A 230,686-nucleotide genomic window follows, 5' to 3' on the forward strand; every position below is an offset into this window, starting at 1 on the left:
GTTGTGGCGCATTTTAATTCTGCTATTTTTGGAGCTCATGAAATGGATGCGATACATATTAATGCCTTTATACAGGGTTTGGTTCTACATCCTACTGGGATTACCCATAATTATCATGTTTCCGTTTTTAGTGCTCGCTACACTTTCTGAAAAAACATACGGTGCTTTTTTTAAGATGGCCCAAATATGGGCGGCAGTTATCATTTATGGAATGGGTTGGTGGCCTAAGGTTTACCGTGATGCGCATATGAAAAAAGGGAATAGCTATATGCTTGTTGCGAACCATAGCAGTATGGCAGATATCATGCTCATGCTGCTCGTGGCTAAAAACCCGTTTGTATTTGTGGGAAAGGCAGAACTAGTGAAGATTCCAATCTTTGGCTTTTTCTATAAACGTACTTGTATTCTTGTTGACCGTGGTGATCCCAAAAGTCGCAAAGCAGTTTTTGACAGCGCTAGCCGAAGGCTGGAAAGCGGTGTAGGCATTTGTATTTTCCCAGAAGGCGGCGTACCTGAAGACAGATCGTTGTTGTTGGACAGCTTTAAGGATGGCGCTTTTCGCCTTGCGATTGAACATCAGATTCCTGTAGTTCCCATGAGTTTTTACGATAATAAAAAGCGATTTCCTTTTTCCTTTTTCCATGGGTCACCAGGAATCATGCGTGCAAGGACTCTTCAGATCCAACAAACTCAAGGCTTGCAATTGCCTGGAGATAAAGTTCGCTTTCGCGAAAGCGTAAGAAATATCATCCTCAACGATCTTACCAAACATCAGGAAATAAAAAACCGCCCTGCATAGCGACAGGACGGTTCCACTTTTTCATTGCATTAATTGAGTTCAATGATTAACCAACCTCAATCTCTTTTTCATATTCCCACAGGTGCCTGCAATGACAACAATCTGCGGTTAAAATCTATACATCAAACCAGTATATACACCAATTGTGTATGGTCTGAAATCTGCTGTGTTTTCTTTTAAACTGCTTAATTGATACTTGAAAGTAGGCTCCAGAGTAAGTCCTAAGTTCTTTGCAAATTGATAATCTATGCCCAAACCAAAATTGGCGCTCTGATTAAAATCACTAAAATTATCATCACTACCCAGATCCAACCTTCGCGTATCGTTTACAATGCTCACATTATTATTAGTCAATAAAAGCGCACTGAAACCTCCCAAAACACTCACGCCAAATTTTTTATCTACTAACCTGTAGCTAACCTCAAATGGCATTTCCAGATATCCCAATTGCTGGCTCATTTCACCATTGAAACTAGAAACTACCTGTGCGCTTCTCAACTCTTGATCAAAGCTATTCATGCTGGCAAACATCGCTGGCCGTGGCGCATTAACGGCGCTCACATCATAGATTGTCCTGGCCTGATCATTATTAAGAATCAAAGTGTTGGCGTTCAACCCATAATTAATATTTTCATTATTATAGTTCACATTCACTTGATGTAGACCTGTACGCACTGACCATCGTGAATCAATCGCATAGGAAACAGCGACACCATAACTTATATCAGTCTGTGCATTCTGGCTATCTCGAGATACTCGATCATTAATGGAGGAACCATTCAGGCTGCTTGCATATACAGGAGCCACCACAGTAGCGGCACTCCATTTCTTGCTTTTCACTGGATCTTCTTCTTTGTCACTAACATTATTTGCAGCAGCTATATCTTCTAGACTTTCCAAGGATGCCCTTTCCTTATCCAAATCTTCAGACTCTGTTGGCGATTGATCCATAGCGACTGCATCTTCAATGGCCTGGTCAATAACAGGCTTAGATGCTTGATCTTTCAAGTTTCCATTATCAGCAGTGTTTGCGTTGCTATTTGAAGCTGTATTATCATTGGATGCAGATGAATTGCTGTTTTGGGCAATACTATTCTCTTGCTGGTTCAGATTAGCTTTATTTTCTTGAGGTGCCTGATTAACTTCCTTTCCAATCTTACTGGGCTCTTCATTATCAGACCTATTGGCTATACTGTTATCATTATTATTGGTAACAGTTCCATTTACATCTTGATTTGGTTCGTTATTAAAACGCTCACCTGAAGAATCAATACTGTCTGACGTTGAAGAATCTGAATCATCAATTACGATTCCTTCATTTTTTATTGGATCACCATTTTCCAAGGATTCTTCAATCACTATATTTTCGTTGGATATAGTGTCATCAGTATTCCAAATAAATACAGATAATAATACCGCAAGAACAGCAGCGACTCCGGCAACTTTCCACCATAACGGTAGTATTGCTGGTCGCTTCTTATCTTTATTCAGTCGAGCCTCAATGGCATCCCAAGACTCAGCTGGTGCAGCTGGTTTGAAATCCCTGAACTTCTCCTGGAATAATCGGTCTATGTTCTTTTTGTCTTCCATTATTATATGGCGTCATTCGTATTTTCCCTGCGCCACGCTTCTATCATTTGTTGTAAACTGGCTCGTGCTCTTGACAGATTGGATTTTGATGTTCCTTCATTGATCTTCATCAACGCTGCAATTTCTTTATGACTATACCCGTCTAATGTATACATGGAAAAAACCATTCTATATCTGTCTGGTAATCGTCGTATCATATCTAATAAGTCATCCAGTCCTATTTCTTCTAAATCTTCTGTGACAGGAATGTCTATTACTATATTTTTCTCATCTTCCAGCAAATAGACTTTAGAATCCCTATATCGCTGTAATGCGGTGTTTATAGCTATCCTTTTACACCATCCTTCAAAAGAACCTTTGTGGTCAAATTGTCCAATTTTATCATAGATGGTTATGAAACTATCTTGTAAAATGTCCTGCGCTTCTTGCGCACTAGGCGCATACTTTAAACAACAACCATATATGGCAGCAGAATATTGATCGTAAAGCGCTCGCTGCGCTTTACGATCACCATTCTTACATCCTTCAATGATTTGTAGTTGTACCACATTTAAAAATATTCTATTCCTGTACTTCTACTTCTATTTCTAAAAACTCATTCTCTCCATTGTTGTCGATTCCCGTAAGAAATTTAAAAACGATGGTGCCGTTGCTAGTAGCTCTGAATCTAAGAACCTGTTCCGTTGGAATAGGTCCTGGAGTACATCCTTCACTCTCAAAAAATTCTGAATAAACTATCACCTCACGCTCATTCAAATTAGAACGCACGTCAAAAGCGTAGAAATTGTGGCAATCTGATGGTTGATTGTAGCGCACAATTATTTCATTGACTTGTCCAAATACAAATGGATCAGGTATTTCTACATCAGTTATGGCCAGTGCAGTTAGTTTCAATCTGGGCTGATCATCATCAGTTACATCACACGAGCTAAATGCAATGGATATCAACGCAAGTAGCGCAATAAATTTGATTTTCATCTTTTTCTTTTCTTTCTAGATGCAGAAACTTCAAAAAGGTTGCGTCCTGAAACAAAAAAATCTGCTTTTAATTTTAAAAGCAGATTTTTTATCAGGAATAGCGCAGGTTTCTAACTGTTCGCCAACTTGATTGATTCCATAATTTTCAGCTCCAGTTCGTCCTGTAGATCTGGATTGTCTTTAAGAATACTCTTCACACTGTCACGACCTTGACCTAATTTAGTGTCTCCATAAGAGAACCAAGATCCAGCCTTATTGATAATTTCATAATCTACACCTAGATCGATCACCTCACCTATTTTGGAAATTCCTTCACCGTAAAGAATATCAAATTCTGCGGTGCGGAATGGTGCCGCCACCTTGTTCTTAACCACTTTTACACGAGTCTTGTTACCTTGAACGCTACCGTCAGTACTTTTTATTTGAGTAGACCTTCTAATATCCAATCGTACCGATGCATAAAATTTCAATGCATTACCACCAGTTGTCGTCTCTGGATTACCAAACATCACACCTATCTTCTCACGCAACTGGTTGATGAAGATCACCGTACAGTTCGTTTTAGAAATTGTTCCCGTTAATTTTCTAAGAGCTTGTGACATCAAACGAGCGTGCAACCCCATTTTTGAATCACCCATTTCTCCTTCAATCTCACTCTTAGGAGTCAAAGCCGCAACCGAGTCAATTACGATAATATCAATCGCACCAGAACGAATTAGATTTTCCGTAATCTCAAGAGCCTGCTCACCATGATCAGGTTGTGAGATGATAAGATTTTCAAGATCCACACCTAGTTTCTCTGCATAAAATCTATCAAAAGCATGTTCTGCATCAATAAACGCTGCAATACCGCCAGCTTTTTGAGCCTCAGCAATTGCGTGTAATGTTAATGTAGTCTTACCAGATGATTCAGGACCATAGATCTCGATCACACGACCACGTGGGTATCCACCTACACCTAGCGCTGCGTTCAATGCAAGCGATCCCGTAGAAATCGACTCCACATCAACCACCTGACGGTCGCCCATCTTCATTACCGTTCCCTTGCCGTATGCCTTATCCAGCTTGTCCAGCGTCAATTTGAGCGCCTTCGCTTTTGCTGCTTTTTCCTTATCGTCTGCCATTGTAAATATTTTCCACAAAAATAGGCGATGACACCACTTTCTGCAATAGAATGAAGTGTTGGTTATTAACTATATATAAGTCACGCTTTCGCGAAAGCGGGAAAGTCATAATAAGAAATATTAGTGCGTTCCCTCGGCTGCACCTCGGTCGGGCTTTCCGTTGCAATCTTTTGATAACGCATAAGGCGAGATCAAAAGGATTTCCACTTCAATCCCTAACGCTGGAATTGAATCGTCCATAATCCATTTTCCATGAGCGCAGCGATCTATACTCAAATATCTACCTTTGCATCTTCAACACTCAATGTTTATAGCATGCAACTGTACAACAAATTAAGTGCTGAAGAAAGACGCGAATTGATACGTGAAGCCGGCAAGGAACGACTCACGATTTCTTTCTATCAGTATGCCCGCATAGGGAACCCACAATTATTTAGAAACCATCTGTTTGTAGCGTTCGATACGCAGGAAGTTCTGGGGCGCATTTATGTAGCTCATGAAGGCATCAATGCACAGCTTTCCATTCCAGCTGATCGTTTTGAAGAGTTCAAAGATTTCCTTGATGGAATCTATTTCTTAGAAAATGTTCGATTGAACATTGCTCGTGAGCACGATAATGAGAGTTTCCTAAAGCTTAAGGTCAAGGTGCGCAACAAAATTGTGGCAGACGGTTTGGAAGACGAGACTTTTGACGTGACCAATAAAGGCGTTCATGTCGACGCCGTCAAATTCAATGAGCTCATCGCAGATCCTGATACGATTCTGGTCGACATGCGCAATCATTATGAGAGCGAGATAGGCCATTTCCAAAATGCCTGGACTCCAGACGTCGATACCTTTAGAGACAGTCTTGATATTATTGAGGAAGAAATAAAAGAGCATAAAAAAGATAAAAAACTGGTGATGTATTGTACTGGCGGAATCCGTTGTGAGAAAGCAAGTGCCTACTACAAGCATCGTGGTTTTGAAGATGTATATCAGCTGGAAGGTGGAATTATTGAGTACCATCGTCAGGTAACCGAGCAAGGATTGGAAAATAAATTCCGTGGGAAGAATTTTGTGTTTGATCACAGACTTTCTGAGAAAATCAGCGATGAGGTGATTTCGAATTGCCATCAGTGCGGTAACCCATGCGACACGCACACCAATTGTGCTAATGAAGCTTGTCACTTGCTATTCATCCAGTGCGAGGATTGTAAAACTAAATATGAAAATACCTGTAGCACAGAATGTCATGAGGTCATTCAGCTGCCTTATGAAGAGCAGAAAAAGTTGCGCGCTGGCAAGTATAACAGCAACAACATCTTTAAAAAAGGAAGGTCAGAAAAGCTGAAATTTAAAGAACATAAGATTGACTAGGTCGATCCCATATTTTATGGTGGACTCATTCACCAGCGAGCCTTTTAAAGGAAATCCAGCTGGAGTTTGTTTGTTGGATGAAAGCTTGCCCAACGATTTGATGCAATCCATCGCCATTGAAGTAAATCTATCAGAAACTGCCTTTGTGCAAAATCAAGGCGATCATTTTTCCATCCGATACTTTTCTCCCATCATGGAAATACCGTTGTGTGGTCATGCGACGCTGGCGAGCGCAAAAGTTTTATTTGAACAAGACTCTGATTCAAATGAGATTCATTTCAAAACTGGATCAGGCTTGAATTTGCAAGCTTCCAGAAATGGTGAAAAAGTCTCTTTGAAATTCCCCAATTATGGAATTGTAGATCGCGATGCGCCACAAGCATTACTAGATGCTATGGGAATAGAAGAAGTTTTGAATACGGCCTATAACCATGAAAATCTGGAATTGATGATTGAGTTGGAAGATGCAGATGTATTAAGGAATCTCAAACCAGATTTTGCCACCATGAAAGCTTCCATAAACGATATTAGTGGTGTGGTCGTCACAGCAAAATCAAATCAACTCGATTTTGATTTTGAGTCCAGATATTTCTGGCCCTGGAGTGGCGGCAATGAAGATCCAGTTACAGGCGCCACACATACTTTTTTGACAAGCTATTGGGGAAATAAATTAGGAAAAACTAAACTACGTGCTTTTCAGTGCTCTGCGCGTACGGGAATTTTAGAGGTTGAAATTTTGAGTAAAGAACAGATTTCGATTACTGGTGATGCGGTGGTGGTTATGGAAGGAAGGTTACAAATTTGATGAATGTACTATTCATATAGTTTTTCATTTTCTATCTTGAAACTTTTGGTAAATTAAGAGAGCACTCATAATAGCTATTGATCCTATTCCGTATACTAATAATCCATATCTAATCAATCCTGAAACTAGAAATGCCCGAAAACCGTTGTAGCCACCACCTCTTGATTGTTTAACTTCCTCTGCAATAAAGTCGGAATTATCTAACCAATAGAAAGAGACAAGACAGACGATGCCTAAAATGTAAAAGCCTGTAATTTTTAGAATTCTTTTTAACGGATTCGATATCATTTGATAATTCGTCTCATCTACTTATTTCCCACCCAAAACAACAACAAACTCACCTCTAGGCTTAATGTCTGTAAAATGCTGGATAGCTTCTGCAACAGTACCACGGTAGTGTTCTTCAAACATTTTGGTGATTTCTCTAGAAACAGAAATCTGTCTGTCAGCACCGTAATGGGTTTGGAAATCGGTTAGGGTTTTTAGTAGTTTGTGTGGTGACTCGTAGAAGATGATGGTTCTGGTTTCTTCGGCGAGTTCTTTGAGTCTGGTCTGGCGGCCTTTTTTGACGGGTAGGAAACCTTCAAAAACAAATTTATCACTGGGCAGACCTGAGCAGACGAGTGCCGGAACAAAGGCTGTAGCACCAGGTAATGATTCTATCGCTACATCTGCGGCAATCAGCTTTCGCGAAAGCAAAAACCCAGGATCACTTATTCCAGGCGTTCCAGCATCTGTGATGAGTGCCATGGTTTCTCCACCTTTAATTCTAGTCACAATGCTATCTGAAATCTTGTGCTCATTATGCATGTGGTACGACAGCATATTAGTCTTGATGCCGTAGTGGTTGAGTAATTTTCCGCTGGTTCTGGTATCCTCTGCAAGGATTAAATCCACGCTATTTAATACTTCAACCGCACGATAGGTCATGTCTGCAAGATTACCGATGGGCGTTGGGACAAGATAGAGTTTCATACTTCTGGATTGAGGCAAAGATAGGAAAATGGACTACCTTAGATGAAGGCTTTTTTAGCTTAAGAAATCCTGAAGAATCAACCTTAAAAGCATTTTATTGAATCCATTTCTTGCAAATATTATTATCAATACGACGGATAAGTTCAGGAAGAACAAACGTCCGGAAAAACTACCTTCTGAATACCGCCTTGCCAAACAATACAAATTACTAGTAACGGCTGTGAAGCGTAACATCAAAAACTTTGTGTTGATCACGACGGGTATTTTCTCTGCTTCCTTTGGCTTTAAGGGATTTTTGTTGACCAATGATTTTATTGATGGTGGCGCAACGGGAATTTCCCTTTTGTTGGCCGCACTGACTGAAGTTCCGCTTTATGTATTCTTGATTTTGGTAAATCTCCCATTCATCATTTTGGGTTATAAAATGATGGGAAAACGATTTGCAGTAATGACACTGCTTGCGATTATAGGCCTTGCACTTTGTGTGGCTTTGGTTCCTTTTCCCAATGTGACAGATGATGATTTATTGGTAGCGGTTTTTGGCGGATTTTTCCTCGGTGCTGGAATAGGGCTTTCCATTAGAGGTGGCGCAGTGATAGACGGTACAGAAATTCTAGCCATATTCTTGAGCAGGAAATTCAGCGTGAGTATTGGTGATATCATCATCGTGATTAATATCGTGATATTCTCGGTTGCGGCTTATTTGCTTTCCATTGAAATTGCACTTTATTCAATGATTACCTATATCGTTGCTTCAAAAACACTTGATTTTGTCATAGAAGGTATTGAGGAATATATAGGAGTTACCATTATCTCTTCCCAAAGCAGTCGTATTAAGGAAATGATTGTGGAAAAGTTGGGTCGTGGAGTAACCCTTTACAAAGGTCAAGGTGGTTATGTAAAAGACGGTGAGTCAGATGAGAAGATCATCATTTTTACTGTCATCACCCGACTGGAATTGAATAAGCTCAATACCGAAATTGAAAAGATTGAACCCGACGCTTTTATCGTCATGAACACCATCAAGGACATCAAAGGCGGAATGATCAAAAAGCGACCACTCGCTCATTAATTTTTTAAAAAGGCACAAAATATGCAGTTAATAACTTCAAACAATATGATCGGTCTTATGAAAACCTTCCAATTACTTGCACTTATAGCGATCACGGCTTCTTGTGGTTCGCAAAAAATTGATAACACGCTTAGTGATTTTGAAGTGGGCAATGAGCCCTATGCTCAATCATGGACTGGTGGTATTCCAGGTTCGGGAAGTGGCGTGAATTTGTTCTTGCCGCTAGACTCCAGCGAGATGCAACATATGGATGCGGTGTATTACAATGGGATGATGACGAGTTCCTTTGATACAAAAGATGGGACTGCTTATGTAATCGCGAGATTCAGCACGGCTTTCAATAACAAGCCTGATATGAGTATGAATAAAAATCCCGAAAAGGAATATGGCAATCAAGCGCCTAAAATGGAAAAGATGCCATTTGATTTAAAGGATAACGAAGCGGTTGTGAAATTCACTCGTGATGGCGTCACCACGTACACCATGATCAAGGGAATCGAGAAGCGATCTTCCATGGATCTACCGTCCAGACCGCAATAGTGATGTACCACAAGCAAAGCTACAAGGCTGCATTTCTTAGGCTAGAAATGCAGCCTTAATTGTACCTTTGAACTTCAAAACCAACTGTCTTTGAGTTCCATCAATCGTCTTTTTAAGCACACATTTGTGTATGGTCTGGCAACCGTTTTGCCCAGATTATTGACGGTTCTACTTACTCTTTTACTCACTGAATATCTGCCCAGCAAAACCGCTTTTGGCGAGGTGTCCATTATTTTTTCATGGATCATTCTTGCTAACGTGATCTTGACTTATGGTATGGAGACTGCATTTTTTCGCTTTCGCGAAAGCGAGGACGATAACAAGGTCATTAGCACAGGACTGATTTCGCTACTAGTTACAACCACTGCATTTGTAGTGATTGCTTTTTTGGGCTTAGACCAAATCGCAGCATGGTCCGGTAAGTCTGCAGATTATTGGAAATGGGTAATCGGTATTTTGGCTTTTGATACTTTGATGGTCATTCCTTTTGCGTGGATGCGTGCGCAGGGAAAAGCGATGAAGTATGCGGTGGTTAAGATGATCAACGTGATCATATCCGTTGGGATGACGGCGATCTTTTTGATCTGGTTGCCAGACCTGCCAGCATTAGCAGAATTCTTACCAACAGATAAGGTAGAACTTTATTTTATCGCGCTTATGGCAGCAAGCGCATTCACGCTTCTGGTGGTTTGTAGAATCTACTTCCGTAAATGGGAATTTGATGCTGGTTTGTGGAAGCAAATGTTGAGGTACGGTTTTCCTATTTTAATTGCAGGAATCGCTTTTGCCATCAATGAAACCTTTGATAAGATTTTACTGGAATGGTTGCTTCCTGAAGACTCCACAGCTCAAGTTGGTGTATATACAGCTTGTTACAGAGTTGCCGTAGGAATGACCTTGTTTGCCACAGCTTTCAAATTAGGAATTGAACCTTTCTTTTTTAGTGAATCTAAAAGTGAAAACGCTACCGCCACCTATGCCATGATTACCAAAATGTTTGTGGTGCTAGGTTCCATTGCTTTGATTTCATACACTGTTTTTATTGACGTGATTAAACGCGCCATCATTGCAGAGGAATATTGGGAAGCGCTGGACATTGTACCAGTAGTTCTTGTGGCGTATCTATTTTTCGGTATTTATCAAACGCTTTCTGTGTGGTACAAAGTAACAGATCGTACAAGTTATGGCGCTTACATTTCTGTTTTAGGAGCTGTAATAACAATAGGATTCAATATCTGGCTGATTCCAATCATCGGGTATATGGCGAGTGCCTTAACCACCTGTGCCGCTTATGGATTGATGATGGTGGTCTCGTATTTATTGGGAAGAAAGCATTATCACATTCCGTATGAGGTTGGAAACATGCTGTTGTATTTAGTTATTTCTATTGGCTCCACGGCACTGTTTTTCTATGGAATACGAGATTACTTTGGGCCCAATACTTGGCAAATGTATTTATCGGGAATTGCGTTGGCTGGACTTGTTTCGCTGTTCATTCTAAGCCGAGAAAGAACTTTTATCAAATCATTACTCAAAAAATCATGACTATAAAAATTATTAATAAATCCGCTCACGACTTACCAGCTTATGAAACTGTAGGTAGTGCAGGAATGGATATACGAGCATCCATAACCGAATCTATTGTTCTAAAACCATTAGAGCGAGCGATTGTAAAAACAGGTTTGTTCATAGAATTACCTTTAGGAACCGAAGCTCAAGTGAGACCACGCAGCGGTCTTGCTGCCAAAAAAGGAATCACCGTGCTCAACGCACCGGGAACCATCGATGCCGATTATCGAGGCGAGATAGGTGTGATTTTAGTGAATTTATCCAATGAGGATTTCACCATAGAAAACGGCGAGCGCATTGCTCAATTAGTCATTGCAAAACATGAGCAACCTACTTGGGAAGAAGTGGAAGTATTGAGTGATACAGATCGCGGTGCAGGTGGTTTTGGGAGTACTGGAGTGAAGTAACAAATTCCTGAAGAAGCAGGAATCTGACTTGGGAAATAACCTGATTGAACTATTCGTCTTTATTTCGCTTTCGCGAAAGCGAAATTCATATCTTTTCTCGCTCATAACAAATAACTTATGAAAAAAGTAAGCTCGATTACCCTGATTTTTGGATTGACCGTGATGTTGGCTAGTGCCCAGGAAGAAGTATCGCAAACACCTGCTGAAGACGCTTGCGCGTGCATCGCCAATATTGATATCAACGAGGATAAAAAAACGCAGAACGAGCAAATCAAGAAATGCATTAAAGATGCGATAATGTCAGATCAATTGTTCAATAAACTCTCTGGCGCATTGGAAAAAGCCAAGGATTCTACGGCAAACGGAGAAGATGTCAACATCACCATCAATGCAATGGAAGGTTATGAAAAGATTGAGCGTGAATTGATTGATGATTGCAAGGCACTCAACATACTACTTAATAATGCAAAACCTTCTAGTGTTAATTCTTATAGCGATAACGAGAAGGCGATGGAATACTACAATCAAGGCTATCAAGTGTATAATGCTGGTAATTTTGAGAAGGCTGTTGAATTGTATGGAAAGGCTGTAAAAGAAGATAAAGACTTTGCTTTTGCCTGGGATATGCTAGGCGTTTCACACCGTCGATTAGATAATTATAAAGAAGCGATTAAGGCTTACAAGACCTCGCTTAAAGTTGATCCTTACGGTAGGATGCCATTACAAAATCTTCCTATCGTATACAGACTTGAAAAAGATTATGAAAAGGCAGCAAAAGCTTATCAAGAATTCATAAAACAATACCCCAACGATCCAGAAGGTTATTTTGGGCTATCACAATGTGGGTTGCTTTTGAAGGATTATGAGCTTGCCGCTGACAATATCTTTCCTGCCTATAAAATGTATGCCGAGGTCAACTCTCCTTATAAGCAAGACGCTGAAAAGGTCCTAAGTGCAGTTTATCAAGGCATGAAAGAAAACGGAACGCTAGATAAGTTTAGGGAATACGCAGAAAAGCACAAGGTAGAGATCACAGAATAACTTGCCATAAAAATGGTACGTGCATAAATCCAAAAGATGTTTTTGAGACAAGTCGGTTTCTTTTTGTGTGTGCTGTTAGTATTTAACAGCTGCACGCCATCCTTGAAAGAGGACGACAACCTTTTAGGTTGCTATAAATCGAGCCATGTCAAGAAATGGGAGCTGAGAGCACTGAAACGCTCTATTAATCCGCAAGCTATAGCAATGGGTCCTGCGTTGAACCTAATGGCAGAAAATAAGTTTATCTATGATTCTTGTGGTACTACTTACGAAGGCGATTGGATAAGAGAAGGAGATTCGATATTCCTAAAATACACTTCTTATCATGTCAGAGCGCATCCTTGTGATGACACCGACCAAGAACATGCTGAAAAAACACCAGACGCTTTCTTCAAATTTAAAATTACCGAGAGTTACCTAGTAGCCGCATTTGATGGTATTTCAGTTGATAAAAGAATGTGGATGCCTATGAAGAAATTTGAAAATTAATTCATTGACCATAGGTCATTGAGATAGTAGCACCAATCTATGTAAATTTGTGGTCAGCTCATTAAACTAAAACAAGATTTCCACCTGCTCAGGAATAGTATTTGCCTATGAAAATCATCGTACCCATGGCCGGTCGCGGCTCCAGATTAAGACCTCATTCTCTTACGGTTCCTAAGCCATTAATCCCTATTGCGAACAAACCCATCGTTCATAGATTGGTGCGTGACATCGCAAATATCTTGAGCGAGCCTATAGAAGAGATTGCTTTTATATTGGGTGACCCAGCATTTTTTGGTGATGAGGTCGTAAAAAGTCTAGAGGAGTTAGCCGAGAGCTTAGGTGCCAAAGCCAGTATCTACCGACAACTCGAACCACTTGGAACAGGCCACGCCATCATGTGTGCAGAGCCTTCGCTTTCTGGACCTGCCGTAGTAGCATATGCAGATACATTAATCAGAGCAAACTTTGAACTGGATCCAGCAGCAGATGCTGTGATCTGGACCAAAGAAGTGGATCAGCCAGAAGCTTATGGTGTGGTGAAACTTAATGATAAAGAAGAGATCACAGAATTGGTGGAGAAGCCCAAAGAATTTGTGAGCAATCAAGCCGTAATAGGTATCTACTACTTCAAAGAAATTGCAGACTTAAAAACGGAACTGCAATACGTCATCGACAACGAGATTATCAATGGCGGTGAATACCAAATCAACGACGGTATTAAAAGATTAATGTCCAAAGGAAATATATTCAAGACCGGAACCGTTGATGAATGGATGGATTGTGGGAATAAGGAAGTTGCTATCGATACCAACACACGTATCATGAAATTCATGGTCAAGGATGGCAGTGATGAGTTGGCTACAAAAGCGACAGTGGACAATTCAAATATCATTGAACCCTGCGTGATTGCAGACGATGTGGTAATCAAGAACTCCACAGTAGGACCACACGTGAGCATAGGCGCAGGAACCACAATAACAAATTGTAAGATCAGCAACAGTTTGATACAAAACAATTCGGTAATAAGAAATGCAACCTTGGACGAGGCGATGATAGGTAATCACGTGAAGTACAACGGTAATTTTAAATACATCAGCATTGGCGATTATTCTGTGATGGAATAATTGTTGAAGACTTAAACCCTTATGAAGCACTTTTTGATCTTTGCCGTGTTATTTAGCTTTTCTGGTGCTTTTGCGCAAGAAGAGGTGGCAGCTATTGAGGTCAATGAAGATGATCTAGGTGAGGTTTCTGACGGTTTTAAAGAAAACTTTTTTGATGCGCTGTCAGAAAAGGCGCGTGAAAACCACGATCGTGCGATTGAGAAACTGCTTATTTGTGAGCGACTTGAGCCTGATAATGGTGCCGTACAATTTGAGCTTGCAAAGAATTATATGGCGAGTAACGCTTTCGCGAAAGCGGAAACCTCATTACTCAATGCCATCAAAATCTCTGGTGATCGAGAATGGTTGCTGGACACCTTGAATGAGGTCTACAACCGCCAGCAAGAATTCGAAAAGGCTGTTGCCATACTTGAGAAGCTCGCAAAAATCAATGAGGATTACGAGGAATTGTTGCCAGTAGCTTATTTGCGTGTAAATAACTCGGCCAAGGCTCTGGAATCCATTAAATCTTTGGATCGTAAACTAGGCAGCAATACAGAACGTACCGCACTCAAAAACCGTCTGGAGCAAAATCAGCAACAAAAAGAAATAGTCTCTGACAATCTTGATGTTCTCGAGGAGCAACTTGCCACAAATCCCAAAAATGAGCAGATCTATATCAAATTGATCTACGGTTACAGCCGTCTGAACAACATGGAGAAAATGCTGGAGTTTGCAGAGAAGCTGGAAGAAGAATTGCCTGAAAGCGATAAGGCCCAGTTGGCGCTTTATAAGATATATCTGGAGAACGGTGATGTTGATAAAGGTCTTGAAAGCATGAATCGTGTGTTTGAATCCAGCCAGCTGGAGACGGTTTCCAAAACTGAGGTACTCAAGGATTTTATCCAGACATCGACTACTAATCCTGCGCTGCAATCCTTATTGGAGAATGTCATTGAAGATTTTTCCAGCAATGTGGAAGATCTGGAAGCCTACAAGGTTTTGGCGAGTTATTTCAAACAGGAAAAACAGCTGCAGGCGGCATTAAAATTTTATGAGTTGGGTATGGAACTAAACGATCAGGATTTTGAATTGATAAAGAATACGGCACTGCTGTATCTGGATACGGGCGCTTTCGCGAAAGCGGAACAACTTTCCAGCAATGCTCTAGAAAGTTATCCATCGCAACCTTTATTATACCTCATTAACGGTGCGGCACTCAACCAAACTGGAGATGCCAAAAAAGCGCTGGTACAGTTAGACACAGGTTTGTCCTATTTGCTGGATGAACCACAACTGGAACGTGATCTGTACGGTCAGTTAGCGATTGCCTACGAAAAACTGGGCGACAACAAAAAAGCAGCCGATGCGAGAGCAAAAATGAAGGCAATCTCAAACTAAAATAAGATGATGAAAAGAATATATGGACTGGCGCTGGCGATGATACTTATCTCATGTGGTGGCTCCCAAAAGGCAACTGAAAATGCTGTAACTACTGCTGCAGCCACAAAGATTATTAAATCACACAACGCTGCTGCGATTAACTTCAATACGTTACAATCGAGGTTGGGCGTGAAATATCAAGATGAAAATCAGTCGCAATCGGTTACTGTGGACTTGCGCATTGAAAAAGGAAAACAGATCTGGATGAGCGCCAGAGTGTTGGGATTCACCGTTGCAAAAGTGTATATCACACCAGACCGTGTACAGTTCTATGAAAAGATACAGAAACGATCCTTTGACGGTGATTTTAAGTTGATTTCAAGATTCCTTGGAGAAGAGTTGAACTACGCACAGCTAGAGAATTTATTGTTGGGTCAAGCGATTGAGCCATTAAATAATCTAGATTATGCCGTTGTGGATAATCAATATCAGTTTAGAAAAGAAGGCGTGATTGCTAGGTTATTTTCATTGCGACCGGCCGACTTCAAAATGGCGCAGCAGTCGATTAGAAAACCATCAGAGAACACGACCCTAGATGTAAAATATTTGACATACCAAACCGTTGATAGTAAGGTGCTTCCAGAGGAAATTACTATCAATGCAAATGCACAGGGAAAATTGGTCCAGGTAGAATTGGATCTCAAAAATGTAGAATTTGATCAGAACTTGAGTTTCCCTTTTGAGATGCCGTCAGGTTACAACCAAATGAAGTTTTAATGAAGTCATTATTATACACGGTATTTTTTCTGGCATGTGTTGCAGTAAACGCACAATCAGAAAAAGCACGATTGGAACAGCAACGCGCTGCCGTTCAAGCAGAGATTAATCAGTTTGATAAATTACTGACTGGTGCTAAAAAAGAGGGTAGATCAGTACTTTCTCAAGTTCAGGCCATCGATGCCAAAATCTCCAAAACTCAGGAGATCATTAATATCACCAACAAGCAGGCAAACTTGATTACTCGCAGCATCGATACCAATGCAGAAGAGATCAAAGTTCTCAACGCAGAAATCAAGGAGCTTAAACAGGACTATGCAGAAATGATCGTCAAGTCCTACAAGGCTAAAAACGATCAAAGCAGATTGATGTTCCTGTTGTCATCAGAAAACTTTCTGCAAGCCTATAAACGTGTACAATATCTAAATGCTTACGCAGATTATCGCAAGAAACAAGCGGACGAGATCACCGTTAAAAGCAACACACTCGCAGACAAAAATGCGGAACTTGAAAAGGAAAAAGCCCAGAAAAAGGAAATACTGGTTGCCAATGAAAAGCTGCGTAATGAACTTAAGGATGATAAATCAGAGCAGGTAGTTCTTCTTGATGAAGTAAAGAAAAACGAAAAGAAATATGCCGCCGAGATTCGCACCAAAGCAAGAGAACGAGACAAGATAGATCGCGAAATACGTAAGATCATTGAGGCTGATATTGCAGCGTCTAATAAAGGAAAAGTAGGAGCTACAAAAGGTAAATTCTTCCTAACTCCAGAAGCCAAGGAACTCGCCAGAAACTTCCAGAACAACCGTGGTAAATTACCATGGCCCGTAGCAGAAGGTGTGATCACGAGACGTTACGGAGTACAGCCGCATCCTGTTTTGAGGAATCTCCCTATACAAAGTAGCGGCTATCGATTCCAGACACCTAATGGCGCCAGAGCCAGAGCCGTGTTTGACGGTGAGGTAGTTCAGATTGTAAAGGCAAACAACGGGATATTGATGGTGCACGTTCGCCATGGTAATTTCACGACCAGCTATGGGAATCTGAAAAATGTAAGTGTTAGAAAAGGTCAAAAGATCAATACTTTGACCCAACTGGGCGAGATTTTCACAGACCGCGACGGCATCACAGAATTACACTTTGCCATTCTGGAAGAAACCAGTACACAAGATCCAGCTCGCTGGTTGTTAAGTAAGTAAAATTCTAACAGTTGTATTTTGGGCGTTCCCAGAATCTTTTGCCATCGCTCAAGATTCTGGTCGGGCTTTATGCTACAATTCCTCGCTTGCTGCGCCGCTGCGGGATTTTCACTTCAATCCCTAACGCTTTATGGCAATCATTGTAGATAAAGTAGGACTTGAGCATAGTAAGATTCTTTAATCAAGTTCAAGTCATCTAACAGGAAAAGATCAGCATTTACCTATATAGAATACGATAAATAATCGTGTGCGTTATTTGCAAAAGTTGATGACAGTGTCTTATTCAAATAGCGCTTTTAATTCCGTAGCGTCTTTTGCTTTCATTTTGCCGGCAAGAACAAGGCTTAATTGTTTGCGGCGCAATGCTGCGTCATAACGTTCTTTTTCCTCTTCGGTTTCTGGGTGAATTGGTGGAATGGTTACGGGTCTACCGGTATCATCCACAGCTACGAAAGAATAAATGGCTTCGTTGGCTTTGGCACGATCACCGCTTTCACGATCCTCGATCCAGACATCCATATAAACTTCCATGGAAGATTTAAAGGCCCTAGACACTTGTGCTTCAATTGTCACTACACTTCCCAGGGGAACGCTGCGGTTAAAGGCAACATGGTTTACAGATGCTGTTACCACAATACGACGACAGTGACGTCTTGCGGCAATACTTGCTGCACGGTCCATACGCGCCAGCAACTCACCACCAAATAGATTTTGTAACGGGTTGGTCTCACTAGGCAATACAAGATCTGTAACCGTGGTAAAAGACTTTCTAGGCGTCAACTGTTCCATGTCAAATTTTTTGCAAAGGTAATCCCAGCAAAGGGATTGCAGGCAAACATTCCCAACCGTAAGCTTTATTTAACTATTTGGAAACCCGTCATGTCTCATTCGTATTTATTCATGACCCCAAAATCAAATGGTGTCCATAGGGCTGCTTTGAGTCCGCTTTCGCGAAAGCAGGAATTCACCCAACTGTTGCACGTATGATGGAATGAATAACTACCACGAGCTTTGTAGAAATCATCTTTTACGGTATAACCCACATCCGGAACGAGTTGCTTGTTACCACTGGCATCTAATCGGAAAGTTTGCTGGATATAATTATTTACTGCCTGTAATTCTTGATCGTTCAGTTGCACTGGAACCCAAGCGCTGTTTTTGCGAGAATATCGGTTAATATGTAATAAAGTAGAGTTTTTCAGAAATGCAGCATTTACTGCTGTTCCCAGTGTCAAATCGCTCCATTGTGGCGTATTGATATAGAAATTCTCCTCGCCCCAACCTATGCCAAAATAGGAATCTGCTGGTGTTTTTTTAAGACCGTTCAATAAGTGATCATCCATCAATTCAAGCGGCATAACAATGTCTAGATGTACACCATTTGTAGAAAGGTAAATAGTATGGGAATCTGTCGCCTGAACAGAATCAGAATTGACGGGAATGGCGGTAAGAACCAGAGAAACAAGCAAGTAAACCACTGGTATCGCGATGAGGAACAGCAATAGCTTGAGCAGCAATTTTAAGAGCTTTTTCATTTATGGTTATTTTCCCAGTTTTCTCTTTGCTGTGAGTAAACGTGAAAGGACTCACTCTTTTCTGCAATAAAAGTTTTTTCTAAAAGCATCTCATTCTTAATCGCCACCTTGATGGAAGGATGATTATCTATATGAATCATTGAGACTACGGAACAGCCAAAATCAAGATCATAGGAATTCTGGAATCCATAGTTTTTCGCCGCCGCTGCCGCTTCTATGGCAAATCCTTTTCCCCAATAATTGGGAAGTAAAGAATACCCAACTTCTAAACGTGTATCGCCATCAATTTCTTGGACTAGCAATCCACACATACCAATAAATCCTCCTGAATCCTTATTTTCCAATACGCACAAACCACCGCGATTTTCTTGGTAACGCGTTAATGTCTTGTCGATCCAGAATTCGCACAAATCTTCCTTAGATTTTGAAGCATCTAAAAACAAATGCGAATAACTAGCCGTTAAATCAAAAAACGGAAGCCAAGCCTTAAAATCAGAATGTTGCAACAACCTAAATCGCAGCCTTTCAGTTTCTAGGTTTTGAATTAAATATTTCATGTTAGCATAAAGAAGTCGTCCAAATCAATGGAGTTCACTAGCCATGAAGATAAGAGGAATTTATTTTTTGAGTGAACCACTCAACAACCATGCACCATCATTTCCTTGCTTGCGTATGCGGTACAACTCATTGATGGCATCATTACGTTCTGCAAAGCTGGCATAAGCAACATTGTGCAAACCATATTTGTTGACGCCTATACGCTCAGCATCATAGCCTAATGCTTTGAGTTGAGTAACTTTTTTATCGGCATTTGCGGGATCTCTAAAAGCACCAGCAACTACATGATAGTTTTTTACAATAGGAGCTACTTCCATAGTAACGCTAGGTAGCGGCGTGGAGATGAAGAAACTCGCTTCTTGAATTTTGGACTTCAATTGCTCGTTTGCCATTTCTTCAACAGCAACGGCATCATTAAATTGTTGCGTTTGATAACTGTACAGTCCCGCATAACTTCCTGCCACTAGAATTGCAACTGCGGCAGCAGCACGTACCCAAGCTGCAGATCTGCTTGCTGGAGTTTCTAATTGTCTAACAGGCTTTTCAACAGGCTCATTAGTTTTGCTAGGTGCAGGTTCCATCTTGGAGATGGAAGCTACCGGTTGAGGCGTTGGTTTTTCTACAGGAACTGCAGTGCGATCAATGGCATAAGTTTCCTGCATGGAAAGGCCAAAGGCTTCTGGCAAATAATTCACCAGATACATAGGCGTGAACGACAAGGCGTTTTCTGCCGTGCGGGTAAATCGACCTACTTTATGAATCGTGATTTCACCTTTTTCATCCATCTCGTGATCCAGAAAACGCACATAATTGCGTATTTCCTGCATCGCATCTTCATACGGTAGTTTTTCTACGGTAGAAATATAGTTGACCAGCAGTCCATCGTTCTGCTTGATCTGCTCGTTGAAGGAAAGCCCCTTTTTAGGAGGATACAACGTGTGCGTACTCTCAAAATATTGAGCAGGAACACGTCGCGAGATAAACGCCCCAAAATTAGGTATCACCACACATTCATGGCGGTACAACAAATCAGATATGTAAGCAGCTACTTGCATATAACAAACATAGAAATTTTGGCAAAACGATCAAGCCAGCTTGTACAATAGTTATTAAGAAATGATGCGGCAGGCACTAGATCATTTGATTTAATGATGGTTAGCTCATTCTACTGACTGAAATTAATCTGTGGATTATAGATAGCACGCTTTCGCGAAAGCGAACTCACAATAATCATTAGAATTGTAAGAAAGTGCCTTAATTTTACCGCCAAACCTGATAGTATGAACCTTAGCATTTTACTTCAAGAGGTGAACGATACGGGTCCCATTTATAGGGAAACGATCATGGAACGGTTTCCCGTTGAGCCGTTCAATACTTGGAGCAATCTTATATTTCTAGCGGTGATTATCTATTTCACGGTCAAGGTCTGGAAATCTGAAAGGAATCATTATTTAATCAAGATCATACTTCCTATTTTTTTAATAGGATATATAGGCGGCACAATTTATCACGCAACGCGCAGTGCAGAAATATGGCTGCTCATGGACTGGGTTCCCATAGTGATTTTGTGTGTTTTATGTGCCTTCTATTTTACATTTAAGGGTACTCGTGGATGGCCAGCAAGGCTGGTTCTATTATCGCTAATCATTGCTCTCAACCTGGTTCCTGAACATTTGCCCATACCTGTGGGTTACAGGTCATCAACCGGTTATATATGTAGCGCTATAGGTATTTTGTTGCCACTGGCCGTTTATGCCTACCGTACCAATTGGAAGCGAGCAAGATATTTGGGATATGCCGTGTTGTCATTTGTAGTAGCCGTTTCTTTTAGAACGCTGGACAAAAAATTTGAAATTGACTTTTTCTGGATGGGAACACACTGGTTGTGGCACTTATTGGGTGGCGTGGCTGTATTCTGGATCATGCAATACATCTATAAAGACATTGAACATCAACAGGAACTTGAAAAGTAGAGAATATCGTAAATTTGCAGGTTCAAATTAAGGAAACGCCATGCTGGAGAGAGTTAAGGAACATATTGCCAAAGTCGATTCATTCACTGCTGATAATGCTGATGCTGTGGAGCAGTTCCGTATTGAGTACTTGGGAACTAAAGGTTTGCTTAAAGAATTTTTTGCGGCGTTTAAAGAAGTTCCTAATGACCAGAAAAAGGAATTTGGTCAAACCATCAATGAGCTAAAGCAAAAAGCAACGGACAAAGTCCAGCAGCTTAAGGAACAACTAGAAAACAAGGAAGAAGAAGGCGGCGTTTTAGGTGATTTGACAAGAACGGGTTATCCTATGGAGATAGGAGCACGTCATCCCATATCACTGGTGAAAAACCAAATCATTGAAGTATTTTCTCGAATAGGTTTCAACGTGAGTGAAGGTCCAGAAATTGAAGATGACTGGCACAATTTCACCGCATTGAATTTACCAGAGCATCATCCTGCTCGTGATATGCAGGATACCTTTTTTATCCAGACTGATCCAGATGTATTGTTGCGCACGCACACATCGAGCGTACAGGTACGTTATATGGAAAATAACCAGCCGCCCATCAGGACCATTTCTCCAGGTCGTGTGTTTAGAAATGAAGCGATTAGCGCAAGAGCCCACTGTATCTTTCATCAGGTAGAAGGATTGTACATCGATAAGGACGTGAGCTTTGCCGATTTGAAACAGACACTTCTTTATTTCACTCAGGAAATGTTCGGGAAGTCCAAGATTCGTTTGCGACCTTCCTATTTTCCATTTACAGAACCCAGTGCAGAGGTCGATATCTATTGGGGCCTTGAAACCGAAACCGATTACCGCATCACAAAAGGTACCGGCTGGCTGGAAATCATGGGTTGTGGTATGGTAGATCCAGCCGTATTGACTAATTGCGGTATTGATCCAGAGGAATACAGCGGTTTTGCCTTTGGGATGGGAATTGAACGCATCGCGATGTTGCTGTATCAGATAGGCGACATTCGCATGTTTTTTGAAAACGATGTTCGCTTCCTTAAGCAATTCTCCAGCGCACTATAATGCCTATTGACAAACTGATTTTTGTTTATAATGCCAACTCTGGCAAGCTCAACGCATGGCTGGATACCGCTCACAAAATAGTGAGTCCTTCCACCTATAAGTGCCGTTTATGTGATTTGACTTTTGATGCTTTTAAGGAGAATGTTGAATGGTCACGCTTTCGCGAAAGCGAACTCATCAAAAGCCACGTAAACGAATTAGAGTTTTTGCATATCGACGAGTTTAACAAGAATTATAATTCCAAATGGCTCCCTAAATATGATTATCCGCTAATTTTGATGGCAAGCGAACATGGTTTAGAGATATTCATGAGCGCGGTTGAGATGAATCAAATTAAAACGACGAGCGCTTTAATAAGCGCCTTAGAATCTAAAATAACAACATCATGAAATACGTCTGGGCATTTGTAATATTTATAGGTTTGATCCTAGCAGGAATCGTCTCTATCATTGGTGAGTTGTTGGAATTTGCCTTTGGTGTGGCACTGACTGGAATTGGTATTATTGCAGCAATTGCGTTGTGGATCTATATAAAAGTGAAGAATTAGATTGAAAAAAGACATCATTATTCCTGTCGTAAAAGACGTCCATCTTGCAGTTGTCAAGGAGTGGAACGCAGACTTCTCATCACACGACTGGATTATTTACCTCATCAACAATTTAAAGGAGCCACTGGAGTCTGTCATGATCATGAGTCGTGGGAAGCATCGTGACGGCCGCAAGACTTCAACATTCCGTCATGCTTTTAAAGTCGTACCAGCTAAAAGCTCCATCAAAGTAGAACTCATCATGGAAAATGTATTTCCCTTTATGAATGAGTTTGTTCTGACTTACTTTCTAGGCTCGACCCTTTACGACAAGACTTTTATGGCACCGCCACATTCCATCGCTGAATCTAACTTGAGAGACTTGCCTGTGATGGACGTTCAAGGTGTGTTGCTGGATTAGCTTTGTTTTCTCAAAGATTCCCAATAAATTCTCTTTCTCGTTAAAATCTGGTTAAAGCAGGTTAGTTCGATGCAGTTCAAGATACTAACAACACAATCAGGACGTATACATGCGTCATAACCCTAAAACAATAACAATGAAAAACAGAAGAATCTTAAGCATTGCGCTTATCGCAGGAGCACTTTTTATTGGTCAAACAACGTTTGCCCAAGAAGATGAAATGATGGAAGAAAAAACAGTAATGGTTGGTGGTGCAGAAATGTATCCTTCAAAGAATATTGTAGAAAATGCAGTTAATTCTAAGGACCACACTACATTAGTAGCTGCAGTAAAGGCAGCAGGCCTTGTACAAACTCTTGCAGGTCCTGGACCGTTCACAGTTTTTGCTCCAACAAATCAAGCTTTTGCTGATTTACCAGAAGGAACGGTAGAAACATTATTGAAGCCAGAAAACAAAAAAACGCTTTCTACCATATTGACTTATCATGTAATTGCTGGAAAAGTGAATGCAGCAGACCTCATTGCCCTAGTAGAAAAAAACAATGGTAGTGCAACAGTGCCTACAGTTGCTGGTGGATCATTGACATTTACCGTAGAAGATGGAGATGTATATATTGAAGATGAAAAAGGTGGAACTGCCATGGTAACAATTGCAGACGTGAACCAATCTAATGGAGTGATCCATGTAGTTGATGCAGTATTGCTACCAGCTAAAAAATAAAAACAAAAGGTAACCCCTAAAAGCCTTATGTTAATCCCGAGATTCTATCATAGAATCTCGGGATTTTTTTATTCCACAAATCGGTTGTCGGTTTCCATCACGGTACCGCAAACATCACAGGTGCGTAACTCTTCACTTTCAAAGAATTCTTTGAACCTTGGCAGGAAATCCTTCTCAATATCATCCAGTTTGAAGTAAGTTTCGTGAAGCTTGTTATTACAATTATCGCAGTACCATAACAGTCCATCCACAGCATCTTTACTCACTCGTTTAAGTTCGATAACCAGTCCTATAGAACCTTCATGACGTACTGGTGAATGTGGGACTTTACCAGGATGCAAGTACATATCACCAGGTCCTAATTGCATCGTACGCTTCTCTCCGTTTTCTTGAACGTGAACCTCAATCGTACCTTCTAGCTGGTAGAATAGTTCCTCAGTTTCGTTATAATGATAATCCTTACGAGCGTTGGGTCCAGCTACAATCATGACGATATAATCACCAGCATCTTTATACAGATTTTTGTTTCCTACGGGTGGTTTTAGGCTTTCGCCGTTTTCTTCTACCCATTTATTAAGGTTGAAAGGAGCTTTTATAGACATAACAATTTTTATTTTAAAGGTAGGAAAAACGATAGAGTTCGTTCTGTTTGAACTCAACGATTGCTGCTATTTATTGTAAATTGTAAACCAAATCAATTCCCATGAAAAACTTATTATTTCTAGTCGCCCTTGTATTCATGATTTCTTGTCAGGATCAAAATTCAGAAGCTCCTGAAGCTGTCGAACCTACCAACACACCAGAGCAAACCAGCGAGTTTGCCATCGTGATTCATGGTGGTGCGGGAACCATACTCAAAGAAAACATGACTCCAGAATTGGAGAAGGAATACAACGCAAAATTGACCGAGGCGATCCAGACGGGCCACGAGATTCTCAAAAATGGTGGTAGCAGCATGGATGCGGTAGAGGCAGCGATACGCGTTATGGAAGATTCACCGCTTTTCAATAGTGGTAAAGGCGCTGTGTTCACTCACGATGGGATCAACTCATTGGACGCAAGTTTTATGGATGGTGCGACGCTCAACGCAGGAGCCGTTGCCGGTGTGACTACCGTAAAAAATCCTATCTCGCTTGCGCGAAAGGTGATGACCGACTCAGAGCACGTTTTATTGAGTGGTGATGGGGCAGACGCTTTCGCGAAAGCGTTACAAGATCCAAACATCGAGATCGTATCCAACAGCTATTTCTATACAGAAAACCGATTCAAAGGTTTGCAACGCGTACTAGAAAAAGAAGCCGAAATGGAAGCCGAAAAGCAAATGACAGAACCAAAAACAACCGCACTGCGCCAGCTAGAGTTGAAAGATCCCTATTTCAATGATTCAAAATACGGTACGGTAGGCTGCGTCGCACTAGACAAAAACGGAAACATCGCCGCAGGAACCAGCACTGGTGGTATGACAAACAAAAAATACGGACGCATAGGTGATGCACCTATTATAGGCAGTGGGACGTATGCAAACAATGCGACTTGTGGTGTAAGCTCGACGGGACACGGTGAGTACTTCATAAGAGCACAAGTAGCTTATGACATAAGCGCACTTATAGAATACAGCGGCCTTACTTTAAAAGAAGCTACCGATAAAGTCATTCAAGATAAACTAGTCAAGCTAGGCGGCACTGGTGGCGTCGTGGCACTAGATCACTACGGTAATGTTTCCATGGATTTCAACACACCAGGAATGTATCGCGCCATGATGAATGACAAAGGAGATTTGATTGTTGGTATGTATAAGGATTGATTTTTAACGACCTGAGATAGAAAAAACATGAGGCTTTATACTCTGTTATTAATCATTATACTGGCAGGTTGCTCAAAGCCTTTGTATGTCAAAGACAAGCACTTTAAACCAGTTAAAAAGGAAAACAAAGTAGATACTGATTTAAAGCAATTGGTTTATAAATCTCTGGAACGAGCTTTTGTAAAAGAAAAGGATATTGCTGGTTATAGATTGATCTGGAAAAAGGATCGAATTTATGTATCGAAGGAATATCAAAATTCAAAAACTGATTTCCAAAATCGTGAAGATTGGAACAATTCCCTTTCTTTTTTAGAAGAGAACCAAGTTCCTAGCTCCATTGGGAAAGTGAAGTTTTCGCTTAAAAGTAGAGAAGAGCTTCAAAAAATATCAGATAAAACGAGAGAAGATTTTTTACATGCATCTTTCAGTCTTATAAGTATTGATGGAGACTTCGCTACCATATCAATTGATAATAGCTGGGTTGTAAGTAAGCATCATAAAAAAATAATGTATTTAAGTGGCGGCGGATATACATGTACTTTCAAAAAAATTGAAGGAGTTTGGGTTTTTCAGCGAATCGAAAAGTCATGGATTTCGTGAATCAATTTTTAATTGAAATTCACAATAACCACATTATTTTAGAATCAAATCAACAAATCAAACTAAATGAAAATTATATCCTACAACGTTAACGGCATACGTGCCGCAATGAAAAAGGACTTTATAGAATGGCTTACCGCTGCAGATCCAGATGTCTTGTGCTTGCAGGAAATTAAAGCCATGGAAGATCAAGTGGACACGCAGGCGTTTACTGATGCTGGATACCAATACCAGTATTATTACAGCGCACAGAAAAAAGGATATTCTGGAACTGCAATCATCTCCAAAACAAAACCTAACCATGTGGAATATGGAACTGGTATAGAAACCATGGATAATGAAGGCCGAAATCTGAGAGCAGATTTTGATGGACTATCCGTTATGAGTATGTATTTGCCTAGCGGCACCAGTGATGCACGACTTGATTTCAAGTTTCAGTACATGGAAGAGTTTTTAGAATACATCACCGAGTTACGAAAAGAAATTCCGGAGCTGCTCGTTTGTGGCGATTACAACATCTGTCATAAAGCTATAGATATTCACGATCCAGTACGCTTAAAAAACACCTCTGGATTTTTACCAGAAGAACGTGAATGGTTTGACCGTCTAGTCGAAAGTGGATTTGTGGATACGTTTAGGTTATTTAGCGATGAGCCTGACCAATACACCTGGTGGAGTTACCGCGGCGGTTCACGTGCCAGGAATAAAGGCTGGAGATTAGATTACCATATGGTGACACCGCAACTGGTCCCTAATGTTAAGCGATCAGTGATTTTAAGCAGTGCCGTTCATAGTGACCACTGTCCAGTTTTGATTGAGGTAGAGTAATTTGAGCCAAAGGCTATTCAACAATATATAAGGGTTTTCAAGCAAGTCCACCTCAAGAATAGGTTTTTTAAAACTAAACGGTTTTCAATCGTAGTGGAATCTACATTTAGCAATTAGGATCTCACTTTCCCTATATTGATAAATGAGCCGATGTTCACTATCGATTCTGCGAGACCAAAATCCAGAATATTTATGTTTTAGAGGTTCTGGTTTACCTATTCCTTCAAATGGATTTCTCGATATATCTTTAAGAAGTTCATTAATCTTTTTGACTTTCTTTTTATCAGTTCTTTGCCAGTATAAATAATCTTCCCAGGATTCATCAACGAAAATATACTTCATTCTAATCTAGAATAAGTTCCTTTTCATTGCCCTTACCTTCTTTTAACTTTTGGATGGCGGCATCAAGTCTCTGCTCATTAGAACGAGAAGTCAATTCATGATTCGTGGCCATAAGTGAATTGTATTCATCCAACGACATAACTACAATTCCAGCTTTTTTCCCTCGATTAATAATTAGAGTTTCAAAGTTCTTAACTACGTTATCCAAATAGGTCTTTATATCCTTTCTAAAGTCTGAAACAGTGGCTGTTTGCATAATACATGTATTTAATATTGTACAAATATACGTACAAAATTGAATTTTACTCTATCAATTTAATTACTGATTTATGAGCAAATCCAGCCAGACTATCAGCGGTTCGCAAATGATACCAATCCTTTGCATTTCCTAAAATCGTCAACCTATCATTTTGAATACTGCGTAAAAGTCCGCCATTAGCATCGGGTTGATTGCGCAAGTTGGCTCCTGATCCAGAACCTATGACTCTTGAATCGATAGGAAGAATTTCAGAATCGGCTGGAATTGGGATTTTCCAGATATATGGTTTTGGATCTACTGCTCCACCAGTTCTATACAATCCGAAATGTAAATGTGGCGGTGTGGTTCTTGCATTGCCAGTATTGCCTACTAAACCTATGGTGTCGCCACGAGAAACGCGCTGGCCTGAGGTTACAAGTTGCGAATCTAGATGTGCATAATAGTGGCTAGAAGCGGTAAGTTCATCGCGCAACCAGATCTGTTTACCGCCTAAACCTCTATCGCGTACAGAGCTGATTCTGCCATCTGCGGCTGCGACCACAGGATGACCACGGTCTGCAAAAATATCGTTTCCTTCATGGGACCTGCGACCACCATCTCTAGCAACTCCCCAAAAAGATTGTATAGCATCATTCCCTTTTCCAGCCAGCGGGAATTCAAGAATGGGTTGCTTGTATATTTTCAGCAAGGTAGTGTCGGTTAGTTCTAGGAACGATTGCACCACTAATCTAATCGTTGACGATTCTCTTTCTCTAATCAAGATGGTCATAAGGGAATCAGTAGCTACAGCAGTCTGTAACAAATCACCATTTAACGAGTAGGCTTCCAAAATCCACGAAGAATTTATGGTGTCTGTTTTGACGGTGGCTAGCAAGCTTTCGCCTTGAGCGATATCAACCATATAACCAGCACTAAAAGGTGATCTAGTTGAGGTTATGATATTCTCGCTAAAGGACTCATTGATATTGACGCTATCCTGTTTTGCAAGCGTGGTCAATTTTTTCCACTGATCTAATTGACCTGGGGTTTTTTCAAGAGAGCGCTCATAGATGCTACGAGCAGATGGCTGAATTATAAAATCAAAATATTCTGGCCTGTAGAAATAGGTGAGTACCGCGGCAACTACAGCAGTAATCACGATTAAGGGAACAATATTTTTTCTAAATACGGACACTAGGGTGTTTCAATGAGCGCCTGTAGGGTAGGTTCTAGGTTTTCGTTCAAGGGGCTCATCGCGTTTTGGTCGATAAGTTTACCTTTCCTGTCATAAATCATAAAACGAGGCAAACCTATAAAATCGTAGGTATCAAAAAAGGTGGCTTCTGGGAAATTACGTGCTATGTAATTATTCTCTAAAACGGTAATGTCAAGGTGTGTCAAAAACGGCCTCATTACTGGTTCAAGGCAAATGTTTAAAATAACAAGATCCTTTCCTTTGAAATCTTTCTCCAGCTTTTCCATAGCTCTCATGGTTTCTTTAAAATTTGTTTCATAGCTGTTCCAGAAATGCACGTAAACGAATTTATCTGGATGCGCTTCGACTAAATCTTCCAAAGAATAGTAAAAGTCATCAGGATCAGTAAGGTGTAGAACTTCATTAGAGGATGTGTCTACATCTGCATATCGCTGTTTTTCCTGTTTCTGATGACATGAAACGGCTAGTAGTGCCAAAAAGCAAAGGGTTATTAAGGAGTATCTCATTTTATGCAAATAAAAATTTTACAAGTTCTTCAATTTTAGAAACGGTCTGGATTTGTGTGCCGCTGTTTTTTAGGGCAGTTTTTGAAGGTGCTACAAATATTTTTTCAAAACCAAGTTTTGACGCCTCGTTAACTCGTTGCTCCAACCTGCTAACGGGTCTTATCTCACCACCTAGACCAACCTCTGCACTAAAGCAATGTTGGGATGAAATTTCAATATCAAAATTGGAGGATAAAACCGCAACGACAACGGCAAGATCAATTGCTGGATCGTCCACATTGATTCCACCTGTAATGTTTAGGAAAACATCCTTTTGGCCCAATTTGAACCCTGCACGCTTTTCCAGCACAGCAAGAATCATATTAAGTCGTTTGAGGTTGTAACCAGTTGCGCTGCGCTGTGGTGTCCCATAAACCGCAGTGCTTACCAGCGCCTGTACTTCAATAATCAACGGCCGCATTCCTTCCATAGTAGCTGCGATTGCGGTACCGCTCAAACTGCTGCCACGTTGTGAAATAAGCAACTCACTGGGATTGCTTACCTCGCGCAAGCCGTGGCCTAACATTTCATAAATACCAATTTCATGTGTAGAACCAAATCGGTTTTTGAGTGCGCGTAGAATTCTGTAGGTGTGGTTACGGTCACCTTCAAATTGTAACACAGTATCGACCATATGTTCCAGAACCTTGGGTCCAGCGATATTTCCATCTTTGGTAATATGTCCTATCAGGATCACTGGCGTGTTAGTTTCCTTGGCAAATTTGATAAGTTCACCAGTACATTCTCGAATCTGTGAGACACTACCAGCAGTACTTTCAATATGATCCGTTTGCAGGGTCTGGATAGAATCAATGATCAGCGCATTCGGTTGATTTTCTGCGACCTGACGGAATATGTTTTGTGTTTTGGTTTCAGTGAGTATGTAGCAATTATCGACGTTTTTCTTGATGCGTTCTGCGCGCATTTTGATCTGCTGGGCGCTTTCTTCACCAGAAACGTAGAGCGTTTTGAAAGGCAGATTGAGACACAACTGTAACAGCAGTGTCGATTTCCCAATTCCAGGTTCACCGCCCAGCAAAGTCACTGATCCAGGCACAAGACCACCACCCAGCACCCGATTGAATTCGGCATTTGTGGTGTCCATTCTGGGACTTTCAGTCGCATCAATTTGTGAGATGCGTAGTGGTTTTTGAGTTCGCTTTCGCGAAAGCGAGTTCTCCTCAACATTTTGCGACCAGTCCTTCTTGGCAGTTTTTTCAACGACTTCTTCCACCAACGTGTTCCATTCTTTGCAGGTGGTACACTGTCCTTGCCAGCGTGAGTGCTGCGCTCCACAGTTTTGACAGAAGAATGTGGTCTTGGTTTTAGCCATGAGAATTTTTTGGAAAGATAAAAATTAAGATGTGGAACCTAGGGTAAAATTACTTGCGCATTGAAAAAAGCAGGAAGCATATAAGCCCAAAAATAATCACCAAAAACGTTTGAGATAACCAGACAATCCACCCAAAAGCAGTACCTACAACTGCGCTGTATCCAAATAGGAGTAACACCTGACTAATTAAATAAGGATATGCACCTAAACCGCCGTTTGTGAATGCCACGGCAAAACTACCAGCCACAAAAGCACAAAGAACCGCACTTATAGGCATGCTGTCTGTATCTGGAATTGCAAAAATGCATACATAAAACATCGCTAAATACATGAACCAGATAAAAAGGGTGTGTGCGAGGTACCACCACTTTTTCTCCATGGTCCAGATCGTCTTGAACCCGTCTTTGATACCTGCTAAAAAGCCTTTTACTTTTTGGAAGAGCTTCAGCTTTTTGAGCAACACAACCCCAATTGATATAATGATAATTAGGATAATGGAGTAGGTGATGATTTTGATAGGATTCGCTTTCGCGAAAGCGGACTCTAAACCATTTTCAAAGAATTTGAGAATCTCGTTGCTCGCCGTGAGCATTGCGGTAGCTGTTATCGCAAGTAGCAAAATGAAATCCAGTACACGCTCTGCAATAATGGTTCCCAGACCTTGATCCACTGGAATATCATCTGTACGATTAACGATGACGGCCCGTGTGACTTCGCCACTGCGCGGTATGATAAGATTCATGGCATAACCTGAACCTATGGCAATAATATTGTTGAGAAAAGTAGGCTTTTTGTCCAGTGCCGCCAGCATATAATTCCACCGCCAGGCTCTGGATAAGTGACTGAGCATCGCAAATAACATTCCTAAAGCTATAAAGCTATAGTCTGCATCGCGCAGGTATACCTTAATTTCTTCTAGCTGCGCTGATGTGAATTGAGAGTAAGATAAGTAGATCAAAAAACCTCCTAAAAGTATAGGAAGAAGGATCTTTAAAATCTTGACGAGCGTTTTTTTCAAGCCCTAGGAAAGTGTGTTGTCCTTCTCGTTAGGAAAAAGAAGGCTAGGCTTAAAATTGCGCGCTTCTTCCATAGTCATCTGGGCGTATGTGATAAGTATAAGAACATCGCCTACTGCAACCAGTCGTGCCGCCGCTCCATTGAGAGTGATTTCTCCACTACCTCGTGGTCCTGGAATAGCATAGGTCTCCAGACGATTACCATTGTTGTTGTTGACGATCTGTACTTTCTCGCCTTCCACAATGTTGGCACCATCCATAAGATCTTCATCAATGGTGATACTACCTATATAATTAAGGTCTGCGCCGGTAACTTTGACACGGTGAATCTTTGATTTTACTACTGTAATTAACATGCGGCAAAGATACGATTTGTAGATATTAAGGAAATACTAATACAACGGAATATTGTCGATGAGACGCACGTCCTGAAGGTGGACGACGATAAATGCTCGATATTTTTTATTGGCTTCTTTATTAGATGCCGGTAGCAATGTTTGTTCTTCTGCAATAGTGAAGTACTCTAATTCGAATTCTGCTATGGCGTTGATCTTTTGTTCTACAAAATCTATAGTCTCTTTGATATCGTGATCTTGAAAATACGCTTTCGATTCTGAAAGAGTCCTATAAATATGAGCAGCTTTCTCAAAACTTTCTGGTGATAAGCGGCCATTTCTAGAGCTCATTGCCAGACCGCTCTTCTCACGATGAATAGGGCACCCCACGATTTCTAGGTCTAATCCAAGAATTTTCACTAGCTCTTTGATAATCTGTAATTGCTGGAAATCTTTTTCTCCAAAGTAAGCACGATCTGGCTTGACAACCTTGAACAAAAACTCTAGAATGGTACCAACTCCATCAAAATGCCCGGGACGCTGTGCTCCTTCCATTACGTTTTCTAGACTACCAAAATCGTATTTGTTTGATGTCGCGTTTTTTCCATAAACATCTTCAACTGCTGGTGCGTAAAGAACAAATTGATCTTTTGAAATGTGAGCAAGGATTTTTTTGTGATCCTGTTCTAAAAGTCGAGGATATTTTTCCAGATCTGCTTTATTGTTGAACTGGGTAGGATTGACAAATATGGAAATTACCAAAAAATCGTTTTCATCTAGAGCCTTACTCATTAAAGCGAGATGGCCATCATGAAGTGCACCCATTGTAGGTACAAAGCCTATGGAGTTATGGGTATATCTTATATCGTCTAAAAAAAGGGATAGCTTTTTATGAGCTGTAAAAACCATTTGAGAATTGGGTAAATAGCCTACAAACATAAGGTTTACAAGTCAATGTGCAAGAAAAGACGTATTTTTGCAATCTGCTAGAAGAAAGGCGACAAAAATCGATTATGAAGGAAAAAAGAGTATTATACGTATCCTCAGAAGTTATTCCCTATTTACCAGAAACCGAAGCATCATCCATGTCTTATTTCGCACCAAAAATGGTGAACGATCGTGGTGGTCAGATCAGAATCTTCATGCCAAGGTTTGGTAATATTAATGAAAGGCGTCATCAACTACACGAGGTGATTCGTTTAAGTGGTATGAATATGGTGATCAACGATCTTGATATGCCACTAATTATAAAGGTAGCTTCCATTCCTAAGGAACGCATGCAAGTTTACTTTATCGATAATGATGAATATTTTAAACGTAAAGCAACCTTAACCGATGAAAACGGAGATCTCTTTGAGGACAATGATGAGAGAGCCATGTTTTTTGCAAAAGGTGTTATTGAAACCGTAAAGAAATTAAACTGGGCTCCAGACATCATCCACGTACATGGATGGCTGGCCAGCTTACTTCCATTATACTTAAGAAATTACTACGGGACAGACCCGCTTTTTGAAGAAAGTAAAATAGTTACTTCTGTTTACAATCAATCCTTTGAAGGAACGTTAAATGAAGAAATGTATGAAAAACTACAGTTCGACGCTCTGGATGACAAGGTGATTAGTTCTTTTAAGGAACCTTCCTATTTAAACCTTATGCGTAGTGCTGTAGTCTACAGTGATGCAATCATCAAGGGAAGTGAAACTCTGGATAAGGATCTTGAAAGTTTTATTGATTCTCAGGAAAAACCTGTTTTGGATTACCAATCACCAGAAGATTTTGCTGATGCCTATGAGGAGTTTTACCTTGATAAAGTCCTTAACGAAAAAGAAGAAGCATAGTAATGAAGAATTTATTGAAGTATGGAACGATGGTTATTGCCATCGTTTTTGTTCTAATTAGTTGTGACACAGATCCAACCGAATTAGGAAGTGGGTTTTTAGGAATTGATATTGATAATACTATAATCGAAGAGGATTTTGAGGTCACCGCATATAGTGCAAGACTAAATCCAGTGCAGACTAATAACTTCGGATCTGTTCAATTTGGAAGGTATCAGGACCCAATATATGGAACCTCTACTCATGATTTCGTTACTCAGTTAAGCCTTAACGGAACCGGAATTGATTTCAGTCAAGATGCCGAATTTGAAAGTGTAATTCTTGAAATACCTTATTTTTCAACTCCAACTGGAGTTGATGGTGAAGTAACAACTTATGAATTGGATTCAATTTACGGCTCTGGGACTGTAGATTTTCAAATATTTGAAAACAATTTTTTCCTCAATAGTTTTGATCCTAACGACGTGGAGCAATCTGCTGCATATTATTCTGATTTAGGCGATCAGGTAGATGATATTAAAGGTGATCCAATAGAGTTTTTGAACGATATTGTAACTGTGCAGAACTTTAGACCAAGCAATCAAGAGATCATCATTCAAGAAACAGAGGATGAAGAAACTACAGTTGTTGAACGATTATCCCCAAGGTTAAGATTGAGTTTAGAGCCAAGTTTTTGGAGAGATTTATTAGTAGATGATTCAGGAGTTCTTAGATTTTCAAGTGACAGTCAGTTTCAAAATGCTTTTAGAGGTCTTTACTTTAAGGTGACTGATGATGATATTGAAGGCAATTTATCATACTTGAATCTTTCTCAGGCTAGAATTGTTATAAGTTATATTTCAAAATTTCAAGACATTAATGATACTAATGGGAATGGTGATACTGAAGAAATACTTAATGTAGATTCAACCTATGAAATTAGTATACGAGGCAATCGAGCGGTATTTGTTAGTCAAGACATTCCAGATGACGTTGAACAAGAAATTGAAAACTCTTATGATCCTGTAAATGGTTCAGATCGGCTGTATTTAAAGGGTGGTCCAGGAGCAGTTTCTTTTATTGATTTGTTCGGCCCTGATTTAGTTGGTGGTGTTAACGGAGGTCCTGATGGAGTGGCAGATCAATTGTCTAGCTTTATGGATTTAGACGTATTAATTAATGAAGCAAGTCTTGATATTTTTGTCGATGATGATGCATTCACTTCTGACATTACATCTGCAGAGCCAGAGAATATAGTATTGTATGATCCCGTTGACCGGACCATAGTTGGTGTTGGAATTTTGCAAAGAGATGACACTACTAATAAAGGTTTGAAGTACAACATCAGTTTGACTCAATATATCACAAGTATTCTCAATGGAACGACTGAAAATAGGAGGTTAAGCCTAAGCATTTCTCAAAACTTAAACTCTTCTGGAGTGTCTAGAGTTAAGGATCAAACACAGCCTCTTCAAATTGAAAATATCCCTACAGGTAGTGCTGTTTCACCTGAAGGAACTGTTCTTTACGGGAATGTCGCTAGAACAAGTGAAGACCCTGAAAAACGCTTGAAATTGAAAATCTTTTATACAGTAGTAAATTAAACGTATATGTGTGGAATTGTAGGATACATAGGTAAGAGAGATGCTTATCCCATTGTTCTCAATGGTTTAAAAAGATTAGAATATCGCGGTTATGATAGTGCCGGTATTGCACTTTATGATGGTGAAGATCTAAAAGTTTGTAAGACTAAAGGAAAAGTAGCAGACCTTCAGGCCAAGATGGAGAAGGATTTTTCGATTACTGGTAATATTGGTATAGGTCACACCAGATGGGCGACGCATGGTGTTCCTAATGATGTGAATTCTCATCCTCACTATTCGAACAACTGCAATCTTGTTATTATACATAACGGAATTATTGAGAACTATGATTCACTTAAACAAGAGCTAACAAAAAGAGGTTACACATTTAAGTCTGATACTGACACAGAGGTTTTAGTAAACCTGATTGAGGATGTTCAAAAACAAGAAAATGTAAAGTTGGGTAAAGCAGTGCAAATTGCGCTCAATCAAACTATCGGTGCTTATGCCATTGCTGTATTTGATAAGAATAAACCAGACGAGATCATAGTTGCCCGTTTGGGTTCACCACTTGCGATAGGAGTTGGGGAAGATGAGTTCTTCATCGCCTCAGATGCTAGTCCGTTTTTAGAGTTCACAAAAAACGCCATTTATTTAGAAGATGGTGAAATGGCTATAGTTCGCACTCATAAAGAGATCAAGGTCAGAAAGATTTTTGATGATTCATTAGTTGATCCTTATGTACAGGAATTGCAAATGAATCTAGAAGAGATTGAAAAAGGTGGCTATGAGCACTTTATGCTGAAGGAAATCTATGAACAACCGCAAGCAATAAAAGACACTTTTAGAGGCCGCATGCTTCCAGATCAAGGCATTATAAAAATGGCTGGTATCGATGAGCACATGAATAAGTTTTTAAGTGCAAAACGTATTATTATTGTCGCATGTGGAACAAGCTGGCATGCCGGTCTAGTCGCAGAATACGTTATTGAAGAACTAGCTAGAATACCAGTGGAGGTTGAATATGCATCAGAGTTTAGATATCGTAATCCTATCATAGATAAGGATGACATTTTAATAGCTATTTCTCAAAGTGGAGAAACGGCAGATACTATGGCCGCCATTAAATTGGCCAAAGAAAGCGGTGCTTTTGTTTTTGGCGTTTGTAATGTTGTGGGAAGTTCTATATCACGAGAGGCTCACGCTGGTGCCTATACACACGCAGGACCAGAAATAGGAGTGGCTTCAACTAAAGCTTTTACGACTCAGATTACGGTTTTAACTCTTATGGCTCTTCAAATGGCCAAAAAGAAAGGTGCTATCTCGCGTAGTAAGTTTCATGAATATTTAGTTGAGCTTGAAAGTATACCTAATAAGGTCAAGAAAGCGCTAGAATCAAATGATCTTATAGAGCAAATTGCTCATGTATATAAGGATGCAAAGAATTGTCTATATCTAGGTCGTGGTTTCAACTTTCCAGTAGCCCTTGAAGGTGCTTTGAAACTTAAAGAAATAAGCTATATCCATGCAGAAGGTTATCCAGCGGCAGAAATGAAGCACGGACCCATTGCACTCATCGATGAGCAAATGCCAGTAGTGGTGATTGCCACTAGAAAAGGACATTACGAGAAAGTGGTGAGTAACATTCAAGAGATCAAATCCCGTGAGGGAAAGATTATAGGAATCGTTACTGAAGGTGATAAAGATGTGCGAGCTCTTGCAGATCATGTAATTGAAGTACCAGATACGCTGGAATGTTTGACCCCTTTATTGACGACCATTCCGTTGCAGTTACTTTCATATCATATTGCTATTGCTTTGGATAGAAATGTAGATCAACCACGTAATCTTGCAAAATCGGTTACTGTAGAGTAATCTAAGATTTTATAAATTATCAAGCCTCATTCCTGTAATGAGGCTTTTGTTTTTTACGCTTTCGCAAAAGCGGAACAGACATCAACATCACATCAATTTTCCAAAGTAGAAAAAAGTAAAAAATCACTTATTTAAATAAATGTGAATGCAGTATCTTTGCGCCACTGAAAAAAGGCTTTGGAAGCCAAGTTTTTAAGTTTTAAAAAAAGGATAGAATGTCTCAAATTACAGGTAAAGTTTCACAAATCATCGGCCCGGTGGTTGACGTCACATTTGATAGCACGCAAGGTGCTCTTCCTAACATTTACGATTCGTTAGAAATTGACTTGAAGGGAAACAAATTGGTTCTTGAAGTGCAATCACACATAGGTGAGAGCACGGTTAGAACAATCTCCATGGATTCTACAGATGGATTGAGTAGAGGTACTGCGGTACTTGCTACAGGAAATCCTATCAAGATGCCTATAGGTGATGATGTATATGGACGTCTTTTTAATGTAATTGGTGACGCGATCGACGGTTTAGGTAATTTGCCTAAAACTGGTGAAGATGGACTTTCCATTCACAGATCTGCGCCGGCATTTGAAGACCTTTCTACTTCAACAGAGGTTCTTTTTACAGGTATCAAGGTAATTGACTTGATCGAGCCTTATGCAAAAGGTGGTAAGATTGGACTTTTTGGTGGTGCTGGAGTTGGTAAAACGGTATTGATTCAAGAATTGATTAATAACATTGCTAAAGGTCACGGTGGACTTTCTGTTTTTGCGGGAGTTGGTGAGCGCACACGTGAAGGGAATGACCTTCTACGTGAGATGTTGGAATCAGGTATTATAAAATACGGAGATGCATTTATGCACTCTATGGAAGAAGGCGGATGGGATTTGAAATCTGTCGATAAAGAAGTAATGAAAGAGTCAAAAGCGACATTCGTTTTTGGACAAATGAATGAGCCACCAGGAGCACGTGCTCGTGTGGCACTTTCTGGATTGACGATTGCAGAATACTTCCGTGATGGTGGTGCTGATGGTCAAGGAAAAGATGTTCTTTTCTTCGTTGACAATATCTTCCGCTTTACACAGGCAGGTTCTGAGGTGTCTGCACTTCTAGGACGTATGCCATCTGCGGTAGGTTATCAACCAACACTCGCAACTGAAATGGGTGCGATGCAAGAGCGCATCACATCTACTAAGAAAGGATCTATTACATCTGTACAAGCGGTTTACGTACCTGCAGATGACTTGACGGATCCTGCACCAGCGACAACATTTGCTCACCTTGATGCAACAACGGTGTTGTCTCGTAAGATAGCAGAACTAGGTATCTACCCAGCGGTAGATCCACTAGATTCCACATCTCGTATTTTGACAGCTGATATTTTAGGTGATGATCACTACAACTGTGCACAACGCGTTAAGGAGTTGTTGCAACGTTATAAGGAATTACAAGATATTATTGCGATTCTAGGTATGGAAGAGCTTTCTGAAGAAGATAAGCAAGCCGTTTACCGTGCTCGTAAGGTTCAACGTTTCCTATCACAACCTTTCCACGTGGCAGAGCAGTTTACAGGTCTTAAAGGAGTTCTTGTAGACATCAAAGACACTATCAAAGGATTCAACATGATCATGGATGGTGAGCTAGATAAACTTCCAGAAAGTGCCTTTAACCTTAAAGGAACTATTGAGGAAGTAATTGAGGCTGGTGAGAAAATGATGGTGGAAGCATAAATACAGTCGACAGTCTCATTTTCAAATATCATTTTGAAAATTAAGACCGTTACTGAAAACTAAACAAAGATGTATTTAGAAATAGTTACTCCAGAGGAAACACTTTACAGCGGCGATGTTGAATCTGTTTCTGTGCCAGGTGTTGAAGGAGAATTTCAGATGCTTGACAATCACGCACCTATCGTTTCATTGCTGGTTAACGGTACTGTAAAGATTTTTGGAAATGTAGAGTTGAAACCTGCGGTAGCTGACAAGTTTACCAAAAATGGTAATACAACCGACTTTAAGATTAAAGGTGGTGTTCTTGAAATGAACAACAACAAAGCGATCGTCTTAGCAGATTAAATTTATTAGAACTAAAATATTGAAGCCTCGATTCATGGAATCGAGGCTTTTTTTATTGCAATTATTCAGTTTTAATCACCGTCACACGCTAAACGTTATCAACACCCATAAAAGATTGCCTAAAAAGTTCAAAAGTGCCATTAGCTGCTAGAACAATTTGATCAGCTTGTGAATCTGATAATTGTAGGGAGCTCATATGACTTGTAAAACCACGCCAGCGTTTTGCCCTATCTGGACTCGCAGGAGCATAAAATTGCTGTTGAGGTAAGTGTTTGAGTTTAGGACACTCTGTGATGTGTTTTGCAATCATGGCGCCACCTAGCAACGATCCTTCAATTACGTACATTACACCATGGCGCTGCATCTCGTTTTCTACTTTAAAATTGTCGTGAATCTCGGGAAGATTTTCATTGAGTAAATGCAAATCTGCTGCTATCCAACTTGCAATTGATTCATTTTGTAAGGGTGATAATTGTGATTCTACTTTCGCGTAAGCGATATAATTAGCCTTTAAAACTTTAATATATTCATCCAAGCTTATAGTATGATCCATTATTTTACCAGCGCCGCTGATCTGCTCCAGATTTATGTGGGCTTCACGAGTTTCAGCACGCAGGCGTTCCAAAATGTTCATATTACTTGATGATGGTTTTAATGCGGTCTTCTATTCCCATCAGGATTTTTTTGTAGTAATCTTGAGTGTATTCAGAACTATTATGTGATTGAGCGGCTTCTTTTAATAGGCTTTGGATTTCATTTAATTTCTCACGCTCCTTGCGCTCTTTTTCCAATTTCAAAAGAACGACGGCTTTATCTTCTAAAATTCTTTTGAGCATAGGTTCTAATCGCTCATGAAGTTTTGACATATTTTTTTTAAGCAGAAATCCAGAGGCACCTTGCATGACGACTTTGGCGGCCAATTCTTCATCATTAAGCGTTCCCGTGATAACAATAATTGGGATGTTGGGATAGATTTCTTGAACATTTTCAATGACTTCTAATCCCGTAAATCCAACCAATTGAAAATCGGTGAAAACAACGTCTGGAATAAACGTTTTCATGGCATGTCTGGTCTGTATAATCTTGTCGCTAACGACGATTTCAGGATCCTGAATACATTTTCTTATCTGGCGCTGTATCAAGGCAACATCAGTAAAATTATCTTCTACTACAAGTATTTTAAGTGGCTCTTTAATCATCGTTATATAGTATTTGTGTTCAACCAGTAGTCGACCACGTTTTTTAATTTTATTTTAAGGTCACTATAACTTCCAGGTTTGATAATATAGCTGTTGGCACTGTTAGCATAGGCATCTTCTAGATCCTTATGATGGTCACTGGAGCTCAATATCACTCGTGGGATTCGATCTAGTTCGCTCTGAAGATCCAAAGCTTTTAATATTTCAATCCCAGAAACTTTAGGCATATTGATATCAATAAGTAAAAGGCTAGGTCTGGATTTTTTAAGATCACCACTTAATATTTGATTCAATAAATCTTCAGAATCAGAAACTGCTATTAAATGGACATTCTCAAACTGTCGAGAAATGGCACGCGATATCAACTCAATATCTTCTAGTCGATCTTCTATGATAAATATGTTCCTAGCGCTCTTGATCTGGTCCATTTTCTAAATAGAAATTAAATGTTGCTCCTTTGTTGATGTCTGTTTCCACCCAGATTTCTCCTCGATGTCTATGTATAATACGTTGAACAATAGCAAGTCCTACACCGCTACCTTCATACTCTGTCGTGAATAATCTTGTAAACACTCCAAAAATCTTTTCTTGGTATTTGGGATCAATACCTATGCCGTTGTCTTTGACATAATAAATCGCTCTACCATCTTTTTCATAGGACCCTATTTCCACTTGAGGCCCATCTACTTTAGAGGAATATTTGAAAGCATTGGTAATCAAATTAGAAAATAGCTGCAATACCATCATCTTATCTCCAAAGACTGCAGGCATGTCTTCCTGAATTAAGATAGTGGTATTGGGATATTTAATTTCTAATCGATGCTCTAAAACAATGGTTTTACAAAGTTCTACCACATCCTGATAGCCGCTGATGATTTCCGTTTTACTCAAGCCTGAATAGCTCAAGATATCATCCATGAGACCATTCATTTTCTCAGCACTATTGATAATAATCTGAATTGATTTTTTACCGAACTCATCTAGAGATTCACCATAATCCTCCATTAGGATCTGTGCAAAGCCATCGATACCACGCAGCGGTCCCCTCAAATCATGACTAACGCTGTAGCTAAAACTTTCCAATTCCTGATTGAGATTTTCCAATTGCTTATTCAAACGGTTGACTTCTCCATACCTAGAAACGATGACGTTTTTCAAATCATCCACAAATGCGCTTACCGCAGCTTTCTCAAAATCTTTCCATTCCTGGCTGGTGCATCTAACTTCCTCAGTCCATTTTTCAAAGGATTTGCGTGGCGACAGCCTCTCTTCCTTATAACTGTTTGAAGAAGTTTTGACATTCTTGCCGCCCCAAGTCACCTGAGAAACCTGTTCTTTCCTAAACCACATCACAGCATCTTTGCCATCACGACTCAATTTGTGATATAACATTCCAGAAAAGTCTTGAGAATGATCATCCATCCATTCAAAATCGTTTATGAGGCAGTTCGATTCGTAATATTGAGAAGTGTCAAGTTTGACATTTAAGTTATCAATCAACTGCTCTGCAAGTGATCTAGAAGGACAGTGTCCTACAGTTCTATATTCATCATTGTAAAAAACCGCAAAACCATCACTGTTAACTAAATTCTTACCAGTAATATCATAATTACAAACTCCAGCGACAAGATCCCAATCACAGCTTATATTACTAACCAACTGGGCTCTTGTTGACGTGGAACCATTCACCTTTTCAAGTATTTGGTTTGTATTCTTTACATTCAATTGATTCCCGATCATTTCAGAAAGTAATTGACAGGATTTTCTTCTATGAAAGCCTATGAACTTAGGTGAATAATGATGACAGGCTATTAATCCCCATAATTGGCCATCTTTGACAATCGCGCAATTAAGAGTAGCATCTACCTGCATATTTTTTAAGTACTCAATATGGATAGGAGACGACCCTCTCAAATGTGAGTTACCGGTAGGTACTAAAGAGCCCAATACAGGATTAATCGTTGGAATAACATCGCTATAAGCTGACGAGACATTACTCAAGATGCGAACACCTTGTTTTAAAAATAATTTTCTAGCGTTAGCAGGTATATCACCTGCTGGATAATGCAAACCTTTCCACGATTCTAGGTGATCTTCCTTAGATTCCGCTACGACGGTGCCGTTCCAATTCTCATCGAATTCATAGATCATGACACGATCATAACCCAGTAACTGTTTTAATAATTCTGCAGCTTTATCCTTAAGTTGAGATGAACTTGTGGTAGCATTTAGAGCACTAAGAATATGGAGCATTTCCTGTTGAAATCCATAAGAATCCCAATCATCCATCAACGGTTCCACGTCTATGATAAATAGATCATCAACCGTGTGAGGTAGTCCCAGATATTTTTGTTCATTTCTGGAGAATGCAAGCGGCATGTGATCCAACTTGCGTTGTTTCCATTTCTCAAATCCCTGTACTGTGAAATCATCGCAAATAAAATCTAGATTTTTACCTATAGCTTGATGTGGATCGACATCTATGAAGCTGGAAACATTGTCACTTATTTGAAGTATTTCATTTTCAGAATTCAGAACAGCCATGAATCCATGTTGCTGAATTTTGGGGATAAGATGAATGGGTTCCTGCTCACAGGTTTCTAAATCCGTCTTTTCAGGATAGCTGGTTAGTTGCATGCAAGAAAGATCCGTAATATTAAAAGATTAGCCCAAGGACTTTTCCTACTTTTAATAATACATTAACAATTTTGAACGCACTATTGAGCCTTTTAAAAACTCTATGAGCCGGTAGACTACCGCGCCATCTGTTTTCTCCTATTTTTGCATCTATGATTCCAGAAAAACTTCTTGTCAAACTGGCCCGCCGACATGCTAATAAAAGCATGCGCGAACTCAGGACAACGTCTGGTCTAATCGATTTTTCTTCTAATGATTATTTGGGTTTTTCAAACAAACTGAAACCAGCTTCCAGTAACAAACATGGAGCAACTGGATCAAGACTATTAACTGGACAAACGGAGATCTGTCAACAACTTGAACAAAAAATAGCCGCTTTCCATAAAACGGAATCTGCTCTAATTTTCAACTCTGGTTACGATGCAAATTTGGGTCTGATTAGCAGCGTTGCACAACGAGGTGATTTGATATTGTATGATGAATACGTGCATGCCAGCATTAGGGATGCCATGAAGTTGAGTGACGCTAAATCGCTCAAATTTCGTCATAACGATTTGGGTCATTTATCGATTCTATTGGACAAGTTTTCCAAAGAAGAAAATCAAGAGGTTTACATCATCACAGAAAGTGTCTTTTCCATGGACGGTGATATGCCTAACTTGGTGGAGCTTGTCAATTTGGCTAAGAATAAAGATAATGTCCATATCATTCTGGATGAGGCTCACGCATTGGGAACGGTGGGAAATAATGGTGAAGGTCTCGCACAGTCTCAAAACCTGCAAGATGATATTTTTGCCCGCATAGTTACGTATGGCAAATCCATGGGTTGCCATGGCGCCGCTGTTTTGGGAGGCTTTGACCTCAATCAGTTTCTGGTCAATTTTGCGCGTAGTTTTGTGTACACTACAGCGCTTCCTCAGCATTCATTAAATTGTATTTCAAATGCTTACGATCTTTTGGCGCAGGATTCTAAAGAAGTGGAGAACCTGCAGCTTCTCGTTATTAAATTCAATAGACTGGTAGTTCAAAGTGGTTTGAGATTACGCTTTCGCGAAAGCGTAACTCCCATACAAACCTGTATCATTCCAGATAATGATGTCGTGAAAAAGGCAGCATTGCAATTACAGGAAAAGGGCTATGACATTAGGCCTATTCTTTCTCCAACCGTACCAGCTGGTGAGGAACGACTGCGCATTTGCCTACATAGTTTCAACACGATAGAACAATGCGAGAAAATGCTTCATACCTTAGCTGCAATACTTAAAAAACGATGAACAAATTCCGTACGGTAGCGACATTTTCATACCCAGCGGAAGCAGCGGTCATCAAGAGCAAACTGGAAAGTGAGAACATTGAGGTGTTTCTACGGGACGAGTTTACCATCGCATCAGATCCATTTGCGACTAATGCTATAGGTGGCGTAAAAATGGACGTGTATGTTGAAGATTTCATCAAAGCATTAGGCATCATAGAAAAGTCATCGCCAGAATTATCACAACGCATCACAAACTACATCATTTGTCCCAATTGCAAAAAGCGAAAAGTGCGAGAGCAACAAGACATCAATAGCGCTACAGGTTTTATGGAAATTGTCAAAGCGATCACTTACAGCCTACTACCACTGCGAAAACATAAACTATACAAATGCACCAACTGTGCATATGAATTTGACTTACATGAGTAGTTATTTTATTACAGGAATAGGAACCGATGTTGGAAAAACAGTTGCTGCGGCTATCGTCACAAAAGCACTAGATGCAGATTACTGGAAACCCATTCAAAGCGGCCTGACCGAAACTGACCGCGGCACGCTGCAAGAACTCTTACATGATTTTAAAGGCACCTTTCATCCAGAATCCTACCGACTCAAAACGCCCATGAGTCCACACAAGGCCGCAGAAATTGACGGAATTACCATCGAATTAAATAAAATTGTAAGACCTAAAACTTCTAAAAATCTAGTTGTTGAAGGCGCCGGCGGAATCTTAGTACCCATCAACAATGAGCAAACAATAGCAGACCTGATAGAGCCAACAGACAAAATCATCTTGGTCAGTTCTGGTTATCTGGGAAGCATCAACCACACGTTGTTAAGCATTGCCTATTTAAAGTCTCGAGGGCTTAAATGTGCTGGGATCATTTATAATCATGTGGATCTAGACGGTACTATTGAGATTATTGAAAAAATGAGCAGCGTCCCAACGATAGGTCATATCAAGAAACACGATAGCATCACTCCTAAAATTGTTGATGAATATGCGAGTCTCTTCAAGTCAAAACTTGAGCAATTATGAATGCCAGCGAGATATTGAAGAAAGATGCGGCAAACATCTGGCATCCATTGACCCAGCACAAGACTGCGATGCCGCCATTGGCGATTTCACATGCTCAGGGAAATTATCTATTTGATCATGAGGGCATCAAGTATTTTGATGCGATATCAAGTTGGTACACTTGCAGTTATGGACATTGTAACTCTACACTGATCAGTGCTTTACAAAATCAATCGCAACATTTACATCATGTAGTATTTGCTGGAATGACCCATGAACCAGCGGTAAATCTTTCAGAAAAAATACTTAGCATTCTTCCTGCAAATCAGTCCAAATTATTTTTCTCAGAAAACGGATCTACCAGTGTAGAGATCGCCTTGAAAATGGCCTTTCAATACCACTTCAATCGTGGCGAGAAGCGACTTGCGGTCATTGCCTTGGATGGTGGATTTCACGGTGATACTTTTGGTGCGATGAGTGCCTCTGGATTGTCGGTTTACAATGGGCCTTTTGAAGATCTACTCATCAAGGTAGAGCGCATTCCTGTGCCTACCCAGCACAACATAGACGAGGTTTTGCTGCAGATTGACCGACTTGTTGAAAAGTACCAATTTGCCAGTTTTATTTACGAGCCATTGGTTCAGGGTGCCGCTGCCATGCAGATGAATGATGCGAGTGTCATGGATAAATTGTTATCTCGCTTTCGCGAAAGCGGAATCCTTACCATCGCAGATGAGGTCATGACAGGCTTTGGAAAAACAGGTACTTATTTTGCAAGTGATCAGATCCTGACAAAACCCGACATTATTTGTCTTTCCAAAGCATTAACTGGAGGCATCATGCCTATGGCTATCACCAGCTGTACGCAGGAAGTTTATGAAGCATTTTTGAGTGATGATACAAGCCGCGGTTTCTTTCATGGGCACACTTATTCTGGGAACCCGCTGGGATGTGCTGTGGCTGGAGCAGCCATTGACTTGTTGATTTCTGATGAGATTCAAGATGGTATAAAACTCATAAATAACGCTCACGCTTTGTTTGCCAAACGACTGCAGGAGCATTCCTTAGTCGCTGCGGTGAGACATTGCGGCGTCATTCTCGCATTTGATCTTGATCTAGAAATGCAACGTTATGGTAATGAGCGTAACGAGATATTCCAATGGTTTTGGAAAAAAGGTATCTTTCTGCGACCGCTAGGTAAAACTATCTATTTAGTGCCACCGTTTACTACCACGGCTCAGGAACTTGAGTTTTTGTATGAAACGATTTTAGAATTTTTGGAGTCGCGATAGATTACCGCCATCACACACGTTATTTAAGAAAGCTTTTGCCATTTTTGCAAGCAGAAACTAGCGATTGAAAAACCCTATCTACATACACGACGCCTCATTAATATCTCCATTAGGCGAGATGGGATTTGATAGCGATCAGACTTTTTTTTGCTCTCAAAACGGAACAATAGTCGGTAAGCTCGATAAAATAAACGAGGAGTCTATTTCCTCTTTACGCGATGAAAATTCTCAATACCAAAAACTAGACAGGTCAACCTTAATGGTCATACTTGCAGCACGCAAGCTAAAACTGGATTCAAAGGATGTTGCTATAAACATAGGATCTAGTCGTGGAGCTACTACCATCTGGGAAGATTTTCATGCAGAATTCATCAAAACAGGACAAGTGCCTGTACAGACATCACCGTTGACGACTTTGGGTAATGTAAGCAGTTGGGTAGCTCAAGACTTGGGTACAGAATCTACTGCATTTTCACATTCCATTACCTGTGCTACCGCAGCGCATTCGATTTTGAATGCGATCGCATGGTTGGAAAGCGGCATGGCAACCAGTTTCATAGCTGGTGGAACTGAAGCACCTCTAACCGATTTCACTATCGCTCAAATGAAGGCGTTGAGAATCTATTCTAAAGAAAAAGGTGAATATCCTTGCCGTGCCTTAGACCTGAATAAATCGAGTAATCAAATGATTCTGGGAGAAGCTGTAGCTTGCATGCTGCTTTCAAAAGAACCCTCACAAAATGGCATCAAAATCACCGATTATGGAACAGCGATAGAGCAATTGAAATCTGCTACATCGATGAGTTCACAGGGTTTAGGTTTTCAAAAATCAATGAAACAAGCCATCGGTAAAATTTCTTTAGAGGAAATTGACGCCATTATAACCCATGCGCCAGGAACTATTCAAGGCGATGCGTCAGAGATGGCTGCCATTACTAGCGTTTTTGGAAAAGTATATCCTCGTTTATTTAATAACAAGTGGCAGTTGGGACATTCTTTAGGTGCCAGTGCTGCCGTTAATATTTATATGGCGATGCAATTATTAAACGGTGAGTCCATGTCTCAAATTCCCTATATGTCTGATCAGGTGATGAATCCTCGAGGGAACGTCGCACAGCCCAGCAAGATTTTGATCAATGCAAGCGGTTTTGGTGGCAATTGCGTTAGCATTCTCATTGAAAAGGAAAATTAGCAACATAAGGATTGGCCATATTTTGTTTTATTTTTGATTCAGCCCGTTGGTCACTAATCAGGTCTATAAGTTTATGAAGTTTACAGGTGTTTTATTGTTTTTGATATGTTCCGCTTTCGCTAAAGCGCAAATAGACCCAAACATCTTTGATCAATTCAGCAGTGAGTTCGTGATTATCGACGGCTACAAAATAAATCTTGAAGTGAAGGGCGATGGTGACGCCATATTTTTCTTGCCTGGTGGTCCGGGAAACTCGCACGACTACATGCAGGGCAATTTTGGACAATATTATAAATCGAACAAAGTCGTATTTTTTGACTGGTTGGGAAGAGGAAAGTCAGACAACGCAAAAAACAAGGATGAATACAGCGTCGATGCAGATGTGGAGATGATTGAGAAGATCAGAAAACATCTGGACCTGGATAAAATCTCACTCGTGGGACATTCCTACGGTACCGTTCCCGCGCAGGCTTATGCCATTAAATACGGAGATAAACTTGATAAGATGGTGCTGATCAATGGTTTTCATAGTGGTGCAATGTGGCAGGCGAACTGTGATAGTTACAATCATTATGCAAAAACCCATTTTCCAGAAAAATGGGTAAAGGTAGATTCCTTAAGAGCATTGGGATATGTGTCAACAGATAAGCCATTACAAGATTTATACGGTACTTTTCCAACCAAGTACATTTATTACCACAATACTAATTTGCAGCAAAATGTTCCCACAACCGATTATCGCGGTTGGGCAAATGAGGTCTACGAACAAATTATAGGACCTGATGGTGATTTTGACGTGAGCGGTAGTATGATCCAGCAGGATTATCGTAGAAAACTGAAGGACGTTGAAGCAAAGACCTTAATAATTGCCGGTAGATATGATGGTGTTTCTACGCCAGAATTTGCTGTCCAGTACAAAACCTATATGCCACAGGCTCAATTTGAAATGTTTGAGCAAAGTGGCCATAATCCATACCTTGAAGAACCAGAGAAATTCTATCAGCTTTTTGAAGAATTTTTTGAGATAAAAAATTGAATATGTTGACCAATCCAAGACATGACTGGACTAAGGAAGAAGTCCTTGAAATATATAACAAGCCTATTATGGAATTGCTGTACGACGCAGCGACCGTGCATAGGGAATATCACAACCCAAACCAAGTTCAGGTTTCAACCTTGCTTTCCATCAAAACTGGTGGTTGTCCAGAAGATTGTGGCTACTGTCCGCAAGCCGCACGTTATCATACTGATATTGAAGGTAACGATCTGATGTCTGTACAGCAGGTAAAAGCCCAGGCGTTGCGCGCAAAATCAGGCGGAAGTTCCAGAGTTTGCATGGGAGCTGCCTGGAGAAACGTAAAGGACGGACCAGAATTTGACCAAGTACTGGAAATGGTGCGAACCATTAACAAACTGGACATGGAAGTTTGCTGTACGCTGGGAATGATCACAGAAAATCAAGCTCACCGTCTTGCAGAAGCTGGATTATATGCCTACAACCACAATCTAGACAGTAGTGAGGAATACTACAAGGAAGTGATCTCCACAAGAGGTTATCAAGACCGATTGGACACCATAGGTAACGTACGTAAGACCAATGTGACCGTTTGTAGTGGTGGTATCATAGGAATGGGTGAGGATGTCGCAGATCGCGCAGGAATGCTTGTGGCTCTTGCGAGTTTGAGTCCGCAACCAGAAAGTACGCCTATCAATGCTTTGGTGGCTGTTGAAGGAACACCGCTGGAAGAGCAACAACCAGTTTCCATCTGGGAAATGATACGTATGGTAGCTACCACTAGAATTGTAATGCCACAAACCCAAGTTCGTTTAAGTGCCGGTCGCAGAGATATGAGTCGTGAAGGGCAGGCGATGTGTTTCTTTGCTGGAGCTAACTCCATTTTTGCTGGTGATAAGTTGTTGACCACACCTAATCCAGATGTAAACGAGGATATGGAAATGTTCGAATTATTGGGATTACAGCCTATGAAGCCTTTCGTGAAAAAGGCACAACCAGAAAGCGTGGAAGCTCAGTATTCAAAATACAAGGATCAAGGCGAGAAACCTCGCTGGACACGTCCAGATCACAAGATTGAGCGTAATGAGCAGGCCAAGGAAATGGCTAAGGCTGCGAAACCATAAATTGTATCGCCTATCAGTCATCCATTGACTGTGCGCTTTGCTAGTTTATTAAACGTGTTGAGGATGGATTCTCTCGAAACGCTTATAAGCAACGAGTGAGTCAGATGGTGTGCAATTTTGATTGAGCTAGTATTTATATAAAACCTCATTTGAGTTTCTGCTTAATAAACGATTAGACCTTACATAAATTTTGAGAAACCTGCTGGCAATCCTTTTGTATATTGCATTGACTGAGTTTGACTCGGCAAAAATGATCAGTAATAGATGAGCGAGTTGAACCTCAAAGAAATACCCAGATACAAAACCCTTTCTAAAAAGGAGTTTATAAAAAATTACCTGAAACCACAAAAACCTGTGGTTATCGAGCAATTGACAGAAGACTGGCCAGCCTACGAAAAGTGGAATCTAGAATACATCAACAAGATCGCTGGAGACAAAACAGTCCCTTTGTATGATGATAGACCAGTAAAGCATGATGAAGGATTCAATCAAGCACATGCCGAAATGAAGATGACTGATTACATTGATCTGCTCAAAAAGGGCCCAACCAATTTCAGAATATTTCTCTACAATATCATGAAGGAAGTTCCATCCCTTCAAACTGATTTCAAATACCCAGATCTAGGAATGAAACTGATCAAAGGGTTGCCTATGATGTTTTTTGGCGGTACAGATTCAAAGGTGTTCATGCACTACGATATTGACTTCACCAACATCCTACACTTTCACTTTCACGGTAAAAAGCGTTGTATTATCATGGATCCATCGCAATCCAAATTCATGTACAAAGTTCCAAACGCGTTAATTACTCGCGAGGATATTGACTTTAGTAATCCAGATCTTCAAAAGTGGCCTGCCCTAAGAAAGGTTCAAGGACACGTTTGTGAATTAAATCACGGTGAGATGTTGTACATGCCAGAAGGTTATTGGCATTATATGCACTATCTCAATCCAGGTTTTTCCATAAGCTTGAGATCATACCCACGTAAGATCAAGAACTTGAGTAAGGCACTTTACAATATATTTATCATGCGACATTATGATAATTTGATGCGCCGCTGGAAAGGTCAGGACTGGATCGATTATAAAAATGAGAAGGCTGTTACACGCACTAACAAGCGATTGAAAATTAATCAGGAATAAGTTCCTTGGCCTTGGCATAGACTAGGTGTGATTCCCAGCCACGATAGAGTAGATAGTCCGCGAGTTTTTTGCGTCGCTTGAATTTATTGGTTTCTGTGAGTTGGCTGACTCGCTTTCGCGAAAGCGAATCAAAAGTCTTCAAGTAATCTCCGTCAGGAATCTCGGCAAGACCTATATCAATGGTTCTTTTATTCAAACCACGCATCTTCAGTTCGCGCACAATCCTAACACGACCCCATTTCTTGATACGGAATTTCCCACCAGCAAAAACCTTAGCAAACCTAGTTTCATTCAGAAAATTATGCTGCAATAAATGCGGTATGATCTGATCAATGGCATCGTCAATCATTCCAATCTTTTTAAGCTTGCGCTCTACGTCCTGATGGCAACGCTCTTGATAGGCGCAAAAGTGTTCTGCGGCTCTTGTGGCTTCTTCGACGCTGTAAGATTTTTGAGGTTCTTTCAAGTTATAAAAATAGACATTGTAAAAGGGAATAGGGAAGCTACTCAATAGTGATTTGCTATGAATGGTTAAACAAAAAAACGCCTACAAGTCAAGCCTGTAGGCGTTTTATAGTTTTAATAGTCGTTAGGGCAATTCTTTGCCATCCTTATCTGTGAAATGAAATTCCAGAAAAGTGTATGCGTCTCTAGGCATGACCTTGATCCACTTTCTATGTTTTGCAAACCATTTTGACCTTACTGACGGGTAGCCTTTTGTGATAAAAGCAGCGACAAAGGGATGCGCATGAAGCGTTACCTTTTTCTTTCCTGCCTTCAAATGGCGTTCTAGCTCATCTGTAATCTTTTGGATAGTCAAAATTGGTGCTTGTATTTCACCATCACCATTACCGTCTGGATTTTCTTCCCTGGTTTTGATGTTGACTTCTTGACGCACACGCTGGCGCGTGATTTGTATCAAGCCAAACTTTGATACCGGTAGTATCTTATGTTTTGCACGCTCGTCAGACATTTCATCGCGCATGTGCTCATAGAGCTTTTTGCGATTTCCTGCCTGTCGCATATCGATAAAATCGACTACGATAATACCGCCCATGTCACGCAGTCTTAATTGTCTAGCAATCTCTGTAGCTGCGATCATGTTGGTCTCTAGTGCCGTATCCTCCTGGCTATCTGCCTTGTTGGAACGGTTACCAGAGTTGACGTCTATCACGTGCATAGCTTCTGTATGTTCTATGACTAGGTAAGCACCTTTACTCATAGAAACGGTACGGCCAAATGACGTTTTGATCTGACGCTCGATCCCATGTTTTTCAAATATGGGAACTCGTGGGTTGTGGTATTTTACGATATTTTCTTTATGTGGAGCAATGGTCTTAAGGTAATCCTTGATTTCATTGCAAACTTCCTCATCATCCACAATTATGGACGTATAGCTGTCATTAAAGACATCACGCATGAGGGAATTGGTACGACTAACTTCTGACATCACCTTAGTAGGATAACTGGCGCGGTGTAGTTTACTGCACATGTTTTCCCAGCGAGTCATTAGATTAGTTAAATCCTGATCCAGTTCTGCTACTAATTTACCTTTGGCAACGGTGCGCACAATGACACCAAATCCTTCAGGTTTAATACTTTTTACCAGTCTTTTAAGTCTACTCTTTTCTTCTCGATCCTCAATCTTTTGGGATATGGAGATTCGGTCAGAGAATGGAACTAGAACCACATAACGTCCAGGAAGGGAAAGCTCTGCGCTGAGGCGAGGTCCTTTTGTGGATATGGGTTCTTTTACTACCTGTACGAGTACAGGCTGGTTGGGAGCAACGACATCTGTAATAGAGCCGCTTTTCTCAAGTTCTTTCTCAACCTTTATGTCTTTAAGAGCGTAGTTTTTAAGTCTACCGCTTATGACTTGTTTAGTGAATTTAAGTTGGGTTAAATATCCTGGTCCTAGGTCGTGATAGTGTAGAAAACCATCTTTTTCATAACCTACATCCACAAAGGACGCATTGAGACCAGAAAGCACCTTGCGGGTTTTGGCAATAAAAATATCGCTTACCGCAAACTTATTTTCATCTTCATCTGCATGAAGCTCGATTAGCCTACCATTCTTGGTAAGAGCATAATCGATTTTTGTAGCACCGGAACGGATAATAATTTCTTTATCCATGATTCCAATTGTTTAATCACCTCTAAGGATATATAGAAGTGACAAATTATACATTTAGTTGGACACACTTAATTTGTATAGTGTGTCTCCCGAACGGGTTGTACGATGCAACCCTATGTCAAAGAACAAAAAAAGAAAAAGTAGTACTAGACTACTTTTTCTTTTTGTGACGATTAGCGCGACGACGCTTTTTACGTTTGTGGGTCGCTACCTTATGTCTTTTTCTTTTTTTACCGCTTGGCATATCTCTTATATTTTACTTTACTTTTACGTTTGATTTTACACCTTCAACAAATACTTTGGCAGGTTTAAATGCCGGTATATTGTGTGCAGGTATTTTGATAGTTGTGTTCTTGGAAATGTTACGTCCAGTTTTTTCAGCTCTAGTTTTTACAATGAAGCTACCAAAACCACGTAAGTAGACGTTCTCGCCAGTCTCAAGGGATCCTTTCACTTCGTCCATAAAGGATTCAACTGCTGCTTGCACCTCAGTCTTCTCCATTCCCAGTTTATCTGAAATTTTTGATACGATATCTGCTTTAGTCATGTTTACTGTTAAATTTTATTATTAGGGTTTCTGAAACAGGGCGCAAATATAGTCTTTATTGCAATTTAAAAATCCCTAATTGATTAAATTTTAAGAAGATATATCTTTCTACAAGGCATTTTTGCATCTATGAATTTTTCTAACAAGCTCATTTCTTGGTATCAACTAAATAAAAGGGACCTACCGTGGCGACATACTCTTGATCCTTATTATATATGGTTAAGCGAGATAATCTTGCAGCAAACGCGTGTGAATCAAGGGTTACCGTACTATGAGCGATTTGTAGAGACTTTTCCAAATGTGGAAAAACTAGCCGCAGCACCTCAGGAAGAAGTCCTCAAGTTGTGGCAAGGTCTAGGTTACTACTCCAGAGCCAGAAATTTGCATGCTGCTGCCATGCAAGTCGTCGAGAATGGCGGCAAATTCCCAGATAGCTATGCTGATTTGCTCAAATTAAAGGGCATAGGCGATTACACGGCCGCTGCCATTGCAAGTTTTGCATTTAATGAATCGGTGGCCGTTGTCGATGGAAATGTTTACCGAGTGCTTTCCAGAATCTATGGAATTGCCACACCCATCAATTCTACAAGTGGTATTAAGGAGTTCAAAAAGCTCGCTCAAAAGTTAATAGATCCAGACCATCCAGCGGCGCACAATCAGGCCATCATGGAATTTGGTGCGCTGCAGTGTGTTCCCAAAAATCCTGATTGTGACATTTGTCCCTTCCATCAAGATTGCCTGGCATTTAAAGACAACAGGATTGAGGAATTACCGGTAAAGATCAAGAAAACCAAAGTACTCAACCTTTTCCATCACTACCTGGTCACGATTACACCTTCGGGAAAAACGGTACTGCAGGAACGCCCACAAAGTGGTATCTGGGCAGGGCTCTATGAGTTTCCGTTTGTGGAGGCAAGTGGTGCATTGCTGCCCGTGGAACTTACAACTGCTCGAGAATTTAAGGATGTTTATAATGGTGTTCGCTTTCGCGAAAGCGTATACAATCAACAGCCCATCATTCACAAGTTGAGCCATCGCAAGATTCACGCTTATTTCTGGATCATTCACATAGAAACAGAAGTCGATGATGCCATCAATGTTGAAGATGCGAGAAGCAAGCCGCTACATATTCTCATGGAGCGTTTTATGACTCAATTCTGGCCGCAGCGAGCTTAATTTAAACTACTGTTTAACACGATATTATCTAGGCGTATGACCCGTGCTTTTTCTATATTTGTAGACTTTTTTAAAATCAATACAGACTAATTATGGCAGGAACGTTGAACAAGGTGATGCTCATAGGCCACACAGGCGATGAGGTCAAAATGAAATATTTTGAAGGTGGCAATTGTATAGGTCGCTTCCCACTGGCAACTAATGAAGAATACATGAACCGCAACACCGGCGAGCGCGTTTCCAATACAGAGTGGCACAACTGCGTGGTGCGCAATAAGGCTGCAGAGGTTTGTGAGAAATATCTACACAAAGGCGACAAAGTCTATATTGAAGGTCGTATAAAATCCCGTCAATGGACTGGTGAGGATGGCCAGCAACGTTATACCACTGAAATTCAAGTGCAGGAGTTCACCTTCCTTACTCCAAAAAACGAGAACACAGCTTCTGGAAGCAGTGCACCTCAATCATCGCAACCTGCTAATAACAGCACACCTGCACAGTCTAAAGCACCTGCCGCACAATCCATGGCGGACGATGAGGACGATGACTTGCCATTTTAATTTTTACCCAACCAATTTATAGAACTTGGATCCTGACCCATTGCCATTGAATCAATTGCTACTTGTATATCAACCAGAACAGTTGATCTATCTGGGCGTTTTTATCTTGCTACTCATTTTTAGCGCACTTATTAGCGGTGCAGAGGTGGCTCTTTTCTCCTTGAGCAATACAGAGCTTGAAGAAGATAATCCAGCTTTCTCAAAGAAAGCCATAGTCGCAAAACTACTGGACAGACCCAAAAAGTTGCTCGCAACCATTTTGATTGCAAACAATGCGATCAATATAACGTCTGTATTGATATTCAGTATTCTTGCAGAAGTCTGGTTCGGTGGGTTGGAGACCGAATGGATCAGGTTTGTATTGGAAGTAGGAGCCGTAACCTTTTTGATATTGCTTTTTGGCGAGATTTTCCCAAAGGTATATGCCAATAGAAACCCCATAGGTTTTGCCAACTTTATGGCGATACCGCTCAATGTGCTGGATAAGCTATTCAGCTTTATGAGCTTGCCTATGCGTTATGTGACACTGCAGATTCAAGATCGATTAGGAAGTAAGAAATCAAATATTACCGTATCGCAATTGTCTCAAGCGCTTGAACTTACAGATGAGAACGATACAACAGACGAAGAACAGCAGCTTTTGCAGGGAATTGTAAGCTTTGGCTTAACAGATACCAAGAACGTTATGCGCAACCGTACAGATGTTTTTGCGCTGGATGAAAATCTTACCTTCAAGGAAATTATTCCTCAAGTCGTAGATAACGGTTACTCGCGTATTCCTGTTTTCAAAGAAAGCGTTGATAATATTACCGGGATTCTTTACGTCAAGGATCTTTTGCCTTACATAGATCGCAAGAATTTCGAATGGACTAAACTGTTGCGCGAAGCTTACTTTGTACCGGAAAACAAGAAGCTAGATGACTTGCTACAGGATTTTCAGGAACAGAAAAAGCATCTTGCCATTGTGGTAGATGAATATGGCGGCACCAGCGGACTTATATCGTTAGAAGATATCATTGAAGAAATCGTAGGTGATATAAGCGATGAGTTTGATGACGAGAATCTTATCTATAGCAAGTTAGATGAGCGCAATTATATCTTTGAAGGCAAGACGTCCATTAAGGATTTCTACCGTATTCTTAAACTGGAAGAAGAATCCATGCTGCTTTTTGAAGTTGGCAAAGGTGAATCTGAAACACTAGCAGGCTTTCTGCTAGAGCAAACAGGTCATTTCCCACGTAAACTCGATAAAATAATCTTTGAAGGATACACGTTTATCATAGAGTCCATGGACAAGAAACGCATCAAACAAATCAAGTGTACAACACCTTAAGATCTGTAATATTTATTTTCATCCTCACGCTGCTCGCAAGTTGTGGTGGTGATGCGCCAGTACCTAAACCAGATGCTCAACTTGCCCTGAATTATTCCAGACCCGTTTATAGATCACTAGATAAGGATTTACCTTATACGTTTGATTTTAATGAGTCCGCTTTCGCGAAAGCGAATAACGACTATTCATCTTCTATATCTTATCCTGAGCTGGATGCCAAAATCTACTTGACCTACCGCGCCGTGGATAGCAATTTGCGACAGTTGCTCATTGATGGGCAGAAATTATCCTACAATCATAACCAGATGGCAGACGCAATAAGCGAGAACCCATATTTAAACCCAGAGAAGCGTGTCTACGGAATGTTGTATGGTGTTGAGGGCAATGCGGCGTCAAATGTACAGTTCTATGCGACAGACAGTACCAAACACTTTCTTACGGCAGCGTTGTACTTTAATAGAGAGCCTAATTATGATTCCATTTTGCCCGCAGTTGATTATGTCAAGAAAGACATGTTCAAGATGATGGAGAGCCTGAGGTGGAAATAAAATAAACTCTGTAATGCTAGGCTTTAAAGTCAGACCTTTGTGTCATGCCTTTTAATATTCCCAATTCCAGACTCAAGTACATTTACCTAGTTATTCTAAGTATCATCTGGGGAACCTCTTTTATTCTTATCAAAAAGGCATTGGGTCAGGATGGAGATGGCAATTTGACCCTGCAACCGCTGCAATTGGGAGCATTGCGCACCATGGTATCTGGAGTGATTCTTATATCCATAGGCTGGAATTCATTTGCCAAAACACGTCGTAAAGACTGGCCATGGCTTGCTCTTTCTGGTTTACTGGGAACCTTCTTCCCTGCATTTTTATTTGCCTATGCACAAACCGAAATAGATAGCGCGATCAGCGCCATATTGAACTCTACAATACCGCTCATTACCTTGATCTTGGGAGCAGTTTTATTTGGGATTAGCTTTTCAAAGCGGCAGCTGTTGGGCGTCATTATTGGTTTAACAGGCGCAGTTTGTTTAGTGCTTGCTGGAATGGAAAACAATCCAGGTCAGAATTATTTGTTTGCGGGTATTATTCTCATTGCGTGCTGCTGCTATGCCAGTAACGTGAACATTATTAAGAGGTATTTACAAAACATCAAACCTCTCGCTATCGCGACTGCTAATTTTGTATTTATCCTACCGCTGGCGTTGATCGTATTTTTCTGGGCAGATGGTGATCGTCTTGACTTTACATCTGACGCGGTACTACGCAGCTTAGGGTTTATAGTAATCCTTTGCATTTTTGGAACCGTTGCTGCAAAAATTATGTTTAATAAGCTGGTGCAAATGACTTCGCCAGTTTTTGCTAGTAGTGTCACCTACTTAATGCCAGTTATAGGATTGACTTGGGGAATATTGGATGGAGAAGACTTCTCAATCTGGCAGGTGCTAGCTACTGGAGTTATTATTCTCGCCGTCATTCTAGTAACTCGTGAAAAGAAAAAACCAGCCTCTGATTAGAGACTGGCTTTTGATTGTGCTGTTTTTCGCTTTCGCGAAAGCGAAGTTATTATCTATTCAAAATCTGCATCAACGACACCTTCGTTTACACGTACGGTATTAATGTCAAATCTCATATCACGTCCAGCCATTTGCTGAATGATTGTCATAGGATACTTGACACCTTTAACTTCTTTGTAGTTGTCGTATTTGATCAATGTTTTGAATTCCTGACCTTGAGCTTTCACAGTGTTTTCTTGACCTACCAAAAGACCAGAATTCATATCATAGAATGTCTTTTTAGTATCTGACCATTTAATTACATAAACAGTCTGGTCACCCATTTTTTCTGCACCAACAAGTTCACCTTGATCTGGAAATGTGTATTCTGGGAAAAGAACAGCCTCATCTGCAACTGCTGCAAGTTGTTCTCCTTCTAGTTCTGCATTACCCTGCATACCGCCTACTTTTCCTTTACCGTTTGCATAAACTTGCTTTGAGACTACGTTACCACCAACAGTTACGGTCTGGCTAAATTTATTATCATTGGTCTTTTTGACATTAAGAACAATCTCACCCATTGGTGAACTTGCCGATCCTATCAATGCTGTAGATTTTACAGCAGCAACATTGTCACGGCCACCAATAGCTTTGATGTAATCTGCAAATACGGTATTTACAGTAGTTCCTTCTGGAACAGAAATCGTCGATGGACGCTCAGTTGGGTTAGCTTCCTTGTCATAGAATTTGATAGGTAATGTTTTACCATTCACCTTCATGGCCTCTAGGTTTTCAAGTACGTCGCTAGCTTTTCCAACAAGGACAACTCTCATGTTGTCTGTTTTGAAATATTTGTTAGCTACACGCTTAACATCTTCTTTTGTTACAGCATTGATGTTTGCGATGAAATCTTTGTAGAAATCCTCGTCAAGATCATTCGTACGAATCGTGATAGCACGATCTGCAACTACTGATTTATCTTCTGACTGCATGATGAAGCTACCTAAGAATTTTGCCTTTGCGTTTGAAAGATCTTCATCAGAAACGAAAGTAGTCTTGATGCGATCCAATTCTTTGAACGTTTCAACAACAGCGCTATCAGTTACCTCGTTACGCACTTTTGTTGTTGCTCTAAAAGTAGATTTGTAATCTCTACCAGCACCTAATCCGGATCCTGCACCGTATGTATACCCATTCTTTTCACGCAAGTTCATATTCAAATAAGAACCAAAACCACCTCCAAAGATGTAGTTTGCTACTAATGCAGCGTGGTAATCTTCATCCTTCATCTTTAATTCTGAAGTGTTGATTACGGCAAGTTCTGTTTGAACGGCGTTAGGAACGTCTATAAAGTCAATTTCAGTTGTGGATACGTCGGTAACTTCTGGCAGATTTGCTTTTGGAGCTTCTTTTGCCTTCCAGTCCTTGAAATATTTCTCAACTAGCTTTTTAGCTTCTTTTTTATCAATGTCACCACTGATTAGTAAATAAGCATTGTTAGGTACGAAATAATCGCTGTAGAATTTTTTGACATCTGCTAGTGTTACATTGTTGATGCTTTCTTCAGTAGCAAACTCTCCAGCTGCGTGGTTTTTTCCATAAGCTAGAGCATTACGAACTGTACCAGCAATTGCTGCAGCACTATTCTCTCCAGATTTGATCCCTTCGATCAATTGAGATTTTTCAGTTTCTAATTCTTCTTGTGTGAAGTTAGGATTCAATGCAGCCTCTGCAAAAAGTCCCATTACCTTATCGGTATATTTAGATAATGTAGAAACATAACCTCCACCGGTACCTACACTGATTCTTGCTCCCAAATAATCTACCTCTTCATTGAATTTTTCTTTTGGAGTTTTTGTGGTTCCTTTTCCCATGATAGAACCTGTTAGTGATTGAACACCAGTTTTGTCTCCTTCTACTATAGGTGGATTGTTAAGGTCCAGACTCATAGTAATCGTTGGAAGTTTGCGGTCTGTAACCACAAGAACTTCTAATCCATTATCCAAATCAAACGTATCTGGTTCTCCTAGATTAATTTCAGGAGTTGGTCCAGATGTAGGAATCTTGGATCGATCTATTTGTGCGATGGCGCTGGTTCCTATAAAAAGAACGGCCATTAATATATTGATATGCTTTTTCATTGTCTTCAATTATTTTTTTGTGATTGTAAACTCAGTTCTTCTTGATTGCTCATATTGTTCTGATGTACAATTCATCGTACTACAGTCAACAACAGGATTAGCCTCACCGCGTCCAACTCCTTTTAATCTATTAGCAGCAATTCCTTTTCCTACTAAATATCCAATAACAGCTGCAGATCTTTTTTCTGACAAAGCCATATTATAAGAATCACTACCGCGACTATCTGTAAAGGTTTCTGCTGTGAGCATAATGCTTTCATCTTGTTTCATCACTTGAGCCATCTTGTCCAACTCCTTTTTAGATTCTGCGGTCAAAGTAGCTTGGTTATAATCAAAGAATATTTTGTCAGACATTTTATCTGTGCCTGTCGCCATCATCTCGTTTTTCATTTGTTCTACTTCGTCTTCAGCATCATCCATGTCTGTAGGTGCTTGACCGGCTAGATAATCCAATTCCAATCTCTGGTTAGGATTTAAGTACTGGTTAGCAGCTCTTTTGATGTCTTCTCTAGTAACGCTTTTGTAGATTTCCAATTCTTTGTTGATACGATCTGTATCGCCCTGTAACATATTATAAGACGCCAGTGAACTCGCAATACCTTGTACTCTAGAATTTGAATTGATGTACTGCGCTTCAAATTGATTTTGTAATTTTTGGTATTCACGTTCTGAAATAAGCGTGGTTTGAAGCTTTTTGATTTCTTCATCCATAACTGTTGCAAGCTTGCTTAATTCTGTGTCACCTTTCGCAAGAGCGCCCATAGTATAAGTACCATAATCCTGGTTAGCAGAATTAAATGCTAATACCTGAAAAGCAATTTTTTCATCTTCAACCATACGTTTTTGCATTCTAGAGCTATTACCACCAGTCAAAACTTGTGATATGTAATCTAAAACGTAAGCGTCGCGATCAATTGACTTAGGAGTTACATAAGAAAAGATCTTTGCAGGAATCTGGATGTTTGCATCATATTCAGTTGCATATCTAGTTTTTGTGATTGGATCTTCTTTGATTACCGTTCTATTATTACGAGGTGCTTTGTTCTCAATAGTACCAAAGTAATCCTCGATCATTTTTTTGGTATCCTTGACATCAATATCTCCAGCAACTACTAGTGTAGCGTTGTTAGGATTGTAGTATTTATCGTTGAAGGACTGAAACTCTTCCAATTTAGCAGCATCAAGATCTGCCATGGAACCTATCACAGATTGTCCGTATGGATGTTTTTTGAATAAGTGCTTGTCAATTCCAGTTCTATAGATTATTGCTCCATATGGTGCATTGTCTATGCGCTGGCGCTTCTCTTCCTTAACTACTTCGTTTTGTGTGTCAACACCTATTTGTTCAATTTTAGGATGTAACATACGCTCACTTTCCATCCATAATCCTAACTCAAGCTTGTTGGAAGGAAATGTTTCGTAGTAATAAGTACGATCTTGAGTAGTATTGGCATTATTGCTACCACCATTTGCAGCTACAATATTGAACCACTCTCCTCGCTCTACATTTTCTGTTCCTTCAAAAAGAAGGTGTTCAAAAAAGTGGGCAAAACCAGTTCTTCCTGGCTCTTCATCTTTAGCACCTACTTGATACATAACACCAACGGTTACAACAGGCGCTGCATTTTCTTGATGTAGAATAACATGAAGACCGTTTTCAAGGTCATATTCTGTAAATTCTACCTTTTGGGCAAATCCTGTAGCGCTCAAAAAGGCAACCACAAGACCTAAGATAATTTTGTTCATTTGATTTTTTTTACATTTATATATACATGAGTGTAGCATTTAATCGGAACGTTACACTTTTCATTTAAATCTAATAATAGTAAGGAATGCTGATTTATACCGTTAAAGTAATTTCAAAAGATTAGGTGCTACGCCAGATATATCCGAATTTTATCCCTTTACCAATCAAATCAACCATGAAAAAATCAAACACCATTAAATACGCCATTCTAATCGCGGTCGCCCTTATCGTTTATTTTGTCTTGATAGATATAATAGGATATGGCGCAGAAAGTTGGTTATCATTTTTTAATGCAGTCATCGTCGGTGTAGGTCTGTTCTTTGTTATAAGAGATGTATATGAACACGACAAGGAGCATTTTGAATATATGGAAGGTTTTGTGGCTGGAATCAAGGCAGGATTTATATCCACAACCATCTACACTATCTTCATGGCGATTTACCTATTTGAGATCAATCCTGATCTTGCAGAGCAGTTGGAAGAACAGGTGACTATTGCCGGTCAAGGTATTGAGGTGGCGTTGTTGCTGTTCATTTTCTTATCTGGTCTTGCTACCAGTATTGTCGTTTCATTATTAGTCATTCCTATCTACAAGCAATCATGGAATACTAGAAAGGTTCGTGCAGAGCAGGAACCTATGAATGATAAGCACTAGAATTCAAGCTGTTTAATAAATGTGTATAACTTTGGTTATTTGACCAATAGCAGTATATTTGCAGCCCGAAATTATTCACATTAATTAATCATTATGTACGCAATCGTAGAGATAGCAGGGCAACAATTCAAGATCGAGAAAGATCAGAAGTTGTTCGTACATCGCTTACAAGAGGACGAAGGAGCTACGGTTTCCATCGATAAGATCCTTATGATAGGTGACGGCGACAACATCACACTCGGCGCCCCAGCTATAGAAGGAGCATTTGCTGAAGCAAAAGTTCTGGGACACCTTAAGGGTGACAAAGTAATCGTTTTTAAGAAAAAACGTAGAAAAGGATACCGCAAGAAAAACGGTCACAGACAGTATATGTCTCAGATCCAGATTTCAAGCATTTCCGTAAAAGGTGGAAAGAAGAAAGACTCTTCTGATACCGCTTCCGCGAAAGCGAAAACAGAAAAAACTGAACCTGCAAAGAAAGCAGCTCCTGTAAAAGCAGAAGAAGCTCCTAAAGGTAAAGTTGAGAAAAAAGAAGCTCCAGCAAAAAAGGCACCAGCTAAGAAAGCAGCCGCCAAAGGTGGAGATGATCTTAAAAAAATTGAAGGAGTAGGTCCAAAAATTGCTTCCACACTAGCTGAAGCTGGTCTAGCAACTTATGCAGACATTGCAAAATCAACTCCAGAAAAAATTGCTGAAATCATTGCAGACGTTCGTGGTAACCACGTTCCTGACACATGGCCACAGCAAGCCCAACTTGCCGCAGACGGTAAATGGGATGAATTACAAGAACTTCAAGATCGTCTAGACGGCGGCGTTGAAAAATAAAGTCTAACCGTTCTCGGTAAGTATCGAGACATTAAAATAAATTATCATGGCTCACAAAAAAGGAGTAGGTAGTTCGAAAAACGGAAGAGAATCAGAATCAAAACGCCTAGGTGTTAAGATTTTTGGTGGACAACCAGCCATTGCTGGTAATATCATCATCCGTCAGCGCGGTATGGAGCACCACCCAGGTGAAAACGTATATGCTGGTAAAGACTACACGTTACACGCACAAGTTGATGGTGAGGTAAAATTCACTAAAAAGAGAAACAATAGATCTTATGTATCTATTGTACCAGTTGGACAAGCTTAATAGCTGATCAACTTTATTTTACTGAAAATCCCGTCTTGGTTCAATCGAGACGGGATTTTTGTATTATAGATTTCATAAATTATGATAATGAAAGAAAGAATATTAGTGCTACTTGTATTGATGACAAGTTCTCTTGTCATTGCCCAGAATGTATCAGATAATGAAAAATTATGGACAAGTAACGAGAAGTTGACAATGGATGACTTTGAACTACAATCAATAGCAAATCAAAGTTCTGATAAGATTTATAGCCAGTTCGCGATCACTCATTCTATTAGTGGTTTTGACTTTTTAAAGCGAAATTTTAATCAGAAAATAGAGAATAAATTTATTACCAATGCTTCATGGATTGATACTACTCAAACCGTGAATGAGATAGAATCTCAAATTGAATATCAACAACTGCAATTTGACATGGCAGAAGTTCAAGCTCGAAAATTTAGAAAAGAAGCATTTATTAATCGAAAATCAATTCTAAAAGGTACTGATGGAATAGAGAATTTGAGTAATCAGATGATGAATGAATTTTCAAGGCAACGATTAGCTCTTATGCAGGAGACTGACAGTGGTCGTGATAATGCAAAAGTTCAAGAATGGAAAGCTAGAACTGCTGAACAACTACAATCTTTAGATCAATTTAGATTTGAGAACACTAAAAGGATTAGGCTAGAAGATTGAAATTAATTATTTGATTTATCGATAAATCTCCCAACATGCCACAATACACCAGATGGATCATGCAGGAAGAACTCGCTGCCCCAATCATTGTGGACGATTTCTGATAGTTTGGTCTTTTTATATTTATCTGTGAGTTTAAGAGACTTTAGATGCTCCAAGGTTTCCTCAAGATCATCTATTTCAAGAAATAGCATGGAGTTGTCAATCCAATCCTTGACATGAGCGTCTTGTAGATAGAAACCAAAATCATTCATATCAAAATAGCTCATATTAGTTGAGCTCCAGGTTTCAGTAAAACCTATTAGTTTATAAAATTCTTTTGATACTGTAAAATTATCAGAACCTATGAACGGTCGTATAGATTTGGCTTTCATGGATTATTAATTAATCAAACCATTTTTAGAAAACACATGGATCAATGAGTCTACAAATTCACGTTGCTCCAATTGTCCTTTGTTAGCTATTTGGATCGTGTAGACATCTGTTACTTTACCTGGTGTGGCGATAGCGGTGTCCATTACGTTTTTTAGAGACTCTGTAAGTTTGGAAATGGGCCAGTTGGTCATTTGTATGGAGTCTTGGGTAATCTTGAGCCCAGCATCGCTATAAACGCCTAACGTGTTTCCAGATTCTATGAATCCGCTGAGGTTTTCAGTTTCAATGGTTCTTCGTTGAAAATCATTGCTGCAAGAAGCGACTAGAATTGCAATACAGATAAAGGAGAAAATGTAAGTTTTCATAAACGTGAATAGGTTGGAATAACGAGTCAGCTGGTTTAAAATTACATGAAATACCAGAACATAAAAAAAGCCTCAATCTAAATTGAGGCTTTTTGATACTTATGGACGTCCTTTGAGACGTTTTTCAATCTTCTGTTTTTTTACAGTCATTTCTTTCATGAGATCCATGATGTCTTCATCCTTGGTTTCCTTATATATCTCATTTAAGGCTAATACAATTTCCTTCCCTTTACGAGAAGCGTGAACACGGTCACTAGTGGACATGTTACTCATTGACATTCCTATGTATTCCTGTGCTTGTTCTTTTATCTCCATTATTTATATTTATTAAGCTTTCGCGAAAGCGATAAAGCAAAATTTCTTATCTAATTGCGGAATATATAATAAATATCCTAATATCTGTAATATTCCGGCTTGAATGGCCCTGCAACTTCTACACCTATGTAGTCTGCCTGATCTTTCTTCAATTCTGTAAGCTCTGCGCCCATTCGTGAAAGGTGCAATGCAGCTACTTTTTCATCAAGATGCTTAGGTAACATGTACACTTCATTTTCATAGGCATCTCTATTGGTCCACAATTCAATTTGCGCTAGAGTCTGGTTGGTAAATGAGTTACTCATTACAAAACTAGGGTGACCAGTGGCGCATCCTAGGTTTACCAAACGACCTTCGGCAAGAAGGATGATATCTTTGCCGTTGATGGTGTATTTATCAACCTGTGGCTTGATCTCAACCTTAGTATCGCCATAGTTCTTGTTAAGGAATGCTACATCAATCTCGTTATCAAAGTGGCCTATGTTACAAACAATCACTTTATCACGCATGGATTCAAAGTGCTCACCACGTATGATGTCTTTGTTCCCAGTGGTTGTGATTACAACATCTGCATTACCTACAACATTTTCTAGTTTCTTAACTTCAAAACCGTCCATTACGGCTTGTAGCGCACAAATAGGGTCAATTTCAGTTACTGTAACTATGGATCCAGCTCCTTTGAAGGATGCTGCGGTACCTTTACCTACATCACCATAACCACAAACTACCACACGCTTACCAGCAAGCATAGTATCTGTTGCGCGACGCACGGCATCTACAGCACTCTCACGACAACCATATTTATTATCAAATTTAGATTTAGTAACCGAATCATTTACATTGATCGCTGGCATTACTAAAGTTCCGTTTTTCATGCGTTCATACAACCTGTGAACACCGGTAGTAGTTTCCTCAGAAAGACCGTTGATACCTTCAGCAAGTTCTGGGTATTCATCAAAAACCATGTTAGTCAAATCACCACCATCATCAAGAATCATGTTCAAAGGCTTGCGATCTTCACCAAAAAATAGGGTCTGCTCGATACACCAGTTAAATTCTTCTTCATTCATTCCCTTCCAAGCATATACTGGTATTCCAGCAGCAGCAATAGCAGCGGCAGCGTGATCTTGTGTAGAAAAAATGTTACAAGATGACCAGGTTACATCTGCACCTAGAGCAACAAGTGTTTCAATAAGAACGGCAGTCTGGATAGTCATGTGAAGACATCCAGCGATGCGTGCACCTTTTAATGGTTGGGACTCGCCGTACTCTTCACGCAAGGCCATTAGACCTGGCATCTCTGCTTCGGCTAGTTCTATTTCAAGACGACCATAATCTGCTAAGGAAATGTCCTTTACTTTATATGGTACGTATGGAATGGTTTCTGTGCTCATAAATTGATTTATCTTGGTAACTTAGTCGTTGAGATGGTTAAAAATCAACAATTTGGAACCTTCTAATTATTGTTAAATTGCGGTTGCAAAACTACAAAAAATCGTACAGCTAGAATGCCCGTTATAAAAACCCTAACAAATCGCTCCAATACAAGGGTTTATGTCTGGCAGGTAACTGAGTCAGAAGCATGGTTAAGATCTGGCATCGATTTGTCTGAAAACTCCATAAACAGGCTAGTCACCATGAGTTCAGAGATGCACCGTCGTGGCTTTTTGAGCATACGACATTTGTTGATTCATGCAGGTTATACGGACAACGATTTATACTATGATGAATTGGGTAAGCCTCATCTTGATGGTGAATCCTACATATCCATCACGCACAGTTATGAACTTACCGCCATCATTATAAGCGATGCAACCACAGGCATTGATGTAGAAAAGCGACGTGATAAAATCCTGCGCATTGCAAAAAAGTTCGTGAACTATGAGACAGATTTCATCAATTCCCAAACCAATAAAGTAAGCGCACTCACCGTTATCTGGGGCTCCAAAGAATCTATGTATAAATGTCTTGGTCAAAAAGGATTGGGCTTCTTTGATCACTGTAAAGTGGAGCCGTTTGATCTTGCAGAAAACAAAACAACCTCTAGGATCGACTTTAATGAGATCCAACTTTCCTACGACACCTATTTTGAGGAAGTGCTGGAATACACACTAGTTTACATTTTGCCACAGTCTTGATGAGAATCCTTGAAAGTATCAAAGTAAACCGACGTACGTTGGGAATTCTATTAGACCCTGAAAAACTGGATGTAGATGGTTTTCCCGCTTTCGCGAAAGCGATACAATCATCCACATTAAAACTCAAAAAAGACCTTGATCTTGACCAAATCATATTTCTAATAGGTGGCAGCACCATGGAAAATGTAGTTTTAGATTCATGGCTCATCGCGTTCAAAAATCAGATTGATTTAAAACTGGTCTTATTCCCAGGATCTGCCTACCAGATTTCAGAACATGCTGATGGGTTGTTGTTTCTCAACCTTATTTCAGGTCGCAATCCAGAATATTTGATAGGCGAGCAGGTAAAAGCCGCCAGCCGATTAAAGGAATCCAAGTTGGACATAATTCCTACAGGATATGTGTTGCTCAATGGCGGCAAACAAACCGCCGTTGAGCGTGTTTCTAAAACAAAACCCATAGATCAAAAAGAAACCGATTTGATTATGGATACAGTATTTGCTGGACAATTGATGGGCAACCAATTGATCTATCTTGAAGCTGGAAGCGGCGCAAATGTTCCAGTAAATCCTGATATAGTTGGTCAAGTTGTGTCCACCGTTGACATTCCAGTCATCGTTGGTGGTGGTTTGCGCACTTTGAAAGATATCAATGAAAGGTTTAAAGCAGGAGCTAAATTGGTCGTTGTGGGAACCGCCATCGAGGATGATCTAAATTGGAAAGGTTAGATTTGTAGGAAAACCAAATAGCTATGGAAGTTTCCATTGAATTGACCATGTCGCCATTACAGGATGACTTTGAATCGCACATCATCGACTTCATAAAAGCTTTGAGAGCATCAGAGTTTGAAGTTTTGGAAAACCCATTATCCACTCAGATTTATGGTGATTACAATAAGTTGATGCCTTTCCTGACTGAAGCTATTGAAAACAGCATTTCAAAACAAGATGCCGTGTTGATCTACATGAAACTGGTCAAATCAAATCGCGCCGACTATAAGCCGCATTTCTAGATGGAGTTATTCGATTACGTATTTGGGCAGTATAAAGATTATCCGGCGCTGTTTTTCTGGCTAGAGATTTTTGCCTGCGTTTGTACGCTGGTAAGTGCCGTTTGTTCAATACGCAATAATATATGGGTATTTCCATTCGGGATTGTGAGTACTGGTATCTTTATCTATTTGTGTCTGGAATGGAACCTGCTGGGTGATATGATCATCAACATCTACTATTTTGTCATGAGTATTTATGGCTGGTACATTTGGACGCGTATGGTGGATCCCAACCACGTCACGCCGGTTACTAAGGCCACTGTGCTGGAATGGTATAAATCTGCAGGCATCTTTATCGCTGCGTCGTTGCTGGTTTATTTTGTTTATTGGTATTCTGATCGGTTTGAATCTGTCGTGAGCTATGTGGATATCTTGACAACCGGATTCTTCTTTGTTGGGATGTATTTGTTGGCTTTACGCAAAATAGAAAACCTTCTCGTTTTGCTTGTTGGGAACATCATTTCAGTACCGTTGTACTTTTATAAGGGATACAGTTTTAGCGCAATATTGTATTTTATACTGATCATTATGGCCATCATAGGATATTACCAATGGAAAAAATACCTGAACAAACCCATTTTAGCGGACTAAGAATCGTGCTCTACGGTCCAGAAAGTACGGGAAAGTCCACCCTGGCACAGCAGCTTTCAGCGCACTATAGAGAGCCGCAGGTAGAAGAGTTTGCAAGGGATTATCTTCAAGAACTCTTTGATCAGAACGGTCACATCTGTACTTATGATGACATCCTACCTATTGCTATTGGGCAACGTACTGCTGAAAATATCGCTTCCGCGAAAGCGAACAAATTTTTATTTTGTGATACTGACATTGTTGAGACCTATGTGTATTCCATGGCTTATTTTGACAAAGTACCAGCAGAATTGATCGCTGCGATTAAGAAATCCAAATACGATCACTATGTACTGCTCGATGTCGATACGCCGTGGACGGACGATGATTTGCGGGACAAACCTAATGAGCGTAAGGAAATGTTCAATAGATTTGAGGCAGCCCTGCAGGAATATGGTTACAAATACACGAAGGTTTCAGGATTGGGAGAGAATCGTTTGAAAAATGCTATCAACGCCATAGAAAAATTGATATAATGGAATTAACAGCCACACAAGAAGAACAATTAAAGGAGAAAGGGATCTCTAAGAAAACCCTAGAACAACAGATCCACAGATTTGTCAATGGTTTTCCTACAGTAAAACTTAAAAAAGCTGCTGTGGTAGGTGATGGAATTTTGCGCATTTCAGATTCTGAAATAAAGGATTATGTTGAGTTTTATGATTCTAAACGTGAAGATCTGGACATTCTAAAATTTGTTCCAGCCAGTGGTGCTGCTACAAGAATGTTTAAGTTTTTACACGAGTTTCTACAAGAATATGATGCCAGCGAAGAATCCATTAATTCATTTATCAATCGCAAAAATGCTCGGGATCTGTTCACGTTTTTTGTGGGAATCGAGAAGTTTCCGTTTTATGATGCTGTTATTGAATCATTGAAAAAAGGTATTGATAACTGGCAAAGTCTTTCTGACCGCGACAAGAAAGAGCGATTCGTTCGCAAGATGCTTTTCAAGAACGGTTTTAATTTTAGTGCGATGCCTAAAGGGTTGGTTCCGTTTCATAGCTATGGTGAGCATAAAGTGACGGCTTTTGAAGAACATCTACATGAGGCGTCTGGCTATGCAGCAACAAAGAATGAAGCGCGATTGCATTTCACCATTGCCCAGGCCTATAAAAACCATTTTGTAAATGAGTTTGACCGCATCGAAAAGGCGGTTGAAGAATCGACAGGTAAAAACTATGAGATTTCATTTTCCTATCAAAAACCCAGTACAGATACCGTAGCTGTTGACATGCAGGACAAGCCTATCGTCAATAAGGATGGAACATTGTTCTTTAGACCTGCTGGTCACGGTGCGTTGCTGGATAACCTCAACGAACAGGACGCTGATCTCATTTTTATTAAAAATATTGATAATGTAACGGTATCTAACCTTGACGAAGATGTGAGTGTTTACAAGAAAATGCTGGCAGGCGTTCTGCTTAAGGTTCAGGAAAAAGCATTTACATATCTAGAAAACCTACAAACGGACTCCATTGAGGATAATGCCTTTCAGGAAATGGAAGAATTTATTCTGGAGCAACTCATGCGTCGCTTACCTAGAGACTATCACAAATACACAACAATATATAAACGTGAGGCTTTAATAGAAGCATTGAACCGACCATTGCGAGTATGCGGCATGGTTAAGAATGAAGGCGAGCCTGGCGGTGGACCTTTCTGGGTCACAAATGAATATGGACAGAGCAGTTTACAAATAGTAGAAAGCGCTCAAGTGGACGATGATGATTATAGACAGCGCAATATTGCTGCAAATTGTACGCACTTTAATCCAGTAGATATTGTTTGTGGCGTTCGTGATTACCAAGGCAACAAATTCGATTTGGCAGATTTCAGAGATCTAGAAACAGGATTTATCACCCACAAATCCAGAAAAGGTCATGAGCTCAAAGCACAGGAACTGCCGGGATTATGGAATGGCGCGATGGCACATTGGAACACCATTTTTGTTGAAGTGCCTCTTATCACATTCAACCCAGTGAAAACGGTGAACGATTTACTCAAACCTGCACACCAAGGATAGATGGATATCGAGCAGTTGCAACGCGAGGTAAGTTATACCGCAACGACTTCCAGCGGTGCTGGTGGCCAGCACGTCAATAAAGTGGCTACCAGAGTGCAAGTGGAGCTAGATGTTGAAAATAGTACTGCTTTCACAAACCCAGAACGTGAGAGAATTCTCGAGTCGATTGGAAATCGACTGACCAAAGATGGCAGACTGCAATTGAGTTCGCAGGATACACGCAGTCAGGCGACCAATAAAGAGCGTGTTTTCCAAAAGCTTTTGGATGTTCTGAATACTGCGCGCAAACCCAAGAAGGTGCGTAAGAAGAGACGTACTCCTGCACATGTAAAACGCAAGCGATTGAACGACAAGAAAAAGCACGGTGAGAAAAAGTCAAATAGAAACTTTAGGTATTAGAAGATCTTTTTTACAGTTACCATTGACTAGCCTAGATACCTAAACACTATAGAGCTTACTTTTGAAAGATGGAATTACAAGAGATTATCAAAAAATCCTTAGAGAATAGTATTTCGTACCAGCAATATCGAGCTTTTGTTGAGGCGCACGTGGTAAACGGCACTAACTCTGGAACAGAAGTCACAGAAGCTCTTGCAGAATATACCAAGCTCAACCACCAGCGCATGAAGCGACTGGATAAAACGATGAAACTCTTACCAGAAACGGAAACATTTCTAAATCAATTCGATAAAAATGTGAGCTTTTTAATTTTAACAGAAAGCTGGTGTGGCGATGCGGCACAGACGATGCCTATGATCAACAAAATTGCAGTCGCAGCTGGTATTCCATTTGAGGTTGTTTTAAGAGATGATAATCTTGAATTGATGGATCACTTCCTCACTAATGGTAGTAGATCGATCGCCAAACTTCTTATCCTAGACGAATCTAAATCAAAAGTTCTAGCGACTTGGGGACCACGACCTACCAATGCTACACAACTGGTAGCCAAAGAAAAAGCTGAAAAAGGCCAATTATCACCAGAATTCAAGCAGGAATTACAGAATTGGTACAATAAGGATAAAGGAAAAGATTCGGAGAAGGATATAATGGAGTTGTTGAAGCAAATCAATTAAACCATTCCACGTTCTTTTTGGATGGTCTCATAAGCCTGTTGAACCGCACGGAATTTCTCTTCGGCTCCTTTGCGGTAGGCTTCATCCATATCGATTAGTTTGTCGGGATGGTATTTTTTGGCCATGGTGCGATATGCTTTTTTGACCTCGTGATCTGGAACAGACTTATCGATTTCCAAAATTTTATAGGCGTTATCCTGATCCTTGACAAACATGGCTTTAATAGAAACAAAATCTCGCTGGGTAAGTCTCAAATAACCAGCAATCTGCTGGAGAATGTTAACCTCTGAAGTACTCACATGACCATCTGCCTGCGCAATGCCGAATAAAAAATGAAGGATCTGCAATCGCGATTCATATCGCGTTCTGGCATTCAAATACTGACAGATACGCTGCGGATTGATCTCGCGCTTCTTAACGACCTCGTTGAATACTTTGAAAATAGCATTGGCGCGATCCTTGCCATAACTGCTCACAAAATACTGCTGGACATAAGTCATCTCGTTCTGCGTTACTTTCCCATCTGCTTTCATGACAATTGATGAAAGGGTCAAGAGATGCAACTCAAAATCTTCAGGACTAACGGTGGTGGAACGTTGTTGAAATGGTGATCCTGATCGCTGTGTAGTTGCAGAACTATTGACAAACAGTGAATACAACCATCGCAATACCAAGAAAAGAAAAATGTAACCGAAAAAACTCATGTGCTCAATTAGCCTGCAAAAATAAGGAATACGTGAACAGCTATCAACGCATTATATAGTGATGTCAATCCTCAGTTTTATAACTGTCCTTCAACACATAAATATCTTCAATCAAAGCTTTGATTTCTTCCTCGTCGGTACCATCATAGGAACGCTCGCGCAAGCGACCTTCCTTATCCACCAAAAGGAAGTTTTCAGTATGGATCATGGCGTTCTCGCCACCATACTTATTCTTTTTAGCAGCTAGATATGACTTGCGAGCAAGATCATAAATCTGTTTGCGATCACCAGTAACTAGATTCCATTTTGAATCCATAACGCCTTTACGGTCGGCATATTCACGCAACACCTGGACGCTGTCAATCTCTGGAGTTACACTGTGTGAGAGCAGCATCACTTCAGGATCATCTTTAAATTCTTCTTGCAATGTCGTCATGTTTTTAGTCATCACGGGACAGATGCTAGGACAGGTTGTGAAGAAGAAGTCAGCCACATAGATTTTGTCTTGGTAATCGGCTTCCGTGATGGTATCACCGTTTTGATTCACCAGTTCAAAGGGAGCGATTTTGTGGTATTTTTTTACAAACAACATGCTGTCGTCCACCAGCGATGGATCAAATTGATCAGGTTGTAAGATGGCCAGTTCACGTTCTGGAGTAAGCGCATATTGAAATGCCGCCATGATTCCAGCACAAAGCACTACCATAAAAAGGATGCGCCACTTGTTATGTTTTAGGAATTTCTTCATGTCTTTTACTGAGGTTCAAAATTACGACCTTACGGTAACATTAGTAAGCCTAATGCCACTTTCCTGACATTTATACACGAGTAATGATGCATATTTAAGGTGAGATGATGGAAGTGTTTCCGCTTTCGCGAAAGCGAACTCCATACAAGAATTACTGCTATTCCCAACTTTTTGAAAATGGACACGTTCAATCTACACATAGCGTTACCGTCTGTTAGTTAATGCTTTTTTGCTTTTACTAGGGCGAATCCCTTATTTTTGCCGCTTGAAAACCGATTAGACACATGCATCCTACGATTGTATTGATTATAAATTTCTTGATGAGTCTTTCCCTGCTCATCGTTCTTCACGAATTAGGACATTTTATCCCAGCACGACTATTTAAAATTAAGGTTGAAAAGTTCTATTTGTTCTTTGATATCAAATTCTCCCTATTCAAGAAAAAGATAGGTGAGACCGTTTATGGTATAGGCTGGTTGCCACTAGGTGGTTATGTCAAGATCGCAGGAATGATTGATGAGAGCATGGACAAGGAGCAAATGGCGCTACCACCACAACCATGGGAATTTAGATCTAAACCAGCATGGCAACGATTGATCGTGATGTTAGGCGGTGTGATAGTAAATGTACTAGTTGGGTTTATCATTTATGCTGGAATCATTTATTCTCAGGGCACACCGGTTGCCAAAGGCGATGATTTCAAATATGGGTTCGGTTATTCAAAAACCTTGGAAAATGTAGGTTTTGAGCAAGGTGATCAACCATTGCTTATAAATAACGATACGCTTGAGAATGCTCTTGACCTAAACAAGATGTTGGTTTTTAGAGATGTGGAGACGGTGACCGTTTTGAGAAATGGACAACCGGTACAAATCAATATTCCAGAAGACATAGGCAATCGCATGTTTGAGGATGGTATAATGGGAAGGCCTGAGTTTAGATACCCATTTGTCATAGACTCCATCGCACCAGGAAAGCTTGCAGATTCTTTAGGCTTGAAAAAGGGCGATGATGTAATTGCTGCAGCTGGTAAGCCTATCGAGTATCAAACAGATTTTACGTATGCCATGAATAATGATGTGGTTCCTGGTGAACCATTTATATTATCTATCGTATCTGACGGGAATCAAAGAGATGTAGAATTAACGCTTTCAGAATCAGAACTTGCTGAAGGGCTGGGAATCTACACTAATAACCTTAGAGAATTTGCTGATTTTAGCACACGTAACTACTCCATTGGAGAAAGTTTAGTAGCAGGTGTTTCTAGAGGTTATTGGACGATGCATGATTATGTGGCACAATTTAAATACGTATTTACCAAAAAGGGCGCAGGACAGTTAGGCGGTTTTGGGACAATAGCAAAATTGTATCCAGACACGTTCAATTGGCTGGAATTCTGGAGTACGACAGCTCTAATCTCATTTATACTTGCGGTTATGAATATCCTGCCTATTCCAGCATTAGATGGTGGTCACGTGATGTTTTTGCTTTATGAAATAGTAACGGGTCGCAAGCCAGGAGACAAGTTTATGGAACGCGCTCAAATCATAGGTATATTAATATTGTTAGCTTTAATGTTGTACGCAAATGGAAACGATGTTTACAAATGGCTTTTCGGATAGAAAATTAGGATTGTAATTTTCATTGAAATTATTGGCGTAAAATTGAAAACATATTATATTTGCATCCGCTTAAGTAAATAGCTTAGGCATGTGTTTATCACATTCCTCTTTAGCTCAGTTGGTTAGAGCATCTGACTGTTAATCAGAGGGTCCTTGGTTCGAGCCCAAGAAGAGGAGCAAAATCCCAATCAGCAATGGTTGGGATTTTTGTTTTTACTGATTTACAGTAAGTTATAAAATCACCAGTTCATTAGAATGAAGCTTTTAGCTCAAAATGAGGTAACAATAAGGATACCCTCTAATTAATTTTAGTCTACCCTTCTGTATTGTGTCAAATTATTAATAATCAAATAATTAGACATGAAACACACCAAACTTTACATTCGATTCTTTGCAGTCCTCAGCAAACAAAATAAAAGAGGTTATTGTCCTATACGTTGCATTATCTCTTTCAACAAAAAATCAAAGAAGTTCTCTACAGGAATATTTATTGACCCCAATCACTGGTCAAAAGATGAGCAGACCGTTACAGGAGCTGATGTAGATCATATAGCCAAAAATGGATTGCTCCAAACCATTGCATCTAAGCTGCAAAAAATTGAACTAGAGCTGCACCTTGAATCAAAACATATAGATATAGAGACTATTCATAATAGTTATAAGGGTGTTCATAAGCCATCAGCAATTAGTGTAGCAGAATTCTATAACAACTATGTGGTTAAGCTTGAGAAGCTAATAGGTAAGGATTTAAAATTATCTACTTGGAAGAAGTTTAAATATATCAATGATCATGTAAGAGAGTTTGTGCAATCAGAGACTATAAAAAATAAAACTATTGAAAAGCTAGATATTTCTTTTCTAGAGGATTTTGAATACTGGCTAAAGGTCAAAAAAAATCAAAAGCAGATTACCATCAATAAAACGATTCAACGTCTTAGAAAGCCTTTTAGAATAGCAGTTATTAACGGATTATTACCAAAAGATCCTTTTGTAGATCACAAACCTAAAACAATAAACAATCAAATTGTATTCTTAACCTCTGAGGAATTGGAAGTATTTGAAAATACCACGTTGATTCAAAGTAGACTTGATTTGGTCAGACAGTTATTTATATTCTGTTGTTATTCTGGACTTGCGTATGCGGAAATGAGAGCATTGAATAGAACACACATTCAAAAAGGATTTGATGGTAAGGATTGGATCATCATAACTAGATTGAAAACCTCCAAAACCATTTCTATCCCTTTGCTTCCAAAAGCAAATCGTGTACTACTTGATTTAGATTTTTACAGTAACGATAGCTTACCTAAACTTTCAAATCAACGGTTCAACAGCTATTTAAAAGAGATTGCAGTAATCTTAGATATCAATAAAAGATTGACCCATCACACCGCTAGAAAAACGTTTGCCTCCACCGTACTGCTTTACAATGATGTACCTATGGAGATTGTTCAGAAATTACTGGGACATTCTAGTATTACGATAACTGAACAGAGTTATGGTGCTATATTGAATAAGCAAGTAAGTAAGCAAATGTCAAGATTTTTTTAGTTTACTATATTCAGGGGAATTATTTCTTTGTAGATCGTAAGCATTTTAAAGTTATATCCAATAATGAAAGAACTATGAAACAGATTGAAGCATTGATACGCAGTGAATTGACAATTCAAAGTTCTAAAGAGAAATTAATCAAGTTTAGTGGTCCTGGACTTCTTATCGGTACCATTGGTAGTAAGACTATGACTTATATAGATGAACAAGAAACCGAGAAGAGCTATAGACTAGCCACAGCTAAAGTCTTAATTGACGGCCTAGGCGAAAAGAATTTGCTATTGCAAGTACACGACAGTAATTTCAGATTAGCTCTAGGGTTAGATGCTAGTGTTGATCTTACTGATGACCAACGCGATGACGCTTGTGAAACATTTGAATCAGGTGAGCTTTACCTTTGTACGGTATGTCCTATCGCAAAATCTGATAATTCAGGTCACGTGTTGTCAGGTAATATCTCCAACTTATTATATAATGATTTTAACAAGTTTCAAGGAGTCTACAGGTTTACAGACTATTATGATGATTACCAAAAATATTTTCTTATTATACTTAGATCCGCGAAAGCATTACTTCTATACGAAAAAAGAAAAGACAGAATTCACCTCAATAGTATTTTAGATTTGTACGAGGAATCATATGACTCATATGAGGAATTGGCAATAAATTTTCAAACTCGTAAAAACGAATCAACTCTAAATTTATTTTCAGTAAAAAGTGTAGAGGGAAACTTTATTGAACTTGAATCTAATTATAATCAAATGTTAAGTTCTTCGACATTCCAATGCTTAAAAATTAAAGCTAATTTTCATAAAGCTCAAAACCCTTCTGGAATGGACAAATTAATTTTAGACCAATACACTAGTCAAAAGGAATCAATTCAAAGTAAAAAAACTATTGATCTCAAAACCGTTTCAGAAGCTTGGTATTCTAAATTTACTTAAAAATCTTTTCAGAATTTTTTCAGAAATTCTAAGCTTTGACCAACTCACAAATCACCCCCATGCTTTTTAAGATTAGGGAATAATCCCCACCAATAATCTTAAATAATTAAAACCATGGTAACGATTACAGATTACAAAACAATTGAAAAAGAAAACGGAGAGTCATTCAACATCCTGATTGTCCAAGGAGGACTTCAAGCCGAGAAAAGCAAATCAACAGGAAAAACTTACTTCACCGCAAAAACTGCTAGTGTGTCTAGCACATTTGATGAAGCTATGTGTAAGTCACTTGTTGGTCAGCAAATTGAAGGTAGTGTTAAGAAAGTAACGGTGGAGCCTTACGAATATACCGTTGCAGGAACTGATGAGGTCATTATCTTGTCACACCGTTATGAATATGTTGATGAAAACGAGACTATCATCAACGAACAAGTGGCTTCACGTGAAGTAGTGTATTAGTAACCAATTATTAATTATAAATGAAGAGCCTTTCCACTGAGAGGCTCTTTTTTTATACTAAAAACTCAACAAAATGAAATTAATTAAAGCCGAAAGGCATCAAGTAAAACTACGCTTAGGATTAAGTGGAGCTTCTGGATTTGGCAAAACAATGTCAGCACTACTGTTAGCTTACGGAATAACAGAAAATTGGTCAAAAATCTGTGTTATTGATACGGAAAATAATAGTGCCAGTTTATACTCTCACCTAGGAGACTACAACGTATTGACTCTAAATGAACCTTATTCTCCAGAGAGATACATTGAAGCTATAAGCATCTGTGAAGAGCAAGGGATGGAAGTGGTTATCATTGATAGCATAACTCACGAGTGGCAGGGTAATGGAGGGTGTTTGAGTATTCACGAAAAATTGGGAGGACGGTTTCAAGATTGGGCTAAGGTTTCTCCTAGACATCAATCATTCATTGATAAAATATTGAATTCTACTGCTCACATTATAACGACCGTAAGGAGAAAGATAGACTATTCATTGGATACTAATGGCAATGGTAGAACCACGGTCATCAAGCACGGAACAAAGGAAATTACTCGGGAAGGCTTTGAATATGAATTGACTGTAAACTTTGAGTTGATCAATGATAAGCACTTAGTGAGCGTATCAAAGGACAGGACTGGTCTTTTTATGAATAAACCTGAATTCATTATCAATTCTGCAACTGGTAGAAAGTTGAAAAGTTGGTGCAATACAGGAAAATCATTGGATGAAATTAAGGAGGAAATCCTTACAGCTAGGACAGAAGCTGATCTAAAGATTATGTATGATAGTTACAAAAACCATCATAGCGTAATCCTTCCTTTGCTTAGTGCTAGAAAGATTGAAATCATTCAATCTGTTGAAATAGCCAGTAAAAACTCAAATGTTATTAATCCTAATCAAATTGTGAAATGAATAATTTAATAGAATATAATCCGCAGCCATTGGAAATGGTAGTGGACGAATCCAATAATATTGGCAATGATTTTATTGTTGCAAATACAGAGGTGGTCACTTTGGAACATTTAAGAAATGATTGCATTGTTCCAGTATTTACTAAAGACAATGAAACTACCATAAGCCATTTTCAATTTATTGATGAGGTTAAGCAGAGCGTTAGGAAATCCTTACCTGATTACCATGTAAATGATGCTTCTGTAAGAGTTAGTCATGTCATTAAAGGAAGAGTGCCTGGGGCTATTGGTAAATCAGTCAAGGATTTATTTGAGCACGAAAAGACTAGATACTATGAGAGGTGCGCATTTACAATTGATATACCTGAGATTTATCAGATGATTGGTACTAGTAAACTGTCACTAAGTATTGGTGGTGTTAGAGCCTATAATCAAGAGAACCTCTATAGCAGTAAGTCCATGGAGAAGTTCAAGTTGTTCATAGGATTCAAAAACTGGGTATGCACCAACTTATGCATTAGTACAGATGGTTTGATGGATTCTGTACGGGTATCAAGTTTAGAGGAATTGGGAGAAAAGGCGACAAATTTAATTGGCAGCTTTGATGCTCAAAAGCAATTGCTTGATATGGAACAGCTCATAGAACACAAGCTATCTGAAAAGCAGTTTTCATTACTGGTTGGAAAATTGAGAATGCTGCCCTACTTAGATCGTTCAAAAAATCCTGATGTGATGAACTGTACTCTGTCAGAAAGTCAAGCTTCTACTATTGTTAAAGATTATCATACGGATAAGAACTTTGCAAAAGAATCTGATGGGTCTATAACCTTGTGGTCATTGTACAATTTAATGACAGCTGCCAACAAGTCATCTTACATTGATCGCAATTTTCAACGTAATGCTAACTGTTTTGAATTGGTCAAACACCTGGGAAAGAGCATGGAAACAGGTACTCCTAGTTGGTACCTAGATTAAATATACATAGCCTTTATCACCAAAATGACGGATGAACAGATTGCTAAAATATTGAAATACAGCTCCCCTAATACCATTCTGATTGTGGCTAAAACGAATAGATTAGTGGAGCTAATTTGCCCTTTTCGTGTACAAGTTATTAAGCCAATAGGCTTGTATTCGTCAAACCAAATCTTGGTGGTTTCATCCGTGAAGGTCACCAAAGATTTAATTACCGTTTATATAATTTCAGGACTAGCATACCACTATTTCCACTTTGATATTATATAGATCGTTTAGTAGCAGTTATGCTGTATTTTGATGCAAACTTTTGAGCCGGTTTCTGCTTTATCAATAAAACCACTGAAAACGACTAGCTAGATATGTGCAATTCAGCACTACCACACCATTAAAGGTGTTTGTAGTGCTTTATTGTAAAATATTAAAAACGATAAATTTAATTGAAACAAAAAAAATAATCAAATTTACTTGTAAAATCCAAATATTAGTTTATATTATAATATGCACAATGCATATTACAGACAAATTATTGTCGAACCAAATCCATAAAAAATATGCTATGGATTTATTTATTTTTACTGCCCATATAATGAAAATTTTCTTTTTCTTAAAGAATGTTCAATTATTGACTTACCAGTGTTTACGATCGTATTCCACCTTCATTAATTCTTATAATATTTCTAATTGGTTAAAATACTACTGACCAAAATTTTCCATTTGAAACTTATTCAGAACCAGTAATATACTGAATAATCAGAATATCCATGATTAGGATATCTACCGAAAAAATAAAATTAGAAAAAAATGATTAAACTTAATTTATTAATTAATAATACTAATAATAATCAATCTACTATCAATAATGTTACTGATAGAAATAGAAAATTAAAAAACATTGAAACCCTTATGTATAATAAGGATTGAAGAGATTTAGCCCCTTCACAAGATGTTGATAATGATGTCACTTTACCGATGTTTTTTCATCAAGGAGATATTTTGCAATTACCTCAAGGAATAAAAAGGCATATTAGTAGACTACCAAAAAAGGTCTTAAAAAAGATTGATAAAAATATCAATCTAGCTATAGAAAAATGTTTGATTTTGTCATCAGCCTTAACTTATACTGTGTTTTATGAAGAGCATGAACAATGGAAAAGTTTATCTTCTAAAGTTATGAATCAACAATTTAGAAAAGGCAATGATAATACATATGTTTACAAGCATGTTATAAATGCGTTATTATACAGTACCAAAAAAACTGAACCAGTAATAGAGTGCTTAAAAAATAAAGAAGGAAGAGATAGTTATTTACAGAATAACTATTCTAAACTTTATAGGTTGCATATTTCTAGAAAAACGAATAGACTATCTACTTACAAGTTGAAATTTTATAAAAACATTGAACAAAGAAGAAATCATTTCTTAAAAGATTTGAGTGCAGCTACTGATAACGTTATTTGTAAAAATTTAATTCACACATATGCTAAAATCTCATTACCCAATGAAATTGAAATTGAAGCACAAGGAAAGGTATTAGAAAAGCAAAAACACCGCAACAAAAAAGGTAAATTGCTAACTCGCCTAAAAGGTAAATCGAAAGAATATTATTCAAATCAAGAAGAAAGATCTTTTGTTGAAGACAATATCAAACAATTTAATTATCTAACTAAGTTAGGATATATCATTCCAAAAATTGGAAGTTCAAAGTCTGGTGGTAGAGTAGTAGATAGTTTTAATTTAATGCCATCATGAATCAGGCAAATGATTACTATAGATGAAGAACCTGTAGTAGAGTTAGATTATAAAGCACTGCATCCTAACATAGCAAAACATATTTATGGTGGTAGCAATACCTACATAAGTCATGAGGAAGTTTCAAATGATTTAAAAATGCCAAGAGATAAAGTAAAAATTGAACACTTATCTTTTTTCAACAAGAAACATTTTCTGATGAAGCAAAGTCCACTATATGAGTATTATAAAATGAGAGAGCCTATAATGCTTGCGAATATTATTAGACAAAAGCATCAAATAGATTATAAAATAACATCTAGAATGTTGTTCAAAAAAGAAGTTGAGATTATGACTGAAGTAATCCGTAAGCTTAATGTTTTAAATATATATGTCCTCTACGTTTATGATGCGTTGTATTGTAAAAAATCAAATGAATCTAAAGTAATTGAAGTCATGAATGAAACTATTAAAAACTTAGGCATCAATACCCATGTCGGATAGTATGATATGCCAAATATTTTAAAGATGAAGAATAAAAATCACATAATCTACAAAGTAACCAAAGTGACGAATCGAAAAGTTTACATTGGAGCAACAACAAAATCCATAAGAGAAAGGCAACTAGACCACCTAGAAAGAGCAGCTCGAGGTCAAGTAGGTAAACTGTATGAGGCTATCAGGACTTTAGGACCTGAGGCTTTCAAATGGCAAACCATAGATACAGCAGAGTCTATAAATGAATTAGCTAAAAAAGAAAAGTACTGGATTCAGAAATACAATTCAAAAGTTGACGGATATAATTCAGATGAAGGCGGCGGGTTTAAAAAGACCGTGTATCAATATGACATCGGATCACGTCAATTGATAAACGAGTTTCCTGATCTAACTAATGCTGCAATGAACTGTCGTGCAAGTAAACAAGCTATATCAAGAGCTGCCTTGTCAGTGAACAATGAGTATGCAGGTTATTTATGAAGCTATGATGAGGTTGAGGTTTTACTACCTCCAAATGATAGGAGAAGGAAAAAAGTAATACAACTCGATCTTGATGGGAACTGAATTAATGAGTTTAAATCCATTGCAGAAGCTAGTAGATCAAGCGGCATAAGTAAATCCTGCATAGCAAGGGTTTGCAGAGGAGAGAGAAGTTCTACCAAAAGAACTGTTTGAAAATTCGAGCAGTAATGCTAATAGCCCTATTATTAAGTTAATGGGGCTATTTATTTTATATTTAAAAAATCAATAAAACAAATAGTATGTCAACAGCTGCAGTAGAATATATTAGTTATTATCGTAATGAAATTGGAGAACGTAAATTCAGGAAAATTCTGAAAGAGATAAAAACAGCCAAAAGATTCAATTATTTGATGAAAGCGTCAGCCGAACAAAGAACTATGCCTGGTGCGAGTGATTTTTTTGAATTCATATTACAATCTGTTAGATATAGTTTTGCTGGCAAGCAAAAGCTAACCTTCATGGCTTTGCTATTACTAGACAGGTGGAATGAAGAAGTTAATTCAAGATATAATATTAGTGATGATCTAGAAATTGATATGAAAGTCCAGCTTATATTTAGAGAAGGTGATCAATTGGGTATTTGACCAAATGAAACCTTAGAATATACTTACCCTACCTACCTCTTGAAGGGCTATCAAAAAAACATATAGACTCTATCAAAAAATAATATAATGCCACTTTTCTAACCACAGCTATATTAAAAAATAATAGTTTCCAGTCATATTGGGAGTTCTGAGGCTATGAAAAAAAGATAGACTATATCAAAAAATAATAGAAAACCTTAAAATAGCACTCATAAGACCCGTTTATTGGCAATCACACAAATAGTCTCTTATGTATTTATGAAAAGATTCTCCCCATGAGCCATAAATAGCTTCATTCTTAAAAGCCCTCCAACGCTCATCACTAATGTCACAGAAAATATAGGGTGTTCCATTAAAATCAAAATCATTCTTTTTGATGTAAGCTATAACAACAGAGGCGCCATCGATCTTATAGCGTTCCACTTTTGCCAACATTGAAGACATTAAAACCGTAGGGCTATCCCTAGAGTCATAATTTTTCTTTGCGTAATTGATAAGCTCACTACAATAAGGTTTCTGGCTAGAGCCATATTGAGCTAAAGCAACATTACTAATAGTCAAAAGAGCAAGCAACAAGTAAATTTTCTTCATGGATGAAATTTCAGCTGAAAGTAAACCTATTTCATAAAATCTAAAAATGCAATAGGATTACCACCACACAAAAGGTATTTTTAAAGCCCTATTAAAATCAACAAATAATCAAATAGTAAATGCCAACACTCAACTGGATAGGAAAAGAAAAGGTCGTCAACCATCATCAAGATGTACCATTCAGGACTTTAGAGAAACAATACACGTATATAGATGGCAAAGAGTCTAAAGATGGATCTAGTGAGAATAAAATAATTCACGGAGATAATTTAGAAGCATTAAAAAGTCTGTTGCCCGAATATGAAGGTAAGGTAGACTGTATCTATATTGATCCACCTTACAATACGGGTAATGAGAACTGGGTTTATAATGACAATGTTAGTCATCCTAGGTTGAAGAAATGGCTAGGAGAGGTGGTTGGAAAAGAAGGTGAGGATTTGTCTAGACATGATAAGTGGTTATGCATGATGTATCCAAGGTTGAAGTTATTGCACAAACTGCTCTCTTCAAATGGTGCCATATTTATATCTATTGATGATACTGCTCATTCATTCTTAAAATTAATTTGTGACGAAATATTTGGAGCAAATAATTTTTTGAATGATATAATTTGGCAACATTCCATTCAGCCAAAAGGCTATACCGGTAAATTTTCTGTTCACCATAATCATACGTTGGTATACCAGCGATCAAATTCGTTTGAATTAGGCTTATTTGAGAGAACCGATGAAGACAACAAGTCCTACAGTAATTCTGACAACGATTCAAAAGGAATGTGGAGAACTGGAGATGTTCGTAATGCTCTTTATAGACCTAATTTAATTTATGACCTTCAAACTCCCAGCGGTAAGGTTATTAAACCGCCCGAAAAAGGTTGGCGATGGAGTAAGTCCACGATGGCAAGCAAGATTAAAACGGGAGAAATCTTTTTTAATGAGGAAGAAACTTCCATCACAAGAAAAATATATTTAAAAGATCAATCTGGCAGACCGCCAGAAACTATTTGGTTTGCAAATAAATTTGGCTCTACGAGAAAAGCTAATAAAACGCTTAAAGAAATTTTTGGAAAGAGTCCTTTCGATACTCCAAAGCCATTTCAGTTTATAGAAGGAATATTAAATATTGCTACTAGAAATGATTCAATCATTTTAGACTCCTTCGCAGGATCAGGAACAACAGCTCATGCAGTGTTGAATCTTAATAAAGAAGATGACGGTAATCGTAAATTTATTCTTGTGGAAATGGAAGACTATGCTCAAGATATCACAGCAGAACGCGTAAAAAGGGTTATTGATGGTTATGGGTCTGGGACTAAAAAAACGGAAGGCACAGGTGGTGATTTTAGCTATTATGAATTAGGTGATCCCTTATTCAACGAAGACAATTTACTCAATGAGAACGTAGCTGAAGAAAAGATTTTAGAATACGTTTGGTACTCTGAAACCAAAACACCTTATCAACCCACCACAGAGAAATTCTCATTAGGTAAAAAAGAAGAGGTGGCTTATTACTTCTTTTACATTAAAAAGGCAATAACTACATTAGACATGGATTTTTTAAGAAAAATACAGACCAAAGCGGATCAGTACATTATCTATGCTGATAACTGTTTGTTAGACAAAAAGATGATGGATAAGTACCATATCATATTCAAGAAAATACCACGAGATATAAGCAGATTCTAAAATTTAATAAAAAACATGACAAATTCGCAGAAACACTTGGTAGGTGAAATTCTTCTACAAATGATTAATGTCCATAGCGCAAAAAATAGTGAGGAGCTGAGAACTATAGGACAGCTCGTTTATAATGTGGCATATCAGGTTGAGCCTTTAATGATAGAGGGAATAGACGGACTCAGAGTTGCAGACCATAGAGGAAAAGATTTGTTGATGTCAATTCTTGCTAATGATATAAATGATTTAGGGAAAGAAGTCTACCCGACTTTAAAAGATGAGAAATTCATGATGTTAACATCTTTGAGAATTTTGATTGGAGCATTCGTTTTAATGAGTGAACAGGATCTGAAAGTGATAAAGAAAACTTTAGGTTAGATGGAATTAAAACCCTACCAGCAAAAAGTCATTAAGGATCTAGAATTGTTTTTGCAGTATCTGCAAGAAAAGGATAAGCCTAGTGCTGCCTACAATTCTTTTTGGGAAGATAAAGTAGGTCCATATTCGCCACAGATAGATGGTTCGTTCAAGGGAATGAGACCCTATAAAGATAATGTCACAGGAGCTACACATATTGCCATAAAGGTTCCTACTGCGGGTGGTAAGACGTTCATTGCCTGTAATGCGTTGCATACGATCAATAAGCACATGAGCCGTGGGAATCCCAAAGCTGTGATTTGGTTGGTTCCATGGTCTAATCTTTTGCAGCAGACCTATAATAACCTTTCTAACCCTTCACATCCTTACCGTGAAAAGCTCAATACCTTATTCAATGGTCGGGTTGAGGTTTATGATAAGGAGAGCTTATTACAAGGTGCCAACTTTAACCCATCATCAGTTGCGGAGCAGCTCAATATTTTTGTTTTCAACTTCAGCAGTCTTAGGATCAATAGCCGTAAGAAAGATGACAGGAAAGTGTATCAAGAAAATGGAGCCTATGAAAGCTTTCGCGAAAGCGTAATAGATAAAAACCTTGTGCTACCAGACACAGATGAGACAGCATTAATCAATGTAATCCGTAGTCTAAATCCAGTAGTCATAGTAGACGAAAGCCATAATGCAGAGAGTGATTTGAGTGTTGAAATGCTTAATAACCTCAATCCTTCACTGGTTTTAGATTTAACCGCTACACCTAAGTCTAATAGTAATATTATAAGTTTTGTAAATGCTATTGAGCTCAAAAAGGAGCACATGGTAAAACTACCAGTAGTAGTCTACAATCACAATCGTAAAGAAGAGGTAATTACTAGTGCCTTACACCTGCAACGAAAATTGGAGCTTCATGCACAGGAAGAAGAAAAGGTCACAGGTCGATATATAAGACCAATCATATTATTCCAAGCCCAAAGTAATATTAAGGGTAAGAACAATACCACGTTTCAGAAGATCAAGGACAACCTAGTTAAGCTACGCATACCCGAAGAACAGATCAAGATCAAGGTCAGTGGTATAGATGAATTAAAGGATATAGACCTAACATCTAGAAACTGTCCTGTTAGGTACATTATAACCGTAAATGCTTTAAAAGAGGGTTGGGATTGTCCTAATGCGTATATACTGGCATCATTAGCAGATAAATCCAGTCCAGTTGAGGTAGAGCAAATTTTAGGTAGGGTTTTACGACAGCCCTATGTTACCAAACATCAAAATGCATTATTAAATCTATCTTTTGTCTTAACAGCATCTGCAAAATTCAATGAAACCCTTGATAACATAGTGGAGGGATTACAGGAGTCTGGTTTCTCACGGGATGATTATTATGCAGAAGAAGCACCAGAAGAGGAGAAAACAGAGAATGAAGTATTGCAGGAAGATCTTTTTGGGGATTCCACACATAATAAACCTGTGAGTGATGATGATTTTGCTGTATCAGATATAACTTTTGATCCTGATGAAAAGGTAACTCTAGAAAGTCTAGAGCAGAATCAGCCTGAAATAGTAAGTTACATAACTGGCAAAGCAAAAACCGAAGGAAAAGCATTTGAAACAATTGTAAAAAATACTGAGGTAGATGATGATACCGCATTAATGACACAGGTTATGGGAAAGAAACCAAAGACTTATAAGGTCATTGACCAATACAAGGAAGTATTGTCAAATTTAAAACTACCGCAATTTTATTTGAAACAAGAACACGATTCAGATGTACAAAGCGTACTATTTGAAGAAGCTGCCAGCTATGATACTCTATTGCAAAAGGAAAAACTGCTAACAGGATTTAACTTGACTGCGCAAGATTCTAATGTAAACTTTGACGAGATCACAGCAGACATAAGAACTATTGATTTCAACGAAGAGAAAAAATCGGTTGAGGTAGGTAAGATGCAGACCAGAACGAAAAGTATTTTACTGGAAAATATCCTAGCTAAGCCTAAAGCTTCTCAGATTAAAGATGTGACTTATCATATAGTTTCTAGATTAGGAGATATGTATCCTATCCCAGAGCAGGATCTACAAGCCTACGTATCAAGAATTTTTAATAGTCTTGAAAAGCAGCAAATTCAAGATGTGATTACCAATGACATTAATTATGTTAGGAGTATAAGAGATCACATCAATAATTTGACCAGTGAATATTCAAAAATCCAGTTCAAACATGGAATAGCGATCAGGCAGATATTTACAGATACAAGATTTGAATTACCAGAGAGCATCACCCCATTAAGAACCAGCACCTCAATTGCAAAGTCCTTGTATCAATTAGAAGGGCATATGAACAACTTTGAGCGTGATATGATCACAGACATCCAATCCATGAATAACGTGTTGTTTTGGCACCGAAATTTGGACAGAGGCAAGGGTTTTTTCCTGAATGGTTTCAGTTCCAATCACTACCCTGATTTTATAGTCTACACAAAAAGTGATCATGTCATCTTAATTGAAACAAAAGGAGATGATCGTGACAATGATGACAGCCGTGATAAAAATAGGCTAGGACAAGCATGGGATAAAGCAGCTGGAAATCAATTCAGCTATTTCATGGTTTTTCAAACCAAAGAGGTTGAGGATTGTTATACGGCTAAGAGTATAATTGGGGTTGTAAAGAATTTGTAGATTATGACAAATAACCCAATTAATTACCTCGAAATTAAGATCTCAGATAAAATTATTGGGTACTCCATAAATATTGAAAATATTGAGGATGATTTTGCTGAATATATTGATGACAAATTAATCACCATATGTAGGGGAAATAGAGACATCAAACTTTCTAGTGTGAAAACAGAGTTTATTAATTATCTAGAAGCTAAAGGTCAATCTAATTTATTACAAGGCTCTGTATCAGAATTCTTTATACATCTCTTTTTAAATAGTCAAGATTATAAACAAGAGTTTTTATATTTCAATTTAGAGGAAAACTCCATGAAAAAAGGGTTTGATGGTTACTATTCCAAAGGGGATAAAGATTGGATCCTAGAGAGCAAATCAACAACCCAAATTGATAAAACGCACAAAGAAATAATTAGTATTGGCTACAATGGTATTAAAAAGAAAGTTGAGGGAGTTGATTCTCAAAATAACCCTTGGGAGAATGCATACAATCATGCTAGCTTAGGAGCAGTTGCTACTAAAAACACTCTTTTGAAGAAACTTAGTGCGCTATCTGAATTGTACACGGAAAAAAGCTTCGGAGAGATAAAAGATTTTGACCTCATGATTTCTTCAACAATCTTCTTGGAAGACAGTTGGAATGAAATAAATACAGATGAGTTGAAACAAGAAATCATTAAATATTTGGAGGATAAAAACTATAAGAGCATAATTGTGATTTGCTTAAATAAAAAATCGACAATGCACCTTTTAGATTATTTAAAGCGGTAGTATGTTATCAAGTGAAAAGTCTACGTTTACTGCACTTGTCAAAGGAAATACTTTTTTTAAAGAAGTAATATCAAAACTTACTCTAGATCAAGATTTAAGCGAAGTTGAAAAAAGCTATATTTTATCATGTGCACTTATTTTTCTTGATCGGTACAATAATGATCGGAGAAATAAAAGCTTCGCTGATTTTGCATATTATATAGTACTAAAATATTCTTTAAATTTTCAAGATTATAAACCTCTCTATGATTTTTCAGTTGAGTTTGGTTTTTTTCCTATTACTGATACTATTTTGAAAAATAATCTAATAGGAGAAACTAGTTTTAGAGATTTTGTGGTTGGGTTAAAACTTTTGGATTATGAGAAAGTAGTAGATGCACATTCAAAGTATGTTGAAACATTTGAACAAAATACTGAGAGAATCCAATTTGTTCATGACAATTCTCAAGAGAAGAGTTTTTTAGCCCCTACTTCGTTTGGGAAAAGTTCAGTAATTGTAGAATACATTAGTTCATTAGAACAAAAGCAGAAAATTGCAATAATAGTACCTACAAAATCACTTTTGATGCAGACCTATAAAATGATTAGAGATGCAAACTTAGGATACAGGGTGTTGATGCATAATGAGATGTACAAAGATGAAGATAATTTCATCGCTATATTTACTCAAGAGCGAGCTTTAAGGCTTTTAAAATCTGCTGCAATAGCCTATGACTCGTTGATCATTGATGAAGCTCACAATATCTTTAAAAAAGATAATAGAAGTTTGTTATTGGCTAGATTGATTAGACTTAATAAGAATAGAAAAGAAAGCTGTAAAATTGTATACCTCTCTCCACTTATTGATACCGTTAACAGCTTAAAAATTAATTCTGAGCAAGAGATTAATTCTCACACCATTAATTTCAACATTAAATCTCCTGAAATTTTTGAATTTTCTCTTGAAAACAAACTCCTAAAACACAATAGGTTTTTTATAAATGATAACAATACTGGTCTTTTTCTATCTAATTTTGAAAACCATTTTGATCTTATTCAAAAAACTTCAAAAAGTAAAAATTTTCTATATAACTACAGACCAGTTCATATTGAAGATTTAGCCAAAAACTTAGCGGGAATTGTTAATGATAAAGAGAACAATTATTTAAAGGAAATTATAGCCATTCTGAAAGACGAAGTCCATGAAAAATTCTATTGTGTACCTCTATTAAAAAAGGGTATAATTTATCTTCATGGAAAACTTCCGGACTTAATAAAAGAATACTTAGAGAAGAAATTTAAAGAAATACACGATATAAATTATGTTGTTGCTAACTCGGTCATTCTTGAAGGCATGAATTTGCCTGTAGACAATTTATATATCTTTAATACAAGAGGTTTGGGAGGTAAAGAACTTACTAATTTAATTGGTCGTGTTAATAGATTAAATGAGATTTTTAAAAAGGGAAATAACCTCGCTAAGCTATTGCCTAGTGTATACTTTGTAAATAACAAATTATACAACATGCATGGAAATAATGCTTTAAAAATGTTCAATAAAATCAAACTCCTAAGGAATAGAACCTTTAGTGATATAATTGATAACCCTGTTTTGAATAAGTTTGACATTGAATCAATCAAAGATTCTGACAAAGATGCACAGCAAAAGAAACGCGATAAAGTTATCAAGCTCATAGAGTATGAAGATTTTTTAATAAAAGAAAACCTTACCCCTGAGGAAATATTAAAACAATATTTTATAGAGAATAGCTTTAGTATTTTTTATAACGACCTAGATTTTCTAGTTGATAAAATCCTTCAATCTATTAATAATTTAATCTATCTAAGTCCTGATTGGAATAGTAAAAATATTCTTGATAAAATTTTCACCGTATTTATTAAGGACTTTGCTGACAAAGATAATTTTATAATTGATTACGAGTTTTTTAGATTAAATGAAGAGAGCGCAAGAAACTACTACCACACACATATTGAGAATAGAAAAAAGTCTTTAAAAGAGAATATACAAATCGTTTTCAACTACCTTAAATCTAGAAAAAATTCAGAAAACTCTGAAGACCATATTTACTACATAGGCACAACTTACGGCGAGCAAACTTATCAATCTAACAAATACTTTAATGAGCTTAATAATTCCAAGGTAGCAATTAACTTAAAAGTAAAAAATGATGAAGAATTAGTCAATTATGCCATTGTGAAATTGAAGATTGAAGATGACTTTATAAGCTTCAAATTGAATAAGCTTATAGTATTTCTTTATGATTTTAATTTCATATCCAAAGATGAATATAATGAATATGTGTACGGCACTACTAATGAAGAAAAAATAGAGCTTACTAAATTCGGGTTGACGATAGGTCTTATAGACCGTTTGACTAAAGACAAGCAATTAACAAACCTAAAATTTGACGAAAACAATAATCTAACTTCAAATGAAAACTTTCAGGAATATTTAAAAACGTTGAATGATTTTCAACGCTTTGAGATTGAACGTTTCCTGTCTTGAAGAAAATTTACCATGATCAATATTTATGTTTGACAATAAATCAATAGAGCATTTAGGGCACTACGTATATGTGCTAATTCATCCTGAAACAAATGCACCTTTTTATATAGGAATGGGTTCAAGTAATAGAGTGTTTGACCACAAGAATGATGCTTTAAGAACAAGAGATGAAAGTCTGAAACTAGATACAATTAGAAAGATTAAAGACTTAGGTCTAGAGGTCAATCATATTATTGTCAGGCATGGACTCAATAGAAAAGAAGCATTAGAAGTAGAAGCTTCTTTGATTGACTTTGGAAATTATTTAGGTTTTGATTTGTCCAATATTGCTAGTGGACATCATGTAGGAAGTAAAGGTTTAATGACTAGTGACGAAATCATAAGGTTGCATAACGCCCAACCTCTTTATGAACTTCATCATTCTGCAATTATCATCAATATTAATAAAAATTATTTCAGAGGAAATTCTAGCGATGCTATTTATCAAGCTACTAAGCAATCTTGGGTGATAGCGGCACATAGAAGAAATACTATCAAATACGCACTAGCTGAGTACTCTGGGATCATTATAGAGGTATTTGAAATAGAAGATTGGTACTCCATTCATGTTCCAAATAAGAAAAGACAGAATCGTTGGGGATTTAATGGCAAAATTGCACCAAATGTTGTAAGAGATCTATATATCAACAAGACCATTGCTCACACGAAGAAAAGAGGTGCCGCAAACCCAATCAAATACACACTATAATCACTCCGCCAATTAATAATATAGAAATAGAATTTAGTTCTTTGCTAAATAAGGCTGTAGAATTTGCAAAGGATTCTAATGATGCAGTTAATACAAACGGCGCTCCCATAATAAACATTAAAGGAGTAGGGATTGTGTACTTCTTATACCTCTACGAAACAGATATCAAAGAAACTTCGTTGGTTTATATAGGCAAATCAAAAGGTACTTGTTTAAAACAAGGGTACGCAATCATATTTTCAAAAAGCATCCCAGAACTGGTTCAAAACTGGCTAATGTACAGAAGGAAATAGCGAAGGGGAATACTATAAAAATGAAATATTTAAAAATTACTCCAGATTCTTTTAGAAACACGCTTGAAGAAGAGCTTATTAATCATTTTAGACCTTCTTGGAATATTCAAAAGCAAAGTAAGAAATAGAAGACTCTAACAGCTAAATATTATTCATAAGAACGTCAAATACAAACTCCCATTTCAATCCTTTAGGTTTGGACTTTTTCCAAAAACCTCGTTTCTGATCTATCTTTTTAAAATAGAGATTTAATTTTGAGGCATAACTACTAGCTTCGGTACTTACTCGTTTAGGAAGTATTTTAGGTTTACTATCATTTAGAGGCTTAGGTAAAAACTCTTTTGCAACTTCAATATTCGTGATGCTATTAAGCCTACTTAATAATACTGGAAGATTCCTATTAGAAATATTATGAAACTCATCTACAAGTAAACCTTGTATTTCGATAAGTAACTCCATTTCAGAGAAAGAAGTTTCAAAGATTGAAAAGTTTTTGTCAGAATATTTATAGACTCCATTTTTAACTACAATAGGTGCATTGAAACTTAAAATATCACTTCTGAGCACTCTTAGATCATTTCGTATAGTTCTTTCAGAAACGCCACCTTTCTTTCCTGTAGCTTCATTTAAAGCTGTTGAGCATTGCTTTATTAAATACTGCATATCAGATGAAACTAATGTGTTTCTTAGACACTTATCTATAGTCTTATATCTGATTAGGGCATTGAGATTTACAGGCATATAAAATTTTGAAATTGCAGATAGGCTGCAAAATTATTTGCGTTGTTTGTATTTCAATCATCAGAAAAAAAATAACTAACTAATTACAAATTATGAAACAAATCAAAATTATTGCAATAATACTGTTTACCATCATTTTATCATATTCTTGCACATCAGAAGATGAAATGGAAGATCCAAATAATGGAGGTAATCAATCTGCAAACCTCAAAGTTATTAAATCGATTTCTCAAAGTCAATTTGGAAACCTCAATATTCAATTACAAAACGATCGAATATCACGGTTTTACAGTGCTGGTACCACATTCTACCATCACGTAAATTATGATGGCACAGACCGAATTCAAAACATTTATATTGCGGGAACAGGCAATACAAATCTACCATTTCAAGATTTTAATTATGATTACATTTCTGACAGTAATCGAAGTCCATCTGTTTTTTTTAATTATAATGGTTTGAATATAGATGAAATCACCTCTTTTAATTTGGGAGATTTAGAATTTATCTATGACCAGCAAAACCGTTTAGAAGAATTTATTTTGGATGGTCTGAGATTTCAATTTTTGTTTGAACAAGGAGAAAACCCTATCGCTGTTTTAGTCAATAGGGTGGTAGATACTTCTCAACCTACAAGGTATGAATTAACATTTGATGATAAAGTAAATCCATTTTATACAATTTGGAAGAGTTACGGTTTACCATTAAACTTAGCTTATGGTGATCTGCCTGATGATACGTTTGTATTTTTCCCTAACAATTTAATTGTCAAAGAAAATTTACAGTCGCAAGATATTTTTAGAATCAATTATCAATATGATGATGAAGATCATCCAACATTCTACAGGTATACGGATGATCAAGGAAGAACCAGATCGGGCTTTTTTGATTATTATTAGTAACAAGCAATACAATTATTGTCTTAGCCTGAGAGAGATTTATATAATATAAGATGAGAAACAATAAACAAGAAAAGAATATTGATAGAGAAACAAAGCCTGATGATGATATAGACATCAAAAAGGAAATGACGCATAAGTTATATTCTAATTTGATGAATCAAATTGAAGTATTGTTTGGATATAATGTTTTGGATTCTCAACTAGAAGACGATTCCGATATCAAATCACACATTGACCAATCTACCAAGCTGTTCAAATTTGCACTTACCACCAAAAAAGAAGATTTAGGACTATCAAGCGAGGATATAGATAATCTTATTGATAAAGTTTCTTCTAATGTTTACAATCAAATTTTTGATGACTAGAGATCTCACAATAAATCATTGTTAAGGGAGCAATTATTAGGTTTTACGTATGACATTTAATCATAAAAAGCAACTGCAGTGAGAGTGTTCAAAATATAACTATAAAAAATATGAGTAATAAATCACACAATACCACGATAATCGTTGGACTAATCATTATAGTAGTTTCCTTTGCTTTTGCGGCTTCTAATACCATAGTATTTCTATCACTATTAGTTGTCGGAGGTGCATGCATTTTTTTAGGTATGAAAGACTTAGATAATTAGCAGCTTTTAGTGACAAATCGTTTATTTTTATTATAATAAATAACATTAAAATAAGACACAATACGGATACCCTAATGATCTAAAAGCTAATAAACCTAATGTAATTGGGATAACTCAGTCCTTGGTTCGAGCCCAAGAAGAGGAGCAGAAAGCCGTTCAGAGATGAACGGCTTTTTTGTGTTTTAAAGCGAAAGTTTAAAAAATGAGAATTGACAACTTTTCAATCTTTCTTAAATTGTTGAATGTCTCATACAGTATACATTCTTTATTCCAATTGTCTCGACCGATATTATATCGGTGAAACTGCAGAAATAAAAAAGAGGCTTGACTTCCATAAAAATTCGCCTACGCAAAAATTTACTGGAAAAGCAGATGACTGGGAACTGTTCTTTGAATTTGATTGTGAATCAAAAATGCTAGCCAAAAAGATTGAGGCACATATCAAAAGAATGAAAAGCCGAAAGTATATTCAAGACATTAAAACGTATCCCGAAATAATTCTTCGTCTCAAAGCTAAATATTCTTAATCACGTTGAACCCACGGCTTCATAGCATAGAAATTCAACCAGCCTAAATTGATAATCCAGCCCTAGATTTCCATTTTCAGATTCCCTATATTTACGTTAAGTGCAAATACTTTCAATCCATTACTCAAGTAATTGGATTTCAATATATAACATAGGAGAATGAGCTGTAATAGTTGTGGAACTGGTGATAGCGCACCAGGTGGATGTAAGAATCACGGTACCTGTGGTACCTCAGGATGTAATAAACTTACTGTTTTTGATTGGCTGGCTAACATGGAACTACCAGAAGGCCAGGAAATGTTTCCCTATGTTGAAGTAAGATTTAAGAACAGCCGCAAAGAGTTCTTTCACAATCATGAGAATCTACCATTAAAAATAGGCGATGTCGTGGCCACGCAATGCGCTACTGGCCATGATATGGGCATTGTCACACTAACCGGCGAGTTGGTACGCGTTCAAATGAAACGCAAGCGCGTCAAATTAGATAGCGATGAGGTTCTCCAGATTTACCGCGTTGCCAATCAGAATGATATTGATAAATGGAAGGAAGCTCGCGGTCGTGAGGATGAGATGAAGATCAAAGCACGTGAGATCGCGATCAGATTGAATCTTAAGATGAAGATTTCTGATATTGAATTCCAAGGTGATGGTTCTAAAGCTACTTTTTTCTACACCGCAGACCAGCGTGTGGATTTCAGGGAATTGATCAGGGAATATGCAGGAACCTTCCGTACGCGTATTGAGATGCGGCAGATAGGTTTGCGACAGGAAGCAGCAAGATTGGGCGGTATAGGGTCCTGTGGCCGTGAATTATGTTGCAGCACCTGGCTGACAGATTTTAGATCAGTTACAACAAGCGCGGCACGTTATCAGAACCTTTCTTTGAATCCTCAAAAGTTAGCAGGACAGTGTGGAAAACTTAAATGCTGTCTCAACTATGAGTTGGACTCATATATGGATGCACTGAGCAACTTCCCAAAACAAAACCAAAAGCTTTATACAGATAAAGGAGTCGCGCTTTGCCAAAAAGTAGACATCTTCAAAGGCCTGATGTGGTACTGCTACGACGGCGAGTGGATGAACTGGCACACGTTGACTACAGATCAAGTACACGAGATCGTTGCTAAAAACAAGGCAAAAGAAAAGGTGGCAGGTATTGAAGAATACGCTAGAGAGCTCGTTATAGAAGAAAAAGTAAGCTTTGAAAATGTAGTAGGTCAGGATAGCCTCACCAGATTTGATAACAAATCTAGCGGTGCTAAAAGCAAGCGTAAAAAGCGACGTAACAACCGTAATAAGAAGAAAGCTCCAGCGGGCAATAAACCTGCCGTTAAAGCAGATGGGCAAAGCAATAAAAGCCCAAACTCCAACCAGAATAAGTCCACCAAACCTCGCAGGAATAAAAGCCGCAAGCCTAAACCTGGAAATACAAACAACGACAAGAAATAGATGAAGCCGCAGCATCGCCTTACTATTTTTATACTGGTAATGTTTGCAATCACTGGATGTGACGACAATCTGGTGGCGACAGACAACATTTCTTTTGATAGCGCTGCCTGGCCGGCAAATGAACCAGTCGAGTTTATGATTGAGCCTGTGGACACCATCAGCGATTATCAGATATATTTGAATATGCGCAACAATAAGGCGTATGCATTCAAAAACCTGTGGTTGATCACGCAAATGAAATTTCCGCAGGGAAAGATCGTTACAGATACATTGGAGTATGCGATGGCAGATGCGAGAGGTGCATTTTTAGGCACTGGCAGCGATGTCGTTGAAAATAAGTTAACATATAAGAAGGGATTCCGCTTTCGCGAAAGCGGAACATACCAACTTACCCTACAACAAGCCATGAGAAAAAGTGGTAGTGCAACACCATTACCACAACTGGAAGGTGTGCTGGATGTAGGATATAGTATTGAAAAAAATAGTCAAGATGGCAGCAACTAAAGCTCAAGAAGCAACGCGCAAACAAGAATTACGGGCAAATGTGGTCTTTTTCTGGAAATTGGTAGGACTAGCAATAGGATTGCTGGTTTTGATATTTATATTAACCAGTTGGGGCGTATTCGGCTCCTTACCAGATCACACAAAACTGGAGAATCCAGATACAGATCTTGCTACAGAGATTGTTGCATCTGACGCTATAACACTCGGGAAATTCTACAAAGACAATCGTACACCGGTAAGTTTTGAAGAACTGCCACAAAATATGGTGGACGCACTCGTATCAACTGAAGATGAGCGATTCTTTGAACATAGCGGTATCGACTGGTATGGTACTATGAGAGCGGTCGTATTTCTGGGACAGCGTGGTGGTGCGAGTACCATTACACAACAGCTGGCAAAAAATTATTTTACTGAGAAACCAGCCACAAACATCGTGGCCCGTATAGGTCAAAAGCTCAAGGAATGGATTATTTCCATTAGGCTGGAAAAACAATATACCAAACAAGAAATCATTGCACAGTACCTGAATCAGATTACCTTTTTGTACAACGCAGATGGTGTGCGGTCTGCGTCTAGAATTTACTTTGGAAAAGAGCCCAAAGATCTCAATGTAGAAGAAAGCGCGGTTATAGTGGCGATGCTTAAAAATCCACGACAATTCAATCCACGCCGTGAGATAAGTAAAGACAAATCTTTCCAACGTCGCAATCAGGTTTTTGTACAAATGGTGCGCAACGACAAAATGACTGAGGCTATGAAGGATAGCTTGAGAGAGCAACCTATTGAACTCAATTTTAGTCCAGAAACGCATAATGATGGAATGGCCACCTATTTTAGAGAATATCTGAGAAGTTGGCTAGATAAATGGATTGATGAAAACCCTAATCCTGCAGATGGTGAGAAATACAACATCTACCGTGATGGTCTTAAGGTCAATGTAACGATCGATAGCCGCATGCAAGCCATCGCAGAAAAATCGGTACAGGATCACATGAAAAACCTTCAAGCCGAATTTGATCATCAAAACAGAAACCTAAAAACAGCACCTTTTAGAGACGTTAATGAAGAAGAGGTGGACAGAATCCTCGCATCTGCAATGCGCAGGTCAGAGCGTTGGAGAATACTCAAAGCTGATGGAAAAAGCGATCAAGAAATCAAGGATAGCTTTCTCGAGAAAACAGACATGACTGTGTTTTCATGGTCAGGTGATATCGATACACTCATGACACCGCTGGACAGTATTAAGTACTACAAAAAGTTTTTACAGGCAGGTATGATGTCCATGGAGCCACAAACAGGTCATGTAAAGGCATGGGTTGGTGGTATCAACCACCAGCATTTCAAGTTTGATCACGTGAAAAAAGGAAAGCGCCAACCAGGATCAACGTTTAAACCATTTTTATATGCAACGGCAATTGATCTTTTGAAGTTTTCGCCATGTATGAAATTTAGTGATGGTGAATACACCATTCCAGCTGGCCGTTATGGGAACCAGCGTGACTGGACTCCTAAAAACTCTAGTGGTGGATATGGTCAAATGAGAACGCTTAAAAATGCTTTGGCTAATTCTGTCAACACGGTTTCTGCGAGATTGATGGATGAGGTAGGACCGCAAGCGGTCATTGACAGAGTAAAAACGTTAGGTATTGATACAAGTAATATGAGAGCTCAACCAGCACTTGCCTTAGGAACAGAAGATGTGAGCCTTTACGAAATGGTTGCGGCTTATGGAGTTTTTGCAAATGGTGGCATCTACAATGAGCCAATCCTAGTTACGAGCATAGAAGATAAAAACGGAACTGTTTTGTATCAATATATGCCAGATTCCAAAGATGTAATGAACCCTGAAGTTGCGTATACTACAGTTAAACTTATGGAAGGAGTTGTCCAAGAAGGTAGTGGCGCTAGACTGCAGGACGCTTGGAGAGGCAATCAATCTTATGCCAATATCCTAACCGATTATCCATATGAGCTCAAGAATCCTATCGCAGGAAAAACGGGTACCACACAAAATCAAAGTGATGGATGGTTTATGGGAATGGTTCCCAATCTAGTGAGTGGTGTTTGGGTTGGCGGTGAAGATCGATCCGTTCACTTTCCTGGGATTACCTATGGTCAAGGAGCATCAATGGCTTTGCCTATTTGGGGTTCCTACATGAAAGGATTGTATGCTAATGACAATATTGAGGTATCAAAATCAAGTTTCCCTAGACCTGCAAACCTTTCTATTCAAACAGATTGTGCTAATTACAATGATGGTAATGGCAATCCTGGTGACGAAGATGATGGTGGTGAACTAGATATGTAACTATGATTCATAAGCTGACTCTTGAAAATATCCTTTTTCTGGATATTGAAACAGTTCCTCAACATGAAAATTTTGAGGACCTGAAACCTATAGATCAAGAGTTGTTTTCTCAAAAAACTCAATATCAACGCCGTGATGAATTCTCACCAGCAGAATTCTATGAGCGTGCAGGAATCTGGGCAGAATTCGGTAAAATCATTTGTATTTCTGTTGGATTCTTTAGAGAATCATCATCTGGTAGAACCTTAAGAGTACACAGTTATAATGGCGATGAAAAGCAATTATTGATTGAATTTGCTCAAATGCTAGAAGAGCATTTCTCAAGACGTGAGCATCTACTTTGCGGTCACAATGCAAAGGAATTTGATTTCCCCTTTATCGCCAGGCGCATGATTATCCATGGTTTGGAACTACCTGCAAAGCTTAATCTATTTGGTAAGAAGCCATGGGAAATTCCACATCTTGATACGATGGAGTTGTGGAAATTTGGTGACTATAAGCATTATACAAGTTTGAAATTACTGACTCGTATTTTAGGAATAGAATCACCTAAAGATGATATAGATGGTTCACAGGTGAGAAATGTCTATTATAATGAAAAGGATGTAGAACGTATTACTCGCTATTGTGAACGTGATGTAATTGCTGTGGCGCAAGTAGTTCTCAAGTTACGTAATGAAAACCTATTGCAGGATGACCAGATCATCATCAAATAATCTTCAAATTGATGTGAAGGGCTTGAACCTTTCCTTCAAAAATGGCATTAGATATACTCAAGTATTGCATAATATCGACATCCAGCTTTACAAGAATGAAATTCTGGCGGTAGTTGGTGAATCGGGTAGCGGTAAGTCGGTTGCCAGTAAGATTTTGATGGGTTTGCTTGATAGTAAGCATATTAAGGTAGATGCAAAAAAGGCCATAGTTCTAGAGAAAGATGTTTTGGAGATGGAACGTGGTGAATGGTCACGCTTTCGCGGAAGCGAGATCTCCATGATCTTTCAAGAGCCCATGAGCTCGCTCAATCCCACGAAAACTTGTGGTGAACAAGTTGCTGAAATCTTAAAGATTCATACGCAACTTAACTCTAATCAGCGCAAACATAATGTCCTTGAGCTTTTCAATAAAGTAAAGCTCCCACAACCTGAGCTGACTTATCAAAAGTATCCTCATGAAATTAGTGGTGGTCAAATGCAACGTGTGATGATTGCGATGGCCGTCGCCTGCAAACCGAAGATCTTGATTGCAGATGAACCAACGACCGCGCTAGATGTTACGGTACAGAAAGAAATTATGCTACTGCTCAAATCGCTGCAGCAAGAATATGGATTGAGTATTCTTTTCATCTCTCACGATTTGTCGCTTGTAAGATCTATAGCAGATCGTATTATGGTGATGTATCAAGGCCGTATGGTAGAAACCAATGAAGCTCAATCACTATTTGATGATCCACAGGAACAATATACCAAAGCTCTTATTGCTGCCAGACCAGAAACAGATCGCAGATTAAAGAGACTGCCTACCATCAAGGATTTCATGGAAAAGCGTATCGTTGACAAGGTTGAATCCAATGCTCAAAGAAATGAGCGTCATTCAGCTTTATATGATAGCAAACCGATATTGAAAGTAAATAACGTTGTCAAAGATTATGCTCTAAAGAAAAAACTCTTTCAAACCCAACAATATTATCGAGCAGTCGACGAGGTGAGTTTTGAACTTTATAAAGGAGAAAGTTTAGGTCTAGTTGGGGAAAGCGGTTGCGGTAAAAGTACGTTGGGTAACATGATTCTTGGATTGCTTCCCATAACCAGTGGCCAGATTCTTATTGATGATCATGATATCAGTAAGATCTCGTCGAACGCTCTTAGAAAGTTGCGCAAAAAAATACAGATCATTTTTCAGGATCCTTTTGCCTCGCTTAACCCGCGTATTAGAATAGGCGATGCGATCATGGAACCCATGAAATGGCATGGTATAGGTAGCAGCGATAAAGACCGCAGACATCGCGTGGAAAAATTACTGGAACGTGTAGGCCTAGAGGCTGGTTATTATAATCGTTATCCTCATGAGTTTAGTGGTGGACAACGTCAGCGCATTGGTATTGCTCGAGCAGTAGCCCTAGAACCAGAGTTGATTGTGTGTGATGAATCAGTGAGTGCTCTGGACATAAGCGTTCAGGCTCAGGTGCTCAATCTATTGAATGAGTTTAAGGAAGATCTGGGTTTCTCATACATCTTTATTTCTCATGACTTGAGCGTTGTCAAATATTTTTGCGACCGCGTTATTGTGATGAATAAAGGTAAAATTGAAGAAGAGAATGAAGCTGATGAACTCTATTTGAATCCACAAAAAGAGTATACTAAAAAGCTGATTGACGCAATCCCTTAAAATGAAATGAGCGCTAATAAAAAATCCCATCCCGGTAAGGCCGAGATGGGATTTCATTTTGAAAGCAAAAATCTAAAACGTAAAAAACGTTCGTGACACAAGTTTACAAAGTCCTTTAATAAATCTGTAAGTAGATATAATGCTATTGGGTTTTTGAATTGATGCTTGCACGATGTTATTATTTGTATTAGACCTCTAATATCTTAAATAAATCCAAATAAACCTAGTTAAAGGCATAATAATTCGATGAAGTGCACATCTTTTCTTTATAATTTGTTAATTACTTTCAGCTGCTTCTCGTTGCTCTTCGGCTAAATGATCCAAATAAAGAATCCCATTGAGGTGATCAATCTCATGTTGAAATATCACTGCGGTAAAATCCTCCACCATTTCAACAACGTGTTCATTCTTCATGGTATCATATTCTACTAGAATCGCATAAGCTCGCGAGTTGAGCGTGTCGCGACGGTCAGGAATGGACAGACATCCTTCACGACATTCCTGTTTTTTCTTGGAGTATTGTTTAATCACTGGATTCAAAATCACCTCAAAAGGAAATTCTGGCTTGTCAAAGCGTTGCACCCAGGCGATGCGCTTAAGAACTCCTACTTGCGGTGCCGCAATTCCAGCGCCCAGTGACATGCTATCCCTCACGGTGGCATACATACGATCGACCAGTCGCTGTAGCGTTTTGTCTTTGGGATCGACATCTACCGCGATACTATTCTGGCGCAATAGAAGGGAATCTGATTCTTTGGTAATTTTAAAAACCCGCATGGGTGCTGTTGCCTCATCACTCATGATGATCGCGTGTTGCGTATTTGAAAATTGGTTGGATTGTTGCGCTTTCGCGAAAGCGAAACTCACCAACATCATCACTGCAACGATATAAATTTTTGATTTCATCATTTTAGTTTTTAGGGCTGGAATTCATAATCTCAAACTCTGGTCTCTTACCAACGCTTACCTCGCTAGAACCCAAGATTTTGACCGTTCCTTTAGTAAAATCTTCCTCGCTGGCTTCAAAAATGTTGTCCACATACTTTTGTGGGTTTCTATCGATGTATGGAAACCAAGTGCTATGAATCTGGATCATGATGCGGTGGCCCGTTTTGAAGGTATGCAACACATCCTGCAACGGAAAGTTAACCGATGTTTTTTGACCTTCTACAAAAGCCTCAGGCTTTGAAAAATCATTTCTGAATCTACCTCTAAAGGTTTCTGCCCTTACAAGTTGTTGATAGCCTGCAAGCGTGATGTGGTCTGGAGTCTTTTCATCATTTTTCATATCGTCTGGATAGACGTCAATCACCTTGACAATAAAATCAGCATCTGTAATGTCTTGTAGAATGACCTCAAGATTTGCCTGAATCTCGCCAGCAAGTCTCGTGTCATTTTCCAAAACATCAGTCTGGAAAGTGAGTACGTCTGGTCGTCTTGAAGCATGACGCTGGTCATCTGTCATGTACGCACGTGGCGTGAAGGTCACCGGTGTGATCTCGCTTCTAAACGGCACTGGATTCAAGGGATCGCTCACATAATCAAAACTAGCATCCTCATCTGCCGCTTTATTCATTAGCAATTTACCGTTTTGACTAAATCCAAAAACGATCTGATCCTGCTTAGGTGGCCATACATCAAATTGTTCCCATTGCTTCAAACCTGTGTCAAACATGTAAGCTTCTGGAAGATTTGGGTTTGCTTTTCCTTTTAAATGATGCTCAAAAAACGGTGTCTCAATATTACGCTGGTAAAAAGTTGAGATGCTATCGCCAAAAACGATATGGTTCACCATTTGCGTTCCAGTCTCTCTTGCCCAGTTGCCATGGCTCCATGGCCCCATAACGATGGTGTTGTTCTTGTTCTTTGGGTTGTTGCGTTCTACATTTTTATAGATGGTGAGTGGTCCATACAAATCCTCTGCATCAAACCAGCCGCCTACAGTCATAACTGCATGGTTAACATCTTGAAAATGGTTGGTTATGGCGCGCTTTTGCCAGAACTCATCATAGTTAGGATGCTCTGTTACTTGCTTCCAGAATTCATTGTCTGGATAGATATTTTCAGTCACGTTTTTAAGTGGGCCTAAAGCCATGTTGTAGGCATAGGAATCTTTTGTATTTCCAGCCGCGTTCATGTTATCCCATTTATCAGTATACCAGCTTTCAGTTGTTGGACCTTCAGTTTGATGGCCAAAAACTGGGTAGGCCATCAAATAACTTTGAAGTGTGGCGCCCATGTGATGAAAGTCGTCAAAGAAAAAATCACCAATAGGTGCTTGAGGTGATGATGCCACTAACGCTGGGTGCGCATCTGGTAGCGCAGCGGCCGTGTAGAATCCTGGATAGGAAATTCCCCATTGGCCTACTTTTTTGTTGGTGTTTTTTAGATTCTTTACGAGCCAGTCAACCGTATCATACGTGTCAGAACTCTCGTCGATATCGGTTGTATTCTTGACGTCGTTTCCAGGAATATTAGGAGTCATGTTATTGAAAGTTCCTTCACTCATCCAGCGACCACGCACATCTTGATAAACAAAAATGTACCCATCTTCCATCATGAATTTATTGGGTCCCAATGAAGTTTTGAACTCATCCTCACCATAAGGCGCCACACTGTAACAGGTGCGTTGCATCATGATGGGATATTTCTTTGAAGTGTCTTTAGGTGCATAGATGACGGTGTACAATTTGGTACCATCACGCATGGGAATGTATTGCGAGGTTTTAGTGTAATTATCTTGTATGTAGGTGGATGAGGATTGCGCTTTCGCGAAAGCGAACCCAACGACCAACAGTATAGAAACAAATATGTTTTTCATAGTAATAAGTTATGCTTTAAAGATAGGCAATGCCTTAAAAAAGGCTTCCAATTTGGAAGCCTTTTGTAATAGTTACCAGATGATCACGCGATCTTCTGGTTTGACGTACATTCCATCACCTTCTTTGATATCAAAAGCCTCATAGAAAGCCTGTATGTTTTGAAGTGGTACATAACCACGATACATTCCTGGTGAGTGCACATCGCCCTTAATGCGTTGTTGTAGCGCCTCGTCACGCATCTTTGTGCGCCACACGGTTGCCCAGCTTATAAAAAACCGTTGTTCCTGCGTGTAGCCATCAATATCTTTTTCTGGTCTGCCCTTATCTTCCAACCACATTTCCAAGGCATCATAAGCGGCATTCACACCACCAAGATCACCAATATTCTCACCTAACGTGAATTTACCGTTGATAAATACTTCCGGCATCACTTCTATAGCGCTGTACTGATCTGCCAGATTAGTTCCCAATCCTTCAAATTTTGTATTGTCCTCATCTGTCCACCAGTTGGTCATGTTACCAGCGGCATCAAATCGAGCACCAGTATCGTCAAAACCATGAGAGATTTCATGTCCTATCACAGCGCCCATACCACCAAAGTTGATCGCAGCATCTGCATTGTAATCATAGAATGGCGGTTGTAGGATCGCAGCAGGGAAAACGATTTCGTTGTAATAAGGATTGTAGTAAGCGTTTACTGTTTGTGGTGACATGAACCACTCGCTTTTATCAACTGGCTCGCCTAAATTGTCTAGGTTGTCCTCACGATTCCATTGAATCACGGCCATCATATTGTCAAAAAGAGTACCTCCTTTTTCAGGGCTGGTAATTTCCATGGCGCTATAGTCTTTCCATTTGTCTGGATATCCTATTTTGATGGTCATCCCATTGAGTTTGTCAATGGCCTTCTTTTTAGTATCAGCGCTCATCCAGTCCAGTGCATTGATACGTACTTCATAAGCTTTTTTGACATAGTCTATCATTTCAAGAGCCTTGTCTTTTGCTTCTTTAGGGAATTTCTCGTCCACATATAATTTACCTAAAGCTTCTCCAACGGTACCATTCACCACATCAAGCGCACGTTCTTCCATAGGTTCTTGTTCTACAGCACCACCCATGGTTTTGCTGTAAAAATCCCAATTTGCATCTTCCAGCGTTGTTGAAAGACTACCAGCCGCTTGATTAATCATGGTCCATTTGAGATAATCCTTGATTACTGCTAGATTTTTTTGTGCGATCATAGGTTGTATGGCCTTCAAATAACCTGGCTGAGAGACGATAATAGTATCAAAATCTTTGACACCTATCTCATCAAAATACGTTTTCCAATCCATCGCTGGAACTAGCTTTTTCAAGCTTTCTTTAGGCATAGGATTATAAGAAAGCAGCGGATTTCTACTTGCTACTTTATCAAGCATAGGTTTTGCTAGCTTACCTTCAAAGGACACTATGGAAGCTGCCTGCTTGCCAGCGGCAAGTTCATCTGTTCCTGTTAGTGTGAGCATACGTGCTACATGTCTTTCATATTCTTTGAGCTTCTGCTTGCTGTCCTCATCCTGCTCTACATAATATTCACGATCCATACCTAAACTACCAGTACCTAATTGAGCCACATTCATGTTGGTATCCTTAGCATCTGGACCTACATAGAAAGAAACTAATCCGTTCACTCCATAAGCAGAAAGATCTGCCAACAACTTAGGTAACTCATTGATGTTTTCTACGGCATCAATTTGATCTAAATAAGGAAGCAATGGCTGGTAGCCAGTCTTGTCGCGATTTTCTGTATCCATGATGGATTGAAAGACGTAGACGGCTTTGGCTTGATCAGAAGATGGATCTAGATTCTCGTCATTTTCTGCTTTGTTTAGAATGGCAAGTACGTCAGCATCTGTGTCTTTTCTCAACTTGTTGAAACCACCCCAAACGGTCTGGTCTGCAGGAATTTCTGTAGAGTCCACCCAGGTTCCATTTACGTATCTGTAAAAGTCATTTTTAGGACTAACGAGTGTATCCATGGCGGTGAAATCGATGCCTGGATAGGAATTTGCTTCTGCGATTTCGGTTTCTTGTTCTTCCTTGCATGAAGCTAAACTGATTACTATAGCTAGGATCACCATCGATCTCATAGCACTCCAATGGTTTTTCATTGTCATGATTTTTAGGGTAATAAATGTAATGTGTTTTGAAAAATTGTAAGCACAATATATAAACGATTTAACTATCTGAATATTTTTCAAGTTGGTGGAGAATTCCGCTTTCGCGAAAGCGTACCACTTCAAAAACATATTGCAAATAAAAAGGGCTTTCTAACAAGAAAGCCCTTCATTGTAGAGTAAAACAAATGTGTTCTAACGCACAAGTAATTTTTGTGTTGTTGTATCGCCGCTTGAAGATATGGTCAAAAAGTATAGTCCCGAAGCAAAACCAGTAAGATCAAGAATTTCCTTTTTGTTATTGATAAGAGAGGATTGCATGATTTGCTTACCTGTAATATCTGACACCTGATAATCGTATTCTGTATCCATTTTCCAATCGATGTTGAAGACACCATTTGACGGGTTAGGATATACCGTGTATAGCAATTCCTTAGGTGTATTTGAAGAAGCTGTTTTTCCTGTTATCTGTACGTTATCCAATACGACACCTTCTTGATTTATGGACTGGTCAGAGTGAAATACAAATCTAAAGACAACGCTAGCTTGACCTGCAAGATTATCGAGTGACGTACTGTAAGTAGTCATCTGGCTATTAGTTCCTGTCCATTGTCCACCTTGACAGCTAAAACAGTTGTTACCTTGATCTGACTTGTCAGAATTGTACCAGTTGGAATCATTTGCATTACCTAATAGATTCCAGTTGCTACCATTATCTGTAGAGTACTGAATGTAGAATATGTCCCAATCCTGCTCTAGGTCAAAAGCCATATCAAATTTAAATTCTGCAGTGTCAACGTTTGCTAGGTCGTAGCATCCTGTATAGAGGTACGCTTGGGTCAGGTCTGTGTAGTTACCATTAAGGTTTGTTCCATAAACTTGCTTGCCGCTTGCTGCTGCATTCAATAACAAACCTTGAGGTACACCACGTTCCCATAAAACATTGCTGCTCTTGTCATTCAAAGTAACCATTGTTTCATCTTGCTCAAAACCATAGTTCTGATTGAGGTTAGCAGAATTATTCTGCACAATAGTCAATGTTTTGAAGTTATTGCTTAGAAATTCATCCTTTGCAGCTGCAACTTCTAATCTCAAAGCATAAGAACCAGGTTCTAGGTTGAGGTCATCAATAGTTAAATAGGTTTGTTCCTGCGCATCGATTTCCAAACTATAGTCGCGTGTAACTTTATTGCCACCGTTGATCCAGTAACTAATAGTTACTTCATTGATAGGATTTATTCCTGTATTTTCTAACAATACCTCAACGCTGTTGCTGCCACAATCAATAGAACCACCAGTATTAGTAACTGATTTCATGCTTATGTCATCCATAGGCTGCACAAATTCTACAGTAGTCTGCCATACACCGCGACCATAAGTACCAGCAGTCATAATCATGTCAACTGGATTAATTTCTATATCGCGAACATTTACATTAGGTAGATTGTTAGAAAATTTGACCCATGTTTTGTTGTTATCTAGATATTTGAAAATACCAACCGTAGTACCTAAGAATAAGGCATTATCTGCACTGTTTGCAAGGTGAGCCAATGTGTTCTTTCCAAGTTGTGGCAAGTTAGAAGTGATATCGATAAATTCAGCTCCCATATCATTACTCATCATCACTTTACCATAAGCAGATCCAGTTGCGATATAGACAATGTTATTATTGTTATTATTTACTTCAATGGCAGTGATTTCTCCAGGAAGTTCTTTGATCCATGTGAATTCTTTACCAGCATCTGTACTTCTAAATAACTGCTCATCGACAGCAACATACATGATGTTTTCATTAATTGGATCAATTTCCAAAATATCAATATTGCCAGTAAAACTTGATGATACCGCAGTAAAATTATCACCATCTACTTTATACAATTTATTGTAACCCGCATAGATGTCACCGGTACTAGTAGTTTGAAGTGGTGTGATCCAGTTACCCATTGATGGTCCATCGATTTTCTTTTGCATGGATCCAGCATCATTTGTAATGTATAATCCTAAGCCAAATTGTGTAAAGCTGTAACGAACATCTGAGTTATTAGGATCAATTCCAGATTCCATACCATCAGCACCGTGAAAATTTTTCCAGGTGTTCCCGCTACGTGTAAATCCTCCATTATCCTGCAATCCACCAGTGATATTACTACTGGAATTGGAACCAACAGCGATGCGATAAAACTGACCTATTTGAAGACCACTAGTCAAGTCAGTAAATGAAGTTGCCTCATTACTACTTCTATAAATACCACCATCAGAAAGAACGAATAATTCACCATCGAATTCTCTTATTTGGTGAATGTCAGCGTGCGTATACGTAGGCGATTCTGGATTGTTCCAGGTGTTCACACGAGTGAAATCACTACCACCATTGGTAGATTTCCAAACATTAAGAGCACCTGTATAAATTACATCTGCATCTGTTTGTGATACTTCAAGGGCTAAATTGTACCAACCTTGTTTGTTTTCTAAAATATCAACTCCAGCATCTCTTTTTTCAAAAGAAGTACCAGCATCTGTAGACCTGTAAACTCCCATCAGGCTATTCTCAGTATTTACTGCAAGAAGATAAACTACATTAGCATCTGCTTTTGAAACACCTATTACCATACGAGTAATACCAGACGGTAAGCCTTGTTTTATTTCTCTAAAAGTTTCTCCTGCATCCTCTGATTTGTAAAAGGACTTAGAAGTAGCTAGATAAATTATACTGGAATCTTCTGTGTTGATCTTGATATCCTTTACGTTACCATTAAAAGTTCTTTTAATAGTCATTCCTGCATTCATGGACTTATAAAAACCCATGTTTGATGAAACGTAAACCGTATTGCTATTAGAAGGATCTAAGTAAATCTCGCTGATGTTTGCGCCTGGATCATTGAATGTAAGAGCGGTTTCAGTAAAGCTTGCTCCACCATTAGTGGATTTAAGCATTCCTATACTTGAGGAATCACCTGCATCATCATCACCAGTTCCTATATAAACTACATTTGAATTGTTAGAATCGATTGCGATCGCACTAACGCCTATCTGTGAAAGAAAATCAGTTAGTGGTGTCCAGCTTTGACCAGCAGTAGTGGATTTCCACAAGCCGCCAGATGGTGCACCTACGTAATACGTATTCGTATTATTAGGATCAACTGCTACCGTGTTGATTCGGCCTTGTCCAGGAGACCATGAAGTTGTATTCTCATAAGAGAAAGGTCCAACTGGATTAAATCTTGATTTATCTACATAACCATTTTTGGCTTGCATAAACCCATTGAGTTGATCTGCAACATCTTGACCAGATTGAATAGTTCCATCCTGCTTTACATAAGGTTTGGTTCTTTCCAACCATCTTAGGAATGGTTTGTAACCGCTTCCCTTTGCGTTTTGATTATGTGAAGACCAGTATTGCTCACCAGCAGACTTGACTTGCTCATAAGTTACCTCGCCAGAGCTTTTTTGCACAGCAATGTCTTTCATCCACGGTGCATCGGTGCCCAGTTGCCCGGCCGCCGTGAAAGAAATAAGTAGAATAACTAAGGTAAAAAGTTTCATAAGTCTGTGCTCAATGTTCAAGAAATATACTCTTGTAAGAGCCTTACGGTTTTCCCTTTTCTACTGTAGGTAGCGTTATGGGTCAAAATACAGATATAATCGTTTAAAGGAAACTAACAGTCACCGATAATCGATGTTTTACACTGTTAAAATGTGTTAAAGAAAAATTTATTCCGTCCAGAACGCGCGTAAAATAAGAGTTTAGAGCGGTTTTAGTATTGATTCAATTTGTCGGTAATTAACTCCAGCCGTTTTTTGTAAGAATTTAATTCGTTCTTAATTCCTTCATATAAGAATCATCCCAATTTTTCTTCATCTCAGTTAGGCTTGTAACATTCTCGTTAGGTACTGCGATAGAAAGCACATAATGTGCTATAACAGGTTTACCGTTTTGTTCTTTGATAATGCCACTACCACGACAAATACCCATTTGGGTATCCAACAGCTCATCAAAATAAGTAACTCCATTAGTAGAATAAACGTTGCGCTCAAGCATAGTAAAAGACCAGGCCTTTCCTGCATCAAAATAAGGCTTCGCAAAACGTTTGAATTCCGCTAGTTGCCAGTTCTCGGTGGCATCGGTTCCTATGAAAACGGCGTCGTTAGACATGAGGTTGAAATACGTATCATATTGTGCTTCGGCTGCCGCTTGGTGCCAGCTATCAAGGACATTGTTAACCTGAGATTCAGGAATTTTACTATAAGTGGAGCAGCCCACAAATATGAATGCAAGTTGAAGTAAAGCGACGCAAGATCTCATGATGATTAAATTGAAGTTCAATATAATTAAAGGTATTTTCATGGCATGGAAAAAGAAGCAAAAAAGCATCGTTGTGGTTGGTGCGGTCAGGATCCATTATACCAGGCATACCACGATCAGGAATGGGGCGTACCGGTATATGATGATCAAGAGTTGTTTGAGTTTTTAATTTTAGAGACCATGCAGGCTGGTTTAAGCTGGATCACTATTCTAAGAAAGCGTGAGAATTACAGAGCAGCTTTGGACAATTTTGATGTAGAAAAGATCGCTAATTATACTCAGGAAAAACAAGACGAATTGTTGCTGAATGCTGGAATTATAAGAAACAAATTAAAGATCAAATCCATCATCACCAACGCTCAACTTTTTCTGGAAATACAGCAAAAGCACGGTAGTTTTTCAAAATTCGTCTGGTCCTATGTCAATCATCAACCTATCACGAACCACTGGAAAAGTTACAAGGATGCACCAGCAAACACACCACTTTCAGATCAGCTTTCAAAGGACCTCAAAAAAATGGGTTTTAAATTTGTAGGCAGCACCATTATGTATGCCTTTATGCAGGCTACAGGAATGGTGAATGATCATGAGACAACATGTTACCGGTATGATGAAGTTTAGTTGGTGGATTTTGATGGTATTCGCTTTCGCGAAAGCGAACTACACACAAGCGCAATCCTCTAAGATAAAAATCGAAAAAGAAGAACGTATCCAGCAAGAGGCGCTGCCGCTTCCCATTATAGAAGCCGTGACTCAAGTATCCGAAGATCGTAAGGTCAAATACTACAAAGAAATCGATGGCGAAAAGATCAGTTTTGAAGGTAAATTCAAAAAGGCAGGAAACCGATACAGTATGGAGTTTGATGTAGTCGGAAACTTTGAGGATCTAGAAGTTGAGGTAAAAAAAAGATCAGTTGATAAATTATTGTGGAACGCCATTTCGTTGAAATTGGACAGTATTTCCAGCCGCTGGCGTACAGAAAAAATACAGGAGCAATATCTACCTGAATCCACCATGGAAAAGTTCAAGGAAAAATTAAAGTCCAGCAATTTTGAAAACCTTGAAATCATAGCTGCTTTCAAAAAAGACGGAAAAATCTTAAGAAAAGAGCTTTTATTCAGCGCTGCTGGTGCATTGATACAAATGAGAGAAGTAAAGAGAATTGCCTATGACTTCCTACTTTTTTAGAGCTTTGATCATCTTATTGCCTGCTCTCGGGATGAGTCAGGCTGATCAAGTTGTCTTTCAACCAGCGACGAGTATCTCATGGAATCCTGAATCCAGATGGAGTTTCAATACCGCAATGGAACAGCGTACTCAAATCAAAGATGACACAGAAGCTATAAGCATGCAGATCGCACAGTTTGCGCAATATGAGATAGGATTCTACTCGCAATTAGGAATAGGTGTCATGTATCGAGAATTATTTGATGAGAATCAACCAGAAGAGGTTCGTTTTATGGAGCAATATGTCCATACTAAAAAATACAATCAAATCAAGCTCGCGCACCGGTTGCGCTGGGATCAAAGAATACGCGGTGACCGTACCACGCATCGCTGGCGTTATAGGTTGTCAGGTTCCATACCGCTCAATGGAAATGTAGTAGATCCATCAGAATATTACATGACAGGACATCTGGAAACCCTATTTATAGCAGAGAATGATCAGCGTCCATTATATGAGCAACGTGCTGGATTGGGAATAGGTAAGCAGTTGGGATCTACTTTCAAATTACAAACCAGTGCACAGTACCGATGGTTTGATATTACTGAAGAGACTTCAACACTTTTATTTTTGAATATTTCACTCTATGTGAGCCTATAGATAGGAAAGGAACACCTCGCGGTCAATTTCCACAGCACCTAGACTGGAAAGATGGTCATTGTAAAGTTGAGCATCGATACAACGATAACCTTGATGCTGTAATTTTTCTACCAGATGCCATAGCGCTATTTTACTAGCATCTGTTTTGTGGGAGAACATGCTTTCGCCGCAAAAAATTCCTTTGTCCTTCAAGTCAATACCATAAAGCCCACCAACTAGTTTATTCTCATGAAAAACCTCAATGCTTTTGGCAACACCTATTCTGTGTAGATCCGTATAGGCAGCAATCATATCTTCATTGATCCATGTACCGTCATGTAATCCTCTCTTGACATCCATGCAGGATCGCATGACTTCTTCAAAACAAGTGTTTTGTTTTATGATGTAATTTCTATTTCTCCGGCTTTGTTTGAGGGATTTGGAGACCTTTATGGGATTTTGAGCTTTGAGGTCAAATACCATTCTGGGATCTGGCGACCACCAGCAAATAGGATCGCCATCACTGTACCAAGGAAAAATTCCAGAGCGATAGGCTAGTAGCAATCGGTCAGTGCTTAAATCACCACCAATCGCCAATAGGCCATGAGAATCTGCGGTACTGGGATCAGGGAACTCAAGCTCTTTACCTAAAATCTTCATGAGGTTTTATCTTGTGAAGTACTGTATACTAAAAAGCTGCTTCAAATCTGTTGCCATCTTTTAGAAACCAATCGTGATAAATCACCATGATGACTTCTTGAGATGCAACTTCAATGTGAAGCAGCTTTGCTATAAATTCTTGACGTTCTTAGAAAGGAAGATCGTCATGATCTTCATCACTAGAATTTTTGATAGGTTCATATTCATCAAATGGTGGTACTTCACCAGCTGCTGGTGCTGCGGATCCCATTTTTTCTATGCGCCATCCAGTGATGGAATTAAAATATTTGATCTCACCTTGTGGGCTTTGCCACTCACGGCCACGCAAGTTGATGCCTACTTTTACAGGGTCACCTACATTGAAGGCATCCAGTAGACTCGTTTTGTCCTGAACAAATTCGATCATGAGAGGTTGTGGATACTGCTCTTCAGTCGTGACGACCATCTCGCGTTTCTGGAAACCATTTGATCCGTACGTTTTGGTTTCTCCTATTAGTTTGATTTTTCCTTGAACTTCCATAGTTATGATAATAAAATTTTCCAGGCGTCGGCGATCTGGTTTTTTGCGATCAATTCCTTAGCCTTACTGTGTTTTTGTTTTGTTTCTAGATGTTGAAAATTTTCCGCTTTCGCGAAAGCGAGAACCTCATCATCATCTGGTATTTCATGTAGGTTTCCTAATTTACCCAAGTCGTTGCCGGTAAGTGTATCGCTGTTTCTAGCATGTTCAGGAAGTGCATCGACTCCAACGCCATGATTGCGGCTGGGTTTTGCCACTTCAAACATCGCATCCTTGGAACGGCAATACCAATTGCCGCCCATGCGCGCGACGGTATCAATTTTGAATGGATCGATGACGTTTTCATCATCTAATATCTGGTCATCGATATGTATGCAGACCACCTCGCAAATAACCAGGCTGCCGGCACCGCCATTTTCCCCCAATTCATTGATGTCAATGACTTTGCATTCAAATTGTACGGGACTTTCTGCCACTCGTGGTGGTTTAATGACATCGCTTTTTACAGCAGTTAATCCAGCCTTAACAAATTCATCTACTCCAGTTTCATATTCTGTACTGGATAGAGACATTTGTTGTACTATATCATAGTTGACAATATTGATGACAACCTCTGCATGTTCCGTGACATTATTCAATGTGTCCTTTACCGTTCCATCACGACCGCGACGCACTGGTGAAAAGACCAGAATAGGAGGCTTTGCGCTGAAGACGTTGAAGAAGGAAAACGGTGATAGATTGACACGACCTTGACCATCGACGGTACTTGCCAGAGCAATGGGTCGCGGCTGCACGGCACCAACAAGGTGGCCGTATAGCTCTGGATTCTCGATATCTTCTGGTCTAATGGTCATAGGTTTACCGCAAGATTTCAAAGGTATGGATTCTGCTAACTGTTTGCAATATGATCTGTGTTAGATGCATGTACTTTTGAGGATAAACTTGCGTTTAAGTAATAGTCGTATTTTTATTAGGTTGAAGTTTGGAATCTAGGTTTCCAAACCTGATAATCTGGATTGCTCAATTAATGAATTTTACTTCCAATAGAAATATATTGCGATGGATCATCATCGCTTTTGCCGTTTTCATTACCTCCATCATTTTATGGAATACCTATCTATTCTTCCAGAAACTCAAGGAATCTGAGCGTAAGAATATGCAGGAATATGCCATCATGCTCAAGGACTTGAGCAATCAATCCCTAGAGGAAGATATAGGTGAACTAGGTTTTACTGTGGCAGGAAACACTAATAGCGCTCCAATTATAAGCGAGAATTATAAAGGAGAGCTCAATGCCAGAAATCTTCCAGAAGATGTTCTAAGAGACACGGCACGATTGCGGGAATTGATTGTAGAATATGCGAGCCAGAACCAACCTATCGTGACCAAGTATCAGGGTAAGGTTTTGAACACTACTTATTATGGTGATAGTGAGATCATCAATAAATTGAAGTATTATCCGCTAGCGCTATTGTTGATCATGTTTCTGTTCGGAGCAGTAATCCTATTTTTCTATCGATCCACAAAAGCCGCGGAACAGAATAAACTTTGGGCTGGAATGGCCAAAGAAAGTGCGCACCAGATAGGAACGCCGTTATCGTCTCTGGTAGGTTGGACAGCCATTTTGCGAGAATCTGATATTGATCCCAGTTATGTGGATGAGATGGATAAGGACATCAACCGTTTACAGATGATTACAGAACGTTTTTCAAAAATAGGATCGATCCCAACCTTGAAAAAACTAGACGTAGTCGAACAAACCAAAACTGCCGCAGATTACATAGAATCTAGATCTTCCAACTTGATCAAGTTTACTATTGAGGTTCCTGATAAGAATATTCCCGTAATGATCAACGAGCAGTTGTTTGCTTGGGTGATTGAAAATCTGATTAAAAATGGGATTGATGCCATGCGCGGCAAAGGCGCTATCACGGTGCGCTTAAAGGATGATTCAAAACGCATCTATGTCACTATCACAGATACCGGAAAAGGAATTCCAAAACGCTTGTGGAAACGAATATTCACACCTGGATATACTACTAAAAAGCGAGGTTGGGGTTTAGGACTTTCTTTAGCACAACGTATTATCAGTGATTATCACAATGGAAAACTGCGTGTCAAGGAGAGCAAAACTGATCAGGGAACTACGTTTGAGATTGTGCTGGATAAGGTTTAAACCCCAAACCCCAAACCCCAAATCCCAAATTTCAAATCCCAAATTCCAAATTCCAAATTCCAAATTTCAAAACCGTATAGGGTGATGATCCTCATAAAGACCATCAATTAAAAAAACCGTTCCCAAATGGCAACGGTTCGTAATAATCAGTGAGAATTCCTCTAGGAAACTGCCTTCAGTTTTTGAATACCGCTTTTGTCCAGCTTGGATTCGGCGTAGTGTTTTGTGACTTTGAATTCTTTTTCTTCGCCACCTGGCATATCAAACATAGCATCTGTTAGGATGGCTTCACATAGAGATCGCAATCCACGAGCACCTAGTTTGTATTCAATGGCCTTTTGAACTATATAGTCCAGAGCACCTTCAGTAATCGTGAAGGAAATGCCATCCATTTCAAACAACTTTTCATATTGCTTGATGATCGCATTTTTAGGCTCGGTTAAAATTGCTCGCAATGTATTTGCATCCAACGGATTCATATGCGTTAACACAGGAAGACGACCGATAATTTCTGGTATCATCCCGAAATCCTTAATGTCCTTAGGGATGATGTACTGTAGTATGTTTTCCTGATCTGCAACTAAATCATTTGATTTAATGGCAGCATAACCTACAGCCTGCATATTCAAACGCTTGCGTATTACTTTTTCAATACCGTCAAAGGCACCACCAGCAATAAACAGGATATTCTCTGTATTTACCTCTATGAATTTTTGATCTGGATGCTTACGGCCACCTTTGGGCGGCACGTTTACAACTGTTCCTTCTAACAACTTCAATAATCCTTGTTGGACACCTTCACCAGAAACATCACGCGTGATGGATGGGTTATCGCTCTTACGAGCAATCTTATCAATCTCATCGATGAATACGATTCCGGTCTGTGCTTTTTCTAGGTTATAATCGGCGGCTTGTAGCAATCTGGTTAGAATACTCTCAACATCTTCTCCTACATAACCAGCTTCAGTCAATACGGTGGCATCAACGATCGCTAGCGGTACGTTAAGCATTTTGGCAACAGTCTTAGCGATAAGGGTCTTACCAGTACCGGTTTGACCTACCATCATGATATTGGACTTTTGAATCTCAATATCGTCATCGCTGGATGGCTGCAACAATCTCTTATAGTGGTTATAAACCGCCACTGACATCACTTTCTTAGTAAATTCCTGACCAATTATATATTGATCAAGAAAATCCTTGATGGCCTTAGGTTTTTTGAGTGTTAGGTCTGCTTTTGAAACGCCACTTTCCTCATCCTTGCTATCTTCTATTACTATACCGTGTGCCTGTTCAATGCATCGATCACAAATGTGTGCATCCAGACCGGCAATAAGCAGATTGGTTTCTGCCTTGTTGCGGCCACAAAAGCTACATTCTAATTGTTCCTTACTCATAAATAATTTTCTTTACCGTATCAAGGCTTGAAAAACAACTTGATATTATTAGATAGTTGATGGGTTAGTTCGCTTTCGCGAAAGCGAGATCACCACCAACCGCGGTACTATTAGTTATCTCTTGTCAATACTTCATCGATCATACCGTATTCCTTAGCTTCATCTGCACGCATCCAGAAATCACGGTCACTGTCTTCATTGATCTGTTCGTAGGATTTGCCAGAATGTTTTGCAATGATCTGGTACAACTCTTCCTTGAGTTTGATGGTTTCCTTAATGGCAATCTCAATATCAGAAGCCTGACCTTGAGCACCACTGGATACCTGGTGTATCATGACGCGGCTGTGCGGTAGTGCACTACGTTTACCCTTTTCACCAGCGCACAACAAAACAGCGCCCATACTGGCAGCCATACCCGTACATATCGTTGCCACATCTGGCTTGATAAACTGCATGGTGTCATAGATTCCCAGTCCAGCGTACACGCTACCACCTGGAGAATTGATGTATATCTGTATATCCTTAGCCGAATCTGTGCTGGCTAGAAAAAGTAGTTGCGCCTGTATGATGTTAGCGACCTGGTCGTTCACACCTGTTCCCATAAAAATGATGCGATCCATCATCAAACGGGAAAATACGTCCATGGCGAGAACGTTCATCTGACGCTCTTCTATAATGTTAGGTGTAAGGTTAGTGGGCGTCATGCTGCCTACCATTTTATCATAGTACATGGGATTTATACCACGATCCTTTACCGCAAATTTTTCAAATTCCTTAGCTATATCCATAACCGTAATATTACTTTTTTGTGAATGAAAAAGGCGTTAACCTAATTGTAAAGTCAACGCCTAAAGATAGTGATTAAAGAGCGTCTAGGCGTCGTAGGCCTCTTTTATGAAGTCTTCATAAGTGACCTCTTTCACCTTAAGTTTTGCATTGTCCTTGAAGAATTTGAGCATTTTCTCATTTTGAAGCTGCTCACTCATTCTCTTGACTTCTTCCTGGTTTTGCATGATACGCGCTACTACCTGATCTACTTCTTCATCTGTAGCATTAGTATGACCATACTGCTTCATTTGCTCTCTGATCTGTGCGCTGGCATATTCTTTAAGTTCCTCAAATTTTAGTTGAAGATCTTCGTTTGCTTTGAGAACGCTGGATTCGATCAATTGGTATCTCAATCCTTTTTCAGACTTCTCATATTCTGCCGCAGCTTCTTCTTCAGTAAATTCGTTCTCGCCGTTGTTGGCAATCCACTTCTTTAGGAAATTTGCTGGAAGGTCAAATTTTGTATTCTCGATAAGTCCTTCAGTAATGTCAGTAAGTAGCTTTTGATCGGTTTGTTGTGCAAACTGTTTCTTAGCATCTTCTCTCAAACGTTCTCTAAGCTCGTCTTCACTTTTGATCACATCTGGGCCGAAGAGTTTGTCAAAGAACTCTTGATTCAATTCTGCCATCTCGCGTTTGTTGATTTCCGTAATTTCAAAAGTTACGGGAACGTCAAGATCATGTGCTTTATCGTGTTCGATTTTAAGATTGCTCATTAGATCATGATCATCTTCAAAAAGGCCTTTAGTCTTCAATTCTAAAGAATCACCTTTCTTGGAACCGATGAATTTTTTACTATTCGTTTTTCCTTTGATCTTATCAATGGAAAAAGTAGCATCAGTATTGATATCTTCATCATCATTACGGAAGACTCCAGTTACTTCATCTCCTTCTTCTACTACATCTTTACTTACCAGCTTACCATACTGCGTTCTAATACGATCAATTTGCTTGTTGATGGTCTCATCATCTGTTTTGATCTGATAATGCGTAATGGCTTTTTTTCCTTGCACATCAACTTCAAAATCTGGCGCCAGGCCTATTTCAAAGTCAAATTTGAAATCATCGCTTGACCAATCAATTTCTTCTTGCTCTACAGGTAGTGGATTACCGAGAATGTTGAGTTTCTCCTTAGTAATATATTCATTCAATTGCTCTTGAATGATTTTATTGATCTCATCAACCAATATGGGTGTTCTATATTTTTTATTGATCAGGCTCTCTGGAACATGTCCTTTTCTAAAACCTGGAATCGTGGCTGTCTTGCGATAATCTGCAAGAATCTTGTCTACTTTTTCTTTATAATCTGCCTGTGCTACTTCAATAGTGATGGTAGCATTAAGTGCGTCTGAGTCAGTGCGCTTGATATTCATTTAAAGACTTTTATGCTGTTAAATTCGGGCTGCAAAATTAGTCTTTATTTGCATGCGATCAAAACGGCGATTCTCTCGATCAATCTTCTTTGTCAGTGGTTTTGATAAGTATTGATCTAGCTATGGCAAGAAGGAATGCAAAGATGAGCGCATACCACACATTTTCTACATCAAACCCAGAAACTAGCCAATCTGCAATCATGATGATAAATGCGTTGATGAACAATAAGAAAATCCCTAGAGTCAAGATCGTGACCGGTAAAGTAAGTACAACCAATATAGGCTTGACAATAAAGTTGAGAATTGATAAAGCCAGCGCAACCCAAACAGCGGTTAAAAAACCATCTATCGATACTCCTGGAAGAACGTAAGACAATAGAATTACCAGAACTGCTGTAAGTAATAAGTTGAGAATAAATTTCATGTAAATGATTTTGATAAAAATAAAACATCCGCTGGAAAATTGATTCCCAGCGGATGCTTATAAAAGTTATTTAAATTACTGAGCTACGTTGTTACTAGGCTGTACAGATTTGTATTGACCTATGTTCACTGTAGGTATTGTAGAACCATAAGTGGCATTAATGGCATTAATAATTGTGTTTGCCGTGAATGCGTAACCTCTAGGCGTTGGGTGAACACCATCCAGTGAGAAAGCACCACCAGATGCATATGTACTTGTTAAAACTCCACCGTTGAAGGCAACACCACCTTGAGCAACACCTTGCAAGGCAGCTCTGGCATCTACTAAAGCTAGACCGTTAGCTTGTGCTAATCCTGATATAGTGGCATTGTAGGAAGCTTGTGCAGCGCTTACACTTGCCTGCTCGTCTGGTGTTAAGGTATTTTGATCTTGCAACGCAAATGTCAACCCATTAGCGGAAAGCAATCCAGCAGTTGCAGCAGGAACACCTGCGCCTGTAAGTTGCGCAAATCTAGCTTGGTTTGTTTGACCCAAAATCGGAGCCGTTGGAAAGGTAATTAAATCACTTGCAGTCGCTGGTCTAATTTGTCCAAACTGTTGAGCCACCAATCCAGCTAATGGACCAAAACGTGGAGTCAATGCCGCAGTAAGTTGTGGTGTAATATCATCCAAGGACTCATCGAATACAACTGCTGGACTTGCAGCCGTCATGGAAAAAGTCACTGCTCTTTCTGGGTACCCAAACGCTGCAAAAGCTTGATTCAATTCTGCATAAAAAGCATTTAGTGCTGGGATTTGCGGAGCAAAATCAGGATTCAGTGGGCTGAACGGTGCAAATGGTACCGTTGTAAAGAACGGAATAGAGGTGACATCAGGAATATTGATCAATGCACCTTTAGCTCCATTGGAAGTAAGTGCAGTTACATAATCGCTATAAACACTGGCAAAGACATTTGCGTTTGTGATGTCATTGGAACCATAACCTGCTGGGTTAAGGTTTGCGGCATCATTTGAGGCATTGCGATCAACTCCTATTCCACCAGAAGTAGCATAACTCAAGATATCATTATTACCTATCCACAACGTAAAGAAAGTACCGTTTGCTGCTACTGCATCACCTATGATGGTCGCGTTAGGAGCAGATGCAAAACGTATATAGAATGGGTTTGCGTTAGGTAGGGCTGCAGCACTACCATAACCAGCGGCGCCTAAGTGAAAACTTTTTGCACCCGGCACACCAAAATTATTCAACGGTCCAGTAAATACATTTGCGATATCAGTACTAGGAGTTCCAGCAATGTTTGATGGACCTATAGGACCCATTGCGTTTGCAGTCAATACCAATCGTGTATTAAAATTAGGCAACTGATTCCCATTAAATAAAAGACCACCAATGTTATCATTAACAAGCGGCTGATTGAATTCACCACCACCAACAAGCTCAAATTGCTGAGCCATAATGTTAGGGAAAGAATTTTCCTGTCCTTCTATATAGAGAGCGTTATCTGCAAAACCAGAGGTTAGCGAGTTTCCAACACTTACAAATTTTGAAAAGTCTGCCTCACCAGCGCTGTAAACACCACCATCTTCAATGGACTCATCAAATTCATTTTCACAGCTTACAAATACAGCGGCCGCTGCAAATAGAGCTATATATTTTATTCTATTTTTCATGTTTGTCTTTTTCATTACATACTATATGTTATACCTATTCCTGGAATAAGCGCTCTTGACTTGTAAGTACCTCTAAACGGTGCTGGCTGTCCTCCTGGATCTGCATAGAAATCATAGGACTCTGTTATTTCCTTGAATCTTAAGTATAAGAAGGAAGCATCAATAGAGAAACTAGGCGAGAACGAGTAGGATAAACCTGCCGTGTATCCAACTGAATCATTACGAGGTGTTTCAGGAGCAAAAAATCCTGATTGAACCGGTGATTCATCAAAGTACCATCCACCACGCAGTGTCAATGCATCTGTAGCTAGGTATTGTACTCCCAATCTATAAGAAGATGAATCCTTATAATTTCTAGGATTAATGGACTCGCTACCATTTTCAAAAACAATATCTAGGTTTTCGTACTCGCTCCAGAAAGCTCTGTTATAATCAAATGCAAACAACCATTTGTCGCAAGAGTAAGCAACTCCTAGAGTAGCTTCAGCTGGTAATGGTAATGTTGCAGTAAATCCTTGAGTACCGTTAGCTGGTACTAATGGGCTGTTTGGAAAATTAGAGAATGTTGCCTCACCATCTTCACTTTCAATATCAATAAGAGAACGATAGTTGAAACCTATGGATAAATTATCTGTTGGTGTAAACATGATACCAGCATTCCAGCCTATACCAACAACACCACTATCGCTAATAGCGACATTTGATCTATTGCCTTGCTCATCAGTTAATGATCTGGAAGCATTTCTATTAAAGTCAACCGATCCTATGGCGATCATGGCGCCTACACCTAAACTAACGTTTTCAAAGAGTTGGTAAGAAATCGTTGGTTGGATAAAGATTGCTTGTAATTCAATTTCGTTTACAAGATGTGAACCTTCCCAGTCTGTTGGCCAGGTAACGTTACTACCATAAGGAGTATAAATTCCTAAACCTACTGCAAACTTATCGCTCAATGCATAACTTACATAAGCATAAAAAGGAGTTCCTACGGGACTTTCTGTTTCGGCAAAAGCACCCGTGTCTGAGTTTTGGTATTTCACATCAGAAAATACACCGAAACCTCCAACACTCACATTAAGCTTATTTTCTAGATGGACAAGGCCTGCAGGATTGAAAAATAGCACGTCTGCACTATTGACAACAGCAACACCAGTGTGACCCATGGCAAGTTGTTTGTTACTTTGCGTGCTTACACGATATCCACCAGCATAAGATAGTGCAGATACCAAACAAAGCACAGCAAAAACTTTTAATTTGTTCATATTCAGTCGTTTAAAAAGAGATAAGGATTATATTGGATCAAATTTAATATTAAATTGATATTACACAAGAGATTTCGTACTTATTATGCAAGCATAGTAAATTTATTTTACGAATTTCTCAACGAGTCTGTTAAATTCATCTGGTTGTTCTGCATGCAGCCAGTGTCCTGCGTTAGGGATCGTTTTGAGTTCCGCTTTCGCGAAAGCGTGCTCTATAACAGCTTTATCGCTATCCAGAATATATCCAGATTTTCCACCACGAATAAACAAGGTAGGAATCTCAATGGGCTTGTCGATAATCGTGTGATCGCCCACCATGGATTGGGCTTTTGATAATACCGGCAGGTTGAAGCGCCAGCCATAACTTTCCTTGCCCTTTCTATAAAGACTCTTAAGTAAAAACTGTCGCGTACCCACATCAGTAATAGTCTTTCCCACAGTCTCGCTCGCATCTTTACGAGAATTGATCTGCGTGAAATCTACAGATTCTAGCGCATGGATGATGTCACTGTGATGTGGATCATAGGGTTTAGGAGCAATGTCTGCAATAATAAGTTTATCGATAAGTCCTGGAAAAAGTACCGCAGTGCGCATCGCGACCTTACCGCCCATACTGTGTCCCAAAAGGATGATGTTTTTAAGGTCATGATGCTCACAATATTCCTTAATATCCTTTGCCATGACGTCATAATTATGTTCATCGCTATGGAAACTGCGACCGTGGTTGCGCTGGTCCAATAGGTGAACCTCACATCCAGATTCGCTCCACTGGGTTCCCAATGTTTTCCAATTGTCTGCCATTCCTAGAAATCCATGGAGGATGACAAAAGGCTTTCCTTTTCCTAATATAATGCTGTGTAAAATCATGCAAGCCTGTGTTTATACATATTGACTACGTTCTCTAGTCCTAGATACAGACTCTCTGAAATCAAGGCATGGCCTATGCTTACCTCTTTGAGGTCTGTAATATGATCATTAAAATACTTGAGATTATCCAGTGATAAATCATGTCCAGCATTAATACCCAAACCAACTTCAGTAGCTTTCTTTGAAGCCATTATATAAGGAGCGATGGCTTTTTCTTTATCGGTTGAATAGTGATGGGCATAATCCTCTGTGTATAATTCAATTCTATCAACACCGGTTGCAGCGGCAGCTTCTACCATTTTTTCTACAGGATTCACAAAAATACTGGTGCGTATGCCGTTGCCTTTGAAGTGAGCCACGATGTCCTTAAGAAAATCTGCGTGTTTAAGAGTGTCCCATCCTGCGTTTGAAGTAATGGCATCTGGAGCATCTGGAACCAGAGTTACTTGTGCAGGTCGCACTTCATCGACCAGCTTGATAAAACTATCGATAGGATTTCCCTCAATATTAAGCTCTGTAGTGACTATTTTTTTGAGGTCTCGCGCATCTTGATATTTGATATGACGCTCATCTGGTCGTGGATGAATAGTAATCCCTTGCGCGCCAAACCTCTCAAGATCCATCGCCACTTTAAGAAGGTCTGGAACATTACCGCCTCTAGAATTGCGCAGTGTCGCGATCTTGTTAATATTCACGCTCAAAATAGCCATAGTCATAGTTTAGGATATCAAAAATACAAACTAAGGCTGCACCCTATAACTAGAGAAATGTTTAATTTGCAGTAAAAGCTTGTTATGAATATCCAAGAGTATATCATAAGTGATGTAACGCCTTTGAAGATGGATGATGATGTGCAGCAGGCGCAAAAACTCTTCCAGCAACTCACATTTTCACATATTCCAGTAATGGATCAAGAACTGTATCAAGGTTGTGTGTCAGAGACTGACGTGTATTGTTTTGAAGATGGTCAGAGTTTGCGTGATGTAAAATATGCGCTGGACACCTTTATGGTACAGCCAGACACACACTGGCTGGACGTGCTAGAAGCATTTGCCCAGCACAATTCCAATGTAATGCCAGTACTCAACGATAAGAATGAATATTTAGGCTATTATGAGTTGAAGGATATCATGCAGCACTTTAGCGATTCACCGTTTTTATATGAATCAGGAGCTGTGATTGTTGTTGAAAAAGGATCTACAGACTACAGTTTCAGCGAGATTGCCCAGATTGTAGAATCTAACGGCAGTAAAATTTTTGGATGCTTTGTAAGTAACTATAGAGATCACATCACAGAAATTACCGTGAAAGTGAGTCCAGACAACATGAACGCATTGCTACAAACATTTAGGCGATACAGTTATGTTGTGTTAAGCGCTGCAGAGGATGACTCTTATCTTGATGCATTGAAAGACCGATCAGATTACCTCGATAAATATTTGAATATTTGATGAAGAAGATTGCTATTTATGGACAGTACTTACACAATGGTTCCTATGAAACCGTACGCCATATTATTGAGGCTTTACGCGAACAATCTTGTGATGTAAGAATTGAATTGGAATTTAGTCAATTGCTTAAAGATCTGCAGTTAGAGGTTTCTCTCGAGACGTTTGAGCAACTTGATAAAAGCTATGATTTATTAATAAGTATAGGTGGTGATGGTACCATCTTGAGAGCCGTCACCTATATAGGTAGGCTCAATATACCAATCTTGGGAATCAATACAGGCAGACTAGGATTTTTGGCTACCGTACAGCAAGATGAGATCAATAGGGTTGTAAGACATGTAATGAGTGGGAACTATAAACTCTCCAAAAGATCGCTCATCACTGCATCATCTGCTCACGGTGAGAACCATTTGCCGCCAGATAATTTTGCTCTCAACGAGGTAACCGTTAGTCGTATGAACACGACGTCCATGATTCAGATCGAGACTCATCTCAATGGTGAGTTACTTACTTCTTACTGGGCAGATGGTTTGATAATATCTACGCCTACAGGTTCCACGGGTTATAGTTTGAGTTGTGGTGGTCCAGTCATATCACCAGATACTGATGCCTTTGTGATCACACCTATCGCACCGCACAATCTCAACGCAAGACCATTGGTTATTCCTGATCATACCGTAATCAAAGTCAAGGTGATAGGTAGAGAAGATGAATTTCTGGCATCGCTGGACAACCGCATCGCTTCCTATCCAGATGGCACTGAGATTACTCTTCAAAAAGCAGATTTCACCATCGATCTCATCGAACTTGATGATCAAAGTTTTATCGAGACGTTGCGCCACAAATTATTGTGGGGAGAAGATAAGCGCAACTAGACAATATTTTACATCTTCCTTTGTTTTAACATCAGCCACAATGGTCAGCGTTTACCTATGTTGCCTTGTGAGAATTGTTATATTTGCACGTTTGAAAAAAAACCAATGCGGTTAGTACCATTGTTGATTGCTTTTTTTGTTTTCGCTTTCGCGAAAGCGCAGACCTACGAGATAGGTGTGTGGGCTGGAGGCTCAAATGTAATTGGAGATGTTGGGAGTACCAGATATGTGAATCCGTCGGGAATTGCTGTAGGTGGCGTTGCAAAATGGAACCGCAGTAACCGTCATAGTTTTAGAGGATCTTTGATCTATACAAAGCTCAACGGTGATGATGCTAAAAGCGATGATGTTTCTAGAGAATTGAGAGGTTTGGAGTATGAGTACAATATGCTAGAAGCATCACTAGGGATTGAATATACGTTCTGGGAATGGGAGTTATATTCAGGTAAGAGACATATTACTCCATATATGTATACAGGAATCACCGCATTTAGTTACGGTCAGGAAGCGCTGAATACAAATGGACAATTGGAGCAGTACGATCGTGATATAGAGTTGGCATTGCCCTTTATATTAGGAGTCAAATCAAACATAACAGAGCACCTCATTTTAGGGGTTGAAATAGGAGCAAGGTTTACCTTTACAGACAATCTGGACGGCAGTTATCCTAATGGCTCGATGGAAGATAGAACAGACCTGCGTTTTGGGAATATTAATAATGATGATTGGTATGTTTTTAGTGGCGTCACATTGACCTACTCTTTTGGACGTCAACCTTGTTATTGTAATTTTTAGGAATGGAAGAAATTTTACTTGATCAAACTAAGTTACCCAAGCACATTGCTGTCATTATGGACGGTAATGGCCGTTGGGCAAAAAAACAAGGTTTGATGAGAGTTCGTGGCCATGAAAAAGGTACAAAAGCAGTAAGTCAGACCGTAAAGACCTGTGCTAAGCTAGGAATCAAATATTTGACACTCTATGCATTTAGTACAGAAAATTGGAAGAGACCAAAACTAGAAGTCGATACTCTAATGAGGATTTTAGTTTCCAGCCTACGCAAAGAACTTCCAACCCTTAAGGAAAACGGAATTTCCCTTAAAGCCGTAGGATCGCTACACCAGTTACCCGAAAAAGCTCAAAGAGAATTAGCTGAGGTTGTTGAACTAACAAAAGACAATGACCAGATGAACCTTATCCTGGCTTTGAGCTATGGATCAAGGGAAGAATTAACAAATGCTGTTAAACTAATAGCAAAGGATGTCGTCAGAGGTGACCTAGAAGTTGAACAAATAGAAGAGTCTACCATTGACAATTACCTATTTACTAAAGATATGCCTGACGTGGATTTATTAATACGTACCAGCGGCGAGCATAGAATCAGCAACTTTTTGTTATGGCAAATTGCCTATGCAGAACTTTATTTTACAGACACGCTGTGGCCGGATTTTCGTAAGAATGACTTAATGATGGCATTAAAAAATTATCAAGATCGCGAAAGGCGATTCGGTAAAACGAGTGAACAATTATAACAACATGACAAAACAGTTAGCACCTAAGCTACTTTTAGTAATATTACTTCTCACCAGTGCCATTTCCTTTGCTCAAAGACCAGGCGACATTCCTATAGGTGATTCCACAGAATACATTTTGGGAGATATTACTGTTACAGGAACTAAAAGCTATAACGAGAATACCGTTATCGCATTTACCGGGTTACGTAAAGGTGACCAGATATATGTTCCCGGCGAGCGGTTGAGTCAAGTGGTCAAAAAGCTTTGGGAGCTTAAGCTGTTTAGCGATATAAGAGTTTACGCCGTAGGTATTAAAGGTGATCCCAACGATGACCAGATAGATACCATCAATCTAGAATTCAATATCATCGAGGTGCCAACCTTGAATACGATAGAAATCGATGGTTTAAAAAAGGGACAAACAAAAGACCTTTTGAAAGAGCTAAATCTATCCAAAGGAGCTAAGGCCAACGAAAATCTAGTAACAACAACACGTAACTTTATTGAGAAGAAGTATCAGGATAAAGGATTTCTTTATGCAGATGCACTTGTACGCATTAGAGAAGTAGAAGATACGTTAGGTAACAATCTCGTTGATATGAAAATCGAGATTGATAAAAACGAAAAGGTCAAGATCGCAAGCATCGACTTTGAAGGCAATACGCAACTATCTGATAAGAAGTTGAGAAAAGCTATGAAAAACACGAAGCAGAAAAACTTCTTCCGTGTTTTGAAGAGATCTAAGTACGTTGATGATGAATATCAAGAAGACCTGAAAAATATCGTTGATACCTACAAAGAGAATGGATTTAGAGATGCACGAGTTGTCAGTGATACGTTGTCTAAAATCAACGACAAAAACATCGCTTTAGACATCAAAGTAGAAGAAGGTAATAGATATTACTTTGGAGACATCAAGTTTATCGGTAACACGGTATATTCTGATGCCTACTTGCAGCGCATCCTTAGAGTCGAAAAAGGCGATGTTTACAATGGTATCGCATTTGACAATCAAATTTCTGACCCAACAGATCCAGATGCAAATACGTTAGAAAATGAATACCAAAATAATGGTTACTTATTCTCTCGTATCAATGCTGTAGAAACTAAGGTTGAGAACGACACGATCGATTTTGAAATTCGTATTATCGAGGACAACGTCGCTTATTTCAATAATATTAGTGTCAAAGGAAACACACGCACAAATGATCATGTAATCTACCGTAGTATACAATCTAATCCTGGCGATAAGTATTCAAAAGCAGCGATTATCAACTCCATTCGTGAATTGGGTCAATTAGGTTTTTTCAATGCAGAAACTATCAATCCACGTATTCTAAATCCGTCCCAGCAAGATGGAACGGTAGATGTTCAATACGAACTTGAAGAAGCTGGAGCCAGCCAGATAGAACTACAAGGTGGTTATGGTGGTGGTGGATTTGTGGGAACCCTAGGTTTAAGGTTCAACAACTTCTCATTGCGTAATATTTTCAATAAAGATGCCTACCAACCGGTACCTCAAGGTGATGGTCAGACATTAGCTTTAAGAGCTCAAGCAAGTACTATTTTCAGAACGTATTCATTGAACTTTACAGAGCCTTGGTTGGGTGGTAGAAAACCAGTTTCCTTCAATGTGTCCTTTTCTCACAGTGAACAGTTTAGGGTAAACGCTCAGAACTTTAGAGAAGTTGATAGAGATCAGCGATTTTTGATTACAGGAGCTACGGTAGGTCTTGCCAAACGATTGGAATGGCCAGATCCTTACTTCCAGTTTTCACAGGCGATTTCCTTCCAGCATTATAACCTGAAGAATTACCAGACAAATCTGTTTAACTTCCCTAATGGATTCTCTAACAACCTAGCCTATACTTTAGGTGTAACAAGAGATAATGTAGGTGTCAACCCAATATTCCCTACGTACGGTTCTCGTTTTGCACTGACTGCAAAAATGACACTACCGTATTCTTTATGGAATGGTACGGATTATGACAATCTAGAAAACGATCCTAACTTTCAGACGAACGGTGCTCCAGATCTTGCTAAAATTGACCAAGAGCGTTTCCGCTTCCTGGAATATTATAAGATCAAATTTGAGGGAACATGGTACACGCAAATCTATGATAAGTTGATCATGCAGACTAAGTCAGAATTTGGATATCTAGGTGCGTACGATAACAGCCGTGGACTTGTACCATTTGAGCGTTTCTTTGTAGGTGGTGATGGATTAGGTGCTTTCTCACTGGATGGACGTGACATCATCAGGATGCGTGGTTACGACAATAGTGCCTTGACAACTAGTGCAGATGGTGATACGGTTTACAACAAATTCTCGTTAGAGATGCGCTATCCTATAACGCTAGAGCAGGCTGCATCCATTTATGTTCTTACTTTTGCAGAGGCTGCTGGTTCCTACGATACTTTTAGGAGTTATAATCCGTTTGATGTAGAGCGATCTGCAGGTGCAGGTCTTAGGGTATTTATGCCAGCCTTTGGATTGCTGGGTATTGACTTCGGTTATGGATTTGATCCAGCACCTATTTCAAACAGCACAGAGCCTAGTGGTTGGAACGTTCACTTTATAATCGGGCAACAATTTTAAAATGGCACGGTTATTTCTTTAAATAATAAAGTCATGAGAATCAAGATTTATCTTTTAGTGTCAATGATGGTGATGTGTTTCGCTTTCGCGAAAGCGCAACGAGGCATCAGAGTTGGTTACGTCGATATGGAGTACATTCTAGAAAGTGTTCCTGAGTATCAAAAAGCCTCAGAGCAACTAGAGCAACGCATGCAAGGATGGAAGACTGAGATTGAAAAGATGGAGTCTGAAATAGGGCAGATGGAAACATCCTTGAAAAACGAACGAGTACTACTTACAAAAGAACTAATTGAAGAGCGTGAAGAAGAGATCACGATTAAACGCGACGCTCTTAACGAGTACCAACAAAAGAGATTTGGTGCCAAAGGTGATTTCATCATTCAAAAGCAACAGTTGATTCAACCAGTACAGGATCAGGTTTTCAATGAGATGCAAAAGATTGGAGAGCAAAAAAAGTATGATATGATCCTAGAGCGATCAGAAACTACAATGCTCTACAGTGATGACCGTCATGACTTAAGCGACGATGTTCTCAAGGCTATAGGCCGTACGGGCAAAAGAGAGGATCGTGAAGAGAGAAATCAGGCCAGAAACGCTCCAGCAGAAGCTGCAGCAGATGAGCCTTATATGTCAGTACAAGAAGCAGATGATAGACAGGAAAAAGTTGCAGCAAAAGAAGCTATAGTAGATGAAAGAGAAGCTGCCAGAGCAGAAAAGTACAGACTTAGAGACAGTATAAAAGAAGCTAAAGCTAGAGAATACAAAGAACGCAGGGACGCCATCATTAAAGAGCGTCAACGTAGAAAAGATAGTGTATTAGCAGCGCGCAAAGCAGCTAGAGAAAACAAGGGAAATAACAACCCACCAGGCGGCGAATAAAGTGCTGAAACACATTATATTTGCAGCCCTTTACAATTAATAAAATAACAAAGTTGATAATGAAACAAGTAAGAAATTTAATAGCTATTGCCGCATTTGTAGTAGCAGGTACATTTACCGCCACTGCACAGACATCTGCATCAAAAGTATGTCACATCGCGTCACAGGAATTGGTTGAGATCATGCCTAAGGCAAAAGCTGCAGAAAAGCAATTGAGAAACCTAGCCAAAACTTATGAGGCAGAGTTGGTAAATATGGATAAAAACTTGCAAACCAAATCTCAAGAAGCTCAAGCTAAAGCAAAGTCTCGTTCTGATGAAGAGAATCAACGCATCCTTGAGCAAATTCAAGCAGATCGTAAGACGATAGAAGAATTTTATACAAATTCTCAAAAGTCTCTTTCTCAAAAAAGAACTGACCTTTTAAAGCCAGTTTATGAAGAGGCAAGACAGGCAATCTTTAAAGTAGCTAGAGCAAAAGGATTTGATTATGTTCTTGATTCTACTACAGGAACTGGAGTAATCATGGCAGATGGTTATGATTTGATGCCAGATGTAAAATCTGCATTGGGAATCCAATAAGAATAAGAAATTTAGTAAAGAACCGTCTCTACCTTGTAGAGGCGGTTTTATTTTTGGTGTAAATTGAGGTTTTAAACACGTTTCTTATTTTGAGTAAGGCACCCATAGGTTTTTTTGATAGTGGCGTTGGCGGGACTTCCGTTTGGAAAGAGGTGGTTCAACTGTTGCCTCATGAAAATACCATTTACCTAGCGGACTCTAGAAATGCACCCTACGGGATCAAGTCAACACAAGAAATCATCGAATTAAGCATCAAGAATACAGAGTACTTACTTCAACAAGGCTGTAAGTTGATTGCGGTTCCCTGCAATACAGCCACTACAAATGCCATTGATTACTTACGAGCAAATTATAAGGTTCCATTTATAGGAATCGAACCGGCTATAAAACCAGCGGCTTTAAATTCTGACACTAAGAAAATCGGTATTCTCGCTACGAAAGGAACCTTGTCCAGTCAGTTATTTAAAACTACTCAAGAGAAATTCACTCGGGACATTGATACCGTTGAGGTTACTGGAACTGGCATCGTTGAACTGATAGAATCTGGCAAAAAGGACAGCGATGAAATGACCCAATTGCTGGTTGAGATAATCAATCCATTATTATCATCTGGTATTGATTATCTCGTGCTAGGTTGTAGCCACTATCCATATATCAAGGAAAATTTGCAAGAGTTGCTACCTAACAATGTCAAGATCATAGATTCTGGAGTAGCCGTGGCACGTCAGACATTAGCTATTTTGCAGGACAGCAAACTTCTCAATACTAGTAAGGAAATAGGTCAACACCAACTATATTCAAACGCAAATCCTACTGTTCTACAGGAACTCATCGGCAATATGAAAAATGCAACGGTTGAGTCACTGAACTTTTAATGAATAGGGTCAAAGTGTTGAAAAGTCAGCCCTTTCTATTTAGTGCTTCGCGTCCCTAAATTGTATTTTTAAAGCCCATTAAATCAGACTCCATTGGCAGCCAAAAGTAAGAAGGTGACACCTCTCATGCAGCAATACAACAAGATCAAGGTGAAATATCCTGACGCTTTGTTGCTCTTCCGTGTGGGTGATTTTTATGAGACCTTCGGCGAGGATGCTGTGAAGACGGCACGCATTCTCAACATCGTTCTGACTAATAGAAATAACGGTGGCGAGCGCACAGAGCTGGCGGGTTTCCCGCATCATTCGCTCAATACGTATTTGCCTAAATTGGTTCGTGCCGGCGAGCGTGTTGCCATTTGCGACCAGTTGGAAGATCCCAAGGCCACTAAATCCATCGTCAAGCGTGGCGTTACCGAATTGATCACACCAGGTGTGTCGCTCAATGATGAAGTGCTACAGGCAGGAAGCAACAATTTTCTTGCCTCTATATCGCTTTCGCGAAATGTCTATGCCGTAGCATTTCTGGACATATCAACTGGTGAGTTTTTGATAAGCCAGGGAACAAGAGAAGAAGCAGACAAACTCTTGCAGAATTTCAACCCTAGCGAAGTCTTGGTTTCACGTAGTGATAAGAAACAATTGGCTCAAGACTTTCCATATGATTTACCATTTTTCTTTTTAGAGGATTGGGTGTTTCAAATAGACTATGCGAGAGAAAGTTTATTGAAGCATTTCAAGGTAAATTCTTTAAAAGGATATGGAGTTGAAAAGCTGGATCAGGCTTTAATATCGGCTGGAGCGATTTTACACTACCTCGCAGAAACTCAGCACAACCAGATTGACCACATCGCTACCATTTCCAGAATTGAGGACGATAGTTTTGTCTGGATGGACCGCTTCACGGTACGCAATTTAGAGCTGTATCAGGCGCTTAGCACTGGTGCGGTAACCTTGATTGATGTTATTGATCAAACAACCACATCAATGGGCGCTAGACTGCTCAAAAGGTGGATGGCTTTCCCACTTAAAAATGCAGATCAAATCAAAAAGCGCCATGATGTGGTGGCATACTTCAAAGAAAACCTTCAAGTTCGAGAGGCAATTAAGTTGGAGCTTAAAAGCATGAATGATTTGGAACGCTTAGTTTCCAAAGTGGCTGTCGGTAAAATATGTCCACGAGAGGTAATTCAGTTGAAGAACAGTCTACAGGCCATTGCACCCATCAAGAATCTAGCGATGGAAGCACCAGACAGTTCCCTACAGACTTTAGGCGAAAGCCTCAATAACTGTACGCATCTCATTGAGATGATCCAGGAAAGGCTGGACGAAGATGCTCCGGTAAATATCTTAAAGGGTAAAACCATCGCCTTTGGTTACAATGAAGAACTGGACGATTTGCGTGGTCTGGCGACTTCAGGGAAAGATTATCTGGATAAGATGTTAGATAGACATTCTAAGGAAACTGGCATTTCCAGTTTAAAGATCTCCAGCAACAATGTGTTTGGTTATTACATTGAGGTACGTAATTCCCATAAGGATAAAGTTCCGGAAACCTGGACTCGTAAACAAACCTTAGTAAATGCAGAACGCTACATAACAGAAGAACTTAAGGAATACGAAGGGAAAATTTTAGGTGCAGAAGAGCGTATTAATGCGTTGCAACAAGAGCTATATGAAAAGGTGGTTCAAGAAATCATTCCGTTTATAAAAGCGATTCAAAATAACGCTCATCTCATTGGGCAATTAGATTGCCTGTTATCATTTGCTGATCATGCAGTTACTTCTAATTACACACGGCCAGAACTCCTAGAGACCGATGAACTTATTATTAAGGGTGGCCGCCATCCTGTAATTGAAAAAATGTTGCCTGTAGACCAACCATACATTCCTAATGATGTTCAATTGGATCGTGAAGAGCAACAAATCATCATGATAACAGGTCCTAATATGAGTGGTAAAAGTGCAATCTTGAGACAGACTGCATTGATAGTCCTACTAGCTCAAATAGGAAGTTTTGTACCTGCGGATGAGGTAAAAATGGGAATTGTAGATAAGATCTTTACAAGAGTTGGTGCTAGCGATAATATTTCCCAAGGTGAGTCCACTTTTATGACAGAGATGAATGAAAGTGCCAGCATTTTGAATAATGTTAGTGACCGTAGTTTAATCCTTCTCGATGAAATAGGTCGTGGTACGAGCACCTACGATGGAATATCCATTGCATGGGCAATTACAGAGTATTTGCATGAGCATCCTTTCAAGGCCAAAACTCTTTTTGCTACACACTATCATGAACTCAATGAAATGACAGAGCAATTCCTTCGAATTAAAAACTTCAATGTAGAGGTAAAGGAGCTTAAGGACAAGGTTCTATTCATGAGAAAGCTTATACCAGGAGGAAGTCATCATAGTTTTGGGATACACGTGGCAAAAATGGCAGGAATGCCACAGCAGGTAATTCATAAAGCAAAGAAGATGTTGAAAACACTGGAAAAGTCTCACCAGCGTGAAGATTCCAAAGCTGCCATGAAGGCCGTTCAAGATGAGGAAATGCAATTAAGCTTTTTCAATCTGGACGATCCATTACTGGAAGAAGTACGCAACGAGATTATACAAGTCGACATCAACACATTAACTCCAGTAGAAGCTCTGATGAAATTAAACGAGATAAAACGTATGCTTATAGGTAAGGATAAAGCTACTGGATAATTTTCCATGAAATCCTTTGCAGAATACGGAAAGTTATTAAATTTGCATCCGCTTTGAAACTTAGTTTTGGGCGTTTGTTCTTCAATATCAGAAACAAAAAATGCGAAAGTAGCTCAGCGGTAGAGCATCACCTTGCCAAGGTGGAGGTCGCGGGTTCAATCCCCGTCTTTCGCTCTAGAAAAAGCCGATTATTAGTCGGCTTTTTTGATCATACCAATGATGTGTCGCTGACACAATCGCTCGAGTGGTGGAATTGGTAGACACGTTGGACTTAAAATCCAATGAGCAGTAATGTTCGTACGGGTTCAAGTCCCGTCTCGAGTACTTTAAAACCTCATAATCATTTGATTATGAGGTTTTTTTATTTTTATTACTGACAGATTTACTGACTTAAACTTATTTACAGTGAATCGAAACGAGCACATTCTTTTATCGGTTTAAGAGCAGATTATATTTTAAAGCGCAAAAACCTTGATTGCCTCGAAACCATACTTTTTTCTCATTTATTTACTCAAAAAAGCTAGATCCATACAGTGTCATGTCGAAACATCTTATTGTTATGTAGATGATAGACAGAAAGGTTTAGGGTTAGATGAACCAAAACCTTAAAGGAAAAGAGGGTCGTGAATGACTGCCAAAATTTTACATTTTCTGCAGCTAAAGGTTAAAATATTAGAGAGTTTCATTTATTTACACCTATCTGGGACCATGCTAAAAACACAATCAACTGTAGTACAACATTTTAAAAAGAGTGATAAGTGGTTTTATGTCAAGCAGAAGTGGTCTGGCGCTCTTTAAGATAGTCAAAATATCAGGAATATCTATTCAAATTTCATCTCAAATATAAGATAGTGTTCTATCCCAAATTCCTTTCCCAAATTTTCAATATTATCACCGCTTGATTCGACAGCGCAATAGTACTTAGCACCATCATTTTCATAAGGTAATATATAGGCAAGCAAATAAAATGTTTCGTTATAATTGATGTCGATTGAGCCTGCTTCAGCAACATTTCGAAGACTATAATCATTCGTTTTAATGGCCTCAAATTCTCGTGTTGTTGAGAATTGTGGATACTTAAAAGTCATTCTAAGCTTATTGTCGTTGGTGAGTTTAGATATTACCTTCATATTGAAAATCGTATCATTTATTTTCTGAAATTGATCAACTGGTATTTTCTTGCTATTTGTTATCGTCCCTTCAGATTTTATTTCTCCATTCCAGATCTCTTTCACGCTCAAATGGAAACCCTTGTCTACTAATTCTTTTCCAATAAAGCTCAACTTCATGTACTCAATTCCTTCAATTTGAAGGATGTCTCTTATTTCTGAATTGTCTGATCCGTAATCAGAAATCATTTTTATTTCACTCGCTTCTTTCTCTTGTGAGAATGAGAAACTGGATGTCAGGATTAACCCGATGATTAGAATCTTTTTCATATTTAAAGTTGATTTGTAAACAAACCTAACTAAAATATTCAATCGTTTATTGTTTCGCTTCTGAAACAGAACTAGTCTTATGTCAAGCATAACTCATTTGTATGAGTTGCTAGTACGTATCAACTATCCCTTATCAGATACTGTTTGGGGCTAGCTCAAGCGCAAGCCTATCTTCTAATTCTTTACCACGCAGGTCTGTTGCTATTACTATACCTTTAGGGTTAATCAAAAATGAAGATGGAACTGACCTTACATTATACAATGCAGCCATTTTGCTGTAGCTGCCTTTTTCTGCAATTACATTGCTTTTCCAATATATAGAATCAACTTCACTTGCCTTTTTCCAAGCTTTCGCATTATCGTCAATTGAGAAGCTGTAAATTATAAACCCCTTGTCTTTATAATTATCATATACTTTTACATAATTGGGGTTTTCTTCGCGGCAAGGCACACACCAAGATGCCCAGAAGTCTAGCAAAATATAATTGCCTTCCAATTCAGAGAGCTTTATATGCTCTCCCTTAAAATTCATACCACTAATATCCTTATATCTTTTTCCTATTCCAATGGATTCATTTTGAATGTAAGTTTCCACAACTTGACCATATTTACTACTCTGATATTCTTTTGGAAACTTATTGAAAAGCAGTTTAAGAGAATCCTTTTGAATGTCGTTTCGCAAAAAATATAATTCCTTAATCGTATAAATCGAGGGTGGTTCCGTCTCGATACTTTTCATTCTTATTTTAAAAGTATTTTTATCGATCAGTTTTATTTGATCCCATAATCTGGCATCCTCTGATTCGGTCAATGTTTGGGAAGCCACCATTTGCATATAAGTTTTAATTAGGCTATCCCTCTTCTTTCTAAAAGCTTTTTGTTTATCTCGATATTTCACATAAACCTTGTTAAGTGGTGTTCCCACTATAATAGGGTTGCTAAAATCCTCTGAACTTCCTTGTATATCAATAACACCACTTTCAACCCAAAAAATTAGATTCTTATTGTCAATAGTCTGAATCCTAGCACTGAATGGTTCAGTAGCATTTCCTTTAAATCTCAATTTGTTATTGTGAATTTTAACTGAATCGATAAACTTTTCATCATCAATATGTAGAAGTTTGAATTCGGTATCATCATCAAATCCGCTCATATCTAAATTGACTATAAATTCAGAAGTCGCTGATTCGCTTTCATTACAAGAGATATTTGTTACATAAATAGCGATTAGAAATAATAAGATTTTTTTCATAGAGATTCAATTTTCAAAACGTCTGCTTAATAAGTGTTGAGCGCTCGTGTCAAATATACCAGTATAATGATGTGGCTAGATACTAAAACAGTTCTAGCCTTATGTCAAGAAGAAGTAGTTACAGTCGCTTTATAATAAAGATTTAAAAGGTAATTATTGCTTTAAGCTTCAATTTTCAAATATTATTGGTATTGTAATAAACCAACAATAATGAAGAAAAACATTTTTATCCTGCTAGTTGCTTTTGCTATTCTGCTATCCTCTTGCAAAGAAGGTTCTCAAAAAATAGAACAAGAGAATGTCCTACCTGTTCTTTCAGAGGTCAATGTACTTGATCTACAGAAATCCATAGACTCGGTTATTGTAAGAAAGAGCATGGCCCCACTAACCAATATAGAAAATATTGAGGGCTTCTCGACTCCAGAAAATATTGATTCATTTAGAATACTTAAGACTAGACTGGTTTACATCAATACTGATGAGAATGTTGAGGCTTATATACTTTCAGGCTTCAAGGGCGAAAAGCAGATTCTGATTATTGACACGGATATAGATATGGATTTTACCGATGAATCAGTCAGAGAGTTTGATGGTTCGTTCGGAAAACAGGTTAAAAACAATTATGAGTTGACAAAAAGACTACCAATAGACAGCATCAAGATTGGTGATAAAACTACCTATTTTCAAGCCTACCCCTATTTTGGATATTTTGATCAAATTAAGGATTCTATTGAGGAAAGGTATAAAGTCGTTATCAACTACAATGAGAAATACTCCAGTTCATTTTCCAACGACGATAAGAACTACACCATACATATAAATCATAAAGCCATGTTTGGAACTACTTTTAGAATATACGGTGGGGAAGGTGGAAGTGAAAACTTTACTGAAATGCCTTACAAATTAAAGGATACTGTACTTATAGAGAACTTGGATTTTTCTATTGACAGCGTTGACTTTAAAAAAGAGATGTTATACATTTCGCATACAAACCTCTCTAGTAAAAAGACTTTGAATGGAGCTCGTGTTGGCGGTTACATAAAGAGCAGATTCGATTTGATAGGAAAGAATCCGGGAACTTCTATTGAAGATCTTACCGAAGAAAACGAATACTTGCTGATTGGTTTTTGGGGAACCTGGTGTGCGCCCTGCATCGAGCTACTTCCAGATATTAAAGAAGTAAACACAAAGTATTCAGATCTAAATGTACTTAGCGTAGCCTGCGAGCAAGATATTGAAAAAGTAAAGTCTCATATCAGCGAGTATGGGATGGATTGGAACAATGCGTTCATAGATACCAAGCCAAAGAGCAAATCCAACAGTCCTATACTAAATGAGCTAAAAATAGATGGTTATCCAACCTTTATCCTAACAGACAGTAAAGGAAAAATCCTTTCTAGAGGGATTGGCAAGTCCGCTCTTGATAAAATAGATAATCTTTTAAGTCAGGATTAATCGTATACAAAATGATCTAAGCCACATAGCATAAAGTGCTTTCATTTGTTAGAAATTTTCACGAATCAATTACCAGTGGCCTGTCCCGCTGTCTCCTTTAAAGGGGCCAGTTAAATCAGGTGTGATCCAGCCTGCATAAAACTTGCCTGGTTGGGCTTTTACCGGCGATTCACCCACTAAACATTCCAGATGTTGTGGGTAGAATGCTAAGTAGTCTTTTAAGACTTTAAATTCTTGAAATGGATTTGCGTAGGACCATGCAACAAGTTGATTCTTATTCTCTTTCAATGTCCAATAAGTAGCTAGACCCTTCCACTCGCAAAATGAGCTTTTCCCCGGTATTTGTTCCAGCAGATCCATATTAATATCCTCTTGTGGGATGTAATACGTAGGCGGGTTTGCTGTTTCTAAGACTGCTAGCGCATTCTGACTATCTACAATTGTGTTGGCTAGGTATTTAACAAGAGCCCTTTCCTTCACCTCTTCTATCACTGGCGGACGCGGAAAATCCCAAACAGAACGCTGACCTTCTTTTGGCTCAATGGCAAAAGGTGGTCTTGAATTACCTCTATTGTTCCAACCGTCTCGAGCTTTTTGTAATCTATCTTCCTTATTATTCATAGTGATTTGATCTAGTGTTTCCTTTTTGAATTGTCATAAATCTCTCTTTATTAATATAGTTGACAGTCTCAGTAGTTTACAGATTGTAGAAGAGTTCGCTTTCGCGAAAGCGAAATACATCAAGATCTACTTTAACTACTTTATAGATTATCAATTTTATTAAATTATGAATATCCGAATTGAAACGATTTGTTCATTCAATTGGGGACAACAAAAAAATCCCTCAAGCCGCTGAGTATACTCTGTACAGCGTAAGAGGCCAGAATCAACCCCATGACTTTACTTATGACGGTAATTCCGTAAGAACCTATCTTCTTTTGAACTGTTGTCGCAGCGACCAATAATAAACTTGTTAATGCCACAACAATCTAAACAAGCACTGTCGTGATGGCCTGTTGTTCGACGCTATAGAGGTTGTTATTAGTCATAAGAACTACCGCCATGATCGCTCCTGGTGAGGCGATGGAAGGTATGGCAATCGGGAAAATGGAAACATGTTTGTAATCTGTGATCTTGTTTTTTTCGCTCTCTGGTTTTCCTTCCCCAAAAATCATGGTCAATGCAAAAAGAAATAGAATAACACCGCCAGAAATTTGAAATGCATTTAACGATACTTCCATTCCTTCCAGAATGAGTTGGCCCACAACGATGAAAAACAGAAGAATTAGAAACGCTATAGATGAAGCGCGCAATGCGATTTTACGCTTATGCCTTTTGTCAAAGTTTTTAGTGGCTTCCAGATAAACGGGAACAGATCCCAGCGGATCAATAACTGCAATCAAAAATAAAATTGTAGTAAATATCTCAGTCATTTTATTGAATGCGTTTGCCTTGGGTAGTAAAAGATAGACCTTGTTGCCTGTTCGTAGAATTCATGATTCCTTCAAACATAGGTTCTGGAGTCGGACTAGGCGTTTGCCATTCAAAAAGGAAATTGGAGCCTGTACCACCTGTGACATCTTCTTCATCTATGATAATTTCCAACGTTTCCATAGGTGCTAGATAAATGGGCTTGTCAAAGTAATTTCTAATCAAATCGCCGTGCGTACCATAATATTTGGCACTTGTCAAGAAAACAGTATCTGTATCGCTGGTATTGCGCAAGCTTGCGGTTGCTGTCAAGTTGATCCTTCTATGTTCAGAAAGGTTGTAGATCTGTGAATACATGGATAAATAGGTTTTACCAGTTTCCAAGGAGTCCGCTACATTTAGTTCTACAGTTCTTTTGGACCAATTTTCTGGATTTATGGAGCTTTGGTTCTCTATTTTTTCCTCGCACCCTATTAGGGCCATACAGATGATCAATAAAAACGGTGAGTATTTTAATATTTTGAGATTCTTAATCAAGTCCATTTCCAATTGTATTTGAAGTGATAAATATACCGATTTGGCGTTCATAGAATGGGCACTTGACCTAATACGTCACTAGGATTTAGCTTTTATTATACGAAGTAGACTTTTGCCCGATTTACTTTTTAAGTAGAACATATAGAACGTTCTATAAAACTAGATTCTGATATGTATGGAATCTCAACTCAATACAACCGATTTTGATTTGTCCCTTAAAAACATATATCCATCTTAACATACAACATCTAGCGCAAGTGCTATGGTATCTTTGTATTACAGGTTACGTATATTGAGAATGAAGTCAAAAACTTTCATCAGTAGAATTTGAATTGTTTGACTTCCCATCAACACTAATCGTGCAAAAAAAAATCAAAGTATGCTTTCATCAAAACTTATAGAAGCTATTACTGCTCAGAAAAGAGAAGTTTCGGTTTCTATGAGGCTAAAAAGGGAATCACAACGGTTTAGTCAGTTGCTTTTCAATACGCTCTTTGATTCTGAAACCAATACCGTGACAGTTTTAAAGGAGCTTGAAGATCTTTTTCTAGTCATAAGAAATCTAGCCTGTCCAGACATTGAAGGCAAACCATGCAAAACCTGGGAGGATTTCACGTTAGGAATTCCAGATCTTTTCTGCAGTTTGAAAAAGGATGCCGTTGCGATATATGAAAATGATCCGGCAGCAAAATCACTGGAAGAAGTCTATCTAGCCTATCCTGGCTTCTTTGCAATCGCCATTTATAGAATGGCTCGGGAATTTTATAAGTTGGGACTACCACTTGTTCCTAGATTAATGACAGAGTACGCCCATCAGCTTACAGGAATTGATATCCATCCTGGAGCCACCATAGGAGCATCGTTATTTATCGATCACGGAACAGGAGTCGTGATAGGCGAGACTGCGGAGATCCATGATCACGTAAAGATTTATCAAGGTGTAACTCTAGGTGCTCTCACAGTTAAGAAATCCATGCAGGATCAAAAGAGACATCCCACGATTCAGGATCACGTGACCATTTATGCAAATGCTACAATACTGGGTGGAGAAACGATAATAGGTGCCCATAGCATCATAGGTGGAAATGCTTGGATTACTTCTTCCATTGATAAAGATACCGTAGCCATACATACTGGTGAGGTAAAAATAACAACCCAAAAAACGAAATCATGAGTCACTCGATTCTAGATCAAATAGGAAATACACCTTTGGTTAAATCCATGGTTCTCAACACAAACCCCAATGTTACCCTTTACTTCAAAATGGAAGGTGATAACCCAGGTGGTAGTGTCAAGGATAGGGCAGCTTTCAATATGATCAAGAGTGCTTTGGAAAGACGTGATATTGATAAAAATTCAAAACTGATCGAGGCCACCAGTGGTAATACCGGGATTGCGCTAGCCATGATTGCGGGTATTTATCAATTGGATATAGAATTGGTCATGCCTAAAGATGCTACCATAGAGCGCGTGCAGACCATGAAAGCTTATGGCGCAAAAGTCACCTTGCATCCTGACGGGATTGAAGGTGCAAGAGACTATGCAGCAGATAAGGTAGAGAAAGAAGGTTATTTTTCATTCAACCAATTTGCAAACGATGACAATTGGAAAGCCCATTATAAAACAACTGGGCCAGAAATATGGAGAGATACTCACGGCAAAGTCACCCATTTTGTTTCTTCAATGGGAACTACAGGGACCATCATGGGGACATCCACTTATCTGAAAGAACAAAGTAAGAACGTCCAAATTGTTGGCGTGCAACCTACTGATGGATCGAGTATTCCAGGAATACGCAAATGGCCTAAGGAATACCTACCAGCCATTTTTGATGATTCTAAGGTTGATCGAGTAATGGAGGTAAGTACGGAACAAGCCAGAACTATGGCTAGACGACTTGCAAGAGAAGAAGGTATATTTTCTGGAATGAGTAGTGGTGGAGCCACAACTGCGGCGCTAAAGCTGGCAAGTGAATTAGAAAGCGGCGTCATCGTTAGTATCATCTGTGACCGCGGCGATCGCTATTTATCTTCTGACCTTTTCGAATAGGTTCAATAATTTCCTTGCAATATGTTTTTGATGTAGTTCGCTTTCGCGAAAGCGAACTTAGTAATCAATCCTGACTACTAAAAAATTGTATCAAGTCGCTACGGTTGTAAGTTCAACTCCTTAGGTAATCCACCTATGGTAGTCAATTTAATGGACGCCACTTGAAGTGCAAATTTTACGCTTTGTTCAATATCACGACCCTCAAGCGTGGCACATAGGAATCCCGACCAGAAAGCATCGCCTGCACCAGTAGCATCCACAACCTTTTCTAAGGGAATAGCTGGCATCTCAATGAGTGGTTTGTCTCGTTGGGAAACTAGGACACCTTCACTACCACGAGTCAGGCAAATCAATCGTGCGCCATAGTTATGAAGTGTATCAAAAAGATCTGTGGTACTAAAGTCATTCCCATATAGGCGGACCATATCGTCAACACTGATTTTGATCATGGTGTCGTAAGAGCAATATTCTTTTATGGTTTTAATGGCTTGTTCTCTATCCGGCCAGATTTTCTCAGAATAGTTAAGATCGATGCTAATAGAACAGCCTGCGGCAGCTGCAACCTTGACCTTTTTTAAAATCGTTTCTCGTGCTGGATTGCGACTGAGCGCAAAACAAGTCGTATGAAATACAGATGCAGTTTTGATTAATTCATCTGGTAATTGGGAGCTTAAGATCTGGCAGTCTGCTTCTCTATAGGCTATGAAGTCTGGAGTTTCTGCAGTTTTTGAAACTAGAATGGCGCTGGTAGGTAAATCGTCCACTTTTCTAACATACTCTTGTTTCATTCCCAGTGCGCTCATTTCTTGCGACAGAAAATTACCCAAGCCATCGTTTCCTATCGTTGCCACGAGTGCTGCATTGCAGCCTAGTTTATTGAGATTCATGGCTACATTAGTAGGAGAGCCGCCCAGATAACGTTTGAATTCTGTTGTGCTAGCAATATCTGGACTACTATGGGATCCAATAAAATCAATTAGGATCTCACCTATGCAAATGACCTTGACGTTTTTTGTTTCTTTCATATCAGCAACTTCTTTCCATTCCTGTATTCTCTAACTAATATCTCTCCAGCAGCGCTCCATGTACAGTATTTGATTCCTATGGCGGCGCTGGTTTCGCTATTGAAGTTCTCATAGTAACCATAATCTTCTACACTGTTAAGTTTTCTAATTTCCTTTAGGACGTTATCGCTGGTGTCAGGAAAATCTTCCGCAAGCGCCATTCCATAAAAACCATTAACCATTTGCCAGGTACCGCCATTGTGAAATTCATAGGCATGGTTTCTGAACTCATATTTGCAGTTGTCAGTCAGTAGGCCCCAATCCTTGTCGCCTTCCTTAATCGGTTCCCAAAAAGCTGGTAACAAGTTAAGAGGCAATGTGGCACGTAGGTTTTCTGAGTAGTTGATTACGCTTTCGCGAAAGCGAACACTTCCCAATCCCAATAACAAGGCAATGGAATTCCCAAAAGCGTCAAACATTGTCTGGTAGCCTGATGGGTTGATCGATGCCATCCAGTATGGTTTATTCTCTAGAGACTTATAGGCCTTTGGGTGGAATGGGTTTTCATAATTTCCAGCCTTATAATTACCTTCCAAAATTGATGTAATGGTCTCTATTTCTTCTTGTCTAGAATCTGTCGGGTCCAGTCTTTGAACGCAGCGCATTGCCCATAACCGCAGTACCTGATCATAGAAAATATGACCTTCAGTAATATACTCATCTGCCCAGTTTCCTGATCTGGGAACGTAGATCAAATAGTTATTGTTGAATTCCCAAGCCTTGAGAAGCTGGAATCCTTTATGAATTTTAGGAAGCATTTTTTTGAAAAAGTCTCTATCACCAGTATGTGATGCATAATTGCAGACCCCTATAATAAACCAGGAAATGGTATCGACACGGCCAGCAAGACCTCCAAAACTGACCTCGCTTTTTCCATCTTCTTTGAAATGCACGTTTGATGGGATGTGTCCCAACTCATGCTGATGGCTGGCCAGTGTCTCCAGCGTTGATTTAAAGGTGTCGATTAAGGATTTGTTGCCGTCCATCAGAGCTGCAAGACCACAAATAACTCCATCTCTAGCCCATATGCGCTTGTAATTTGAAATGTCTGAGGCACTCGCGAGAAAACCACGATCTGATCGTGCTGCACCTAAAAGGCTTGATGGATCTTGAGTGATTTCCATAATTTATTGAACTACTTGGTTTTTACGTTTTACTTTAATGAATAGAGTAAAGACAGCTGCAATGGCTAGAAACACACCGGCAAGTTTGATGACATTGATAGGGTTACTGTCTAGCAATTCATAAACAAATCCTTGCATGGTCAAAATCTGGATGATCATAGGGATTACTATGAACATATTGAAAATACCCATATAGACTCCTGTTTTCTCTTTTGGGATGGAACCTGCTAGTAATTGATACGGCATCGCTAGCATGGACGCCCAAGCGATACCTAATCCTACCGTTGCTAGATATAAAGTATAAATAGGAATGGAGTTGCCACCAAATGGGTTGGGTATGGAAAACAACACTTCGGTAATGCTTAAATAGGGAATGCAGAAAACTCCTATTCCTCCAAGGATAAGTGCAAAAAAGTGAACTCCTTTTGCCCCTATTTTGTAAGCCAGAGGAACTAATGCAAAGGCTACCATAAAACAAACAATATTATAGGAACCATTTACCTGACCCGTCAAGACCTGTGCTTCTTTAAAGCCAGACGTATCGGTATCTAGCGTTCCAAAAAATGACAGCGACATGGCAGATGTTAAGTACTGCCAATAACAGAACATGGCATACCAGGTAAAGAATTTCACAGGTATGAGCTGCTTCATGGTCAGTGGCATTTCTTTGAATGCTGTGACAATGTCCTTCCATGTTCTTGTCAGGATATTACCGTGTTCTTTTTCGGCTTTTATAGCCGCAAGTTCTTCCTCAGTTGGTGGATATTCCTTAGTGGTATAAACTGAAACCAAAATACTGGCAATAGATGCAAAAGCTCCGATGAAAAACGCCCAATAGGTCGCTACGGGAATTCCATTATCCATCGTATCAGTCAGCGCAAAGAAACCTATGGAAATCAGTATAGCTGGAGTAAAGTTTGCCAATGTTGTTCCTAATCCGGTAAAGAAACTTTGCATCAGGAACCCTAGTGAATGTTGTTTTTTGGGAAGAATGTCAGAAACAAATGCGCGGTAGGGTTCCATCGCTATATTGTTTCCGGCATCTAGAATCCATAACAAACTCGCTGCAATCCAGATAGATGGCGAGTAAGGCATGAACAATAAAGCCACACTGGCACAGATCGCTCCTATCAGAAAGAAAGGTTTGCGACGACCAAATCTAGGTGACCATGTCCCATCGCTAATCGCTCCAATAATAGGCTGTATGATCAATCCAGTAACAGGTCCAGCAAGCCATAATATAGGGATCTCACTTTCCTCTGCGCCTAGGTATTTGTATATGGCGCTCATGTTACTTTGCTGCAGACCAAAACTGAACTGGATCCCGAAGAATCCAAAATTCATAGTCCATATCTGCCAGAAACTTAGTTTAGCTTTTTGAAACATGATCTTTTGTAAAAGGGATTAATTTTTCAAGGAATTTGTCAAAGTCACCGTCATTGATAAGGTATCTGCCAGATTTTTTGATCACTGGCATGTTCAAGTTTTTTAGGTCAATGGACGCTGCCTTCAACCCTTCGATCATTTCCTTTCTTTTGGCAACATTCGTATCCACATCATAAAACGTGTATTCCACTTTGTTTTTGTCCAATATAGCTTTTGAATCGCGACAGTAATGACAATCGTCAATTCCATAAACGATGAGCTGGGTTTCTTGCTGCGTTGATGTTTCGGTTTGTGAGAACGCAAGCGCCGTGGTGAACGAGAAGAGTAAGAAAAAAAGGGATTTCATTAGAAAGGCTTTAGGTAAAAAGAGTTGCTGAAAACCTAGCTTTCAGCAACTCCAAGGTACTCATCTAAACTAAAGTAATTGGGCTAATGCTTTTAGAATCTATATCCCAATCCTAAGGATACTGATCTTCCTGGGACTGGACGTACTCTAATAAAGTTGGTCTGACCTTCAGTAATGGAACCTTCTTCAGATTCTGTGATACCTAGTGTATCAAAGATGTTGTTTGCAGATAGATTAGCCGTCAAGTTCGTTGCAATCTGGAAGTTTACATTACCACTTACGATTAAGAAAGCAGGTAGTACCAATGCATTGTTATCTTGAGCAAAAGCCTTGCTTTGTCCTATAAAACTTAGACCTACGTTGTTCTGTGAGTCAGCTCCAAAACTGTACGATGGCAAGAAGTTATAGATAAAGTCTGGTTGTCTTCTAGGCGTGTTACCCGCATTGTCTCCTGAGTCAACCTCAGCATTTGTATAGGTAATACCACCACGTAGGTTAAGGTTATCAAATCTGTAGGTTCCTTCCAGTTCTAGACCTATGGACTTATAATCATTTTCGATTATTTGCTGTGAAGTTGCCTCAAAACCACCTTCTTCGGTTGTTTTTGCATAGAATGCGGTAGCATATAAAGCTCCATTTTCAAATCCTTGCTTGTATCCTACTTCGGCTTGATTGATAAAGTCAAGAGCATTGATGGCATCACCGTCAAGGTAGTTAAGTCCTGCAAAGAGTATTCTGTCAGCTTTCGCGGAAGCGCCTCTAGAATATCTTCCAAACACTGCTTGAGACTCTGATAACTTTAAATTAGCACCTAAGGAATATGAGAAGTAGTCATAATCGTAATCTACCGTGGTAGGATTTGCCACATCAACAGCAGAAACTGACTGCTCAATAAAAGAGATCTCACCGTCATTGTTTACATCAAAAGCAGTCTGTACCGGTCCAGCAAAAGTTCCATCAACACGGCCTTTGTCAAAACGGGCACTTGCATTGAAGTTAAGGTTTTCACTTGCCTCAATAGAAACATCTACATATGGAGCGCTCACATTATAGTCAGTATCATAATTACGCTGGCAACAGTTACCGAAAAGTGTTGCGCCATATCCTATAAGCCCATTCTCACTACGTGCATCACCATTAGAGGCTGTAGCGTTGATAAGTCTAGCGCGGTCACCAGATGCTTCTAGCAGGTAAGAGTTCCATAACCAGGACATACTTACGTTTTGGTACGATTTGAAATAACCTAAAGTGATATCAATATTGTCAAAAGACTTTGAAAGGCGTGCGTCATTCATGAAATTGTTGAAGTTATTTAACTGTGTGTCAAATAAAACAGTAGGAGCTACTATCGTGTTACCAGGAACTGCGCTACCATCGTTAGCAAACGTAAGGTTTGCATAGTCACGTGAGGTAGCAAATTCACCTGCTAAAAAATCACTAGCAGTTAACACACTAGCAGGGAATGGAGAGTTGAACCCACCTTTATTGAAAGAAAATCTTCCACGGTTGTTAAATCTCCAGCCATCTACTAAATCAAATGAAGCTTCAACACCTACAGATGTGGATATAGGGTTCATACCATTTGCAACATCTGATCTTCTCAATTCACCAGCATCTCCTAATCCTACATTCTGACGTAAGAATGGAGTGTGAAGTGTTTGACCGTTTGCATCAAATCCTCTGATGTCTTCAAAATCAGGATCATCATTTGTTCCAGAAACCGCGATTGGATTAGGTAAATATGCGATAGCCTTGTCGTTAAGATACTTTGCGTAAAGTCTTACATATCCTTTTTCAAATTCTTTAGTAATGTTGAATTTAAATTGCCCACCGTTGTTGGCAGTATAACCTGCATCTCTGATACCTTCTCCTACACGATAGAAACCACCCATGTGAAAATATAGACCATCAGCAATAGGAGCTCCATATTCAAAATCAGTTCTGAAGCTATTATAGTCTGCACCAAACATGGTGGCAAGCGATCCACCTTCCACACGGCCCGTTTTGCTAATCAAGTTGATGATTGCACCAGGAGAATTTGAAGAAAGAGTAGATGCAGATCCACCGCGTATGGCTTCAATTCTGCCTATGTTGGAATCATATCTCGTGAAAATATCTGCAGTGGCAAAGGACATGTCACCAAACAGCAATACAGGCAATCCATCTTCTTGGATTTGCACATATTTAGATCCACCAGAGGAAACTGGTACACCACGTACGGCAATATTTGAATTACCTTCTCCACCAGAGGATTCTGCACGTATTCCAGGAATGGTTCTGAAAATTTCTGCGGTAGTTCTAGGTGCAGATTGCTCAATCACTGTAGGTGTTAGGGTAGTAATCGATACAGATGACTCTAGTTTAGACTTTGGGTTTGCTACACCAGTAACCACAATCGCATCTAGTGAAGCTGCATCCTCTGCAAGTTCAAAGTTTAGGACACGATCCTCGCCAAAAACATTGAGTGCCTTTTCGACCTTGGTATATCCTATAGAACTTGCTACCACTATATAATCTCCATCTTCAACATTGGAAATGGTGTAGTTACCATCAAAATCTGTGATGGCGCCTTTTGTAGTGTTTTGTAGGATCACATTTACATTAAGTAAAGGCGTACCACTGGCATCTGTAATAGTACCAGTGATATCTGATTGCGAGAAACCTACTAGGCAAACAAAGCAAGCCATTATTGAGGCAATCTTTTGTAGTGAATTTTTTGTTTTCATGTCGATTACGAATTTGTAAGTTATTACGGTTGAGATTGCTAATCTATCAGTGTTAGGTAATTAAAAACGAGAAATTAAAAACGAAAACGTTTTCGATATTACCGAAAACGTTTTCGAAAATTTTCTTAAATTTCAATACTTAACTTTTTTAATGAAACCAACTACCTTAAAAGAAATAGCCGAAATCCTCGGAATTTCCATCACCACCGTTTCTAAAGCCCTGAAAGATTATCCAGATGTAAGCAAAAAAACAAAGGCGATGGTCAAAGAGCTTGCGGTGACCATGAACTATAGGCCCAACTCTTTTGCGGTAAACCTACGGACTAAGGAATCCAAAACCATAGGTCTGATTATCCCAGAGATCGTTCACCACTTTTTTTCCAGCGTTATTAAAGGAATTGTAAGTCAAGCAGAAAAAAAAGGATACCTAGTCATCATACTTCAAAGCGATGAGTCCTATAAACTTGAGAAAAAGCAAATGGAGTTACTGCTTAATAAGAACGTTGACGGTTTATTAATTTCACTGGCAAATGCCACCGCAGACTTTGATCATTTGACAGATTTTATGGAGCAGGGCAAGCCATTGGTTCTATTTGACAAGGTTGCCAAAATTGTCAATTGCTCAAAAATTATTATTGATGACCGCAAGGCGGCAGAAACTGCAACGCAGCATTTGATCGATACTGGATGTAAACGTATCGCACATTTCAGAGGTCCTTTACTACCTCAAAATTCTATTGATAGATTTCTAGGGTATAGACAGGCATTGCGTAACAATGATATGCCCTATGACCCATCACTTGTTTATATATGCAGCGATATGAGCTTTGAAGAAGGTGGTGATTATGCAGAGCAGCTCGTAATAGAACATCCAGATGTCGATGGTGTTTTTATAAATACAGATATGGTGGCCATAGGTGCAATTACTAGACTTCGGGAAATTGGGATCAAGGTTCCAGAGCAAATATCCATAGTTGGCTTTAGTAACTGGTTCATGTCCTCTGCAATTTCTCCTTCATTGACCACTATTGACCAGCCAGGTTTTGAAATGGGTAAAGAAGCCTTCAAACGTTTACATAAGGAGATGCAAGCCATGAAGTCTAAAACACAACTAACCCCTAAAATAAAGGTGTTGGAAACTGCGCTTATTAAAAGAGAATCTACAAGGTCGATATAGAAGTGAGGATCAGTGACTTTTTATTTCGCTTTCGCGAAAGCGATAACCACATCAACCTCCAATAAAAAATGCAGCTGTAACAGCTGCATTTTTGTTTAAAACTTATAGATCGCTAATTATCGTCAGCATCCGTTCGTTCCTCATCGATTTCTTGATCAATTTCATTTCCTACTTCTTCGATTTTATCGCCAACCTTTTCCAGATTGTCTTCAGCATCTTCTGCGGCTGACTCGATCGCTTCACTCGCTTTTTCTCCAGTGGATTCACGGCAAGAGGTTAGGCCCATAAACAGGCATATCGTGAGTGTGTTAAGAAGAACTCTTTTCATTGTATTGTATTTAAAGTTGGAATAAATGTAGATAACATATTCAAATTTTTAGTTAACATTAGTTAAATAAACACTTGATATTATGTATGTTATGATGTTCCTAAATCACTTTCAGACAACATTATTTCACGAGAAATATACCATACTTCACAAATTGGGTCAATTTTCCTATAATCATTTTAGCATACTCTTACATTTACGATTGAAAATAGATAAGGCTGCCATTAGTAATCATTAATCAAGAAGGTGTAGGGACCCGACTGAAGACATGATTTTTGACTGGCAGTTTTTCTTTTGGCACCTTTTTCAATCGATCTTCTCACTTAAATATTTCCAGTAGCGTTTTGGGACGTGTTGTAAGTGCAATTTCATATTCTTGCGCGACTCAATGTTGACACTCTTAAAATATTGATTCCATAGATCACGGTAGTTGTTCTCGCTTTCGCGAAAGTGGGATTCATTTCCAGCTAACTTATTAGTCACGCCCTTTTTTGCAATGGGATCATCAAATTGGATGGTGATTTCCTCTACTTTTTCCAAGTCATAGGATATCCCAAAATCTCTTTTTAAGTCATAAATAATCCATTTCTGGTCTGCATAACGGTTCTTGAAATGATTGCTGATAAGCGGCAGCACATTGAAATCTGGTTCACAATTAGCATAGTAAACATCACCATCGATAAGGTGAAATCTTATGAAAGCTTCCATACGGTGCTTTTCTCGACCTACCATTTTTGCCGCTTGCGAAATTTTCAAAACGGTGGAGTTCCCATAATCTCCAGATGGTGATTTATTGTTCTCAAAGGATGTCCTGCAATATTCAAAAAGCGTATTCTCGATCCCGATGATCTCACTTAAGAAAGCGCGATACAGGTCATAGAAATCGTTCTTATTGGTAAGTTCTTGAATCTTTTTCAGGACACGCTCGGCTTTATCGTGATCAGTTACTATGGTATGCGCCTCGCCAAACAACTGATTCTGCGCCTGCGATTCTGGCTGTATGATGGGGTTTTTGATCTTGTGCGCATAAATGGTAAAGACCGTCGTCAAAAACCCATTGAAGGAGCCATCATATGTCAAGACATTGTTCATGAAAATAGGCTTAGTTGGTTGGTGAAATTCTTGCTGTATTTGCTGCTGCCAGATAGTAGGATTTGGTTTTTGATCTGAATGCCAGTAAGGTCTCTTCTCTCAAATTCCCTCGAGTTACAAGTGATGAAGTACTTACTACGGTTCATGGAGATTCCTATGGCTTTTAAATGTTCCCAGTTCAATTTCCTGTAGCGGCGCGCACTTAATATTTTGCCTACGGATTTCATTCCAACACCAGGTATTCGAGCCAGCATACGCTTTTCGGCCTTATTGATGTCTATAGGGAACTGATCTAGATTGCGCAGCGCCCAAGAGAGTTTTGGGTCGATATCCATATCCAGGTTCTGATGCTGGTCGTTGAGAATTTCACGCACATCAAACCCATAGAAACGCAAGAGCCAGTCGGTTTGATAGAGTCGGTTCTCGCGCATCATGGGAACTTGTGTTCCTATCGCTGGCAATCGCGAGTCGTTTGCCACAGGAACATAACCCGAATAATAAACACGCTTCATCTGGAACTTGCTGTAGAAATAGTTGGCACTGTACATCACATCACGATCGCTCTCGCCCGTTGCACCCACGATCATCTGGGTGCTTTGGCCAGCTGGTGCATAAACCGGTGTGTTTCTAATGAGTTTTTTTTCAGATTGATAGATCTGTATCGATTTCTGAACGGCTTTCATAGGTTGGATAAAGTCTTTGTGATCCTTGTCGGGAGCAAGTAGCTTCAATCCAGCTTTGGTTGGAATCTCAATGTTGACGGATAACCGATCTGCATATAGACCAGCTTCCTGCATGAGCTCATCGCTTGCGCCGGGAATGGATTTAAGATGGATGTAACCGTTGAAGTTTTCTTCCAGGCGTAGTTTTTTGGCAACTCGTATCAATCGCTCCATGGTAGCGTCTGGACTTTTGAAAATTCCCGAACTCAAGAACAGACCTTCAATATAATTGCGACGGTAAAAGTTGATCGTTAAATCTACTACTTCCTGTACGCTAAAAGCAGCTCGTTTAATATCATTGGATTTGCGCGTCACGCAATAGGCGCAATCAAAAATGCACACATTGGTAAGTAGAATCTTGAGTAATGAAACACAACGACCATCTTCAGTATAGCTATGACAAATTCCCATACCGCTGGAATCTCCCAAGCCTTTGTTTTTGTTCTGTCGTTTGCTACCGCTACTGCTGCAGCTCACGTCATACTTCGCAGCATCTGCCAGTATTTCCAGTTTTTCTTTTATTCTTTCGTAGTTCATATAAACCGCCTGTTCACACAGGTATTTTTACTTCGTTCAAATCTTAATCGTGTCATGCCGATGCATAGCGGCATCTGTTAGTAGTCATCTCAATGCTCGAATGGCACCATCGCTTAGTTTCATTCCCTAACCTTTCCAGGTTTGCGCCCAGCGCCAGGTTGGTGAACATTTACTTTTTCATGGGGTAGTTCAGGTCGTCTGTAACCATTGCCATTTCCCATACGGCGATCGCGCAGGCTCGCTTGTTTATCCAGTCGCTGTATCGTCTGCGGATTATCCTCTGCATATCGCGGGTCTTGTATGTAATCTGCTTTTCTCATATCCTCAACCTCAATGGAGCAGAAATCAAATTCTTCCACCACCTTACCATAAACGGCATAAATACCGCTGCCGCGAAAGCTGATTTTTGCAGCCACAGGTGGAAACATCACGGTATCAAAAAAATGACCGTCACCATCTAAAAACGTCCCGAACTGCATGCGCTTGCCCTTTGCTGTATGTGTGGTTTTGATATTCACCACATATCCATAAATCAAAATTTTCCTGTTGAGGTATCTCGCCAAATCTTTGCAAGTATTATTGTTGCGTGGCTCTTCAACCAGCAAGTCAAAATGCGAACACAATGGAAAGCCCAAAAGCTCAATTTGTTCAAAGGCTAACTCATATTGCGTGGTAGTTAGTTTAGGTATATGTGCCTGCCTAAATTTGGGAACGAATAATTGTTTTTGCAGCGCTTTTTTAGGAGTCTTATCCATCTTGAAATGGGCTTGCCACAATAGTTCATACCTATCGGTTCCCGTAAATCGAAACGCATTGATACGTATCAATAAACTGATTTGGTCAATGCTTATCACCACTCTATTGATAAAATCGTCCAGTGATAGAAAATCACCATCACGCCATCGTGCTTCAACGATAGAGGTCATCGCTTTTTTTTCAAATTCATTGATATAGCTGTACCCTAAATAAATGGACGTGCCTTTAATAACATTTGCTACATCACTATTGTTGATACATGGTGCTTCAATGGTTGCACCGCACATTTTGGCTTCATGCACATAAAGTTCTGGCTTGTAGAAACCACCACCATTATTGAGGGTTGCCGTCATGTATTCCAGCGGGAAATATCTTTTCAAGTACAGACTCTGGTAACTTTCCACGGCGTATGATGCAGAGTGACCTTTCGCGAAAGCGTAACCCGCAAAACTCTTGATCTGGTTCCAAATTTCCTGAGATTCCGCAGGATCATGACCTTCTTTGAGACAGTTACTATAGAATTTTTCTTCCACTTTTTGGAACTCCTCACGTGATCTATACTTACCGCTCATGCCGCGACGCAGGACATCTGCCTCGCCCAGATCGAGTTTTGCATAATGGTTTGCCACCTTTATGACATCTTCCTGATATACCATGATCCCGTAGGTTTCTGGCATAATGCTTTGCATGATGGGATGTGCCTCGGCACGTTTTTCTGGGTATCGCGTGCGCAGGATAAACTCGCGCATCATACCGCTTTGCGCCACACCAGGACGAATCACTGAACTCGCCGCGACCAGACCTATGTAATCATTGGTGGCCAGTTTGCTCAACAACATGCGCATCGCCGGCGACTCTATGTAGAAACAACCTATACATTTTGCGCGTGAGATCATGGCATTGATGCTCTCGTCCTTCATGAATTTTTTCACGTCACGACGAACATCTGCAAGTACAGCATCGGGCTGATTCTGCTTAACGATCTGAATGGCATCCCTAATTTTTCCCAGACCGCGCTGTGCGAGAATATCAAATTTGTGGATGCCGGCATCTTCTGCAATATGCATGTCAAACTGTACGGTAGGATAACCTTTGGGCGGTAGGTTAGTGGCGCTATAGTAGTGAATGGGACGTTCTGTGATCAAAATACCGCCAGCGTGAATGCTGGTATAGTTGGGCATATTCATCAAGTATTTGGAATACTTGATCACGAGCTGATGCATCTGGTCCAGCAAATTGAAATTCCACTGACCAGAAGTAAGCATATCAATATCTGCTCGTGGTAAACCGAATACCTTACCCAATTCTCGCAAGACTGCACGATATTGAAAAGTCACATAGGTTCCTTGCAGGGCGACATTGGCTCGCTCGCCAAATTCCGCAAAGATGAATCGGGTTACGTCCTCGCGATCATCCCAAGAGAAATCAAGGTCAAAATCTGGCGGACTAGTGCGGTAATCATTGATAAAACGTTCAAAATATAGATCCAGTTCAATGGGATCCACTTCAGTTATTTGAAGCAAGTAAGCAAGAATACTATTGGCACCACTACCGCGACCTACGTAGAAATAACCTTGCTCGCGAGCATATTTACAAATATGCCAGTTGATCAGGAAATACGCGACAAAACCTTTTCTCGCCACGGTTGTGATCTCTTTATGGATTCGTTCTGTTATGTCTGTCGTGGATTCCTCATAACGAAAGGGAATGGCCTCTTGAGCGAGCTGCTTTAGGAGTTCAAAGTCTGCTGCAGAATTTTCTTCATTTGTACCATTGCGATGGTAGGTTTTCTGGTTGGCATTAAGCTGAGATTTGTCATAATCAAAGCTAATGCTGCACTGTTCCAGTAATCTCTTAGTGTTTTCAATGATGAATGGATACTCGCTAAAAATGGACTCCAGTTCAGTAATTGGAATCATTCTGTCAGTTTCATTTCCCTGTTGATCCACGGGCAGCTGGCTCAGGAGAATATTGAGGTCAATGCTGCGCAGCAATCTATGAGCATTAAAATCCTTTTTATTTCTGAACGTCACCTGTTGTAGGATCACTAGTTTATCCTTGTAATTAAGGTAATCTGTAAACGGCAGTTTACGTAGGCTCGTGATGGAGATTCCTATGAATTCGCTTTCGCGAAAGCGAGTTTTTCTCTGCTCCACAACCTGCTCCAATGGGTAAACGACAAAACAGTTTTGGAATGCTGGAGCTAATTCAGGTAAAGGTGTTTTGTTATGAACGTGTTGCGATAGAAAATCATTCAGTTCTTGAAAACCCGCATTGTTTTTTGCAATGCCTACATATAAAGGTTGATGATCATTGCGAAAGTCGATTCCTATCACCGGCTTTTGCGACTTTCCTTCAAGCAGGCGCACAAAGTTGAGGCACGCGCTCGTGTTGTTGATATCTGTCAATACGATGGTGTCTAGACCATTTTCCACAGCAATATCGATGAGCACTTGTTCATTAAAAGTGCCGTATCGCATAGAGTAATATGTGTGGTTGTTCAAATACATTTAAAAACAAAAACAAAAACAAAAACAAAAACAAAAACAAAAACAAAAGAGATGTTAGAATCAAGAGTCTAGAATTGAAAAATCCCAAATCCCAAATCTCAAAATCCCAAAATCCCAAAATCCCAAAATCCCAAAATTTCAAGCTCCAGACGCTGAACACCAAACTGTTGATTTCTTGTAGAATCTTTTCAATAAAAAGAGTTCTCGACCGTGCTAGAACTGACATTTTCTACTAACTACTAACTACTAACTACTAACTACTAACTACTAACTACTAACTACTAACTACTAACTACTAACTACTAACTATCAACTCACTGCTTCCTGTGCGCAAGAACCACTGGTGGCAAACCATTAAATGGATTGACCATCCTACCTATGGTTCTAGCCTCCATTCCAGCGGCTTTCACCACCATGCGATCTCCATATTTTTCCCTGATTTTATCTAGGGCACTATATAGGTTCAACGCACTTTCATCATCTTCAAATAAGTTTATTTGATAATGACCGCTTACCAGATGCGAGAAGCGTATGCCTATAAGACGCACCAAAACCCTGCGGTTATAGAGCTTATCAAACAAGTCCAAGATTTTAGGAATCAAAATATGGTCTGCACTACAAAACGGAATACGCATCTGTTTTGAATAGGTGTTGAAGTCAGAATACTTGATTTTTACATTGACACAAGCCGTAAGCTTATCGCCACGTCTCAATTGATACGCTAGGTTTTCAGTCATAGCGATGAGAATGGACTTTAGTTTTTTGACATCTATGGTATCACTATCAAAGGTGCGTTCTGTGCTGATAGATTTGCGTTCATTGAAAGCAATGACAGGTCTGTTATCCACACCTTGGGCGCGTCGCCATATAAGACTGCCGTTTTTACCCAATACATTAATGAGCATTTCTTCTGACATTTCCTGAATGGTATGAATCTTTCTCACGCCCAGGTGCCTCAACGTTTGATAGGTTTTATCTCCAACTTGCGGAATCTTTTTGATGGATAATGGTGCCATGAATTCTTTTTCATGTCCATCTTCTATCATGAGTTGGTTGTTGGGTTTTGCCTCGCCCGTAGCAATTTTTGAGACTACTTTATTAATGGATAATCCAAAGGAAATAGGCAAACCAGTTTCTTTAATGATCTTGCTGCGCACCTCGCTAGCCAACTTATAGCAGCCATGGAACCTATCTATTCCCGTAAGGTCTGCATAGAACTCGTCAATGCTGGACTTTTCAAATAGCGGAGTTTGTTCTTTGACAATTTCAGTGACTTCATCAGAGTGTTTTGAATAGGTACCAGCGTTACCTCTTATTACAATCGCTTCTGGGCATAATTGTCGCGCTAGTTTCATGGACATACCACTATGAACCCCAAAACCGCGCGTCTCATAACTGCAAGCAGCAACGACGCCACGATCGCTAGTACCACCTACAAGAAGTGGTTTGTTTTTGAGCCTATTATCCATCTTACGCTCCACCGAAACATAGAACGTATCCAAGTCAATATGCATAATTTGTTTGTGAGCCATGCGATTAATGGTAAGGCGGTTTTCTTAAAATTAGTGGTCAAAAAACCTCACAGGTTGTACTGTGAGGTTGGCCGGTATTATTAATAAGGAGATTGGTCTAGTCCTCTATATTTTTAATAATGATATCATTGACGCTGGGTTCTAGAAGACTAATCAATCCGTCAAATTCCCTATGACTGGAAAACTCAATACCATTGGTTTGTAGGATCTCGTACAGTGTCTCATATACTTTTTGTACTAGATGATCAGTATCTGCAACCTTATCCTTCCACGTTTTAGTCATTCCAGAATTTACTTTGCTTCTGGTAGCCATTAAGTTCTGGACCCGCATGGCTAGATCTGCTTTTATGTTCTCAATATTCATGGCTTCTTATTTAAAAAAGTACAAATTGGTCTCCAGCTACTAATCGTTCCTCACGTATGGTATATGGCTTTTCTTCTACAAACTTTAATCGATCATATAGACATCTATCATAATCCTTAAAAATCTTATCACCTACAGGCTTCAATAGATCCAACCCATTATGTTCTGGATTTTTAATTTTTTGCGAGATAGGATAAGCATTGAATCCTTTGTCATCAAATGGACGCATGATAGAAGTCAGTTGTGCAATGGAAAGATCTTTGTCCAGCCATTGTTCTTCTTGCTTTCTGCTCAATACTACTGGTGCACGGTGATGTCCTATGGCTTGAGTCAGTCTATTTGCTGCTGTTGTTGTAATAGCAACAGTATGATGCTGTTCGCCTGTCAATGGATGTTCCCATACGTCATAGATTCCGGCAAGTGCAAATGGCCCACGATCTCTGTTAGGGTAAACCAAGTATGGCTTGTTTAGCTTTTCCAGTTTTGGACCTTCTATAAAACCATCTACAAGGACAAGACATCGTTGCGATTTGATGGCGTGTCTAAACATAGGTTTATGGAATATTCCAGCAGCGCCTTTATAATTGGAGTTGTTTTCTGGATTGAGACTGCCTTCTGCTCGCGCATTGATCATGTAGGTTTGCTTGTGCGCCCAGTGTGGTGTGAATCCCAACGTAAACATTTGTATGTGGTTAGGTCTTGCACTGGTGATTACCGGTATTTTGTTGCCGGCACTCGTGTTCACATTTTCTTTGAGTTGTTCCGCTTTCGCGAAAGCGGCATTAAAACGCTTCTCCAACAATGCTGCTGGTGTTATAACTGATGCTCTTCCACACATAACTTTTGATTTTGGAAATATTCCTAGAAGTATTTCTGATTACACTTCAAAAGTATGGAATAATTCCTAATATGTGGAAATATTCCAGTGTTAAAATTGGAATAATTCCTAAAAGGAGTATATTTGAACTATGGGACAAGAGATTTCTACAGAGGCGCAACGCTTCAAAAAGGTTCGCGAGGATCTAGGTAAAACGCAAAGTGAATTTGCGCAATTGCTGGATGCAGGCGCTACTACCGCAGATATTGAACGCGGTAAAAAGAAAATTACCGGTAAAATCGTGACTGAATTGCTGCGCCAGTTCAATATCAATCCATTGTGGTTGTATGGGAATAGTTACAATAAGTATCTCGAGACCAGCCAGAGTACGGCTCCCAAAATCATCACCATGGATGTGAGTGAGCGCGAGAACATGATTATGGTCCCTATCAAGGCAAGTGCTGGTTATGCGAACAATCTACAGGATACCGATTGGTTCAACGAGTTGCCAGCGTTTAGTATACCGCTACCACAATATAAGGAAGGAAGTTACCGTGCATTTCAGGTAAAAGGTGATAGTATGTTGCCGGTGTTACAACCTAGTGAATGGGTCATGGGTCGCGCCGTAGAAAGTATACGTCAGGCTAATGATGGAAAAATTCACGTTATAGTAACTAATGAAGCGGTAGTAGTCAAAAAACTGCGCAAAGATTCTCAGGAACGAGTGATGCTTATTTCCTTAAATAACGAATATCCCATTATAGAACAGCAAGTTGCAGAGATATCTGAGTTATGGGAAGTCAATTCAAAACTTAGTTTTGACCTTGATGTTCATGAAGGTCAAGAAGCCATGATTTCTCTCAAACAAGGATTAGACAGCCTGCGTGATGAGATCGCAAGCATAAAAAAAGGAACCTGATCAGGTTCCTTTTTTATTTTATTCCAGAATTATCAATCTGGATCAGTAGGTGTAGGATTGGTATCATATCCATCGTCGCCGCTGTCATCAGCATCTGGTGCTAATGTTTCAACCTCGATTTCTTTTTCTTCGCGACAGCTATTCAAAGCTGGAGCCAGTAATGCGCAAACCGCACATATTGTAAATATTCTTTTCATAATTTTATAATTTATGCGTCGTCCTCGCCACCCATTCCTGTATTTTCCTGTACTTCATTAACGCCTTCCTGTACTGTGTTTTCTACAGGATCTGTAGCATCATCATCACCTAGAGCGTCGTCATCGCTCATGTCATCATCCACATCGTCTGACATTTCTTCCATTTTTTCTTCGGTGCTATTTGCTTCATCTCTGCATGAGGTAGTACACAAAGCCACTGCGAATAAGGCAATGAAGACTAAATTTAATTTTTTCATAGTAAAAGGTTCTAGTTAAAAATCTAAATATAATTTATTGAAATGATACTAAATGATAACCTTAAGCAAAAAAAGCTGCCCAAAAAGGGCAGCTTTCTATAATAAGAATAGTAAAAACGATACGTTCCTACATATCGTCAGCAGCATCTTCCATGTCGTCAGCACGATCATCCATCGCGTCTTCAACTTCTTCTGCTTTTTCGTCTAGCTCATCTGCACGCTCTTCCATGGCATCTTCTACATCGTCTGCAGCTTCTTCCATGTCGTCAGACATTTGTTCCATTTTTTCTTCAGCGCTATCAGCTTCTTCTCTACATGAAGTAGTACATAGAGCTACTGCGAATAAGGCGATGAATAATAAGTTTAATTTTTTCATTGTTAAAATGTTTTTGGTTGAAGGGGTAAATATAAAAATATTGAAATAGTTTCCTACTATTTTCAGTGAAATCAAAAAAGGCCGTTCGATAAGAACAGCCTTTCAGTAAATAATATGAATGATCTCTAATTAAGAAGCATCGTCGTTTCCTTCGATTTCATCCTCAACTTCTTGAGCGCCTTCTTCCATAGAATTTTCTACGTCATTTGCAGCATCCTCGATGTCATCGCCTACTTCTTCCATTGACTCTTCAATGTTAGTTTCTTCAACTGTAGTTTCTTCTCTACATGAAGTTGTGAATAAAGCAACTGCAAAAAGTGCGATAAATAATAAATTTAATTTTTTCATTGTGTTTGTTTTTAAGGTTAAATGATGATGTAAATATGAATATACTGAGGCTATTGCCGGTAGTATTTAATTAATTGTCGTCGCCTATGTTGTCAATAGCCTTATCGATTTCTTTGTTGGCTTCTTGATCTACTTTTTGTCCAGCTCTTTCAAGAATTCCACCAGCTTCTTCTGTAGTTTCATCTGCGGTTACTTCTACCTCTTTAACGATGGTTTCAGTTTTAGTTTCAGTCTCGCGGCATGAAGTCAATGCAGTGGCGCTTATAAAAAGGGCTGCTAAGCTAAATACGATTTTTTTCATTGGTTGATGAATTAATGATTAAAGCGGCAAAAGTATTTTTTTTATCCATTTAATTTACTAATCTTCTCACAACTTATTAACATAATAAACACCTCATTTTTACCTTTATAAGAAAAACTACATGAGTTTCCATAAAATGTTTTCTTTCTTAAGAGAGCTACAAAAAAATAACAATAAGGAATGGATGGATGCCAACCGGGACGAGTATGAGCAAGTACGCGACTGGTATAAATCATGGCTCAACGAGTTAGATGCAGAGCTTGGAAAAATTGACAAAAACTATCATTCAACCGAAGGTAAAAGAGCCATCAATAGGATCAACAACAACTTGCTTTACCATCCCAACAAGCCCATTTATAAAGATCATTTTGGAGCTGGACTCGATCTCTCAGAAAATGGGAAACAAGGTGATTTCTATATTCATTTAGGAGTTAATGGTTGCTTTCTCGCCGGCGGATTCTGGAATCCAAAAAAAGAAACATTAGACTCTATACGTGACGCGATAGATTACAATGGTGCAGAATTCAAGAAAATCCTGAATAAAAAATCCTTCAAAGACACCTTTACCAAGATGATCAAGGATGAGAACAAGCTAAAAACTTCACCTAAGGGTTACTCTCAGGATCATGAACATATCGATCTATTACGCCGCAAAAGCTTTGCAGTAAAACATGACGTTACTCAAAAGGAAGTTATGCAGGATGATTTCAAAGAAAAATGTGTGGAAGTTTATAAAGAAATGCTGCCTTTTAGAAACTACCTAAATAAGGCCGTTACGGTCTAGTCTCGCGGCTCATATACTTTGAGAATAGCACCCATGCCGTAGTTATCGTGACCTGATCGCACCAACTTACTATTGGGGTTGTAAGTCAGGTCAAATAATTGCCATGATTTGTTATTAAAGAATATACGGCGCACCCAGGTTTTCTTTCCATCGATCTCGTCTGTAAATGGTAATAACGGTCTGTAGGTGGTAGAAACCTTAACCACGCCGCGACGGGTATCGATCTCACGATATTTTTTTGCATCGATCAATCTTCCATCTGGATAGGTGTAGCCTAGTACCTGAATGGCTACAAAAATCCCGTTTTCTGGGATTTGCACACCTAATTCTTCAACATCCAGTTCGTGAATCTCATCGGTTTTTTGAGTCATTACAAAAGTTTGAGAAGGATAATTGGATTGTTTTGTGGGCGATCCATCTGCATTAACATTGTAGAATTGTACTCTGAACATGGTTGAAAAAGCCTGTAGTTTGCCTTTTTTGCTGGCCTGACTTTCTTCCAAAACAACGGGAATCAAAATTGTTTTTAGAGAAGTCTGACGATTATCTTGTCGTTCAAATTTTATGGCAATTTCTGACTCCACAGTAGGCAACCAACAGTCAAAATAATTGTCGTGAACCTCTGCATCTATTTCTTCTTCCTTGAATTTCCCTTCTAGTCTGGCTAGCACAATAATGGCATCCATTTGTGCTTTTGATGGATTCATGAATAGCTTATCGGTCACATCTGCCGTTGCAACAAGCAAGTCCTCATAACCTATAGATGATACAGTAAGGGAATCAACGTCGGGATATCGCTTTCGCGAAAGCGTAAATATTCCGTCTCCATCTGCAAATGTTCCTTTCCCATTACCGAAGCTGATCGTTGCAAATGAAACTGGTTCTTTTGATATAGAATCGAGAAGAGTGATCTTCTGGGCATTTGATAAGCTGAAAGTCAGTAATAGACTAAGAAGTAATAAGTTCTTCATCAATGGTTTTTAAATATTCCAGCACCTGATCTGTAGCGCCTGTGTTGCTATTGACCCAATGCCCACAAACCATGCCTGTTTTTTCCCGCAAAAAGTCATCTTGAAATAGCTTGTTTACCGTGTCTGTAAAATCCTGAGGATTTGAGATGGAGAATAATCCACCGAGGTCCTCAAGTTTGCCGGCTTCTGGATATTTTTCATAATTCTTGCCTATCACTACAGGAACTCCATAAGTTGCGGCTTCCAGGATATTGTGCAATCCAGAGTTGCCCATGGCGCCGCCCACATATGCAACACTCGCATAGCTGTAGATTTTAGTCAGTAAACCGATCGAGTCGATGATGAGAATACTACTGTCTGCCGATAATAATTTCTCGTGAGTTTTGGTCTCTGTCCATCGTATGGTTTCAAATGGCAATGAATCTTCCAGCTCAGTGATTTTTTCTGTATTCACTTCATGCGGAGCGATAATCACCTTAATTGCTTTGGACTTTTCATTTTCTATGAGCCATTTTTTCATGACTTCAATATCCTTAGGCCAGCTGCTACCTATAACGAGGCATGGTTTGCCTGCGATGAATTTCTCTAGTGCAGGAATTCTATTATCACGTTCTATGAGCTGGCTAGCCCTATCAAATCTGGTATCACCACTAACGCTAGCGTTCTCAAACCCTAGCTTTTTTAGCTCACGCAAGGAAGATTCGTTCTGCAGGAAAAAATGATCAAACGCTTTTAGAGAGTTTGTCATCCAGGATCCATACCATTTATGGAAACTCATTTTTTCCCTGAAAATTCCACTCACTAAAATGGTTGGGACCTTATTTGCTTTGAGTGAATTCAAGTAGTTAGGCCAGAATTCGTATTTGACCATAATGGCTAGAGATGGCTCGACCAGACCCATGAACTTGGATACATTTGAAACGGCATCGATGGGTAAGTAGCACACGACATCAGCTAGGTTGGTGTTCTTTTTATTCTCATAGCCAGAAGGTGAGAAGAATGTAAGTACAACCTGATATTTTTTTCGGTTGAGTTTTTCAAGAACCGGTACTATTTGCTCGTACTCGCCTAAAGATGCAACATGCACCCATATTTTTGGTATTGTGCTCTTTACTTTGGTATCAAGAATATGCCACGATCGTTCCCGACCTTGTGATCCCAACTGCATTTTCTTGTTGAAGAAACCGGCTATGGGAAGTGCCGCTTTCGCGAAAGCGGAACCCGTATCATACAAACTTTTTAAAATAGGCATAGGTCGTAAAAATAGCATAAAATAGGCGTTGGGCGATGCGCTACTTATATCGTATTTTTACAATAATGTCGCTGTTTACAGCTGTTAAACTACAAAAACGCATGCGTAAGATTCAAATGGTAGACCTGAAGGGTCAATACGAAAAGATCAAACCAGAGGTTGATAAAAATGTGATGGAAGTCATAGAGACAACCGCATTTATTAATGGTCCTGAGGTTCATGCTTTTCAAAAGGAACTTGAGGACTATTTGAACGTGAAACACGTGATCCCATGTGCTAACGGTACCGATGCTTTACAAATAGCGATGATGGGATTAGGCCTGAAGCCAGGCGACGAGGTCATCACTGCAGACTTTACGTTTGCCGCAACAGTAGAAGTGATTGCTCTATTACAACTCACGCCAGTCCTTGTAGATGTGAATCCGTTTGATTTCAATATTGACATTGAAGCGGTGAAGCGCGCGATCACGCCTAATACAAAAGCGATTGTTCCTGTCCATTTGTTCGGCCTTGCAGCTAACATGGATGAGATCATGAAGCTCGCTGAAGAGCATGATCTATTTGTTATTGAAGACAACGCTCAAGGTATAGGTGCCAACTTCATGCATTCCAACGGTTCCAAATCCAAAACGGGAACCATAGGTCACGCGGGAACAACATCGTTTTTCCCTTCAAAAAATCTTGGTTGTTACGGCGATGGCGGCGCGATTTTTACCAATGATGATGATCTTGCACATACCATACGCGGTATCGTGAATCATGGAATGTACGAGCGTTATCATCATGATGTGGTAGGTGTCAACTCTAGATTGGATTCCATGCAGGCGGCAGTTTTGAGAATTAAATTGCGCAACCTCAATGATTACAATAATGCTAGGAGAGATGCTGCCAGAAAATATACCAATGCTTTCTCGCAGGAATCTAAGATTATCACACCGCTCATTTGTGACAACTGTGATTGTCACGTATTCCATCAATACACTTTAGTTATTAAGGATGCAGATCGCGATGCACTTGTAAAACACCTGAATGAAAACGGAATTCCATGTGGTGTGTATTATCCTATTCCTTTACACAAACAAAAGGCTTATCAAGACGAACGCTATAATGAGGCCGATTTTCCCGTGACTAATAAACTTGTCCAAGAATGCATCTCGCTGCCTATGCATACAGAGCTGGACGATGAGCAGATTGGATTTATTACTAAAACCATCATTGACTTTGTAAATGGGTAGATGGTTTGTATCGCTTTCGCGAAAGCGTAACTCACAATCAGCCCAATATCTAACCTTTAAATCCTTAACATGAGAAATCTATATATATTATTATTCACGGTAGCATTCGCCTTTACTGCGGTGGCTCAACAAACCATCACATTCATTCATGCAGGACATTTGCTTGATACGGAATCAGGACAATGGATGGATGAAATGACCATCAAGGTTAATGGAACTGAAATTACTGATGTTTCTCAAAGCTATACGGCTATTCCGCAAGATGTCAAATATTTTGATCTGAAGGATCAATGGGTATTGCCAGGTTTGACAGACATGCACGTTCACATGGAAACGGAATATAATCCGCAGGCATATATTTCAAAATTTGTAGATGATCCTGCAGACGTGGCGTACAATTCAGTGGCTTTTGCCGAAACTACATTGATGAAAGGATTTACGACCGTTCGTGATTTAGGAGGTAGTGGTATCAACATCAGTTTGCGCGATGCTATCAATAAAGGAAAACTGGTTGGCCCTAGAATTTTTACGGCTGGTAAATCAATCGCTACCACCGGTGGTCATGCAGATCCTACCAATGGTGGGAACGCTGCTTTTATGGGAGATCCTGGTCCACGCGAAGGAGTTGCAAATGGAGTAGATCAATCCATAGCAGCAGTGCGACACAGGTATAAAAACGGAGCCGATTGTATCAAGATCACTGCTACTGGTGGTGTTTTAAGTGTCGCAAAGAATGGTAGCAATCCACAGTTCACGGTAGAAGAAATAAAAGCTATCACCAGCACCGCTGCAGATTACGGATTTCACGTGGCGGCACACGCACATGGTGATGAAGGAATGCGACGTGCTGTAGAAGGTGGCGTTAAGACCATCGAACACGGTACTTACATGAGTGAAGAGACCATGGATCTCATGAAAAAGATGAATTGCTATCTAGTCCCTACAATAACCGCAGGAAAAGAAGTAGCCATGAAAGCCGAAGAAGAAGGTTTCTATCCAGAAATAGTAGTCCCTAAAGCAAGAGCGGTAGGCCCACAGATTCAAGGAACATTTGGCAGAGCGTATAAACGAGGAGTGCCTATTGTTTTTGGAACAGATGCTGGCGTTTTCAAACACGGTAAAAATGCTATGGAATTCGGTTACATGGTAGAGGCAGGAATGCCAGCTATGGAAGCGATTCAAAGCGCTACCATCACTCCTGCAAAAATTCTTCAAATGGAAGACCAGATAGGCCAAGTCAAAAAAGGCTTCTTTGCAGATATTATCGCTGTTTCAGATAATCCTGAGAAGAATGTGGACGTTTTGAATACTGTAAATTTTGTAATGAAGGATGGTAAAGTTTTTAAGAATTAAAGGAATCATTTTAATCCTTAGGTGCGGAATTAATTCCGTACCTAAGGATAGGAATAAATTATATCCTGCTGAATCATTTTCAACAGTCTTTAATAAAAAACGCCGCGTAATGCGGCGTTTTTTATTTAGTAAAATATATAATTACAAAGCAGGATGATTCTTAAATCCTTTCTCCTCTAAATATTTGAAGTAATCTTTAGTATTCACGGTTGCTTTTAAATCGTGCAGCAAATTATATAAACCAAAAAATGTACGGTTGATATACAAGAAGTGTTTACTACCACGATTACCATTCATTTTACGGAGCTCTTTATCATTACTGTATTTCTCACTCAAAGAACTAATCTGATCCCAAAATGACTCATCTGCGAAGTCAAATGTTTTTTCTTGGAATGGTTTGGTAAAAAGACTAAGCATATCGTGAAATAAAGCTGAGAAATACTTGATTTCCTTAGGACTATCGTCCTCACGTAAGATTTCTAGCTGGTACAGCTTTTGCTCAAAGATCTCTGGATTATTAATACTCGCAGGAACCGCTAGTTCAAAGTACGGCTGATAAAACTCGTCTGGAATTTGCTTAATACAACCAAAATCAATCGCAATCAACTCATGAGAATCTGAGATCAAGAAGTTACCAGGATGTGGATCTGCATGGACGGCTTTCAATCCGTGCATCTGGAACATGTAAAAGTCCCATAATGTCTGTCCCAGTTTATTGCCAGTTTCTTGAGCAAATTCGGTTAGGGCAAATTCACTCAAGTGCTGGCCTATCATCCAGTCCATCGTTATAATGCGCTTGCTGGAAAGTTCAGGGTAGTATTTTGGGAAATGTAGGTTTGGAATATGAGAACAAGCCTCAGTGATAGCAATGCTCTGCTCTACCTCAAGATTATAATCAGTTTCTTCTAGTAATTTATCTTCGACTTCTGCAAAATAGCGTTTTGAATCCTCGCCTTTCAAGTTGAACATCTTAATGGCAATAGGTTTTACCATGGCAAGATCACTACCAATGGATTCCGCTACACCGGGATATTGAATTTTAACCGCTAATTCTTGACCATCTTTTGAAGCTTTATGTACCTGGCCTATACTCGCTGCATTTATGGAATCTTTAGAGAATGTATCATAAATCTCTTCAGGAAAAGCACCTTGATATCTTTTAAAAGTTTTGCGTACTAACGGTGCAGACAATGGCGGCACACTAAATTGTGCTAAACTAAATTTCTCTACATAAGCTCCAGGCAGCAAACTTTTATCCATGGATAACATCTGCGCCACCTTGAGAGCGCTTCCCTTAAGGCTCTTTAATCCATCATATATATCACTTGCATTATCTTCATCAAGCTCGCTGCGATCCATACCGGGATTTACGGCCTTTTTAGAATAATATTTGAGATAATTCCCACCTATTTTTACTCCAGTCTTCACAAGCTCTGTTGTGCGACCTATTTTGCTGGTAGGTATTTTATCTAGTGTTTTCATTGTTTGATGATAAATTCAGACTACTGAATTGTGGTAATATGTTTGATCACAATTCCGCTTTCGCGAAAGCGAACTAACCCAAATGCCACTGATTAATTGAGCAAATGTTGGTACTTGGAAATTGCTTGAATCTATGCCATTTTCTCTTTCCAAAGGAATTTGCCAAAATCAAAAACAGCATCCAATGGTGTGTTATCAAACACATCAAAAATGGTATTGACAGATTTCTCGATCGCCATATCTGTTTTCTCAAATCCAGCACTATCGTCGTCCATCCAGAATTTCAAAAGGAATAACATTTGAACCCATGCACCTTCACTGTATACGGTCTCAGAGCGCTCTAGCAGGATGTTACTCTTGTTCTCGTTACGATCCTGAATAAGTTCTTTTGCAAAACTTTTTACGTGTTTACGTAAGCCTTTGAGCTGCTCCATCTTACTCATCATATGCTGATTTTCCTGTAACGCAAATAAGACGTAGCTGCGGTTGAGAGTCAATAACTCAAAAAACGTGTAGAAAAACGTGAGCATTTTTTCACGGTTGGAAAAGCTGTGATAATCTTCACTCTTGTGGGCTACATCCATCGTCATAGTGAAAAATGTATTCCAGATTTCCTTGCGCAATCCTTCAAAACTCCCAAAGAAGCCATAGAATTCTTGCTCGGTCATATTGTTTTCCTTAGCAAATTTGAAAACACTCTTAGGAGTGCGTTCATGCTCAAGTACGTATTCCATATATGCGGTAATCACATCCTGACGATTGATTTCCTTTTTCTTAGCTGTTTTCTTTGCAGCAGTTTTCTTCACAGTTGCCATAATATCAATTATTTAGGTAAAGATACAGTCTGTTTAATGTTTGTATACATTTTATTAAACAAATCTGTGTTAAGATTAAGTCGTCACAATAACGAATTGATTGCAAAAGTTTGATCTAAATTTTTACGACTATCTCAATTCCATGCATAAAAAAACCGTCTTCTTGATAAAAGAAGACGGTTAAGATTTTACGCTTAAGTTTAACTTATGGCTTGTTGCTTGCCACTGCCGTATTATCGATCCAAGTATTAACGGATGCTATTTTGTTCTTTCTGTAATCAACTTCAGTTAGCTTATCGCCATTCCAGATAAACCATTTTCCAATTTTCTGACCATTCTCAAATTCTGCGATTGCCGTTTTTTGACCTTTTTTGTCAAAGCTCGTCCACTCTCCATGTCTCTTCTTATTCATAAAGAAACCTTTTTGAGCAATGGTTCCATTTTCATGGAAATAAGTTGCCTCAATCGTACCGTCTTTTAACTGGTCAAATTTTGGCTTAACTTCTTGTGCGTATGTAATCATGCCTAGCATCATTACACTTAAAATTAGTATTGTCTTCATAGTTATGCCTTTTATTTGACTCAAATTTAAACATAAAAACACATTAAATACATTATTTGGTAACATTAATTTTACATTAAAAATGTAAACAACTGTATTACAGTATTATAAACAAGTTAGTAAGTGTGCTTCAAATGCCTTGTTGCGCGTTTAATCCTCTATAAACACGTTCTTTTTGCTGCTAAATGGTTGTAATCGGCTTATTTTTGCAAGCTTATTACAAGAATTAATTATGTATAGATCACACGATTGTGGCAGCTTGCGCGCCAGCGATATCAATAAGGAAGTAACTCTTGCCGGCTGGGTTCAAAAGAGCCGTGATAAAGGTTTTATGGTTTGGGTAGATTTGCGAGATCGATATGGGATTACTCAGCTAATCTTTGATGAAGAGCGCACTGATAAAACGATTCTCGAACAGGCACAAAACCTCGGTCGTGAATTTGTGATACAGGTGAAAGGAACCGTGATTGAGCGCGAGTCCAAAAATGACAAGATGCCTACCGGTGACGTAGAGATTCTTGTAAAAGAATTAAAGGTTCTCAGTGAATCCAAAACACCACCATTTACCATTGAAGACAAAACAGATGGTGGTGAAGAGTTGCGCATGAAATACCGATATCTTGATATACGTCGCAATCCAGTGCGTGAGAATTTGATCTTTAGATCAAAAGTTGCGATGGAAGTACGTAATTTTCTATCAAGCAAAGATTTTGTTGAGGTGGAAACACCAGTATTGATCAAGTCAACGCCTGAAGGGGCACGTGATTTTGTGGTACCGTCGCGTATGAATGAAGGTCAATTTTATGCTTTGCCACAGTCACCACAAACTTTTAAGCAACTGCTTATGGTAGGTGGATTGGATAAATATTTCCAGATCGTAAAGTGTTTCAGAGATGAGGATTTACGTGCAGATCGCCAACCAGAATTTACTCAAATTGACTGCGAGATGTCGTTTGTAGAGCAGGAAGATGTGCTCAATATTTTTGAAGAAATGACACGTCATTTGCTTAAGAAAGTAAAGAATGTGGATCTGGCAGAATTCCCTCGCATGACCTATCAACAAGCGATGGAGAAGTACGGTAATGATAAACCAGACATTCGTTTTGAGATGGAGTTTGGAGATATTTCCGCTTTCGCGAAAGCGAGAGACTTCAAAATCTTCAATGAAGCAGAATTAGTGGTCGCTATCGCAGTTCCCGGTGGTGCCAGCATGACGAGAAAGGAAATCGATGCATTGATCGATTGGGTGAAGCGCCCTCAAGTAGGAGCCATGGGAATGGTATATGCAAAATACAACGAAGATGGTAGTTTCAAATCCAGCGTCGACAAATTCTATGATCAAGACGACCTAGCTAAATGGGCAGAATCTACAGGTGCAAAGCCTGGAGATTTGATCTGTGTATTATCCGGTCCAGCTCATAAAACCAGAGCGCAGTTGAGCGCCTTAAGAATGGAGCTCGCAGAACGATTAGGCCTAAGAAAAGCCGATGAATTTGCACCATTATGGGTGGTCGACTTCCCGTTGTTAGAATGGGATGAAGACACGAAACGTTACCACGCGATGCACCATCCGTTTACGTCGCCTAAACCAGAAGATATTGAGAAGCTGTCTACAGATCCAGGAAATGTGCGTGCTAACGCTTATGACCTCGTGATGAATGGTAACGAGATAGGAGGCGGTTCTGTAAGAATATTTGACAAGGAGCTACAATCCTTGATGTTCGATCATTTAGGATTTAGCGAGGAAGAAGCTCGATCGCAATTTGGTTTCTTGATGGACGCCTTTGAATATGGAGCGCCACCGCATGCTGGACTTGCTTTTGGTTTTGATCGATTAGTTGCTATTCTAGGTGGTCAAGAAACCATTCGTGACTTTATTGCATTCCCTAAGAACAATAACGGCCGTGATGTAATGATCGATGCACCATCAAAGATTGATGAGGAGCAATTGAAGGAGTTGAGCTTGAAAGTGACTGTTTAATTGAATCCTGAACCAAATTGAACGCTACTAAATTTATCGGTCTGCTGCTTCTAATTGCCTTAACGGTGATAGGAATCGGTTTGTACATAGTTAGCGATGGCGAGGATGTTGTATTCGGTCATAAACTGGTCGGTTTTGCAACGGTCTTTATATTCTTTGTATTGATGCCTGCTTTTATTTTTGTGCGCTATCGCAGGAAAGACTTGTCTAAATTTAGTTTCAATACTAAAACTAAGGAGCAAAAAGAAGAAGAAGAGGATGACGATTGGGATGACAAGAGTCGCTGGAATTAAGGCAAAATTAGAGGCCCAAGGAAATCTAGCCAAAACCAAAAACCGAAAATACTCCCTACAAATCCCGAAATAAGGAAAGTGAATCGATGCCTCAAGGGGATAATGAAAAAGATTATGTAACAAATTATTATAAAACCTATAGAGCCCAGCATTAAGGACACACTCAAAGGGTGCCATTCAAAAAAAGAAGATAGATTAGTTTCATCGCTTCTTGAAGACAATTTACCAGTTTGAATCCATGTGAACATTTGAGAGCAGATCATGTAAACTTCTCTGGACCAGAAAAATGCTAGAAAAACCAACAACCAATCCTTGAGTGCAAATGAGTTTTTCTTTCTATAAAGTAGCCATATAAAACCTATCGTACCAAAAAAAACTGTCTGCAGTGGACCGCCTAAGGTTGTGTAAAAGTGTTGCTCTTTGTTCATTGCGAGCAATCGATCAAATTCTTCTTGAAACTCTGGTTTGAGTTGGTCATTCTCATCCAACCGCTGATTATACCAATCAGGCTCCACCTCTTTCCAATCACCGTATTTTACATAACCGTAATGAAAGCTTGGGCTATTAAAGTATTGCTTAGCAACTATATAATGTCCTGCCTCATGGCTCAATGTTCCAATAATTGTGAAAAGAACAAAACCAAGACCGAACCAAATCGCATTGATCCAATAAAATTTGAAGTTGATAAATTGAGAGAGCCAACTCAATTCAATCTACGTTTTGCTGCAAAGAATGCATACAGTAAATCACTGCATTCTTTGGCTAGAATTCCGTGTGTGATTTTTGTTTTGGGATGCAATAGAGTTCCCATTTTTCTGTAGCCGCGATGTTCATCACTAGCGCCAAAAACGATTCTCGATATTTGTGACCAGTACAGTGCTCCCGCGCACATCTGGCAAGGTTCAAGCGTCACGTATAGTGTACAATCCTTTAAGTACTTTCCGCCTAAAAAGCTTGACCCAGCGGTAATCGCCTGCATTTCTGCATGCGCGGTGACGTCCGTTAGTGTTTCTGTGAGGTTGTGGCCTTTGGCGATAATTCTATTGTCTATTACAATCACAGCGCCAACAGGAATCTCGCCGCGATCTAGTGCGGTTTCTGCCTCTTGCAAGGCTTTCTTCATGAAATAGGCGTCATCAAATGGTTCTAACATATCATAAAAGTAAGCGGAATTACAACTTCAACAGGAATCTGAAATAAGAAATTCAAATTCCAGAATCGTGTTCGCATTCAGTTTCAATAAGAATTACCTTTGAAACATGTCACAAGACCTACTTTCCCAAATTGATTCTCCTGTTGATTTAAGACGCTTTCGCGAAAGCGAACTCCTTACCGTCGCTCAGGAATTGAGAGAGTTCATTATTGATGCAGTTGCTTCAAAGGAAGGACATCTGGGCGCTAGTCTAGGTGTGGTTGAGTTGACGATAGCTTTGCATTATGTTTTTAATACTCCTCAAGATTTACTGGTTTGGGATGTAGGACATCAGGCTTATGGGCATAAAATATTGACAGGAAGGCGTGATGTTTTTCATACCAATCGAGAATTGGGTGGGATTTCTGGATTCCCTAAACGATCAGAAAGCGAGTACGATACCTTTGGCGTTGGACATAGTTCCACGGCCATAAGCGCCGCCTTGGGAATGGCTATGGCAACACAACTGAAGAAGGAATCTAGAAAGCACATTGCTGTAGTTGGCGATGCCAGTATTGCCAGCGGTATGGCCTTTGAAGCGTTGAATCATGCTGGTGTGAGTGGTGCTGATTTGTTGGTGATTCTTAATGACAATGCGATAGGAATTGATCCTGCGGTAGGTGCTCTCAAAGACTATCTCACCAAAACAAAAAGCGGAAAGGAAACTGGTCGCGATAATATTTTTGAGTCGCTCAATTTTAATTATTCGGGACCTATCGATGGACATGATTTGCCTGCTTTAATTGAAGAGCTGAACAAACAAAAGCACCTAAAAGGTCCTCGATTACTTCATGTACGAACCACAAAGGGTAAAGGACTCAAACAAGCAGAATTAGATCAGGTGCGCTATCACGCACCTGGAAGATTCGACAAAGTTACGGGTGATATACCTGAAAAGGATGATAGCAAGTTACCGCCTAAATTCCAAGATGTTTTTGGTGAAACGATAGTAGAACTTGCTGAGCTAAATGACAAAATAGTAGGCATCACTCCAGCCATGCCTACAGGTAGTTCCATGAAAATCATGATGGATGCTTTTCCTGATCGTGCCTTTGACGTTGGGATTGCAGAGCAGCATGCGGTAACACTGGCAGCAGGAATGGCTACTCGTGGATTGATTCCGTTTTGTAATATTTATTCTACTTTTTTACAACGTGCCTATGATCAGGTAATTCATGACGTGGCTTTACAGAAGTTACCTGTGATCTTTTGTCTGGACCGAGCTGGATTAGTCGGGCAAGATGGTGCGACGCATCATGGCGCTTTTGATCTGGCATTTCTTAATTGCATTCCAGATATTATTATTGCTGCACCAATGGATGCAATCGAATTGAGAAACATGATGTATACGGCGCAGTTGGGATTGAATTTACCTATTGCAATAAGATATCCGCGAGGTCGTGGATCAATAACTGATTGGAAGAAGCCTTTTACCAAAATGGAGATAGGCCAGTCCAGACTTCTGAATCAAGGTAAAAGAATTGCCGTGATAAGTGTAGGAACCATAGGTGTTATGGTTGAAGACTTGATCAAATCTGAAAACATCGATATCACTCATGTAGATTTAAGGTTTATAAAACCGCTGGATAAACATCAGCTAGAGCGAGTTTTTGAGAACCATGGTCATGTGATCACTGTTGAAGATGGCACCGTGGTTGGTGGAATGGGAAGTGCTGTTAGCGATTACGCTTTCGCGAAAGCGTACAAAGGCACCATCCACAAATTAGGTTTACCAGATTCTTTTATAGAACAAGGTCCCACAAGCGATCTGCAACAAATAGCAGGGATCGATCGCGGGACCTTGTTGCGACTTATTAAAAGTCTATAGTTAATTATTCTTTCAAGAACTTCGTCGTTTGATCCAAACCATTGCCTTTAGCTTTCAGGAAATATAATCCAGAGCTCAATGAAGACACATCAATGCGTTGACGATTATTAGAAATATCATCTACGGATCGATAAACTTCTTGACCATTCAAATTATAAATAGTCAATTGAGCATCAGTAAAGTTTTGATCGCTAGATATAAAAATTTCTGATTTTACCTGAGTTGGATAAACTTTGATCGCTTGGGTTAAGGTTTCACTACTAATACTTGCAGTTTCTGCTGTGAATTTACCAGTAAACATTCCACGGCCATGTGTAGTTGCTAACACCGTATTATCAGCGGTTCTTAAGTCGAGATCGTATACTTTAACGTTAGTCATTCCATTCATTGAAACTGTCCAAGTAGGGTTTTCGCTATCAAAATCAGCTGTTGAAAAAACGCCTTGTTCTGTTCCTATAATAACTTCTAAAGGGTTCAATGGGTTTTGTAAAATAGCTTTTACAGGAATGTCAGGTAAATTTCCATCTTTTTGACTCCAAGTTGTCCCACCGTCATTTGAATACCAAACATTATTAACTCCATAGTTATGGAACGTCACAAAAATTTCTTGTTCAGAGGCTCCAAATTCTATATCTGATACACTGCCTAAGAAGTCTGTAGAGCTTATATCTGTAATGACGCGATCGACGCTAGAATTTGCATTATTTATTCTTAATAGTTTGGAATCTTGAGTACCAACGTACAATGTTGGTAAGTCTGAATCAAATGGTAATGCCTTCATAGCGGTAGCTCTAGTACCAGTTAGACCACCTCCAGAAATTTCATTACACGTAGCAGAATTAGGCTCTAGATTACAAGCAGTTATAGAATTTGTATTTGAGGATGTTAAAGAATTAGCATATAAAATATCAAAACGGCTATCCAGCTCCGCAACATTTATAAAATCACCATCATTATCATTTGAAATGAAATAGCTACTACTACCATTGGTGATTGGATATTCTAAATAGATATGGGTTCTTCCAGTATAACCAAGAATCGCATATTCACCTTCATCATCTATTGCGGAATATGAACCATCGCCGCCAGTTGGATCAAAAGATTCTGTCAGACCGCCATTTGGTACCGAGTTATCAATGATGGGTGACCCGTTATCTTGAGTACCTCCAACGAAACTATCGCTATTTTGAAAATCAATTTGATTTACATCACCATAATAAAACTGAGTAACGTTATAACCCAAGTTGCGAGTATCTATACCGTTGGAAGTTCTCGCAGCTCTGTTATATGAATCAACATAAGAAACACCACCGTCTGATCCAACGAGTCCTTGATTTGAATTGCCTGGTTTGAACATTATCGCGTGGATATCTGCATGAACAAATGGAACATCCAAGGTGTTCATGTTTGGGTTATTTGACCATTTTGATAACTGAGTCCATGCAGAACCAGAATTACGGCTACGGTGCATATTGATTCCTCCCACATAAACTTGATTGTCATTTTCTGGATCAACTTCTATAACTAGATCGTAGAATGATTGTCCTCTAGTAAAATCAGTATCTGGGATACCTAAATCAACATCTTCAGGCTCTGCAATTTGGGTGAGTGTGTTAAATCCATCATCAGTTAGAAAAATATCGGCTCTACCGTTCACCTGTCCTAAAACATAGAATTTATTTTCATCTGTTGTAGAAGCGGCAATTTCAATTCTATCACCTCCATTTATCGTTTGTTCAAGATCCCAACTAATACCATCAGTGCTTGAAAAAATTCTTCCACCACCTTGATTGACCCCTAAGGTATTTATGGTTCCCATTACCAAATTATTATTAGCAGAAATTTCAAAATCATTAGGTGTATAATACAACGTTAAATCACCTAACTGGTATTCAAAATCTTCATCCTCGATTCTAGACCAATTGAACCCATCGTCAACACTCCTATATAATCCAGAGCTTTGATAACCAAGGCTATTAACGGGATCAGAAATATTAAAATTGGGATCAAGATATTGTGAGGCTCCAACAGCGACATACAGTTCAGATGAGCCATTTACGTCTCTTATAGCGATATCATTTATGAAAAATATACCACTTTCAAAGATATTGTCACCATTGTTGAAATCTCCTGCTCCCGCTGGTGGGATTACAGATTCAGTCCAAGTAACGCCGCCGTCGATTGATTTGTAAAGGCCTGTTCCAATTGCGGCACCTCTGGTATATTGCTCGCCGGTCCCTATATAGAAAATGTTGCTATTGTTGGGATCTATTGCATAGGAACTAACAGTAAGATTTGCTGCGACTCCTGTTATAATTTTCCATGAACTCGCCTCATCCTCAATATCATCATTAACCCATAAGCCACCGCCAACTCCACCAGCAAAAACTCTATTATAGTCCACACCATCACCATTGTTTGCTCCTACATCATTTGGGTCAAAAAAGACCACTCTTGTTCTTCCACCTACGCTGAGAGGGCCGCGTTCGATCCATGGTGATGTGACTGAACCAGGACTAGCTTTTTGTTGAAGTAAATCAACATCTATTGGGTCCACCAAAAATGGTGTAGGATATCCTAAGTCTGGATTCATTGTTAGCTCCCAAAGCCTTTCATTATAAGCATTAGGAGGCAAACCTAATTTCTTACGTTCATCTTTAGAAAGATTCTTTGTGTCATTAAATGGAGATTCTGCTAGAAATTTTCTGTGTTTTTCACGCTTTTGCTCAATAATATCTACATCATCATTATTGGAAAAATTAAATATGAATAATGTTATGATAGCAACTAGTGCGATGGAAAGGGCAACAATGGTATTTTTTCTCATTATAAGTAAATAATATTATAAAATAGTGGTTTAAAGATACGTCAAGCTGTTAGCGCTGGTTTTATAATCTTTCTTAAATCTTTCCATTGATGATATGGAATAAACGTGACGATTTAGTGTCAGTTAGAGACGCTACATAACAGCAAGCCGCTAATAGTCTGTCGTAAAGATCATTTGAAACTAAAGCTGTTGAAGGAATAATTTCCAAAATCAACCGATCATAATTCGAGACCTGATGATTCAAGTGATTGACACTTGCAGTAATAACAGCATCAAGTATGGACGTTAAAATTTTGTAACCTGCTATCTCTTTTTCCACCACATCTGGGTGACGGTAGAGCTGTTGCCTGGTGATGGACAAAATATCATCAATCTGCGGTTTGAACCTAGAAAGATCTGTTAGGGATGAGGAAAGTGAGCCATCTAAAAGTCTTTGCTCGTTCTCCATGAATACTTTCACGCAATCTGCAATTAAACTCCCTATAGCAATAGACCTTAAATATGCAATGCGTTCCGTTGTGGTAGAAAGCGCTCTGTAGGTTTCGTTTTTAATAGTATCACGTACAAGATTGATAAGTAATTCCAGCGCATGATCTTCTGCAATGTGACCTAGATTGATGGCGTCTTCAAAGTCGATGATTGTGTAGCAAATATCATCTGCAGCTTCTACTAGATAGGTCAATGGATGACGATGAAATGGCTGATTCTCATCAGTAGAACTAAGTCCTAATTCTAGAGCGACATCATGGAAATGAGAAACGTCTGCTTGAAATATACCGTATTTTTTTTGCGAGATGTGCTGCGTTGGTTTTATAGGTAGGGATTCCTTTGGATACTTCACAAATGCGCCTAATGTGGCATAGGACAAACGCAAACCACCAGGCGATCCTGGGACAGTTTTATTGAGCAAATGATAACCGTTGGCATTTCCTTCAAAATCTAGAAGGTCTTGTTGTTGCTTTCGCGAAAGCGAACTCATTAAAGCATTTCCCTTTTCACAGGCAAAGTAACTGCCAATTGCCTTTTCACCACTATGACCGAATGGCGGATTCCCTATATCATGCGCCAGCGCAGCCGCCGCCACTATTGCGCCAAAATCCTGATGTTGATAACCAGCATTCTTGAGTGATACATGTTTGTCTACTAATTGCTTTCCAGCCATGCGCCCCAAAGATCTTCCAACTACTGAAACCTCGAGACTATGCGTCAGTCTGGTATGCACAAAACCTGTCTGGCTCAACGGTATGACCTGCGTTTTGTCCTGCAGGCTACGGAACTGTGAAGAGAAAATAATCCGATCATAATCTACTTCAAATCCCAGCCGCAGATCGTCCTGATTCTTTCTGTGTCTAGGCAAAGTATCACCGTGTTTTTTAAGGGAAAGAAGTTGTAACCAGTCCATCAAAATTTTTATTGCAATATAAGAGTAGTCAGCTAAATGAGATGCCTTAACATGGCTTAACCGTTTCTTAACAAAGTCTCTCAGAATGCTAATGCTAAATTAACTTAGCGAAATCCATTCTAATCGTTCTTTTGCAAACTCTAAACGACTTGTAATGAACAAATTATTTTTTATTCTATTTGTTTTTGTAACTGCCTTTACATCAGCGCAAACAGGAAAAGTAAATGGATCTTTAGTAGATAAGGATGCTGAAAATGAACCGGTGGCTTTTGCATCCGTTGTTCTTAAGGGAACGAATTATGGTGCTCAATCAGATATTGATGGGAAATATTCCATTGTTGCTCCAGCAGGAACTTACACGCTAGTTGTGTCTTTTGTTGGTATGAAGACCGTTGAGGTTCCTGATGTAACTGTGCGTTCTGGATATACAACCACAATAGATGTTCCCATGAGTGCAGAGGCTGCATCGCTGGATGCGGTAAGCATTACTGTGGCTAAATCTAGAGAAAGTACAGAGGCATTGCTTGAGGAAAAAAAGAATTCGGTGACGATAAAACAGTCTATTGGTGCAGAAGAACTTTCTCAAAAAGGAGTGAGTGATGCTGAAGGTGCTGTTACCAAGGTTAGTGGTGTTAGTAAACAGGCTGGTGTTAAGAATGTTTTCGTTCGAGGATTGGGTGACCGTTACAATTCCACTACATTAAACGGTTTGCCGCTACCATCTGAAGATCCTGAGTATAAAAACATCTCTTTGGACTTTTTTGGATCTGATCTCATTGAAACAGTTGATATTAATAAAGTTTTGAATTCTGAATTGACTGGTGACAATGCAGGGGCAAATATTAATATAGATCTTAAAGGATTAACTGATCGCAACGAATTAGAAGTAGGAGTTTCTACTGGCGCGAACTTACAAACGGTAGGAGAAGATTTCAAAGCAATAGATGGTGGTTCTTATTTTGGTTTTGCAGATGCAGAATTACCTGTAGATAACCTGAGAAGCTATAGTTTCGATAATTCTATCAATACAGAAAACCAATCTGGCTTGGTCAACCTAGGATTAAATATCAATGGTGGTAAAAGATTTGACCTTGGAGAAAATACTTTAAACGTTTACGGGTTGTTGACATTTGACAATGGTTATAGGTTTAGGGATGGTACGGTTAGAAACACAACAAGTGCTGGGGCTATTTACTTAGATCAGGATTTTGTTAGTTATAGCTATGAAACCTCACAAATAGCTCAAATCGATTTAGATTACAAATTTGGAGGTAATAACGTAGAAGTTCTTTCTATGTACATCCATAAAAACTCACAAGATTTAAGTGAATTTCAAGGGATTGATAACCCTGAACAACAAGGAGATCAGGTTTTTGTTAGAAGGCAACAGACCAATGATAATAACCTTTTTGTCAATCAAATATTGACAAATTTTGAGTTTTCTGAGCGATTTACTTTAGCGGCAGATGCTTCCTTTAATGCATTGCGTGGAAGCGAGCCAGATCGTAGAAATTTTGAATATCTTTTGAGGGATGGATTTTACTCTCCTAACATAGACTCTGGTGGTAACAATCAGCGTTATTTTAGCGAGATACAAGAGAATGATTATAATGCTAAAGCATTGTTTAATTATGATTTTGCTAGTGCAGATAGTGATTTGCTCAACTATGTAACCTTTGGAGGCGATTATCGATTCACACACCATGTGTTTAAGGCCACAACATTTAACCACACTTTTGATGGGCGAATTGCCGTTGATATTGACAGTCCAGATGATATTTATAATCAAGAGTCATTGAATAATGGCACTTTTAGACTTGAAACTGGCCGTGGTTCTATTCTTAATCCTAATGCATTCGTTCCATTCAATTATATAGGCGATAAGTTTATCGCTTCGGGAAATGTAAATTATATTAGAAATCTAAGTGAGAAATTGCTATTGACAGCTGGTGCCCGTTTTGAGAATATCACACAGGAAGTAGAATACAATACTAACATCGCAAACAGTATTGCCAACGGTCCCGCAACTATTGAAGAAAATCTATTCTTGCCTAGCGCCGGTCTGAAATACAATATAAATGATGATAATATTATAAGACTCGCTGGTAGTAGAACTTACATCTTACCAAGATTTAAAGAGATCGCTCCTTTTAGATATGATAATGCTGGTGGTACATCCACACAAGGAAATCCTAATCTAGATATTTCTACAGTCCTTAATCTCGATATTAGTTATGAGTTTTACCCTTCAAGAGGCGAGCTTTTCTCTGTAACAGGATTTTATAAGAACATAAAGGACCCTATTGCAAGAACTGAAATTCCAACCGCAGGGAACACGCTTACCTATCTTAATGTTGGAGATCAAGCTACTGTTATAGGTGCAGAGATAGAGGTACGTAAGAATATTTTTGAAAACGAAGTTCTCAATGCAGAAGGTGATAATCGTGGTGATAAATTAGCAGCGGGATTTAACGCCTCATACATTTACAGTAAACAGGAACTTGATGATCCTCTAGCTCAATTTACAGATGACAGTACAGAATTACAAGGAGCTGCACCACTACTATTTAATTTCGATGTCAACTACAATACCTATATAGGGGACAGCAATTTGAACTCGGCTTTAGTTTTTAATTACTTCACAGAGCGTGTGTTTTCTGTAGGGACACGTGGGTTTGCAAATATTAAAGAGATTGGGGTTCCTACACTTGATTTCGTTAGCTCTGTTGGAGTAGGTGACAATGGTAAAATTTCTCTTAAGGCTAAAAATTTACTAAATCCTGAATACAGATTAGAACGAGATGGAGGAGATCAAAACGTAACATTAAGTCAATATCGACGTGGTCTGGACATCAGCTTAGGGTACAGCTATAAATTTTAAGGTTTAGTAAACTTCGTTAATCGTTTGGTAAACTGAGCTTAACACTCTGCGCCTATTACCCGTCTAAATTTGCATTCATAAAACGAATCAAAATATAACTATGAAAAATTTATTTCTTTCCATGCTTGCTATAGCAGCATTGACACTTAACTCTTGTTCTACTGACGATGATGTCTCTGGCCCAACACCTCCAGTTTCAGAAAACTTGGATCTTGCAGGAAACTTTACTGAAAACAGAACATTAACTGCCGGTAACGCTTATCGTTTGACTGGTTCACTTTTCGTCAAAAGTGGCGCTACTTTAACTATTGAGCCAGGAACAACTATAAATGCAATTGCTGGTGGTACTGATGTGTATGTGCTAGTAGAAAAAGGTGGTCGCATTGAAGCTAACGGTACGGCTTCTAATCCAATTCGATTTACAAGTTCAGTACAACAACCAGCTGCTTGGGGTGGAATTATAATTAATGGTAATGCGTTTATTTCAGGCCAAAATCCTCAAGGGCAAAATGAAGCTGGTACTGAAGTAAATACAGGTGTACTTTTTGGAGGTAATAGTGATAATGAATCTTCTGGAACCATGAACTATGTGATTATAGAATATACTGGAGCTCGTATAGATGGTGATGCAGAGCATAATGGTTTAACTCTTAACGGTGTTGGATCTGGAACAACGCTTTCAAATATTTGGATCGCTAATGGTGACGATGATGGTATTGAATTCTTCGGTGGATCTGTAAATGCATCAAATATATTTGTATTGAATGCACGTGATGATATGTTTGATTTCTCCCAAGGTTATAGAGGTACTTGTACCAATCTTTACGGTATCCGTGAAGCAGGTTATAATACAGTTACTTCAGATCCTCGAGGTATAGAGGCAGACGGTAACCTTGATGGTAACTCACCTTCTGATAATACACAATCTAGCTTTACTGTAAATGGAGTTACAATATTTAATAGAGCCGATATTGAAATGGCAGACCTAATCAAAATAAGACGTGGCGCCACCGCAACGGTGACTAATGCTTTAGCAGGGGTTTTCGGAAATACTCCAGCTGCTGATTTTGTTGATTTAGAAGATTCTAGAGGTAACTCAACTTCAGCGACTAATATAACGGTAAGCGCGGCTGGTACTTCTGATGGTACCGATATTAAAAATGCTCCTAATGCAACCGTGACGGTTAACGCTACCCAGACTGGAGCTGATGCAAGTGCTTTTTCTTGGACAGGTTATAACTTCCAGTAGGACTTAAAGATTTCAATTAAATAAAGAAAAGCTGCCCTTAAACAGGGCAGCTTTTTTGTGTAATGAGGTTTTTGAATGAGTACGCTTTCGCGAAAGCGGAATAAAACACTCCTATATTTATAACCTTATGGTAACGTACAAGTTCCAGCAAAAGACCATTTTTGCGGATTAATACATTCTTAAAATGGGAGACGTTTATATATACATGCTTATCATTCTCGCCGGTCTGGCGATCACTGACCTAGTCGTAGGTGTGAGTAATGATGCAGTTAATTTCTTGAACAGTGCGATAGGCTCCAAGGCCATAAGCTTCAAGACGATTATGATTATCGCCAGTCTGGGAATTGCTCTGGGTGCACTCTCCAGTAGTGGTATGATGGAGGTTGCTCGTAAGGGAATTTTCAATCCAGGAGAATTTTACTTTGATGAAATCATGATCGTTTTCATGGCGGTGATGATTACAGATGTGCTATTGCTAGATTTTTTCAATAGTATGGGATTACCTACATCGACAACGGTTTCAATCGTTTTTGAATTATTGGGAGCCGCCGTTTGTGTTTCCTTATTGAAAATAGGAGAAAGTGAGACAGAGACGTTCCTAGATCTAGGAAAATACATTGCCAGCGATACGGCCATTGAGATTGTGAGTGGTATCCTACTGTCAGTTGTGATTGCATTTACTATAGGTGCGTTGGTCCAGTTTATTTCGCGATTGATGTTGACGTTTAATTACCGTAAGAGACCAGCGTTTCTAGCGGGAATTTTTGGCGGACTCTCCTTGACCAGTTTGTATTACTTTATTCTTGTCAAAGGTCTAAAAGGAGCAGATCTGGGACCTTTGAATTTTATTTTTGACTATACGGCAGACGTATATACCACATTGGGATACGGATTTGTCTTCTGGTTAATCTTTAGTTTGGTTTACGTTTACATTCTTAAATGGGATATCTACAAGCTCATTATTATTTTGGGAACCTTTGGTCTTGCCATGGCCTTTGCAGGTAATGACCTTGTAAACTTTATAGGAGTTCCTATTGGTGCTTATGATGCCTACAACGTATGGTCAGCTGCTGGATCACCTGCAGACTTTACAATGGGCGCGCTGGCGGGTCAATTACCTAGTCAAAAATGGCTGTTATTAGTGGCTGGAATTGTGATGGTACTGACATTATGGTTCTCTTCAAAAGCACAAGCCGTTGTCAAAACATCAGTGGATCTTGCCAGACAGGATACAGGTACGGAGCGTTTCAAATCAAATGCCTTGTCTAGATATTTGGTACGATATTCTATTCTGTTAGCAGAAGGTGTGGAGAAAATCATGCCTAAAAAGGCAAAAAAATACATTTCCAAAAGATTTGAAAAAGAACAATCATTGGGAATTGTTTCAAAAAATGCAGATAGGCCAGCGTTTGACTACGTCCGGGCATCAGTGAATTTGATGGTAGCTAGTGTACTTATATCAGTAGCAACATCTTACAAGCTTCCGCTTTCTACTACTTATGTGACTTTTATGGTAGCAATGGGAACCTCGTTAGCAGATAAGGCTTGGGGAACAGAAAGTGCGGTGTACCGTATAGCTGGTGTTTTAAACGTAATAGGAGGTTGGTTCTTCACGGCATTTAGCGCGTTTACCGCAGCTGCGATTTTTGCCTACATCATCTATTGGGGTGGCTTTTATGCCATCATAGGCCTAGTCGTTCTTGCCGTAGTTTTGATCACACGCAGTTTTATCATGCATAAGAGATCGCAAACTCAGCAAAAGGTTACTGACGAACTGCAAAAAGCAGAGAGCAACACTATACAAGGAATCATTGAAGAGAGTTCTGATACCGTGGCAACCGTATTCAAACGCGCTAGAGATATGTATGGGAACACATTGGAAGGTCTGATCACGCAGGATTTGAGCAGCTTGAAATCGGGTCGTAAAGCAGTTAAGAAATTGGCCGTGGAAATCGACGGATTGCGCAATAACATCTATTTCTTCATCAAGAATCTGGATGAGAAAAGCATAGGCGCCAGTAAGTTTTATATTGATGTTTTGGGTCATTTGCAGGATATTTCCCAATCGCTGGAATACATATCTCGCTCAAGCACAGATCACATCAATAACAATCACAAGAGCCTTAAGTTTACACAGATCAAGGACTTAAAGGAAATCATCCAGCGTATCGAGAAGATCTTTGATGATTCCAAAAAGATCTTTAGATCTAAAGAATTTAGTGGCTTGGAACAAATCATCTATGAGAAACGCGAACTACTTCAACTAGTGGATAGCAAGATTGACAAGCAAGTCAAGCGCACTAAAAATACAGACGAGTCTCCCAAAAACACAACCTTGTATTTCGGATTATTGCTAGAGACCAGAGACTTGATGAATGTTACTATCCAGGTAGCAGAGCAATATTACACTGAGTACGATGCGAAAAGATTTGAGAATGAAGAAAGTGAGTAGTTATTGAGGTTATGAGGATCTCGCTTTCGCGAAAGCGTAATTCCTACCAACTTCAAAACTTACAACATCTTAAGTTTTATCTCTAAAGATTAATGCATAAAAAATCCCATCCAGAACCTTCTGGATGGGATTTATTTTTTTGATGCTATCGGACAACTACGCAGCGTTCTGCGCCGGGATTTGTTCACCTTCGGCAGGTTGATCTCCAAACTTCCTGCGGAATCTCAACTTAGCTCTATGAACTAAGTAAAGTAAAACGGGAACGATAATAAGTGTCAGGAAAGTTGCAAAAATGAGCCCGAAAATTACAGTCCATGCCAGCGGTCCCCAGAAAATAACATTGTCTCCACCCATATAAATTTTGGGATTAAACTCGCTAAATAAACTAAAGAAGTCGATGTTCAATCCTATCGCGAGAGGTATGAGTCCTAATACTGTAGTAATCGCAGTCAGTAATACTGGACGCAAACGAGCTTTTCCAGCTTGAACAATGGCTTGGAAAGAATCTTCTTTACTTATCAAGTGTTTGTCATCGTCAATTCCCAATTCTTCACGTCGTCTCAATTTCAAAATATCAACGTAGTCGATCAATACAACACTATTATTTACCACGATACCAGCGAGTGAAATGATTCCCATCATGGTCATCATAATCACAAACGGCCATCCCGTAATCATCAATCCTAGAAATACGCCAATGAAACTCAAGAATATTGAGATCATGATTATCGTAGGCTTTGAAACACCACCAAATTGGAACACTAGAATAAAGAATATCAACGCCAGTCCAGACATCAAAGCAGTCATTAAGAAGGCTTGTTGCTTGTTTTGCTCTTCCAGCTGTCCTGTATAATCAATAGAAATATCATTTGGCAGGTTTTCGAAATCCAACATCTCGTTTTGTATTTGATCTACTGCAGCACCAGCATCACTATAGCCTGGTTTTAATGCACTGTAAACCGTCACTACTCGCTGATTATCCTTGTGCTTAATGGCACTAAATCCAGAAACGTTTTCTTGTGTAGTAACTGCACTTACAGGAATTTCTCTTACCTGGCCAGAAGCCATATCACGGTATGTTATTCTCTGATTGAATAGCGAGCTGCGATCGTATCGATTCTCTTCATTGAAACGCACATAGATATCATAATCCTCACCGTCCTTTTTATAGACGCCAGCCTTTTCACCAAAAATTGCTCTGCGCAATTGTTGACCCACTTGACCTGCGCTTATTCCTAGCTCTCCCGCTTTTTCACGATCTACTTTTACCTGTAATGCAGGTTTACTCTTGTTGACATCAATTTTAAGCTCGTCTACTGGAGCTATATTTTTCTCGTTCAAGAATTTCACCATGCGTTCTGCAGTGGCGATTAACTCGCCATAGTCTTCACCTTGTAGTTCTATGTTTACAGGATAACCTGCAGGTGGACCTGCTTGATCCTTCTCAACACTTATGGCGATTCCTGGGAATTTACCCTGTACAGCTTCTTGCACCTTCTTTCTGAGTACCTCACTATCCTTTCCATTACGGTATTTGTATTCACGCATGGATGCAGTAATCTTTCCTTTATTGGGCATTTCTGCGGCACTACCACCATCGGTTTGTGGGTTTCCAGCGCCTTCGCCAACTTGTGAAACGGCACTTTCTACCATAAAGTTACTGCCATCTTCATTGTACTCTGGATCATCGATAACATCATAAACGATGCTTTCAATCTCTTTAGTAGTTCGATTGGTCTTGTCGATAGAAGTACCTTCAGGATATTCTATATACACAATAATCTGGTTGGGTTTGTTCTCTGGGAAGAACTCCACTTTCGTTCTACCAGAACCTACTGACCATCCAAAATAAAGGGCAAGTACACCTATAAACATCACAACCATACCACCAGTAAACCAATAAGGTGTTTTACCTCTTAAAGCAAATTTCAAAAAGCGTTCATAGGCATTATCCAACCATTTTAGAGTCTTTCTTTGAAATACAAGAGTCCAGCCTTTAACAGCATACTTGTAAATCCATAACAGGATTACCGTGATTACCATTACGGTACCTATACCACGAATAGCACCACCAAATAATACGATCAACAGCCCAATACCACCCATAATGATTGTAATCCAAATCAACTTTTTAAGCGGTATGTTCTTCTCGTCAATACTCATGAATCTGGAAACCAGCATTGAGTTGAAAAATATCGCTACGATAAGTGAACTACCTAATACAATTGATAAGGTGATCGGGAAATATTTCATGAACTCACCCATAATTCCTGGCCATAAACCTATAGGTACAAATGCAGCTACCGTGGTCAAGGTTGAAATAATAATAGGAACAGCAATCTCACCGATACCTATTTTAGCCGCTTTGATTCGAGACATTCCTTCTTCATCCATCAAACGGTAGACGTTTTCAACGACTACGATTCCATTATCTACCAGCATTCCCAGTCCCATAATCATGGCAAAGAGAATCATTGTATTCAAGGTATATCCCAAAAAGTTCAAGATGATGAAACTCATCAACATCGACATAGGAATCGCAAAACCAACGAACAAAGCATTCCTAAATCCTAGGAAGAACATTAATACAGTTACTACTAGGATAACCCCAAAAATGATATTGTTTACCAAGTCATCTACTTGATTGAGCGTTCTCGTGGAGCCATCATTTGTAATGGATATCTCTACATTTTGCGGAATCCTTCCACTTATTTGAGATTGCTTGATGATCTCTCGGATGCTTTCTGCAGCTTCAATGGTATTCTTACCTGCTTGTTTTTTCACGTCGATCATCACCACAGGATCTCCAAATTCCCGAGCAAATGTGGTTTTATCTTCTTCTTGAAAATTGACTTCGGCTATGTCAGTTAGATAAATAGGTCCGTTTTCATTTTTAACCACAAAATTGTTCAATTGATCAGGTCTTGTGATCTCACCTAAAATTCTAATGGTTCGACGCTGATTTTCGGTTTTGATATTACCGGCACTCATGGTCGTATTACCACCACTTACAGCATTGATGACATTGTCAAAACTTACTTTAGCCGCAGTCATCTTATATATATCAACCGCAACTTCTACTTCTAATTCTTGAGCGCCACGAATACTAGCTTCCTTGATTTGTTCCAGCGCTTCAATTTCATCTTCAAGATATTCTGCAAATTCCTTAAGCTCACGAACCGTATAATCACCACGCAGGTTAATGTTCATGATAGGAACTTCTTCACTAATCTTTAGGTCAAAAATATTAGGTTCTATTTTGGCATTATTGAATGTAGGCCAGTCCTCGTTAGAAGTTTCTACATCAATTTCATCCTTAACTTTTTGTTTTGCGGCTTCAACCGTAATATTCTCATTAAACTCAACCGTGATAATGGAGTAATCTTCTTGAGAGGTAGAAAGTATTTCTACAACGTTTGACAGATTCTTTAATTTATCCTCGAGCGGTTCTGTGATGAGTCGCTCAATATCTTCGGCAGTGTTTCCTGGATAGACACTTGAGATGTAGATCTTAGTTTCCTTGACTTCTGGAAAGTCTTCTCGTGGCATGGAAAAATATCCTTGAACACCTAAGATGATAACTAAGCCTATTATAATCCAAATGACGGTAGAGTTGTTGATCGCCCATGACGAGAGACCAAATTCCTTTTCACTTTTCTTTCCCATGTTGGTTATGCTTTAATTCTAATTCGTTGATCTTCTTTGATACTACGGGCACCTTCAACAATAATCATGTCACCTGAGTTCAGCCCGCTTTTCACTTCGATCATGTTTTCGGTAGTTTTACCGGTTTCTATCAGTTTTCTTTTCGCGACAGCGGTATCAAAATCATCACCAGCTTGTCGATCTGTTGCGATCATCACATATTGCTCACCATCTTGATTTTCACTAATCACGGCTAGAGGTATTAAGATGGCGTCATTATTTGTGTAGTCGTTAATTCTAAGTCTCGCTGTAAGGTTAGGCTTGACATTTTTCTTCTCATTTTTTACAGGCACTTCAATGCTGAAAGATCGGTTTGCTGGGTTAATGAAAGAACTCGCTTGTCGCACTTTGCTATCCATTTTCTCACCCAATACTGGGAAATCAATCTGCACGTCTGTGCCTTCATTGATGGATGCGATGTAGGTTTCAGGAACTTCAACTTCAATGTACATGTTGTCTAAATTCACGAGTCTAAAAAGTTCTGTCATTCCTGGCGATACAACATTGCCTTGCTCAGTTATGACATTATCAATTACACCAGAAAATGGCGCGGTGATGGTGCTTTTAGCAAGTTGCTGCTGCATGGAGTTAATGGAATTTTGTTGCGCCTCGTAATTTGCCTTAGCCTGTAGGTATTGAATTTCTGAGCCTATGTTTTGATCCCATAAACGCTTTTGACGTTCAAATGTAGTTTTGGCAAGTTGTGCCTGTACTTTCATTTGTTCAATTTGCTGGCCTACGCCGCCATCATCAATTTTTGCGAGGGTTTGTCCTTTGGATACTTTTTGACCTTCAGTCACAAAAACTCTTGTAAGAATACCTGCGGTTTCTGCCTTGATCGTAATATTCTGCTTTGTATCGACGCTACCTTGAAGTTCAATGTAGTGATTGAAAACGGTGTCTTGAATAGCTTTTACGCTTACAAGTGAACCTTCTTTCTTGATACTGTTCTTGTCAAGATAAGATTCAATGGCGCTAATTTCATTTTCTAGCTCTTTCTTCTCGTTAAGAAGTTCGGTTTTTTTCTGTGCTATGGATTCCATGTCGCCACTTGCAATAAGGTCGTCAACAGTAGGGTCACCGCCACCACAGGCAACGATTACAGGCAACAGTAAGAGGTATATATATTTTGTTTTCATAATGATTTAATCTTGGTATTTGTTGGATAGATATTGAGGTGTGTTAAGTACCGTTTCAAGAGCTGCTTTGTTGGTGATTACTTGAAACATACTGTTTAAATATTGGGATTGCGCATCATAGAGTTGCGTTTGTGCCTGTCTCAAATCAAAGCTGGTGGATATTCCTTCAGTAAATTTGATTTGGTTTTTATTTTCAATACGTTCAGCAAGTTCTAGGTTTTGCTTGTTGGTATAATAGGTGTCAATGGCAAGCTGATAATCATTAAGAGCAGTCTCATAATCCAGGCGGATTTGTTGTGAGGTCCTTTCTAGATCAGTTTCTGCTTGATCCCAAGCTATTTTTGCGCGATCGGTCCTAGCTTTTCTGCCAAAAGAGGTAAACACAGGCCAGCTAATGCTAACTCCTGCAATAGATTGACGGAACCACTGATTGCTAGAATTAAACACAAAGTCGTCATTGCTAAAAGCGTTTGCCCCATAATTGATAAATCCATTAACCGTTGGCAAAGCCTTGCTACGCTCAAGTTTATATTCCAGACGTCGCTGCTCTGTCATGTTATAGGCTATTTGATAATCAACAGAATGGTCAAGAACTAGATCTTCTCCAGCTAGGGAAAGATCAATGGTTTTAACGGCAAGGCTCTCCAGATTTTCTGCCAGCGTTACATCAGTGGACAGATCGATACCTAGCGCTAGCTGAAACATATTCATGGCAATATCGGTCTGTCTTCTGGCACTATTTAATTGATTGGATAGCTGCAATGCTGTGATTTGTAGTTGCTCCACATCTTCCTCTTCAGTGAGGCCGTTTTCAAAAATAGCTTTGGTTTCTTCCAGGTTATCGTTGACGGTTTCAAGGTTTTTAGTGATTATGTCCACATTTTCCTCAGACAGCAATACGCCACCATATGCATTGATGACGCCTTTGCGCACTTCCAGTTTTGTTTTGTTGTTTGCATTTTCTGAAAAGTCCAGAAATGTCTCAGATGCTTCTAGAGCCACGATATAACTACCATCAAAAATCACCTGACTAAGCGTTGCCGTGATGTCTGCATTTTGTTTAGGTGAGAAAACCACGGGAATAAAAGTTCCAGGCTCGCCACCGGCAATTTCTCCAGGCAATACAGATACCGGTTGCTTAAGTTGATAATTATAGTTCCCGGTTCCAGTAATTTGAGGTAAACCGGTAGCGGTAGTTTCCCATTTTTGCTTTAGCGCTTTGGCGATGTCGCGCTTTGCATTAATGGCTTGATAATTATTGTTTAGGGCAAAATCAATGGCCTCTTCCAGTGTGAAAGAATAGCTTTCCAAACCCGGTGAGGTCTGTTGTGAGTTCGCTTTCGCGAAAGCGAAAACCATCAAAATCAACGTTATATAGGTCAATCTTTTCATTTACTCGTGATTTGTTTGGGTTAGTTGGTTCAAGATTTTACGACCGGCTGGTGTCACAATACCGCGTAAGTGATATTCTAGATATTGATCATAGAGCTTGTCCTGTGGGAATTGATCAACAGGAAATAAAGACAGATCCTTGATGCCTTGAATCCCTATGAAGTACATGCGGGCAACAAAAGTTTTATTGATATTATCCCGATATAATCCCAGTTCAAGACCACGCTCTACATTGCGATAGATGCAATTATCCATAAAATCATATATCTTTTTATGGACCAGTTTATGAGTCTCAGGATAGTATTTTTGTAATTGACAAATGGGCGAGGAATTATCACCCTTGAGCTCACGCATCACATAGGCTTTGATCTCATAAAGATCTTCAATAGGATTGCGGTCATCGTTAGTCGCAATGTGGTTGACACCATCGCAAACATGGTCGCACATGTGCAGTGATGTAGCAGCAACCAACTCGCTCTTATTTTTATAGTGAGTGTAGAGCGTTTTCTTGCTCATACCCATTTTGTTGGCAATCTCGTCCATGGTAACACTTTTGAAACCATGACTGAGGAACATGTCCAACGATTCTTTTAAAATTAATTCTTTAGTTTCCATAATTGAGAGCGCAAAAGTAACACACGGAAACTTTAAAAACTACAAAAGTTTCCAAAGTTTTGTTTCTTTTTAACATTGGCTCGTGTTTCTCCAAAAGAAATAAAGATCCTTACCTATTTTTGAATCCATGACATCACTGGAAAACTTACGAACCCAATTTTTAGACTATCTGCAGCAAAGTGTTGCAAAAACAGAACCTTCTGGTTTGTATGATCCTATCCATTACATTCTGGAATTAGGCGGCAAACGCTTGCGACCTCTATTGACTTTGATGAGTGCAGAAATGTATGGTGCCACCGCTAACAAAGCCATGGATGCTGCTGTAGCTATTGAGGTATTTCACAATTTTACCTTATTGCACGATGATATCATGGACGCAGCAGACTTGCGTCGTGGAAAGGCCACCGTACATAAAAAGTGGGATGTAAATACGGGAATTTTGAGCGGTGACGCAATGATGATTATGGCTTATCAGCGATTTCTATCCTACGACAAGGAAGCTTTTTACGACTTGAATCAGCTTTTTTCTAAAACGGCACTTGAGGTTTGTGAAGGCCAGCAATACGATGTGGATTTTGAGACAAGAAATGATGTAACGGTTGAGGAATATTTACTCATGATCAAGCTCAAGACATCAGTTCTTGTGGGTTGTGCGCTTCAAATGGGAGCAATCATCGCTGGAAAGGATAAGACTGAACAAGAAAAAATATACAAGTATGGCATTGAATTGGGAATGGCTTTCCAACTGATGGATGATTATCTGGACGCATTCGGTGATCCAGAGACTTTTGGTAAAGAAGTTGGCGGTGATATACGTGAGAACAAAAAGACCTATCTCTTTCTTAAATCAATAGAAGACGAAGATGTTTCTAGAGAATTGAAGGTTCTTTTTACATTGGACTACAATCGACTTACTAGTGATCAAATAGCCGATAAAAAAGATCGCGCCAAAGAACTTTTTGTCAATAGTGGTGGAGCCAATAGAACGCTCGAAGCTATCAAGGATTACACAGATAAAGCCCTAGCTACGATTCAATCTTTAGATATCTCTGATGAGAATAAATCCATTTTGAAAAAGTTCTCTGAAGATTTGATGTCCAGAATAAGCTAATCATGGAACTTGTTCGCATTCAGGAAAAGTTAGAGTCCAAGCATCATATTTTTATGGTGTATCGCAATCAGGTGAATAAGGATCTGGAACGATCAGGATTTGAAGCTATTCATGAAAACAAACCACAGGAGTTTTTAGAAGCTCTTTTTAAGTTATTGAGTGAAGCGATTGAAGACGAAGATCCTAAGCTCCAACAATTATATTACCTCGCAGATGTCCAAGAAAAAAACCTAGAACATGGAATTGTTCTAGGTTTTCTATCCAGAGAATGGATCAAAATTAAATATCGATTGAATCAGTAAGGGCTGGATGACCAGCCCAAACCAATCATCAACAAAATTATCTGTTCATCTCTTCATTATATTCTTCAGTTGCATCGTTAACGCGCTCCTGCATAGTTTGATTAGAATTACTATTGAATTCTTCCATGAATTCTTCAATAGCGTCATTTTTTTGATCATCATACTTTTTGCGTGATTTGATCAACTCTTTGTTTAGATCATAAAGTGCCTCATCAATTTCTTCTAGATTTTCTAAGTTTTCTTCAGTATCTACATTATTCTTTTCCTGCTCATACTCTTTCATTTCCTTTTGCACGTCTGCTACAGCATCCATGACATCGTCAATCTTTAAGTAAGCTGGCATTCTATTCACCATTTCATTAAAACTGGTTCTTAGTGTTTTTTGATAACTATCTTTTTCAGTATTTGATGCTTCATTCATTGCCATCCAGTCATTTTGTACCGTTCCATAATTTTCAAAATTGATAATGGTGATATATCCTTCGTCATCATAATTAACGTTATCTACAAAATCTCTGTAAGCATCATAATCGATAGTGGTGTCATTTTCCAGACTCAATCTTACATCAACAATCTCATCATTCAAATCCTGCACCGCTTCCTCAACATTTACCATGCGGTTTTTAAGAGTAGCTTTAGTTACATCATCGTTGTTTTGAGCTGCTTTGAATCTATCCATTGCATTTTTAACATCATCTACTTCTTTCATTACTAGATTAGTTTTCAAATATGCTGGCATTCTATCTACAAATGTTTCAAATGAAGCATAAGCCTTTTCACCATTCATCTTATCCCTTAAGTTTGGACTAGTAGATAAATTTTTAATATCGTTTTGAAGTTGGCCATACTCTGCAAATCCAGTAATGGAAATATTATTGTCGTTATCAACCGTTACATTTGATTTCATGTCACTAGCCATAGTTTCCGCATCTTCACGAGTCACCATCGCTGCTGTTTCCATATTATCTCCATCGTTCAATTCATTATCGTCAGTGACTTCCATAACTAGAATATCATCTGCTTTTTCATCTTTACAGGCTGTAAAAGCAATTGTTGCAGTTAGGAGTGTAAGTAATATCTTTTTCATTCTTGTTTTTTGTTTGCAACAAGTATAAGCACATAATGTAGGAAATATCCTTAATTAATTCACAAGTCCCTTTGATAGCCCTGATTGTCAACAATAAATTAACAATTAGAGGAAAATCATTAATGATTGATTAACAAACTTGGTATGCACTTGTTTTTAATGGATTCTGTTTGCCCATTCTATTGCAGGTATCATCCATGCATCTAACGCTCTAAATAAAAACCCGTGACCCAGACCCGTATTTATTTCTAGATCTTCATAATCAGCATTATTACACGTAGAATTGTTATTTCTTGACAAGCCTGAGGTCCCAGCAGAATCTGATTTTTCGTAAATATTCAAGATATTACCACACCAGTTGATGTCGGGAATTTGCTCGATATCGCTTTCGCGAAAGCTGCCTACAAAAACATAATTGAGTTCTGAATTGTTTGCGATAGTAGAAACGTATTGCGCAATGTAGCCGCCTTTTGAAGTGCCGACTACGGTGATATTTTTTGCTGGAACTTCTTTGTTGATCAAGCTGTCCACTTGTTTAACGACTATCTCCGCATACTCTCGAGAATTTACATTAGTCATTCTCTTATCGCTTAAGGTCACGAATCCATTGTCTCTAAATTTATTTAAGATTTCATGGTATTCTACACGGCCATGATCTGGATGTTCATCAGCAATGTCATGAGTTTCAAGAAACGCGTTGTGTAGAAAGATGATGTATTTGTCATCAATATTTGGCTGTGATATTAGTTGCTGGGAAGAGAAGGTTAAGAATAATACCGCCGCTAATTTGATGTTTTTCATTTATTGCACTGTAAGCAGTTTGCTGATCAAATCAATAAAGATTTCGTTCCATTTTTTATAATCATGACCGCCAGTGTATTGCTTGATTTCCGAAAATTGAGATAACTGCTTAAACTTCTCTTTCAAAAAATTAGCATCATCTTTTAAAAACATGGGTTCTTCACTTCCGTATTGTAAATACAGTCTTGGATATGCCACGCCTTGTTGCCAGTTGTTGGTTTGAATGTCTCCACCAAAAGTGGATAGACTGATATAAGTTCCAATAATGTCAGGATAATTATTCAATAAACTCATACCGAATCCAGCACCATTTGACACCCCATAGAAATAACGATCATTTTTTGTTAGCTCTTGTTTGAACTCTTTTTCTATATGGGTTATGAACTCATTTTTAAAATAGAGCATGTGATTTTGATATCTATTAGCAAGAGATGGGTTTTCTATGCTATCGGGTTGCATATCTATGTATTCAAAATTCCGAAATTGTAAGTATACTTTTTCACCGTTACCCATGGTAGTGCTTGTACTATCTGCAATTTTATTGTTAGCGTGACTCGCAACAAAAATGAAAGGTTCGATGATTTTGTTTTCAATTAAAGAATCTAAGGTTTTCTTCAAAAGGCCTTTATCGATGTTTTTGCTACCATCCGTTGCGTACATGATTTGATAGTGTTTATTGACGTCAAAATCATTAGGTAAATAGATATTATGAGAGCGATATTCAGATAAGGCGGCACTATAAATTGAGTCGGTATAAAATTGAGATTCACTGCCGATTGTTTTCTTTGGTTTATGATGGCATGACAAAACCGTTAGTGCTATAAATATGAAAATGGTTAACCTCATGGGACTTTAGATTTTGATTTAAAAAAGCACCCTAACAAATGGCTGCAATCCATTCCTGTAAACACTTCGATCTTCATCAAACAAGACATCGTACCGCACACCTATTACAATGGGGCCATTGGAATAACCAGCACCTAGAAACAAAGCCGGCACCCAGTAATTATCATCAATGAATTGATCATCTTCAAAATTTCTATTAACATTGAGAATCTCAAAATCAGAGCTCAGCTGTATTTCTCGTATAGGTTGAAATATGCCGATCAAGCTACCACCTAGAATAGTACTGGTAAAATCCAAACCATCGTTAAATCCATTACGATTATCAAAATTGCGTTTGACATAACTTCCATTCAAACCTACGCCAACTCCTATATAAGGATTGACTTGATAAATAGCTTGTGGTGCTACTTGAACCGCAGTATAGCCAGTGCTAAAATTCAATCCAAGATTACCACCATAACGTACGCGACTCCAGAAGTCAGAAGGAACATCTTGTGCAAAGACAGTGGCGCAGATTGAAATCCCAAAAAGAAAGGTGATTATCAGTTTTTTAGAGAAAATAGAACTCATATTTAATGATTATGATGCAATAGTTATAAATATACAAAACGCTATGCCGTACAAAGCCAATTCTTTACTTTTGCTATAATTATCGAAAACGGGAACTTTCCCGATAGATTTATGGATAAATTTTCTTTTCTAAATGCAGCTCACACTGCATTCTTTGCACAACTTTACGATGAATACTTAGTCAATCCTGATCGTGTGGAGCCCTCATGGCGCGCATTCTTTCAAGGGTTTGATTTTGGAATGGAGTCTGCTGGTGACGGCGATGTACAAGTAGTATATGAAGATAGAGGCGAGACTAAAACCGTAGACGTATCTGAAAAGATGCGCAAGGAGTTTGAAGTCGTTCAACTTATTGATGGTTATAGAACCCGTGGGCACTTGTTTACAAAAACGAACCCAGTTAGGGAACGCCGCAAGTATGAGCCTAGTTTAGAACTTTCCAATTTTGGATTGTCAGATTCAGATTTGAATACAGAATTTGAATCTGGTGAGTTGATAGGTCTTGGCAAAACAACGCTCAAGGCTATTGTCAACCACTTGAAACAAGTGTATTGTGAGAGTATTGGAGTTGAGTACATGTATGTGCGCTCTCCAGAACAACTCAAATGGATACAAAGCTGGTTGCACCGCAATAACAATCATCCAGAATTCGATAAATCAGAGAAATTACAGATACTTAAGAAACTCAATGAAGCAGTTTCTTTTGAATCTTTTTTACATACTAAGTATGTTGGACAGAAGCGTTTCTCCTTAGAAGGAAACGAATCACTGATTCCAGCACTAGATAGCTTGATTGAAAATGCTGCCAACAATGGTGTCAACCAGTTTGTATTGGGAATGGCGCACCGTGGTCGTTTAAATGTTTTGAGTAACATTTTCGGTAAGCCTGTTTCTGATATATTTTCAGAATTTGACGGTAAGGACTATGAGCAGGACATTTTTGATGGTGACGTAAAATATCACTTGGGCTACACTAGTAAGCGCAAGACTGACAATGGCAACCAGATCAATATCAATATTGTTCCCAACCCATCACACTTGGAAACAGTTGGAGCTGTTGTAGAAGGTATTGCGAGAGCAAAACAAGATATGCATACACCAAACGACTTTTCTAAGGTGTTGCCTATTGTACTTCATGGAGATGCAGCCATTGCAGGTCAAGGGATCGTTTATGAAGTGGTTCAGATGGCAAAATTAGATGCCTATAAAACCGCAGGTACAATTCACTTAGTAGTGAATAACCAGGTAGGTTTTACAACTAATTATCTAGATGCAAGATCCAGTACCTATTGTACTGACATCGCAAAAGTGACACTATCACCAGTACTTCACGTAAATGCAGATGATGCAGAAGCTGTGGTACACGCTATGAAGTTTGCTTTTGAATATAGAATGCAGTTCCAGAGTGATGTATTTATTGACCTTCTGGGTTATAGAAAATACGGTCACAATGAAGGTGATGAACCTAGATTCACACAGCCACAATTGTACAAGGCGATTAGTAAGCATGAGAATCCGCGAGATATCTATGCTGACAAATTGCTGAAAGCTGGAGTGATTGAAGAAGGTGCCGTTGATGAAATGGAGAAGACTTATAAGGATAAGTTGGAAGATCAATTGGCAACCTCCAGAAAACAAGAGAATACAGTAATAACTCCATTCATGCAAGATGAATGGGAAGGTTATGAAAGCGCAGATGCTGAACAGATGATGAAAGTCGTTAAGTCTGGCGTCAAGAAAAAGACCTTAGAAGAGATTACCAAAACCATATCCACCTTACCTAAGGATGAGAACTTCATCCGTAAGATCAAGAAGATCGTAGAATCCCGTCAGCAAATGTGGGATGATGATAAACTCGACTGGGCGATGGGTGAACACCTAGCCTATGGATCATTAATGCTGGAAGGCTACAACGTGAGAATGAGCGGTCAGGATGTAGAACGTGGTACATTTTCACACCGTCATGCGGTAGTGAAATCAGAGAATCACGAACACGAATTTATACTCCACAACTTCCTCGATGCAGATGGTATTATGGAGATCTATAACTCACACCTTTCAGAATATGGAGTGGTAGGTTTTGAGTACGGTTATGCCATGGCACAACCAGAAACATTGACCATTTGGGAAGCTCAGTTTGGAGATTTCTCAAACGGTGCACAGATCATGATTGACCAGTACATCAGTGCTGGTGAGGATAAGTGGAAGAACCAGAATGGACTGGTCATGTTATTGCCTCATGGTTATGAAGGTCAAGGTGCAGAGCATTCCAGTGCCCGCATGGAGCGTTATTTACAACTATGCGCGCGAGATAATATGTGGATGGCAAACTGTACCACACCAGCAAATATGTTTCACCTGTTGAGACGCCAGATGTTGGTCAACTACCGCAAGCCACTCGTTGTGTTTACACCTAAGTCGTTGTTGAGAAGCCCACGTGCAGTAAGCTCTGTTAATGAGTTTGTGAAAGGTCATTTTCAAGAAGTTATTGATGTAGATGGTGACGCTTTCGCGAAAGCGAAAACCCTAGTATTCACAAGTGGTAAATTCTACTATGATCTATTGGAATATAGAGAAGAACACGACCGCAGTGACGTTGCACTAGTAAGAGTAGAACAATTGTTCCCACTACCAGTGGATCAAATCAAGAAAGTCATCAAGAAGTACGGCTCCAAGGATGTCGTATGGGCGCAGGAAGAACCACGCAACATGGGAGCTTATTCCCACTTGATGCTACACATGCCAGAAACCAGAACATGGCGCGTGTGCTCCAGAAACATGTATGCCGCACCAGCCAGCGGAAGCTCAACGAGATCCAAGGCAAGACAGGCACGAGTAATAGAAGACGTATTTAATACCAACAAATAGCATTATGGCTCTAGAAATGAAAGTGCCCTCACCGGGCGAGTCGATTACAGAAGTAGAAATAGCAGAATGGTTAGTTGCCGATGGTGACTGGGTTGAAAAAGACCAAGCCATTGCAGAGGTTGATAGCGACAAGGCGACACTGGAATTACCAGCAGAAGCTAGCGGTATCATTACCTTGAAAGCAGAAGAAGGAGACGCTGTAGCCGTAGGTGCTGTAGTTTGTCTCATAGACACTGAAGCTGAAAATCCTAACGCTGGAGGATCCAAAGACAAAAAATCTGACGATGATGAAAATGAGGAAGATGCTAAAGATGCACCATCCTCAATGGGTAAAGGCGATGAAGGCGGCGGTTATGGCGGTAAACCAGAACAGGAAATAGCTAAAAAAGACGAAAAAACAGAAGACAAAAAGAATTCTCAAAAAGCACCACCACCAGCAGAAGCAAAAGAAAAAACATATGCAAGTGGTACACCTAGTCCAGCAGCTAAAAAAGCTTTGGATGAAAAAGGGATCGATGCTAAGGATGTTCAAGGAACTGGTCGCGATGGGAGAATTACAAAAGACGATGCTTTTAAAGCAGAAGGGAAACCATCCATGGGAACTCCAGGAGCTGGATCACGTGGTGAATCCCGTTCCAGACTTTCTATGTTGCGCCGTAAAGTAGCAGAGCGTCTAGTAAGTGTCAAGAATGAAACAGCAATGCTAACCACCTTTAACGAGGCTGACATGCATGCGATTTTTGCGCTAAGAACAGAATATAAAGATGCTTTTAAAGCTAAACATGGAGTAGGCTTAGGATTTATGTCCTTCTTTACAAAAGCAGTAGTCAGAGCACTGGACCAATATCCAGCGGTTAATTCCATGATCGATGATAAGGAAATGATCACTTATGATTACAAGGATATTTCCATAGCAGTTTCTGGACCTAAAGGTCTAATGGTTCCTGTTATTAGAAATGCAGAAAACCTATCTTTTAGAGGTGTGGAGCAGGAAGTGAAGCGACTCGCATTAAGAGCACGCGATGGAGACATCACCGTGGACGAAATGACTGGAGGAACATTCACCATCACCAATGGTGGAGTTTTTGGTAGTATGATGAGCACACCAATTATCAATCCACCGCAGAGTGCGATCCTAGGAATGCACAATATTATCGAGCGACCAGTAGTCATTGATGGCGACATAGTTGCACGTCCTATGATGTACCTAGCCGTTTCTTATGACCATAGAATCATTGATGGTAAGGAATCTGTTGGATTCTTGGTTGCGATCAAGGAAGCTTTGGAAAATCCAATTGAACTGTTGATGGATAATGACGTGAAGAAGGCATTGGAATTATAGATTACCAATTTTTGATTTGCTTTTGCAAATCTTGATTTCTAATTATCGATTATAAAATTGAAAAGCGATCTCATTGAGATCGCTTTTTGTTTTATCTCGCTTTCGCGAAAGCGTAACATTTTCAATCAAATCTATGCAAGAGCTAGAATCTCTAAGTATCTTGTCCATCGATTATTTAAGTGTATAGCCATGAAATATTTATTTGTTCTCATCTTTTTGCCATTCATTTCTTGCAAAAACAAAATGGTAGAAACAAAACCCAAAGAAGTAAGAACTTATCAAGCGGAAGTAGCTTACGAATACAACGCGCAATTAGGTGAAGGCGCCTTGTGGGATGCTGCCACTCAAAGGCTTTATTGGATCGATATTTTTGGAAAGGAACTGCATGTTTTTGATCCAGCAACGAGCACTGATAAAACCTATGATACAGGTTCTGTGGTTGGAACTGTGGTTTCGGTTAATGATGAGAAAGTATTGGTGGCTTTGGTAGAAGGTATCTATAGCATTGATTTAAATACAGGAGCTGTCGAATTATTCTCGGACACAACAGACACGGAAGTTCCCGGGCGTTTCAATGACGGTAAAGTGGATCCCAATGGAAATTTCTGGGTAGGTTCTATGCCATGGGATCAAGAGGCTAGGACTGGAAAGCTATATAAGATCGATGCTGAAGGAAACGCAACGGTGATGCTCACTGGCATTGGGATTTCTAATGGTATCGTCTGGACTAAGGATAAGTCTACCATGTATTACATTGATACCAAACTTAACAATGTACGAGCCTTTGATTATGATATGAATACCAGCACAATCAGTAATGAACGTGTGATCATCACAGTTCCAGAAGAGTTGGGTAATCCAGATGGAATGGCCATTGATGCTAATGACCAATTGTGGATAGGCTTATGGAATGGAAATGCCGTAGCTCATTATGATCCCAAATCAGGTAAACTAATTTCTAAAATTGAGGTGCCTGCGCATAATGTAACTTCATGTGCTTTTGGTGGTGAAAATCTAGATCAGCTTTTTATTACAACAGCAAGCTTAGACATGACCGATGAAGAAATGGAAAAATATCCACTGGCTGGTTCAATTTTTACCATAAAACCTGGAGTTCGCGGTGTAGAAGCTAAAACTTTTGGGAAGATGAAATAATACTAAGAAATCTACAAAACGAAAAATCCGCTGGAATCATTTTCCAGCGGATTTTTTGTGAAATCAATAAACGAAATAAAGTTCTTTTAAACACTCGCCTGACTGACAGGAATATTGCGATCAATCTTACCAATCATTCCTTGAAGTGCTTTTCCAGGGCCAACTTCTATAAACTCAGTCGCACCGTCTTTAATCATTTCCTGAATGGATTGTGTCCATTTTACGGGCGCGGTAAGTTGGTAGATGAGGTTTGTTATAATGTCATCAGTCGCTGTAGTGGCTAGGTTAGTGACATTTTGATAAATAGGACAGATTGGTTTTTCAAATTCAGTGGCATCAATAGCCTTAGCAAGACGTTCCCTAGCTGGTTCCATAAGCGGCGAGTGGAAAGCACCACCTACAGGTAGCACCAACGCTCTTTTTGCTCCTTTTTCTTTAAGCACCTTACATGCTGCCTCAACCGCTGGAATTTCACCAGAAATAACCAGCTGACCTGGACAATTATAGTTTGCTGCTACTACAACTCCACTTGTTTCACGACAAACTTTCTCAATCGCATCATCTTCTAGACCTAAGATAGCAGCCATCGTACTTGCCTGGAGTTCACAAGCAGCTTGCATCGCGATAGCTCGCTCACTTACAATTCTTAATCCATCTTCAAAGCTCAATGAGCCTATCGCGGTCAAGGCACTAAGCTCACCCAAACTATGACCTGCCACCATATCTGGAGTAAATACATCTCCCATGACTTTAGCCAGAATAACCGAATGCAAAAACACCGCAGGCTGCGTCACCTTTGTTTCCTTGAGTTCATCAGCAGTACCTTCAAACATGATTCTAGAGATGTCAAATCCCAGGATCTCGTTGGCCTTGTGAAATAGCTCTTTGGCTTCGTCAAAATTATCATAGAGGTCTTTACCCATTCCTGTAAATTGGGCTCCTTGACCTGGAAATACGTATGCTTTCATATTGTTAGTTGGTTTGTTTTGCAAATTTAAGAAACAACAATTGAGGATTTAGAATTCAGAATTTTCGTAATTCTTAACTAGAAACCCGCTCCCAAGTCTCGTAATCAAAGGAGTACTTGTGACGCTCATCAGTACCGTGAGATTCGGTTTTTATCAGGTTCCATTTGGATTTGTCTATTCTAGGGAAATAAGCATCTGCGTCAAAGGTGCCGTGGACTCTGGTAAGTTCAATTTTATTAGAGAAAGGCATTCCTAAAGAATAGATCTCTCCACCACCTATAATAAATGGATTGCTATCATTGCCTGCCGCAGCAAGAGCTGTTTTCATATCGTGAACGATAATCGCATCATTGCTTTTATAACCTTTATCTCTAGTAACCACAATATGCGTCCTGTTAGGTAATGGCTTGTCAAAGCTATCAAAGGTTTTACGTCCCATGATGATAGTATGACCAGTTGTTAGAGCCTTAAATCTTTTAAAATCATCTGGTAAATGCCAGACCATTTCTCCGTTTTTACCAAGTTCTTGATTTTCGCCAGCTGCGGCAATCATAGTTATTACTTTAGCCTTTGGAAGAGGTGCCATGGGGTTGTCAAGTTTTACATCAGGCAATGGATGATTCTTATCCACCTTGACTTGTAGTTTCTGAATTCTATCTACCTGCTTTTGAACCAATTGTTCATACTGCCTTTTTTCCCATTCTGGACCCAAAATGCGTTTTGTGATAAACACGTTGAAAGCATGATAAGCCAAAATAAGAAACCAAAGCATTATAACCCAAATCCACCAATCTGTTTCAAGTAATGACTCTCTTTGTAACATAGGACTTCCTTCAACGGAATCCTGACGCACGCCTACAACAATTAAGCCTACAGAACCTATCAGGAAAACTACAAAATGAGTAAACAGCCCACGTTTTTGCTTAATACGCAAACGTGCATTTTCAATCATCTCCTTTTGATCGGGATCAATTGCTCTTCCAGATTTTTTATTGCTACCAAACATTCCTTTACTTTTAGGTCAAATTTACGTTTTACACTGCATTCACTCTCTTAACCTATGTATAATTTAAAGGAGCACTATCCAGTCTTGAAGGACTATACTTATCTAAATACAGCCGCTCACGGTTTGATAAGCACGGTAGTGGCAGATTATAAAGTGTCCCTAAATCAGGAACTACTCAACACCGCGAGTGTTTTTGCAGATAGTCGAGGTGCTTTTATCGATGACGTAAGAACCAGTGTATCTAGCTTTATTGATGCTCATTATCATATGACGGCTTTGGTGCCTAATTTCTCCATGGCATTCAACGCCTTGCTGGAAGCAATCGATAAGAAGAATAAATTTTTGTTGGTTAAAGGTGATTACCCATCGGTGAACTGGCCTGTGGAGGCTCGAGGATTTGAATGCTGCTATGCAGATCTTAATGCCACGCTGGAAGAGAATATTTGGAATGCCTGTGAGCAACATAAACCCGATTTTTTGGCGCTCTCTATAGTCCAATATATTTCTGGAATTAGAATCGATCTTGAATTTTTGAGAAAGCTAAAGTTGCAGTTTCCTGATTTGATCATTATCGCAGACGGTACGCAGTTTATAGGTGTGGAAGAATTTCGCTTTCGCGAAAGCGGAATAGACATACTCGCCGCATCTTGTTACAAATGGCTCAATGCTGGTGATGGGAATGCGTTCATGACTTTCAAGGAAGACGTCGTCGATAGGATCAAGCCGAAATATACTGGGTTCAATAGTGTACAGGGATTTAAGAATGACCGCGGTAGTTTTATGGGGCATTTTGAACCTGGACATCAGGACATGACGGCTTTTGGAGGACTTCAAAAAGCGATTGAGTTCTGCAATGAGTACGGGATTTATAGTATTCAAAATCAAATTCAAACTATATCACAGGAGGCACGCAATGAATTTACAGGTCGCAACTTACTGCAGCCAGAAGTTACTGGCAGAAAGCTTCACTCTTCTATATTCAATATCACTGGTGACGAGAAGCTATTTGAAAAACTTAAGAACGAAAAGATTATTATTTCCCAGCGTGGAGAAGGGCTGCGAGTGAGTATTTCCTATTATAATTCTATAGAGGATTTGAACAAATTGCTAAATGTGATTGATGAAAATTAGAATAGCACCTTCAATGGTGAGCCATCACCATCCAGTACATATTGGTACACCGTAGAAATTCCTGATCGACCTATCGTTCGTGGATATTTTGCGATGAAAAGGTGATTCTAGGCAATACCAGAACAATTGAGTCTAACCTGGCCTTAACTTCGTAAGTATTAACAGGCGATGTGTTGTAAGAATATTTCTTTATAATCGACGTATATTGCTGATCCTCAAATAAAATATCCAGATGTTTAAAACTACTTTTTGTTTTCTTATTTTAATATCCAGTTTTTTACATGGTCAACAAATGCCTGTTGACTTTTCAGAAACTTCTGAAATTTTTACTGGATTCTCTGGTTCGACTTTTTCCAAGACTTCAAATCCGGAAAACTCCAGTGATGCTGTAGGTCAATTTTTAAATGATGGTCGGGTAGATTTCCAGGGATTTTTCTTGGATTTAAATAGAAACATCGATTTGTCGTTCCAACAGACCATTCAGTTGGAGATGTACGCCAGCGATGATAATGCACATACTGTGTTATTAAAACTTGAAAATGGTTCTGAGGACAACGTTGAGGTACAAGCGCAATTACCTGCAAATTCTGGAGATAATTGGAGAACGCTAATGTTCGATTTTTCGAATGCAAGATTTAGTGATGGTGGTGCTACTACCAATGCAACTGGAAGCTACAGTAGATTAACCATATTTATAGATGGAGGTCAGCTAGTTCCTGGAACTTATTTGATTGATGATATTGACGATGGCTCTACAGAAGAAGATCCAGAAGCGCTAGATGTCATCTATGATAATTTAGTTTGGTCAGATGAGTTTGATTCTCCTAATGGTGCAAAACAAGTGATCAATGCTGCCAATTGGTTTCATCAAACTCAAATTCCCGCTGGAGGTAATTGGTTCAATGGCGAGGTACAACATTACACGAATCGGATTGACAATTCCTTTGTTGAAGATGGATTTTTAAACATCGTTGCAATAAGAGAAAATTATAGAGATCAAGGAGTTACAAAAGACTTTACCTCTGCACGTTTGAATTCAAAATTTGCATTTACTTATGGTAGAGTAGATGTTTTGGCAAAACTACCTTTTGGCGAGGGCACCTTTCCAGCCATTTGGACTTTGGGAAAAAATATCAATGAAGATGGTGGTTTTTGGGATGAAGAGTTTGGGACGGTCAACTGGCCACGACCAGGAGAAATTGACATCATGGAACATGGTTTGGGAGCGACTAACCAGGTAGGTAGTGCGCTGCACACACCTTGTGAAGGTTGCTTTGGGAATACTCGAAACAACAAATCAATATTCATAAGTAATGTTGCGGAAGACTTTCATTTGTATTCTATGAACTGGTCTCCAGATCAGATTACTTTCCTAATCGATAATGAGCCTTTTTACACATATAATCCAGAGGTAAAAGATGCTGAAACCTGGCCGTTTGATAAAGATCAATACATGTTACTTAACGTTGCCATGGGCGGTATTTCTGGCTCAGTTGAACCTGGTTTCACCCAAAGCCCTATGGTGATCGATTATGTACGAGTGTATCAGAAAAGCACCGCCAGCATAGGCGATGAAGAATTGGACAAAGTAAGATTGTTCCCTAATCCAGCATCAGATTTAGTCAGCATCCAGTCGGTAAACCCTATTGATACTATAGAAATTTATTCTATGCTGGGCTCTCAAATACAGGCCTCGCTAACTTCAAATAATAGCTTTTCAGTCAGCGGTCTTTCTAGTGGCATATATCTGGTCAAAATGGTATCAGGAGCTTCAGTCAGTACAAAGAGACTGATAGTGAAGTAGTGGTTTGATAGGAGTTCGCTTTCGCGAAAGCGATATCATTACGATCTCTGACAAATTCAACGATATTTTCTTAACTATTTCTTCTGTTAAATACTGTAAATCAAGGTTAAACCTGGTTAAAGTTTTATTGGAAACACTGGTTTGTATCTAATTTAGGCAGGTTAATTTAAATACTAGATCATGAGATTTACAATAATAACAGCAGTTGTGGCTTTATTTTCAATGACCATTGCCACAGGTCAACAAATCAAGGATTCATCTACTGAAACGGTCACTAAAGAAGTGATGCAGGAAGGCAAAAAGATTTTTGAATACAAAGTGGTGACTGAAGAAGTCAAGAATTTGCGCTTTAAGTCAGAAGATTCTAATGAGACGAACCAAGAACTGGATCTTGCTGATTCACCAGTAAAAATTATCAAAACCATCTGGATCGATAAGAATGTCGATGGAACTTATGACAAGAAAGTAACCTTGACATACAACAGTGAGTACGATACTGACATCGAATTTGAAACCACAGCAGACGGGATCATTTTTACCAATGATCAAGGTCAAACGGAACTGATTACAGAACTAGGTTTCTACGTAATGAACGCCGATCAAACCGATGAGGTATATATCAACGTTGATACGACTTCAGTAATTTACTAGAATACAACTTCCATAAATCATAAACCCAGAAACAATTGTTTCTGGGTTTTTTGATTTTTTGAACTTTTCTAAGACTTTGCGCTTCCTTAACCGATGGAAAGATCTCCGCCTAAACTGAGATTAGTGTGCCTCCAACCAATTCTCACCAATACCAACTTCCACATCTAGAGGTACGCTCATTGTATAAGCATTTTGCATTTCTTTTTGAATGAGTTTTTTCATGTCTTCCAACTCATCATTGTGGATGTCAAAAACCAATTCATCGTGAACTTGCAGCAGCATCTTGGACTTGCAATTCATCGCAGCAAACTTTTTCTGGATGTTGATCATCGCGATTTTTATGATGTCTGCAGCGCTTCCTTGGATAGGTGCGTTCACTGCGTTACGCTCTGCGGCGCCTCGCACCACATTGTTGGAGCTTGTGATGTCTTTCAAATAGCGACGTCTGCCTAAAACCGTTTCCACATAACCATTTTCCCTCGCAAAAGCGACCTGGTCATCCATATAGGCACGCAGCTTTGGATAGGTTTTGTAGTAAGTCTCGATCAGTTCTTTGGATTCCGTACGGTCCAGATCTGTTTGATTGCTCAACCCAAAAGCAGACACTCCATAGATAATCCCAAAATTCACCGTTTTTGCATTACTGCGCTGTTCTCTCGTTACATCTTCCAATTCTACGTCAAAAACTCTGGCAGCCGTGGACGAGTGAATATCCTCTCCACTTTTAAAGGCTTCCATCATATTATCTTCCTCACTCAAGGCAGCAATGATGCGCAGTTCAATTTGCGAGTAATCTGCCGCGAGTAGCGTGTAGTTTGCATCGCGTGGTATAAAAGCTTTGCGCACCTGACGACCTCGCTCTGTACGTATTGGAATATTCTGCAGGTTGGGATCTGTGGAACTCAATCGTCCCGTCGCAGCCACCGTTTGCATATAGTTGGTGTGAATGCGCTGCGTTTCAGGATTTACCTGATTAGGCAATGCGTCCACATAGGTGCTTTGCAATTTAGCAAGCCCTCGATATTCAAGTACATCGGCAATAATTTGATGGTCTGCTGCGAGATAGCTCAGCACATCTTCAGCGGTGGAATATTGACCGGTTTTGGTCTTTTTCGGCTTATCGACCAGGTTTAATTTCCCAAATAAAATTTCTCCCAGCTGCTTCGGCGAGCCTATATTGAATTCCTCACCAGCTTCCTTATAAATATTTTCTTGCAGTTGTGCTATGTCGTCAGTTAGCTTTCGCGAAAGCGTGCTCAAGTAATCCTCATCCAGATTGATTCCTTCAATTTCCATAGCGGCAAGCACCTTCAATAGCGGGATCTCGATGTCGTGGAAGAGTTTATCGAGGTTGGCGGCCTTCATCTCTGGCGCAAAATGTTGCTTGAGTTGGAAGGTCACGTCAGCATCCTCAACAGCATATTCCTTGGCCTTTTGCACGTCCACATCACGCATCGATTTCTGGTTCTTACCTTTCTTGCCTATGAGCTCAGTGATGGATTGCGGCGTGTAGTTGAGGTAGGTTTCTGCCAGTACGTCCATGTTGTGGCGCATATCTGGATTGATGAGGTAGTGGGCGAGCATCGTGTCAAAAAGTGGTCCCTTGACGTCAACACCATACTTATCCAATACCTTGATATCATACTTCAAATTCTGCCCGATTTTCTCAATTTCAGCCGACTCAAAGAATGGTTTGAGCTGATCCACAACACCTTGCGCCTCATCACGATCTTCAGGAACAGGTAGGTAATAACCTTTGCCCTTTTCCCAGCAGAACGCGATCCCAACCAGCTCTGCCGCTAGCGGATCCAGTCCCGTAGTCTCTGTGTCAAAACACACGCTGGATTGTTTCATCAAGGTTTGCAGGAACAATTTAGTTCCCATTCCTTCCTGAACTACTTGATATAAATGGTCTGTGGTGGCGAGCGTTTGTCTGCCAGTGCTTTGAGCTTCGGCTTTAGTTCCAGAGCCTGGTGCATCAAACAAGGAGAATTGACCAGAACCGGCAGATGAACTTGAATCTGCGCTTGAACTTGAACCAGAATTTGATGGTTCTAGAATGTCTTCTGAAAAGATTTTGGCAAGCGTTTCCTTTGCTCTGCGGAATTCCAATTCATCAAATATCTCGTGAACCGCTTCCACATCTGGATCGTCCAGCGTGTATTTGTCTGCGCTGAACTGTACATCGCAATCCAGTTTGATGGTTGCGAGTTGTTTCGACAGGCGACCTAGATCTGCATTGTCGCGTATTTTCTCGCCTATTTTTCCTTTGATATTTACTGCATCATCCAGCAGCGCTTCCATACTGCCGTACTGCTTGAGGTATTTTTTGGCGGTTTTGTCACCTACACCAGGCAATCCAGGAATATTATCACTCGCGTCACCCATCATTCCCAGATAATCTATGACCTGTTCTGGACGCTCCACTTCAAATCGTTTCTGTACCTCTGGAATTCCCCATATTTCAATGCCATTTCCCATACGGGCTGGACGGTACATAAAAATATTTTCTGAAACTAGCTGCGCATAATCCTTATCTGGCGTGACCATATACACGGTAAAACCTTCTTTTTCGGCTTGTTTTGATAGGGTTCCTATCAAATCGTCTGCTTCTATTCCAGCTTCCACCACAATGGGAATATGCATCGCTTTGAGAATCTGCTGGATATATGGAATGGCTAAACGTATGGCTTCTGGAGTTTCATCGCGATTGGCTTTATAATCGGCATAAAGTTCGACCCGTTCTGCGCTTCCTTCCTTGTCAAAAGCCACTGCTAGATATTCAGGTTTCTCACGACGTATCACGTCAAACAACGAGTTGGTAAAACCCATTATCGCACTGGTATCCATACCCTTTGAATTCACTCGCGGATTCTTGATCAAGGCATAATAACCTCTAAAAATCAGCGCATAGGCATCCAGTAAAAACAGTCTTTTATCGTCAGTTCCGTCGTTTGTCAAAGTGTATGGGTTTTGTGAATGATAAAGATAAAATTCTCGTGGGAACTTGAACTTGAAATCGAACGAGAACTTTGAATTCAGGTTTTAATAATGATACTTGATCGAGCGTGATTGGATTGATTTTTCAAAACAACCGCTCGTTCTCGACTGCCGCTCGAATTGGTTTTCTTTTAAAGTAACTAATCTGGTAATTTTATCGCTTCTGCGCCTGCCTGCCGGCAGACAGGAAAGCGAACTATTACCAAGTCAATTCACACAATTAATCCTTGTCGTTTTCTTCAAAGTCCTTAGTCAAGTCCAGATTCCTAAACGTAGGTGAAACGGCCGCCGTGGTTATAACGGTGATGAGTGTCATTGTACCGCCAAAAACCACCGCCGTAACAGTTCCCATCAGTTTTGCCGTGACACCGCTTTCAAAGGCGCCCAACTCGTTGGAAGAACCCACAAACATCGAGTTGACGCTGGCTACGCGACCACGCATATGATCTGGAGTTTTGAGTTGTAAAATAGTCTGGCGTATAACCATTGAAACCCCATCAGTTACACCACTAAAGAATAGAGCGAGCAGCGAGACCCAGAAGATGGACGAAAGTCCAAACACAATGATACAGATCCCAAAACCGAAGATCGCCACCAGTAATTTCTTACCGGCATTCTTGCTGATCGGAATATAAGCCGTCGCGATCATCGTCAAAATCGCACCAACTGATGGTGCCGCACGTAGCACACCAAATCCCTCGCTACCAACCTTAAGAATATCTTGAGCAAAAATAGGCAGCAGGATCACCGCACCTCCAAAAAGTACCGAAACCATATCCAGCGTGAGTGCTCCCAGAATGGATTTGGTTTTAAAAACAAAGGACAAACCTTCCTTAAGACTTTCTTTGATGGGCTCATTGATTTTGGTATTGAGAATGGGCTTTTTGCCTACAAACATTACCGCAACCAGCGCCAGCATCACTAGACTGAAAACAATTAGCAATGACCAATGCACTCCAAACCAGCTGATCGCAAATCCAGAAAACGCCAATCCCACTACAGATGCAATTTGCCAGGAAGAACTGCTCCACGTCGCAGCATTTGGATAGACTTTTTTAGGAACGATAAGAGCAATGAGCGAAAACAGGATGGGACCGAAGAATGATCTCAAAAACCCGCCAAAAAACACCAACGCATACACTGAATATAAAACGGTATTAGTTTCCCAGCCATCGATAAATGCTGGCCAAGTCAGCAAGAACAGGCCTAGACTAATTAGTGAAAACGCACCTATGCAAAGTGCGAGAAGATTTCGCTTTTCCCGCTGATCCACGATATGTCCAGCAAATAGTGCCATCCCAAATGCTGGGATAAATTCCATCAAACCAATTATGGCGAGTGACAATGGATCTTTAGTCAGGGAATAGACTTCCCACTCAATCACAATGAACTGCATCGACCATCCGAATACCAGCAAAAAACGCATCAGTAAAAAGATGTTGAATTCTCTGAATCGCAGTGCTGCGTAGGGATCGTTTTTAGCCAAGGCGGATTTTCTTTTGAGCAGTAAAAGTAAAGTTTAAGAACCTAAAAACCACTCGTTTTAACTACCGCTTGATCCGTCTGTTGACGACGCTTTTCCTAATATATTTAGAACCAATATTGAGCGACGGTCGAGATATGGTTTTAGCAGGAAGATTATTACATCCTTTATTCTTAAAGTAAAAGGTTTGAAATAGCAGCAGATGATGAGAAAAGTGGTTTAATTGAACTATAACAGAGGCAACTTTAATTTCTCAACTAGACCCACAATTAGGCAAATTATAATTTTCTCAACCTTGGAAAATTAACACATCGTATTTGGATTAGCGGAAGCCTCTGGGATTTGCTGGATAGAATCCCAGTGTTCTACAATTTTTCCTTTATCGTCAAATCTGAAAAAGTCCATCGTGATATATTGATCATTTCCTGGCCAGATTTGATGTGTATGAAGTGCGACAAGATCACCTTCTGCAATGGTGCGAACAAACTCGATGGATTTATCGGGATATTCTCGTTGCATGCGCTCAAAATATTCTACAAAGCCATCAATGCCATTTGCCACATGAGGATTATGCTGGATGTATTCATCGCCTACATAGAGTTCGGTGGCCTTTTTTGGGTTGCCTTCATAGGCCATTTTGTAAAAGGCAACAGCATTTCTCTTCATTTCTTCAAGCATGGTTTCGATTTGAGGACTAAGATAGAAAACTAAACATTGCCCATTTATTAGGTTGATGAGACGTGACGCTTTCGCGAAAGCGAACTCATGAACGATCTAAAATATACCGAAATATGCACTATTTTTGATCCCAATCAGCGATGGGTCAAAGGATAATTTGTCTTTCAATAATGATGCGTAAACGCTTCTAAAATCGATGTTATAGATTAGATCGCCATCTTCTAAGTTAGCAAGATCTGGATTCTTGCCCAGTACACGACCGCGATTGCCACCGCCAATTATGAAAACAGGTGCTGCAGTACCGTGATCTGTTCCACTGCCGTTATCTGCCACACGTCTACCAAACTCTGAGAAAATGATCAATGTAATCTGATCCATAAGACCGGCTGCCTTCAAATCGTTGTAAAAGGCATACAAAGCATCGTTTACTTCAGTCAGCTTTCTGTTGTGGCTTCCCAGCTGGTTGTTATGTGTGTCAAAACCAGCTAACGAAGTATAATAGACTTTGGAATCCAACTGACCTTTTATGAGTTGCGCAATCCATTTAAGCTGCACGGCGAGACCACTTTTGGGATAATGGGACTCGGCTCCAGCTTTCTTGAGTGCTTTCTGGATTTCCTTGCTGCCGTCCTGAGTTCCTGCGGCAATGGTCCGTGCAAAATCCAGCGATGGATGACCGGACAGTTCAAAGTCTGTGTCTAGTTTTGTTTTGAATCGGTTGACGTTTCTTACTGTGATGCTGTTGGGTTCAGATCCTTTTAAAGCAAGATTATCGATGCGGTCCACGTTCATTCCTGCAGTAGGTATGACATCATTGCACTCAATGTCCAGATAACGACCCAACCAGCCGTTGCGCAAATACTCGCTGGATGTACTGCCGGTCTGCCAGATCTCCTGACTGCGAAAGTGTGACTTCACAGGTTCTGGATAACCTACATTTTGAAGGATCGTCATATCACCAGCCTGTTGAATGGCAGCCAGTCCGGTCAGTGCAGGATGAAAACCCATTCCCTTATTTTTATTGATCACATCATCTGCACTCAAACCTATGCTAGGCCGCAAAGCTTGATACAAAGGATCTGCAAATGGCACGTAGGTATTCAAGCCATCATTGCCACCATCCAATTGTAGAAACACCAATGCATTTCCTGAATTGCTGTTTACGGTCCTATTTGCGGCAGCCTTCAAAAAATTAGGCAATAACATCGCACCGCTGCTAGCGGTTCCTGTCAAGGTCAAAAAATTCCTCCTATTCATAGTGTGAGTTTATATGACCTGATATTCAGGTGTGGTAATAATATATTGATAAGCTCTCAAAATCCCGAGTTCTGCACCAGGAACGTGTGGTTTAAAATCATACGTAAGGATTTGCTCTAGATCTTCCTGAATGGTTGGCGTAGCAATCGATAGATTCTGATCCAGCAAATAGCTAATGATCTCTTTGTTAGTTCTGAGTTCTTCCGGAATATATAGTGTTGGTAATTTCGGATCATTTTGCATTTTCATCTTGTTACGTTTGAAAATGCGCTCGCCAGCGGTTAGCCACTGGGAAACTTGATTGCGTTGTAAATAAATGGCTGAGGTTAACCAGTTATTGCCGCCTTCCCATCCTTTAACGTTAGGCTGGTTGTACAACTCCATTGATTGGTCTCGCAGGAATCTGGCAATGGCAACCGGCTCTACCCGATCTTCCATGTTCAACTCGTTGATGGTTTGTAACGCAAAACGCAAGGGATCCTTGACTTTGGTAGCTATTGGGTTTTTGTCAAATTCGGTTAGGAAGATTTTTTCAAGTAACGGTTGGATTTCAAAATCTTTTGATTGTAAATAATCTCCATAAAATTTGACAAGCTCTGAAGATGGATCGTCATAAATGAACCATTTCAGGATCTTTTCTGTGATCAAGTATGGCGCTGCTTCCTGTTCAAAGATGATGTCCACAATAGTATCGCTATCAAAAACTCCAGTTTGACCCAAAAATGTCATGGAATCTGTCTCACGCTGTTTGTTGCGGTATCTTCCAGAAGTATCACCATAACTAAGACCAGCCAAAGCTCTGGCAGCATTCTTCACATCGTCTTCTGTGTAATGACCTATTCCCAGCGTGAAGAGTTCAAGCAGTTCGCGGCCTAAGTTTTCGTTATTTGCGTTCTTTCGGTTTTTGTCGTTGTCGAGATATGAAATCATCGCATTTGATTTGACCATCGCTTTGGTCAGATCTCTAAAATTGCCGAATGCATTTTTAGATAAAGCCGTGTAATGCTGATGAATCCATGGTGCTATTTTTACTTTTTGACTGGTCGATACAAAATGATTGTGCCAGAAACAGGTCATATTTTCACGCAGTGGATACTCTGCCGTTTGCATACGCTCAATCCAGTTGTAGCCTAAGGATCGCAGATTATTTCGCTGCTGTTTGCGTCTCTCTGCTTTGCCCTCTGGAGACATTTGATTGATCTCACGCCGTAATGACCGTATTTCTTTATACTTCTTGGGATATGCTCTTAAAAAATCTGGAGTTGTAATCTCTGGCTGGTAGGCAAAGGAATTATGGATAAACTGGTCAATGCCGTTTACCTCAATCAAATGTTGCTGTGCTGTACTGAAACCCAGACGCAACGACCACAACGCTTCCTTTTTCATAACTCCCTGAATTTTAGCTTGGACGCAGAAAGTTACTCAAAGTATAACTGACTATGAGTTAATTTTTAGGGTTGAGGATGGATGTTTGTTACGCTTTCGCGAAAGCGAACTCAACCTATAGATATTGCTCTATAAATGCTTTCACCTTTATCTGGAGATCTGCATATTGTTCCTGGGACCAGTTGCCGTGACCACCATCATAAATAGTGGATTCAAACGGAATGTTATTTTCCGTGAGCGCGTTTTCCAGGCTCGTGAGCTGGCTTAGTGCCACCAGCGTATCGCGATTGCCATAAAAATTGATGGTAGGCGATGAATTCTCATTGACCTGTAACGCAGGACTTACAGCAACAGCAGGATCAATACCGGCTGGGAACTCACTTGCATCAATAAGATTACTTAGCAGAAATTGAAAACCGCTGTTAGAAGTGTAAAAGGGATCTGTGAAATCCACGGGTCCAACAATATTAACCACAGCTTTTACTTGATCGTCATCGTCATATTTATAGTCATAAAGCGTGGCCAAATGAGCACCAGCGCTCAAACCCATCAATGCAAATTCTCCGTTTATCTGTAATTCTTGTTTGCGATCTTTTAGTTGCTGAAGCACGGCATCCACATCGTTGATCTGATTAGGAAAAGCAGGTATGAAGCTACCGTTTGCTAATCTATAATTCATATTGATAATCGCGTGCTCTGGAAATGCAGACTGCATCAGGGAAACATAGCCTTTTAGATCTGCCTTGTCACCGCTAATCCAACTGCCGCCGTGGATGATGACGATGGTTTTAGTGTCGCGATCGTTGCGACCGCTAGGTAAATACATATCATAAGCCTGCTGGTTGCTCTCGCCGTAGGAGACATTACGTTCAATGGTTTCAGGTAGTGTTTGTTGAGGTTCCTCTTGAGTCACTTCATCTGTGGTGGAGCAGGAACCTAGATTTAATGCCAGAAATACAAGTATATAATTGAATAGATTCATCAGGATCATTTTGAGGTTAGAATACTTCAAGCGGCGTGCCAAAGCACGTGAAGGTAGCCAATGGACGGAATGCTTTTGTGATAAACTTAATCGTCAGGATACACTTTAAATTGCACGTCTATAGTAGTTTCGCAGAATGAGATGGATTATCGCAATTGTTCTGGTTATTATTTTTGAGATTTATTCTTTCCAATTAATCAGAACCTTATCAAAAGACCACTGGTGGAAGTGGATTTATCTAGCCGTATCAGTAGCGGTTTTTGCTAATTTGATTTTACAGTTTTATCTCAATCCAGATCGATCTGTGATCTGTGGAGCGCGTGATTTTGCGATTACGTTATTCCTTGCTTTCTTTTTAGCAAAAGTGGTCTTTACACTCTTTATGCTAGGCGAGGATATCTACAGGCTGCTCGCTGGAACTTATCAAAAAATAGCAGGCGCTGGAACTGATAGCGGATTCCTGCCCAGCAGGCGCAAGTTTGTCTCCATGATTGGATTGGGTATTGCTGCATTGCCATTCGGTGCTATTCTTTATGGTGCTTTTAAGGGAAAATATGATTATCAAGTACGGGAATATGAGTTGTCCTTCAAAGATCTTCCTGATGCTTTTGACGGTTACAAGATCACGCAAATTAGCGATGTTCATGTAGGTTCTTTTGATGATCGAGAAGAAGTAGAATATGCTGTGGACCTTGTTAACAAACAAAATAGTGACATCATACTTTTCACCGGTGATTTGGTCAATAATGTTACTGCAGAAATGTATGGTTGGGAATCGCTCTTTGGTTCATTGACGGCGAAGGATGGTGTTTTCTCCACACTGGGAAATCACGATTATGGTGATTATGCAGAATGGGAGACACCAGCAGCAAAAGAAGCCAACCTTCGGGAATTACAAGATATTCAAGCCAAAATGGGTTGGAGGCTATTGATGGATGAGAATGTTTCCATTGATCGCGGTGCAGATTCCTTGAAAGTTGTGGGCGTTCAAAATTGGGGTGGCGGCCGTTTCCCTAAATACGGCGATCTAGAAAAAGCTTCTCGCGGCTTGCAACCAACGGATTTCAAAGTGCTGTTATCACACGACCCAACACATTGGGATGCACAAGTGAAAGAGAGCGACACAAATTTTCATCTAACGCTTAGCGGCCACACACACGGTATGCAAATGGGAATCGAGATTCCAGGATTCATAAAGCTGAGTCCTGCTTGGTTTGTATATAAAAAATGGGCTGGCTTTTATAAACAATACGGCAGGTTCCTTTATGTGAATCGAGGGTTTGGATTTTTGGGATATTCAGGTAGGGCAGGAATATGGCCAGAGATTACGGTAATAACTTTAAAGAAGGAAACCGTTTAGTTTTCGCGCTTTTCTGGCGATATTAAGTTGCATTAAGAAGACGTTTAGACCTTAATTGACCAATTTTATTACATTTACTTTACTAACAAGACTTGATATGTCAAAATTTGGTGAGTTAATAAGTGCAAATGTTCCTGTTCTGTTCAATTTTTTTACGGACTGGAACGAGGAAAGTACAAGTATGCATCCAGTATTGCGCGATGTGGCAGCTGCTTTAGGTGATGACGCAAGAATCATCAAAATCAATGTCGATAAAAACCCAGAACTTTCTGATGCTTTGCGTATCAAAGGGTTGCCTACACTTATTATCTATAAAAGAGGTGAGATGAAATGGAGGCAAAGTGGTTTACAGGATAGCAATGCACTCATTACTTTGCTCAAACAATACGCTTCTTAGGATATAGACAAACATTGATAGTCTTCGTCTTTAAGCCATTTTAAATATTCAGGCAAAACTTCTTTAAGAATAGGAAATGCTTTCTCGCTGTCGTGAAAAACGATAATACTTCCGTTTTTAGTTGATTTCTTTAAATTTTTCAAAACGCTAGAAGGCGATCTTTTTCTGTCAAAATCACCGGATAATACATCCCAAAGCACGATTTTAAAACCGTCAGCTACTAATTGTTTGGTCACTTTTCTGGTAATTCGACCATATGGCGGACGGAACAGGTTTGTGCTGGTTTGCGCTTTCGCGAAAGCGATATCATCTAAATACTCATCACAAGGAACTTTCCACGCATCTATATGATGGAACGTGTGGTTACCAATAGTATGACCCTGATTTAGCACCTCTTCTTTGATTTCAGGAAATCGCTGTGCACAATCACCTATCATAAAGAATGTTGCTTTAAAGGCAAAACGTTTCAACTGTTCCAAAACAAAGGGTGTGACTACTGGAGTAGGTCCATCATCAAATGTGAGATATACTGACCGAGTATGGCGATCGCCATGCCAGTGGTAATTTGGAAACAAACCACTTAACCAATCTGGTATGCGATCTGGATACCATCTCACTCGTTGACCGTATCGCCTATGGGTTCAATGGTTCGTTCTGCATCTGCATTATCGATTTCTGACTCTAAAAGCTTGATCAATTCATCGTCACCTGTTTCACCAGGCAGTCGCAATTGCTCGTCTTCATTATAAACTCTAGGGAACGATGCCACGTAACTATTAAATGCATCTAGGTGCTTTGCAATCATCTCATCGTCATCATTGTCAACTGCAGAGCGTACTAAACCACGATAGCGCTCTATGGCTGTTATGATTTCTCTACTTATTTGATTTTGCTCTTCCAGCGGCATTGCCTTATAATAATCTAGCTCATCTTGATACTTGAGTACAACGTCATTGAGAAGGTTCTGCGCTTTATCTGTCGCACCTATTTCATAATAGCCACTGACAAATGGCTCGATCATAGAATAGTGTTCAAAATATTTCAAAGGCATTTTTTCCATCCCAAGATCTAGGATTTCTTCTGCTTTGTCTAATTGATTATCTGCTATTAAAGCTTCTGCTGTTCTTGTGATATTGCTGCGGTAACCTACACTATTACGACGTGTTTCTACATCATGATAGATATCAGAACTACCACTGTTGCCCCAATCCCAACCTTTAATGATCGAATAGGCTCGATCTGGATTGATGCGTCCCATATCAAATGGGTCACGATCATCAGAAGGTGGTGTTTTTATAGGAGTCAATAGATACGCTGTACCATCCAGTTGTAAATAATCCTTCATCCAGATATAGTCCTCATCGCCAAATGCTCCGCCAGAAAAATACACCGGACGTTCCCAGTTATTGGCATTGATGATGTCTAACATGAACATTCTGTTTTTGTAAACTAAGTTGGAACTAATATTTATGATGATCTCATCCACAATCTTATTGGCATCTTTTGCAGCGACAACGCCGTTTCTCAATACAGCTTCCTTATTTACAGGAATGCGTATGTATTTAGTTGGGAATGTATGCTCATAATGATCGTTGCGCATCAGTTCCTGAGTGATCTTACTATCGCTAGCTACCCATTCCATCCAGTCCTTGAGATCCATGGTGTCTGGAAAGACATAATTGGGATTTTGTTGCGCCTGACGCAGGCGTTCTTGAATACGATCCTTTTCTGTATACCATAGAGCATCCCGTGTTCCATAGACATATTTATCATGAGTCAATGTGGATGGAACTGGCTCACTTTCATAAGCCTTTTTCTTCATGTCATCCATGTACCAATCGGTACTCAATAAAGACGTACAGACTATGCGCACGTCTGTGCGATATCCTTCCACTTCTTGAGCATACCATAATGGGAAAGTGTCATTGTCACCTATGGTAAAGATTAAGGCGTTGGGTAGGCAGCTGTCCAGATATTTTTTTGCACTCGCTAGTGCCGTATATTTTTCTGAGCGGTCGTGGTCATCCCAGTTCTGGAAACCCATTAGTAATGGCACTGCGACAAAGCAAACGGCAATGGTGGCAAATTTGACCACTTTGCTTTTAGTGTATTCCTGCAACCCTTCATAAATCGCATAAACGCCCATTCCTATCCACATGGCAAACACCAGGAATGATCCAACGTAAGCATAGTCGCGCTCACGTACCTGATACATGCTTTGGTTGAGGTAAACGATAATGGCAAGGCCTGTAAAAAGGAATAGCATAAGGGTTACCACAAATGATTTCCAATCTTTTTTTGCATGGAATACAGCGCCTAGAATTCCTAAAATCAATGGAAAGAAATAATAGAGATTGCGGCCTTTATTGGTTAGCATATCTTCGCTCAATTCATCTTGTGAGCCTATGTGCGCTTCATCAATGAAGTCAATACCACTCAACCAGTTGCCGTTGAATCTATCGCCCATTCCCTGAATATCATTCTGTCTACCGGTAAAGTTCCACATGAAATACCGCAGGTACATGTAGCTTATTTGATAATTAAAAAGGTAATTGAGGTTTTGCGCAAAGGTTGGTTTCTTGATGTCCACAGCTTCTGAAAGCGAGGCGATCGTTTGAATGTATTCATCTGCACTGATGCGGCCACGATCAAACTGTCTTTCATAATCATCCAAAACACTTATAAGTTCTTGATTCCCTTGATAACCAGGCTTGATCTCATATTCTAGACCACCCATAAATTCCACATAGTTACTAGCGCGGCTGGCATCAGTCATTCTAGGGAAAAACCCTTTATGGTCATCGTGAGTGTTTTGCAATGCATTTTCAAACTGATTGACGATGACATATTTGCCTTGCTCATAATCGCGCTCATACTTAGGCTTTTCATCAATGTAAGGATCCTCAGGATCCAGACCGGCGTACATATCAGTAAATGCCTCGCCAAAGAATAGCGCTGGAGCAGGATATTGCTCCCGATTATAATAGGCGAGTAGTGCTCGTGCATCGTTTGGATTGTTCTCATTGATAGGAGTACCGGCGTTTGCTCTTATGGGCAACATGGTCCAACTTGAAAAGCCTATCAATACAAACATGACGCATATCGTGATGGTGTTGAGTAGTGGTTTGTTACGCTTTCGCGAAAGCGATAACAATCCAACAAAAGCTCCGACAATCAAAAGGAAGGCGATAATAGTACCGCTGTTGAATGGCAGACCTATATCATTAACAAAAAACACTTCTAGATAACCGAAGATGCTGAGTGTTGTAGGCAGCAATAATTTAAAGACAAAAAGCAGCACGGCGATGACCGTTGCTAATGCAATTGTGAAGTTGACTGGTGTGACTTTCCTGTAGTGTCTAAAAAACCACATCATCCCGATCGCTGGAATAGTAAGAATTCCAAGAAAGTGCACTCCAAAAGACAATCCTATAATAAATGACATAAGAATCAACCAGCGATTGCCTCGAGGTTGCATCATATCACGTTCCCACAACAATCCTAGATAGAACATACTGCTCATGATAAGAGCCGCAGGCGCATAAACTTCTGCCTCGACGGCGTTGAACCAAAAACTATCAGACACTGCAAACGCAATCGCTCCCACAAAAGCGGACCCCAAAACCAATGTACTATCAAATTTATCCTTTAAAATGTGTCGCTTGAGTAGCAATGTTATGGACCAAAACATGAATAGTATGGTAAGTGCACTAGAAAAACCAGCCATCCAGTTTACCATATAAGCGATATTGGAAACGTCAGTAGCAAAAATTGCAGCAGTCGCGACCATCATCTGGTATAGCGGTGCACCTGGTGGGTGCCCAACCTCAAGTTTTGCAGAAGTCGTGATATACTCGCCCGCATCCCAGAAACTTACCGTGGGTTCTAGCGTGAGCCAGTATATAATTAAAGCGATCACAAAGACCGTCCAGCCTAATATTTTATTGAGTTGATTGTAACTTAGATTCATTGGTATTTTTAACAGGTGCTAAAATAGTAAAACTAAAAGGACACGAGTTATATGAACGCAGCGAGTCCCATTTCATTTTACGCAAGATTAAATTTAAAAGTAGTTGCATAAAAAAAGAATTGTTTTAAATTTGCACCCGCAATTGTCCCATGGTGTAATGGTAACACTACGGTTTTTGGTACCGTCATTCAAGGTTCGAATCCTTGTGGGACAACTGGTAAATCCCGATTCTTTTTAGAATCGGGATTTTTTGTTGGTTTAGATTGAGATTATTGGCGATGCCTTTTTACACTTTGAGTTCAGACCTGATTTTATGGAGTAGTCCAGGATAGTCCGTTATGATCCCGTCAACTTGCATCTTGAGAAGTCTTTTCATTTCGGCTGGTTGGTTTACCGTCCACGGGATTATTTTGAGACCTAATTTTTTACAATCCATTACCATACTTTTAGTCACCGTTTTGTAATAGGGACTAAAGATTTTAGTATGGAATCCTAGATGATCCATGTGTTCCTGAATTGATGTTCCTTTATCTGCTGTAAGGAATGAAAGAGGTATTTCTGGGCGTTTGTTTTTAAGCTCAATAAGTTGACGCATATCAAAAGATGAAATGTGAAATCGGTTTTCAATAGAAGCTGCGTCTATTTCATTAAGTAATATCTCAGTTAATTCTTTTGGCGCTGGATGCCATAAATGATCGCCTTGGGATCCTGCTTTGATTTCAAAGTTGTAAATGATAGGAGGCAGCTTATTGTCGTGGATATGTTTTTCTACAGCATGGATGAGGTCTTTTAATCTAGGAATATGCAACTTCAGATTTTGTTGGAGTGGGAAATTTGGGTGTGGCTTTGATCCTACATCATATAGTTGAATTTGGTCACAGGTCATTTTATAGATGACATATTTACGTGCTTGTAGCTTTGGAATCTCGTTGCCATTGCGGTCAAGACTATAAACTTCATTAATGTATGGATCATGAGCTACTACAACAGTACCATCCTTGGTAAATTGAAGGTCCATCTCTAAAGTATTGGCGCCACCATGAATGGCTTTGATCATTCCCTCGATCGTATTTTCTGGCATTGTGCCTCGTGCGCCGCGATGTCCTTCCAGTAAAAAGTCAGGAAATGGATAAGCCATAAAAATTAAGGAGTAAAATGGTGGAGATTTTTACGCTTTCGCGAAAGCGAAATAAATATAATCTTCTTCAGCACTAAACGACATTAGAAACTTATTTCTTGCAACAAATAATTCATTTAAAAGCAATGAGTTAAAGGTGTATTGTATAACCTTAAAAAATTACTATCTTTGCACGGTATTTGAGCAATATGAGGGGACAAAAAGTCCCCTCTTTTTATAAAATATGTTGGAAAAGAGAGTTCGTGAGCTGCTAGATGCAGCATTTGAGGAAAGACCAGACCTGTTTTTAATCGATCTGGATATTACGTCTGGTAACATCATTAAGGTGATCATTGACTGTGATCAGGATGTTAAGGTTGCAGATTGTATTTTTGTATCTCGCGCAGTTGAGCATCAATTAGATAGAGAAGAAGAAGATTTTTCTCTTGAGGTGACAAGTGCAGGAGTAGGCAAGCCGCTAAAACACCACAGGCAGTTCGTCAAGAACGTAGGCAGGAAGATGGAAGTGTTGGATCACAACAAGGTGAAAGAAACCGGGACACTTGAAACCGCAGACGAGAACGGTATTAAAATTGCCTGGAAAGTAAGAGAGCCCAAGCCAGTTGGTAAGGGAAAAGTAACGGTTGACAAAGAATGGTCAATTGAGTACGATAAGATTAAACAAGCAAAAGTTGTTATAACATTTAATTAAAAAGTGAATATGGAAAATCTCGCACTGATCGAGTCTTTTTCTGAGTTTAAAGATGATAAAATGATAGATCGCGTCACGTTGATGGCGATCTTGGAAGACGTTTTTAGAAGTGCCTTGAAAAGGAAATATGGTGAGGATGACAACTTTGACATCATTATCAACCCTGACAAAGGTGACCTAGAGATATGGCGTAATCGTGTCGTAGTTGCAGACGGTGAAGTAGAGGATGATAATTCTGAAATCTCATTGACTGAAGCTAGGAAGATTGAGCCAGATTATGAAGTTGGTGAAGATGTTGCAGAAGAAGTGAAGCTGATTCAGCTAGGTCGTAGAGCAATTCTTGCATTGCGTCAAAATTTGATATCAAAGATTCACGAGCACGATAACACAAACATCTTTAAGCACTTCAAAGAATTAGAAGGAGAACTTTATAATGCAGAGGTGCACCACATAAGACATCGCGCTATTATATTGTTGGATGATGATGGGAATGAAATCATCATGCCTAAAGACCGACAGATACCATCTGACTTCTTCCGTAAGGGTGAAAACGTTAGAGGAATCATTGAAAGTGTTGAGCTTAGAGGTAACAAGCCTAATATTATTTTATCGAGAACTTCACCTAGATTTTTAGAGAAGTTATTTGAACAGGAAATTCCTGAGGTATTTGATGGTGTAATTACTGTTAAGGCTGTAGTAAGAGAACCAGGTGAAAAGGCAAAAGTAGCTGTAGATAGTTATGATGATAGGATTGATCCTGTAGGAGCCTGTGTAGGTGTAAAAGGTAGCCGTATTCATGGTATAGTTCGTGAGTTAGGAAATGAGAACATTGATGTTATCAACTGGACTGCAAATACGCAGTTATATATAGGACGCGCCTTGAGTCCTGCCAAAATCGTTTCAATGGTGATCGATGAGGAAAATAAAAAGGTAGAAGTTCGACTCAATCCAGAAGAGGTCTCTAAAGCCATTGGGCGCAGAGGTCACAACATCAGATTAGCAGGTAAGCTTACCGGTTATGAGATAGATGTGATAAGAGAAGGTGTTGAAGAAGATGTAGAGTTAACAGAATTCTCTGATGAAATCGAAGGATGGATCATTGAAGAATTGAGTAAAATAGGTCTAGATACTGCAAAGAGTGTATTGGAGCAGGATGTTGATGACTTAGTAAAGCGTACAGATCTGGAAGAGGAAACTATCATCGCATTGATGAACATCCTCAAGTCAGAATTTGAAGATTAGAAATTAAAGACAACTTTTAGGTATTTATGGCCGAAGTAAAAAACATGAGACTCAATAAAGTTCTTAGGGAATTCAATATTTCCTTAGATCGCGCAGTGGAACACCTCAATGCCCAAGGTATAGAGATAGAGGCTCGTCCTACCACAAAAATTGATGCGACGGTCTATCAAGCACTTGCTGATGAGTTTCAAACAGACAAAAGTAAAAAGGTAGCCTCTAAGGAAGTTGGAGCAGAACGCAGGAAAGAGCAGGAAGAACTGCGAGTCCAGCGTGAGCAGGAACAAGAAGAGAGACAGCGCAAACAGCAACAGGTCATCAAGGCTAAGGCTGAGGTTACCGGTCCTAAAACCGTTGGAAGCATCGATCTTGATGCATCTAAAAAAACCGCGCCTGAAAAGGCTACGGACAATGTTGAAGTCAACAAGCAACCTGAAGAGAAAAAGGCAGAAGCTGTCAAAGAAGCTGTTCAGGAACCTGAGGTTGTTTCCAATAGACCTAAGTCTGGCGGTACTACCATAAAAGGTAAGATTGATCTCGAGCCTAAAAAGGCAAAGCCAGATACCGCTTCCGCGAAAGCGAAACAAGAAGAAAAGCCCGTTGCTAAGAAAGAAGATCCTGCACCTAAGGAAACTCCAGTAGCAAAAGAAACTGATAAGCCAGTAGCAAAAGCTGAAGCAACAACAGAAACTCCAAAAGAGGAAGAGTCTGAAGTTATAAAGACGGAATACAAAAAACTAGGTGGCCTCAAAGTCACTGGTGAAAAAATCGATCTTTCCAAGTTTGCAAAACCTAAGAAAAAGGAGCGCAAGCGTAAGCGTATTACCAAGCCTGGTACAGGTGGCGGTGGTGCTAAAGGAGGTCGTCGCGGTGCAACTACCGGTGGTGGTCGTAAGAATATTGTCAAGGCAGAACCTACAGAAGAAGAAATTCAAAAGCAGGTTAGAGAAACTCTTGAAAAACTTCAAGGGAAGTCCTCTAAGTCTAAGGCGGCAAGATATCGTCGTGATAAACGTGATACTCACCGTGAAAAAGTTGAAGCTCAAGAGCAAGAGCAAGCAGAAGACAAGAAAATCCAGGTTACAGAATTTGTAACCGTAAGTGATTTATCTACCATGATGAATGTGCCCGTTAACCAGGTAATTGGTGCGTGTATGTCTCTAGGTATGATGGTAACTATGAACCAGAGACTGGATGCAGAGACGATGACCATCGTTGCAGAAGAGTTCGGTTTTGAAATGGACTTTGTAAATGCTGATATTGAAGAAAGCATTGCAGAAGTTGTAGACTCTGAGGAAGATTTAGTTACTCGTGCTCCTATCGTTACAGTAATGGGTCACGTCGATCACGGTAAAACATCCCTTCTGGATTATATCCGTGAAGAGAATGTGATCGCTGGAGAAAGCGGTGGTATTACACAGCACATTGGTGCTTATGGAGTGGAGTTGAAAGGTGGCCAGAAAATAGCCTTCCTTGATACACCAGGTCACGAGGCCTTTACAGCGATGCGTGCTCGTGGTGCGCAGGTTACTGACCTTGCCATTATTGTAATTGCAGCAGATGATGACGTGATGCCACAAACTAAGGAAGCTATTAGTCATGCGCAAGCTGCTAATGTGCCTATCATATTTGCCATCAACAAAGTAGATCGTGACGCGGCAAATCCTGAAAAAATAAAAGAATCACTTGCTAACATGAATTTGTTGGTAGAAGATTGGGGTGGAAAAATCCAATCCCAAGATATATCTGCTAAAACTGGTTTAGGAGTAGAAGAACTTCTAGAGAAAGTATTATTGGAAGCAGAATTATTAGACCTTAAAGCAAACCCTAGC

Annotated in this window: 217 protein-coding genes, 4 tRNA genes and 1 pseudogene (2 of these 222 only partly in view); 121 read left to right on the forward strand and 101 right to left on the reverse strand. The window is 39.4% G+C overall.

The window, feature by feature from the left end; translation table 11 throughout:
• On the forward strand, positions 1-150 hold the 3' portion of the coding sequence (locus BLO34_RS14725) for a hypothetical protein (protein WP_231959484.1). The gene continues 27 nt to the left of window position 1, outside the view; 150 of the gene's 177 nt are visible here — the last part of the coding sequence; its start codon lies beyond the left edge, outside the window; it ends in the stop codon at positions 148-150.
• Complete coding sequence (locus BLO34_RS11680) at positions 116-799, forward strand: lysophospholipid acyltransferase family protein (protein ID WP_231959485.1); 684 nt, start codon at positions 116-118, stop codon at positions 797-799. The genes BLO34_RS14725 and BLO34_RS11680 overlap by 35 nt, the downstream gene beginning before the upstream one ends.
• 108 nt (positions 800-907) lie before the next feature.
• On the opposite strand, the gene BLO34_RS11685 is transcribed toward BLO34_RS11680, so the two are convergent.
• The 4 genes from BLO34_RS11685 to recA form a co-directional block, all read right to left on the reverse strand.
• Positions 908-2,389, reverse strand: a complete 1,482-nt coding sequence (locus tag BLO34_RS11685; RefSeq protein WP_090755518.1) for an outer membrane beta-barrel protein — start codon at positions 2,387-2,389, stop codon at positions 908-910.
• A 2-nt stretch (positions 2,390-2,391) separates the two neighbouring features.
• Positions 2,392-2,937, reverse strand: coding sequence for an RNA polymerase sigma factor (locus BLO34_RS11690; protein ID WP_090755519.1), 546 nt, complete (start codon positions 2,935-2,937; stop codon positions 2,392-2,394).
• Between the two features lie 13 nt (positions 2,938-2,950).
• A complete protein-coding gene (locus BLO34_RS11695; RefSeq protein WP_090755521.1) occupies positions 2,951-3,367 on the reverse strand; it encodes a hypothetical protein in 417 nt (138 codons plus the stop codon).
• 110 nt (positions 3,368-3,477) lie between these two features.
• Complete coding sequence (gene recA / locus BLO34_RS11700; protein WP_090755522.1) at positions 3,478-4,491, reverse strand: recombinase RecA; 1,014 nt, start codon at positions 4,489-4,491, stop codon at positions 3,478-3,480.
• Between the two features lie 315 nt (positions 4,492-4,806).
• Between recA and BLO34_RS11705 the strand changes: the two genes are divergently transcribed.
• Positions 4,807-5,850, forward strand: coding sequence for a rhodanese-related sulfurtransferase (locus BLO34_RS11705; RefSeq protein WP_090756639.1), 1,044 nt, complete (start codon positions 4,807-4,809; stop codon positions 5,848-5,850).
• Entirely contained in the window at positions 5,843-6,655 is an 813-nt protein-coding gene (locus tag BLO34_RS11710; RefSeq protein WP_157686794.1) for a PhzF family phenazine biosynthesis protein, read from the forward strand. Before BLO34_RS11705 ends, BLO34_RS11710 begins: the two co-directional genes overlap by 8 nt.
• 309 nt (positions 6,656-6,964) lie before the next feature.
• On the opposite strand, the gene rsmI is transcribed toward BLO34_RS11710, so the two are convergent.
• Positions 6,965-7,630, reverse strand: a complete 666-nt coding sequence (gene rsmI, locus BLO34_RS11720; protein ID WP_090755527.1) for a 16S rRNA (cytidine(1402)-2'-O)-methyltransferase — start codon at positions 7,628-7,630, stop codon at positions 6,965-6,967.
• 97 nt (positions 7,631-7,727) lie between these two features.
• Between rsmI and BLO34_RS11725 the strand changes: the two genes are divergently transcribed.
• The 10 genes from BLO34_RS11725 (at position 7,728) to BLO34_RS11770 (ending at position 17,210) form a co-directional block, all read left to right on the forward strand.
• Complete coding sequence (locus BLO34_RS11725; protein ID WP_090755529.1) at positions 7,728-8,702, forward strand: YitT family protein; 975 nt, start codon at positions 7,728-7,730, stop codon at positions 8,700-8,702.
• A gap of 21 nt (positions 8,703-8,723) precedes the next feature.
• Positions 8,724-9,242 (forward strand): hypothetical protein, encoded by a 519-nt coding sequence (locus BLO34_RS11730; protein ID WP_090755530.1) that lies wholly within the window; start codon positions 8,724-8,726, stop codon positions 9,240-9,242.
• 90 nt (positions 9,243-9,332) lie between these two features.
• On the forward strand, positions 9,333-10,787 hold the full coding sequence (locus BLO34_RS11735) for a lipopolysaccharide biosynthesis protein (protein ID WP_090755532.1): 1,455 nt from the start codon (positions 9,333-9,335) through the stop codon (positions 10,785-10,787).
• Entirely contained in the window at positions 10,784-11,218 is a 435-nt protein-coding gene (gene dut, locus BLO34_RS11740) for a dUTP diphosphatase (RefSeq protein ID WP_090755533.1), read from the forward strand. The genes BLO34_RS11735 and dut overlap by 4 nt, the downstream gene beginning before the upstream one ends.
• A 117-nt stretch (positions 11,219-11,335) precedes the next feature.
• On the forward strand, positions 11,336-12,259 hold the full coding sequence (locus tag BLO34_RS11745; RefSeq protein ID WP_090755535.1) for a tetratricopeptide repeat protein: 924 nt from the start codon (positions 11,336-11,338) through the stop codon (positions 12,257-12,259).
• 36 nt (positions 12,260-12,295) lie between these two features.
• The gene (locus tag BLO34_RS11750; protein ID WP_157686797.1) at positions 12,296-12,748 is read left to right on the forward strand and encodes a hypothetical protein; all 453 of its coding nucleotides are present in this window, start codon (positions 12,296-12,298) and stop codon (positions 12,746-12,748) included.
• A 107-nt stretch (positions 12,749-12,855) separates the two neighbouring features.
• Positions 12,856-13,872: a sugar phosphate nucleotidyltransferase gene (locus tag BLO34_RS11755; protein ID WP_090755538.1), complete on the forward strand. Its 1,017-nt coding sequence runs from the start codon at positions 12,856-12,858 to the stop codon at positions 13,870-13,872.
• Between the two features lie 21 nt (positions 13,873-13,893).
• Positions 13,894-15,252: a tetratricopeptide repeat protein gene (locus BLO34_RS11760; protein ID WP_090755539.1), complete on the forward strand. Its 1,359-nt coding sequence runs from the start codon at positions 13,894-13,896 to the stop codon at positions 15,250-15,252.
• A 6-nt stretch (positions 15,253-15,258) separates the two neighbouring features.
• The gene (locus BLO34_RS11765) at positions 15,259-16,011 is read left to right on the forward strand and encodes a DUF4292 domain-containing protein (RefSeq protein WP_197672889.1); all 753 of its coding nucleotides are present in this window, start codon (positions 15,259-15,261) and stop codon (positions 16,009-16,011) included.
• Positions 16,011-17,210 (forward strand): murein hydrolase activator EnvC family protein, encoded by a 1,200-nt coding sequence (locus BLO34_RS11770; RefSeq protein ID WP_090755542.1) that lies wholly within the window; start codon positions 16,011-16,013, stop codon positions 17,208-17,210. The genes BLO34_RS11765 and BLO34_RS11770 overlap by 1 nt, the downstream gene beginning before the upstream one ends.
• A 279-nt stretch (positions 17,211-17,489) precedes the next feature.
• Here BLO34_RS11770 and BLO34_RS11775 read toward each other — a convergent pair whose 3' ends face one another.
• The 4 genes from BLO34_RS11775 to BLO34_RS11790 form a co-directional block, all read right to left on the reverse strand.
• A complete protein-coding gene (locus BLO34_RS11775) occupies positions 17,490-17,999 on the reverse strand; it encodes an acyl-CoA thioesterase (RefSeq protein WP_090755544.1) in 510 nt (169 codons plus the stop codon).
• Positions 18,000-18,094: 95 nt separating this feature from the next.
• The gene (locus BLO34_RS11780) at positions 18,095-18,745 is read right to left on the reverse strand and encodes a DUF2459 domain-containing protein (RefSeq protein ID WP_090755546.1); all 651 of its coding nucleotides are present in this window, start codon (positions 18,743-18,745) and stop codon (positions 18,095-18,097) included.
• On the reverse strand, positions 18,742-19,302 hold the full coding sequence (locus BLO34_RS11785; protein ID WP_090755547.1) for a GNAT family N-acetyltransferase: 561 nt from the start codon (positions 19,300-19,302) through the stop codon (positions 18,742-18,744). Before BLO34_RS11785 ends, BLO34_RS11780 begins: the two co-directional genes overlap by 4 nt.
• 60 nt (positions 19,303-19,362) lie before the next feature.
• Positions 19,363-20,358 carry an SPOR domain-containing protein gene (locus BLO34_RS11790; protein ID WP_090755549.1) on the reverse strand — a complete coding sequence of 332 codons (996 nt, stop codon included), beginning with the start codon at positions 20,356-20,358 and terminating at the stop codon, positions 19,363-19,365.
• 225 nt (positions 20,359-20,583) lie between these two features.
• Here BLO34_RS11790 and BLO34_RS11795 point away from each other — a divergent pair, with 225 nt between their 5' ends.
• The 6 genes from BLO34_RS11795 to BLO34_RS11815 all read left to right on the forward strand — a co-directional run bounded on the left by BLO34_RS11795 (position 20,584) and on the right by BLO34_RS11815 (position 24,004).
• A complete protein-coding gene (locus BLO34_RS11795) occupies positions 20,584-21,276 on the forward strand; it encodes a hypothetical protein (RefSeq protein ID WP_090755550.1) in 693 nt (230 codons plus the stop codon).
• Positions 21,277-21,316: 40 nt separating this feature from the next.
• Positions 21,317-22,336: a phenylalanine--tRNA ligase subunit alpha gene (pheS, locus tag BLO34_RS11800; protein ID WP_090755552.1), complete on the forward strand. Its 1,020-nt coding sequence runs from the start codon at positions 21,317-21,319 to the stop codon at positions 22,334-22,336.
• Positions 22,336-22,725, forward strand: a complete 390-nt coding sequence (locus tag BLO34_RS11805; protein WP_090755553.1) for a GTPase — start codon at positions 22,336-22,338, stop codon at positions 22,723-22,725. The genes pheS and BLO34_RS11805 overlap by 1 nt, the downstream gene beginning before the upstream one ends.
• Positions 22,722-22,883, forward strand: coding sequence for a hypothetical protein (locus BLO34_RS14585; RefSeq protein ID WP_157686803.1), 162 nt, complete (start codon positions 22,722-22,724; stop codon positions 22,881-22,883). Before BLO34_RS11805 ends, BLO34_RS14585 begins: the two co-directional genes overlap by 4 nt.
• A gap of 1 nt (position 22,884) precedes the next feature.
• The gene (locus tag BLO34_RS11810) at positions 22,885-23,283 is read left to right on the forward strand and encodes a hypothetical protein (protein WP_090755555.1); all 399 of its coding nucleotides are present in this window, start codon (positions 22,885-22,887) and stop codon (positions 23,281-23,283) included.
• A 136-nt stretch (positions 23,284-23,419) separates the two neighbouring features.
• Positions 23,420-24,004, forward strand: a complete 585-nt coding sequence (locus BLO34_RS11815) for a fasciclin domain-containing protein (RefSeq protein WP_090755556.1) — start codon at positions 23,420-23,422, stop codon at positions 24,002-24,004.
• A gap of 68 nt (positions 24,005-24,072) precedes the next feature.
• Here the strand turns inward: BLO34_RS11815 and BLO34_RS11820 are convergent, their stop codons facing one another.
• Positions 24,073-24,606 carry a 3-hydroxyanthranilate 3,4-dioxygenase gene (locus BLO34_RS11820; protein WP_090755558.1) on the reverse strand — a complete coding sequence of 178 codons (534 nt, stop codon included), beginning with the start codon at positions 24,604-24,606 and terminating at the stop codon, positions 24,073-24,075.
• Positions 24,607-24,707: 101 nt separating this feature from the next.
• On the opposite strand from BLO34_RS11820, the gene BLO34_RS11825 reads away from it, so the two are divergent.
• The 3 genes from BLO34_RS11825 to BLO34_RS11835 all read left to right on the forward strand — a co-directional run bounded on the left by BLO34_RS11825 (position 24,708) and on the right by BLO34_RS11835 (position 27,236).
• Complete coding sequence (locus BLO34_RS11825; protein WP_090755560.1) at positions 24,708-25,808, forward strand: isoaspartyl peptidase/L-asparaginase family protein; 1,101 nt, start codon at positions 24,708-24,710, stop codon at positions 25,806-25,808.
• Positions 25,809-25,835: 27 nt separating this feature from the next.
• On the forward strand, positions 25,836-26,408 hold the full coding sequence (locus BLO34_RS11830; RefSeq protein WP_090755561.1) for a hypothetical protein: 573 nt from the start codon (positions 25,836-25,838) through the stop codon (positions 26,406-26,408).
• 66 nt (positions 26,409-26,474) lie between these two features.
• Complete coding sequence (locus tag BLO34_RS11835) at positions 26,475-27,236, forward strand: exodeoxyribonuclease III (protein ID WP_090755563.1); 762 nt, start codon at positions 26,475-26,477, stop codon at positions 27,234-27,236.
• An 84-nt stretch (positions 27,237-27,320) separates the two neighbouring features.
• Here BLO34_RS11835 and BLO34_RS11840 read toward each other — a convergent pair whose 3' ends face one another.
• The 8 genes from BLO34_RS11840 to panC are packed head-to-tail and all read right to left on the reverse strand — an operon-like array spanning position 27,321 to position 33,200.
• Positions 27,321-27,578, reverse strand: a complete 258-nt coding sequence (locus tag BLO34_RS11840) for a Txe/YoeB family addiction module toxin (protein ID WP_090755564.1) — start codon at positions 27,576-27,578, stop codon at positions 27,321-27,323.
• Between the two features lies 1 nt (position 27,579).
• Positions 27,580-27,834 (reverse strand): type II toxin-antitoxin system Phd/YefM family antitoxin, encoded by a 255-nt coding sequence (locus BLO34_RS11845; RefSeq protein WP_090755566.1) that lies wholly within the window; start codon positions 27,832-27,834, stop codon positions 27,580-27,582.
• Between the two features lie 46 nt (positions 27,835-27,880).
• The gene (locus tag BLO34_RS14800; protein ID WP_090755568.1) at positions 27,881-29,011 is read right to left on the reverse strand and encodes a peptidoglycan DD-metalloendopeptidase family protein; all 1,131 of its coding nucleotides are present in this window, start codon (positions 29,009-29,011) and stop codon (positions 27,881-27,883) included.
• Positions 29,011-29,508: a TlpA family protein disulfide reductase gene (locus BLO34_RS11855; RefSeq protein WP_090755569.1), complete on the reverse strand. Its 498-nt coding sequence runs from the start codon at positions 29,506-29,508 to the stop codon at positions 29,011-29,013. Before BLO34_RS11855 ends, BLO34_RS14800 begins: the two co-directional genes overlap by 1 nt.
• A 31-nt stretch (positions 29,509-29,539) precedes the next feature.
• Positions 29,540-30,910: a DNA repair protein RadA gene (gene radA / locus BLO34_RS11860; protein ID WP_090755571.1), complete on the reverse strand. Its 1,371-nt coding sequence runs from the start codon at positions 30,908-30,910 to the stop codon at positions 29,540-29,542.
• Between the two features lie 49 nt (positions 30,911-30,959).
• Positions 30,960-31,928, reverse strand: coding sequence for a YbhN family protein (locus BLO34_RS11865; RefSeq protein ID WP_090755572.1), 969 nt, complete (start codon positions 31,926-31,928; stop codon positions 30,960-30,962).
• 3 nt (positions 31,929-31,931) lie between these two features.
• Positions 31,932-32,282 (reverse strand): aspartate 1-decarboxylase, encoded by a 351-nt coding sequence (panD, locus tag BLO34_RS11870; RefSeq protein ID WP_090755574.1) that lies wholly within the window; start codon positions 32,280-32,282, stop codon positions 31,932-31,934.
• Between the two features lie 36 nt (positions 32,283-32,318).
• Positions 32,319-33,200, reverse strand: coding sequence for a pantoate--beta-alanine ligase (gene panC / locus BLO34_RS11875; protein WP_231959486.1), 882 nt, complete (start codon positions 33,198-33,200; stop codon positions 32,319-32,321).
• Positions 33,201-33,274: 74 nt separating this feature from the next.
• Between panC and BLO34_RS11880 the strand changes: the two genes are divergently transcribed.
• The 5 genes from BLO34_RS11880 (at position 33,275) to BLO34_RS11900 (ending at position 39,605) form a co-directional block, all read left to right on the forward strand.
• The gene (locus BLO34_RS11880; protein WP_090755575.1) at positions 33,275-34,099 is read left to right on the forward strand and encodes a glycogen/starch synthase; all 825 of its coding nucleotides are present in this window, start codon (positions 33,275-33,277) and stop codon (positions 34,097-34,099) included.
• Between the two features lie 2 nt (positions 34,100-34,101).
• Positions 34,102-35,682, forward strand: a complete 1,581-nt coding sequence (locus BLO34_RS11885; RefSeq protein WP_090755577.1) for a DUF4270 domain-containing protein — start codon at positions 34,102-34,104, stop codon at positions 35,680-35,682.
• A gap of 6 nt (positions 35,683-35,688) precedes the next feature.
• Positions 35,689-37,536, forward strand: a complete 1,848-nt coding sequence (gene glmS, locus BLO34_RS11890; protein ID WP_090755579.1) for a glutamine--fructose-6-phosphate transaminase (isomerizing) — start codon at positions 35,689-35,691, stop codon at positions 37,534-37,536.
• A gap of 215 nt (positions 37,537-37,751) precedes the next feature.
• Positions 37,752-39,260, forward strand: a complete 1,509-nt coding sequence (atpD, locus tag BLO34_RS11895) for a F0F1 ATP synthase subunit beta (protein WP_090755580.1) — start codon at positions 37,752-37,754, stop codon at positions 39,258-39,260.
• Between the two features lie 69 nt (positions 39,261-39,329).
• Positions 39,330-39,605 (forward strand): F0F1 ATP synthase subunit epsilon, encoded by a 276-nt coding sequence (locus BLO34_RS11900; protein WP_090755582.1) that lies wholly within the window; start codon positions 39,330-39,332, stop codon positions 39,603-39,605.
• A gap of 88 nt (positions 39,606-39,693) precedes the next feature.
• Here BLO34_RS11900 and BLO34_RS11905 read toward each other — a convergent pair whose 3' ends face one another.
• Genes BLO34_RS11905 through BLO34_RS11920 form a run of 4 tightly spaced genes read right to left on the reverse strand, consistent with a single transcriptional unit; the run spans position 39,694 to position 43,441 of the window.
• Positions 39,694-40,239, reverse strand: a complete 546-nt coding sequence (locus BLO34_RS11905) for a biliverdin-producing heme oxygenase (protein WP_090755583.1) — start codon at positions 40,237-40,239, stop codon at positions 39,694-39,696.
• Between the two features lies 1 nt (position 40,240).
• Positions 40,241-40,804, reverse strand: coding sequence for a response regulator (locus BLO34_RS11910; RefSeq protein ID WP_090755585.1), 564 nt, complete (start codon positions 40,802-40,804; stop codon positions 40,241-40,243).
• A gap of 2 nt (positions 40,805-40,806) precedes the next feature.
• Complete coding sequence (locus tag BLO34_RS11915; RefSeq protein ID WP_090755586.1) at positions 40,807-41,232, reverse strand: response regulator; 426 nt, start codon at positions 41,230-41,232, stop codon at positions 40,807-40,809.
• Entirely contained in the window at positions 41,210-43,441 is a 2,232-nt protein-coding gene (locus BLO34_RS11920) for an ATP-binding protein (RefSeq protein WP_090755588.1), read from the reverse strand. The genes BLO34_RS11915 and BLO34_RS11920 overlap by 23 nt, the downstream gene beginning before the upstream one ends.
• Positions 43,442-43,593: 152 nt before the next feature.
• Between BLO34_RS11920 and BLO34_RS11925 the strand changes: the two genes are divergently transcribed.
• From BLO34_RS11925 to BLO34_RS11960, 8 genes are all read left to right on the forward strand, one after another.
• Positions 43,594-44,715 (forward strand): aminotransferase class I/II-fold pyridoxal phosphate-dependent enzyme, encoded by a 1,122-nt coding sequence (locus BLO34_RS11925; RefSeq protein WP_090755591.1) that lies wholly within the window; start codon positions 43,594-43,596, stop codon positions 44,713-44,715.
• Positions 44,712-45,125 carry a DUF2007 domain-containing protein gene (locus tag BLO34_RS11930; RefSeq protein WP_090755593.1) on the forward strand — a complete coding sequence of 138 codons (414 nt, stop codon included), beginning with the start codon at positions 44,712-44,714 and terminating at the stop codon, positions 45,123-45,125. The genes BLO34_RS11925 and BLO34_RS11930 overlap by 4 nt, the downstream gene beginning before the upstream one ends.
• Complete coding sequence (gene bioD / locus BLO34_RS11935; protein WP_090755594.1) at positions 45,118-45,735, forward strand: dethiobiotin synthase; 618 nt, start codon at positions 45,118-45,120, stop codon at positions 45,733-45,735. Before BLO34_RS11930 ends, bioD begins: the two co-directional genes overlap by 8 nt.
• Positions 45,732-47,006, forward strand: coding sequence for an adenosylmethionine--8-amino-7-oxononanoate transaminase (gene bioA, locus BLO34_RS11940; RefSeq protein ID WP_090755596.1), 1,275 nt, complete (start codon positions 45,732-45,734; stop codon positions 47,004-47,006). The genes bioD and bioA overlap by 4 nt, the downstream gene beginning before the upstream one ends.
• A 64-nt stretch (positions 47,007-47,070) precedes the next feature.
• Positions 47,071-48,198: a beta-ketoacyl synthase N-terminal-like domain-containing protein gene (locus BLO34_RS11945; RefSeq protein WP_090755597.1), complete on the forward strand. Its 1,128-nt coding sequence runs from the start codon at positions 47,071-47,073 to the stop codon at positions 48,196-48,198.
• A 73-nt stretch (positions 48,199-48,271) separates the two neighbouring features.
• Positions 48,272-49,234, forward strand: coding sequence for an alpha/beta fold hydrolase (locus tag BLO34_RS11950; RefSeq protein WP_090756644.1), 963 nt, complete (start codon positions 48,272-48,274; stop codon positions 49,232-49,234).
• 2 nt (positions 49,235-49,236) lie between these two features.
• Entirely contained in the window at positions 49,237-50,337 is a 1,101-nt protein-coding gene (bioB, locus tag BLO34_RS11955) for a biotin synthase BioB (RefSeq protein WP_410503925.1), read from the forward strand.
• Positions 50,338-50,601: 264 nt separating this feature from the next.
• Positions 50,602-51,480, forward strand: a complete 879-nt coding sequence (locus BLO34_RS11960; RefSeq protein ID WP_090755599.1) for a cupin-like domain-containing protein — start codon at positions 50,602-50,604, stop codon at positions 51,478-51,480.
• Here BLO34_RS11960 and BLO34_RS11965 read toward each other — a convergent pair.
• The 3 genes from BLO34_RS11965 to BLO34_RS11975 all read right to left on the reverse strand — a co-directional run bounded on the left by BLO34_RS11965 (position 51,467) and on the right by BLO34_RS11975 (position 54,161).
• Positions 51,467-51,946, reverse strand: coding sequence for a regulatory protein RecX (locus BLO34_RS11965; protein WP_090755600.1), 480 nt, complete (start codon positions 51,944-51,946; stop codon positions 51,467-51,469). The two genes, BLO34_RS11960 and BLO34_RS11965, sit on opposite strands and share 14 nt — an antisense overlap.
• A 123-nt stretch (positions 51,947-52,069) precedes the next feature.
• The gene (locus BLO34_RS11970) at positions 52,070-53,614 is read right to left on the reverse strand and encodes a ribonuclease E/G (RefSeq protein ID WP_090755602.1); all 1,545 of its coding nucleotides are present in this window, start codon (positions 53,612-53,614) and stop codon (positions 52,070-52,072) included.
• Positions 53,615-53,870: 256 nt separating this feature from the next.
• On the reverse strand, positions 53,871-54,161 hold the full coding sequence (locus BLO34_RS11975; RefSeq protein ID WP_041495415.1) for an HU family DNA-binding protein: 291 nt from the start codon (positions 54,159-54,161) through the stop codon (positions 53,871-53,873).
• A gap of 129 nt (positions 54,162-54,290) precedes the next feature.
• Between BLO34_RS11975 and mutY the strand changes: the two genes are divergently transcribed.
• From mutY to BLO34_RS12000, 5 genes are all read left to right on the forward strand, one after another.
• The gene (gene mutY, locus BLO34_RS11980; protein ID WP_090755603.1) at positions 54,291-55,337 is read left to right on the forward strand and encodes an A/G-specific adenine glycosylase; all 1,047 of its coding nucleotides are present in this window, start codon (positions 54,291-54,293) and stop codon (positions 55,335-55,337) included.
• Between the two features lie 92 nt (positions 55,338-55,429).
• Complete coding sequence (locus tag BLO34_RS11985) at positions 55,430-55,897, forward strand: single-stranded DNA-binding protein (protein ID WP_090755605.1); 468 nt, start codon at positions 55,430-55,432, stop codon at positions 55,895-55,897.
• Positions 55,898-55,922: 25 nt separating this feature from the next.
• Positions 55,923-57,230 (forward strand): gliding motility-associated protein GldE, encoded by a 1,308-nt coding sequence (locus tag BLO34_RS11990; protein WP_090755607.1) that lies wholly within the window; start codon positions 55,923-55,925, stop codon positions 57,228-57,230.
• On the forward strand, positions 57,215-57,778 hold the full coding sequence (gene gldD, locus BLO34_RS11995; RefSeq protein WP_090755608.1) for a gliding motility lipoprotein GldD: 564 nt from the start codon (positions 57,215-57,217) through the stop codon (positions 57,776-57,778). The genes BLO34_RS11990 and gldD overlap by 16 nt, the downstream gene beginning before the upstream one ends.
• Positions 57,779-57,822: 44 nt before the next feature.
• A complete protein-coding gene (locus BLO34_RS12000) occupies positions 57,823-58,746 on the forward strand; it encodes a DMT family transporter (protein ID WP_231959487.1) in 924 nt (307 codons plus the stop codon).
• 53 nt (positions 58,747-58,799) lie between these two features.
• Here BLO34_RS12000 and BLO34_RS12005 read toward each other — a convergent pair whose 3' ends face one another.
• On the reverse strand, positions 58,800-60,866 hold the full coding sequence (locus BLO34_RS12005) for a M16 family metallopeptidase (RefSeq protein WP_090755610.1): 2,067 nt from the start codon (positions 60,864-60,866) through the stop codon (positions 58,800-58,802).
• A 9-nt stretch (positions 60,867-60,875) separates the two neighbouring features.
• On the reverse strand, positions 60,876-62,612 hold the full coding sequence (locus BLO34_RS12010; RefSeq protein ID WP_090756650.1) for an insulinase family protein: 1,737 nt from the start codon (positions 62,610-62,612) through the stop codon (positions 60,876-60,878).
• A 176-nt stretch (positions 62,613-62,788) separates the two neighbouring features.
• Here BLO34_RS12010 and BLO34_RS12015 point away from each other — a divergent pair, with 176 nt between their 5' ends.
• From BLO34_RS12015 to BLO34_RS12030, 4 genes are all read left to right on the forward strand, one after another.
• A complete protein-coding gene (locus tag BLO34_RS12015) occupies positions 62,789-63,268 on the forward strand; it encodes a DUF4199 domain-containing protein (RefSeq protein WP_231959488.1) in 480 nt (159 codons plus the stop codon).
• Positions 63,269-63,361: 93 nt separating this feature from the next.
• Positions 63,362-64,093 carry a 50S ribosomal protein L21 gene (gene rplU / locus BLO34_RS12020; protein WP_090755611.1) on the forward strand — a complete coding sequence of 244 codons (732 nt, stop codon included), beginning with the start codon at positions 63,362-63,364 and terminating at the stop codon, positions 64,091-64,093.
• A 46-nt stretch (positions 64,094-64,139) separates the two neighbouring features.
• Entirely contained in the window at positions 64,140-64,403 is a 264-nt protein-coding gene (rpmA, locus tag BLO34_RS12025; protein ID WP_090755613.1) for a 50S ribosomal protein L27, read from the forward strand.
• A gap of 87 nt (positions 64,404-64,490) precedes the next feature.
• Positions 64,491-65,081, forward strand: coding sequence for a hypothetical protein (locus BLO34_RS12030; RefSeq protein ID WP_157686807.1), 591 nt, complete (start codon positions 64,491-64,493; stop codon positions 65,079-65,081).
• A 2-nt stretch (positions 65,082-65,083) separates the two neighbouring features.
• Here BLO34_RS12030 and BLO34_RS12035 read toward each other — a convergent pair whose 3' ends face one another.
• From BLO34_RS12035 to ahcY, 4 genes are all read right to left on the reverse strand, one after another.
• Entirely contained in the window at positions 65,084-65,455 is a 372-nt protein-coding gene (locus tag BLO34_RS12035; RefSeq protein ID WP_090755633.1) for a glyoxalase, read from the reverse strand.
• A 6-nt stretch (positions 65,456-65,461) separates the two neighbouring features.
• On the reverse strand, positions 65,462-65,821 hold the full coding sequence (locus BLO34_RS12040; protein WP_090755635.1) for a hypothetical protein: 360 nt from the start codon (positions 65,819-65,821) through the stop codon (positions 65,462-65,464).
• A 99-nt stretch (positions 65,822-65,920) separates the two neighbouring features.
• Complete coding sequence (locus tag BLO34_RS12045) at positions 65,921-66,136, reverse strand: hypothetical protein (RefSeq protein WP_090755636.1); 216 nt, start codon at positions 66,134-66,136, stop codon at positions 65,921-65,923.
• A gap of 77 nt (positions 66,137-66,213) precedes the next feature.
• Positions 66,214-67,530, reverse strand: a complete 1,317-nt coding sequence (gene ahcY / locus BLO34_RS12050) for an adenosylhomocysteinase (RefSeq protein WP_090755638.1) — start codon at positions 67,528-67,530, stop codon at positions 66,214-66,216.
• A gap of 114 nt (positions 67,531-67,644) precedes the next feature.
• On the opposite strand from ahcY, the gene BLO34_RS12055 reads away from it, so the two are divergent.
• From BLO34_RS12055 to BLO34_RS12090, 8 genes are all read left to right on the forward strand, one after another.
• The gene (locus BLO34_RS12055; RefSeq protein ID WP_090755639.1) at positions 67,645-68,274 is read left to right on the forward strand and encodes a 4'-phosphopantetheinyl transferase family protein; all 630 of its coding nucleotides are present in this window, start codon (positions 67,645-67,647) and stop codon (positions 68,272-68,274) included.
• A complete protein-coding gene (locus BLO34_RS12060; RefSeq protein ID WP_231959489.1) occupies positions 68,274-69,002 on the forward strand; it encodes a geranylgeranylglyceryl/heptaprenylglyceryl phosphate synthase in 729 nt (242 codons plus the stop codon). Before BLO34_RS12055 ends, BLO34_RS12060 begins: the two co-directional genes overlap by 1 nt.
• 23 nt (positions 69,003-69,025) lie before the next feature.
• Complete coding sequence (locus BLO34_RS12065) at positions 69,026-69,286, forward strand: thiamine-binding protein (RefSeq protein ID WP_090755643.1); 261 nt, start codon at positions 69,026-69,028, stop codon at positions 69,284-69,286.
• Positions 69,287-69,916, forward strand: coding sequence for a nicotinamide riboside transporter PnuC (pnuC, locus tag BLO34_RS12070; RefSeq protein ID WP_090755644.1), 630 nt, complete (start codon positions 69,287-69,289; stop codon positions 69,914-69,916).
• On the forward strand, positions 69,877-70,431 hold the full coding sequence (locus tag BLO34_RS12075) for an AAA family ATPase (protein ID WP_090755646.1): 555 nt from the start codon (positions 69,877-69,879) through the stop codon (positions 70,429-70,431). Before pnuC ends, BLO34_RS12075 begins: the two co-directional genes overlap by 40 nt.
• Positions 70,431-71,981, forward strand: a complete 1,551-nt coding sequence (locus BLO34_RS12080) for a DUF4301 family protein (RefSeq protein WP_090755647.1) — start codon at positions 70,431-70,433, stop codon at positions 71,979-71,981. Before BLO34_RS12075 ends, BLO34_RS12080 begins: the two co-directional genes overlap by 1 nt.
• Positions 71,982-72,380, forward strand: a complete 399-nt coding sequence (gene arfB, locus BLO34_RS12085; RefSeq protein ID WP_090755649.1) for an alternative ribosome rescue aminoacyl-tRNA hydrolase ArfB — start codon at positions 71,982-71,984, stop codon at positions 72,378-72,380. It abuts the gene before it with no gap.
• 68 nt (positions 72,381-72,448) lie between these two features.
• The gene (locus tag BLO34_RS12090; RefSeq protein WP_090755651.1) at positions 72,449-73,054 is read left to right on the forward strand and encodes a thioredoxin family protein; all 606 of its coding nucleotides are present in this window, start codon (positions 72,449-72,451) and stop codon (positions 73,052-73,054) included.
• Here the strand turns inward: BLO34_RS12090 and BLO34_RS12095 are convergent.
• On the reverse strand, positions 73,051-73,758 hold the full coding sequence (locus BLO34_RS12095; protein WP_090755652.1) for a molecular chaperone DjiA: 708 nt from the start codon (positions 73,756-73,758) through the stop codon (positions 73,051-73,053). The two genes, BLO34_RS12090 and BLO34_RS12095, sit on opposite strands and share 4 nt — an antisense overlap.
• 64 nt (positions 73,759-73,822) lie before the next feature.
• Positions 73,823-74,506: an SCO family protein gene (locus tag BLO34_RS12100; RefSeq protein ID WP_090755654.1), complete on the reverse strand. Its 684-nt coding sequence runs from the start codon at positions 74,504-74,506 to the stop codon at positions 73,823-73,825.
• Positions 74,507-74,790: 284 nt separating this feature from the next.
• Between BLO34_RS12100 and rseP the strand changes: the two genes are divergently transcribed.
• The 11 genes from rseP (at position 74,791) to BLO34_RS12155 (ending at position 84,340) form a co-directional block, all read left to right on the forward strand.
• A complete protein-coding gene (gene rseP, locus BLO34_RS12105; RefSeq protein WP_231959490.1) occupies positions 74,791-76,128 on the forward strand; it encodes an RIP metalloprotease RseP in 1,338 nt (445 codons plus the stop codon).
• A gap of 103 nt (positions 76,129-76,231) precedes the next feature.
• Positions 76,232-76,305: transfer RNA gene (locus tag BLO34_RS12110), tRNA-Asn, on the forward strand.
• A gap of 183 nt (positions 76,306-76,488) precedes the next feature.
• Entirely contained in the window at positions 76,489-77,679 is a 1,191-nt protein-coding gene (locus tag BLO34_RS12115; protein WP_090755655.1) for a site-specific integrase, read from the forward strand.
• A 74-nt stretch (positions 77,680-77,753) separates the two neighbouring features.
• Positions 77,754-78,623, forward strand: a complete 870-nt coding sequence (locus BLO34_RS12120; protein WP_090755657.1) for a hypothetical protein — start codon at positions 77,754-77,756, stop codon at positions 78,621-78,623.
• 114 nt (positions 78,624-78,737) lie between these two features.
• Complete coding sequence (locus tag BLO34_RS12125) at positions 78,738-79,082, forward strand: hypothetical protein (RefSeq protein ID WP_090755658.1); 345 nt, start codon at positions 78,738-78,740, stop codon at positions 79,080-79,082.
• 73 nt (positions 79,083-79,155) lie between these two features.
• Positions 79,156-80,031, forward strand: a complete 876-nt coding sequence (locus BLO34_RS12130) for an AAA family ATPase (protein ID WP_090755660.1) — start codon at positions 79,156-79,158, stop codon at positions 80,029-80,031.
• Positions 80,028-81,005 (forward strand): DUF3871 family protein, encoded by a 978-nt coding sequence (locus BLO34_RS12135; protein ID WP_090755661.1) that lies wholly within the window; start codon positions 80,028-80,030, stop codon positions 81,003-81,005. The genes BLO34_RS12130 and BLO34_RS12135 overlap by 4 nt, the downstream gene beginning before the upstream one ends.
• A gap of 996 nt (positions 81,006-82,001) precedes the next feature.
• Complete coding sequence (locus tag BLO34_RS12140; protein ID WP_157686809.1) at positions 82,002-82,757, forward strand: hypothetical protein; 756 nt, start codon at positions 82,002-82,004, stop codon at positions 82,755-82,757.
• Positions 82,758-82,766: 9 nt separating this feature from the next.
• Positions 82,767-83,240 carry a hypothetical protein gene (locus BLO34_RS12145; protein WP_090755664.1) on the forward strand — a complete coding sequence of 158 codons (474 nt, stop codon included), beginning with the start codon at positions 82,767-82,769 and terminating at the stop codon, positions 83,238-83,240.
• Between the two features lie 24 nt (positions 83,241-83,264).
• Positions 83,265-83,714: a GIY-YIG nuclease family protein gene (locus BLO34_RS12150; RefSeq protein WP_157686811.1), complete on the forward strand. Its 450-nt coding sequence runs from the start codon at positions 83,265-83,267 to the stop codon at positions 83,712-83,714.
• Positions 83,715-83,995: 281 nt separating this feature from the next.
• On the forward strand, positions 83,996-84,340 hold the full coding sequence (locus BLO34_RS12155; protein WP_090755667.1) for a hypothetical protein: 345 nt from the start codon (positions 83,996-83,998) through the stop codon (positions 84,338-84,340).
• Positions 84,341-84,562: 222 nt separating this feature from the next.
• On the opposite strand, the gene BLO34_RS12160 is transcribed toward BLO34_RS12155, so the two are convergent.
• Entirely contained in the window at positions 84,563-84,931 is a 369-nt protein-coding gene (locus BLO34_RS12160) for a hypothetical protein (protein WP_090755669.1), read from the reverse strand.
• Positions 84,932-85,050: 119 nt separating this feature from the next.
• On the opposite strand from BLO34_RS12160, the gene BLO34_RS12165 reads away from it, so the two are divergent.
• Genes BLO34_RS12165 through BLO34_RS12190 form a run of 6 tightly spaced genes read left to right on the forward strand, consistent with a single transcriptional unit; the run spans position 85,051 to position 93,683 of the window.
• The gene (locus BLO34_RS12165) at positions 85,051-86,616 is read left to right on the forward strand and encodes a site-specific DNA-methyltransferase (protein WP_090755671.1); all 1,566 of its coding nucleotides are present in this window, start codon (positions 85,051-85,053) and stop codon (positions 86,614-86,616) included.
• Between the two features lie 15 nt (positions 86,617-86,631).
• Entirely contained in the window at positions 86,632-86,985 is a 354-nt protein-coding gene (locus BLO34_RS12170; protein WP_090755672.1) for a hypothetical protein, read from the forward strand.
• A complete protein-coding gene (locus BLO34_RS12175; RefSeq protein ID WP_090755674.1) occupies positions 86,986-89,661 on the forward strand; it encodes a DEAD/DEAH box helicase in 2,676 nt (891 codons plus the stop codon).
• Between the two features lie 3 nt (positions 89,662-89,664).
• Positions 89,665-90,429 carry a hypothetical protein gene (locus tag BLO34_RS12180; RefSeq protein WP_090755676.1) on the forward strand — a complete coding sequence of 255 codons (765 nt, stop codon included), beginning with the start codon at positions 89,665-89,667 and terminating at the stop codon, positions 90,427-90,429.
• Position 90,430: 1 nt separating this feature from the next.
• Positions 90,431-92,935, forward strand: a complete 2,505-nt coding sequence (locus BLO34_RS12185; protein ID WP_090755677.1) for a DEAD/DEAH box helicase — start codon at positions 90,431-90,433, stop codon at positions 92,933-92,935.
• Positions 92,936-92,960: 25 nt separating this feature from the next.
• Entirely contained in the window at positions 92,961-93,683 is a 723-nt protein-coding gene (locus BLO34_RS12190; protein WP_090755679.1) for an LEM-3-like GIY-YIG domain-containing protein, read from the forward strand.
• 434 nt (positions 93,684-94,117) lie between these two features.
• On the opposite strand, the gene BLO34_RS12200 is transcribed toward BLO34_RS12190, so the two are convergent.
• Positions 94,118-94,717 carry a hypothetical protein gene (locus tag BLO34_RS12200; protein WP_090755682.1) on the reverse strand — a complete coding sequence of 200 codons (600 nt, stop codon included), beginning with the start codon at positions 94,715-94,717 and terminating at the stop codon, positions 94,118-94,120.
• A 92-nt stretch (positions 94,718-94,809) separates the two neighbouring features.
• On the opposite strand from BLO34_RS12200, the gene BLO34_RS12205 reads away from it, so the two are divergent.
• From BLO34_RS12205 to BLO34_RS12240, 8 genes are all read left to right on the forward strand, one after another.
• Positions 94,810-95,616, forward strand: coding sequence for a hypothetical protein (locus BLO34_RS12205; protein WP_090755683.1), 807 nt, complete (start codon positions 94,810-94,812; stop codon positions 95,614-95,616).
• 53 nt (positions 95,617-95,669) lie between these two features.
• Entirely contained in the window at positions 95,670-95,984 is a 315-nt protein-coding gene (locus tag BLO34_RS12210; protein WP_090755685.1) for a hypothetical protein, read from the forward strand.
• A 508-nt stretch (positions 95,985-96,492) separates the two neighbouring features.
• On the forward strand, positions 96,493-96,777 hold the full coding sequence (locus BLO34_RS12215) for a GIY-YIG nuclease family protein (RefSeq protein WP_090755687.1): 285 nt from the start codon (positions 96,493-96,495) through the stop codon (positions 96,775-96,777).
• Positions 96,778-96,936: 159 nt separating this feature from the next.
• Positions 96,937-98,226, forward strand: a complete 1,290-nt coding sequence (locus tag BLO34_RS12220; RefSeq protein WP_090755688.1) for a stage 0 sporulation family protein — start codon at positions 96,937-96,939, stop codon at positions 98,224-98,226.
• Between the two features lie 39 nt (positions 98,227-98,265).
• Positions 98,266-98,730, forward strand: a complete 465-nt coding sequence (locus tag BLO34_RS12225; protein WP_090755690.1) for a gliding motility lipoprotein GldH — start codon at positions 98,266-98,268, stop codon at positions 98,728-98,730.
• Positions 98,717-101,038: a penicillin-binding protein 1A gene (locus tag BLO34_RS12230; protein ID WP_090755692.1), complete on the forward strand. Its 2,322-nt coding sequence runs from the start codon at positions 98,717-98,719 to the stop codon at positions 101,036-101,038. The genes BLO34_RS12225 and BLO34_RS12230 overlap by 14 nt, the downstream gene beginning before the upstream one ends.
• Before the next feature lie 2 nt (positions 101,039-101,040).
• Positions 101,041-101,754 carry a 3'-5' exonuclease gene (locus BLO34_RS12235; RefSeq protein WP_090755693.1) on the forward strand — a complete coding sequence of 238 codons (714 nt, stop codon included), beginning with the start codon at positions 101,041-101,043 and terminating at the stop codon, positions 101,752-101,754.
• Positions 101,732-103,426 (forward strand): ABC transporter ATP-binding protein, encoded by a 1,695-nt coding sequence (locus BLO34_RS12240; RefSeq protein ID WP_090755695.1) that lies wholly within the window; start codon positions 101,732-101,734, stop codon positions 103,424-103,426. Before BLO34_RS12235 ends, BLO34_RS12240 begins: the two co-directional genes overlap by 23 nt.
• 276 nt (positions 103,427-103,702) lie before the next feature.
• Here the strand turns inward: BLO34_RS12240 and def are convergent, their stop codons facing one another.
• The 5 genes from def to BLO34_RS12265 form a co-directional block, all read right to left on the reverse strand.
• A complete protein-coding gene (gene def, locus BLO34_RS12245; RefSeq protein ID WP_231959491.1) occupies positions 103,703-104,332 on the reverse strand; it encodes a peptide deformylase in 630 nt (209 codons plus the stop codon).
• Between the two features lie 4 nt (positions 104,333-104,336).
• A complete protein-coding gene (locus BLO34_RS12250) occupies positions 104,337-106,247 on the reverse strand; it encodes a CocE/NonD family hydrolase (protein WP_090755698.1) in 1,911 nt (636 codons plus the stop codon).
• A gap of 72 nt (positions 106,248-106,319) precedes the next feature.
• Positions 106,320-108,398, reverse strand: a complete 2,079-nt coding sequence (locus BLO34_RS12255) for a M13 family metallopeptidase (RefSeq protein ID WP_231959492.1) — start codon at positions 108,396-108,398, stop codon at positions 106,320-106,322.
• A 201-nt stretch (positions 108,399-108,599) separates the two neighbouring features.
• Complete coding sequence (locus BLO34_RS12260; protein WP_090755700.1) at positions 108,600-111,947, reverse strand: T9SS type A sorting domain-containing protein; 3,348 nt, start codon at positions 111,945-111,947, stop codon at positions 108,600-108,602.
• A gap of 265 nt (positions 111,948-112,212) precedes the next feature.
• Entirely contained in the window at positions 112,213-112,707 is a 495-nt protein-coding gene (locus tag BLO34_RS12265; RefSeq protein ID WP_090756658.1) for a nuclear transport factor 2 family protein, read from the reverse strand.
• A gap of 45 nt (positions 112,708-112,752) precedes the next feature.
• On the opposite strand from BLO34_RS12265, the gene BLO34_RS12270 reads away from it, so the two are divergent.
• The 3 genes from BLO34_RS12270 to BLO34_RS12280 are packed head-to-tail and all read left to right on the forward strand — an operon-like array spanning position 112,753 to position 114,533.
• Positions 112,753-113,328, forward strand: coding sequence for a DNA-3-methyladenine glycosylase I (locus BLO34_RS12270; protein WP_090755701.1), 576 nt, complete (start codon positions 112,753-112,755; stop codon positions 113,326-113,328).
• Positions 113,315-113,896 carry a hypothetical protein gene (locus tag BLO34_RS12275; protein WP_090755703.1) on the forward strand — a complete coding sequence of 194 codons (582 nt, stop codon included), beginning with the start codon at positions 113,315-113,317 and terminating at the stop codon, positions 113,894-113,896. The genes BLO34_RS12270 and BLO34_RS12275 overlap by 14 nt, the downstream gene beginning before the upstream one ends.
• Complete coding sequence (locus tag BLO34_RS12280) at positions 113,877-114,533, forward strand: DUF2490 domain-containing protein (protein ID WP_090755705.1); 657 nt, start codon at positions 113,877-113,879, stop codon at positions 114,531-114,533. The genes BLO34_RS12275 and BLO34_RS12280 overlap by 20 nt, the downstream gene beginning before the upstream one ends.
• Here the strand turns inward: BLO34_RS12280 and aat are convergent.
• From aat to BLO34_RS12295, 3 genes are all read right to left on the reverse strand, one after another.
• A complete protein-coding gene (gene aat, locus BLO34_RS12285; RefSeq protein ID WP_090755706.1) occupies positions 114,528-115,172 on the reverse strand; it encodes a leucyl/phenylalanyl-tRNA--protein transferase in 645 nt (214 codons plus the stop codon). The genes BLO34_RS12280 and aat overlap by 6 nt on opposite strands.
• Positions 115,173-115,320: 148 nt before the next feature.
• The gene (locus BLO34_RS12290) at positions 115,321-115,692 is read right to left on the reverse strand and encodes a DUF3127 domain-containing protein (protein WP_090755708.1); all 372 of its coding nucleotides are present in this window, start codon (positions 115,690-115,692) and stop codon (positions 115,321-115,323) included.
• 2 nt (positions 115,693-115,694) lie between these two features.
• On the reverse strand, positions 115,695-116,546 hold the full coding sequence (locus tag BLO34_RS12295) for a flavin reductase family protein (RefSeq protein ID WP_090755710.1): 852 nt from the start codon (positions 116,544-116,546) through the stop codon (positions 115,695-115,697).
• Between the two features lie 173 nt (positions 116,547-116,719).
• Here BLO34_RS12295 and BLO34_RS12300 point away from each other — a divergent pair, with 173 nt between their 5' ends.
• On the forward strand, positions 116,720-117,868 hold the full coding sequence (locus tag BLO34_RS12300) for a sensor histidine kinase (RefSeq protein WP_090755712.1): 1,149 nt from the start codon (positions 116,720-116,722) through the stop codon (positions 117,866-117,868).
• A gap of 161 nt (positions 117,869-118,029) precedes the next feature.
• Here BLO34_RS12300 and clpX read toward each other — a convergent pair whose 3' ends face one another.
• The 8 genes from clpX to BLO34_RS12340 form a co-directional block, all read right to left on the reverse strand.
• Positions 118,030-119,265, reverse strand: coding sequence for an ATP-dependent Clp protease ATP-binding subunit ClpX (gene clpX / locus BLO34_RS12305; protein WP_090755713.1), 1,236 nt, complete (start codon positions 119,263-119,265; stop codon positions 118,030-118,032).
• A gap of 110 nt (positions 119,266-119,375) precedes the next feature.
• Positions 119,376-120,053, reverse strand: a complete 678-nt coding sequence (locus BLO34_RS12310; RefSeq protein WP_090755714.1) for a ClpP family protease — start codon at positions 120,051-120,053, stop codon at positions 119,376-119,378.
• A gap of 84 nt (positions 120,054-120,137) precedes the next feature.
• Positions 120,138-121,466 carry a trigger factor gene (gene tig, locus BLO34_RS12315; RefSeq protein WP_090755715.1) on the reverse strand — a complete coding sequence of 443 codons (1,329 nt, stop codon included), beginning with the start codon at positions 121,464-121,466 and terminating at the stop codon, positions 120,138-120,140.
• A 79-nt stretch (positions 121,467-121,545) separates the two neighbouring features.
• Positions 121,546-121,890 (reverse strand): phage holin family protein, encoded by a 345-nt coding sequence (locus BLO34_RS12320; protein ID WP_090755716.1) that lies wholly within the window; start codon positions 121,888-121,890, stop codon positions 121,546-121,548.
• A 75-nt stretch (positions 121,891-121,965) separates the two neighbouring features.
• Entirely contained in the window at positions 121,966-123,564 is a 1,599-nt protein-coding gene (locus tag BLO34_RS12325; RefSeq protein ID WP_090756660.1) for a G-D-S-L family lipolytic protein, read from the reverse strand.
• Between the two features lie 14 nt (positions 123,565-123,578).
• Positions 123,579-124,826 carry an OmpP1/FadL family transporter gene (locus BLO34_RS12330; RefSeq protein WP_090755718.1) on the reverse strand — a complete coding sequence of 416 codons (1,248 nt, stop codon included), beginning with the start codon at positions 124,824-124,826 and terminating at the stop codon, positions 123,579-123,581.
• 102 nt (positions 124,827-124,928) lie between these two features.
• The gene (locus tag BLO34_RS12335) at positions 124,929-125,693 is read right to left on the reverse strand and encodes an alpha/beta fold hydrolase (RefSeq protein WP_197672890.1); all 765 of its coding nucleotides are present in this window, start codon (positions 125,691-125,693) and stop codon (positions 124,929-124,931) included.
• A complete protein-coding gene (locus BLO34_RS12340; RefSeq protein WP_090756664.1) occupies positions 125,690-126,403 on the reverse strand; it encodes a pyridoxine 5'-phosphate synthase in 714 nt (237 codons plus the stop codon). Before BLO34_RS12340 ends, BLO34_RS12335 begins: the two co-directional genes overlap by 4 nt.
• 84 nt (positions 126,404-126,487) lie before the next feature.
• Here BLO34_RS12340 and BLO34_RS12345 point away from each other — a divergent pair, with 84 nt between their 5' ends.
• The 11 genes from BLO34_RS12345 to BLO34_RS12395 all read left to right on the forward strand — a co-directional run bounded on the left by BLO34_RS12345 (position 126,488) and on the right by BLO34_RS12395 (position 137,503).
• Complete coding sequence (locus tag BLO34_RS12345; protein ID WP_090755720.1) at positions 126,488-127,144, forward strand: CBS domain-containing protein; 657 nt, start codon at positions 126,488-126,490, stop codon at positions 127,142-127,144.
• Positions 127,144-128,019: an NAD kinase gene (locus tag BLO34_RS12350; RefSeq protein ID WP_090755721.1), complete on the forward strand. Its 876-nt coding sequence runs from the start codon at positions 127,144-127,146 to the stop codon at positions 128,017-128,019. Before BLO34_RS12345 ends, BLO34_RS12350 begins: the two co-directional genes overlap by 1 nt.
• 105 nt (positions 128,020-128,124) lie before the next feature.
• A complete protein-coding gene (locus BLO34_RS12355) occupies positions 128,125-128,814 on the forward strand; it encodes a DUF6089 family protein (protein ID WP_090755723.1) in 690 nt (229 codons plus the stop codon).
• A gap of 2 nt (positions 128,815-128,816) precedes the next feature.
• The gene (locus BLO34_RS12360) at positions 128,817-129,551 is read left to right on the forward strand and encodes an isoprenyl transferase (protein ID WP_090755724.1); all 735 of its coding nucleotides are present in this window, start codon (positions 128,817-128,819) and stop codon (positions 129,549-129,551) included.
• A 4-nt stretch (positions 129,552-129,555) separates the two neighbouring features.
• Positions 129,556-132,132, forward strand: coding sequence for an outer membrane protein assembly factor BamA (gene bamA, locus BLO34_RS12365; protein ID WP_090756666.1), 2,577 nt, complete (start codon positions 129,556-129,558; stop codon positions 132,130-132,132).
• Between the two features lie 33 nt (positions 132,133-132,165).
• Entirely contained in the window at positions 132,166-133,011 is an 846-nt protein-coding gene (locus tag BLO34_RS12370) for an OmpH family outer membrane protein (protein WP_090755726.1), read from the forward strand.
• A gap of 59 nt (positions 133,012-133,070) precedes the next feature.
• Positions 133,071-133,592, forward strand: a complete 522-nt coding sequence (locus BLO34_RS12375; protein WP_090755728.1) for an OmpH family outer membrane protein — start codon at positions 133,071-133,073, stop codon at positions 133,590-133,592.
• An 86-nt stretch (positions 133,593-133,678) separates the two neighbouring features.
• Entirely contained in the window at positions 133,679-134,467 is a 789-nt protein-coding gene (gene murI, locus BLO34_RS12380; RefSeq protein WP_090755730.1) for a glutamate racemase, read from the forward strand.
• Between the two features lie 93 nt (positions 134,468-134,560).
• Positions 134,561-137,179 carry a DNA mismatch repair protein MutS gene (gene mutS / locus BLO34_RS12385; RefSeq protein WP_090755731.1) on the forward strand — a complete coding sequence of 873 codons (2,619 nt, stop codon included), beginning with the start codon at positions 134,561-134,563 and terminating at the stop codon, positions 137,177-137,179.
• Between the two features lie 102 nt (positions 137,180-137,281).
• Positions 137,282-137,353: transfer RNA gene (locus BLO34_RS12390), tRNA-Gly, on the forward strand.
• 64 nt (positions 137,354-137,417) lie between these two features.
• A tRNA-Leu gene (locus BLO34_RS12395) sits at positions 137,418-137,503 on the forward strand.
• Positions 137,504-138,000: 497 nt separating this feature from the next.
• Here BLO34_RS12395 and BLO34_RS12400 read toward each other — a convergent pair.
• Together BLO34_RS12400 and BLO34_RS12405 are read right to left on the reverse strand one after the other, a co-directional pair.
• On the reverse strand, positions 138,001-138,618 hold the full coding sequence (locus BLO34_RS12400; RefSeq protein ID WP_090755733.1) for a hypothetical protein: 618 nt from the start codon (positions 138,616-138,618) through the stop codon (positions 138,001-138,003).
• A gap of 133 nt (positions 138,619-138,751) precedes the next feature.
• The gene (locus BLO34_RS12405) at positions 138,752-139,870 is read right to left on the reverse strand and encodes a TlpA disulfide reductase family protein (protein ID WP_090755735.1); all 1,119 of its coding nucleotides are present in this window, start codon (positions 139,868-139,870) and stop codon (positions 138,752-138,754) included.
• A 210-nt stretch (positions 139,871-140,080) separates the two neighbouring features.
• Here BLO34_RS12405 and BLO34_RS12410 point away from each other — a divergent pair, with 210 nt between their 5' ends.
• Entirely contained in the window at positions 140,081-141,325 is a 1,245-nt protein-coding gene (locus BLO34_RS12410; protein ID WP_090755736.1) for a TlpA family protein disulfide reductase, read from the forward strand.
• 69 nt (positions 141,326-141,394) lie between these two features.
• Here BLO34_RS12410 and BLO34_RS12415 read toward each other — a convergent pair whose 3' ends face one another.
• From BLO34_RS12415 to BLO34_RS12425, 3 genes and pseudogenes are all read right to left on the reverse strand, one after another.
• Entirely contained in the window at positions 141,395-141,946 is a 552-nt protein-coding gene (locus BLO34_RS12415; RefSeq protein WP_090755738.1) for a DUF427 domain-containing protein, read from the reverse strand.
• Between the two features lie 197 nt (positions 141,947-142,143).
• Positions 142,144-142,758: pseudogene (locus BLO34_RS12420) on the reverse strand (MarC family protein).
• A 1-nt stretch (position 142,759) separates the two neighbouring features.
• Positions 142,760-143,299 carry a DUF3124 domain-containing protein gene (locus BLO34_RS12425; RefSeq protein WP_090755740.1) on the reverse strand — a complete coding sequence of 180 codons (540 nt, stop codon included), beginning with the start codon at positions 143,297-143,299 and terminating at the stop codon, positions 142,760-142,762.
• A gap of 373 nt (positions 143,300-143,672) precedes the next feature.
• Between BLO34_RS12425 and epsC the strand changes: the two genes are divergently transcribed.
• Together epsC and cysM are read left to right on the forward strand one after the other, a co-directional pair.
• Positions 143,673-144,467 carry a serine O-acetyltransferase EpsC gene (gene epsC / locus BLO34_RS12430; protein WP_090755741.1) on the forward strand — a complete coding sequence of 265 codons (795 nt, stop codon included), beginning with the start codon at positions 143,673-143,675 and terminating at the stop codon, positions 144,465-144,467.
• A complete protein-coding gene (cysM, locus tag BLO34_RS12435) occupies positions 144,464-145,342 on the forward strand; it encodes a cysteine synthase CysM (protein ID WP_090755743.1) in 879 nt (292 codons plus the stop codon). The genes epsC and cysM overlap by 4 nt, the downstream gene beginning before the upstream one ends.
• Positions 145,343-145,440: 98 nt before the next feature.
• Here the strand turns inward: cysM and BLO34_RS12440 are convergent, their stop codons facing one another.
• The 5 genes from BLO34_RS12440 to BLO34_RS12460 form a co-directional block, all read right to left on the reverse strand.
• Positions 145,441-146,367 carry a carbohydrate kinase family protein gene (locus BLO34_RS12440; protein WP_090755744.1) on the reverse strand — a complete coding sequence of 309 codons (927 nt, stop codon included), beginning with the start codon at positions 146,365-146,367 and terminating at the stop codon, positions 145,441-145,443.
• Positions 146,364-147,530, reverse strand: a complete 1,167-nt coding sequence (locus BLO34_RS12445; protein ID WP_090755746.1) for a glycoside hydrolase 100 family protein — start codon at positions 147,528-147,530, stop codon at positions 146,364-146,366. Before BLO34_RS12445 ends, BLO34_RS12440 begins: the two co-directional genes overlap by 4 nt.
• 3 nt (positions 147,531-147,533) lie before the next feature.
• Positions 147,534-148,916 carry an MFS transporter gene (locus tag BLO34_RS12450; RefSeq protein ID WP_090755747.1) on the reverse strand — a complete coding sequence of 461 codons (1,383 nt, stop codon included), beginning with the start codon at positions 148,914-148,916 and terminating at the stop codon, positions 147,534-147,536.
• Entirely contained in the window at positions 148,900-149,262 is a 363-nt protein-coding gene (locus BLO34_RS12455) for a glutaredoxin family protein (protein WP_090755749.1), read from the reverse strand. The genes BLO34_RS12450 and BLO34_RS12455 overlap by 17 nt, the downstream gene beginning before the upstream one ends.
• Before the next feature lie 92 nt (positions 149,263-149,354).
• Positions 149,355-151,988, reverse strand: a complete 2,634-nt coding sequence (locus BLO34_RS12460) for a TonB-dependent receptor (RefSeq protein ID WP_090755750.1) — start codon at positions 151,986-151,988, stop codon at positions 149,355-149,357.
• Between the two features lie 151 nt (positions 151,989-152,139).
• Between BLO34_RS12460 and BLO34_RS12465 the strand changes: the two genes are divergently transcribed.
• Positions 152,140-153,165 carry a LacI family DNA-binding transcriptional regulator gene (locus BLO34_RS12465; RefSeq protein WP_090755752.1) on the forward strand — a complete coding sequence of 342 codons (1,026 nt, stop codon included), beginning with the start codon at positions 152,140-152,142 and terminating at the stop codon, positions 153,163-153,165.
• Between the two features lie 112 nt (positions 153,166-153,277).
• Here the strand turns inward: BLO34_RS12465 and BLO34_RS14590 are convergent, their stop codons facing one another.
• The 7 genes from BLO34_RS14590 to BLO34_RS12500 all read right to left on the reverse strand — a co-directional run bounded on the left by BLO34_RS14590 (position 153,278) and on the right by BLO34_RS12500 (position 161,844).
• On the reverse strand, positions 153,278-153,493 hold the full coding sequence (locus BLO34_RS14590; RefSeq protein ID WP_157686817.1) for a hypothetical protein: 216 nt from the start codon (positions 153,491-153,493) through the stop codon (positions 153,278-153,280).
• Positions 153,494-153,799: 306 nt separating this feature from the next.
• Positions 153,800-154,585 carry a TIGR03915 family putative DNA repair protein gene (locus BLO34_RS12470; RefSeq protein WP_090755754.1) on the reverse strand — a complete coding sequence of 262 codons (786 nt, stop codon included), beginning with the start codon at positions 154,583-154,585 and terminating at the stop codon, positions 153,800-153,802.
• Positions 154,582-155,844 carry a putative DNA modification/repair radical SAM protein gene (locus tag BLO34_RS12475; protein ID WP_090755755.1) on the reverse strand — a complete coding sequence of 421 codons (1,263 nt, stop codon included), beginning with the start codon at positions 155,842-155,844 and terminating at the stop codon, positions 154,582-154,584. The genes BLO34_RS12470 and BLO34_RS12475 overlap by 4 nt, the downstream gene beginning before the upstream one ends.
• Before the next feature lie 119 nt (positions 155,845-155,963).
• Positions 155,964-159,110: a DNA polymerase III subunit alpha gene (locus tag BLO34_RS12480; protein ID WP_090755757.1), complete on the reverse strand. Its 3,147-nt coding sequence runs from the start codon at positions 159,108-159,110 to the stop codon at positions 155,964-155,966.
• Positions 159,111-159,424: 314 nt separating this feature from the next.
• The gene (gene dinB, locus BLO34_RS12490) at positions 159,425-160,642 is read right to left on the reverse strand and encodes a DNA polymerase IV (protein WP_090755760.1); all 1,218 of its coding nucleotides are present in this window, start codon (positions 160,640-160,642) and stop codon (positions 159,425-159,427) included.
• Positions 160,643-160,739: 97 nt separating this feature from the next.
• Positions 160,740-161,006, reverse strand: coding sequence for a hypothetical protein (locus BLO34_RS12495; protein ID WP_090755761.1), 267 nt, complete (start codon positions 161,004-161,006; stop codon positions 160,740-160,742).
• A gap of 10 nt (positions 161,007-161,016) precedes the next feature.
• Positions 161,017-161,844, reverse strand: coding sequence for an SOS response-associated peptidase (locus BLO34_RS12500; protein WP_090755763.1), 828 nt, complete (start codon positions 161,842-161,844; stop codon positions 161,017-161,019).
• 130 nt (positions 161,845-161,974) lie between these two features.
• Between BLO34_RS12500 and BLO34_RS12505 the strand changes: the two genes are divergently transcribed.
• The gene (locus tag BLO34_RS12505; protein ID WP_090755765.1) at positions 161,975-162,742 is read left to right on the forward strand and encodes a helix-turn-helix transcriptional regulator; all 768 of its coding nucleotides are present in this window, start codon (positions 161,975-161,977) and stop codon (positions 162,740-162,742) included.
• 32 nt (positions 162,743-162,774) lie between these two features.
• Here BLO34_RS12505 and BLO34_RS14595 read toward each other — a convergent pair whose 3' ends face one another.
• The 5 genes from BLO34_RS14595 to BLO34_RS12525 form a co-directional block, all read right to left on the reverse strand.
• Positions 162,775-162,939, reverse strand: coding sequence for a hypothetical protein (locus BLO34_RS14595; protein ID WP_157686819.1), 165 nt, complete (start codon positions 162,937-162,939; stop codon positions 162,775-162,777).
• 11 nt (positions 162,940-162,950) lie between these two features.
• Entirely contained in the window at positions 162,951-163,196 is a 246-nt protein-coding gene (locus tag BLO34_RS12510) for a hypothetical protein (protein WP_090755766.1), read from the reverse strand.
• Positions 163,197-163,323: 127 nt separating this feature from the next.
• Positions 163,324-163,572 (reverse strand): hypothetical protein, encoded by a 249-nt coding sequence (locus BLO34_RS12515; protein ID WP_090755768.1) that lies wholly within the window; start codon positions 163,570-163,572, stop codon positions 163,324-163,326.
• Between the two features lie 129 nt (positions 163,573-163,701).
• Positions 163,702-163,920 (reverse strand): hypothetical protein, encoded by a 219-nt coding sequence (locus BLO34_RS12520; protein ID WP_090755769.1) that lies wholly within the window; start codon positions 163,918-163,920, stop codon positions 163,702-163,704.
• Between the two features lie 70 nt (positions 163,921-163,990).
• A complete protein-coding gene (locus BLO34_RS12525) occupies positions 163,991-164,221 on the reverse strand; it encodes a hypothetical protein (protein ID WP_090755771.1) in 231 nt (76 codons plus the stop codon).
• A 121-nt stretch (positions 164,222-164,342) separates the two neighbouring features.
• Between BLO34_RS12525 and BLO34_RS12530 the strand changes: the two genes are divergently transcribed.
• Positions 164,343-165,005, forward strand: a complete 663-nt coding sequence (locus BLO34_RS12530) for a DUF2461 domain-containing protein (RefSeq protein WP_090755772.1) — start codon at positions 164,343-164,345, stop codon at positions 165,003-165,005.
• On the opposite strand, the gene BLO34_RS12535 is transcribed toward BLO34_RS12530, so the two are convergent.
• On the reverse strand, positions 165,002-165,976 hold the full coding sequence (locus tag BLO34_RS12535; RefSeq protein ID WP_090755774.1) for a 3-ketoacyl-ACP reductase: 975 nt from the start codon (positions 165,974-165,976) through the stop codon (positions 165,002-165,004). The genes BLO34_RS12530 and BLO34_RS12535 overlap by 4 nt on opposite strands.
• Positions 165,954-167,246 carry a 3-deoxy-D-manno-octulosonic acid transferase gene (locus BLO34_RS12540; protein WP_231959494.1) on the reverse strand — a complete coding sequence of 431 codons (1,293 nt, stop codon included), beginning with the start codon at positions 167,244-167,246 and terminating at the stop codon, positions 165,954-165,956. The genes BLO34_RS12535 and BLO34_RS12540 overlap by 23 nt, the downstream gene beginning before the upstream one ends.
• An 83-nt stretch (positions 167,247-167,329) precedes the next feature.
• Here BLO34_RS12540 and BLO34_RS12545 point away from each other — a divergent pair, with 83 nt between their 5' ends.
• Positions 167,330-168,463: a DegT/DnrJ/EryC1/StrS family aminotransferase gene (locus BLO34_RS12545; protein ID WP_090756668.1), complete on the forward strand. Its 1,134-nt coding sequence runs from the start codon at positions 167,330-167,332 to the stop codon at positions 168,461-168,463.
• A gap of 69 nt (positions 168,464-168,532) precedes the next feature.
• Positions 168,533-169,816, forward strand: coding sequence for a metal-dependent hydrolase family protein (locus tag BLO34_RS12550; RefSeq protein WP_090755777.1), 1,284 nt, complete (start codon positions 168,533-168,535; stop codon positions 169,814-169,816).
• 141 nt (positions 169,817-169,957) lie between these two features.
• On the opposite strand, the gene BLO34_RS12560 is transcribed toward BLO34_RS12550, so the two are convergent.
• The 3 genes from BLO34_RS12560 to BLO34_RS12570 all read right to left on the reverse strand — a co-directional run bounded on the left by BLO34_RS12560 (position 169,958) and on the right by BLO34_RS12570 (position 172,675).
• Positions 169,958-171,298, reverse strand: a complete 1,341-nt coding sequence (locus tag BLO34_RS12560; protein WP_090755780.1) for an ABC1 kinase family protein — start codon at positions 171,296-171,298, stop codon at positions 169,958-169,960.
• A gap of 131 nt (positions 171,299-171,429) precedes the next feature.
• A complete protein-coding gene (locus BLO34_RS12565) occupies positions 171,430-172,113 on the reverse strand; it encodes a TetR family transcriptional regulator C-terminal domain-containing protein (protein WP_090755781.1) in 684 nt (227 codons plus the stop codon).
• A gap of 205 nt (positions 172,114-172,318) precedes the next feature.
• A complete protein-coding gene (locus tag BLO34_RS12570; RefSeq protein ID WP_090756670.1) occupies positions 172,319-172,675 on the reverse strand; it encodes a toxin-antitoxin system YwqK family antitoxin in 357 nt (118 codons plus the stop codon).
• Positions 172,676-172,907: 232 nt separating this feature from the next.
• Between BLO34_RS12570 and aspS the strand changes: the two genes are divergently transcribed.
• Positions 172,908-174,656, forward strand: a complete 1,749-nt coding sequence (gene aspS / locus BLO34_RS12575; RefSeq protein ID WP_090755783.1) for an aspartate--tRNA ligase — start codon at positions 172,908-172,910, stop codon at positions 174,654-174,656.
• 17 nt (positions 174,657-174,673) lie between these two features.
• Positions 174,674-174,949 carry a hypothetical protein gene (locus BLO34_RS12580; protein ID WP_090755784.1) on the forward strand — a complete coding sequence of 92 codons (276 nt, stop codon included), beginning with the start codon at positions 174,674-174,676 and terminating at the stop codon, positions 174,947-174,949.
• Here BLO34_RS12580 and BLO34_RS12585 read toward each other — a convergent pair.
• Positions 174,946-175,656, reverse strand: a complete 711-nt coding sequence (locus BLO34_RS12585; protein ID WP_090755786.1) for a hypothetical protein — start codon at positions 175,654-175,656, stop codon at positions 174,946-174,948. The two genes, BLO34_RS12580 and BLO34_RS12585, sit on opposite strands and share 4 nt — an antisense overlap.
• The gene (locus BLO34_RS12590) at positions 175,653-176,102 is read right to left on the reverse strand and encodes a nucleoside deaminase (protein ID WP_090755787.1); all 450 of its coding nucleotides are present in this window, start codon (positions 176,100-176,102) and stop codon (positions 175,653-175,655) included. The genes BLO34_RS12585 and BLO34_RS12590 overlap by 4 nt, the downstream gene beginning before the upstream one ends.
• A gap of 106 nt (positions 176,103-176,208) precedes the next feature.
• On the opposite strand from BLO34_RS12590, the gene BLO34_RS12595 reads away from it, so the two are divergent.
• Complete coding sequence (locus BLO34_RS12595) at positions 176,209-177,969, forward strand: 1-deoxy-D-xylulose-5-phosphate synthase (RefSeq protein WP_090755789.1); 1,761 nt, start codon at positions 176,209-176,211, stop codon at positions 177,967-177,969.
• Positions 177,970-177,973: 4 nt separating this feature from the next.
• Here the strand turns inward: BLO34_RS12595 and BLO34_RS12600 are convergent, their stop codons facing one another.
• Both BLO34_RS12600 and dgt read right to left on the reverse strand, forming a co-directional pair.
• A complete protein-coding gene (locus BLO34_RS12600) occupies positions 177,974-180,796 on the reverse strand; it encodes a T9SS type A sorting domain-containing protein (protein ID WP_090755791.1) in 2,823 nt (940 codons plus the stop codon).
• Between the two features lie 73 nt (positions 180,797-180,869).
• The gene (dgt, locus tag BLO34_RS12605; RefSeq protein ID WP_090755792.1) at positions 180,870-182,198 is read right to left on the reverse strand and encodes a dGTP triphosphohydrolase; all 1,329 of its coding nucleotides are present in this window, start codon (positions 182,196-182,198) and stop codon (positions 180,870-180,872) included.
• A 154-nt stretch (positions 182,199-182,352) separates the two neighbouring features.
• On the opposite strand from dgt, the gene BLO34_RS12610 reads away from it, so the two are divergent.
• From BLO34_RS12610 to BLO34_RS12620, 3 genes are all read left to right on the forward strand, one after another.
• The gene (locus BLO34_RS12610; RefSeq protein WP_090755794.1) at positions 182,353-185,079 is read left to right on the forward strand and encodes a TonB-dependent receptor; all 2,727 of its coding nucleotides are present in this window, start codon (positions 182,353-182,355) and stop codon (positions 185,077-185,079) included.
• Between the two features lie 100 nt (positions 185,080-185,179).
• Positions 185,180-186,328 (forward strand): hypothetical protein, encoded by a 1,149-nt coding sequence (locus tag BLO34_RS12615; protein WP_090755796.1) that lies wholly within the window; start codon positions 185,180-185,182, stop codon positions 186,326-186,328.
• A gap of 184 nt (positions 186,329-186,512) precedes the next feature.
• A complete protein-coding gene (locus tag BLO34_RS12620) occupies positions 186,513-188,780 on the forward strand; it encodes an inorganic phosphate transporter (protein WP_090755798.1) in 2,268 nt (755 codons plus the stop codon).
• Positions 188,781-188,936: 156 nt separating this feature from the next.
• Here BLO34_RS12620 and BLO34_RS12625 read toward each other — a convergent pair whose 3' ends face one another.
• From BLO34_RS12625 to BLO34_RS12640, 4 genes are read right to left on the reverse strand one after another with little or no spacing between them, the layout of a single operon-like run.
• Positions 188,937-192,446, reverse strand: a complete 3,510-nt coding sequence (locus BLO34_RS12625) for an efflux RND transporter permease subunit (protein ID WP_090755800.1) — start codon at positions 192,444-192,446, stop codon at positions 188,937-188,939.
• Positions 192,447-192,451: 5 nt separating this feature from the next.
• On the reverse strand, positions 192,452-193,624 hold the full coding sequence (locus tag BLO34_RS12630) for an efflux RND transporter periplasmic adaptor subunit (RefSeq protein WP_090755802.1): 1,173 nt from the start codon (positions 193,622-193,624) through the stop codon (positions 192,452-192,454).
• A gap of 6 nt (positions 193,625-193,630) precedes the next feature.
• Positions 193,631-195,016 carry a TolC family protein gene (locus tag BLO34_RS12635; RefSeq protein ID WP_090755803.1) on the reverse strand — a complete coding sequence of 462 codons (1,386 nt, stop codon included), beginning with the start codon at positions 195,014-195,016 and terminating at the stop codon, positions 193,631-193,633.
• The gene (locus BLO34_RS12640; RefSeq protein WP_090755805.1) at positions 195,017-195,631 is read right to left on the reverse strand and encodes a TetR/AcrR family transcriptional regulator; all 615 of its coding nucleotides are present in this window, start codon (positions 195,629-195,631) and stop codon (positions 195,017-195,019) included.
• Between the two features lie 127 nt (positions 195,632-195,758).
• On the opposite strand from BLO34_RS12640, the gene BLO34_RS12645 reads away from it, so the two are divergent.
• Positions 195,759-196,742 (forward strand): polyprenyl synthetase family protein, encoded by a 984-nt coding sequence (locus BLO34_RS12645; RefSeq protein WP_090755807.1) that lies wholly within the window; start codon positions 195,759-195,761, stop codon positions 196,740-196,742.
• Positions 196,743-196,744: 2 nt separating this feature from the next.
• On the forward strand, positions 196,745-197,044 hold the full coding sequence (locus BLO34_RS12650) for a hypothetical protein (RefSeq protein ID WP_090755808.1): 300 nt from the start codon (positions 196,745-196,747) through the stop codon (positions 197,042-197,044).
• A 37-nt stretch (positions 197,045-197,081) separates the two neighbouring features.
• Here BLO34_RS12650 and BLO34_RS12655 read toward each other — a convergent pair whose 3' ends face one another.
• The 4 genes from BLO34_RS12655 to BLO34_RS12670 all read right to left on the reverse strand — a co-directional run bounded on the left by BLO34_RS12655 (position 197,082) and on the right by BLO34_RS12670 (position 200,348).
• The gene (locus tag BLO34_RS12655; RefSeq protein ID WP_090755810.1) at positions 197,082-198,131 is read right to left on the reverse strand and encodes a hypothetical protein; all 1,050 of its coding nucleotides are present in this window, start codon (positions 198,129-198,131) and stop codon (positions 197,082-197,084) included.
• Between the two features lie 156 nt (positions 198,132-198,287).
• Positions 198,288-198,932: a YqiA/YcfP family alpha/beta fold hydrolase gene (locus BLO34_RS12660; RefSeq protein ID WP_090755812.1), complete on the reverse strand. Its 645-nt coding sequence runs from the start codon at positions 198,930-198,932 to the stop codon at positions 198,288-198,290.
• Positions 198,933-199,778 (reverse strand): alpha/beta hydrolase, encoded by an 846-nt coding sequence (locus tag BLO34_RS12665; protein WP_090755813.1) that lies wholly within the window; start codon positions 199,776-199,778, stop codon positions 198,933-198,935. It lies immediately after the preceding gene.
• Between the two features lie 18 nt (positions 199,779-199,796).
• Positions 199,797-200,348 carry an alpha-ketoglutarate decarboxylase gene (locus BLO34_RS12670; RefSeq protein WP_090755815.1) on the reverse strand — a complete coding sequence of 184 codons (552 nt, stop codon included), beginning with the start codon at positions 200,346-200,348 and terminating at the stop codon, positions 199,797-199,799.
• A 111-nt stretch (positions 200,349-200,459) separates the two neighbouring features.
• Between BLO34_RS12670 and BLO34_RS12675 the strand changes: the two genes are divergently transcribed.
• The 3 genes from BLO34_RS12675 (at position 200,460) to BLO34_RS12685 (ending at position 205,713) form a co-directional block, all read left to right on the forward strand.
• Positions 200,460-203,216 carry a 2-oxoglutarate dehydrogenase E1 component gene (locus BLO34_RS12675; protein WP_090755817.1) on the forward strand — a complete coding sequence of 919 codons (2,757 nt, stop codon included), beginning with the start codon at positions 200,460-200,462 and terminating at the stop codon, positions 203,214-203,216.
• Positions 203,217-203,220: 4 nt separating this feature from the next.
• Positions 203,221-204,558, forward strand: coding sequence for a 2-oxoglutarate dehydrogenase complex dihydrolipoyllysine-residue succinyltransferase (odhB, locus tag BLO34_RS12680; RefSeq protein ID WP_090755818.1), 1,338 nt, complete (start codon positions 203,221-203,223; stop codon positions 204,556-204,558).
• A 189-nt stretch (positions 204,559-204,747) separates the two neighbouring features.
• A complete protein-coding gene (locus BLO34_RS12685) occupies positions 204,748-205,713 on the forward strand; it encodes an SMP-30/gluconolactonase/LRE family protein (RefSeq protein ID WP_157686821.1) in 966 nt (321 codons plus the stop codon).
• A gap of 86 nt (positions 205,714-205,799) precedes the next feature.
• On the opposite strand, the gene fabD is transcribed toward BLO34_RS12685, so the two are convergent.
• A complete protein-coding gene (gene fabD / locus BLO34_RS12690) occupies positions 205,800-206,681 on the reverse strand; it encodes an ACP S-malonyltransferase (protein WP_090755821.1) in 882 nt (293 codons plus the stop codon).
• Between the two features lie 73 nt (positions 206,682-206,754).
• Positions 206,755-207,687 carry a dihydrofolate reductase gene (locus BLO34_RS12695; RefSeq protein ID WP_090755823.1) on the reverse strand — a complete coding sequence of 311 codons (933 nt, stop codon included), beginning with the start codon at positions 207,685-207,687 and terminating at the stop codon, positions 206,755-206,757.
• Between the two features lie 54 nt (positions 207,688-207,741).
• Between BLO34_RS12695 and BLO34_RS12700 the strand changes: the two genes are divergently transcribed.
• The 3 genes from BLO34_RS12700 to BLO34_RS12710 all read left to right on the forward strand — a co-directional run bounded on the left by BLO34_RS12700 (position 207,742) and on the right by BLO34_RS12710 (position 211,273).
• Positions 207,742-208,818 carry an aminotransferase class V-fold PLP-dependent enzyme gene (locus BLO34_RS12700; protein WP_090755825.1) on the forward strand — a complete coding sequence of 359 codons (1,077 nt, stop codon included), beginning with the start codon at positions 207,742-207,744 and terminating at the stop codon, positions 208,816-208,818.
• A 232-nt stretch (positions 208,819-209,050) separates the two neighbouring features.
• Positions 209,051-210,622 (forward strand): family 16 glycosylhydrolase, encoded by a 1,572-nt coding sequence (locus BLO34_RS12705; protein ID WP_231959495.1) that lies wholly within the window; start codon positions 209,051-209,053, stop codon positions 210,620-210,622.
• Between the two features lie 180 nt (positions 210,623-210,802).
• Positions 210,803-211,273 carry a hypothetical protein gene (locus BLO34_RS12710; RefSeq protein WP_157686823.1) on the forward strand — a complete coding sequence of 157 codons (471 nt, stop codon included), beginning with the start codon at positions 210,803-210,805 and terminating at the stop codon, positions 211,271-211,273.
• A 120-nt stretch (positions 211,274-211,393) separates the two neighbouring features.
• Here BLO34_RS12710 and polA read toward each other — a convergent pair whose 3' ends face one another.
• The 6 genes from polA to BLO34_RS12740 form a co-directional block, all read right to left on the reverse strand.
• Positions 211,394-214,234: a DNA polymerase I gene (gene polA, locus BLO34_RS12715; protein ID WP_090755829.1), complete on the reverse strand. Its 2,841-nt coding sequence runs from the start codon at positions 214,232-214,234 to the stop codon at positions 211,394-211,396.
• A 259-nt stretch (positions 214,235-214,493) separates the two neighbouring features.
• Positions 214,494-215,759: an MFS transporter gene (locus BLO34_RS12720; protein ID WP_090755831.1), complete on the reverse strand. Its 1,266-nt coding sequence runs from the start codon at positions 215,757-215,759 to the stop codon at positions 214,494-214,496.
• Between the two features lie 300 nt (positions 215,760-216,059).
• Positions 216,060-216,434, reverse strand: coding sequence for an ester cyclase (locus BLO34_RS12725; RefSeq protein WP_090755832.1), 375 nt, complete (start codon positions 216,432-216,434; stop codon positions 216,060-216,062).
• Between the two features lie 96 nt (positions 216,435-216,530).
• Positions 216,531-217,691, reverse strand: coding sequence for a DUF1501 domain-containing protein (locus BLO34_RS12730; protein WP_090755834.1), 1,161 nt, complete (start codon positions 217,689-217,691; stop codon positions 216,531-216,533).
• 9 nt (positions 217,692-217,700) lie between these two features.
• Positions 217,701-219,077: a DUF1800 domain-containing protein gene (locus tag BLO34_RS12735; protein ID WP_090755835.1), complete on the reverse strand. Its 1,377-nt coding sequence runs from the start codon at positions 219,075-219,077 to the stop codon at positions 217,701-217,703.
• Positions 219,078-219,192: 115 nt separating this feature from the next.
• Positions 219,193-220,059 (reverse strand): alpha/beta hydrolase, encoded by an 867-nt coding sequence (locus BLO34_RS12740; protein WP_157686825.1) that lies wholly within the window; start codon positions 220,057-220,059, stop codon positions 219,193-219,195.
• A gap of 136 nt (positions 220,060-220,195) precedes the next feature.
• Between BLO34_RS12740 and BLO34_RS12745 the strand changes: the two genes are divergently transcribed.
• Together BLO34_RS12745 and BLO34_RS12750 are read left to right on the forward strand one after the other, a co-directional pair.
• Positions 220,196-221,419 (forward strand): metallophosphoesterase, encoded by a 1,224-nt coding sequence (locus BLO34_RS12745; protein WP_090755838.1) that lies wholly within the window; start codon positions 220,196-220,198, stop codon positions 221,417-221,419.
• A 97-nt stretch (positions 221,420-221,516) separates the two neighbouring features.
• Positions 221,517-221,816: a thioredoxin family protein gene (locus BLO34_RS12750; RefSeq protein WP_090755840.1), complete on the forward strand. Its 300-nt coding sequence runs from the start codon at positions 221,517-221,519 to the stop codon at positions 221,814-221,816.
• Here BLO34_RS12750 and BLO34_RS12755 read toward each other — a convergent pair.
• The gene (locus BLO34_RS12755) at positions 221,813-222,433 is read right to left on the reverse strand and encodes a polysaccharide deacetylase family protein (protein WP_090755841.1); all 621 of its coding nucleotides are present in this window, start codon (positions 222,431-222,433) and stop codon (positions 221,813-221,815) included. The two genes, BLO34_RS12750 and BLO34_RS12755, sit on opposite strands and share 4 nt — an antisense overlap.
• Positions 222,430-225,786 (reverse strand): DUF2723 domain-containing protein, encoded by a 3,357-nt coding sequence (locus tag BLO34_RS12760; protein WP_090755843.1) that lies wholly within the window; start codon positions 225,784-225,786, stop codon positions 222,430-222,432. Before BLO34_RS12760 ends, BLO34_RS12755 begins: the two co-directional genes overlap by 4 nt.
• Before the next feature lie 143 nt (positions 225,787-225,929).
• On the opposite strand from BLO34_RS12760, the gene BLO34_RS12765 reads away from it, so the two are divergent.
• Positions 225,930-226,000: transfer RNA gene (locus BLO34_RS12765), tRNA-Gln, on the forward strand.
• A gap of 72 nt (positions 226,001-226,072) precedes the next feature.
• On the opposite strand, the gene BLO34_RS12770 is transcribed toward BLO34_RS12765, so the two are convergent.
• Positions 226,073-226,924, reverse strand: a complete 852-nt coding sequence (locus BLO34_RS12770; RefSeq protein WP_090755844.1) for a glycerophosphodiester phosphodiesterase family protein — start codon at positions 226,922-226,924, stop codon at positions 226,073-226,075.
• Between the two features lie 223 nt (positions 226,925-227,147).
• On the opposite strand from BLO34_RS12770, the gene rimP reads away from it, so the two are divergent.
• The 3 genes in view from rimP to infB are tightly spaced (at most 26 nt apart) and all read left to right on the forward strand, a layout consistent with a single transcriptional unit that may run on beyond the window.
• Entirely contained in the window at positions 227,148-227,615 is a 468-nt protein-coding gene (gene rimP / locus BLO34_RS12775) for a ribosome assembly cofactor RimP (RefSeq protein WP_090755846.1), read from the forward strand.
• A gap of 9 nt (positions 227,616-227,624) precedes the next feature.
• The gene (nusA, locus tag BLO34_RS12780; protein ID WP_090755847.1) at positions 227,625-228,857 is read left to right on the forward strand and encodes a transcription termination factor NusA; all 1,233 of its coding nucleotides are present in this window, start codon (positions 227,625-227,627) and stop codon (positions 228,855-228,857) included.
• A gap of 26 nt (positions 228,858-228,883) precedes the next feature.
• Positions 228,884-230,686, forward strand: the 5' portion of a protein-coding gene (gene infB / locus BLO34_RS12785; protein WP_090755849.1) for a translation initiation factor IF-2. The gene runs 987 nt beyond the window's last position; the window shows 1,803 of its 2,790 coding nt (coding positions 1-1,803); its start codon is at positions 228,884-228,886; its stop codon lies off the right edge, out of view.

The sequence above is a fragment of the Nonlabens sp. Hel1_33_55 genome, assembly GCF_900101765.1.
Classification (GTDB): Bacteria; Bacteroidota; Bacteroidia; order Flavobacteriales; family Flavobacteriaceae; genus Nonlabens.

Coding starts and splice junctions, on each gene's coding strand:
- BLO34_RS12730 (WP_090755834.1), bottom strand. CDS start 217,691: ATGAATAGGAGGAATTTTTTGACCTTGACAGGAACCGCTAGCAGCGGT.
- epsC (WP_090755741.1), top strand. CDS start 143,673: ATGCTTTCATCAAAACTTATAGAAGCTATTACTGCTCAGAAAAGAGAA.
- BLO34_RS12560 (WP_090755780.1), bottom strand. CDS start 171,298: ATGAAAACACTAGATAAAATACCTACCAGCAAAATAGGTCGCACAACA.
- BLO34_RS12185 (WP_090755677.1), top strand. CDS start 90,431: ATGTTATCAAGTGAAAAGTCTACGTTTACTGCACTTGTCAAAGGAAAT.
- BLO34_RS11975 (WP_041495415.1), bottom strand. CDS start 54,161: ATGACTAAAGCAGATATCGTATCAAAAATTTCAGATAAACTGGGAATG.
- BLO34_RS12080 (WP_090755647.1), top strand. CDS start 70,431: ATGGAATTAACAGCCACACAAGAAGAACAATTAAAGGAGAAAGGGATC.
- BLO34_RS12570 (WP_090756670.1), bottom strand. CDS start 172,675: ATGAAGACAATACTAATTTTAAGTGTAATGATGCTAGGCATGATTACA.
- BLO34_RS11730 (WP_090755530.1), top strand. CDS start 8,724: ATGCAGTTAATAACTTCAAACAATATGATCGGTCTTATGAAAACCTTC.
- BLO34_RS12035 (WP_090755633.1), bottom strand. CDS start 65,455: ATGAAAGCCAAATCTATACGACCGTTCATAGGTTCTGATAATTTTACA.
- BLO34_RS12675 (WP_090755817.1), top strand. CDS start 200,460: ATGGATAAATTTTCTTTTCTAAATGCAGCTCACACTGCATTCTTTGCA.
- ahcY (WP_090755638.1), bottom strand. CDS start 67,530: ATGAGCACAGAAACCATTCCATACGTACCATATAAAGTAAAGGACATT.
- BLO34_RS12170 (WP_090755672.1), top strand. CDS start 86,632: ATGACAAATTCGCAGAAACACTTGGTAGGTGAAATTCTTCTACAAATG.
- BLO34_RS12160 (WP_090755669.1), bottom strand. CDS start 84,931: ATGAAGAAAATTTACTTGTTGCTTGCTCTTTTGACTATTAGTAATGTT.
- rseP (WP_231959490.1), top strand. CDS start 74,791: ATGCATCCTACGATTGTATTGATTATAAATTTCTTGATGAGTCTTTCC.
- BLO34_RS12225 (WP_090755690.1), top strand. CDS start 98,266: ATGTTTGCAATCACTGGATGTGACGACAATCTGGTGGCGACAGACAAC.
- bioA (WP_090755596.1), top strand. CDS start 45,732: ATGAATGCCAGCGAGATATTGAAGAAAGATGCGGCAAACATCTGGCAT.
- BLO34_RS12645 (WP_090755807.1), top strand. CDS start 195,759: ATGACATCACTGGAAAACTTACGAACCCAATTTTTAGACTATCTGCAG.
- aspS (WP_090755783.1), top strand. CDS start 172,908: ATGTATAGATCACACGATTGTGGCAGCTTGCGCGCCAGCGATATCAAT.
- dut (WP_090755533.1), top strand. CDS start 10,784: ATGACTATAAAAATTATTAATAAATCCGCTCACGACTTACCAGCTTAT.
- BLO34_RS12550 (WP_090755777.1), top strand. CDS start 168,533: ATGAGAAATCTATATATATTATTATTCACGGTAGCATTCGCCTTTACT.
- BLO34_RS12265 (WP_090756658.1), bottom strand. CDS start 112,707: ATGAGATCTTGCGTCGCTTTACTTCAACTTGCATTCATATTTGTGGGC.
- BLO34_RS12405 (WP_090755735.1), bottom strand. CDS start 139,870: ATGAAAAAAATCTTATTATTTCTAATCGCTATTTATGTAACAAATATC.
- BLO34_RS12480 (WP_090755757.1), bottom strand. CDS start 159,110: ATGTATTTGAACAACCACACATATTACTCTATGCGATACGGCACTTTT.
- BLO34_RS12510 (WP_090755766.1), bottom strand. CDS start 163,196: ATGAAAAAATTAAATTTAGTCTTCATTGCCTTATTCGCAGTGGCTTTG.
- BLO34_RS12115 (WP_090755655.1), top strand. CDS start 76,489: ATGAAACACACCAAACTTTACATTCGATTCTTTGCAGTCCTCAGCAAA.
- BLO34_RS12310 (WP_090755714.1), bottom strand. CDS start 120,053: ATGGATATAGCTAAGGAATTTGAAAAATTTGCGGTAAAGGATCGTGGT.
- bioD (WP_090755594.1), top strand. CDS start 45,118: ATGAGTAGTTATTTTATTACAGGAATAGGAACCGATGTTGGAAAAACA.
- BLO34_RS12320 (WP_090755716.1), bottom strand. CDS start 121,890: ATGAAATTTATTCTCAACTTATTACTTACAGCAGTTCTGGTAATTCTA.
- BLO34_RS12600 (WP_090755791.1), bottom strand. CDS start 180,796: ATGAGAAAAAATACCATTGTTGCCCTTTCCATCGCACTAGTTGCTATC.
- BLO34_RS12060 (WP_231959489.1), top strand. CDS start 68,274: ATGAGAATCCTTGAAAGTATCAAAGTAAACCGACGTACGTTGGGAATT.
- BLO34_RS11755 (WP_090755538.1), top strand. CDS start 12,856: ATGAAAATCATCGTACCCATGGCCGGTCGCGGCTCCAGATTAAGACCT.
- BLO34_RS12335 (WP_197672890.1), bottom strand. CDS start 125,693: ATGATTTTACACAGCATTATATTAGGAAAAGGAAAGCCTTTTGTCATC.
- BLO34_RS11785 (WP_090755547.1), bottom strand. CDS start 19,302: ATGAAATATTTAATTCAAAACCTAGAAACTGAAAGGCTGCGATTTAGG.
- BLO34_RS12145 (WP_090755664.1), top strand. CDS start 82,767: ATGATTACTATAGATGAAGAACCTGTAGTAGAGTTAGATTATAAAGCA.
- aat (WP_090755706.1), bottom strand. CDS start 115,172: ATGAAGATTTTAGGTAAAGAGCTTGAGTTCCCTGATCCCAGTACCGCA.
- BLO34_RS12530 (WP_090755772.1), top strand. CDS start 164,343: ATGAGTTTCCATAAAATGTTTTCTTTCTTAAGAGAGCTACAAAAAAAT.
- BLO34_RS12725 (WP_090755832.1), bottom strand. CDS start 216,434: ATGCTTGAAGAAATGAAGAGAAATGCTGTTGCCTTTTACAAAATGGCC.
- BLO34_RS12640 (WP_090755805.1), bottom strand. CDS start 195,631: ATGGAAACTAAAGAATTAATTTTAAAAGAATCGTTGGACATGTTCCTC.
- BLO34_RS12260 (WP_090755700.1), bottom strand. CDS start 111,947: ATGAAACTTTTTACCTTAGTTATTCTACTTATTTCTTTCACGGCGGCC.
- BLO34_RS11775 (WP_090755544.1), bottom strand. CDS start 17,999: ATGGAACAGTTGACGCCTAGAAAGTCTTTTACCACGGTTACAGATCTT.
- BLO34_RS12250 (WP_090755698.1), bottom strand. CDS start 106,247: ATGAAAAACATATTTGTTTCTATACTGTTGGTCGTTGGGTTCGCTTTC.
- BLO34_RS12295 (WP_090755710.1), bottom strand. CDS start 116,546: ATGACCATTAGACCAGAAGATATCGAGAATCCAGAGCTATACGGCCAC.
- BLO34_RS12040 (WP_090755635.1), bottom strand. CDS start 65,821: ATGAAAACTTACATTTTCTCCTTTATCTGTATTGCAATTCTAGTCGCT.
- fabD (WP_090755821.1), bottom strand. CDS start 206,681: ATGAAAGCATACGTATTTCCAGGTCAAGGAGCCCAATTTACAGGAATG.
- BLO34_RS12175 (WP_090755674.1), top strand. CDS start 86,986: ATGGAATTAAAACCCTACCAGCAAAAAGTCATTAAGGATCTAGAATTG.
- BLO34_RS12740 (WP_157686825.1), bottom strand. CDS start 220,059: ATGAATCTATTCAATTATATACTTGTATTTCTGGCATTAAATCTAGGT.
- BLO34_RS12400 (WP_090755733.1), bottom strand. CDS start 138,618: ATGAAAAAGATTCTAATCATCGGGTTAATCCTGACATCCAGTTTCTCA.
- BLO34_RS12670 (WP_090755815.1), bottom strand. CDS start 200,348: ATGAGTTCTATTTTCTCTAAAAAACTGATAATCACCTTTCTTTTTGGG.
- BLO34_RS12220 (WP_090755688.1), top strand. CDS start 96,937: ATGAGCTGTAATAGTTGTGGAACTGGTGATAGCGCACCAGGTGGATGT.
- BLO34_RS11765 (WP_197672889.1), top strand. CDS start 15,259: ATGATGAAAAGAATATATGGACTGGCGCTGGCGATGATACTTATCTCA.
- BLO34_RS12275 (WP_090755703.1), top strand. CDS start 113,315: ATGATGAAGTTTAGTTGGTGGATTTTGATGGTATTCGCTTTCGCGAAA.
- tig (WP_090755715.1), bottom strand. CDS start 121,466: ATGAATATCAAGCGCACTGACTCAGACGCACTTAATGCTACCATCACT.
- BLO34_RS11930 (WP_090755593.1), top strand. CDS start 44,712: ATGAACAAATTCCGTACGGTAGCGACATTTTCATACCCAGCGGAAGCA.
- BLO34_RS12360 (WP_090755724.1), top strand. CDS start 128,817: ATGGAAGAAATTTTACTTGATCAAACTAAGTTACCCAAGCACATTGCT.
- BLO34_RS12030 (WP_157686807.1), top strand. CDS start 64,491: ATGAAAGAAAGAATATTAGTGCTACTTGTATTGATGACAAGTTCTCTT.
- BLO34_RS11920 (WP_090755588.1), bottom strand. CDS start 43,441: ATGCAACTAACCAGCTATCCTGAAAAGACGGATTTAGAAACCTGTGAG.
- panD (WP_090755574.1), bottom strand. CDS start 32,282: ATGTTAATTACAGTAGTAAAATCAAAGATTCACCGTGTCAAAGTTACC.
- BLO34_RS11750 (WP_157686797.1), top strand. CDS start 12,296: ATGTTTTTGAGACAAGTCGGTTTCTTTTTGTGTGTGCTGTTAGTATTT.
- BLO34_RS12205 (WP_090755683.1), top strand. CDS start 94,810: ATGAAACAAATCAAAATTATTGCAATAATACTGTTTACCATCATTTTA.
- BLO34_RS12760 (WP_090755843.1), bottom strand. CDS start 225,786: ATGAATCTAAGTTACAATCAACTCAATAAAATATTAGGCTGGACGGTC.
- BLO34_RS12745 (WP_090755838.1), top strand. CDS start 220,196: ATGAGATGGATTATCGCAATTGTTCTGGTTATTATTTTTGAGATTTAT.
- BLO34_RS12345 (WP_090755720.1), top strand. CDS start 126,488: ATGAATATCCAAGAGTATATCATAAGTGATGTAACGCCTTTGAAGATG.
- BLO34_RS12705 (WP_231959495.1), top strand. CDS start 209,051: ATGTTTAAAACTACTTTTTGTTTTCTTATTTTAATATCCAGTTTTTTA.
- BLO34_RS12340 (WP_090756664.1), bottom strand. CDS start 126,403: ATGGCTATTTTGAGCGTGAATATTAACAAGATCGCGACACTGCGCAAT.
- BLO34_RS12065 (WP_090755643.1), top strand. CDS start 69,026: ATGGAAGTTTCCATTGAATTGACCATGTCGCCATTACAGGATGACTTT.
- BLO34_RS11830 (WP_090755561.1), top strand. CDS start 25,836: ATGAGGCTTTATACTCTGTTATTAATCATTATACTGGCAGGTTGCTCA.
- BLO34_RS12520 (WP_090755769.1), bottom strand. CDS start 163,920: ATGAAAAAATTAAATTTATTATTTATCGCACTTTTTGCAGTTGCTTTA.
- BLO34_RS12665 (WP_090755813.1), bottom strand. CDS start 199,778: ATGAGGTTAACCATTTTCATATTTATAGCACTAACGGTTTTGTCATGC.
- dgt (WP_090755792.1), bottom strand. CDS start 182,198: ATGGACTGGTTACAACTTCTTTCCCTTAAAAAACACGGTGATACTTTG.
- BLO34_RS11705 (WP_090756639.1), top strand. CDS start 4,807: ATGCAACTGTACAACAAATTAAGTGCTGAAGAAAGACGCGAATTGATA.
- BLO34_RS12255 (WP_231959492.1), bottom strand. CDS start 108,398: ATGAAAAACCATTGGAGTGCTATGAGATCGATGGTGATCCTAGCTATA.
- BLO34_RS12125 (WP_090755658.1), top strand. CDS start 78,738: ATGGTAACGATTACAGATTACAAAACAATTGAAAAAGAAAACGGAGAG.
- BLO34_RS12240 (WP_090755695.1), top strand. CDS start 101,732: ATGACCAGATCATCATCAAATAATCTTCAAATTGATGTGAAGGGCTTG.
- rpmA (WP_090755613.1), top strand. CDS start 64,140: ATGGCTCACAAAAAAGGAGTAGGTAGTTCGAAAAACGGAAGAGAATCA.
- BLO34_RS12350 (WP_090755721.1), top strand. CDS start 127,144: ATGAAGAAGATTGCTATTTATGGACAGTACTTACACAATGGTTCCTAT.
- BLO34_RS12325 (WP_090756660.1), bottom strand. CDS start 123,564: ATGAAAAATAGAATAAAATATATAGCTCTATTTGCAGCGGCCGCTGTA.
- BLO34_RS11880 (WP_090755575.1), top strand. CDS start 33,275: ATGAAGGAAAAAAGAGTATTATACGTATCCTCAGAAGTTATTCCCTAT.
- BLO34_RS11805 (WP_090755553.1), top strand. CDS start 22,336: ATGCCTATTGACAAACTGATTTTTGTTTATAATGCCAACTCTGGCAAG.
- BLO34_RS11680 (WP_231959485.1), top strand. CDS start 116: ATGTTTCCGTTTTTAGTGCTCGCTACACTTTCTGAAAAAACATACGGT.
- BLO34_RS12540 (WP_231959494.1), bottom strand. CDS start 167,246: ATGCTATTTTTACGACCTATGCCTATTTTAAAAAGTTTGTATGATACG.
- BLO34_RS12280 (WP_090755705.1), top strand. CDS start 113,877: ATGACTTCCTACTTTTTTAGAGCTTTGATCATCTTATTGCCTGCTCTC.
- recA (WP_090755522.1), bottom strand. CDS start 4,491: ATGGCAGACGATAAGGAAAAAGCAGCAAAAGCGAAGGCGCTCAAATTG.
- BLO34_RS11760 (WP_090755539.1), top strand. CDS start 13,894: ATGAAGCACTTTTTGATCTTTGCCGTGTTATTTAGCTTTTCTGGTGCT.
- BLO34_RS12375 (WP_090755728.1), top strand. CDS start 133,071: ATGAAACAAGTAAGAAATTTAATAGCTATTGCCGCATTTGTAGTAGCA.
- atpD (WP_090755580.1), top strand. CDS start 37,752: ATGTCTCAAATTACAGGTAAAGTTTCACAAATCATCGGCCCGGTGGTT.
- BLO34_RS11795 (WP_090755550.1), top strand. CDS start 20,584: ATGAACCTTAGCATTTTACTTCAAGAGGTGAACGATACGGGTCCCATT.
- BLO34_RS12005 (WP_090755610.1), bottom strand. CDS start 60,866: ATGAAAAAGCATATCAATATATTAATGGCCGTTCTTTTTATAGGAACC.
- BLO34_RS11815 (WP_090755556.1), top strand. CDS start 23,420: ATGAAAAACAGAAGAATCTTAAGCATTGCGCTTATCGCAGGAGCACTT.
- BLO34_RS11915 (WP_090755586.1), bottom strand. CDS start 41,232: ATGGACCAGATCAAGAGCGCTAGGAACATATTTATCATAGAAGATCGA.
- BLO34_RS12180 (WP_090755676.1), top strand. CDS start 89,665: ATGACAAATAACCCAATTAATTACCTCGAAATTAAGATCTCAGATAAA.
- pnuC (WP_090755644.1), top strand. CDS start 69,287: ATGGAGTTATTCGATTACGTATTTGGGCAGTATAAAGATTATCCGGCG.
- BLO34_RS11825 (WP_090755560.1), top strand. CDS start 24,708: ATGAAAAACTTATTATTTCTAGTCGCCCTTGTATTCATGATTTCTTGT.
- BLO34_RS12695 (WP_090755823.1), bottom strand. CDS start 207,687: ATGTTTGGTAGCAATAAAAAATCTGGAAGAGCAATTGATCCCGATCAA.
- rsmI (WP_090755527.1), bottom strand. CDS start 7,630: ATGAAACTCTATCTTGTCCCAACGCCCATCGGTAATCTTGCAGACATG.
- BLO34_RS12565 (WP_090755781.1), bottom strand. CDS start 172,113: ATGGCAACTGTGAAGAAAACTGCTGCAAAGAAAACAGCTAAGAAAAAG.
- BLO34_RS12445 (WP_090755746.1), bottom strand. CDS start 147,530: ATGGAAATCACTCAAGATCCATCAAGCCTTTTAGGTGCAGCACGATCA.
- BLO34_RS12270 (WP_090755701.1), top strand. CDS start 112,753: ATGGAAAAAGAAGCAAAAAAGCATCGTTGTGGTTGGTGCGGTCAGGAT.
- BLO34_RS12300 (WP_090755712.1), top strand. CDS start 116,720: ATGAATTTTACTTCCAATAGAAATATATTGCGATGGATCATCATCGCT.
- BLO34_RS12130 (WP_090755660.1), top strand. CDS start 79,156: ATGAAATTAATTAAAGCCGAAAGGCATCAAGTAAAACTACGCTTAGGA.
- BLO34_RS12460 (WP_090755750.1), bottom strand. CDS start 151,988: ATGAAAACAAAAAATTCACTACAAAAGATTGCCTCAATAATGGCTTGC.
- BLO34_RS12055 (WP_090755639.1), top strand. CDS start 67,645: ATGCCCGTTATAAAAACCCTAACAAATCGCTCCAATACAAGGGTTTAT.
- BLO34_RS12525 (WP_090755771.1), bottom strand. CDS start 164,221: ATGAAAAAAATCGTATTTAGCTTAGCAGCCCTTTTTATAAGCGCCACT.
- BLO34_RS11970 (WP_090755602.1), bottom strand. CDS start 53,614: ATGGATAAAGAAATTATTATCCGTTCCGGTGCTACAAAAATCGATTAT.
- BLO34_RS11790 (WP_090755549.1), bottom strand. CDS start 20,358: ATGCAAGTAGCTGCTTACATATCTGATTTGTTGTACCGCCATGAATGT.
- BLO34_RS11685 (WP_090755518.1), bottom strand. CDS start 2,389: ATGGAAGACAAAAAGAACATAGACCGATTATTCCAGGAGAAGTTCAGG.
- BLO34_RS12650 (WP_090755808.1), top strand. CDS start 196,745: ATGGAACTTGTTCGCATTCAGGAAAAGTTAGAGTCCAAGCATCATATT.
- BLO34_RS12660 (WP_090755812.1), bottom strand. CDS start 198,932: ATGAAAAACATCAAATTAGCGGCGGTATTATTCTTAACCTTCTCTTCC.
- BLO34_RS12475 (WP_090755755.1), bottom strand. CDS start 155,844: ATGAACTACGAAAGAATAAAAGAAAAACTGGAAATACTGGCAGATGCT.
- glmS (WP_090755579.1), top strand. CDS start 35,689: ATGTGTGGAATTGTAGGATACATAGGTAAGAGAGATGCTTATCCCATT.
- BLO34_RS12595 (WP_090755789.1), top strand. CDS start 176,209: ATGTCACAAGACCTACTTTCCCAAATTGATTCTCCTGTTGATTTAAGA.
- BLO34_RS12215 (WP_090755687.1), top strand. CDS start 96,493: ATGTCTCATACAGTATACATTCTTTATTCCAATTGTCTCGACCGATAT.
- panC (WP_231959486.1), bottom strand. CDS start 33,200: ATGTTTGTAGGCTATTTACCCAATTCTCAAATGGTTTTTACAGCTCAT.
- BLO34_RS11835 (WP_090755563.1), top strand. CDS start 26,475: ATGAAAATTATATCCTACAACGTTAACGGCATACGTGCCGCAATGAAA.
- BLO34_RS12010 (WP_090756650.1), bottom strand. CDS start 62,612: ATGAACAAAATTATCTTAGGTCTTGTGGTTGCCTTTTTGAGCGCTACA.
- BLO34_RS11780 (WP_090755546.1), bottom strand. CDS start 18,745: ATGAAAAAGCTCTTAAAATTGCTGCTCAAGCTATTGCTGTTCCTCATC.
- BLO34_RS11960 (WP_090755599.1), top strand. CDS start 50,602: ATGAGCGAGTTGAACCTCAAAGAAATACCCAGATACAAAACCCTTTCT.
- BLO34_RS12635 (WP_090755803.1), bottom strand. CDS start 195,016: ATGAAAAGATTGACCTATATAACGTTGATTTTGATGGTTTTCGCTTTC.
- arfB (WP_090755649.1), top strand. CDS start 71,982: ATGGATATCGAGCAGTTGCAACGCGAGGTAAGTTATACCGCAACGACT.
- rimP (WP_090755846.1), top strand. CDS start 227,148: ATGTTGGAAAAGAGAGTTCGTGAGCTGCTAGATGCAGCATTTGAGGAA.
- BLO34_RS12450 (WP_090755747.1), bottom strand. CDS start 148,916: ATGTTTCAAAAAGCTAAACTAAGTTTCTGGCAGATATGGACTATGAAT.
- BLO34_RS12370 (WP_090755726.1), top strand. CDS start 132,166: ATGAGAATCAAGATTTATCTTTTAGTGTCAATGATGGTGATGTGTTTC.
- radA (WP_090755571.1), bottom strand. CDS start 30,910: ATGGCTAAAACCAAGACCACATTCTTCTGTCAAAACTGTGGAGCGCAG.
- BLO34_RS12495 (WP_090755761.1), bottom strand. CDS start 161,006: ATGAATATTGAGAACATAAAAGCAGATCTAGCCATGCGGGTCCAGAAC.
- BLO34_RS12500 (WP_090755763.1), bottom strand. CDS start 161,844: ATGTGTGGAAGAGCATCAGTTATAACACCAGCAGCATTGTTGGAGAAG.
- BLO34_RS12615 (WP_090755796.1), top strand. CDS start 185,180: ATGAAAAATTTATTTCTTTCCATGCTTGCTATAGCAGCATTGACACTT.
- BLO34_RS12410 (WP_090755736.1), top strand. CDS start 140,081: ATGAAGAAAAACATTTTTATCCTGCTAGTTGCTTTTGCTATTCTGCTA.
- BLO34_RS12655 (WP_090755810.1), bottom strand. CDS start 198,131: ATGAAAAAGATATTACTTACACTCCTAACTGCAACAATTGCTTTTACA.
- BLO34_RS12095 (WP_090755652.1), bottom strand. CDS start 73,758: ATGAGTTTTTTCGGTTACATTTTTCTTTTCTTGGTATTGCGATGGTTG.
- pheS (WP_090755552.1), top strand. CDS start 21,317: ATGCTGGAGAGAGTTAAGGAACATATTGCCAAAGTCGATTCATTCACT.
- cysM (WP_090755743.1), top strand. CDS start 144,464: ATGAGTCACTCGATTCTAGATCAAATAGGAAATACACCTTTGGTTAAA.
- BLO34_RS12625 (WP_090755800.1), bottom strand. CDS start 192,446: ATGGGAAAGAAAAGTGAAAAGGAATTTGGTCTCTCGTCATGGGCGATC.
- BLO34_RS12440 (WP_090755744.1), bottom strand. CDS start 146,367: ATGAAAGAAACAAAAAACGTCAAGGTCATTTGCATAGGTGAGATCCTA.
- BLO34_RS12415 (WP_090755738.1), bottom strand. CDS start 141,946: ATGAATAATAAGGAAGATAGATTACAAAAAGCTCGAGACGGTTGGAAC.
- BLO34_RS12100 (WP_090755654.1), bottom strand. CDS start 74,506: ATGAAGAAATTCCTAAAACATAACAAGTGGCGCATCCTTTTTATGGTA.
- BLO34_RS12505 (WP_090755765.1), top strand. CDS start 161,975: ATGGGACAAGAGATTTCTACAGAGGCGCAACGCTTCAAAAAGGTTCGC.
- BLO34_RS12150 (WP_157686811.1), top strand. CDS start 83,265: ATGAAGAATAAAAATCACATAATCTACAAAGTAACCAAAGTGACGAAT.
- BLO34_RS12735 (WP_090755835.1), bottom strand. CDS start 219,077: ATGAAAAAGGAAGCGTTGTGGTCGTTGCGTCTGGGTTTCAGTACAGCA.
- BLO34_RS12710 (WP_157686823.1), top strand. CDS start 210,803: ATGAGATTTACAATAATAACAGCAGTTGTGGCTTTATTTTCAATGACC.
- BLO34_RS12545 (WP_090756668.1), top strand. CDS start 167,330: ATGCGTAAGATTCAAATGGTAGACCTGAAGGGTCAATACGAAAAGATC.
- BLO34_RS14595 (WP_157686819.1), bottom strand. CDS start 162,939: ATGAAAAGAATATTTACAATATGTGCGGTTTGCGCATTACTGGCTCCA.
- BLO34_RS12090 (WP_090755651.1), top strand. CDS start 72,449: ATGGAATTACAAGAGATTATCAAAAAATCCTTAGAGAATAGTATTTCG.
- BLO34_RS12045 (WP_090755636.1), bottom strand. CDS start 66,136: ATGGAGATAAAAGAACAAGCACAGGAATACATAGGAATGTCAATGAGT.
- bamA (WP_090756666.1), top strand. CDS start 129,556: ATGACAAAACAGTTAGCACCTAAGCTACTTTTAGTAATATTACTTCTC.
- BLO34_RS11925 (WP_090755591.1), top strand. CDS start 43,594: ATGATTCCAGAAAAACTTCTTGTCAAACTGGCCCGCCGACATGCTAAT.
- BLO34_RS12685 (WP_157686821.1), top strand. CDS start 204,748: ATGAAATATTTATTTGTTCTCATCTTTTTGCCATTCATTTCTTGCAAA.
- bioB (WP_410503925.1), top strand. CDS start 49,237: ATGTTGACCAATCCAAGACATGACTGGACTAAGGAAGAAGTCCTTGAA.
- BLO34_RS12290 (WP_090755708.1), bottom strand. CDS start 115,692: ATGGAAGTTCAAGGAAAAATCAAACTAATAGGAGAAACCAAAACGTAC.
- BLO34_RS12235 (WP_090755693.1), top strand. CDS start 101,041: ATGATTCATAAGCTGACTCTTGAAAATATCCTTTTTCTGGATATTGAA.
- BLO34_RS12455 (WP_090755749.1), bottom strand. CDS start 149,262: ATGAAATCCCTTTTTTTCTTACTCTTCTCGTTCACCACGGCGCTTGCG.
- BLO34_RS12425 (WP_090755740.1), bottom strand. CDS start 143,299: ATGGACTTGATTAAGAATCTCAAAATATTAAAATACTCACCGTTTTTA.
- BLO34_RS11885 (WP_090755577.1), top strand. CDS start 34,102: ATGAAGAATTTATTGAAGTATGGAACGATGGTTATTGCCATCGTTTTT.
- BLO34_RS12620 (WP_090755798.1), top strand. CDS start 186,513: ATGGGAGACGTTTATATATACATGCTTATCATTCTCGCCGGTCTGGCG.
- BLO34_RS12135 (WP_090755661.1), top strand. CDS start 80,028: ATGAATAATTTAATAGAATATAATCCGCAGCCATTGGAAATGGTAGTG.
- BLO34_RS12210 (WP_090755685.1), top strand. CDS start 95,670: ATGAGAAACAATAAACAAGAAAAGAATATTGATAGAGAAACAAAGCCT.
- BLO34_RS12750 (WP_090755840.1), top strand. CDS start 221,517: ATGTCAAAATTTGGTGAGTTAATAAGTGCAAATGTTCCTGTTCTGTTC.
- BLO34_RS14590 (WP_157686817.1), bottom strand. CDS start 153,493: ATGAAAAGAGTTCTTCTTAACACACTCACGATATGCCTGTTTATGGGC.
- BLO34_RS12120 (WP_090755657.1), top strand. CDS start 77,754: ATGAAACAGATTGAAGCATTGATACGCAGTGAATTGACAATTCAAAGT.
- BLO34_RS12700 (WP_090755825.1), top strand. CDS start 207,742: ATGTATAATTTAAAGGAGCACTATCCAGTCTTGAAGGACTATACTTAT.
- BLO34_RS11845 (WP_090755566.1), bottom strand. CDS start 27,834: ATGCAAACAGCCACTGTTTCAGACTTTAGAAAGGATATAAAGACCTAT.
- BLO34_RS12155 (WP_090755667.1), top strand. CDS start 83,996: ATGTCAACAGCTGCAGTAGAATATATTAGTTATTATCGTAATGAAATT.
- dinB (WP_090755760.1), bottom strand. CDS start 160,642: ATGGCTCACAAACAAATTATGCATATTGACTTGGATACGTTCTATGTT.
- BLO34_RS11905 (WP_090755583.1), bottom strand. CDS start 40,239: ATGAACATTTTGGAACGCCTGCGTGCTGAAACTCGTGAAGCCCACATA.
- BLO34_RS12190 (WP_090755679.1), top strand. CDS start 92,961: ATGTTTGACAATAAATCAATAGAGCATTTAGGGCACTACGTATATGTG.
- BLO34_RS12515 (WP_090755768.1), bottom strand. CDS start 163,572: ATGAAAAAATTAAACTTATTATTCATCGCCTTATTCGCAGTAGCTCTA.
- BLO34_RS11820 (WP_090755558.1), bottom strand. CDS start 24,606: ATGTCTATAAAAGCTCCTTTCAACCTTAATAAATGGGTAGAAGAAAAC.
- nusA (WP_090755847.1), top strand. CDS start 227,625: ATGGAAAATCTCGCACTGATCGAGTCTTTTTCTGAGTTTAAAGATGAT.
- BLO34_RS12535 (WP_090755774.1), bottom strand. CDS start 165,976: ATGAAGAACTTATTACTTCTTAGTCTATTACTGACTTTCAGCTTATCA.
- odhB (WP_090755818.1), top strand. CDS start 203,221: ATGGCTCTAGAAATGAAAGTGCCCTCACCGGGCGAGTCGATTACAGAA.
- BLO34_RS11950 (WP_090756644.1), top strand. CDS start 48,272: ATGAAGTTTACAGGTGTTTTATTGTTTTTGATATGTTCCGCTTTCGCT.
- BLO34_RS12200 (WP_090755682.1), bottom strand. CDS start 94,717: ATGCCTGTAAATCTCAATGCCCTAATCAGATATAAGACTATAGATAAG.
- rplU (WP_090755611.1), top strand. CDS start 63,362: ATGTACGCAATCGTAGAGATAGCAGGGCAACAATTCAAGATCGAGAAA.
- BLO34_RS12230 (WP_090755692.1), top strand. CDS start 98,717: ATGGCAGCAACTAAAGCTCAAGAAGCAACGCGCAAACAAGAATTACGG.
- clpX (WP_090755713.1), bottom strand. CDS start 119,265: ATGAGTAAGGAACAATTAGAATGTAGCTTTTGTGGCCGCAACAAGGCA.
- BLO34_RS12770 (WP_090755844.1), bottom strand. CDS start 226,924: ATGGCTTATCCATTTCCTGACTTTTTACTGGAAGGACATCGCGGCGCA.
- BLO34_RS11745 (WP_090755535.1), top strand. CDS start 11,336: ATGAAAAAAGTAAGCTCGATTACCCTGATTTTTGGATTGACCGTGATG.
- BLO34_RS12470 (WP_090755754.1), bottom strand. CDS start 154,585: ATGAACAATGTCTTGACATATGATGGCTCCTTCAATGGGTTTTTGACG.
- BLO34_RS11900 (WP_090755582.1), top strand. CDS start 39,330: ATGTATTTAGAAATAGTTACTCCAGAGGAAACACTTTACAGCGGCGAT.
- BLO34_RS12015 (WP_231959488.1), top strand. CDS start 62,789: ATGAAAAAATCAAACACCATTAAATACGCCATTCTAATCGCGGTCGCC.
- BLO34_RS11840 (WP_090755564.1), bottom strand. CDS start 27,578: ATGAAGTATATTTTCGTTGATGAATCCTGGGAAGATTATTTATACTGG.
- BLO34_RS12000 (WP_231959487.1), top strand. CDS start 57,823: ATGCCTTTTAATATTCCCAATTCCAGACTCAAGTACATTTACCTAGTT.
- BLO34_RS12165 (WP_090755671.1), top strand. CDS start 85,051: ATGCCAACACTCAACTGGATAGGAAAAGAAAAGGTCGTCAACCATCAT.
- BLO34_RS11985 (WP_090755605.1), top strand. CDS start 55,430: ATGGCAGGAACGTTGAACAAGGTGATGCTCATAGGCCACACAGGCGAT.
- mutY (WP_090755603.1), top strand. CDS start 54,291: ATGAATTTTTCTAACAAGCTCATTTCTTGGTATCAACTAAATAAAAGG.
- BLO34_RS11770 (WP_090755542.1), top strand. CDS start 16,011: ATGAAGTCATTATTATACACGGTATTTTTTCTGGCATGTGTTGCAGTA.
- BLO34_RS12610 (WP_090755794.1), top strand. CDS start 182,353: ATGAACAAATTATTTTTTATTCTATTTGTTTTTGTAACTGCCTTTACA.
- BLO34_RS14585 (WP_157686803.1), top strand. CDS start 22,722: ATGAAATACGTCTGGGCATTTGTAATATTTATAGGTTTGATCCTAGCA.
- BLO34_RS12465 (WP_090755752.1), top strand. CDS start 152,140: ATGAAACCAACTACCTTAAAAGAAATAGCCGAAATCCTCGGAATTTCC.
- BLO34_RS11695 (WP_090755521.1), bottom strand. CDS start 3,367: ATGAAAATCAAATTTATTGCGCTACTTGCGTTGATATCCATTGCATTT.
- BLO34_RS12330 (WP_090755718.1), bottom strand. CDS start 124,826: ATGAACAAATTAAAAGTTTTTGCTGTGCTTTGTTTGGTATCTGCACTA.
- BLO34_RS12075 (WP_090755646.1), top strand. CDS start 69,877: ATGGAAAAAATACCTGAACAAACCCATTTTAGCGGACTAAGAATCGTG.
- BLO34_RS11910 (WP_090755585.1), bottom strand. CDS start 40,804: ATGATTAAAGAGCCACTTAAAATACTTGTAGTAGAAGATAATTTTACT.
- BLO34_RS12355 (WP_090755723.1), top strand. CDS start 128,125: ATGCGGTTAGTACCATTGTTGATTGCTTTTTTTGTTTTCGCTTTCGCG.
- BLO34_RS12590 (WP_090755787.1), bottom strand. CDS start 176,102: ATGTTAGAACCATTTGATGACGCCTATTTCATGAAGAAAGCCTTGCAA.
- def (WP_231959491.1), bottom strand. CDS start 104,332: ATGAAATCAAAAATTTATATCGTTGCAGTGATGATGTTGGTGAGTTTC.
- BLO34_RS12630 (WP_090755802.1), bottom strand. CDS start 193,624: ATGAAAACAAAATATATATACCTCTTACTGTTGCCTGTAATCGTTGCC.